Genomic DNA, 163,201 nt, shown 5'->3' with positions numbered 1-163,201 from the left:
TCAGGGCGGTGGCCGGGTAGCCGGCGTCCAGCACGATGACGGGGATGGGAAGGCCGCCTCCGGCCTGCCCGGTGGCCTCCAGACGGCCGATCAGGACCGTCCATGAGCCCGATAACAAGGTCCGCTCTGCCACGGGTCAGCGCCATTAGGCTCGGCAGCCTAACGAGTTCGAGTGGATCCATACGGACCTCCTCGCTGCGGTCTCATCTTCCGAAGCCTCTATCTGCGATTCCAGCACATTCATGTCATGGCGAAGACCAGCAGCCGGAAGATCAAGAATGGTACGGCTGTCCGCTATCTGCACCTTGCCCACAACGCGTGGGACCCGGTCGCAGGCCGCTCCTTCCCGAAGATTTTGCACAGCTCGCTGCCGGGAGACCAAATCGCCCGAGCCGCGATCACTCGATTGGTCGCCTCTCTATCCAACCTGGTGGACCTGGCCGAGGTACTGGCCGCCGCCGCACCTTCGAACCTGGCGTTCCTGGAGTCACACTGGGTTTCCCCTCGTATCGTTGAGGCATCGCCTTTGAGGAGGACGGGCGATGGCAGAGACGAGACGGACGTTCACTCCGGATTTCCGTTCGCCGTCGCGGTCAACGCGAACTCTGCTGACACAGCCACTAACAGCAGGCCCCGCTGCCGCTCGGAGAGCTCGTTCCAGCGCATCGGCCCCGTCCCTTCTCTCGGCGTACCTCCACCAGGAGCCTGTCAGGCTCCCTGCCGGTCGTCTCGGACGAAGGGCCGGGATCAGCGGCCTTTGGCCACCGTCGCCGCCGGTCCCACTGCGGGATCGGCCAGTTCAGGGCGCCCCGGGCCGCCGTCGATAACGCGATCAGCGTGGGGGCCACGTCGCGGATCGCCGCTCCGGCGAGCAGGTGGGAGTTCCTCGCGCCACCTGGGAATACGCACCGCTCCTAGTCAGCGCGTGCCGTGATATGGAAGACCGGGATGCGGGATGCGGGACGCGATCCGCTCGAACTCCTCCAGCGGGGCCCGCCGGTCCACCGGGATGTGGGGGCGGGCGCCGGGCGCGGCCACCTCGATACAGCCAACGATGCCAGCGTCCAGATCGATGTGCGTCGTGTGTCATTTCCCACCTACCTAGAAACCGACTCCTTGTTCAACTGACGCACCCAGTACGGGGTCAGCCCCATCTGGCCGGCGATCTGCCGGGGCGTGTGCGGGGCGTACCCGTCCAGGCCGAACCGAAGCCGCATGATCAGTGCCTGCCATGGAGCCAGCCCGTCGATGAGCGAGGTGAGAAGCTTCGCCGGCTCGTGTCCCGTCTCCTCGGCCAGTTCGCGTTCCGTGGGCGTGCGGCCGAGCCGATGCGTGATCTTCATCTCCGCACGGGCGACCTTGGCGAGCCGGTCCGCGTCCGATCGGCAACCGCAGCGTGGGGGCCTGCTCCAGCCCTCATCGGATGGCCTTGCGGATCCACCAGACGGCACCAGCCCGCCAGGTGGCTTCCATGTCGGCCCCTACAGCAGCGGCGGGACGACGATCCGGTCGGCCCTGTCGTAGGTCAGCTCGGAGACGACGTCGATCACGCCCTCCACCCGGCGGATCTCCTCCACCAACCGGATGGCCTCGGAGCCGCGCGCCACCCGGCCGCTGAGCCGCACCACACCGCCAGAGATGCCTACCGACACCGACGTCAGGTCACCGATCACGGCCCTGATCTCCCTCTCCAACTCGCCCGTGGAACGACCGAAGACACGCAGCAGGTCTGACCGGTGCAGAATGCCGATGATGCGCCCGGTGGCCGCATCGATCACCGGCAGCTGCTTGATCCGCTTCTCGTGCATCAGCCGCGCCGCGTCGCGAACCGGGGTTCCCGGAGTCACCGTGATCGCGGGCGTGGTCATGAGCGCCGACGCGGTGACCGCGGCCGCCTTCTCCTGCTCCTCGCGCCGCTTGCGCCTGCCGAAGATCGGGGCGCTGTGTCGTACCGGGTCCAGTTCCTTGAGCAACAGATCGTCTTCGGAGACGACCCCCACAGGCCGGCCACCGGCATCGATCACACTGATCGCCCCGAGGGTGTACCGGCGCATCGTGCGCACGATTTCGGCGAACGACGCGTCCTCGCGAACCGCGATGCCGACGTTCCTCATGACGTCCCTGACCTTGATGGACATGGTGGCCTCCTCATCTCTCTCGCAACGATGCGCTTTGGGCGACCACGGGCGGCATGGGCGAACGTCCTTCGCCGCAGAGCCCTTGGTCCCTGCTAGACGTGGAGCACGGGCCACGGGTCGTCTTCCCCGTCGACAGAGAGGGCCCCTATGCGCGTACCACCGCCACCGGGCAGCGGGCGTGGTGCAGGACGCCGCGGCTGACCGAGCCGAGCAGCAGCGCGCCTGCCGCGCCGTGACCGTGCGAGCCCACCACCAGCAGGTCGGCTCGGGCGGAGGCATCGGTGAGGGCCTCCACCGGCTGCGCCGGCTGGACGTCTTCGACGACCGTCACCTGCGGGTAGTGCTTCTTGAACGTTCCCACCCGGTCGCGGACGACCTGGTGCTGCGCGATGCGAACCTCGTCCATGTCGTACGGCACCCCGGATGCGAACGCGTGCACCGGCTGCCAGGCGTGCACCACCCTCAGCACGGCTCCCCGCAGCTGAGCCTGCCGGAAGGCGTAGGCCAGCGCGGGCTCGCATTCGGGCGAGTCGTCCACGCCGACCACGACCTCCCCGCGCACCGGCTGGTGGTCGCCGCGTACGACCACGACGGGGCCGTGAACGTGGCCGGCCACGTGTGTGCTGACCGAGCCCAGCAGCGCGCCGGCGAACCCGCCGAGCCCGCGGCTGCCGAGCACGATCTCAGTCGCCTCCTTGGCCTGCTCGCGCAGCACCTCGGCCGGCGCGCCCTCGATGTCCCGCGTCGTGACCTCGACGTCGGGCTGGCGCTCGTGAGCCAGAGCCAGCGCCTCGCGCAGGATCCGCTGCCCCTCGCGCAGCAGCGTGTCAGGCAGAGCGGCATCGGGGAACTTGCCGATCTGGTACGGCGAGCGGTCCACGGCGTGCACGATCCGCAGCGGCTCCCCCATCCGCAGAGCGTCGTTGACCGCCCACTCCACCGCGGCCCGCGCGGTCGTCGAGCCGTCCACCCCTACAATGATCATGATCCGTCCTCCTTCGTCATCTCTCCATCGGACTCGCTCACGGCGCATCGTTGCAGGGCCGGAAGTCCGTCAGGCAAGAGCCGAAGGACCCTGTTTGCCCCAGTGACGGGTGCGTAGCGTGATGGGCATGGCAGCCATCGATCTGACACGGCTCCGTGGCGTGGTCTTCGACACCGACGGTGTGGTCACCGACACCGCCCGTGTGCACGCGGCGGCGTGGAAGCACGTGTTCGACGTCTTCCTGCGCGACCGTTCCACCCCGTTCGACATCCGCGCCGACTACCTGCGCTACGTCGATGGGCGGTCGCGTCTGGACGGGGTCCGCACGTTCCTGGCCTCCCGCGGCGTCTGCCTGCCCGAAGGCGGGCCACAGGACGAGCCGGGCGCGCCGACCGTGCACGGGCTCGGGCTGGCCAAGGACGCACTGTTCGTCCAGGAGATCACCGAGCATGGGGTGGCCGCCTTCGGCTCAACCGTCGATCTGCTGCACGAGCTGCGGCGGCGCGGTTGCCGTACCGCCGTGGTGTCGGCGAGCAGGAACTGCCGCGCGGTGATTTCGGCTGCGGGGCTGACGCACCTGTTCGACGTGCTGGTCGACGGCGCCGAGGCCGCCCGGCTGGGCTTGCCCGGCAAGCCCGACCCGGCGTTGTTCCTGGAGGCCGCCCAGCGCTTGGAGCTTCCGGCGGACGAGGTGGCGATCGTGGAGGACGCGCTGCCCGGTGTCGAGGCGGGGCGCAGAGGCGCCTTCGCCCTGGTCGTCGGGGTGGACCGGACGGGCTCGGGAAGAGCCGCGATGCGCCGCGCCGGAGCGGACGTCGTCGTGACGGACCTGGCCGAACTGGCCATCACCGGCCGCGTCCCTGTCATACGACGATGAATCCCTGGACGCTCGTCTACGAGGGGTTCGACCTGGCTTCGGAGGGGTTACGCGAGGCTCTGTGCACGCTGGGCAATGGCCGGTTCGCCACGCGCGGCGCGACGCCTGACGGCGAGGTGCGCACGCCCGGCACCTATGCCGCGGGCTGCTACGACCGACTGGCCTCCACGGTCGCGGGCCGCACGGTCACCAATGAGGACTTGGTCAACCTGCCCGACTGGCTGCCACTGACGTTCGCCACCCCCGGTTCAGCGTGGTTCCGCCCGGAGCGGGCCGACCTGCTGAACTACCGCCAGGAGCTCGACCTCCGGCAGGGGGTGCTGCGGCGCGAGTTACGCTGGCGTGACGAGGCAGGCCGCGTCACCCTGGTACGGCAACGCCGTCTGGTGTCCATGGCCGACCCGTACCTGGCCGCACTCGACACCACCTTCACCGCGGAGAACTGGTCCGGCCCGCTGCGCGTGCGCGCGGAGCTGGACGGCCGGGTGACCAACAGCGGCGTGGCCCGCTATCGTGACCTGCGCGGCGATCATCTGACCGGCCACGCGACCGGCACGCAAGACGAGCTGACCTGGCTCACCACGGTCACCCGCTCCTCCCGGATCGCGGTCGCGCTCGCCGCGCGTTTGGACGCGCCGGCGGCACCCGAGGTGACCAGCTCGCCTGACCGGATCGCCGCCGAGCACGTACTCGACGTCGTCGAGGGCGTGCCCGCGACGGTGACCAAGGTCGTGGCGCTGCTGACCTCACGCGATCCCGCCATCCACGACGCCCGCTCTGCGGCCCTGCGCCGATTACGGCTGGCACCGCGTTTCGACGAACTGCTCGCCCGGCACGTGGCGGCATGGGAACGCCTGTGGCAGGACGCCCGGCTGGATGTGGACGGCCCGGAACTGGCGCAGATCGTCCACCTGCACATCTTCCACCTGTTGCAGACGCTTTCTCCGCACACCGCCGACCTCGATGTCGGTGTGCCCGCCCGGGGCCTGCACGGCGAGGCCTATCGCGGGCACGTGTTCTGGGACGAGCTGTTCGTCCTGCCCTGGCTGAACCTGCGCTTCCCTGAAATCTCAGTCGGCCTGCTCCGCTACCGGTGGCGGCGGCTGCCCGAAGCCAGGGCGGCGGCCCGCGACGCGGGGTATGACGGCGCGATGTTCCCCTGGCAGAGCGGCAGCGACGGGCGCGAAGAGACCCAGACGCTCCACCTCAACCCCGCCTCCGGCCGCTGGCTGCCCGACGTGTCCCACCTGCAGCGGCACATCGGCCTGGCCATCGCCTACAACGTGTGGCAGTACCACCTGGCCACCGGCACGATGCCTCCGTGGTGCGCGGAACTGCTCATCGACATCGCCAGGTTCTTCGCCTCACTAGCCGTGCTCAACCCCACATCGGGACGGTACGAGATCCACGGCGTCATGGGACCCGACGAATACCACACTGCCTACCCAGGGACCGGCTCCCGCGGCCTGGCCAACAACGCCTACACCAACATCATGACCGTGTGGCTGCTCTCACGCGCGCTCGACACCGGGAAAGCCGATCCTGGGGAGTCGGCGCGCTGGGACGACATCACCCGGCGCATGCGTGTCGACTTCCACGACGGCGTGATCAGCCAGTTCACCGGGTACGCGGACCTCTTAGAGCTGGACTGGGCCCGCTACCGCGGCGTGCGCCGCCTGGACCGCGCGCTCGAAGCCGACGGCGACGACGTCAACCGCTACAGGGCGGCCAAGCAGGCGGACACGCTGATGCTGTGCTACCTGCTGAGCGCCGAGGAGTTACTGGCGATCCTGGACCGGCTCGGCTACCCGGCCACGCCGGACTTGATCCCTCGTACCATGGGCTACTACCTGGCCCGCACCAGCCACGGCTCCACTCTCAGCGCCGTCGTACACGCCTGGGTGCTCTCCCGCTCCGACCGGGCCCGCTCCTGGCAGTACTTCACCGAAGCGCTGTTCAGCGACATCAACGACGTCCAGCACGGCACCACCGCGGAGGGCATCCACCTTGGCGCCATGGCCGGCACGCTGGATATGTTGCAGCGCTGCTACCTGGGCCTGGAGCTGCGGCGCGACGGCCTGCACCTCAACCCGCTCCTGCCCGACCGGCTCGGCTCACTGTCCATGCCGATCTGCTACCGCGGTCATCAACTGGTCATCGACGTTGATCACGACAGAACACGTGTCGACGGCGTCACCCTGCCACGCGGCACCAGCCGCACCTTCACCGCTGATGACAAGGAGACGTTCATGACAGGCACCGGCGACTTCGGACGTCGCATGATTCACCATCGCGAGCGGCTGGGCCTCAGCCACGAGCAGGTCGCCGACCGCGCGCAGATGTCCACCGGGTACGTCCAGTACCTCGAAGGGCACCTGAGCCCCCCGAACATCGAAGCACTGGCGCGCCTGGCCGCCGCGCTGGAGACCACCGTTCAAGACCTGCTGGGTGGCGGTCAAGATCGTCCGCCGGGTGGCGGCTCCGCCTCGGCCGACCCGGCCCTGGAAGTGCTTGATCCCGCGGAATGCCTGCGCCTGATCGCGCCCGGCGGGGTCGGCCGAGTGGCGTTCAACGGCTCGCGCGGGCCGACGATTCTGCCCGTCAACTACAAGCTCCACGACGGCGCCATCGTGTTCCGCACCGCGCCGGGCGGCCCGATGGACCAGGACCTGCGCACCGGTCTGGAAGGCGTAGAGATCAAAATCGGTTTCGAGGTCGACAGGTTGGACGAGGCCCAGCGTGAGGGATGGAGCGTCCTCATTCAGGGCCCCGCCCACCACGTGCCGCCGGATGAGCTGGCCAAGGTCACCGATTCCGACATCACCCCGTGGGCCGGTGGCGACCGGCAGCTCTACATCCGTATCGTCCCGCACCAGATCACCGGCCGCCGCATCCACGGCCGGTGAGCCGAAGGGACGAAGGTCCCGAACCAGAAGGCGCTTCCGGCGTCATGCCATTCGCTGAGCCATTTCGACCAGCCGGTTGGCGTAACCCCACTCGTTGTCGTACCAGCCGAACACCTTGACCAGATCGCCGCCTGCCTGGGTGAGCCCGGAATCGAACACGCACGAGGCGGCGTCACCGACGATGTCGCGGGAGACGAGCGGATCGGTGCTGTAGCGCAGGATGCCGTGCAGCTCACCCGCGGCAGCGGTGGCGAAGGCGTCGTTGACCTCCTGCGCGGTGACCGGTCGGGAGAGCTGGGCGCTCAGGTCGGTGATCGAGCCGTCTTCGACGGGCACCCTGATGGCGATGCCGTCCAGCCTGCCGTCCAGCTCGGGCAGCACCTGGCCGACCATGCGGGCCGCGCCGGTGGTGGTCGGCACGATGTTCACCGCGGCCGAACGCGCTCTGCGCGGGTCCTTGTGCGGCCCGTCCAGCAGCATCTGGTCACCGGTGTAGGCGTGGATGGTGGTCATGAACCCGCGCACCAGGCCGAAGCTCTGGTGAAGCACCTTGACCATGGGAGCGACGCAGTTGGTGGTGCACGAGGCCAGTGAGACGATCTCGTGCCGGGCCGGGTCGTAGGCGGCGTCGTTGACGCCGGGCACGATGGTGACGTCCAGGCCCTTGCCGGGAGCCGATAACAGCACCCTGCGGGCACCCGCCTTCAGATGGCCGGCCAGCGCATCCCTGGTCCGGAAGCGACCGGTGGCGTCGATGACCAGTTCCACGCGTCTCCTGAGGCGGAAACCCGGACGATCACGTCCACGTCCTTGCCGGGCTATCCCGTATGGTCGAGATGATCGAGCCTGTCCCGGTATTCATCGGTGGAGATCTCGCCGCTGGCGTACCGCTCGGCGAGCACCTCATGCGCCCGCTCGAGACCAGAGCGTTCAAGCGACGATCTAAGGTCCTGGCCTGTGAACGCCCGCGCGACCAGCCACACCACCAGAGCGATGAGGCCGATCCAGAACAGCATCATGAAGCCGCCCCACATCCATCCCGATCCACTGCCCCACATGTGGCCCCATCCGTTCCAAGGGCCGGCGGGGGAATTCATGACTCCCATGTCATTCCTCCTTGAGTGCCTTCCTCCTTGAGCGAAGCCTCCGCTCAAGGTCAGGGTCGCAACGGAACGCACCCGTCGACAGCGGCGAAAGTCCCTGTTCTAGGAGGCTTTCGGCCTTTCCGGCCGGGAGGCGAGGATGGAGCGAGGCCCGGCCCGAGTTCCTGCCCGCCAAGGTGCGTCAGGGTGACCTAGCCCCACGTCCTGCACGGCGTGCGGCAGCGGATCTGGCGCAAGTCGCGGGCAGGGCACGGATTCGGTGAGCCGCCGCGACAGAGGTCCAACAGCGCTCATACTGAGGACTTTCGGCACCTGCCACTTGGTGCGCCGGATGATGGGCTGGATGGATGAACCCTTATCCCGTGCGTGTCGAGGCCAGGTTGGAAGAACCGCTCAACCGGGGCCTGTGGATCGTCAAGTGGTTCCTGGCGATTCCCCACTACATCGTGCTCGGCTTCCTGTGGATCGCCTTCGGTGTCCTCACGGTGATCGCGTTCTTCGCGATCCTGTTCACCGGCCGCTATCCGCGGGCGCTGTTCGACTTCAACCTGGGTGTGCTGCGCTGGACCTGGCGGGTGGCCTACTACAGCTACGGCGCCTTAGGCACCGACCGCTACCCGCCCTTCACCCTCGGCCCGGCCCCGGACTACCCGGCCACGCTGGAGATCGACTACCCCGAGCGGCTCTCGCGGGGGCTGGTGCTGATCAAATGGTGGCTGCTGGCCATCCCGCAGTACCTGATCGTGGGACTGTTCACCAGCGGCAGCGTCATCTCCTGGCGGAGCGGCCTACCCGACGCCGACGGCGTGCTCTACACCCTGGACTGGGGCGGCCTGATCGGGCTGCTCGTCCTCATCGCCGCCGCCTTCCTGCTGTTCACCGGCCGCTACCCGCACGGCATCTTCGACCTCGTACTCGGCCTGAACCGGTGGGCACTGCGCGTGGCCGCCTACGCCTGCCTCATGACCGATGCCTACCCGCCGTTCCGCCTGGAGCAGGGCGGCCACGAACTGCCCAGCCTCGAATCCCCGGCTCCGGCCGCCCACATTCCCGTACGGCACGGCGCCGGCTCGATCGTGGCCATCACCATGGGCGCCCTGCTGGCCTTCGGCGCGATCGGCACCGCCGCGGCGGGCACCGCTTCAGGTCTCCTGGACCGAGCTCGCAGCAGCGATGGCTTCGTCGCCACGAACGCCGGACGGGTCACGACCGCGACGTACGCGTTGACCACGGAGCAGATCGCCGTCAGCGGCCTGGGGGTGGACTTCCTGCGTGACCTGGTGGGCCGGGTACGCGTCGAGGCCAAGGGCACCAGCACGCCGCTATTCGTGGGCATCGCCCGCCGAGCCGACGCCGACTCCTACCTGAACGGTGTGGCCCACGACCAGATCACCCGCGGCACCGGCGACGACATCGGCTACCAGCACCACCCCGGCGGCAGACCGGACACCTTGCCCGGCTCGAAGACCTTCTGGGCGGCCAGCGGCTCCGGGAACCTGGAGTGGGACGTCCAGCCGGGCGACTGGACCGTCGTGATCATGAACGCAGACGGCACCTCCCCGGTAGCCGCCGATCTCAAGCTGGCCGCCACCCTGCCCTGGCTGGCCGGGCTCACGGCAGGGCTGTTCATCGCCGCAGTGGTCCTCCTGCTCTCCGGCACCACGCTGATCCTCATCGGTGTCCGCCTGGCCGCGGCCCCCACCCCCGAGCGCAGACAGCCGGCGCCGACTCCATGACCGTCGACATCGGGCAAGCACAGCGATCGCGTTCGCTCCGAGCCGGCCTGCGCAACGCCGAGACCATCCATCACGAGGCCGGAGGATGGCGGCCATCGTCCGCGAGCACCACATCGCCCCGACCGGGACCAGTCTCACTGTTCCACCAGGTCCTTTCCCGCGTACTGATCGTCCGGCCCTCGCAGTCAGGACCAACGGCACTCGTCCGGCCGAAGTTCTCCCGCTGTCATGGGAGATCGGAATCGTGTCAGAGGCGGATCTGCTGCCCAAGGAGGAGTTCAAGGAGCAGTACTCCCGAGAGAGCTACCCACCGCCGATCCGGCCCCGCCTCCGGCGGCGTCTGTCTCCGGGCGGCAGGCGGACCATGCAGAAGATCGGCGCGGGCACCACGGCCGAGCTGATGACCGCACCGGCGATCACCATCCGGCCGCAGCACGCCATCGTGTACGCGATGCGACTGATGGATGCGACTGATGGACGAGTATGGCGTCGTGTGCCTGCCCGTCGTCGATGACCGGGGGTGCCTGGTCGGCGTCGTCAGCCGGCACGACCTGGTCAAGGTGTTCCTCCGCCCGGACGAGGACATCGCCGACGAGATTCTGGAGGAGCTCGACCACTTGGCCTGGGTGGACACCTCTCATGTCGAGGTGGCGGTGAAAGATGGCGTCGTTGCACTGGACGGGCGCACAGGCACCCGCACCGACGTTTCGCTCATCAACCGTCGCGCGGCCCGAGTCAATGGCGTCGTAGACGTGCGAGACGAGTTGCTGTGGGATGAGGAGGACGCCTGACGGTCCGGCGCGCGCAGGTGTCGAAGGTCGCGGTGCGGCGCTCTGCTCGGCCATGAACCTGGCGAGCCCCGCACCGGGTCACCTCGACGGTTCGTGCATCACCGCGACGGGGCAGGGAGCGTGGCGCCCCATGGCCTGGCTGACGGATCCGAGCAGAGCGCGTCGCAGCCCCCCACGCCTAGTTCGACCCCTCCTCGTGTCCTCCGCTTGACCGCCCTCCTTTCACCGTCTCCCGGACGGGCCGTGCCGCTCGGGGGCGTCCCTCGTCTTCAGGGGATTTCGGGCCTCCGGTGTGGAATTGAGCAGGTGCTGGCTGGATTCGAGTGCCGCGGGCGCCGGTCACGACCGCCTCCAGTTCGTCGAGGGCGCCGATGGCCGAGGGTCGTCCGGTGGCGCTGCTGAACGCGCAGACAGCTTTGATCTTCGGCCGCATGGATCCGGCCGCGAACGATCCGGCGTCCAGCTCGTCAGGCGTGGCGTGCACGATGGGATGCTCGCGGGGCGTTCCGTACTCGGCGTACACGCAGGGCACGTCGGTGAGAACGGCCAGCAGGTCGGCCCCGACCTGCTCGGCGAGGAGCGCGGCGACCAGGTCCTTGTCCACGACGCCTTCCACTCCCGTCTGGTCGGCCGTGACGGGCGCCCCGCCTCCCCCACCCGCGATCACCAGGCAACCGTCGTCCAGCAGGCGCCGGATGATCGGCAGCTCGATGATCCCGATGGGCCGTGGCGAGGGGACGACGCGCCGCATGCCGTGCCGGTCCTGGGTGAAGGTCCAGCCGCGCTGTCCTGCCAGCCGCTCGGCTTCGGCCGCCGGATAGTACGGTCCGATGGGCTTCTCGGGATGGTCGAAGGCCGGCCGGATCGGCGGCGTCCACGCGTACCTGGGTGATGAGCGCGGCCACCTGGGTGTCGGGCAGGCGGCGGCCGACGCTGCGCGCCAGCCAGTAGCCGATCATGCCCTGCGTCTCTGCCACCAGGGTGTCCAGGGGGTAGCCGCTCCAGCGTGGGGTCGCGCTCGCTCTCCTCGGCCAGCAGCCCCACCTGGGGGCCGTTGCCGTGCACGATGACGACCTGGTGGCGCTCGGCCACGCGCGCTATCTGCTCGGCGGCGGTCGCGACGTTGCGGATCTGCGTCGCGGCGTCGGCGCGTTCGCCGCGGTGCAGCAGCGCGTTCCCGCCGAGCGCGATGACGATCCTCACAACTCCCCTGCCAGGTCGCGCTTGAGCAGTGCTTCGAGTACGGCCTGCGCCGTGGGCAGCCGGTTGGCCGCCTGGTGGAACACCTGGGACGCGGGGCCGTCGATCACCTCCGCCGTGACCTCCTCGCCGCGGTGGGCGGGCAGGCAGTGCAGGAAGATCGCGCCGGGGCCCAGCCGTTGCCGCAGCCGCGGCACCGTACCGACGCGCTCGGCGATGAGCCGCCGCGCCCGCTTCAGGTCGAAGCGGGGTCCCGTATCGAGGATCAGGCACGCGCCGACCTGCACAGGAACGGGACCGACGTCACTGCGAGGTTGAACAGGTCGCCGGCGCCGGCGCGGTCCACATCGGCTTGGGCCGGCATCACGTCCCGGCGTTTCCTCTCCCTCATCGAACCCTCCTCTACCTGTCCGCCTGCACCGCGTGAAACGGCCATTGGCGGTGGCATCCCCCGCGGGTCGCAAGAGCCGGGCGACACTCCCCTCCGATGGTTTCCGGAGCCGCATCCGCGGCCTAGGGACCTTGGGCATGCTCTGATGGGCCCAACCTCACAGAGGGATTCGCCGGCGCAGCCGCGTCCCTCCCTCGGCCTCGTGGGTTGACCGGCAGCAGAGGCGCCGGCCGTGCGCCGACGTGGGACTTTCGGCATTTCCAAAGCAGGCAGGGCCAGGGGCTTTCGCCCCTACGATGGCGCCCGCGGATGGCGATCTCATGGAAGGGAGGATCGGAAGGAGGGTCCACGATGCGGATCACAGTGAGGGATGTCATGACCACCCAGGTCACCTCGGTCATGGCGGACACCTTGTTCAAGGACGTCGCCGAGGTTTTGGTGGCGAAGGGCATAAGCGCCGTGCCCGTGGTGGACGGCGATGAGCAGGTCCTTGGCGTGGTGTCCGAAGGAGACCTGATGCGCAAGGAGGAGTTCCGGGAGCAGTACTACGGCGAAAGCTACCAGCCGCCGTTGTACGCCCGGATGCGCCGGCGGATGACCGGTCAGGTGGAGAATGGGAGAAGGAAGGCCGCAGGGGATACCGCAGCCGACCTGATGACCACGCCCGCAGTGACCGTCACCGCATCCGCCTCGACCTCCAAGGCCGCCCGCATCATGGACGAGTGCGGCGTCAAGCGGCTGATCGTGGTCGATGCCGAGGGAAGGCTGCAAGGCATTGTCAGCAGACGGGACCTGCTCAGGATGTACCTGCGCGACGACGACGAGATCAGGCGGCGCGTCGTCGAAGGCATCCCATCGCCTGCCCGGTGGAACGACCGCGACGGGATCATCGTGGAGGTCCACAACGGCATCGTCACGCTGTCCGGCCACACGGGCAAGCGCAGCGAGGCGGCCACCGCCGTCCGCACGGCCGAAGGGTTGGACGGGATCGTCGACGTCCAGAGAGCTCTCACCTGGCAGGAAGACGACGTCCTGGAACTGCCTGTCATCTGGGATCGTTCGTGAACCTCTCCTCCGAGACAGCAGCGAGACAGCAGCCGGGACGGATCTACGCCCTGCTCGGCCTCAACGGGCCAAGGTCGGTTAGCTGGTCGAGGCGCCCGTCACCTACCCCGAGCCGACCGTACGGGAGACCTGCGGGTCATCACCCGGCTACGTCGGCCGCCCCTTTCCGCGGACGACCTGATCGAGCGCCTGGCCTTCACTCAGTATGCCGGCCGTCGCGCTCGCTCTGGTTCGGCAGCGGCACGGTGACCTGCCGGTCGAACCTCCCTGGCCGCAGCAGCGCCGCATCCAACGGCTCACCGGCACTGGTCATCGCGCGGCTTGGACCACTCGTGCGTCGCGGCCGGGGAAGACGAGGGTCTCGCGTTCGGTGTCAGCCAGCGGACCAGGTAGGGCGGGGAGCCGTCCAGGTGGTTCACCTTCATGATGAATCCTTCGGGGCGGGTGCTGGTGCCGCGCGTGGCCTCCACGATCAGCCGATCACCCACTGCGGCCTTCATGGCGTTCTCCTCTTCTCCGAGTACAAGACGGTGGTAATCACTCGCCTCCATTTCTGCAGGGTCTGGTCGGTATCCAGCAGGGCCAGAAGTCTCCACAGCGGGGGACCTTCGGCCCTCAGAAGTCTGTCCTGAGGTGCCTGTCGAAAAGGGCACCAGTGACACCAATCTCGTCGAAGCTCACGCCCAGGCCGCCACGGTGCGTTACCTGCACGCATGTGGGCACCTTCCCAACCTCGATGTTCATCAGGCGGCGTGCAGATCGAGCATGAAGGCTGCGGCTAACGCGGGTGCACACGGCCATGCGGCGGCACAGGAGAGGCAGGCGTGCCCCGAACCGCGGGACGTTCCGTTGCGCGGCTGAATGCGCTGACAATGTTGATCTTCGGCCCCCGGCCGACACGTCCAGCGAGGTGCGCGGCGACCAGATCCTTGTCCACGGCCCCTCGGCATCTGTCCCGTCACGCCGCCGCTCCACCTGCGATCGCCACACACCGTCGACCGCAGTCCTGACCTGCCCTTTCACCTCACGCACTGCTAGATCAGATGAAGACGGGGTACGAGATGCCTGCCATTCGGCCCTGGCCGGATGGGACCTTCGCTTCTGGTTCGACTGCTCATCCCGTGCGACAACAGATAGGGAAATGATGCGGCGCCCCCGATGCGGCCGACCCGAAGACAGCAGGTCAGAGAGGAAGACATGGTGATTCCCGCGCCCGCTGGGTTGTCGGCGGCGGAGGCGGCCGTGCGTCTGGAGCGGGACGGGGCCAACCTGCTCCCGCGGCAGCCGCCCGTTCCGTTGTGGCGGCGGGTGCTCGCCCAGCTTCGCGATCCGCTGATCGTCGTTCTGCTCGTGGCGGCGGCGTTGACCATCGTCACGGGCGACTGGACCGACACCGCCGTCATCCTGCTCGTGGTCGTGGTCAACACCTCCGTCGGGGTCGCGCAGGAGGTGCGCGCCGACCGGGCCATCACGGCATTGTCACAGCTCACGGCGCCGGTGGCCCGGGTGATCCGCGACGGATCCCAGGCGCAGGTTCCGGCGGCCGAGGTCGTCGTGGAAGATCTGCTGGTGCTGGCCGAAGGCGACATCATCGTGGCCGACGCCAGAGTGGTGGAGTCGGCGGCGTTGCTCATCGACGAGTCGTCCTTGACCGGTGAGTCGGCGCCGGTGGACAAGGCCGACGGCGATCCGCTCTCCTCGGGCACCGTCGTGGTGAGAGGGCGTGGCCGGGCGGTGGTCACGGCCGTCGGGGCGGCCAGCGCGAGCGGCCGCATCGCGTCCATGATGGTCAAGGGAGCCGGTCTGACGCCGTTGCAACAGCGGCTCATGGGAGTCGGTCGCCTGCTGGCCGGCGTCACAGTGTTGCTGTCCGCGGTGGTGCTGGCCCTGGGGCTGGTCCGTGGGCAACCGGTCGAGCTGATGGTGGTGACCGCGATCAGCCTGGTGGTCGCGGCCGTGCCCGAGTCGCTGCCCGCCGTCGTGACCTTGAGCCTGGCCTTGGGAGCTCGCCGGATGGCCGCGCGCGACGCTCTCGTACGCAGGCTGTCCGCCGTGGAAACGCTGGGCTCGGTGACGGTGCTCGCCACCGACAAGACCGGAACCCTCACCGAGGGCCGGATGGTCACCCGGCACCTCTGGACCCCCACAGGGGAGGCCACGATCACCGGCTCCGGATACGCACCCGACGGCGAGGTCGTAGCCGACGGCCCGCTCGGCGGAGCGGGCCTCACCGACCTGCTGACGGCGGCCGTCCTGTGCAACGACGCGCGGCTGTCGCCGCCGCGGGAGGCCGGCGAGGAGTGGACGGCGCTGGGCGACCCGACCGAGGCGGCCCTGCTCACCGCCGCCGCCAAGCTCGGCCTGGACCGCAAGGAACTGCAGGGCCGCTTCCCGCGCGTCGCCGAGCGCCCCTTCGACAGTGAACGCAAGCGGATGACCACCGGGCACCGCCTGCCCGATGGCGGCGGCCGGGTGATCTGCAAGGGAGCACCCGAAGCGCTGCTCCACCCCCCTGTCCTGATCGACGACCCGGCGCTGCTGGCCCGCGCGGCCGAACGAGCCGAGCAACTCGCCCAGGCCGGATACCGGGTCCTGGCGGTGGCGAGCACCGACCTGGACACCGTCCCGGAAACAGCGCGGGAGAGCGGCTTGTCGCTGCTCGGACTGGTCGCGATCCTGGATCCGCCGCGTCCTGCGGCCTCCGCCGCGATCGCCGCCTGCAAACAGGCCGGCATCAGACCACTCCTCATCACCGGCGATCACCCCGGAACCGCTCGCGCCGTCGCCACCGAGCTGGGCATCATCACCGCCGGCGACCCGGTCGTGGACTGCCGCGACCCCTTCGATCAGGCCGGGGCCGGAGTGTACGCCCGGGCCACCCCGGAACAGAAGCTCGACATCATCCAGGAACTGCGAGAACGCGGCGAGACCCTCGCCATGACGGGCGACGGCGTCAACGACGGACCGGCGCTACGACGCGCCGACATCGGCGTGGCCATGGGCAAACGCGGCACCGAAGTCGCCCGCCAAGCCGCCGACCTCGTACTCGCCGACGACAACCTGGACACCGTCGTCGCGGCTGTCGAGGAGGGCCGCCGCGTCTACGCCAACATCCGCCGGTTTCTCGTGTATGCCCTCTCGGGCGGCGCCGCCGAGATCGCGGTGATGCTGCTCGGGCCCTTCGCCGGCCTCGCACTCCCCCTGCTTCCCGCCCAGATCCTGTGGATCAACCTGCTCACCCATGGACTGCCGGGCGTGGCCCTCGGCGGCGAACCGGCCGTGCCCGGCGCCATGACCACCCCACCACGGCCGCCCACCCAGAGCATCCTGGGCGCCGGGCTGTGGCAACGCGTGATCCGGATCGCCATCATCCTGACCGCCGTCACCCTGGGCGTCGCCCTCTGGGCCCACCAGACGGGGCGTCCGTGGCAGAGCATGGCCTTCTTCGCCCTCGGCGCCACCCAACTCGGCGTCGCGCTCGGCTCCCGCACCAGGCCCGGCACGTCGGCCAACCCCATGCTGCTACTCGCCGTCGCGGGTGCGTTCGTCCTGCAGCTCGCCGGACTGTACATGCCGCCGCTACGCGAACTGCTCGGCACCGAACCACTGCCCCTGGGCGACCTGCTGATCGTCACCGCGTCGTCCACCCTCGGCTACGCCGCCGTCCGGCTTGATCGGATCCTGCACCGCTCCCGCCCGCCACAGCCCCTCCCACCAGGCGCCCCCGCCCATGCCCACCAGCCCGGCCACAGTGATCAATCCCGCGCGTGACCCGCGACCCGGCCGAGCCCGCCGAGCCCGAGATCGGCGACGAGCTGGCGACCTCACGCGCCCTGGCGGATCTCGCCGAGAGGCTGGCCCTCGTCACGCAGCACGACATTACCGAACTCGCGGATTTGGCCGTGCCGAGCCGCACATGGTGAGCCCGGCCGTCACCGGCGCTAACGGCGGTCCCGCCCCCTTGCGGGCGGACGTCTGGGCGGGCCGCGAGGCTGCGCCGGGTCATGGGTGAGGCCAGCCTGTGTGCCTTCGGGCGGCGCGTACCAGCAGCGGTACGCTGCCTCGCCCGCGCCTACGGCGAACGGCTCGGGGGGTGGGGGCGGTGAGGGTTCAGGTCGAAGGTGTGACCGCCCAGATGGCGGATGACGCCTCGGTGCTCGATGTCGTGCGCGCGGCAGGCATCGAGTTGCCCACGTTGTGCCACGATGATCGTCTGACTTCGGTCGGCTCGTGCCGTACCTGCCTGGTGAGATCCGGCGGAAGGGTAACGAATATTAAAGATGAATATTCGAATGCTGAGTCCTGTTCCGAGAATTCCGATTCACGAACTGCGGACCAGGTCAAGAGCGCGTCCAAGACGGTCTACAGCAAGCGAGATGAGGCCAGGAGTTTCATCGCCATTGGGTCTCATCTCACCGGCTGGGGGAAAGCTTATGCGGCAAAGCCAGAGAATTCCTCCTCCGGAGGGTGGCAGTGAGCGATCGATATGCCGGTCGGCCTATTCTGGTCGGCTACGACGATTCGCCTGAGAGCGGGCAGGCACTGCGCTGGGCAGTCGAAGAGGCGCGGCTGCGGAGGCTCCCCCTACTGGTCTGCCATGTCTGGCACTGGCCATACGCCCTCAGGCCTGTCGCGCCGGAAGTTTTGGCGCAGATCGAGCAGGTCGCCGGCGGCGTGGTGGACGATGGTGTCCGCCGTGCCCGGAACCTGGCTCCGGCCCCTCCCATCACCGGGCAGCCAGGAGATCCGGGTCGTGGTCGGCATCGACGGCTCGCCCGCGAGCCTGGCGGCCTTCGAGTTCGCTCTGGAGGAGGCCGCGCTGCGTGGCGGCACCGTGGCGGCCCTGTGTTGCTGGGAAGAGTGCGGATCGCCGTCTTGGCAGGAGCCGCTTCCCTTCGTGGATTCGCACGCGCTGCGCAGGGGAGCCGAGGCTCGCTTCCATGAAGTCGCATCCCAACTGGCGCGCAGACATCCCGACGTACCGGTCACGACGGAATTCGTGATCGAGCGGCCCCAGCGTGCACTGATCGACTCAGCCAAAGATGCGACGCTCCTCGTGCTCGGCAACCGGGGGAACGAGTCACCCACCTGCCTTCTGCTGGGACCGGTCACCCAGACCGCACTGCTCGAAGCCTGGTGCCCGGTCGTGGTGATCCCCACCGCCAATCTGAGACCGCGACTCCCACCGAGATGAACCGCGCCGGCACGTCGTCCTGCCGACCATGCCCAGGACCCGTAATCGGCTGGTCACCTACGCCGTCCACGGCGAGCGCGACGCCGCCACTGTGCCCCAGATCGGCTTACCGGCGTTGCGGCTCTCGGCGACCGAGGTCGAACATGGATCTCTCCTTCCGGCTACCTCGGCCGGCGGTCCGCCGCCTTCGCCTTCGTGCCGGTCGATGGACGCTTGGCCACCCTTCGCGGCCGGGCACCCTTGGGACGCAGCGGTGTGACCGCCGGCAGGGCGGGGTTTGGGCGGTAAGCGAGGCTCAGCGCTTGGAGTTCGTTCTCGATGGTGCGGGCGAGCGGCTCGACCTCGGGCGCCCCGTCGTAGTCGCCGGTGACGCCGAAAGCGACCTGATCACCGTACGTGCAGATCGACACGCCGGTACGCAGCCGCAAGGCGATCGGGACGTACGGGAGGATCTCCAGCACCCGCCGGCCGAGCAGGTACAGCGGCTCGGGCGGCCCGGGCACGTTGGTGGTGACCGTGACGATGTGGCGCTGCGGCAGGTGCGCGGCCAGCCGCAACCCCCAGGAGATGGGCGGGAACGGCTCGTGCCCGGCCAGTGCGGCCATCGCCTCCGCGACCTGGGCCTGTCCGCTCGCCTTCAACTCGACGAGGTGCTCATGCACGACGCGCAGCCGCTTGACGGGATCGGCCACGTGCACCGGCAGGAACGCCGGCATCAGCGAAACCCGGTTCTCGCGCCCGCCCTCCTCCCCGCGGGCACGTCCCGAGACCGGGACCAGCGAACGCACCGCGCGCGCGTGCGGCTCCTCACCGCGCTGGAGCAGCAGGTGGCGGAAACCGCCGCTGATCGCGGACAGTGCCACGTCGTCGAAGGTGGTGTCCGCCCGTTGGGCGATCTTCTTGACGTCGGTCAGCGACGCGCGGGCCACGGCGTAACGCCGGTACGCACTGATCGGGCCGGTCAGGGTGGAGGCGTTCGCGGGCCGCAGCGCGCCGGTCAGAGCGATCAGACCACGCGCGGTTTCCGCGACGCGCCGGATGGTGGCGCGTGGTGCGGCCAGCGCCCTGCCGATCATGCGCGCCTGTTCGACCGGATTGAGGAGCAGGTCGCGCAGCGCGCCGGCGGCCAGGATCAGAGTGGACGGCTCGGGGTCCGGAGGCCGCACGTCCTGCGGTGGCTCCACCCCGCCTGCGGGCGACCTGTCGAAGATCGCCTGGTTGGGGTGCGTGCCGGACACTCCGTCGGCCAGGCAAGGGTGTACCTTCGACAACAGCGCCCACCGGCCGCCGGACAAGCCTTCGATCACCCAGTACTCCCACAAGGGCCGGGCTCGATCGAGTCGCTGCGACATGATGTCGCCGATCCGCTCGTGGAGCACCGGGTCGTCCCCCGGTGGGGCAAGGGCCACCCGCCGGACGTGATAGGTCAGATCGAACGCGGGGTCGTCCGCCCAGACCGGCGAGCCGAGGTCGAGCGGCACCTGGCGAGCCTTCTGGTGATAGCGCGGCATCAGCCGAAGCCTGGTTCCCATGGCCGTGAGGAACTTCTCCGTGGCGGGCGCAGGTCCTTCGAAGACGACAATCGATGCGGTCGCCAGGGACACCTCGGGTTCCTCGTCTTCGAGATCCAGGAATACCGCATTCAGCGGGCTCATGTGATCGGCCATGACCGTCTCCACCTCTGCACGTGTCGATGTGCCCCCAGCGTCGTCCCGTGCCGGCGCGGCGGTCAGGGCACAAGGTCCCCGGGCGGCCCGCCGTTATACCCGATCCGTGAGCGGGTAGGTGCCGACACAGTGCGATGCCCGCCCTCGGGCTGGAGGGTGGGCATCGACGGGCCCGCTACTTGAGGTACGGGTTGCGCTGGACGATGGGAAGCTTGCCGAGTCCGAGGGTGGTGCCGGCGCCTGCGAGGGCGAGGCCGACCAGGACGATGGCGTAGACGATGTGTTCGTCCATGAAGGGGTTGTTGGCCAGGGGTAGTTCGGCGGCCCACATGAGGACCAGCATGAGGCTGCCAGTGATGGCGGCGGTCCGGAGGCCGACGCCGAGGATGAGTGCGGCGCCGATGCCGAGCAGGCCGAGCATGAACAGCCAGTCCACCCAGGGCTGTCCGGCCAGGCCGGAGAACAAGCCGCCGAGCGCGTTCTCGCCGGTCCCCTTGAGGAAGCCGGTGGTGGGGCTGCCGCCGGAGATCCAGGCGCGGTTGGCCGGGGTGGCGAAGCCCCAGCCGAAGGTCTTGTCCAGAAACGCCCACAGGAAGATCCAGCCGATCGAGATCCGGGCGATCGCCCAGACATAATCGACCGGGCGGGTGGCGCTGTCCCTCGTGTCGACGTTCATGGGGGTTGAACGTGTGGTGGCCATGACGGCCCCCTTTCAGTGCGGATTGGCTGCTCTTCTCACACCTCGATCACACCGTCTCCGGTGATCGGCGGGCAGTGCCGTACGACCCGCCATGGCGGGACTTTCGGCACTTCGTACGGCGACGCCGGTCTCGGGGAGATCCGCACCGTCATCGCAGCGCCCATACGGACCAAGGACCGGGCGCCCCGGGACTTCCGCCCCTATCGGTCCGGAGCGCAAGGCGGTGGGATCGAGACGACATCCGAAGGAGGGTCCATCATGCGGACCACGGTGCAAGACGTCATGACCGCGCAGGTCGTCTCGGTCAACAGCAGAACGTCGTTCAAGGACATCGCCGAGGCGCTCATAACGCACGGCGTCAGCGCCGTGCCGGTGGTTCACGAGAGCAACTACGTCCTCGGCGTCGTGTCCGAGGCGGACCTGCTGTGCAAGGAGGAGTTCCGCGAACAGTATTACGGCGACGCCTACCAACCGCCGCTGCGCGCACGGCTACGTCATCTGATGGCGCAGGAAGGAGGCAGCCTCCGGCGGAAGGCGGTGGGTGACACGGCCGCCGAGCTCATGACATCGCCCGCGAGATCCGCGAAGAGGTTCTGGAGGGCTCGTTGTGCATGGAGACCTCAGGCGTTGCCGTACACGTCGACCGGGGTGTGGTAACACTGAGCGGCTGGATGGACCGACGCGGCGAAACCATGCTCGCGACACGCATGGCCCACCGCGTCAGTGGCGTCGTCGACATCATCGACAAACTGACCGTCGGCGAGCTGCTTGCCGGATCTGGACGGTCAGGCGGGCCGCTGGATGCGCCGGCCGGTGGCCTCCACCGTGGTGATGACGATGAAGTGGTCGGGGCTGCGTGTCCACGGCGTCAGCCGCAGGCTTTCCAGCCGGGCGATCTGTGCAGGATCGTCGGCTACACGAGCCAGCCCCACGACGGTGACCGACCAGCCCGTGCGCTCCACTGAGTCGAAGTCGTCCACCTCGAAGGCCACAACCGCATGGCGTGTGGCGGCGGCCAGCTTAGAACCGGCCGCCGTGCGGATGACGATGTCCTCCCCGTCCAGGCAGAAGTTGACCGGTTGCACGGCCGGCAGGGCGCTGTCGGTGAAGACGATCCGCCCGATCGGGCGGGTGGGCAGCAGGCGCATGCACTCCTCGTGGGAGAGCACCTGCAGGCCGGCCGAGTCGAGTTTCATACCGTCAGCCTGTCAGCACCCTACCTGACGGGTTAGGGACCAAAGTCCCGTGACGGCTGCCGATCGCCCTCGGCGGTGGCGACCGTAGACCGCCTGACTCGCCTGCCCGGCGAGTACCGGAGTACGCGCGTGGCCTACTCGCACCAGCGCCGCCGCGGCGGCCTGGCACCGAATGCCTCTCGGACGAAAGCCGCCGAACCTGAGAAGGGCTCGGAGGAGCGAACTCGTCATCTCAGGGAAACCGCTGTGCTGAATAGGGGCTTTGGCCCCTTTCTTGTGGTGGGCTGAACCGGTTAGCGTCGGAGCATGATTCGGGTGTTCCTCGTTGACGATCATGAGGTGGTACGGCGGGGCGTGGCCGCCCTGCTGGACGCCGAGGACGACATAGAGGTGATCGGCGAGGCCGGGACCGCGGAGTCGGCGATCGCCCGCATCCCGGCGCTCAAGCCGGACGTGGCGGTGCTGGACGTCCGGCTGCCCGACGGCAACGGCGTGGACGTGTGCCGCGAGGCCCGGTCCAGGCTGCCGCGGCTGGCGTGCCTGATGCTGACCTCCTACGCCGACGACGACGCGCTGTTCGAGGCGGTGATGGCGGGCGCCGCCGGGTACGTGCTCAAGCAGATCCACGGCTCCGACCTGGTCGGTGCCGTACGCACCGTCGCCTCGGGGCAGTCGCTGCTCGATCCGCAGACCACCGCGGCGATGCTGCACCGGCTTCGGGAGCAGGCCGCCAGGAGGGACCCGCTGGCGGCGCTGTCGGAGCAGGAGCGCAACATCCTCGACCTGATCGGCGAAGGGCTGACCAACCGGCAGATCGGCGAGCGGATGTTCCTGGCCGAGAAGACGGTCAAGAACTACGTGTCCAACCTGCTGTCCAAACTCGACATGCAACGCCGTACCCAGGCGGCGGCACTCTCGGCACGGCTGCGGGCGGATCGGCGCGACTGACGGGCCTTCGTCCTCAGTGCGACGGCGAATCTGAGCGCATCAGAGAGGAACACTCCAGCGAAGAGCGGTCCCCCCGGCCTCTGGAGAGATGACGTCGAAGGACCCCCCGAGCGCGGTGGCACGCTCCTGCAGGTTGCGCAGGCCGCTTCGCCTGCCACCGGCGGGCAGTCCGACGCCGTTGTCCTGAACGGCCAGCGTGAGAACGTCATCCGCCACTTCGACGGAAACATCAGCTTGGGAGGCCTTGGCGTGGCGGACCAGGTTGGACAGCGCTTCGCGCAGGACGGCCAGCAGATGCTCGGCGACGGGTTCAGGCACGCGGTTGTCGAGCTGGCCCTCCATCAGCAGGCCCGGCATGAAGCCGAGATGGCCACGAGCCGATTCCACCAACTCCACGATCTGCGCGCGCAGGCTCGGCCCGCCCGTCTCGCGCGACCCCTGCAGGGCGAAGATGGTCGAACGGATCTGCCGGATGGTCTCGTCCAGTTCGTCGATCGCATGCCGCATCCGGCTCGACACCTCGGGATTGTCCACCAGCCGGACGGTGCTCATCAGCGTCATCGCGATCGCGAACAGCCGCTGAATGACCACGTCGTGCAGATCCTTGGCGATACGGTCGCGATCTTCGAGCAGGCCGAGGCGTTCGGCGTCCCGGCGGGCTTCGGCCAACTCCAGCGCGATGGCGGCCTGCCCGGCGAAGGCCTCCAGCATGCGCAGGTCCGCCGCGCTGAACGGCAACCGGCCCGACCGTTTCGCCACCGCCACCACACCACGTACCTTCTCCCCTACGCCCAAGGGCATCAGCAGTTCGGGGCCGAAGCCCAAATGACGCAACGGTGAGTTCGTCTCGTTCAGGTCCTGCGCGGACACCGCCTCGCCACGGGTGTAAACCTGACCGGCCGCGGTGGCCTCCAGATCGAAGGTCAGGCCCGCCACCTGATCGGCGTGCTCGCCATCGACGTACTCCACCACCAGGGACCGGCCACCCGCCTCCGGCATGAGGATCTTCACGAGGTCGGCGTCGCTCATCTGGCGGGCGCGGGCCGCCATCAGGGTGAGCACCTCGTGCGGGTCGGCCCCGGACAGCAGGCTGGTGGTGACCTCGGAGGAGGCCTGCAGCCAGGTCTCGCGCCGCCGGGTCTCCTCGAACAGCCGGGCGTTCTCCACCGCGACACCGGCGGCGGTGGCCAGCGCGATGACGATCGCTTCATCCTCCTCATCGAACTCGCCGCCGCCGCGCTTCTCGGTCAGATACAGGTTGCCGAACACCTCGTCGCGCACCCGTACGGGCACGCCGAGAAAGGTGCCCATCGGCGGGTGCCCGGGAGGGAAGCCGTAGGACTCGGGATGATCGGAGATACGGCCGAGGCGCAGCGGCCGGGCATCCTTGATCAGCAGCCCGAGCAGGCCGAGCCCGTGCGGCCAGTGCTCGATGCGAGCGATCTCCTCCTCGCTCAACCCGACCGGGATGAACTGCAGGAGCGTGTTCTCCTGCCCGACCACGCCCAGCGCACCATAACTGGCGTCCACCAACTCGGTCGCGGTCTCTACGATCCGGCGCAGCACCGTCTCCAGATCCAGGTCGCTGCCCACCGACACGACGGCTTCCAGCAGCGCGTGCACCCTGTCGCGGGTGGCCAGCACGGCATTCAGCCGCACCTGCAGCTCGGCCAGCAGCTCATCCAGCCGCATATTCGGCATCAACGGGCGATGCTCGCCTTCCATCATAAAGATCAGTGTTACACCGAGACGCGCCCACGACCATCACCCACGGGTCGATAAGCGCTCGGCTCCTACTCCAGCATGTCGGACAGTGGCCGCCGGACGGATTCCTTGTCGTCGAAGGTGATGCCCAGCCGCATGATCATCTGTGGGTACTCCTGCGAGCACAGCTCCTGCCTGAGGAACTCGCGCAGGTGGTACATCTCCAGCGCCTGGGTGTGGAAGGCGGCGCTGACACCGTAGGCGGAGGCGTGCAGAAGGACGCTCTGCAATGCCTGTCCCGTCGCGATCCATTCCTGCCGGGTGTCGCCCGGGGTGGTGAGCAGTGCCACGGCTCCGGTGGCCGTGGAAGCACGCTGATCGGCCTGACTGCCCCAATCATGGCGCCAGGCATAGTCACGCTGCGGGAAGTCCGGGTCCGTCCGGGCCGCCCGGCGCGGGTAGCCCTCGGCCGGCACCCCGTCCTTGCGGGCACTGCCCGGCGGCCGCGCCCAGCGGATCACCTCCAGGCTGAGCACCCGATCCTGCGACTGCGCCGCCTGCGCCGCCTGGGTGAGCGCCGCGATGATGCCCACCGCGGCCACCGAGCCGACCGGCGTCAGCCTGGCCCCCTCACACCTCGCGTCCTTGACCAGCCCTTCGACCAGCCGCTCAGGCACGGGCAGATCGGTGAACCCCGCCCTGTGAGTCCGGCGCCGCTCGATCTCCCCGCCGAGCGCCCGCGTGTCCTCATCGGCCTCCACCTCCGCTCCCAGCCTGATCGTGGCCAGCAGCGAGGGACGGTCCGGGTCCGGCAGCACACGCACGGACGGCTCATAACCCGCACATCGCAGCGCCGTACGGACGGTGAAAAGGGCGGCCCCGCAACTGATCAGCAACTCCCTGCCTGCACTGTCGCCGATGAGCAGCTTCCTGGCGGTGTCGGCCCGCAAACTGATCTCCTCACCATGCACGCCGAAAGACCAGGGCTGCGTGTTGTGCACGGAAGGAGCCCAGCGTGCGGCCTGCAACGCCGCCTGGATGGCACGCTCCCGATGCTGTGCCGTATGAGTGACGACCATGACAGCACCTCCACTCGGTGATGACACCAGCGCATCACATCGGCAAGGCGGCCGGGCAGGGCCGAAGGTCCCGCCCCATTAGAGGCATCAGCCCTCGTTGAACGCTCGCCGCGGACCCGATGGCCGGGACCTTCGGCACGAAGGCCGAGGCCGTACGGCACTGCCGGAGGGCGCGGCACCTGCGGCAGCGTGGGTGGCGGGAGGTGCGTCATGTCCCCATCACTCGCCGCCGAACTCGGCGTCAGGCGGCTGCTCATCGCAGCCGGTCAGGCGCCTTCCGTGCACAACACCCAGCCGTGGCGCTTCGCCGTGTCCGGTGAGGAGATCAGTTTGCCGCGGCGCTCACCACTCCCGGCGATCGACCGCTCGATCATCCGACTCGGTTATGGCCCGTACGGGGCCCGTCCACCGCGTCGCCCGGCCGGCGAACTGGAGACCCACCATGCCTGACGGCTATGACGTGCTGTTGCGTGACGGCGGCATCGCCCACGTGCGCCCACTTCTCCCCACCGACCGCCAAGCCCTGCACAGGCTGGTGGACCGCTCCTCGGAACGGTCGGCCTACCTGCGTTTCTTCACCGGCGGCCGCAACACCGCCCACTCCTATATGGACCGCATCACCGCGGAGAAGTACGACGGTCACGCGCTGGTGGCCACCATGCGAGGGCGGCTGGTCGCCGTCGCCGAATACATCCCCGCCCGGGACGGCAGCGCCGACCTGGCGATCCTCCTGGACGACGCCGTACACGGCCACGGGCTCGGCACGCTGCTGCTGGAGCACGTGGCTCTGGAGGCGGGCGGTCATGGCGTACGCGAACTGGTGGCCGACGTGCTCGCCGAGAACCGGCCGATGATCAATGTCCTGCGCGATCTCGGCCTGGACATGACGCGGCACTGCGATGGCGGCACGCTGCACCTCAGCATCGCCTCACGACCGACGGCACGGTTGGCGGCGGGCGTCGAGGCGCGTGATCACGAGGCCGAGCGGGCCTCGCTGACCCGCGTGCTGGAACCGCGGTCCGTGGCGGTGATCGGCGCCGGGCGCGACCCGTCAGGCGTGGGACACCGGGTGCTGCGCAACCTGATCGACGGCGGCTTCGGCGGGCCGCTCTTCCCGGTCAACCCCAACGCGGCCGTGGTGGCCGGGTTGACCTGCCACGCGAGGGTTCCCGATGGCGTAGATCTGGCCGTCGTGGCCGTTCCCGCCAGACATGTGCTGGAGGTGGCCCGTGACTGCGCCGAGGCGGGAGTGGCCGGGCTCGTCGTGCTGACGTCCGGGTTCGCCGAGAGCGGGCAGGGCGACTTGGAGGCGGACCTGCTGAAGATCTGCCGCACCGCCGGGATGCGGCTGGTCGGCCCGAACTGCCTGGGCATCGTCAACACCGCCGTCCGCCTCAATGCCAGCTTCCTGCCGCGCTCCCCCGCCGCCGGCCGCGTCGCGCTGATGTCGCAATCGGGTGCGGTGGGCGCCGCGCTGCTGGAACGGCTGGAGGTCTCGTCGTTCGTCTCGGTCGGCAACAAGGCCGACGTCAGCGGCAACGACCTGCTGGAGTACTGGGAGGACGACGAGCACACCGACGTGATCGCGCTCTACCTGGAGTCGTTCGGCAACCCGCGCAAGTTCGCCCGCATCGCCCGCCGCGTCGCGGCCAAGAAGCCGATCCTGCTGGTCAAGAGCGGCCGCTCGGGCGCGGGCGACCGGGCTGTCCGCTCGCACACCGCGGCGGCGGCCACTCCGGACGTGGCGGTGGACGCGCTCGCCCGCGCCTGCGGGGTGATCAGGCTCGACAGCGTGCGCGACCTGATCGACACCGCCCGGCTGCTGGCCTGCCAGCCCCTCCCCAAGGGTCGCCGCGTGGCGATCGTCGGCAACTCCGGCGGGCCGGAGGCGATGGCCGCCGACGCCTGCGAGCGGCACGGTCTGGTCGTACCCGAGCTGCCCTCTGGGCTGCTGGCGGCCCGCACCGCCGCCGCGCTCGGCAATCCCGTGGACCTCACCGCCGACGCGACCGCCGACGAGATCGGTGGAGCTGTCAAGGCGCTCGTCGAGGCTTCCGACGTGGACGTGGTGCTCATCATCTACACCCCGCCGTTCGGCTCCGGTCTGGAGGAGACCCGTCAGGCCATCGCCGCCGCGACCAAGGACGCCGCCACAACCGTGCTGGCCTGCGTCGTCGGCCATGACGGGCTGATCGACGGCCGGGTTCCCGCCTACGCGTTCCCGGAGCAGGCCGTCGAGGCGCTCGCCCACGTAGTGCGCTACGCCGAATGGCGGGCGCGCCCGGCCGTGCCCGCCGCCGAACCTCCGTCCGTCGACACCGCCGCCGCACGGCAGATCGTCCACGCCGAGCTGGCCCTGGCCCCGGACGGCCGCTGGCTCTCCCCCACAGCCGCTCTCCGGCTGCTCGCCTGCTACGGCCTGAGCCTGGTGGAGTCCGCGGATGTGAGCGGGCCGGATGACGCCGCCGAGGCCGCCGTCCGTCTCGGGCTGCCGGCCGTACTCAAGGCCGCAGGTCCCGTGCACAAGAGCGACGTCGGCGGCGTCCGCCTGAACCTGCGGACAGCCGAGGAGGTACGGCAGGCGTATCACGAAATGTCGTCACGCATCGGCTCGGAGATGACCGGCGCGGTCCTCCAGCCGATGCTGCCCGGTGGGGTCGAGATCATCATCGGCGGCGTCAACTACCCTGCGTTCGGGCCGCTGGTCATGGTCGGGATGGGCGGTGTGACCGCGGAACTGCTGGCCGACCGCGCCTTCCGGGTCCCTCCGGTCACCGACGCCGCCGAGATGATCGAGGAGCTGCGCTGCTCGCCGCTGCTGCACGGCTACCGCGGCTCGCCGCTCGTCAGGGTGGATGCCCTGGCCGACCAGCTCGTACGGGTGAGCAAGCTGCTCGAAGACCTGCCCGAGGTGGCCGAGCTCGACCTGAACCCGGTCATCGTCACGGCCGACCGCGTCACGACGGTGGACGTGCGGATCAGGATCGCGCCCTGCGCTCCGCCGCAGTCTCCGCTGCTGCGCCGCCTGCGCTGACCAACGACCACCCCGTTCGGGACTTACGGCCCTACCAGGCGCACTGCCGCAGGGCTGTGCTGAAGGTATGACAGCAGCGGACGAGAAGGGCTGAGCCGTGAAGCGCAGGACCGTCGCCGACGTGATGACCGCCAAGGTCGTCACCGTTACGGCGAAGACCCCGTTCAAGGCCATCGCCGAGACCCTGATCGCCGGCGGCATCAGCGCCGTCCCGGTCATCGACGACGACGGCCACGTGCTCGGCGTCGTATCCGAGGCCGACCTGCTGGCCAAGGAGGAATTCAAAGAGCTCTACTACGACGACGCCTACCGGCCGCCACTACGCGCCCGCATCCGCCACGCCATGGGCAGCGAGGGCACCGGCTCCTACAAGGCGCTCGGCGAGACCGCCGGCGAGCTGATGACCGCGTCCGCCCACGTCACCACACCCGGCTCCCCCGTCGTGGCGGCCGCCCGGCTGATGGACCGCTATGGCGTCAAGCGCCTGCCCGTCGTCGACGCGGACGGCAGGCTAGTCGGCATCGTCAGCCGCCGTGACCTGCTCAAGGTCTTCCTCCGCGCCGACGAGGAGATCCGGACGCTGGTACTGGCCGGGATCCCGACCAGCGCCATGTGGACCGACCCAAAGGGCCTGGACGTCGAGGTGACCGAAGGCGTCGTCACCCTGAACGGGATCGTCAGCAGGCACACCGAAGCCATCGCCGCCGTCCGCATGGCCGAGAGCATCGACGGCGTCGTCGCCGTCCACGACGAGCTCACCTGGAAGCACGACGACGTCATCGAAGTCCCGATGTGGGGCGGCGCCTGATCGGCGTCGATCTCACTGACGTAAGGAGCACTGATGGACGTACTCAGTCAGGTCGATGCGTACTGGCGCGCGGCGAACTACCTGTCGGTGGGCCAGATATACCTGCTGGACAATCCGCTGCTGACGGAGCGGCTGCTCCCTGAGCACATCAAACCGCGCCTGCTGGGTCATTGGGGCACCACACCGGGCCTGAACTTCTGCTTCGCCCACCTCAACCGGATCATCCGCGAACGCGACCAGGACATGATCTACATCGCCGGCCCCGGCCACGGCGGCCCCGCAGCAGTAGCGCACGCCTGGCTGGAGGGCACCTACTCCGAGCGCTACCCGGACATCTCCCAGGACGCGGCCGGGATGCAACGGCTGTTCCGGCAGTTCTCCTTCCCCGGCGGCATCCCGAGCCATGTCGCGCCGGAGACACCCGGCTCCATCCACGAGGGCGGCGAGCTGGGCTACTCCCTCGCGCACGCCTACGGAGCCGCCTTCGACAACCCCGAACTGGTCGTGGCCTGCGTCATCGGCGACGGCGAGGCCGAGACCGGACCACTGGCCGCGAGCTGGCATTCCAACAAGCTCCTCGACCCATCCCGCGACGGCGCGGTGCTGCCGATCCTGCACCTGAACGGCTACAAGATCGCCAACCCGACCGTCCTGGCCCGGATCCCGGAGAACGACCTGCTCAAGCTCATGGAGGGGTACGGCTACCGCCCCCACCTGGTCGGCCCCGACCACCAGGAGATGGCCACCACCCTCGACACCGTCTTCGACCAGATCGCCGAGTACAAACAGCGCCGATCCGACCGCCTCCCCATGATCATCCTGCGCACGCCCAAGGGCTGGACCGGGCCCCGCGTCGTGGACGGGCTGCCGGTGGAGGGCACCTGGCGGGCCCATCAGGTGCCGCTGGCCAAGGTACGGGAGAACCCCGAGCACCTGGCGATGCTGGAGGAATGGATGCGCTCCTACCGGCCCGAGGAACTGTTCGACGACGACGGCCGTCCGGTGGCCTCCATCCGGGAGACGGTGCCGCCGGGAGATCGCCGGATGAGTGCCAGCCCCCATACCAATGGCGGTGCACTGCTCGAACCTCTCAGGCTGCCGGACTTCCGCGAGCACGCGGTGGAAGTCAAGTCGCCCGCGACCCAGTTCAGCGAACCCACCCGAGTGCTGGGCGGGCTGCTGCGTGATGTGATCGCCGCCAATCCGCGTACCTTCCGGCTGATGGGCCCGGACGAGACCGCGTCCAATCGCCTGTCGGCCGTGTTCGAGGCCACCGACCGGGCCTGGAACGCCCGCCTCGAGCCGACCGACGAGAACCTGGCCCCCGGCGGCCGGGTGATGGAGGTGCTGAGCGAGCACCTGTGCCAGGGCTGGCTGGAGGGCTACCTGCTGACCGGGCGGCACGGCCTGTTCAACTGCTACGAGGCGTTCATCCACATCATCGACGCGATGTTCAACCAGCACGCCAAGTGGCTGGAAACAGCGAAAGGCATCCCGTGGCGCCTGCCGGTGGCATCGCTGAACTACCTGCTGTCCTCGCACGTCTGGCGCCAGGACCACAACGGCTTCTCCCACCAGGACCCCGGCTTCCTCGACGTCGTGATCAACAAGAAGGCCAGCGTGGTGCGCGTCTACCTGCCCCCGGACGCCAACACCCTGCTGTCGGTCGGCGATCACTGCCTGCGCTCGCGCGACTACGTCAACGTCATCGTGGCCGGCAAGCAGCCGATCCTCGACCTGTTCACCATGAACGAGGCCATCGCCCACTGCACCCGCGGCCTGGGCATCCTGCCCTGGGCCTCCACCGACGAGGGCACCGATCCCGACGTGGTGCTGGCCTGCGCCGGTGACATCCCCACCCTGGAAACCCTGGCCGCCGCCGCCCTGCTCCGCGAGCACCTGCCCGAACTACGCGTCCGCGTCATCAACGTGGTCGACCTGATGCGCCTGCAACCACCCTCAGAACACCCGCACGGCCTGCCGGACAACGAATACGACACCCTGTTCACCACCGACAAGCCGGTCATCTTCAACTTCCACGGCTATCCCTCACTCATCCACCGCCTCACCTACCGCCGCCACGGCCACGCCCACCTGCACGTCCGCGGCTACAAGGAGGAAGGCACCACCACCACACCCTTCGACATGGCCATGCTCAACGACATCGACCGCTACCACCTGGTCACCGATGTGATCGACCGCACCCCGGGGCTCGGCAGCAGTGCGGCTCACCTCCGCCAGTTGATGACGGACACGCGCCTGCGCGCCCGCGCCCACACGCGTGAACACGGCGAGGACGCGCCCGAAATCAGCGAGTGGACGTGGCCGGCCTGATACCCAGCCGCCCAATGCCCGCCACCGTTCCAGCTGGTGGCGGGCACCTCCGTGGTCGAATCCAGCCTCATGAGAGGTCTCAGAGCAGGGACGGCACGACGATGAGGTCTTCCTTGTCGAAGGTCAGTTCGCTGACGACGTCTACGACGCCCTCCACACCGCGGATCGACTCCACGAGGGCAGTGGCCTGGGAGTTCCACTCGACCCTGCCACCGAGCGTCACGACACCCTTGTCGAGCTCGATCGAGAACGCCTCGCGGTCAGGCAGCAGCGCGGTGATGTCCGCCATCAGGTCGACGGCCGGACGGGTGAAGACCCGCAGTACGTCACGCTGATGCAGCGTGCCGATGATGCGCCCGGTGACCGGGTCGATCACGGGCAGTTGCTTGACGCGCTTGTCGTGCATGAGCCGCGCCGCGTCGCGGACGGACGCGCCGGGCGTGACGGTGATCGCCGGAGTGGTCATGAGCTCTTCCGCTTTGATGCCCGCGGCCTTGTGGTGTTCCTGGCGCTGATGGCGCGACTCGAAGATCGAGACGCTGTGCCGTACGGTGTCGGTCTCCTTCAGCAGCAGATCTTCTTCGGAGACCACGCCCACAGGCCGCCGGTCGGCGTCGATCACGGTGACCGCGCCGACGGCATACCGCTTCATCGCCCCCACGATCTCGGCGAACGGCGCGTCTTCGAGGACGGCGATGGCCACGCGTCCCATGACGTCCTTGACCTCGACTGTCATCGTTCTCACCTCTCCTTCACCTCCCAGGGTCCGCTCCAGCGGCGAAGGTCGGTAGCGGCGAACGTCCCACATCGCCGAGGGCCTAGGTCCTGACCTGCGGCGTCACCTCGACAGCGGGCTGGCGGTCGTGTTCCGTCCGACCTCGCCACGGGTAGCGTCCTGACATGGGTTGTTCGAAGCGCTCCTCGCGGCCAAGGGCGGGGGGTTCCAGTCGGCTCGGGCTCCAGTTGTGCGTGCTCCGCCCTCCCGGCGGTGAGGATCCGGTCGGCGGCGTGCCCGGTCTGTCCGCGAGCCGGTCATGAACCCATGGGTCCTGTCCTACGAGGGCTTCGACCCCGCCTCCGAGAGGCTGCGCGAGGCGCTGTGCACGCTGGGCAACGGCCGGTTCGCCACGCGCGGCGCGACCCCTGACGGCGAGCTGCGCACACCGGGCACCTACGTCGCGGGCTGCTACGACCGCCTGGACTCCACCGTCGCAGGACAGAGGGTGACCAACGAGGACCTGGTCAACCTCCCCGACTGGCTGCCACTCACCTTCGCCACCCAGGGGTCGGACTGGTTCCGCCCAGAGCGGGCCGAGCTGCTGGACTACCGCCAGAAACTGGACATGCGGCACGGGATCCTTTACCGGGCGCTGCGCTGGCGCGACGGCTCAGGCCGCGTCACCGCGATACGGCAACGCCGCCTGGTGTCCATGGCCGACCCGCGCCTGGCCGCCCTGGAAACCACCTTCACGGCCGAGAACTGGTCGGGCCCGCTCCGCGTCCGCGCCACCCTGGACGGCAGGGTCACCAACAGCGGCGTGGCCCGCTACCGCGAGCTGCGCGGCGACCACCTCACCGGTCATGACACCGGCGACCAGAACGGCCTCACCTGGCTGACCGCCGTCACCCGCTCCTCCCAGATCACCGTGGCGCTCGCCTCCCGTACCGACGCCGCCTTCCCCGCCCGCGAGATGATCCGCGAAGGGGGCCGGATCGGCACGGACCATGTGCTCGACCTCGCGCAGGGCGAACCCGCCACACTGACCAAGACCGTGGCCCTGGTGACCTCGCGCGACTCCGCCATCCGCGATGCCCGCTCCACGGCGATCCGAGCCGTACGGATGGCTCGGCCATTCGACGCGCTGGCGGCGCCACACGCGGCGGCCTGGGAGCGGCTGTGGCAACGCGCCCGGGTCGAGATGGACGCCCCGGATCTGGCGCAGATCGTTCACCTGCATGTCTTCCACCTGCTGCAGACTCTCTCCCCGCACACCGCGGACCTGGACGTGGGCGTGCCCGCCCGCGGGCTGCACGGCGAGGCCTACCGGGGACACGTGTTCTGGGACGAACTGTTCGTCCTGCCCTGGCTGAACCTGCGTTTCCCCGAGACCTCGCTCGCCCTGCTCCGCTACCGGTACCGGCGGCTGCCCGAGGCTCACGCTGCGGCCCGGGACGCCGGATATGACGGGGCGATGTTCCCCTGGCAGAGCGGCAGCGACGGACGCGAAGAGACCCCGATGTCGCACCTCAACCCCGCCTCGGGACGCTGGCTGCCCGATGGCTCTCACTTGCAGCGGCACGTGGGGCTGGCCATCGCCTACAACGTGTGGCAGTACTACCTGGCGACCGGCTCGATGCCACTCTGGTGTGCGGAGCTGCTCATTGAGATCGCCAGGTTCTTCGCCTCGCTGGCCGTACTCGACCCCGCATCGGGACGGTACGAGATCCGCGGCGTCATGGGACCCGACGAGTATCACGAGCGCTACCCGGGTGCTTCCTCACCCGGCCTGGCCAACAATGCCTACACCAACGTCATGACCGTGTGGCTGCTGCTGCGCGCCCGGGACACCCTGGACCTGCTGCCCGAACTCGCGGCCTCCGCGCGGGAACGGGCCCGCTGGGACGACATCACCCGGCGCATGCGGGTCGACTTCCACGACGGCGTGATCAGCCAGTTCACCGGCTACGCCGACCTGCTGGAGCTGGACTGGGCCCGCTACCGCGGTGTGCGCCGCCTCGACCGGGCCCTGGAGGCCGACGGCGACGACGTCAACCGCTACAGGGCGGCCAAGCAGGCCGACACGCTCATGCTGTGCTACCTGCTCACCTCCGACGAGTTGGTCGGGATTCTGAATCGGCTGGGCTATCCGGTGGAACCTGGCCTGATCCCCCGCATGGTGGGCTACTACCTCGACCGCACCAGCCACGGCTCCACGCTGAGCGCCGTCGTACACGCCTGGGTACTCTCCCGCTCCGACCGGGCCCGCTCCTGGCAGTACTTCGCCGAGGCGCTGTTCAGCGACATCAAGGACGTCCAGCACGGCACCACGGCCGAGGGCATCCACCTCGGCGCCATGGCCGGCACGCTCGACCTCCTGGAGCGCTGCTACCTGGGCCTGGAGATCCACCGCGACGGCCTGCACCTCAACCCACTGCTTCCCGACCGGCTCGGTGTGCTGTCCATGCCGATCCGCTTCCGCGGCTCCGAGCTCTTCATCGACGCCGACCACCGGCAGGCACGCATCAACGGCGTGGCAGGACCGACCTTCACCAGCGAACAAGGAGACACGATCATGGCAGCCACCGGCGACCTCGGACGTCGCATCGCCCATCACCGCGAACGACTCGGTCTGACCGTCGAACAGGTCGCCGAACGCGCGGACATTTCACCCGGCTACCTGCAATACCTGGAAGAGCAGCCCGGCACGCCCACCGCCGAAGCCATATACCGCCTGGCCGGAGCCTTGGAAACCACCACCGAAGACCTCCTCGGCGGCGGCGTCGATCGGCCGCCCGGCCGCGGCCGCGCCAAGGCGGCTCCCACGCTGGAGAGCCTGGACCGCGACGAATGCCTCAAGCTGATCGAGCCCGGCGGCATCGGCCGGGTGGCCTTCAACGGCTCCCACGGCCCGACCGTACTGCCCGTCAACTACAAGCTGCACCACGGCTCCATCGTCTTCCGCACCGCATCCGGCGGCCCCATGGACCAGGACCTGCGCACCGGCCTTGAAGGCGTGGAGATCAAGGTCGGCTTCGAGGTGGACCGGATCGACGAGGCCCAGCGCGAGGGATGGAGCGTCCTCATCCAGGGCCCCGCCCATCACATATCCCCCGACGAACTGCCGGAGATCGCCGACGTCACGCCGTGGGCGGGCGGCGAGCGCCACCTGTACGTCCGCATCGTCCCGCACCAGATCACGGGCCGCCGCATCCACCACCTCTGACAGTCATGCTCTAGGGGCGAACGTCCTCTTCCCGGAGGCGTAGAACAACCCGTCTTCACGGGTCCTCCGGTCCCCGCGGAGAGGACTGGCGCATCTGCTCGGGCGCCGGGGGCGCGGCAGAGTTGGCAGCACGCCAACGACATGCCAGAGGAGCTGACTGAGATGCGGACCACCCAGATCACCATGCGCCCGAAGCCGGCACGACCTCGACCCGAGATCGACCGCCGTACTCCGTCCGGGCGACCCCTCCCGTTCCAGACGCCGCGAGCCCGAGTCAGACGTCCTCGACAGGCTGTACGAAGACACCGCCCGCGTGCAGGGGAAGGCGCCCGCTGGGTCCTAGCCGACCAACAACCGCTCCTTGATCAAACCACCCCGAACAAGACAGTCGGCAGCGGGACTTTCAGCGCTATCGGAACAGGGCGTCGTCGACGGTGAAGCGGATGAACTCGCCCTCGGCCCACCGATCGGTGCCGGGCCACCAGCCGCCCGCCAGGTAGGCCGGAATGGTGAAACCGTCGAATTCGATCTCGCGTCCGCATTCCACCCCGAACACGTGGTCGCGGTACCGGCCCTCCCCGGGATCACCCCAGCGGGACATCGTGACGCGCTCCAGCGCGCCGCTGGGCGCGATGGTCAGGGTCACGTCGTGATCCTCGGTTCCCACGGGAAGGCTGGCGATGGCATGGCGGTCGTCGATCGGCTTCCACCGTATCCTCGGGTCGAGTGCGGCGGCGGGCGCCATGACGAACTCACATGCCAGCCGCCCGGCGGCGCTTCTGGTGATGTCCGGGCCGGCACCCGACATCACGGGGATGAGGTCCAGCAACCGCCAGCGCATCTCCCCCTGACCGGCGCGATACCGGTCGAACCCGTGCACGGGTAGCAATCCCAGGTACGCAGTTGCCGACCACACGAAGCCCTCCATCGGCAGGAGTACCTGCTGGGCGCGGAAGTCGCGCCAGGTGCTGAGCCGGATGGAGCCGTGCATGTCCAGCACCACCGCACGCAACAGGGGTGTCCCCGGAGCGATGGCGTGCAGCACCCAGCGGCGCGCCGGTTCCGGCAGGTGGCCGACCTGCGCGGGGTCGAACTCCTGGGCATCCTTGGTCTGCGCCTGCAGGAGGTCCCAGTCGTGGCAGGCGGTCTCGGTCATGTACGGCGGGGCGACGATGACACTCATGACCGCCGCCAAGGAGTCTGTACCACGGCCACCGGACAGCAGGCCCGGTGCAGGACACCGTGGCTGACCGACCCGAGTGCCGCCGAGGCGAAGCCGCCCAGTCCGCGTGATCCGACCACCACGAGCGCCGCCTTCTCGGACGCCCTGGCCAGGACCGGGACCGGGTGCCCCGGGACGATCGACTCGATCACCTCGACGTCCGGGTACTTCTCATGCCACGGCGCCAGGCGCAGCCGGATCTCCGCCACCTCCTCGCCCGGCGCACCGGTCAGGAACGGGCCGTACCCCGCGGGATGTGGGGCGAGCCTCGGTGTCCTCTGGCCGTACACGACACGAACCGGCGCGCGCCGCGCCCCAGCCTGTTCCAGGGCGTATTCCAGCGCCGACTCCGCGAACGGGGAGCCGTCGAAGCCGACCACGATCTCCCGATGGCGGCCGGGGACGGGCATCCGGACGACGACCACCGGGCTGTGCGCGTGCCCGGCCAGGCCGAGACCCACCGAGCCCAGCACCAGTCCGGCGAATCCGCCGAGCCCTCTGCTGCCCACGACCACGCTGTCGGCCGTCTCCGACTCGCCCTTCAGCCGCTCGATCACCGAGCCCGTGACCACAGCCGTCGAGACCTCCAGTTCGGGAGTGAGCCTCCGTACCTGCTCCGCGGCCTGGTCGAGCAGGTACGTGCACCGCTCGGTCAGAGTCTGCCGGTCACTGGCCCTGGTGGACGGATGCTCCGCCGCCCATGGCTCTCGCACGAGCACGATCCGCAACGGAAGCCCCCTGCGGGAGGCATCATCGGCGGCCCAGCCGAGCGCCGATCCGGCCGATGGCGATCCGTCCACGCCGACCACGATCGCTCTGCTCATCGTCATCCTCCTTCGGGTTTCTCCGCCCGGATGTGGCACACGCCCCCGGTTTCCTTACCTCCAGCACACACCTATCGGCCCGCGGCTCCATGACGGTCTCAGGACGCCGGGACAGGGAAGGACGAGGCGAGGTGCCTGCCCCATTGCCTGGCCCGCTCCACCTCGCCGACCACCAGCGGCCCCTGAGTTCCGGTGACGTAGAAGCTCTCGGCGGGCGAGGCCAAGGCCAGGCCGAGCCGACGCAGTCGCTTGGCGACACCGCGCGCGGCCGAGCCGGGCATGCGCGGCTTGGCGATCCGCGTGTCGAAGGCGGCCGAGGCGAGTCTGGCCGACGGCGACCGAACAGTGGCCAGCCACTCCCGCACCCCCTGCCCTTGGGAGAGCACCCGGCCCTGCTGGACGGCCGATTGCCGGGTCGAGGCCCTGCTCATCCCGAAGGCGTGCGTCGGGCCGCCGACGACGAGCAGGCCGAGGTCCTCCCCGACCGAGGCGGGCGCGGAGCCGACCTCCAGGACCTCTGTCCTCATCGTGGTGGCCAGCCCCTCCGCCACCGCCTCGGCGATCTGCTTGGTGTTGCCGAACATGGACTCGTACACGATCAGCGCGTACATCTCCTGCCTCCTTCGAAGTCAGCGGCTACGTCCGGCCACCGCCGACACGACATCGCGGGCGGTGATCATCCCGACCAGTCCCTGACCGGACACCACGGGTACGGCGTCACAGCCGGCGTCGGTCATCACGGCCGCGACCTGGGTCAGCGGGTCGTCCGGCCGCACCCGCGGCCTGCGCTCACCGACCAGCAGCTCGCCCACCTGGCGGTTCGACTGTTCCTGCGGACCACCCGACCAGGAGGCGGCCAGATGCTCGCGCGATAGGAGGCCCACCACGTGCTGCCCCTCGACGACCGGCAAGTGATGCACACCGGCGCGGCGCATCAGTTCCCAGGCCATCAGCGGCGACTCATCCGGCTTGACCGCCACCAGGATGCGGCTCATCACCTGCTCGGCGGTCAGCGACTCGATGTTCATGGCCTCTCCTCGCGGGGCCGGACGATCGCGACCGGGCAAGTGGCGTGGTGCAGTACGGCGTGACCGACCGAGCCCAGCACCGCCGAGGCGAAGCCACCCAGCCCGCGCGACCCGACGACGACCAGGTCGGCCGTGGTCGCGGCGTTGATCAGGGCGCCGGCCGGGTGCTCCCACAGTTGCGCATCGGTGATCTCGATGTCGGGGTTCTTCTCACGCCAGGGGACCACCCGCTCGCCGGCTATCCGGACCTCGTGCTGAAAGGCCTTCTCCAGCAAGCTGTTGTAGGCGGCTGCGTACGGCGAGAAGATCGGCTGCTGCCAGGCATACAGGACATGCAGCCGCGCTTGCCGGGCCCGGGCCTGCTCGACGGCGTACTGCATGGCGGCTTCGGAGTGCTCGGACCCGTCGTAGCCGACGACGATCCGGCCGTGCTCTTCCTGGCCGGGCCCGCGTACGATCACGACCGGGCCCCGCGCGTGGCCGGCGACGGCCATGCTGACCGAGCCGAGCACCATGCCGCCGAAACCGCCGAGCCCCCGGCTGCCCAGCACCACGCTGTCGGCCGACGCGGACTCATCGATCAGATCGTCGATCACGTTCCCGGCACGCAGTTCCGTCGTCACCTGGACCCCGCGGGCCAGCTCACGCGCCCGATCAGCGGCGACCTCCAGCGCACCCGCGCAGTACTTCGTGCTGAGCTCGCCGACCCCGTGCGGCCACTGCTCGCACACATGTACGAGCCGCAGGTCAAGCCCTCTGCGCCGCGCGTCGGCGGCGGCCCACTCCACTGCTGCTGTCGCCGGCGCGGACCCGTCCACACCGACCACGATCCGTCCGGTCATCACGCATCTCCTTCACGAGCTCAACTCACACCTCCAGCCTCGCGAAACAGGCGGCCGGCCGCCGGAGGACGAAGTCCCGAATCCGAGTGCCATTGGTCCCAGAGCTAGCCGGCACGCAGGACTTTGATCGGGCTGTAGGCGCGGCCGAAAGGCAGCGATGGAACGGGACCTTCGTCCCTATTCAGGCCGACCCGTTCCGGTCAACGTGAAAGGTGAAGACAACCAGGAGGCATGATGAAGGCGCTCATCTACCACGGTCCCGGCCGGCGGTCCTGGGAGGAGACTCCCGATCCGCAGCTGATCGAGCCCACCGACGCCATCGTCCGTGTGGACGCGGTCACCATCTGCGGCACCGACCTGCACATCCTCAAGGGCGACGTGCCCACTGTCGAGCCGGGCACGATCCTCGGCCACGAAGCGGTCGGCACCGTCACGGCGACCGGAAACTCGGTCGGCACCGCCAAGCCGGGAGACCGGGTGCTGGTGTCGTGCATCTCGGCGTGCGGGCGCTGCCGCTACTGCCGTATCGGCATGTTCGGCCAATGCCTGGGCGGCGGCGGCTGGATCCTCGGCCACCGCGTCAACGGCACCCAAGCCGAACACGTCCGCGTGCCGTTCGCCGACACCTCCACCCACCTGCTGCCCGACGGCGTCACCGACGAGGCCGCGCTCATGCTCGCCGACATCCTGCCCACCGCCTACGAGGTCGGCGTGCTGAACGGCCACGTACGGCCAGGCGACACGGTCGTGATCGTCGGAGCCGGGCCGATCGGCCTGGCCGCGATCACCACCGCGCAGCTGTTCACGCCCAGCCACATCGTCGCCGTCGACCCCGCCCCCTCACGGCTGGAGGCCGCCAAGCAGCTGGGCGCGGACCTGGTCGTGGGCGCGGGCGACGACCCGGCCGGCGCGATCGCCGAGCTGACCCGAGGGCTGGGCGCCGACGTCGCCATCGAAGCCGTCGGCCTCCCGGAAACCTTCGAACTCTGCACCCGCCTGGTACGCCCCGGCGGCCACGTCGCCAACGTCGGCGTCCACGGCACACCGGCCACCCTGCACCTCGAAGACCTGTGGATCCGCAACCTCACCATCACCACCGGCCTGGTCGACACCTACTCCACGCCGACCCTCCTGGACATGATCGCCGCCGGACGGCTGGACCCCGCCAGGTTCATCACCCACCGCTTCGCCCTGCAGGACATGGCCGCCGCCTACGAGACGTTCGCCGACCCGGCGGCGACCGGAGCTCTCAAGGTGGTCCTGTCCCGCGGTTGACGCCGGTCCGGCCGCACTACGAAGGAACCGCGTGCACGCCCAATTCCGCGCCCACGGCGTGGCCAGCACCTGAAAGGTTGATCCGCTCCGATCTGCGTGGTCCTGGCCGGCTCCCCGCCGCGGCCCGTCCGGGCCCCGTTGTCCTGGCCCGGAGCCCGACGACTCATGACGCCCGCTCACTCCGGGGCCGGACCACTGCGACCGGGCAGGTGACGTTGCCCTTGCGCAGGTCCGTGGTCACCTCCGCACCCGGCGCCGGCTCGCGCGCCCGATTGGCGGCCTGGAGCGCTTCGGCGCAGTACAGCCTCATCCAGGCTGACACCGGATGCCGTTGGTCCATCATCTTCAAGTTTTGGGGCTTCTGGCCCTGCCCGGTTAGCCACCGACGGGCTGAAATGGAAAAGGGGGAATGTACGATGCCTGATCTGATCATGGTGGGTGTCGATGGTTCGGTGCCCGGATTCGACGCCGTGGCATGGGCGGCCGACGACGCCTTTCGGATGCATGTGCCGCTGCGTAACGTCTGTGTGGTGGAAACCTGGCCGTACCAGGTGCCGCAGATTCCCGCCCCTGAGTGGGACGAGGCGCTGATCGAGAACGCGCGGAAGGTCCTGGCACAAGCCGAGGAGATCGCGCGCGAACGTCAGCCTACTATCGAGGTGAGCACCGAGCTGATGACCGGAACACCGGCGGCCGTCCTTCGCGAACGGCGACGCAATCGAGCTGGTGGTCGGTAGTAGAGGGCTGGGTGGCTTCGCCGGGGCTGTACTCGGCTCGGTCAGCATGAACGTCGCGGGCCAGGTGCCGGTTCCGGTGGTCGTCGTCCGGCCAAGGGCCGCTGTGGCCCACGGTGAGATCGTCGTCGGTCTCGATGGCTCCCCCACGTGCGAGCCCGCCCTGGCCTATGCCTTCCGGCAAGCCGAACTGCGCGGAAGCACATTGCGGGCGGTATACGCCTGGGCCCTGCCGTTCGCACTGGCCGCCGGCTTCTCCTGCGACTTCGAAGCGTTGCGTGAGGCCCAACAGCGCGTCGCCGAGGAACAACTCGCGTCGTGGCGGGAGAGATACCCACAGGTCAAGGTGATCGCGGACGTGCGGTGTGCCCACCCCGTCGATGCGCTCGCCGCCGCCGGTGACCGAGCCGACCTGCTGGTCGTCGGCTCGCATGGCAGGAGCGCGATCGGGTCGATCGTCCTTGGCTCGGTCAGCCGAGGCGTCTTGCACCACGCACACTGCACGGTGACGGTGGTGCGCGCCAAGGACGCACCTACTCCGGCGCGCCGGTAGCCTCTGCGAGTTCCATCTCCATGACCTCCAGCCGCGCGTTCAGGTCATCGACTCATGCCCGGTCTTGCCGGTATCTCGGTTGGACTCGGAATCACCACCATCCCGCAAAACCGGGTCGGTGACAGCGGTGGACTCGGCTCCCGTTTCGACGGTGACGTGCTGATCGGGCGGGAGTGGCGGCGCCGGGAGCAACGCCGGCGGGGTCAAGCGGCGCAGCCGGTTGGCATTGCCCACCACCGACAGCGACGACAGTGCCATCGCGGCGGCAGCGAAGACCGGGCTGAGCCGGATGCCGAGGAAGGGGTAGAGCACCCCCGCCGCGACCGGGATGCCGACCACGTTGTAGACGAATGCCAGGAACAGGTTCTGCCGGATGTTGCGCATCGTGGTCCGCGACAGCCGTACCGCGGTAACCACTCCGCCGAGCGCGCCGGAGATCAACGTGATGTCGGAGGCCTCGATCGCCACGTCGGTGCCGGTGCCGATGGCGAAGCCGACATCGGCCTGGGCCAGCGCGGGCGCGTCGTTGATGCCGTCGCCGACCATGCCGACCCGCGCCCCTTCTCCCTGCAGGCGGGCGATCTCGGCAGACTTGTGCGCGGGCAACACCTCGGCCAGCACCCGGGTGATGCCGACCTGGCGGGCGATGGCCTCGGCCGTCCGCCGGTTGTCCCCAGTGATCATCACCACCTGAAGTCCCAGCCGTTGCAGAGTCGCGACGGCCTGGCGGGAGTCGTCCTTGACGGTGTCGGCCACCGCGATCACCCCAGCGGGCTCGCCGTCTACAGCGACCATGATCGGGGTACGGCCCGCCCGGGCGAGGCGATCGGCCTCTTCCTCAAGCGCCGAGGTATCGCCGAGCAGACGCTTCCCGCCGACCAGCACACGACGCCCCTCAACGGTCGCCGCGATGCCCTGCCCCGTGACCGATTCGAACTCCGACGGCTCGGTGAGGATCAGGCCGCGCCCGGTCGCGCCCTCGACCACGGCCTGGCCCAGGGGGTGCTCGGAGGAACGTTCGGCGCAGGCGGCCAGGCGGAGCACCTCATCGGCTGCCCAGTCACCGTACGGAACGACGTCCGTGAGCGCCGGCTTGCCACGAGTGATGGTGCCGGTCTTGTCCAGGACGATCGTGTCGAGCCTGCACGCGGTTTCCAGGGCTTCGGCGTCGCGGATCAGGATGCCGGACTGAGCCCCCTTCCCGGTGCCCACCATGATCGAAAGCGGGGTGGCCAGCCCAAGCGCGCATGGACAGGCGATGATCAGTACGGCTACCGCCGCCACCAATGCCAGCGTCAACGCCGGCGCCGGTCCGGCGACGAACCACACAGCGAACGTCACGATCGCGATGGCGATGACCACCGGGACGAAATAGCCGGACACCAGGTCGGCCAGCCGCTGGATCGGCGCACGGGAGGCTTGGGCGGCCTGGACGAGACGGATGATCTGAGCCAGCGCCGTTTCCGCGCCCACTTTCTCGGCCCTGAACGTGAACGATCCCGTCTGGTTGACCGTCGCGCCCACCACCTCATCGCCCGGACCCTTGTCCACCGGGATCGACTCGCCGGTCACCATCGACTCATCCAGCGTCGAGCGCCCCTTGACGACGACCCCGTCGACCGGAACCTTCTCGCCCGGCCGTACGACCACCACATCGCCCGGCACGACGTCCGCGATCGGAATCTCGATCTCCGCACCGTCGCGCTGGACCCGGGCAGTCCTGGCCTGCAGACCGATCAGCTTGCGGATCGCCTCGCCCGTGCCCGCCTTGGCCCGTACCTCCAGCAAACGGCCGAGCAGGATCAGCGTCAGGATGACCCCGACGGCCTCGTAATAGACGTCACGGACCCCCTCCGGCAGCAAGCCGGGCGCGACCGTGGCCAACAGGCTGTAGCAGAAGGCGGCACTCGTACCCAGCGTGATCAGGCTGTTCATGTCCGCCGAGCGGTGCCGCAGAGCGAGCCAGCCCACGCGATGGATCGGCCAGCCGGTATAGAACATCACCGGCGCGATCAGCGCGAGCTGCACCCAGCGGTTGAGCAGGAACTCCGGGATCCATCCCGCCCCGAAGAGCTCATGCGCCATGACGACGATCGCCACAGGCAGGGTCAGCACAGCCCCGACCAGGACCCGACGCGACAGGTCGGCGATCTCGGCACGCCGCTCCGTCGCCTCGACATCCTGCGAAGGCTGTTCGGCCAACGAAGGTGCGGTACCCGCGGCGACATCGTGACCGCCGTCGGAGCCCGGTTCGACGATCAGGCGGCCGTGCACCATGTTCATCCCGCAGGCGAAGCCGTACTCCCCCGCACTGCCCGGCGGCAACTCCACGGTGGTCTTGGCAAAGGCAGGCAGCGTCCGGCTGACGCCGAAATCGGCGAACACCACCCGGGAGGTGCAATCCCCGCTCTCTCTCCGGTTGAAGGTCAGCCGCACAGGGGTGCCCTGCCGTACCCGGATGATGTCCGGCGAGAAGCCGCCCCGTACGACGATCTCGATCTCCTGTACTCCGTCACGCAGCTCGGCCAGGCTGCTCTTCCTCGGCCCGAAGAAGTACCAGCCGAGGAAACCCAGCAAGGCCAGGGAGATACCGATCACGACCCAGTCGGTGGAGGTCACGGCTGCCCTGCCCCCTTGTGATCCTCGCCCTGACGGTCATGCTGCGTGTCGCCGTCGTGGCCGCTCATGGATCGCATCATCATCAGCATCATGAGCGGGCAGCCCAGCAGGATGACCACGAGCAGGACCGTACTCGGCGGGGCGCCGGCCCAGACGGCCGCGATCGCGGCCACGGCGGCGACAGCCGCCATGATCAGGTGCTGCTTCATCATGATGGCCTCCGTGGGTTGTCGCGTGCATGCCGTTGGCGGATCGACTCCGGGACCGTCATCGCGAACACGATGAGCACGAGGATGCTGAGAAATACCAAGCACGTCGGTTTCTCTCCGTCCTTCTCTACTATGTTTTCACCAGCATGTGACGGAGACTTCGCCGGCGGCTATAGCAGAACGTCCTGATGATAAGGGTCGAAAGTCCCACCAACCTGCTACTATTAGTCGTAGTAGATGGGAGCGAAGCGCTTCATTGTCGAAGCCACACGCCGGATCTCGATGAGTGCTACACCGCGTTCCCGGCGTCCTCGGCCCGCCCGGACTGCGGCACCGTGCAAGCTCCGCAGCAGAGCGCAGGGGCCATGAATGGCATCGTCGTCCCATCTCCGCCGCCAACCCCTGGCGCAAGAAGCCGCTGATCCACCACCACCTCCAGGCCATCGGCGATCTCTGCGCCCGCCCCCTCCGGAGACGCACCCCGGCCCAGCCATCCCGATCGGGCGGCGTTGGTCCCGGGGGATGAAGGCCCAACGGCCCTGGTCCTGGCCACGGACCGAGCGCCACGTTGGAAGCAGGACACCTGCAGGAGCGGAGGAGCGAGATGAGACCTTCGACAACGGCGGCAATCGCCGCCGGGGCGTTGCTCGCCGCCGCCGCCGTCGGCGGGGCCGCCCTCGCCACCGCCCACCACCAGCCCACCGCAACCGCGGCGGGATGGCCGCAGACCGGCGGGCCGATGGGTGGGATGCGACGAGTTACCTTGAACAACGAGACCGACTACCTGACCCAGATGGTGCCCCATCACCAGGAGGCGGTCGAGGCGGCCGGCCAGTTGCAGCGTTCGGGCCGGGCCGAGATGCGCGCTCTGGGCGCTTCCATCGTCAAGACGCAGACTGCCGAGATCGCCACCATGAAGGCATGGCTGGCCACGTGGTACCCGGGCCGCGCGGCCGCGAGTTACCGGCCGATGATGCGCGATCTGTCCAAGCTGTCGGGCGACGCACTGGATCGAACGTTTCTCGAGGACATGATCGGCCACCACATGGCAGCGGTGATGATGTCGTCCAGATGCAGCAGCATCTGACCGACTGGTTCGACGGGCGCTGGCGGATGCCCTACGGACCGTGAGGACGGCTACGTGGCTCCACCATCGCGTGGGCGCTCCAGCCGAACCCGCGGATCGTCCAGACGGCGACAGCCCGCCGCGGGTCAGGCTTCCACGCCGAACTCGACCACGGCACGGCCGCGCAACCTGCCGTCGCGCAGCAGTTCCAGGGCCTTCGCGATCTCGGACAGGTCGAACCGTTCGACCTCCACACTGAGCTCCCCCGCGGCCAGACGCTCGATCAGCGCCGGGGCCACCTCGCGAGCGCGCCGCTCGTGCCGGACCATGTTCACCGGAAGCAGCGCCACGTCGTCGAGCAGCCAGGACGGCAGATCGACGGTGACGGACGCCCCCAGCACGTAGCCGATCACGACGGCCCGGCCGCCGGGACGGACCCACCGCGAGCGCTCCACCAGTCCGCTCCCACCGAGCGTGTCGACCAGCAGGGACGCCGAGCGCGCCGCCGCCAGCTCCGCGACCGCCTCGGCGTCGTCGGTGACCACCCCGCGGATCCCCTCGGGCACCTGACCGAGCTGGTCGGCCCGGCCGACCACCCCGGTCACCGTGGCTCCGGCCAGCCGGGCCTGCTGAGCCACCATGGCGCCGACCGCGCCGGCCGCGCCGGTCACGATGACCTCCTCCCCCGGCTCCAGGCGGGCGACATCGTTCAGGGCGACGTACGCCGTGGTGGTCGGTACGAAGAACGACGCCGCGACCTCCGGGGGCAGCGGCGACGCCAGCGGGGTGACGGCCTTGGGAGAGACGCTGAGACGTTCGCGCCAGCAGCCGTCGCGCAGCAGGCCGAGCGCGCCACCGCGAAGGAGCACCTGCGTGCCCGGAGCCAGGGTGTCGGACTCCAGGACCTCCCCGGCGGCCTCGACCCCGCCCACGTACGGAAGCGGGGGCTTCATACCGAAAGACCCGCCGGCGACGGTCAGGTCCAGATGCCCCAGCGCCGCCGCACGTACCTCGACCAGCACCTCTCCGGGCTTGCGTACGGGCTCGGGCAGCTCCTCCACGACCGGCGCGGCCCCCCACTCGTGGAAGCGGGCCGCGCGCATCAGCCGCGCCCCTTGCCGGAGAAGCCCGCCGCCGAGCTCTTGGCCAGGAAGGCCAGGCTGAGCGGGTTGTAGCGGGCGGCCTGCTCGTGCTGCGGCCAGTGGCCGCACTCCTCGAACAGCTCCAGCTCCGAGCCCGCGATGGCCTCGTGCATGGCGGTGGCCTCCGGCACGTCGCCGAACGGGTTCTTGCGGCCCCAGACGATCAGCGTGGGCTGGGTGATCTTGGCCAGATCGTCGCGGCGAAGGATGTTGCGCAGGCGGGTGTCCATGTCCTGCAGGCATAGCAGATTGTCGAGGTTGTCGACGAACTCGGGCTCGTGGTAAATGGCGTGGCGCACCTCCACCAGCTCCTCGGTCGCGTCGGCCGGGTCGGCCATCAGCAGCCGCAGCCGCTTGCGGGTCAGCTCCACGTCATCGCTGACCACGGCCTCGCGGGTGCTCGTCCGGATCCGCTTCATGACCTCGGGGTTGGCCACGGTCCCGCCCGCGCAGAGCAGTTGCAGGCTGGCCACACGGTCGGGGTGGTCGATGGCGGTACGCCCGCCGACCCAGCCGCCCAGCGACTCCCCCACGATGTGGGCGCGCTCGATGCCCACCGCGTCGAAGTAGGCCAGCAGGTGGTCGACGTAGCGCGGGATCTCGTAGGCGTAGTCGGGCTTGCCCGTGTAGCCGTGGCCCAGCATGTCGATGGCGTGGCACTCGTAGTCCGCCGCGTGCGCGGGCAGGTTGCGGGTGAACGCCTCGAGGTGGCCGCTGGTCCCGTGCAGGAACACCACGGGCTCGCCCGACCCGGCCCGGAGGCTGCGGGTGCGCACTCCTCCGGCGTCCACGTACGAGACGCTCAGGCTCAGGGGGCTCAGTTCGGTCCAGATACTCATCGTCACCTTCAGCGGTCGAGAGCGGGCTTGTCTTGGTTGATGCGGTGCACCTGGGTGTTGCTGCGGGCCGCGAGCAGGCGGCCCAGGATCGCGACCAGCGCGACGACCGGCACGGCGATCAGCAGCTTCGTCGATCTGGACATGCTCATCTCCATGGATCCTTGAGGGAGTTCAGGAACCCGGTGACCACCGCGTGGTAGGCGCCCGGTCGTTCCTCCTGCAGGTGGTGCGAGGCGTGGTCCATGATGTGCAGGTTCCCGCGCGGCACCATGCGGGCGAGCATGAGCGGATAGTCGGGGGTGAGGAAGGCGTCCTGCATGCCCCAGATGAACAGCGCGGGCGCCTGGATCTGGCCCAGTTCGGCGGTGAGGTCCTGCCATTCGCCACGGGGCGAGTCCGACATCGCGGCCAGCTCCCGCTCACCGGGGTCCAGGCTCTGCTCGTAGCGCAGGTCCAGGGTGGTCTCGGGCAACCGGTCGCCGTCGTACCACTCCAGCCGGGTGATCAGGTCGCGCATTTTCTGCCGCGTGGGCCCCTCGCCGCCGTAGTAGGCGTCCCGGGCTGCGCGGCCGCGGCGGCCGTTCTCTGGCAGCGGCGCGAGCGGGCCGTAGAACACCGGCATGCTGCCGGTGATGACCAGGGAACGCACCCTTTCGGGGTAGCGGGCGGCCAGGCACAGCGCGATGGTGCCGCCCCAGGAGTTGCAGACGAAGTCGGCCTGCTCCACACCCAGCGTGTCCATGAGCGCGACGGTCTTGGCCGCGTGGAAGTCCCACATCGGGCCGGTGATGAGGCACTTCTCCGAATTGCCGTACTGCAGGATGTCGACGATCAGGCAGCGGCGGTCGGCGGCGAACAGCGGCGCCACCGGGCCGAAGTCGCTCCATCCGGTGCAGCCGGGGCCGCCGCCGTGCAGGAAGATCGTGTCCGCCCCCGAGCCCAGGTCGAGGTAGTGGTATTTGACGCCGTCGGCGTCGGCGTACGAACCGGTGGGGGGTTCCATATCGCCTCCTTTGGTTAGTCGCTGATCTCGTCGATCTCGGCGCGCGTCCGCGTGGTGGTGTCGACGGCCACCCGTACGAGCACCTCGCACAGGCGGCGCATGGCTCTGACGTCGACGGTGTTCATCCCGCGGGCGAAGTCGACGTCGAACTCGGTGGAGACGACCTTCGGCATGCCCACCCGGGCGGTCGGGATCCCCCGCGCGCGCAGGATGTTGGCGTCGGTCGCGCCGCTGTTGCCGTCGATGGGCTCGTGCGGGCGACCGGCCACGCTCTCCCAGGCGCGGACGGCACTGCGGACGACCCAGTCCTCCGGCGGCGTGCGCGTGCCCGGGATGGCCAGCACCATCTCGACCGTCAGCTCCACGCCCAGCTCGGCCGACAGCCCGCGGACGTACTCCGCCAGCTCCCGCTTGGCCGCCAGCGGCGTCGTGCCGGGCGCGATCCGCAGGTCGAGGCGGATGCGGCAGGCCGCGGGCGTGACGGCCGGCATGCGCTCCCAGCCGCCGGCGATCGAGCCGATGATTCCCTGAGGCGCGGCCGTCGCGGTGCGGTGCCGCTCGGGATAGGCCGCCAGCCACCCTTCCAGGCGCGTCACCACCTTGGCGGCGGTCACGATCGGATTCTGGTACGGCAGGCGGTGCCGGCTGCCGGCGTAGGTGTGGATCCCCGGTACGACGATCTCGAACCAGCACAGACCGACCTCTTCGTGCGCGACGAAGTCCCCCGGTTTGGCGATCACGGCGTAGTCGGGCTGCCAGCCGCGTTCGAGCAGGAAGGAGCAGCCGACGCCCTGCCCGGTGTTCAGGCGGCCGGTGCCGTCGATGGCGTTGGTCGGCATGCCGCCCGCTCCGAAGGCGACCAGCAGGTCTCCGGCGGGCCGCACGCCCACCGAGGCCAGGGCCTCGCCCACCATGAGGACGCACGCCGCGTGGCCCTTGGGGTTGCTCGCGCCGAGGCCGGTGACGTAGGGGCCGTCGCACTGTGCCTCGGCCCGCATGTCGGGGCGCAGCCCGGGGCCGATCCACGGCACGTCCTCGTCCGGGTCGCCGGTGGTCAGGGTGTCGATCGGGGCGTACAGCATGAGGTCGGCGCCCGTACCGTCGCCCCTCAGCCGGCCGATCGCGTTGGCCTGGCCGTCGTCGATGCGCTGCAGGTGCGAGTCCAGGCCCGCGGCGGCGAGCCGTTCGGCCAGCCGCCGGGCCAGCGGCTCCTCCCCTCCGGTGGGGCTGGCGATGGAGGTGACCTCCACCGCGGCCTTGCGCAGCCGGGCCTCGGTGATCGTGGCGAGGGCCTGGGCCACCATCCGCTCGCGCTCGTCCTTGTTCATATCGATCCGGCGGGCTCGATGATGGCCACCCCCATGCCGGTCAGCCATTCCGGCATCGGCGCGTAGGCCAGCGTCCGGCCGGGTGCGAAGCCCAGCGCCGCCGCCATGGTCAGCCAGGTACGCAGTTCCTGGCCGCCGTTGCCGGCCACCGCCTCGATCTCCGCCGTTGACAGGTTCGCGTACCGCGCCAGCTCGCCCTTCTCCAGCGCGGCGAGGAACTCCTCGTCGAACTCGGGAAAGATGGTCGGCCGGGCGGCGGTGATGATCTGCCGCCGGCGCGCGTCGTACCGCTGCCAGTCGCCCCGGCCCTCGCGCCAGGCCTCCACCAGGAACTCCTCGTCCTCTCCTTCGGGGTCCTGCCAGCGGCTCGGCCACGGGAGCCGGTGCGACAGGCCGCCCGAGGCGATGACGGCGACCCGCAGCTCGTCCGGCAGCGCCGCCACCGCGGCGGCGATGTTGCGCCCGAGCTCGACGCAGCGCCGCATGAGCGGCAGCGGCGTGGCGAACACGTTGACCACCAGCGGGATCACCGGCACGTCGAGGTCACGCAGGAGGTACTGGATCGCGTGGCTCTGGCCGTGGTCGATCTGCAGCTTCGCCGAGATCGCCACCTCGATGCCCGCTGCCACCAGGGATTCGGCGACGGCCTGGGCTACGGCCGGGTTGGTGCGCTGGGGTCCGGACGGTGTCCCGGCCTCTCCGGAGGAGACGACCTGGTCCACCCCGAGGGTGAAGGCGGGGATCAGGTCCAGCCAGAACCCCCGGAAGTGGTTCGAGCCGATGATGATCGCCACGTCGGGACGGGCCGCGGCGAGGGCGTCGCGGGCCGTGCCGAGCGCGTCGCGGAACCGTTCGGCGTCGTCTTTGTGCTCGACCTGGTCCCAGTGCGTGTTCATGAGCGTGGAGTGGGACGCGCCCACGCCCAGGACGATCCTGGCCATCAGCCGGCCTGCTTCGGAGGCCGGACGTCCTGTTTTGGCGGCCGGGGGTCGTCGACGGCGAGCCCGGAGGCGCGCAGCCGTTCGATGCGCTCCTCTGTGACGTCCTCGGCGAGCTTGCGCCACTGCAGGAGCGAGTCGTCGGGACGATAGAGCCGTTCCGGCGGCGCGTCGGTCACCTCGACCATCCATTTGTCCTGGCCGGAGAACTGGCCGTGGAAGAGCCAGCGGACGGCGCCGAGATACTTGGCGTAGAAGGGCAGCGTCTTGACGCCCTTCTCGAAGTTGGCCATCGCGCCGACATAGAGATGGTTGTCGGCGTCGACGGGCACGTAGAACTCGTAGTGGATGAAGGTCGGGTAGACGATGCGCAGCACGCCCGGCATGCTCACCGAGGCGAAGCCGGGGAAGTCCTCGGCGGCGATGGCCGGGTTCACCTTCCGGTGGCTGCCCGTGTTGCCGATGTTGGCGACCTGCTTCGGCGGCTTGAGCTTGAACCACGCCTGGTTGTTCCACCGGCCGAGACCCGGGAAGTCGGCGTCCCAGTGCTGGGCCTCCTGCACCCGGTAGATCCAGCGGCCGCGGCGCTCGATCCGCGTCTCGTTCCACACCGGCATGGCCTTGAACAGCCGCCACAACGCGGTGCGGTGCAGGTACTTCGCGTGCCCCTCGTCATAGCCGTTCTCGCAGGCGAAGCGCCAGTTCCCCTCGCGCGCCTGGATCCGCGCGCCGATCACTGCGGGGTTGTCGCGCAGCTCCTCGGGGAGCTGGTCGTCGATGGGCGGCGCGTCCTCGCCGTCCCCCACGAAGATCCACACCATGCCGAGGCGTTCCTCGACCTCGTAGGTGGGCTGGGTCACCTTCCCGCAGATCGGCGACTGCGGCCCGTCGGTGATCGCCGCCTTCAGATCGCCGGTCTCCAGGTCGAAGGTCCAGCCGTGGTACGCGCACGAGATCGTGCCGGGGAACTGCTGGTTGCCGTAGCTCAGCGGCACGCCCCGGTGCGGGCACCGGTCTTTGAGCGCGTACGCCTTGCCGCCGTCACGGATGACGACGATGCGCTCGCCGAGCAGGGTGATCGCCTTGGGCTTTCCCGTGATGTGCGAGGAGAACGCCACCGGATACCAGTAGCCGCGAAACCCGCTGTCGGCACCCTGGTAGTGGGGCCAGCTCGACCAGTCCTGGCGTCCGGGCAGCTTGCCCCGTCGTGACGGCCGGCGTCTGGCGACACCCCCGCTCGCAGCCGGCGCACCCGCCTCTGCACTCATTCTCGCCTCCGCTTCCCATGGCTTGTCGGGTGGCCGGTAGAGGCGCTCAGATGCGCCGCTCGACCACGACACGCAGTTCACCACCGACCCGGCCGGGCGGCCCAGCGGATCATCCCGCCCAGCGGACCGTGTCCCACTGAGCGAGCCGCGTTCCGGTCAGCGGTCCGCGACCTGCGAGTTCCCGTCGCCGGGGTGTGTAGCTTCCGTGGCTTGACAGGCGACTACCGGGAGGACCCAGGTGGAATCAGCATGATCCAGACCGACATCGTGATCATCGGAGCGGGACCGACCGGCCTCTACGGGGCCTACTGCGCGGGCTTCCGCGGCTTGCGGTCCGTGGTCGTGGACGCGTTGCCTCAGGTCGGCGGGCAGATTTCGGCGCTGTACCCGGAGAAGGAAGTACGGGACGTGGCCGGCATCCCCGGCATACTCGGGCGCTCGCTGGTGGACGCGCTGACGGCCCAGGCGGCGGCCTACGACCCGGTCTACCTGCTGGGCAGGCAGGCCGTCGAGCTGCGCCGCGACGAGAATGAGCGGCCTGTGGTGGTGCTGTCCGACGGCACGGCCGTACACGCGCAGGCCGTCATCCTCACCTCGGGCATCGGGACGTTCACCCCGCGTCCGCTGCCGGCCGGTGAGGAATGGCTCGGCCGGGGGCTGACGTACTTCGTGCCGGACCCGTCGGAACACGCCGGCCACGATGTCGTCGTCGTGGGCGGCGGGGACAGCGCGGTCGACTGGTCGCTCGCCCTCGCGCCCCTGGCCAGGTCGGTCACCCTGGTGCATCGCCGGGCCGCGTTCCGCGCGCACGCCGCGGGCGTCGAGGCCGCCCGGGTCGCGGGGGTCCGCATCGTGGTCGACAGCCAGGTGGTCTCCCTGTCCGGCGGCGAGCGGGTCGAGAAGGCGCACCTGCGTACGCGAGGCGAGGGGGACCGGGCCCTGCCCGCGGACTCCGTCATCGCGGCCCTCGGATTCATCAGCGACCTCGGCCCGCTCGCGGACTGGGGCCTGGAACTGCGTGGCAGGTCCGTCCTGGTGGACCAGCGCATGCGGACGAACCTGCCCCGCGTGTACGCGGCCGGCGACCTCACCGAGCACGCGGGCAAGGTCCGCCTGATGTCGGTGGGCTTCGGCGAGGTGGCCACCGCGGTGAACAACGCCGCCGTCGAACTCGACCCCGAACTGGCCCTCTTCCCCGGCCACTCCACGGACGCCGCCTGACCCCGTACCCCACCCAGAAGACAGGAGAGATCCATGAGCTATGTCATCGGCCCGGCCTGCATCGACGTCAACGATCGCGCGTGCGTGGACGTGTGCCCCGTCGACTGCATCTACGTCGGCGACCGCAAGAGCTACATCAACGCCGCCGAGTGCATCGACTGCGGGGCCTGCGAGCCGGAGTGCCCGGTTGAGGCGATCTTCGTCGACCGTACGGCGCGCGGCGACGAGACGCGCACGCTCTTCCTCCAGGACGCCAAGGACTTCTTCACCGAGGTGCTGGCCGGCCGCGACGAGCCGCTCGGCAACCCGGGAGGCGCCCGTAAGGTCGGCGACCTCAACACCGACACCGCGCTGGTGACCGGCTACGACGGCTGAAAACCGCGGATGTCCGGAGTGAGCACTTCGGACATCCGCGGTCGGTGAACCTCTCTGGCGCGCTTGTCCGGGCGGGTCGGTGAACCGGGGCGCGCGCCTGTCCGGGATCAGACCGGACATCCGCGGTCGTCAGCATCCGGCGACAGCTCGGATGCCCCGCGATCATCAGCTTCCGGTGAACCGAGGCGGGCGCTTGTCCAGGAAGGCCTGGAGTCCTTCGGCGGCATCGTCGGTGTGGATCAGCTCCATGACCGCCTCACGCTCCACTTCGAGCGCCTCTTCGATCGGCAGGGCGTACCCGGCGTCCACGACGTGCTTGAGCAGGCCGATCGTCCCGGTCGGCTTGGCCGCCAGACTCTCGGCGTGCTCGGCCACCACCCGGTCGAAGTCCTGGTCGTCGGCCACCACGTCGACCAGCCCCAGGTCGAGCGCTTCACCGGCCGACAGGCGGGTGCCGTCGATCATCAGCCGCTTGGCCCGATGCGGACCGAGCAGGCGCGGCAGGCGCTGGCTGCCGCCCGCCCCCGGGAACAAGCCCAGGTTCATCTCGGGGAAGCCGATCGTCGCCGAGGCCGCCAGGATGCGCAGGTCACAGGCGAGGGACAGCTCGGCGCCGCCGCCCAGGGCGTGACCGTTCATCGCCGCGATCACCGGCTTGGGTGCCAGTTCGAGCAGGCGCTGCACCTCGATCCAGCGGCGCATCTTCACGTGGTTGGCCGTCGAGAGGTCCCGCATCACGGCGATGTCCGCCCCCGCCACGAAGAAGCGGCCGGTGCCGCGGATGACGAGGCAGCGGACCGTGACGTCCTTGGCCAGTTCGGGGATGATCTCCAAGAACTCCTCGATCATCGCGGGGTCGACGGCGTTGGCGGGCGGCCGGTCGATGACGATCGTGGCCGTCCCTCCGTCGCGCCGTACGTCCAGGACCGGCTGGTTCATCGAAACTCCTGAGTGTCGAGGCCCCGGACTTCAGCCGCGGGGAGAAGGTCGTGGTCAGGGGGGCGGGTGTCATTCCAGGACGCCGGCGTCGCGTAGCCGGGCGAGCTCTTCCTCGTCCATGCCGAGCAGCTCCAGCAGCACCGCGTCGGTGTGCTCGCCGAGCAGTGGCGCCGGTGCCGTGAGCGCTCCGGGAGTGTCGGACATGCGGATCACGATGCCCTCGTGCCGTACCGGACCCGCGATCGGGTGCTCCAGCACCGGGTAGAAGCCACGCGCGGCCAGGTGCTCGTCGGCCTCCACCAGGTCCCGCCCGGTGGCGACGACGGCGGCGGCGATGCCCAGCCCTTGCAGCTCGGCCGCCAGTGACGCGCCGTCGTGTCGCGAGCACCAGACTGCCAGGGCGTCGTCGATCTCGTCCTCGCGCCCGCGGCGCTCCTCCAGCCCGGCAGACGCCAACGCGGCCAGCTCCGGCACTCCGGCGTGCTCGGCGAGGCGCCGCCATTCCTCGTCCCCGCGTACGGCCAGCGCGAGCCAGCGATCATCGCCACTGGTCGGATAGACACCGTGCGGCACCATCCGCGGATGCCGATTGGGCCGCACCACGGCACACGGGTCCCCGGGCTCGGCTTCGGCGCGCGAGCCGCCGACCTCGCCTCCGGCACGCGAGTCCCCGAGCTCGGCTTCGAGTACGGCCGCTCCCATGGACGCGGCCATCGCCTCCAGCTGGGAGAGATCCACATGCCCCGCCCGACCAGCCGTGATCATGTCGAGCACGGCCAGGACGGCCGAGTTGGCGGCCACCATGTCCCCCAGCCCGAACGTCAGCCCCTGCGGGCCTTCCCCGGGATCGGCGGTCTCGCTGGTGAGCCCGGACATGGCGGCGAGCGTGTCGGCGAAGGTCACCGCGTCCCGCCACGGCCCGCTCTGCCCGACCCCGGCCATCGACACCAGGATGACGCCGGGATTCAGCTCCGCCATCTGGTCATAGGACAGGCCCCACTTGGCGAGCACGCCGGGGCTGAAGTTCTCGATGACCACGTCGCACTCGGCGACGAGCCGCCGCAGCACCTCACGGCCCGGCTCGGTACGCAGGTTGAGCGCGACGCCGCGCTTGCCCCGGTTGAAGTTGATGAAGTAGCCGCTGTCGTCGAACCCGGCGTCGGGGCGCAGCCTCATCGACGGGGCGAAGCGCGTGGGATCCTGCCGGTGCCGGGATTCGATCTTGATGATGTCCGCGCCGTGCTCCGCCAGCGTCTTGGTCGCGTACGGGCCGGCGAGCACCCAGGTCAGGTCCAGAACACGGACCCCCGCCAGCGGACGTCCGGTGCCCGTCGCCGCCCGGCGGCCCCGGGGGTGCGCGGTCCGCCAGGGGGCCTCGATGGGGGCGGGACGCGGTTCGGTGAGGCGTACCGGGCGCGGTGGCTCCGCGGCGGGGAAGGGGAAGCCCACGTCCGTGACACCGTCCGCCGGCAGGCCCTCGCCCAGGATGCGGGTGAAGAAGCCGCGCGCGACGAGCTGGGGGTTGGCGGGCAGGCGCGCTGCCGTGGCGACCTCCGCCCACGGCAGCGCCCGCGCGCGTCCTTCCTCGGCCACCGACGCGGCGGAGCGTTTGGCCACGAACCTGGCCACGATCTCGTCCACGTGCTCACGGCCCCGCCAGCGGAAGACGGGATCGGACCACTTCTCCTCGGTCAGGTCCGCCGCCTCGCCCGACTCCGCCATCCAGGCGAGCAGATCCGTCCACATGCGGTCACTGCCGGAGTATCCGCCCGCGACATGACCGTCCGCGGCGCGGAAGACGCGGTGCGCCACGTGCTCGTACACCCCGCCGTTGCGAGAGGGGTACCGGCCGGCGTGGATCCAGGAGATGGCGGCCGTCTCCAGCGTGGCGGCCACCGCCTCCTGCACGGAGACGTCGATGAGCTGCCCCCGCCCGGTACGGTCGCGGGCGATGACGCCGAGCAGCGCCGCGATGGCCGCGTGCGCCCCCGCGAGCTGGGTTGCCTGCTCGCGGGGCGGTGGCTTGGGCTGCCCACCGGGCTGCCCGCCCAGCCAGCCCATGCCACCGGCGGCCGCGGCCACGAGATCGTCGGCTCGCCAGGCGCTCCGGGGGCCGCTCGTGCCGAACGGCGTGACCACGACGTGGACGGCCTGCGGCCAGCGCGACGACACCGCGCCGGATCCCGCGCGCACGCCCGCGAGCTCTTCGAGCGGGCCGCTCTCGATCACCACGTCCGCCTGCTCCACGAGCCCGTCGAGGACCTCGGCGCTCTCGGGTACGCCCACGATCCGCTTGCCCGCGTGCCAGTGCAGGGTCTCCGCGCGCGACAGCACCGCAGCGGCCGGACGTTCGACGCGTACGACGTCGGCCCCGAGCCCCACCAGCAGCCTCGCCCCGTTGAAGGCCAGCTCGTCGGTGAGGTCCAGAACCCGCAACCTGTCCGGCACACCCGCTCCTTTCAGCGGCACGTATTGACGGCTCGAACGTAGAGCGCGGGATCGCCGGGGCGCGACCATCCCGGTCTGTCCAGCGGTCCGGCCGGCCATGGCGGTCTGTCCGGCGGCTCGTGCGGTCAGACGACCGCCTGTCCGACGGCCCGCGCGGTCAGGCGATCCCCGCGCCGGCGTCCCACGCGTCCGGTGGCACGCCGTCGCCGCGCAGCTCACCCTTGACCACCTTCGTGGCGGCGTTGCGCGGCAGGTCGTCGAGTACGCGCACGTAACGCGGAACGGCGTGGCGCGGGAGCCGGTCGAGGCACCAGGCGTACACCTCCGGCGCGCGGACGACGGCTCCGGGCGCGGCGCTCACCGCCACCAGCACCTCCTCCTCGGTCAGCTCGGAGGGAACACCCACCGCGGCCACGTCGAGGACGCCCGGCATCGCGGCCACCACCTGCTCCACGTCCCAGGTGGCGATGTTCTCGCCGCGCCGCCTGATGACGTCGGCGCGGCGGCCGGCGAAATAGAGGAAACCGTCGTCATCGAGCCGGCCACGGTCCCCGGTCGTGAACCAGCCGTCGCGCAGCACCTTCCCCGTGGCGGCGTCGTCGCCTGCGTACCCACTGAAGATGATCGACCCCGCTCTGGGCCGCGCGGTGATCTGCCCGACCTGTCCCGCCGGAAGCGGCCGGCCGTCCTCGTCCCTGATCACCACCTCGTACTCCGGGACGGGCCGGCCGGCCGAGCCCGGCCGCCGGACACCGGCCGTGCTCACCGCTACGTCGGCGAGCTCGGTGCACGCGTACGCCTCCAGCAGCGGCACGCCGAACCGGTCCTGGAAACGCCTCGTCAGGGCTTCCGGCGCCGGTCCCCCGTAGGCGCGGCGCACTTGGTGGAGACGGTCGGACTCGGTGGCCGGAGCCCGTTCGAGGATGGCCGCCACGGCGCCCATGAAGTTGAACGCCGTGACCCCCTCCCGCCGGCAGATGTCCCAGAACCGGGAGGCGGAGAAGCGCGAGTGGGCCACCAGCGTGGCGCCGGAGATCAACGCGGGCAGCAACCCCGCGTGCCTGACGTTGATGTGGTTCCAGGGGAACACGTTGAACAGCACGTCCCCTGGCTCGTACCCCATGGCCCTGGCCACCCGCCGGGCCTGCCGGACGCCGGCGAAATGTGGCAACAGCGCGCCCTTGGCCCGGCCGGTGGTGCCCGAGGTCGCCATGACGACGGCCGGATCCGCCGGTCCCGGACGCCATTCCGGCAGGCGGCGCGGCGCGGCGAGCAGGTCGTCCATGTCCACCGACCCCGCCAGCTCGGCCCGCGCCCGCTCGGTCACGAGCACCACGCGCTCCATCTCCGCGGCCAGGGCGCCGAGGTCGGGATTGTCATGTACGGCGTCCGTCCCGGCGATGAGCACGCGCGCCCCCGTGGCCCCGGTGAGGTGCCGAGCCGCGGGAAGCCGGGCGTCCAGCGCCAGCGGCACCTCGACGGCACCGAGCCTGGCCAGGGCGAACATCACCTCGACCAACCGCGGACCAGGACGCAGGCACGTGACGACCCGATCGCCAGGGGACACCAGACCCGCGAGCCCGCGCGCGACGGCGGTGGCCCGCGCCCGGCACTCCTCGACGCGGAGCGACGTGCCATCCTCGAACCGCACGAGCTCCGCCTCCGGCGCGACGGCCGCGCGACGCTCCAGCACGTCGAGCATCGTCTCGGGCGAGGCCGTGACATCGTCCGCGTTTTCCATGGTCTCCCTCACGATCGGCACTATGTGAGGATGTCCCATGCCTCATCCCGGGGATGACAGCGGGTGGAGGTTTCAGGGGCGGGCCTCGACGAACGCGCGGAATTTCACGGGTGGGCCTCGACGAACGCGCGAATCAGGCCGAGCGCCGACAGGTCGTAGACCTCCTCCACCGCGTTGGCCGCCAGGTGGCAGATGCGGAAGCGGGTCGGCGGCGTGATGCCGAGCCGGGTGTTCTGCAGGTAGGTGTAGTTGATCAGGACGCGGTAGCGCAGGAAGTCCGGATCGGCGAAGACGCGGTCGTGGTAGGTCTGGCTGGAGAACATCAGCCGGTGGAAGTCGCTGAGCCTCGGGATGGCGAGTGCTTCCTGGTGGGATCCGGGGCGGATGAGCCGGCCGCGGGCGATCAGCGGTTGGGCGCGGCGGCCGTACTCGGCGATCAGAGCGGCCCATTCGCGGACGAAAGGGACGGGCACACCGGTGGTGCCGTCGAGGGTCGCGATGACCGCGCGCACCCTGCCGGTCAGCTCCTCTCGCCTGGCTTGGTAATCCCGTTCGAAGCCGGCCCGTATGGCGTCGGGGTCGGCGCAGCGGGCCAGGAAGCCTTCGGCGTGGGAGCGGTAGGAGACGAAGCTGCGGGTGATCGGGCCCATGGCGGTGTGGGAGGTGGCCAGCATCAGCGCCATGGCCAGCCCCTCCTTGGTGTCCCGGCCCGAACGGACATGTCGCAATGTGTCGAGCAGCAGCGGGGTGCTGTCGGAGTAGAAGTCGGCCAGCAGGTCGGCGGCATCCTCGTCCAGGGCCTGGTGACGGGCGTCGTAGGGGGCGTTGTGGAGGGAGTTGTCGGGATACCAGGGGGTGAGCGGGCCGGGGTCCTTCTCCTGTTCGGCGAGCACCCGGTGCTGGGCGAGCAGCGCGCGCTGGTCGAGGACCGCGGTGGAGGGGTGCGCGCGCAGGTAGGAGCCGATGATTTCGTCGATGGCCTGCCGTACGGTGTCCGCCCAGGTGGCGGGGTCGGTCTTGACGTTCAGCCGCAGGTGGGGACCCCGGCGCCAGTGCCGTAGCACGTTGACGGCCTCGACGGTGCCGCTCAAGTGGCGCAACAGCGGGCCGACGGCGTCCAGCAGCAGGTCGTCCTGGCCTGGCACGTCGTGGTAGGAGATGTGGACGCTGTGCCAGCGGGACGGCTGGAGGGGGGTCATGGCGAATTCACCTCTCGTGAAGTGCGGCCAGGGTACGCAAGGTCAGCAGGGCCAGGCGGTTTTCGGCGGCGGGGGTGATGCCCAGCCGGTTGTGCAGCAGATGCGTGCAGCGCAACAGGATGTACGGGACGGCAGGGGCCGTGAGGCTTGGGGGCTCCGGTGCGCCGGCCAGGAAGGCCGCCGGTGATCCCAGGTCGGCCGGGTCGGGCAGGGCGGCGCCGAGGTTGGTCAGGCGGTCGCGCAGGGTACGGATGGAGGACGACCAGGCTGCCAGCGGCCCTGAGACCGGCCGGTTCCACAGCCGCCGGGTCTGCCGCAGCAGGCCGTCGGCCTCGCTCCGGAAGACCTCTTCCACGTCAGGTGGCACCGGAGTGGCCCCGAGCCGGAGCGCGAAGGCCTGTGCCGCGGCCTGCGGGTCGGGGAGGCAGGCGGCCATGGTGAGGGTGTAGGCGGCCAAGCCGATCGCCGCCCGCCGCCCTTGATCGGGACCGGTGGCGAGGATCCCGCACGCCAGGCGGCTGGAGTCGGTGAAATGCTCCTCCACGGCCGCGATACAGGCTCCCTCGCCGTAGACGTCGTGCTCGGGCAGGTAGGCGATGAACTCCACCGAGTCGTTGGGGTACAGGCGGTCGTCGTGCTCGGCCCGGCGTTCGGCGTGGGCAAGGCGGGCCGCCAGCGCCTGGTAGTCGACGGCAGGAAGGCCACGCGCCGACGGATGCTCGGCGAAGTAGGCATCGGCCCGCCGCCGGATCAGGCCGCGAATCCGCCCGGCGTCGGCGCCACCCCGCGGTTTCACCCTGAGCCGCAGGTGAGGGCCACCCTCCCAGTAGCGCAGGAAGAAGAACCCGGCCAGCTCCTCCCGCAGTTCCCCCTCCAGGGGCGCGATCACCTGCGCGATCAGGTCGTCGAGGGACCCCGCATGGAAAAGGTGGGCGCTGATCCAACCCGGCACCACCCCAGGTTCCACGGGAGTGGTCATGGGCGCTCTCCCGTGGCGGTGAGCTGGAACATGTACTCGGTGACACGCGTCCCGTCGTCGCCGTAGCGCGGGTTGTCCGCGAGGTCGGGCAGCACCTCCTCCAGCACCACCAGATCGCCGGGGTCGCTCGCGGCGCGGGCCAGGTCGAACAACAGGAAGCAGTTGGCCACGTCCACGTACAGCGGCTTGCGTGCCTTGGTGAAAAAGCCCTTCGCCCTGTCCGCGGGGATGACCCGGGCGAAGAACCGGCGCGGGATGCCGTGCTCGGCAAGCCAACGGGCGAACCGCACCAGGTAGGCCGCCTCGCTCTCCCCCTTCCCGGGGGTGGGCAGCTCCCCGGCGGGCAGCCGCCAGTGGGCGCGGGCCAGTGTGACCCGCCCCACCTCCAACCGCGGCCACCGCCACCCACCACTCTCCTGGCCGCCGCCCTCCTGGCTGCCACCCAGCCGTCGGCCGGGCGGCAGGGCCACCGGTGGCTCACCGAAAACGCGCACCAGGAACGAGTACGCGGGAGGCAGCAGATAGGGGGCGAGCAGCCCCAGATGCATCGGACGTACCTCGGAACCGTCCGCATCGCGCAGCACGACCAGTTGACGCTCGGCCTCGTAGGCGACCCGCAGTTCCGCCGGTGTCAGGGCGTCCGGGCTGTCGTCCGTGGTGAAGGGATAGTCGATCGCCCGCCCCACCGCCGGCCGCAGATTGAGACTGGTACCGAACGCCCCCAGGCACTCATCCACCTCGTGGCGGTCGAGCTCCGGGGTCTCGTGACGGTCGAGCGCGGAGATCTCGTAGCGGTCCGGCGCGGAGATCTCGTGGCGGTCCAGCACGGAGATCCCGTCGGTGACCCGCGCCAGCAGGTGATGCAGGCGGCCCAGCCCCCGGCCGTACCCGCAGGCGATGGTGTTGACCACCAAGCCCGGCCCCTGCGGCGTGGTCAGCGCCTGGCCGTAACAGCAGATGGAGCGGGGCGCGCGAACATAGCGCGGCCAACCGGCGGCGAGCTTGCGCACCAGCGCGGGATCGACCCGGATCGCCCCCGACGGGTCCTCGCCCGCGGCCCGCAGCGTCCGCCACGTCTGGCGGCGCAGCTCGGCGAGGGCGGGGGCGCCGTCCCCGGGGTTTCCGCCCGGCGGCGGGTGCAGCAGGGCTCGCAGTTCGGCGGCCTGGTGGGTCTGCCGGTAGAACCTCAGGAACGGTACCGACGCGGACGGCCCGTATTTCTCCCGGAACAGAGCGGTGGCTGCCAGCTTGACCGGCAGGTCCATGTCCAGCAGCCCCAGCAGCTCGCGTACGGCGTCCAGATCCTCGAAGACCGTCCGCCACCGCTCCTTGCCGCATCGGGTCACGCCGCCGATCAACAGGGTCGTCTCCGGACTCGGGGTGACGAGTCCCACTGGCCCCTCCCCCAGGCTCAGGCCCCGCGCCTGCTCGTCGATCTGCTGGGCTCGGCGGGCGCGTTCGGCCGCACAGGTCAGATCGGGGTAGGTGGCCACCGCCTCCTCGAGCCGCCGCAGCGCGCCGGCGGCGGGATGGCCGGCGGGCAGCCAGGCGATCAGCTCGCCGAGGGGGTCGCCGGACTGGTCGGCGTAGGGACGCCGCCGTTCCAGCAGCCCCGCCTCCAGCAGGACCGCCACGACCCGCGCCACCTGCCCGTCGTGTCCGAAGCGAGCACGCAGCGCCTGCTCGGTCGGGTACGTCGCGGTACGGACGGCGTCCAGCACAGCGCGTACGGCGTCGACGGCCGGGACGCTTCTGATCGGCTCGCTCGGACCAGCGCCGAGGAACCAGATCCGGCCCTCGTCCTCTGTAGCCGAGGGATTGACCCGCAGCCGTACCCGGTCGATCAGCTCGGGCCGGTCGGCGAGCGCCTGCCAGATCCGTTCGACGACGAACGGGTGCAGCTCGGCCACACCCCGACGTACCAGACGTTGAGCGGGAACCACCGCTGGTCCGTGCTCCGTCCAGTGGCCGAACCCGGCGGCCGTGAAGGTCGCGTACGGGCTGGTCTTGGCCGCCACCCGGGCCACATAGCGGGTCAGCCGCAGAAGTGTCTGCCGCCCAGGTACGGCGTCCGCCTGGCCGGCCAGCCACTTGTCCAGCTCGGCCGACAGCACCGGGCTGCTCTGGGCCAGGCCCTGGCGGAAGGCGTCGGCGGCGACGACCTCGCGCAGCCGCGTCGTCTTCTCGCGCCGCTCCGCCGCCAGCACGCCGGGCAGCGCGCCCTCCAGCGCGCCGCGCCGCTCCAGATGGCCCAGCCACGCTGTGATCCGCTGGTCAAGGCCGTCCGGCAGTGCCCGGATCACCTCCTCCGATCGGGTACGAGCCCGCGGGGCACGCGCACTGAACAGCGCCCGGCGCAGCGCGACCAGCAGCGGTTTGAGGTCGGGCCGAGCATTGTCGCCGATCACCTCGTGCAGTGCCTCGGACAGGGCCGCGCCCTCGCTCGCCACCATGGCCGAGGTTTCCAGCAGTTCGTCGACGAGCGACCAGGTGCGGGTGAAGCGCAGGTCCTCCAGGTCGCCGACCGCCATCCCCGCCACTCGAACCCCGAACACCGGCGAGAGAACCGAGCGAGCCTCGCCCTGGTCCGCGTGACTGCTCTGGGGCATGCGCATCACCTTTCGAGCCGTTCAAGCTGGCCGGGCCGTTCGGGACGTTCCCGGCTTTCGCGACGGCGGAGCGGTGTGCCCGCGCCCTCGGGCTCGGGCACACCTGATCAGGACGTGATCTCGGTCAGATCTCGTCGGACGGGAGGGCCAGGCAGCTACCGCCGCCGCAGAAACAGCCGAACGACGCGGCGTTCTCGGTCATGCCGTGGCCCGTGGTGAGGAACTCGATGGAGTCGGCGGGCAGCACCTCGATGCTGTCCACCACCAGACCGTCAAGGTCGAGCTGGATTTTGTCGGACATGGTTTTCCTTTCTCCCTTCATATGGGGGATGGATGGCACCCACGCTTGTCGTAGGTGTGGTGCCGTCGCCTGAGCCGACGCCGTCCACCGCCGGGGCGGGGAGACGCCGGATGAGCGACGGGCCTGCGGGGGGCCTGCCGAGCAGCAGGAAGCTCAACGCCTGCCTGCGACTGCCCGTCAGACCGAGTGCCGCCTCAGTGGCGGGGGTGGTGCCGTCGGAGTGGATGCGTGAGGTGAGACCGAGCGCGGCGGCGGCCAGCGTGGCGCGGTGGACGGCCAGGCCCGTCTCGGCCTGCTGGAGGCGGTACCAGCGGTCACCGAACCACCGGACGCCACCCACCGGGTCGCCCACCGGAACGAGTACCGCCGCCGCACTCCGCAGACCGACGCGGGTGTTGGGCGCCAGCGGTCCGCCGGTGATCCGTGCGGCGGGCTCGGCGGCGATCCGTAGCAGGGCCCGCCGTTCGGCGTTGTAGTGGTAGGCCCCCACCGGCAGGCCATGGACACGCAGCGCGAGCACGTACAGCGTGATCGTCGGCGAGATGCTGGACAGGTCGCCGGGGTAGGTGGCGGAGGCGGCGGCGAGGATCTGAGCGAGCGTCTGGGGGCTGATCGGCTCGGGCCGGTATCCGATGATGGGCGAGGCCCGGTGGGGAATGCCGTCGGCGAGCCGTATGGGGGTGATGTCCGGCAGCGAGAACTCTTCTCCTCCTCCTGGCGGCGCAGTGGGCTCGGGATCAGCGGGACAGACATCGGAGGCCGAGGCGCTGGTACAGGCGACGGTGGGCTCGGGATCGGCAAGGTCGCAGGCCAAGGCCGTGGTCCGAGTGGCGACAGGCTCGGGACTGGCGAGACCGCCATCGCGCACCGATGTGGTGGTCCGAGTGGCGGCATGTAGAGCGGCCAGGTAGGGCAGCCGGTCGTTGATCGGCGGCGGGTCCGCGGGCCGGGGGGCGAGACCATCAGCTGTGGGCCGACGCCGGGAGTGGGCGGGCCGGGGGGCGAGATCATCGGCTGGGGACCGACGCGGGGGGTGGGCGGCGTCGTCCTGCCGTACCGGCTCATGGGGGGTGCCTGTGAGAGTGAGCACGGCCAGCACGCTCTCCGCGGCGGTGTCCAGACCAAGCAGCCGGTCAGCCGCAGCGTCGTCGAACAGCAGGTGGACCGATGCCCCCAGACTCTGCTTCTCGGCCAGCGCGAGGGCCTGGGCGGTTAGGGCCCCGATCTCCTGACATTGCAGGCGATACGCGAAATCGCCGTACTTGAACCCGGTACGCCAAAAGACGGCGGACAGCACGAGCACCAGATCGGGTGGCTCGGGAGGGGGCGCGGCGAGCAGGCCGGTGAGTGCCTGGCGGTGGTCGCCGAGATGCAGCGTCTCCAGGGCGTGATGCACCGGGTCGTAGTGGAACAAGCCGCTGGGCAGACCGGGACCGCCCCCGGCGAGGTAGCCCTCGATCGGATAGAGCCCGCCGCCAGAGGGCGCCGGACGGCCCACGGTGATCCTCGGCGCTCCCTCGACCGGCCGCCCCTGCTCGTCGACCGGATGAACCCAGTCGACGCGGACCAGGCCGAGCAGGTCGCGCAGCAGTTCGCCGACCGGGCCGGAGGGCAGTGGGAGGCGGGTGGCACCGAAGTAGCGTTTGTACCGCGCCGGGGCGGCGCTCCAGTCGGCCGGGCCTGGCGCGCGACCCCGCAGGGCCTCCAGATAGGTGCGGATCGCCGCGCCCGCCGCGTCCATGGCGGTCGTCATGGGAACGGGTGGGGGTCGGGGTTGAGCTCGCCGGGGCACAGGTCGCGCTCCCGATAGCCGAGCAGGCGCGGCAGCGACAGCAGACGGGGCAAACCGTGGGTACGGCGGAAGCGGTGGCCGAAGGTCATCGACGCGGTGCCGGGCACCAGCACCTTCGCGCAGGCGAAGCCGCCCGCGCGCTGCTCGGGACCGGTGGTGTCGACGGCGATCACGTCCAGCCCGGTCGCCAGATAGCGGCCGACCAGCTCGGCGAGGTCACCGGCCAGGTCGTCTCTGGTGGGCCAGGTCCCAGCGATCGGCAGGCGCGGCCCGTCGGCGGGCAGGAACGCCAGCCGACGGAAGGCGTCGGGATGCCCGTAGAGCAGGGCGTGGTCGTCCATTTCGCGTACTCGGTCGGGCGCGGCCAGCAGGCACGCGGCCTGCTCGGCGTCGTAGCGGCGCGCCAGACCCTCGATGCCGGGTCCGAGTTCGGCCAGCGCCGAGGCCAGGGCATGCTCGGGGTCGGGGTGGGCGGCGGCGGCGCACATTGTGTACGGCCGGCCGGGGCCGGCGACCCGGTCCACCGCCATCGTCCAGAAGGCCGGGACGCCCTGCTCCAGGGTGATGTCGAAGGCCATCACCTCGTAGCCGAGGTCGTGACGGATCCGGGCGGCGGTCATCGGGATGCTCCGGTCCGCAGCCGAGTCCAGGTCAACTCGCGGGGCGGGCAAGCGGGCGTACCAAGTGGCCAGGAACGCGTCCCGTTCGGCGACCTCCAGCAGGCCGTGGAAGACCGCTTCGGCCAGGCAGCCGCCGATCGCGCATCCATTGGAGCACTCATAGGCGAATCCGGGATCGCCCTCGGGCCGTGGGCCGTAGTAGGCGTAGCTCTCCGGCACGAGGAGCGGCTCGGCACGGGCGAAGGAGTAGCCCCATACCCAGGCTGTCGGCCGTACCGGGTCGAAGCGGACGAAGGGGAAGTCCGGCCGGCCGTACCACTCGTCCGGGAACAGGCCCAGCGTGCGCGGATCCAGGGCTCGATCGGCCACCTCCGCGTAAGGGGCGTGGACGGCGGTGCGGCGGCCTCGGGGGCGCAGGCCCGCGTGACGTTCGAGCGCCTCGGCCATCGCGGTGAACCGCGCCGAGGCGAAGTCGCGGGATCGGCCGTAGCCGTGATTGCTGTCGTGGCGGGCGATGACCGGGCGCAGGTGGGCGACGGCCGTGGCGCTGCCAAGCGCCGTCCCCGTTGCCAGGGATTGGATCAAGCCGGTCTCGGCGTCCACGTACAGCCGCTCCAGCTCCGCCTGACGCCCGGTCAGGCTCCGTAGCCGGAAGACGTACGGGTCGGATTTGGGTGACGGGCCGAAGGCCGGGACACGAGGGCGATCCTCCGGCAGGTCGGCGCAGTCCGGACAGAGCGGGTCGGGCAGCACGGAATGCCGGGTGAGCAGTCCGGTCTCGATGGAGATCCGCAACAGCGCCCGATCGGTACGCGCGGAGGCCGGATCGCGGTGCAACCGGTCGGCTTCGGCCGCCACCAGCGCCCCGACCGCGGCGGCCAGCAAGGGCGTCACCAAGGCGCATGGCCGGGCGACCAGCTCCTGACCGTACTGCTCTCGCAGCGCGCGACGGGCCCTCGCGTCCGCCCGGTTGCTCGCGCGGCGGCGCTCGGCGCAGAGGGGGCAGCCCGGTCGCGGCGGCCGGGCGGCCGGGCCGATCAGCACCCAGCCGGTATCTGTCCGTACGGGCAGCCAGGGAATACGCGCGGCGACGGCCTGCCGGTAGACGCGCTGGTAGTGGCGGGTGTCGTCGGCATCGTGGGCCGTCACGAGCACGTCCGGCGTGCCGATGTCGTAGGTAGCCTCTGTCAGTGGAGCGCCCGGCAGCGGAGCATCCGGCAGTGGGACGTCCGGCCGTGAGACGTCCGACAGCCAGGCATCCGTCGATGGAGCATCCGTCGACCGGGCGTCTGTGAGAGGGGCGTGGTTTGGGATGGGCGGCTGCGGCAGCGCCGACCCGATGGCGTCGCGCAGGCGGCCGGACCCCAGCAGAGCCACTCGCAGCGGCGCAGTGCGGTGTTCCCCTGTCGGCAGGAGGCTGGCCAGTACAGGGTGCGACTCACCGGTCGGCGCCGGGTCGGCCGGCGCGTCAGTCATCACACAGCACCACTCGCACCACGTACGGCAGCAGTTCGACCGCGGCCGCGTCCTGGTGCATGGGCACCACCACCGGCACGTGCCCGGCCGCCTGCAGCGCCTCCGCGAGGAGCTTCCACTCTGGCGGCTCCTCGCCCGCCCACCACGACGGCACCGGGTCGCCGTAGGCCGGTTGGCGCGCGGTGCGCGCCTGCCAGGCCAGCAGCGCGCGCTCGACCGCGTCCCGCAACGCCAGCACCGGTGTGGAGGCGCAGGCCATCGAGATCGCGGATCCGCAGGCCACCGCATAGGCGGGGATCTGGAGCACACCGGTGAGGTCGCGGATCTCAAGTCGCTCCCCCGCAGTCCGCAGCAGTGCGAGCAGGTAGGCGACCTCGGCGTCCGCGACATCGTCCGGCGATACGCGAGCACCGACCGTGACATGGGTGTCCGGCAACACCTCGGTACGCGACCACTCCCCAGTCGTGGAGTCCGTGTCCAGCAGCATTTCGGCATGCGAACGCAGCCCAGCCGCCAGCGCGGCCGACCACGACAATCCCGCGCCCACCCCGATCGGCGGTCGGCCAGCGGCGGAGAAGACGGGCGCAGGCACCCGGCGTGTGCGGCCGGTGAGCGGCTCAAAACCCCACATTTCGGCGTTCTCGGCGGTCAGGACGCCGTACGTCGCACAGGCGGCCAGCAGGGCGCGCACCCGCGCGGTTCGCCGATCCCGGCCCCAGCCGACAACTCGCGGCGCGGGCGCCCAGCTGGGCAAGATCCGGCGCGGGTCGGAGACGACGGCCCGGCACACCGACACCGGGACCTGGACCAGGTCTTCCTCATCCAAGGTCCTCAGCAGCCCGGTGCGGGGGTCCACATACCGCGTCGCCCGTTCGAGCAACTCCTCCGGCGAAATCGGCTCGGCCGCCTGGAGTCGCTCGACCGTCGCGCGCAACCCGTCAGCGTCGCCACCCTCTACGCCGAGCGCCGAAACCACCCTGCCGTCGCGGTACGGAACAGCGGACGTCCATGGCACCACCCGATGACGGCACATCTCCAGCGTGTGCAGGTCCACCCGGGTAGCCGTTGCGTGCCCCTGCTGCCCCTCCGCCAAGCCGGTGAGGCGGGCGAAGCACGACAGGGCAGGCTGCGCGACCAGCACCGCCGGGACCGGACCGGCGAGCAGGTCTGTGCCATCGTCGTACTCATCGTGGTACGGCAGACCGCCCAGACGGAGCCAGCACGAGACGGCCGAGGCCGCTGGGCCGGGGCCGACGATCCATGCCTCGGTGGGGCGGAGCAGGATCTGGCCCAGCGAAACGTCCGGCGGGCACGCTTGAGCCGTCGTGAGCAGGTCGGCCGTCTCCGTGCCAATCTGAAAGACCACGTCGGCGTCGGCCCACAGCGGTGGGGCGGGGTCCACGCGTACCCGCTGCGCCTCGTCCCGCCGAGCCCGTGCCGCGGCCTGCTCCAGCTTGGCGGCCTCCTCGGCGGGGGCCGCCACGCGGACCTGCCGCCAGCCGGAGACCAGGCCCGCTTCCAGCAGGGCGAGCAGCACCGGGCCGTGCCCGGCCAGGGTGACGCGCGCCTCGCGTAGCCGCTCGAACCGTCGCTCGGCCGAGGCCAAACGGTAGCGGATGAAGGCGATCTCGGCGGCGTAGATCCGCCGCTCGCACTCGCTCAGGCCGTGCGGCTCCTCATCCGCCGCATCGACGACGAATCCCTGACCGGCCAGCGTCTCGACCAGGCGCACGACCATCAGGCGGCGGTCGGCGGGAAGCGCGGCGGTCAGCTCGGTCAGGCTGTGTTCGCCGGTCAGGTAGGGGGCGAGCTTCTTGAGCAGTTCGTACGCCTGTGCGCCTTTCAGCGTGCATGCCCCGTGGTCGGCATGGATGTACGCGCCCTCGTCACAGGGCACGTAGCGGACGTCGTCCCGCAGCCGTGGTCGCACGCCATCTCCTGATGCCCATCAACTTTGCCCATGCAAAGAGTAATCCAATGACTACTGATAGTCATTAGCTGAGGTCATGGAGTATCCGGCGGACCTAAAAAGAGCAGGCGGTCAGGCGTCCAGCCCCTTGCGCAACAGCGCCCATGCCCGTGCGGCGGCGACTCGGCGGGCAGGTGCCGGCCGCTGGACGAGGGCCGCCGCGAGCATGCCGACGGCCATGACCAGGTCCTCGGGAGTGAGGTCCGGACGGATCCGCCCAGCGCGCTGGGCTTCGGCGAGCTTGTCCGTCAGCAGGTCCGCCACGCGGTCGCGCACCGCGATGAGGCGGGGGTCCGCGGGGGGCACGCGCACCATGTCGATGAACGCGGTCGAGGCGATGGCCTGCTCGGTGATCAAGGCCAGTACGTCGTCGAGCGTGGCGCCCGGTTCGGCGGCCAGCGCCTCCAGCGCGGTCACCCCCTCCTCGAACACGGCGAGCGCGAGGCTGACGCGGTCGGGGAAGTGCCGGTACAGGCTGCCCTGGCCGACGCCGGCCGTGCGGGCGACCATGCTGAGCGGCGCGTCGTAGCCCGCGGTGGCGAACACGTCGCGGGCCGCCGCGATCAGCGCCGCGCGGTTCCCGGCCGCGGCGCCGGGGCCTCTGTTCATCCGGCGTACGTCAGGCATGGCAGCAACGATAGCAACCGGACATCAGAGTCCGAATGTTCGACTTCATGCACGCGCTCCTCTCGACACCTATCAGACCCAACGGTTACGTTGTCACCGGACACTATTGTCCGGTTATAGCCTGCCACCGCTTGCCTTATTGAAAGGACCATCTCTTTGAGCACCTTTGACAACAAGGTCGCCCTGGTCACCGGAGCGGGCTCCGGGATTGGCCAGGCCATGGCGGTCGCCTTCGCCAAGGCCGGCGCCCGCGTCGTGGCCTGCGACATCGACTCCGGCAGCGCCGAGCGGACCGCCTCCGACCTCGGTGACGCGGCGATCGGCGTGGCGGCCGACATCTCCGACGAGGCCTCGGTGGCCGCGCTGGTCGAGAGCGCGATCAGCGCGTACGGGCGCATCGACGTGCTGTGCAACAACGCCGGGATCATGGACACCATGGCGTTGCCCGCCGACATCCCGCTCTCACTGTGGGAGCGGGTGCTGCGCGTCAACCTGACCGGCACGTTCCTGGTCACGCACGCGGTGCTGCCGTACATGCTGAGCCAGAACAGCGGCGCGATCGTCAACACCGCTTCCGAGGCCGGCATCCGCGGCGGCACGGCCGGGGCCGCCTACACCGCCTCCAAGCATGGCGTGGTCGGCCTGACCAAGAGCGTGGCCTGGGCGTACGCCAAGAGCGGCATCCGCTGCAACGCCATCCTGCCCGGCCCCACCATGACCGGCATCGCGACCAACACCACCTTCGACCCGGCCGGCGCCGCCCGCCTCGCCCCCGTGCTCGCCCTGGGCGAGAGCATGGCCAAGCCGGAGCAGATGGCCGACGCCGCCCTCTTCCTCGCCTCCGACGCCGCCTCGTTCATCAACGGCGCGATCGTCCCGGTGGACGGCGGCTGGTCGGCCGGCTGAGCGAGCGCCGGTCAGGACGTCCTCGGATCCACGGCGGCGAGGGGCAGCCAGGCGCGCGTGTCAGAAGGCCGGTTGTGGGCGCGGGCGCTCGCTCAGCGTCGTGCGGATCCGGCTGCAGGAGCCGTCGAGATGGGCGGTGAGCGCGGCCAGCGCGGCGTCGACGTCGCCCGAGCGAACGACGTCCCTCAGGACGACGTGGTCGTCGGCGACGCCGGCCAGGTCCCGGTCGGTGTTGGTGATCTCCATCACCGCCGCGAACAGCGGCCGGTGCAGCGCCCAGGTGGCGGTGAGCCAGCGGTTGCCGCCGAGCGTGTAGAACCCGCTGTGGAAGTCGAGGTCGGCGGCGGCGAACTTGGCGGGATCGGCGGGGTCGGCCGCGATTCGCATCTGGTCGAGAGCCTCGTCGATCTGCCCCCAGTCGGCGGTCTCAAGGCGGACGATCGCCTCCCGGATGGCCAGGCTCTCCAGGGCGCCGCGCAGCGAGTAAAGCTCCAGGAGGTCCTTGTCGGACAGCCCGCGGACGAAGACGCCCCGCTTGCGCGTCTCGACCAGCCCTTCGATCTCCAGCTGACGCAGCGCGTCGCGGACCGGCCCGCGGCTCACCCCGAAGCGCTCCGCGATCCTGCCTTCGACCAGATGCGTGCCCACACCCAGCTCGCCGCGCACGATGAGCGAGCGGAGCTGGACGAGCAGCTGATCTCCGAGCGGGGGATTGCGCAACGGATTGATGATCGTCACCGGCTCTCCTCCCATGTTGTCCCACCCGGACGGAGACTATCGTTGCTTGTCGTAGACGGTAAATGTTACCCGTTAACGGTTAACTGTTCTCGGGGAGCCAAAAACCTCGAAAGCCGGACCCGCGACGCTTCCGCCCGCAGGCAGCAACTGGGCGGTGGCCGGAAAGCCGCGCCCGCCGGCGCGTCAGGTTGCCACCGCGTCACCCGGCCGGCCGGACGAGAGGGAGGGGGCGGCGGGAGTGGACGGCCTGCCGCCCCGGCCGCTCACGTGATCATGATCGCGCCTCACGCCCCATGCGCCCCTGTATGAGCTGATTTCGGTATCTTGCGTAGTTCAGGACCGACCGAAACCACCCGCTACAGAAGGGACGGCACGTGCTCGACGATGCCGGTCTCCAGGCGCTCCGCGAGGCGGCCCGCCTATCCCCGGACAACCTTCCCCTGCGGCAGCACCTGGCCGGGCAGCTCCTGGCCAAGGGGTATCTCGGCGAGGCCGAGGCCGAATACCGCGCCGCGCTCGTGCTCGCGCCCAAGGACGCGGGCATCATAACCGGGCTGGCGGAGGCGTTCGTCCGGCAGAGCGCCTACGGCGCCGCGCTGGCCGCGCTCGAGCCGTTGCTGGCCTCGCCCGGCTACCCGCCCAAGGTGGGCGTGCTGGCGGCTCGGGCGCTGCTCGGCGAGGGGGACATGGCGCGGGCGGGCTACCGCTACCACGAGGCGGTCTCCCGCGATCCGTCCGTGGGAGACGCCGACCTGGCCGCCCGGCTGTCGGCCCCGCCGACCCCGACGTATGGGACAACGCCACCGCCCGCCCCACCGTACGGGGCACCGGCACCGCCCGCCTCGCCGTACGGAGCAGCGGCACCTCCCGGGCAGTCCTATGCCGCGCCGGCGCCCACGTCGGCGCCCGCGCAGGTGGACGGGGCCACTGCCGAGGTCGAGCGCTCCAAGCTCAACTTCGCCGACGTGGCCGGCATGGAGGCGGTCAAGGAGTCGCTGCGCGTCAAGCTCCTGCTGCCCATCCAGCAGCCGGATCTGTTCGCCGCCTACGGCAAGCGCGCCGGTGGCGGAGTGCTGCTGTACGGCCCGCCGGGAGCGGGTAAGACGCACCTGGCCAGGGCCGCCGCCGGAGAGCTCGGCGCGTCGTTCGTCAACGTGGGCCTGGCCGACATCCTGGACATGTACATCGGCTCCAGCGAGCGCAACCTGCGGGCCACCTTCGAGCTGGCCCGGCGCAACCGGCCGTGCGTGCTGTTCTTCGACGAGGTCGACGCGCTGGCCGCCCGCCGCTCGGACATGCGCCAGGCGCACACGCGGCAGCTGGTCAACCAGTTCCTGGCCGAGCTCGACGGCGTGGACCAGAACGCCAACGAGGGGGTCCTGGTGCTGGCGGCCACGAACGCCCCCTGGTACGTGGACGTGGCGTTCCGCCGTCCCGGCCGGTTGGACCAGCCGGTGTTCGTCCCGCCGCCCGACCCGGCGGCCCGCGCGGCCATCCTGCGCCTGCTGTGCCGCGACAAGCCCCTGGCCGAGATGGACTTCGACGCGGTCGCGCGGGTCACCGACCATTTCGTCGGCGCCGATCTGAAGGGCGTGGTGGACCGGGCGGTGGAGGTCAAGCTCCAGCAGTCGATCAGCGCGGGCCGTCCCATCCCGCTGTCGACGCCCGATCTGCTGGCCGCGGCTCAGAGCGTACGGCCGACCGCGGTGCGCGAATGGATGGCCACCGCGCGCAACTACGTGATGCACTCCAACGACTCCGGCGCCTGGGACGAGCTGCTGCCCTGGGTCAAAGCCAAGTGGTGACCACCGCAGATCCGGTACAGCGGGCGCGGACCCTGCTGGGGATGCGCCGTCCGGCCGAGGCCGAGCGGGAGCTGCGCGGCGCGCTCGCCCAGGATCCGCAGCACATCACCGCGCACTCCTTCCTGGCGCTCGCCCTCGCCCAGCAGGGCGTCGTGGCCGAGGCGGTCGAGGAGGCGCATGAGGCGATCCGGCTGGCGCCCGACCAGTGGCTCACGCACTACGTGGCCGGACAGGTGCATCAGCTCGCCCGCCGCCCCGACGAGGCGATGGCCGCGCTCCACGTGGCCCTTGAGCTCGAGCCCGAGTACGCCCCGATCTGGGAGCTGCTGGCCCGCGTCCACGTGTCCAAGAGTCAGTGGCTCCAGGCGGCCGAGGCGGCGCGGCGCGGGCTGGCCATCGACCCGCAGGAATCCGACCTGGTGAGCCTGCTGGCGGTGGCGCTCACCGAGCTCGGGGAGGCGGAGCAGGCCACGGCCGCCGCCGCGCACGCCGTGGGGCTGGACCCGGAGAGCGCCATCGCGCACCTGGCGTACGGCCGGGCGGCGCTGGCCTTCGGCGATCCCCGGCGGGCGGCGGACGCCTTCCGCGAGGTGCTCCGCCTCGACCCCGGCTTCGACCAGGCCAGGGATCTCCTGGTGACGGCGCTGAAGCAGCGCAATCCGCTCTACCGGCGGCTCGCGCGGCTGCGGGGCGGGTTCCGTGGCGGCCGGCTGGTGTTCCTGCTGCCCGCGGTCCCGCCGCTCATCGTGGTCTTCATCATCATCGCGGTCCTGCACTGGGCGGCGTGGGTCGCCGAGGCGTGGACCACGCTGCGGCTGGCCCGCGCCAAGGCCACCCGGCTGCTCTTCGAGGGCGCCGAGGCCCGCGTGGCCGTGCTGTGCTGCGGTCTGGTGGCCGTGGGCGCGGCGGTGCTCGTGCTGGGCGTGGCGCTCGGCCAGGACACGGTCGGCACCGCGGGCGTGGCCGTCATGGCCCTGGTCACCGCGGTACAGGAAGCCGTACATACCGGCTCGGCGCGCGGACGGGCGATCCTGTACGGCTGGACGGTCCTGCTCGTCGTGGCCATCGTCACGGCGACGATCCTGGCCGCGCCGGGCGTGGCGCTGCTGAGCGTGTACGCCGGGCTGGCCACGATCTGGGTGGCGGCAGGCGTACGGCGCGTACTCGGCCACCACGGCTAGGCGTACGGCGCACACGCGGCCACCACGGCTAGCGGTTCGCCGCCGCCTCGGCCACCACAGCCAGCACTACTCCCGCAGGGCGGAGCTGAGCCCGGTGATGGCGGTGATCAGGTTGTCCCCCAGCCGCCGCCAAGACCGCTCGGCGGTTCCAGGGTCGGCCTGGCGATCGGCCAAGTCGGCTTCCAGCTCGGCGCTCATGTGGACGATGAGCTGCCGGATCATCGCGCCCCGCTGCGCGGAGAGCTCAGGGTCGGCGGCCCGCCCGGGCGGCTGGCCGAGCTCTTCCAGGCGGCGGAACGACGGCATGTTCAGATGCGCCTGGATCGTGTATTCGCGCAGGCTGGGCTCCACGACGGCCTGGGCGAGGAACCGGCCGTACCAGGACGGCGTGCCCACGTCGATGTGATGCTCGATGCTCGGCAGGACGAGGCAGGTGGCCCAGTCTCGCAGGGACATCTCGCCCGACTCGCCCAGCGCGGCCACCATCGCGACGCGGTGCTTCTCGATCGCGGCCATGTGCCGGGCCAGGATCGCGTGGATGAGCTCGTCACGGGTGCTGAAGTGGTATTGCACCACCGACTTGTTGCGCTGGCCCGCCGCCTCGCCGATCTTCCTGATCGACACGTTCGCGAACCCGTGCTCCGCGTAGAGCCGCTCCGCGGTGTGCATCAGCTTGTCCCTGGCGAGCGCGGAGCGGGGCGAGATCGAGGCGGCCGTCTCGGAGAGCGTCATGTTGCACTGACCTTCATGACCGTTGCCTGACCTCGCTCTGGTTCACCGCGCTCTGGTCGCGGTCCCTGCCTCCACCGGGGCCAGATTACCCGTATCGCGGCCGCTCGGGATGAACGCGGCGATCAGGAAGGCGGCCAGCGCCGCGCCGCCGCCGATGAGCATGGCGACCCGGAAGCCGGTGAGGGACGGCAGTTCGGCGGGGCCGAAGCGGATGACCATGTTGGCCAGGACGACCGAGATCACCGCGCTGGAGGTGGAGGTGCCGATCGAGCGCATGAGGGCGTTCAGGCCGTTGGCCGCGCCGGTCTCCGACGCCGGGACGGCCGACATGATCAGCGCGGGCATGGCGGCGTACGCGATGCCGACCCCGGCGCTGATGACGCAGGTGAACACGACGATCTGCCAGACCCCGCTCATGAGCACGATGCCCAGGAAGTAGCCGACGGCGATCACCAGCGAGCCCGCCATCAGCGACACCTTCGGACCCCGCGCGGCCGACAGCCGCGCCGCCAGCGGCGAGGTGGCCATCATCACCAGCCCGCCCGGCGCCATGCACAGGCCGATCACCAGCAACGACTGGCCGAGGCCGTATCCCGTGGCCGCCGGCATCGCCAGCACCTGGGGCAGCACCAGCGACATCGCGAACATCGAGAAGCCGACCGTGATGGAGGCCAGATTCGTCACCAGCACCCGGCGGCGGGCGGTGATCCGCAGGTCCACCAGGGGCCGCCGCGCGCGGAGCTCCCACACACCCCACAGCAGCAGGATGACCGCGGCGGCGGCGAACAGCCCCAGAACGGTGCCGCTGGTCCAGCCCCAGTCGCCGCCCTTGGAGATGGCCAGCAGCAGGCACACCAGTCCGGCCGTCAACCCGACCGCGCCCAGCACGTCGAAGCGGCCACCGGTGCGCAGCGGCGACTCCGGCACGATGGCCAGCACCAGTCCGGCCACCACGGCGCCGAGCGCCGCCGAGACCCAGAACAGCACGTGCCAGCCGATGTGCTCGGCGAGCAGCGCGGCGCTCGGCAGGCCCAGCGCGCCGCCGACGCCCAGCGAGGAGCTCATCAGCCCGATCGCCGAGCCGAGCTTCTCGGGGGGCAGTTCGTCACGCATGATGCTGATGCCCAGCGGGATGACACCGGCGGCCGCGCCCTGGAGTGCCCGGCCCACGATCATCGGGGCCAGCGAGTTGCTGAGCGCGCAGACGACCGACCCGGTCACCAGCAGCCCGAGGCAGAGCACGAGGATCAGCCGCTTGCCGTACATGTCCCCCAGCCCTCCGAACACCGGGGTGGCCACGGCGCCGGCCAGCAGAGTGGCGGTGATGGCCCAGGAGGTGTTCGACGGGGTGGCGTGCAGCAGGGTCGGCAGCTGCGGGACCAACGGGATGACCAAGGTCTGCATGAGCGCGACCACGATGCCGGCGAACGCCAGCACCGCCACTGTCAGGCCGCCGCGTGGCGCCCGCACCTCGGTCCCAGGGACCAGCGTCGTCATCGACGTCCTGTCTCGATCGTTGCGCTATGGGGCTCTATGACCACTCCCCCTTGTGCGCCGCGCTCACGCCCGCACCCACTTTCGGGTACGCGAAGATCGCGCGGCGGCCATCCCAACCGTAAGGCGATCGCCTCAATAGAGTCAAGCAGTTGACTTAATCAAGGCGATCCCTCTACGGTGCTCCCACGACCGTGCGGAGGTAATGGTGACCACGACCAAGCCCGAGCGTGGCGGCGAGACCCGTGAGCTGCTCGTGACGACGGCCGAGCGGCTGTTCGCCGAGCACGGGGTGGCGGCGGTGTCCAACCGCCAGGTCAGCGAGGCGGCGGGGCAGGCCAACAACTCCGCGGTCGGCTACCACATCGGCACGAAGACCGATCTCGTACTCGCGATCGTCCGCCGGCACGCCGAGCCGATGGAGCGGCGGCGCGCCGAGATGCTCACGACGATCACGGATTCGGCCGGCCTGCACGAGTGGATCGCCTGCCTCGTACGCCCCGTCACCGAACACATAGCCGATCTGGGCACCCCGACGTGGTACGCCCGGTTCGCCGCCCAGGTCACCACCGACCCCGCCTTCCGCAAGCTCGTCACCGACGAGACGATCACGTCCTCGTCGCTGCGGCAGACCCTCGACGGGATCTCCCGGCTCGTACCCGACCTGCCCGAGCAGGTACGACAGGAGCGCAAGGACATGATCCGGCACCTGCTGGTGCACATGTGCGCCGAGCGGGAACGCGCGCTGCACGAGGGCACGGCCACCCCGCACGCGACCTGGGACGCCGCCGCGACGGGGATGATCGACGCGATCACCGGCCTGTGGCTGGCCCCGGTCAGCGCCACTCCCTGATGGGCGGATGTCACTCCAGGAGGCGGATGGCCGAGGCGGGGCAGCCCGCGGCCGCGACGCGCACCGCCTCATGCTGCTCCGGCGGGGGCGCCTCGACCAGCACGACGACGACACCGTCCTCCTCGCGCTGGTCGAAGACCTGGTCGGCGGTCATCACGCACATCCCGCTGGCGCAACACAGGTCCTGGTCGGCGATCACCTTCATGACGGACCCTCCACCTACCACGTGACCCAGACGTCCTGCAGCCCGCCGGAGAGCCCTCCGGTACGGAGCTTGAGCTCGTCTGGGGCATCCCGCAGCCGCAGGCTCGGCAGCCGCTGGGCCAGCGTGCCCAGCACGACCTGAAGCTCCATCCTGGCCAGGGGCTGGCCGATGCAGAAGTGCGGCCCCGCGCCGAAGGTGAGGTGCTGGTTGGCCTGCCGGCGCGGGTCGAACCGCTCGGGGTCGGGGAACTTGCGCGGGTCCCGGTTGGCGGAGGGCGCGCTGGGGATCAGCGTCGTCCCCGCGGGCACCGTCACGCCGCTCAGCTCGACGTCCTCGGTGATGAACCTGGGCACGCCGATCGCCGAGAGCGTGCTGTCCATGCGGAGGACCTCCTCGACCGTGCCCTGGATCAGCTCGGGGTCGTCGATCACCGCCTCGAAGCGCTCCCGCTCGGAGAGCACCATCGCCGCCATGATGGCGATCATGTTCGACGTGGTCTCGTGCCCGGCCAGCAGCAGCCCGCGCACAGTGGCGATCAGCTCGGCGTGGCTGAGGCGGCCGTCCTCGCTGTCGGTGATCTGCGTCAGCTCGCTGAGCAGGTCGTCGCCCGGGTTGGCCCGGTTGCGGTCGATCAGGTCGGAGACGTAGGCGTTGAACTCCTCGTACGCCTGGTCGACCTCCTCCTGGGTGTTACGCGTCAGGGTCAGCATGGTGCGCGACCAGTGGGCGAACTTGTCCTGGTCCTCGCTGGGCGCGCCGACCAGCGCACAGATGACGCGCACCGGAAGCGGCAGTCCCAGCCCGGCCGACAGGTTCGCCGGGGAGCCCTTGGCCACGAGGCCGTCCACCAGGTCGTCGGTCATCGCCTGGATCCTGGGGCGCCACACCTCCATCCGCCGGACCGTGAACCAGCGGCTGAGCAGCCGCCGCCATCGCAGGTGCCCCTCCCCCTCGCTGATGTTCTCGCTGCCCATCCGGCGCCGGCTGAACAGGCCGCCGTCCTTCGTGGTGGACATGCGGGCGGCGCCCTCACGGGCGAGGTTGCGGCTGAACCGCGGGTCCGAGATCACCGCACGGGCGTCGTCGTACCGGGTCACCAGCCCGGCCACGTCGCCGCTGGGCAGCCGGACGTGCGCGACAGGGCACTGCTCGCGCAGCTCCGCCAGCTCCGCGGGCGGCTCCAGAGCCGTGGCCCGGGTGAAGGGATAGTCAGGAATCGCCTCAGCAGTCATCGTGCCCTCCAGTTCGGGAACCTGATCGCACTCACCTTAAGTCGGCTGCTTTATTAAGGCAACCTCCTTGAAATGGCCCTCGGATGCCCTTCTGGGCCGCCTTTGGTGCATAACGGGCTTGGCGGTCGGCGGGTGGTGCGGCTGACCGGCGACGGGCGACCGTCGGGCGCGGGGTCGTCGCGGAGCGTCGCGTGGGAGCTAGGCTCAATAGATCGGAAATGTGGGAGAGAAGGGACCCGATCATCGTCAACGACTACTTTCCCTCGTCCGAGGGCCCACGGCGATCGGCGCGCCGGCGCGTGACGGAGGCGGCGATCCTCAGCAGCCACGACCAGAGCCGGGCCGACATCGCCCAGTGGACCTGCCCGCACGGGCAGCACGCCGGGCACGGCTGCGTCACCTGCTACGAGGTCTCGGCCGACGCCGATCCGGCGTTGCCGTTGTGGGAGGTCGCGGTCTGGTTCACCTCGGCGCGGCCGATCCCGATCAGGACCCTGCACGACGTACACCGCCACGGCCGCCGCTTCGCGCTGGACCAGCCCTCGACCCCCCTGGTCTACCTGCTGAGCGGGCAGATACGCGCCGAACTGGGCGCGGAGGCGGTGGCGGGCATGGTCGGGTTCCTGCTGCAGAACCAGCACATCGTCGACGAGTTCATCGTCACGGAGATCCGCGCCGTCCACTCCTGACGCCCGAATGGGTAGGGGACTACTCAGGTGCGGCGCCCCATTCCTCCTCACTCTTGGCTTAACGGCACAACCAAGAGAGAGGGGGCGCGATGGCCGTCACTCGAATCGACTGGCATTGGTTCTCCGCCTGGGGAAACGGTTACCACACGGTCGATGTCAACCTTCCCCCGGCGCTGGTCGGCACGTCGGTCTCGCTGTACGGCGCGACCGGGGGCGGGACGCAGTACGCGGGGATCAAGCACTTCCGGCGCAGGCTCGACTCCGGCGCCGATCAGGACGTGGACTTCGGCGAGTGGCCCTCGTGGCCGCCGCTGGTCTTCGACCGCGTCAGCAGCGTCACTCTGGCGATCGCCACGGGCACGGATCAGACCGGCTGGCTGCTCGCGCGGCTCGACTTCTGGGGGTGAGAGATGGAATTCAGGTCAACGGGCGGCGGTCGGGTCGCCTACGTCAAGAGCTGCGTCCTGTATGACGCCGACGGCGTGATACAGCACGTCCATCACGTCGTGGACATGGAGGGCGTCGAGGAGACGCCGGAGAGCGTGGTCGCCGAGCGGGCGCTCGCGCTGGCCAGGGATCGCGGGCTGGACTACGCCGCGCTGCGGACGCTGCACGTGGACCCGTCGCTCATCAGCGGCCCGGTGCACATGCGGGTCGACACCTCCAGCGGGGCCCTGGTGACGGAGGAGTCTTCCGCCCTTTAGCCACGGTCCTGTTAGCCACGGTCCTGGCCGACCGGCGGCGCGCACCCGCTGCCAAGCCGGTGTCAATCTGCGTGCAAGCGGCTCTCGTTAGCGTCGCCGGTATGTCACGACGATGGTTATTCGGTGCCGGCGCGGCGACCGCGGTCGCCGCGCTGCTGGTCACATCCTCCCCGGCGGCGGCCGGTGCCGCCACCCAGAACACAGCGGCACCGGCGGCCACTCCGGCGAAGGTGTCCAACAAGCTGTTCCACGCGTGGCTGCGGCGCGACCGCGCGGCGGCCGCGAAGGTGGGCACCCCCGCGGCGGTGAATTCGATCTTCTCCTACGTCTACCGCGCGCCCGACGAGTTCGCGGGCTGCGCCGGCAACGCGTGCCGGTTCGTCCACACCAGCGTGCGGGTACCGGGCGGGCTCAACGGCCTGCTCATGATCGTCTCAGGCTCGAAGGTCACCCGGGTCTACCAGTCGCGCCACGTGACCAAGCCGGCGGTGGCCGCCAAGCAGCTGCTCACGGCGTGGCAGAAGGGCGACCGCAACCTCGGCCTCGAGGTCGCCTCTCAGCAGGCGGTCGCCAGACTCTTCCGAGTCAAGTACGACCCCAAGGGCGTGACCTACTACTTCCAGGGCTGCACCAAGGAGCCGAAGGGCTACAGCTGCGCCTATTCCTACGACGGCGGCGCCCTGCTGATGCACCTCAAGGGCTCGGTCACTCGCGGGTACGACGTCCAGTCGATCGGCTACATCGCCGACTGACCGTTACCGATTTCCGATCACCTCAGGACGCGGGGACGGGTCACAGCATGATCGGCAGGCTGCGGTCCAGCCCGGACATGTGCAGGAGAGCGAGCATGAACGGGCGGGGCCCGGCCAGCGCGAGCGTGATGCCCTGGGCACGGGCGCGGTGCTGGATGCCGACCAGGATGCCCAGGCCGGTGGCGTCGCAGAACGACACCCCCGACAGGTCGATGATGAGCGTGCCGGTGCACGTCGTCAGGGCCGTCACGAGGTTCTGACGGAGCTCCTTGCTGGTGAAGATGTCGATCTCACCGCTCACCTGGATCGTGGTCGGAGCGGATGTTCCGCCGGCTCTGGGAAGCGGTATGGCGTGCGTGATGGTCATGATGATTCCCCCATCGAGGTCCGAGCTCAGCGTGCCCTGTCCAGATCTCTGGAGAAACCCGTGAGCGGTCGATCGCCGTGGGCGACGCTGACCTGGGTGCCAACGCACGAGATGTCCTCGGTGGGATGAGTTTATCGCATTTCCCGGTCAGTATTCGGAATGGTGTATTGGGCGATTCATTAACCAAAAGAGATATTCCACGCGATTATTTACTGAAGCCCGCCATCAGGCCACTGAGGAGCTGGCGCCGGCCCACCACGTACAGGGTCAGGATCGGCAGCGTGGTCAGGACGACCGAGGCGAGCACCGCCGGCACGTTGATGCTGTACTGGCCCTGGAAGGTCCACAGCGCCAGCGGCAGGGTCCGCTTGTCCGGGCTTTGCGTGAGGATCAGCGGCAGCAGGAAGTTGTTCCAGATCGTCAGCGCGTTGTAGATCGTCACCGTCACCACGGCCGGCCGGGACAGCGGGAAGGCCAGGCGCCAGAGCGTCCCCCATTCGGTGGCGCCGTCCATCCGCATCGACTCGAACAACTCCTTCGGGACGTCGCGGATGAAGTTGGACAGGACCAGCACCGACAGCGGGATCGCGAAGGCGATCGACGGCAGGATCATCGCCAGCAGGGTGTCGTAGAGGTGCAGCCGGATGATGATCAGGTAGATCGGGATGACCGTCGCCTGCAGCGGGATGGCCAGGCCCATGAGGAACAGGGAGTTGACCGACCGGATGAACCGGCGGGAGGAGGAGCCCCGTACGATCGCGTAGGCCGCCATGAAGGAGACGCCGACGGCAGGGATCACCGCGCCGACGGTGACGATGAGGCTGTTGACGAAGTACTGGATGAAGTCGGACTCGATGACCATGCGGTAGTTGGCCAGGGTCGGCTCGGTCGGCGGCGCCAGCGGGTTCATCGCGTAGTAGTTGCTCTGCGTCTTGAAGCTGGTGATGACGATCCAGTAGATGGGCACCACCACGACGACCAGCCAGAGCCACCCGGTCGCGCCGCCCAGCCAGTTCCAGTGCCGGGCGGGCGCGTCGCGTTCGTGCCGGGGCTTCTGGGCGCTGGTCCGCTCAGGGCGTGTTGTCAGGGTCGTCCCCATGTCAGGCCCCTTCCATCTGGCTGTGGTCGGCCTTGCCGCCGCCGAGCCGGCGCAGCAACAGCGACAGGGCGAGGCCCACGAGGACGAGGATGAGGGCGATCGCGCTGGCCGGGCCCATGAGGTTGGCCTGGAAGCCCCGCTTGTACATGTCCAGGGCGAGCACCCGGGTGGCGTCGCCCGGACCCCCGGCGGTCAGCACGAAGATCAGGTCGAAGAAGGTCAGCGAGCCGACGAGCACGAGGGTCGTGGACGTGATCATCGTGTACTTCAGCTGCGGCAGGGTGATGCTGAAGAACTTGCGGACCCGCCCGGCGCCGTCCAGCTCCGCGGCCTCGTACATCGACTTCGGGATCTGCCGTACGCCGCCCTGGTAGATCAGCGAGTGGAACGGGATGAACTGCCAGGACACCACGAAGACCACGACGCCGAGGGCGAGGCCGGGCCGGCCGAGCCAGTCCTGGCTGAGCAGCTCGATCTTCAGTCCGGCGCCGAGGCCGAAGTTCGGGTCGAGCAGCGCCTTGTAGGTGATGGCGATGGCCGCCGAGCTGAGCAGGAGCGGGATGAAGTACAGCACCGACAGCACCGCGCGGTAGCGCTGGGCCCCGGCCAGGAACACCCCGAGCAGGATGCTCGCCGGCGTCTGCACCAGCCAGGACAGCGCCATGATCAGGAACGTCACCCACAGCGCGTGCGGCAGGCCGGGGTCGGTGAGGACGGCGTGCCAGCTGGTGAAGCCCGAGAAGTGGATGTCGCCGATGCCGTCCCAGGTGGTGAAGCTGAGCGCGAGGACCCCGATCAGCGGGATCACCCCGAAGCCCACGAAGAACACCAGCGCCGGAACGGTCAGCCACGCGAGGGGGAGGTTGCGTCCCCCTCGCGCCCGGGCCGATGGCTGACCTGGTCCGGCGGAGGTCGGAATGGTGGTCACTTGCCGATGACCGCGTTCATGTTGGTGGTGAACTGCTGCGGTGAGATCGACAGCTGGAACAGCTTGGCGATGTTGTCGAGCAGCACCTCCGCCGCCGTGGGGCTGAGCGCCTGGTCCCAGGACTGGGCGAAGGTCTTGGCATTGCTGGCGATGCCGTAGACGAACTTCAGCCACTCCGCGTCCTTGGAGGAGGTGAACGCGCTGTCGGCGCCCTTGACGATCGGCACCGAGCCGGCCCCGACCCACGCCTTGATCTCCTCGTCCGAGAGCAACGAGGCGAAGAACTTCTTGGCGATCTCCTTCTGCTCCGGGGTCGCCTTGGAGGAGATCGACATGTACTGGCCGGGGTTGCCGACCGTGTCGCTGGGGTCGCCCTTACCGCCGTCGACCGGCGGGAAGTTCATGTAGCCGAGGCTGCCACCGGAGACGAAGTCGCCGCCGTCCTTGGACATGCTCCCGTACGTCCAGCCGCCGTGGAGCATCATCGCGGCCTTGCCGGTGTACAGCAGCGCCTGGTCGGCGTTGGAGTCCGCGGTGATCGAGGAGAAGCCCTTGATGAACCCGTTGGCCTTGATCAGCTCCTGCATCTTGGTCAGGGCGTCGATGGCGGCCGGGTTGGACCAGGCGTCCTTCTGACCGTCGAACACGGCCTGGAACACCTCGGAGCCGCCGATGCGGTCGAAGAGGAACTCCAGCCACATCATGTTCGTCCAGCGGGACTGCCCGCCGAGGGAGAACGGCGCGATGCCCTTGGCGTTGAACTTGGGCACCAGGTCCATGATGTCGCCCCAGGACTGGGGCGGCTGGGCGCCGATCTGCTCGAAGAGCTTCTTGTTGTAGTACAGGACGATCGGCTGCACGGTCTCGCACGGCATCGCGTAGATCTTGCCGTCCACCGTCGCGGCCCCGAACGAGGACGGGAACAACCGGTCCTTGACCGCCGCGTTCTGCCCGAACCACGAGGTGAGGTCCTCGACCTGGCCGGCCTGGACGTAGCTGCGCAGGCCGCCGCCGCCCCAGCCCCAGATGATGGTGGGCGCCTGGCCGGCCCCGATCGCCGTCTTGATCTTCGTCTTGAAGGCGTCGTTCTGGAAGGTCGTCCCGGCGATCTGGCCGTTGGGGTTGGCCTTGTTGAACCGCTCCATGGCGGCGGTGCGGATGCCTTCCTGCGGCTGCGTGGACAGGTACCAGTAGGTGGCCTTGGCGCCACCACCACCACTGCTGGCACCGGGTTTGGTGGGGCCGGAGCTGCCGCAGGCGGCGAGCGCGGCCCCCAGGGGCAGGCCCATCGAGAGGCTGAGGAAGGTGCGGCGAGACGTTGTCCTGGACTCCACGCTGATCTCCGTACTCGAATGCCGGGGGCGGGCCGCGGCTCGTTGATCATCGGATGCGGTGGCCGGCGGTCGTGGAGCAGCACCCCCCGATGCCTCTCCCCCAATCCGCCTTTTAAGTAGGTTCTCGAAACATTTGCGAAATGACCGCGCGGCCGTCAATCTAGATTTCGGCTGTTGACGTGTCAAGACCCAGGAACGCCCGGCAAGCACGACCCGTAAAGATCACTTGACGGCGCCGAAACATTGCGAAATATTGCGGCACTAAGGAGAGCAGCAGATGACGGCTGTAGATCGGCCCCTCGCGGCGGCGCGGGTTCTCCGCCCGTGGCAGGACCAGACGCTCCCCGTGGCCGAACGGGTCGACGCCCTCCTTGCCGAGATGACCCTGGAGGAGAAGGTCGGCCAGCTCGGCAGCCGGTGGGTGGGCAATGACAGCCGGCCGGCCGACCAGCCCGATCCGGACCCGGACGTGACCCTCAATGTGGCGCCGATGCAGGACGTGTTCGCCGCGTCCGGGACCATCCCGTTGGAGGAGGCGAGCCGCCACGGGCTCGGTCACCTGACCCGCGTCTTCGGCAGCGGACCGGTCACCGCCGCCGAGGGTGCGGCGGAGGTGGTCCGCCTGCAGAGCTTGGTCGTCGAACGGTCCCGGCTCGGCATTCCGGCGCTGGTCCATGAGGAGTGCCTGACCGGGTTCACGACGTACGGCGCGACCGTCTACCCCGCCGCCATCGCGTGGGGTGCCACGTTCGACCCCGGCCTCGTGGAGCGGATGGCCGCCGCCATCGGACGGGACATGCGCGCCGTGGGCGTGCACCAGGGCCTGTCCCCTGTGCTGGACGTCGTGCGCGACTACCGCTGGGGCAGGGTCGAGGAGACGATGGGCGAGGATCCCTATCTCGTCTCGATGCTCGGCGCCGCCTACGTCCGCGGCCTGGAGAGCGCCGGGATCATCGCCACGCTCAAGCACTTCGCCGGCTACTCCGCCGCGCGGGCGGCCCGCAACCACGGTCCCGTCCCGATGGGCCGCCGCGAACTGATGGACATGATCCTGCCGCCCTTCGAGACGGCCATCGCCGAGGGCGGCGCGCGCTCGGTGATGAACTCCTACTCCGAGGTGGACGGCGTCCCGGCCGCGGCCGACTCCTGGCTGCTGACCGACCTGCTGCGCGAGGAGTGGGGATTCACCGGGACCGTCGTCTCGGACTACTGGGCCGTGCCATTCCTGGCGACCATGCACGAGGTCGCCGCCGACACCGACGAGGCCGGCGTCCTGGCGCTCAGCGCGGGCATAGACGTCGAGCTGCCCGACACCCTCGGTTTCGGCCCGCACCTGGTGGAGCGGGTACGCCGGGGCGAGCTGCCCGAAGCCCTGGTGGAGCGGGCGGCGCGCCGCCTGCTCACGCAGAAGGTCCAGCTGGGGCTGCTCGACCAGGACTGGACGCCCGAGGGCTCGGTGTCCGCGGGGGCCACGGTGGACCTGGACTCGCCGGACAACCGGGCGCTGGCCCGCGAGATGGCCGAGCGGTCCATCGTCCTGCTCGACGGCGGCACCGCGCTGCCCCTGCGCGCGGAGGAGCTGCGCCGCGTCGCGGTCGTCGGGCCCGCCGCGGCCGAGCCGCGCGCCTTCATGGGCTGCTACGCCTTCCCCAACCACGTCCTGCCCCGCCACCCCGGCCTCGGGCTCGGCCTCGAGGCGCCCAGCGTCCTCGACGCCCTGCGGACCGAGCTGCCGGACACCGAGATCGTCCACGCACCCGGCTGCGACGTGCGAGGCGAGGACCGATCCGGCTTCGCCGCCGCGACGGCCGCGGCCCGCGCGGCGGACCTGTGCGTGGCCGTCGTGGGCGACCTCGCGGGCCTGTTCGGGCAGGGGACCTCGGGCGAGGGCTGCGACGCCGAGGACCTGCGGCTGCCCGGGGTGCAGGAGGACCTGCTGGCCGAGCTCGCCGCCACGGGGACGCCGGTCGTCGTGGTCGTCGTCTCGGGCCGTCCGTACGCGCTGGGCGAGGTGCACGCCGGGGCCGCCGCGCTCGTCCAGGCGTTCATGCCCGGTGAGGAGGGCGCGGCGGCCATCGCCGGGGTGCTGTCCGGCCGGGTACAGCCAGGCGGCAGGCTGCCCGTACAGATTCCCCGCCGGCCGGGCGGGCAGCCGGGCACCTATCTGCAGCCGCCGCTGGGCCTCAACAGTCACGGCATCAGCAACCTCGATCCCACTCCGCTGTTCCCCTTCGGCTACGGCACCTCCTACACCTCCTTCGAGGTCGGCGACCTGCTCATCAGCGACGCCGAGGTGCCCACGGACGGGGAGTTCACGGTGTCGGTCCGCGTCCGCAACACCGGTGGCCGGGCGGGCGAGGAGGTCGTCCAGCTGTACCTGCACGACGTGCTCGCCCAGGTCACCCGGCCGGTGCGGCAGCTGGCCGGGTTCGCGCGGGTCCGGTTGGAGGCGGGTACGAGTGCGTGCGTACGCTTTCACGTACACGCTGACCGGACCGCCTTCACCGGCCGGGACCTGCGGCGGATCGTCGAGCCCGGGGACGTCGAGGTGCTCGTCGGCACCTCCGCCGCCGACCTGCCGTGCCGCGGCGTCGTCCGGCTGACCGGCCCGCTGCGGGTCGTCGGTCGCGACCGGCGGCTCGTCACGCCCGTGGACGTGGACCCCGTCGCCGGGAAACCCGTCACCGGGGAACCCGTCGCTGGGGACCCCGTCGCCGGGGAACCCGTCACAGGGAAAGTCGCAGGGAAACAGGAGGGCAGAGATGCCGGTCAGTCCTAGGCGGGCCACGCTGGCCACCGTGGCGGCCTCGGCCGGCGTGTCCGTCGCGACCGTCTCCAAGGTGCTCAACGGCCGCAGCGACGTCGCGCCGGCGACCCGCTCCCTGGTGCAGTCCCTGCTGCAGCAGCACGACTACGTCGCGCCGTCACCGCGCCGGACCGAGGCGACCGGGGTCGGCACGATCGAGGTGCAGTTCGACACGGATCTGACCGCGTACTCCGCCGAGATCATCCAAGGCGCGGTCGAGGCCGGGGCCGAAGTCGGCATCGGGGTCGTCATCAGCATCCGCAGGGGCAGGGAGCGTACCCCCGGGTGGGTCCGCTCCCTGATCTCCGCCGGTCGGCGGGCGCTGATCGCCGTGACCAGCGAGCTGACCTCGGCACAACTGACCGCCCTGTCCCGGGCCCACTTGCCGCTGGTCGTGATCGACCCGCTGAACCTGCCCAGCGTCCGCGTGACCAGCATCGGGTCGACCAACTTCACGGGCGGCTTCGCCGCGACCCAGCACCTGCTCTCCCTCGGGCACCGGCGCATCGCCTACCTCGGCGGCCCGGCGTCCGCGGCCTGCAACCAGGCCCGCCTGCACGGCTACCGCGCCGCCATGGAGGCCGAGGGAGTGCCCGTGCCGCCCGCCTATGTACAGACGGGGCACTTCCACTACCCGGACGGCATGGTCACCGGCGCGGCGGTGCTCGACCTGGCCCAGGCTCCGACGGCGATCTTCGCGGCCAACGACGAGATGGCCCTGGGCGTCATGGAGGCCGCCCGGGCGCGCGGCCTGCGCATCCCCGAGGACCTCAGTGTCGTGGGCTTCGACGACACCCAGCTCGCCCCGATGGCCTCACCCCCGCTGACCACCGTCCGCCAGCCACTGCGCGAGATGGGCGGCGTCGCCCTGCGCACGGCGCTGCGCCTGGCGGCCGGCGAGAAGATCGACTCCCACCACGTGGAACTCGCCACCGAACTGATCGTCCGCGGCTCGACCGCTCCGGCATCGCCCACCTCCAGCGCCTTGGCCCCCTGAGGCACGGTCCCGCCGCCGCCCGTCCGAGCCTCAGGCGGCCAGGTCAGTGGGGCTGTTCAGGTGAGCGTGCGTGGATGGTCTCGGCCCAGGTGTCGGCCCAGACGTTGAGCTCCCGAAGGGCGGGGCCAAGCGACGCCCCTACGACGGTCAGCGTGTAGCCCGCCTGGCTGGGAGCGACCAGTTCGGCGGTCGTCAGTTCGTCGAGGCGCTGGTACAGGACGCTAGAGGAAAGCCCTTCGCAGCGTGCGAGCAGAGGGCGCGCGCCGAGCGGGCCGTCTCGCAACTCCCAGATGATCCGCAGCGCCCAGCGTCGGCTCAGCAGGTCCATGGCGGCCATCAGCGGCCGGCCGGTCGCGGAGCCGCGAACGGGCCGGCCAGGAAGCGGAGTCCGATTCGTCGACATACCCCTCCTTGCGTTTCGATTTCCGAAACATTAGCATCGGGACGTTCCGTTTCGATTTCCGAAACACTCAGGGGGAGGGTGGATGCCGCGCATAGCTCTGGTGGAACCGCCGTACGAGCCCGAAGTCGGGGCGCAGTTGGAGAGCATGATGCCGGCGGGTGTCCCGCCGATCGGGCTGTTCCGGATGTTCGCCCGCAATCTTCCGATGACCGGTGCGATGCACGGATGGGGCCGTTACGAGCTGGGCCGTCAGCTGACGCTGACCATGCGGGAGCGGGAGATCACGATCGCCCGTACGTGTGCGCGGTGCCGCTGCGAGTACGAGTGGGGCGTCCATGTGTCGATGTTCGCCGAGCGGGTCGGGCTGACCACCGCGCAGATCGTCTCGGTGACGCACGGGACGCACAGCGATCCGTGCTGGGAGTCCCCGCGAGAACGCCTGCTGATCGAGGCCGTCGACGCCCTGCATGACAGCTGCGACATCGACGACGCACTGTGGGCCCGGCTCGCGGAGGTCATGGACGACGGCCAACTCCTCGACCTCCTCATGCTCTGCGGCTGGTACCACGCGATCAGCTTCGCCGCCACGGCGGCACGCGTGCCCCACGAGCCACACGCCCCACGGTTCGCCGACTTCGCTCCCGCGAGCTGAGAAACCTCCCGAGGCAGGCAGGCAGGCAGGCAATTATTCAGTGGCGCGACCCGTACGGGTCGGCGAAGACTCGCCGTATGCGGGAGAGCTGGAGATTGTCCGACGGCACGGTCACCCTCTCCCCCTTGTGCCTGGATGACATCGACGCCCACCTGGCCGGGGAAGACGACCAACTGGTGCGCTGGCTCAACGGAGGACCAGGGACCCGGGCCACGGTCGAGACGCACATACGCCGATGTCTGGAGCAGTGGGCGGCCGGTGGGCCCGTCCGTACGTTCGGGATACGTTCAGAGGGAATCCTCGCGGGGACGATCGACGTGCAGTTCGACCAGCCGTATCTGGTCCCCGGGCAGGTCAATCTCGCCTACGGGCTCTACCCGGCCTGGCGCGGCCGTGGCATCGCCACCCGCGCGGTGGGGCTGGCCTGCCTGCACGCGGCAGCCGCCGGGGCGACCCAAGCGGTCATCAGGGTGGATCCGGAGAACACCGCCTCGGCGGCGGTGGCCGGCCGAGCCGGCTTCACCTACCTGAGAATCGCGGCGCGACCTGGACCGCCGCCTCCGACGTCGACATCGACCACCTGGTATCTGTGCCCGCCGCGCAGATGTGATCGGAAGCTCCTGGTCGAGGCGTGAGCAACATATCGCCGGCAAGTGCCGACATCAAGAGCGCCTACCGTCGTCAGAGGTTGCGCTCGTCAGGTCTCCCACAGGGCCTGGTAGCGCTGCACGCTGAGTGGTCTGCCGGGCAGCGGGCCGGTGTTGTGGGCTTTCAAGCCGTCCAGGGCGATGGCCAGCAGCCGGGAGCGGATCTCTTCTTCGCCGTGCCCGGGCAGGTGCGGGGCTGTGCGGCTGAACTGGCCGATGAGCAGGGAGATGTCCATGGTGGACACGTCCGTGCGAAGCACTCCTGCGCGGTGAGCGCGGGCGATGAGTTCGTCGGCCAGGTGCTGGGCTCGCTGGTTGGCGCGCCGCATCTCGGGCGTGACCTCGATGGCGCCGGCCAGCGGGGCCAGGATGCCGAAGCCGAAGGCCACGCATTGCTGGATGTAGGAGGCCAGTCCCTGCCAGGGGTCCTCGTGAGCCAGGCCGTCCTGGGCGGCGCCCGCGACGCGTTCCATCGAGTCGACGCACAACCGTTGGAGGAGTTCTTCCTTGGTGCGGTAGCGGCGGTACAGGCTGCCCATGCCCACGCCCGCATGCTCGGCGACGGCTGATACGGGCGCATCGAATCCCTGAGTGGTGAACACGTGGCGGGCGGCCTCGATCAGCGCGTGGTCGTTGCGGGCCGCCAAGGCCTGCGGGCCTCGCTTGCGGCGAGTCACGGGGTCGGACATGGACCACAGGATACCGATTGCGGAGCGCTTCGCTCCGAGTTACATTACCCGGAGCAAAACGCTCCGAGTAAGAGGCGGTTATCTGACCATGTCTGCTTCCCGTGTTGTTCTCGTCACTGGCGCGACCGGCAACCAGGGCGGAGCCACCGCCCGCGAGCTGCTGGTTCGCGGCTGGGCCGTCCGCGCGCTCGTCCGTGATCCGCGTAAGCCCGCAGCGCAAGCGCTGCGCGAGCAGGGCGCGGAGCTGGTCCAGGGCGAGTTCGACGACCCCGGCTCCTTGCGCGAGGCGATGAGCGGCGTGCACGGCGTGTTCAGCGTCCAGGCGCTGGCCTACGAGCCCGAGACCTTGGCCGCCGAGGTCCGCCATGGCAAGACCGTGGCCGACATCGCCCGCGACAGCGGCGTCGCTCACCTGGTCTACAGCTCCGTGGGCGGCGCCGAACGCGAGACCGGCATCGACCACTTCGAAAGTAAGGCCGAGATCGAGCAGCACGTCCTGACCCTCGGCGTGCCCGCCACCATCCTGCGGCCGGTGTTCTTCATGAACAACCTTCTCCACTACGCCAACGCCGTGGGCGAGCGGCTCCTGGCGTTGCCGGTCAAGCCGGACAAGCCGATGCAGCTCATCGCCACCGACGACATCGGGGTCTTCGCCGCTGACGCCTTCGACAATCCCGCACAGTTCATCGGCCGGCAGATCGAACTTGCCGGCGACGAGCTCACTTTCCCCGAGGTCGCGGAGATCTATGAGCGCGTCACCGGCACTCCGACCAGGTTCGAGGCACTGCCGATCGATGAGCGCATGTTCGAGTGGTTCGCTGAAGAGGGTTACCGGGCCGATATCGTGGCCTTGCGCCGTCGGCATCCGGAACTGCTGACGTTCGAGCAGTTCCTCACCCGGCGACTGAGCGCTAGCCGATCCTGACCTACGCTGGGCTCAAGCCCCTGCGACAGAGCATGCTCGCCTCCTGCTGACTCCCAGCCCAACGGCACAACGCCTTCGAGGAGGCGGAGGCGTTGTGCCTTCTCCTGCGGATCCACCCCGCAGCTTGGTTGTCCGGCGACCCGCACTAGCGTGTCTGGACGGCGTACCGCCGGAATCTGTTGGGAATGAGGTCAATCGTGGACAGTCGAGGCGTGCTCGTAACCGGATCGTCGCGTGGGATCGGCCGTGAGATCGCCAAGATCTTCGCCGGCGGCGGCGACCGGGTCGCGATCCACCACCGGGACTCCCCCCGCGAGGCGGAGGAGGTCAGATCCGCGCTCGACGGCGATGGCCACGCCGTCGTCCAGGGAGACATAGCGGATCCGGAGGCCGTCGCCGCGTTCGTCTCGGCGGCGATCGACGCCCTCGACGGCATCGACGTGCTCGTGAACAACGCCGCCGTCTACCTCTTCCACGATCCGCTGACCGTGGACTACGCCTCCTGGCAGCGAATCTGGCGCCGGACCGTCGAGGTGGACCTGCTCGGCGCCGCGAACGTCTCCTGGTGCGTGGCCCGGCACATGGTGGAGCGCGGGCGCGGCGGGCGCATCGTCAACGTCGCCTCCCGCGGCGCCTACCGGGGAGAGCCGCAGGCGCCGGGATACGCCGCCGCCAAGGCCGGCCTGACCGCGATGGGTCAGTCGCTGGCCATCGCGCTCGCCCCGCACCGCATCGCGGTCTCCTCGGTGGCGCCGGGTTTCGTGGAGACCGACATGGCGGCCGCCATTCTGACCGAGGAGAACCGGGCCGGCGTCGAGGCGCAGAGCCCGTTCGGCCGGATCGCCCAGCCGCAGGAGGTCGCGGCGGCGGTGCGCTATCTCGCCTCGGCCGAGGCGGAGTTCGTCAGCGGTACGGTGCTCGACCTCAACGGCGCCTCGTACCTGCGCTGAACCCGTGGCGGTGGCGACCACAGCCTGTCGTCACAGTAAGTGTCTCCTCGACTACTTTCCGTACATGATGGAGGGCGTCCTACGGCGAGCCAGGCTCGCCCAGCGGAAACTTGCACCAAGGAGCAGTGTGAAGAGAATCCTCCTCGTACCCGCCCTGACCGCCGGAATCATCGCCCTCACCGCCAGTGCCGCCTACGCCTCGCAGTACATCGCCTACGAAGGCCGGGGCTTCACCGGCAGGTCCGTCGTCCTCGACGCGTGCGGGGTGTCCAACATCCCCTTCCACGGGTCCTACAAGTGGTACGGCGACGGCCAGTCCGGGCGCATGTACAACCAGCCCAACGCGCAGGGCGTGATGCATTTCGAGCTGCCCTCCAACCGCAACGCGGAGCAGCGGACGCCGGTCGGCTGGCAGAGCATCTTCATCGTGTGCTGAGCTGAGCGAACTACGGGGGGCGTCCGCACGGCGGGCGCCCCCCGTGGCGTCAGCTCTCCACGAGGATCCGCACGTCCCAGGGTCCGAGCGTCAGCTCCCCGCCGGCCTCGTGGTCACTTCCATCGAGTACGTCCCGCACCGCCACAGGCAGCCGGACCGCGACCGGATCCCACGACCAGTTGTGCACAAAGCGGACCTTCCGCCCGTCCCGGGAGGTGGCGCCCGTGGACGTCACGCTCGCGGCCCCGAACCGCCAGCCCGACGACTCGGCCGGGACAATCCAGTCGAACAGGGCGCGGGCCAGGACGGTGTCCGGCACGGTCCCCACGTAGGTGATCCGCCCCTCGCCGTGGGCGCGGCTGGTGACGGCGGGCCACCGGCCGTAGTGCGGGTGCTCGTAGCGGGCGAGCACCCGCGCCGTCTCCACCCGCACCTCGCCCGCCCAGCGCTCGCCATCCACCCGTACCCCGTCCGCCCAGCGCGTGGCCGCCGCGCCGGGCGGAAGCGCCAGCGGCGAGCCCTCGGGCGCGTGGACCGGGAGGTCGGCGTCCAGGTTGGCGAACTCCTCGTACGAGATGCCGGCGGGCTCCGCGAGGCGGCCCGGCATGACGTCCGTACGGGCCCGCGCCTCCAGGTCGCCGTAGCCGGTGCGCGGTCCGAGCACCAGGTGACCGCCGGCGGCGGCGTAGGCGGCGAGCCAGTCGAGCGTGGCGTCGTCGGCGATGTAGAGCGCGGGGACGACCAGGACGGGATGCCGGCCGGCGGCGTGCGCCGCCTCCTGCTCGGTGAGCTGCCCGGTGTGCATGATCCGCACCTGCAGTCCCGCGTCGAAGGCGCCTCGGTAGAACGGGTCGAAGATGCCCTCGTACGAGCGCCGGTCCGGCCCGCTCTGGCCGTCGGCGAGCGGCGGGTAGAACTCCAGCGCCCACTTGCTCGGCGCGGAGTAGAGCATCGTGATGTCGGCGTCCGGCGTGAGTCCCGCGATCAGGTCCCCGGCGGTCCTGAGCTCGGCTCCGATGCGCGCGATCTCCTGGTAGACGCGCCCCGGCCGGCCGCTGTGCGGCAGGATGCCGCCCCAGTACGTCTCGGCGCCGAAGTGCAGCGTGTGCCAGTGCCAGTATTCGATCATGCCGGCCCCGCGCGACACCAGGGCGTAGGCCGCCTGGCGCCACTGCCCGTCGTAGGCGGGGCGGTTCATCCAGGGGGCGCCGATCGCCTGCGCGTTGGTCTCGGTGACGAGGAAGGGCTCCTGGCGGGAGGAGTACATCCGGTCGGCGCTGTGGTAGAGCGCCCAGGTCCCGCTGGTCGTCCAGCCCTGCGGGCCGGCGCCGGTGTCGGGCAGGGCCAGGCCGTCCTGCATCGCGTAGTACGGGTTACCGGCGGTGACGTCCAGGTGGCGGGTCAGCCGGTCGTCGGCCAGGGCGGGCCGGTTGTAGGAGATGCAGGTGGTGACGAACTGCCCGGGCCGCGAGTACTCCCGCACGATGCCGGCCTGCCAGTCGATGAACTCGGCGGTCTGGTCGGCCTGGAAGCGGCGCCAGGCCAGGTCGTACTGGGCCTGGATATTGCCGTCGGGAGTCCACAGGTCTGCCCAGGTGGACAGGCGGTGCGACCAGTAGACCAGGCCCCATTCACGGTTCAGCGTCTCGACGTCGCCGTAGAGGCGGCGCAGATGGTCCACGAAGCGCTGGAAGAGGCCGTGGTTGTGGAGCAGTTCCAGGCCCGGTTCGTTGTCCACCTGGAAGCCGATGACCGCCGGGTGATCGGCGTAGCGGGCGACGATCTCCCGGATCACCCGCTCGGCGTGGAAGCGGAAGGCGGGGTGGGTGAAGTCGACCTCCTGCCTGGCCCCCCACGGGATGCGCTCGCCGGTCCGCCGCTCCCCGGCGATCTCGGGGTACTGGCGGGCCAGCCACGGGGGCACGGCGTACGTCGGGGTGCCCAGTACGACGTGGATGCCGCGCTCGTGCGCGCCGTCGAGCACCGGCCGCAGCCAGTCCAGCTCGAACCGGCCGTTCTCCGGCTCCCAGGTGGACCAGACGGACTCGCCCACGCGGATGACCGAGAAGCCCGCCCCGGCCATCAGGTCGAGGTCGGTCTTCAACCGCTCGTACGGCTGGTACTCGTGGTAGTAGGCGGCGCCGAAGAGCACCTGCTCGGGTAGCACACGTTCTCCTATCCGGGTCATTGCTTGACCCCACCGGTGGTGAGGCCGGACTGCCAGTACTTCTGCAACAGGAGGAAGGCCGCGACGAGCGGCACGATGGACAGCAGCGAGCCGGTGACCACCAGCGCGAGCAGGTCACCCGTCGCACCGCCGCCGGCCGCCGACTGCGACGACCAGGACGCCAGGCCCACGGTCACCGGGTAGAGCGAGGGGTTGTTCAGCATGATCAGCGGCAGGAAGTAGTTGTTCCAGGTGGCGACGAGGGTGAACAGCAGCACCGTCACCACGCCGGGCATGAGCAGGCGCAGCGACACCTTGAAGAAGATGCCGAACTCACCGGCCCCGTCGATCCTGGCCGCCTCCAGCAGGCTGTCGGGGACGGCGTCCTCGGCGTACACGCGCATGAGATACAGCCCGAACGGGCTGACCAGCGACGGCAGGATGATCGCCCACGGGGTGTTGACCAGCCCGACCTTGCTGAAGAGCAGGTAGGTCGGGATGGCCAGCGCCGTGGTCGGCACCATGATCGAGCCGAGGACCAGCCCGAACATGGCCCGGTCCCCCTTGAAGCGGTATTTGGCGAAGCCGTAGCCGCCCAGGGCGCAGAGCACCGCCGCGCCCCCGGCGCTGGTCACCGCGTAGAGCAGGGTGTTGAGCAGCCACCGGACGTAGACGCCGTCCCCGTAGGTGAGCGTGGCGCGCACGTTGGACAGCAGCGAGAAGTCGCCGGCGAACCACAGCCCGAAGCTGGAGAACAGCTCACCCGTCGTCTTCGTCGACGCCACGAACAGCCAGAACAGCGGCATCAGGAAGTAGATGAGGAAGGCGATCATGGCCAGGGTCAGGACGTTCCCGCCTCGGCGCCCGGCCGTGAGGGTGGTCATGGCTTGCTCCGGCGGTTGGTGGCCAGCTGGACGGTGTAGGAGGCGATGACGATGACCAGCCCGATCAGGAACGACACCGCCGCCGCGTAGTTGACCTCCTGGCTGGTGAAGGCCAGCGAGTAGGCGTAGAGGTTGGGCGTGTAGGAGCTGTCGATGACGTTGGGCGCGAGCCGCTGGAGCAGTTGCGGCTCGTTGAAGAGCTGGAAGCTACCGATGAGGGAGAAGATCACGGTCAGCAGCAGCGCGGATCTGATCGCCGGGATCTTCACGCTCCAGGCGGTACGCCAGGCGCCGGCGCCGTCCACGGCCGCGGCCTCGTACAGGCTGGGCGGGACGGCGCGCAGCGCGGCGTACAGGATGATCATGTTGTAGCCGGTGTACTCCCAGGTGACGACGTTGGCCAGGGAGCCGAGGGCGAAGTCGCCGCTGAGCAGGTTCGGCGAGGAGATGCCCAGCTTGTCGGCGAGCTGGGCGAGCGGCCCGAAGGAGGGGCCGTAGATGTAGCCCCACATCAGGGCGGCCACCACGCTCGGCACCGCGTAGGGGACGTAGATGCCCAGCCGGAAGAGCCGCACCAGCCGCAGCACGCCGCTGTCCAGGGCCAGCGCGAAGAACAACGCCAGCCCCAGCATGATCGGCACCTGGGTGAGGAAGAACCTGGTCATCCGCCACACGCCGTCCATCAGCCGGGCGTCGGTCAGCGCGCGGACGTAGTTGTCCAGCCCGGCGAACACCGTGCCGCCGATGAGCTGGTCCTTGTAGAGGCTGAGGTAGGCGGCGTACGCCAGCGGCACCACCAGCATCGCGACGAACACCACGAGGAACGGCGCGACGAAGAGACAGCCGGTCCACTTCTTGGCGGGGCTCACTTCGATTCGACCTTGAACCCCTGGTTCGTGGCGTAGGCCGTGATCCGTGACTGCCACTGGCCCAGGGCGGCGGTGACGTCGCCCTTGTCGCCCAGCGACTTGCCGACGGTCTCGTCCCAGTCGTTGACGACCTGGTCGAGGAAGGGGGGCCACGGGAAGTCGGCGGACACCGTGTCGCTGATGGCGGCGAACTCCTTGTTGACCGCCTGCCCGCCGTAGAACTCCGGCCGCTGCCCGACGAAGGCCGGGTCGGACAGCAGCGCCTTGGTCGGCGGGAACAGGAACTGCTGGGTCGCCATCATCTTGGTCGACTCGGGATCGGTGTTGAGGAACTCGGCGAGCTTCGCGGCGGCGATGGGATTCTTCGTGCCCTTGGTCACCGCCGAGGTCGAACCGCCCCAGTTGCCGGAGACCTGCCGGCCGGCCTGCCACTGCGGCAGCGGCGCGGCCCGCCACTTCCCGCTGGTCGCCTTGGCGCTGGTGGTCAGGAACGTGGGCGCCCAGGCGGCCGTCAGCCAGGTCGCGTACTTGCCCCGGTTGAGCGACTGGTACCACTGATCGGTGAAGTCCGCGTCGGTGGAGACCACGCCCTCTTTGACCAGTCCGCCCCAGTAGGAGGCGAGCTTCTGGGCGTGCTCGTCGTTGACGTTGACCGTGACGCGGTCCCTGGCGGGCGTCGCGAACGGCTTGGCGCCGGTCTGCCACAGCAGGCCCATCCAGGCGCCGTTCTGGTTCGAGGCGAGGTTGGTCAGGTAGACGCCGGGATCGGCGGCGTGCAGCTTGCGGGCCGCTGCGGCGAACTCGTCCCAGGTCTTCGGTACGGCGATGCCGTGCTTGTCGAAGATGTCCTTGCGGTAGAGCATGCCCATCGGGCCCGAGTCCTGCGGGATCGCCCAGACCTCGCCGTCTTTACCGGTGACCTGGGACCAGGTCCAGTCGACGAACTTGTCCTTCAGCGCCGCCGCGCCGTACGGGCGCAGGTCGAGGAGGCTGCCGGTGATCGTGAAGGTGGGGATGTACTGGAACTCGATCTGGACGACGTCCGGGGCGCCGGTGCCCGCTTTGAGCGCGGTGCGAAGCTTGGTGTACTGCGGCTCTCCCTGACCGGCGTTGACGACTTTCACGTTGATCGCCGGATACTTCTTCTCGAAGAGCGCGACTTCCTTCTCGATCTGCGGGACCCAGGTCCAGAAGGTCAGCTCCGTGGGCGTCTTCATGGCCTTGTCGATGTCGGCTTGGCCGATGTTCTGGGCCACCGGGGTGGTGGCGGGCGTGCCGCCTCCGGCGCAGGCGCTCAGGCCCAGGCTCAACCCGGCCAGTACGGGGAGCCACCGCTTGTTGATGATCATTGCTAGACTCATTTCTCGTGTGTTGAGCACAAGGAGCCGGACGTCGCAGGTCCGAGCTCCGAGCAGGCCGAAGCCGGGGGGTCGGCGAAACGGTCGCCCCGGCTTCGGTCATGTCAGCGGCGCGCCGTCGCAGAGCGCGCACGCTGTGAAGGGGTCAGGGTGTCAGCCGGTCACCTCGATTCCGGGGGCGCGGTCGAGCCGCGCGGGATGAGTTCGGCCGGTGGTTCCTCCAGCACCGCCGGGCCCGTGGCCCCCTCGATCCGCTCCACCAGCAGCTGAAGGCCGCGGACCGCGGCGCCCTCGAAGTCGCTGTGGATGGTGGTCAGGGGCGGGACCAGGTAGGCGGCGTGCGGCGAGTCGTCGAAGCCGACGAGGCTGACGTCCTCCGGCACGCGCAGCCCGGCCTCGCTGAACGCCCGCATGACGCCTATCGCCATGTCGTCGTTGGCGACGAACACGGCGGTCACATCGCCGGCCGCGACCAGCTCGACGCCGGCGGTGTAGCCCGACGCGGGATACCAGTCGCCCTCCAGGACCGGCGGCTCGGGCACGCCGGCCGCGGCCAGCGCTTCGCGCCAGCCGGCCAGCCGGTCACGCGCGGCCCACCAGCGCTGCGGCCCCGCGACATGCCAGACGGTGGCATGGCCCAGGGACAGCAGGTGCTCGGTGGCCGCGCGTCCGGCGGCGACGCCGCCACCGCTGATGAACACGCCGTTGTCGGCGTACGGCGGGCTCAGCTGGTTGAAGCTCAGGACCGGCACGTCCGGGTCCAGGGCCAGGTCCTGTCCCTCGTCTATGGGCTCCGACAGCACGATGCCGTCCACGCCCTGGCTGATCAGCGAGTCGATGGCGGCGCTGATGCCGCCCGGCTCGCCTTCGAGGGTGCACACGATGCTGAGTGAGTAACCGGTCCTGCGGGCCGCTCGCTCCAGCGCGACCAGCGTCGCGGCGGGGCCGTACAGGGTGCTGCCGAGCGAGACGACCCCGATGCGGTGGAATCTGCCCTTGATGAGCGCCCGCGCGGCCGTGTTGGGGCGGTAGCCGAGCTCTCGCGCGGCCTGCAGCACGCGCTCGCGCAGGTGCTCGCGGACGTTGGGTTCGCCGTTGATCACCCGGGAGACGGTCTTCTGCGACACTCCGGCCAGCCGCGCGACGTCCATGCTGCCGGCCGGGCGGCGGGGGCCGCGACCTGTATCGCGCATGGGTCACGCTCCGGGAGCCGTTGACTACGTAGTCAGGAGTCTCCGGTAACTCCACTCCCACGTCAACGGCTTGTTACCGGAACGTTGCCACTTCAGCGCTCAGCATGTGGCGCTGCCTTCAAGGGCACGCGATCACGACGAGACGTCGAGGTCCTGGGCGCGGTGCAACCCCATGGCCCGGTTCACGCTCCCGGTCAACCTCGTGACCGTGGTGCGGGGCAACGCGCGGGAGAGCCAGGTCGCCGGCCTGTTGATCGCCCGCCCGGGGTAGGAGTTGACGGCGCCCCTGGCGAAGGCGTCGAGGGTCTTGACCGCGACATCCTCCGGCGCGTCGGTGAACGCCGGGTTCATGGTGGCGGAGGTGGCGTCGAAGAATGCCGTGGCGGTGGCTCCGGGGTGGGCCGCCGTGACCCGCACCCCGGAGCCGCGCAGCTCCTCGGCCAGCGCCTCGGTGAACGACAGCACGAACGCTTTCGTCGCCGCGTAACTGGCCTGGTACGGCATCGGCTGGAAGGCGGCCGTGGAGGCCACGTTGATGATGCCGCCGCGCCCCCTCTCCGCCATGCGGTTGCCGAGCACGTGGGTCAGGCTCATCAGGGCGATGGCGTTCAGTTCGACGGAGTCGACGTTGCGCCGCAGCGAGGAGCTCAGAAACGGGCCGATGGCGCCCGCGCCCGCGTTGTTGACCAGAAGATCGATGGTGCGGCCCTGTCGGTCGAGTTCCGCGGTCAGACGTGCCACCCCGTCGGGATCGGCGAGATCGGCCACTTCGGCCGTTACGTCGACCCCGTGCTCCTGCTGGATCTCGTCGGCGACCCGGCGCAGCGCGTCGCCGGAGCGGGCCACGAGTACGAGATCGGCCCCTCGTCGGGCGAGTTCACGGGCGTACGCCACGCCGAGACCCTTCGAGGCGCCGGTGACGAGCGCGGTGATGCCTGCGTACCTGTACATGGGCGTATCGCTTCCTCGTGCTCGGTGTCGCCATTTACTTCGAACCTCAAAGCAAGGAACAAAGTAACAGCTTCGAGCCTCGAAGCAAACTACGAGCCTCAGGGCGCGACGGATCAGCCGCTCGAGCCGGTGGTGCCGGCCGACCGGCTGTTCTGCGACGCGCCCAACCTTGTCAATCAGCTGGATGGGCTAGGTGAAGGCCGGTCTCCAGGTCTCGGCCAGGGTGAGGAAGGCCGAGTTCTCCTGCGGCAGTCCCATGGTGACGCGGACGCCTTCTCCGGAGAAGGCGCGGACGATGACCCCGTTGGCGAGGCAGTGGTCGGCGAAGGCCGTGCTGTCCTGGCCGAGCGGCAGCCACACGAAGTTCGCCTGGGAGGCGGGCAGGTCATAGCCGAGGGCCCGGAGCTCACGAGTGACGCGCTCGCGCTGCTCGACCGTGCGGGCGACCCGCCTGGCGACCTCCTCGTGCTCCTGGAGCGCGGCGACCGCCGCCTCTTGGGCGAGCGCGCTGACGCTGAACGGCGTCTGCGTCTTGCGTACTTGCGCGATGATCTCGGGCGCCCCGACGCAATAACCGATCCGCAGCCCCGCCAGCGCGTACGCCTTGGAGAAGGTTCTGAGGACGACGACGTTCGGCCGGTCGCCGAAGAGCGCGAGCGCGTCCGGTACGACGGACGGATCGGCATATTCGTGGTAGGCCTCGTCGACGACGATCAGCACGTGCTCGGGCACCCGGTCGATGAAGGCGCGCAGGGCGCTCTCGCCGACGGGCGTCGAGGTCGGGTTGTTGGGGTTGCAGACGAAGACCAGCCGGGTCCGGTCGGTGATGGCCGCCGCCATGGCCTGAAGGTCCTGGACGTGGTCGCGCAGCGGCACCGGTACGGCCGTTCCGCCCGCCACCGCGGTCAGGATGGGGTACGCCTCGAACGACCGCCAGCCGAAGACGACCTCACTGCCCGGCGCCGACACCGTGTGCAGCAGTTGCCCGCAGACTTCGGAGGAGCCCGCTCCCACGGCGACGCGGTCGGTGGTCACGCCGTGGTGGTCGGCGAGCGCCTGGAGCAGGCGGCCGGCGCCCATGTCCGGGTAACGGGACAGGCCGCCGGTCAGCCGGGCGAGCCGGGCGGCGACGCTGGGCAGCAGACCGTACGGACATTCGTTGCTGGCCAGGACGACGGCTCCGGGGACCTTGCGTCCCGGCACGTAGGACTGGAGTCCGATCAGGGACGGGCGTACATGGACCACGTGGGTCTCACTTCCTTTCGGGGCCGGTCGCTACACGTCTGTGCCGGTCGCTACACGTGGGCGAGCAGGATCGCGGGGTTCTCCACGCAGTCGGCCACGTAGCGCAGGAAGCCGCCGGCGGCGCCGCCGTCGCAGACGCGGTGGTCGAAGGTCAGTGACAGCTGGGTGACCTTGCGGGGTACGACCGCGTCGCCGGTCACCCAGGGGCGGTCGATGATGCGGCCGACGCCGAGGAGCGCGGCCTCGGGATGGTTGATGATCGGGGTGGATCCGTCCACGCCGAAGACCCCGTAGTTGTTGAGCGTGAACGTACCCCCGGTCAGCGCCGTGGGAGGCAGTCCGCCCGAGCGGGCCAGGCCGGTGAGGCGGGTCAGCTCCGCGGCGAGTTCCGCGGTCGTCATCAGGTGCGCGTCCCGGACCACCGGCACGACGAGACCGCGATCGGTCTGCGCGGCGAAGCCGAGGTTGATGTGACCGTGCCGGACGATCTCGGCGCGGGCGGTGTCGACCGAGGAGTTCAGCTCGGGGAAGCGTCGCAGGCCGGCCACGCAGATGCGGGCCAGGAGCGCGAGCAGGCCGATGCCGAGCTCCGGGCGGTCCTGGCGCAGCGCGTCCTTCACCGCGAGCAGGCCGGTAGCGTCGACGTCCACCCAGGTGGTGGCGTCGGGGATCTCGCTGCGGCTGCGGGCCAGCTTGTCGGCCACCACCCGCCGCAGCCCGCGCAGGGGGATGCGCTCCGCCGTCAACGCCGTCCCGGCCGAGCCGAGCACAGACGCGGGCGGCACCGCTCCTGTCGCGCCGCCCGGAGAGGCGGGCGTCGTTCCGGTCGCAGGGAGCGCAGACGCGGACGCCGTTCCCGTCGCAGGCAGCGCAGACGCGGACGCCGTTCCCGTCGCGGAGAGCGGGGGCGCGGGCGATGCCGCGGAGTCCCCGGGTGCCTTGCCGAGGTCGGCGATGGCCTGCTCAACGTCGCGACGAAGGATCACGCCGCGAGGCCCGGTGGGGGTGATGGCGGCGAGATCCAGTCCGTGCTCGCGGGCGATCCGGCGGACGAGCGGCGAGACCACGCGCGGCGCCTGTCCCGGTGCGTGCTGCGGCGCGCGCTCCGGCGCAAGCTCGAGTTCGGCCACAAGCTCCGGCTCGCCCGCACGCTCGGGTTGAGCCGCACGCTCCGGTCGAGTCGCAAGCTCGGGTCCGGCGGCAAGCTCGGGTCCGGCGGCAAGAGGAGCGGCGGACGCTTCCAGTGCCGTTTCGGGGGTCTTGCGGTCGGCGCGCCGGGAGCCGCCCCGGCGCCGCCGCGTGCCGGACGTGCGGCCGGTGCCGTACCCGATCAGGACGTTGCCGGAGCCGGCCTGCTCCTCCTCGCGGTAGCGGGCCGCCGCGGGATCCGTGTCCTGGTCGACGGTGGCCGTGTCCTTGTCGGCGGCCGCGGGGCCGACCTCGATGAGTGGTTCGCCGACCGTCAGGACGGTGCCCGCCTGCGCGTGGAGCCGCAGGACGGTCCCGGCGAAGGGGACCGGCACCTCCACGGCCGCCTTGGCGGTCTCGACCTCCACCACGATCTCGTCGATCTCGACCCTGTCGCCGACGGCGACCTTCCATACGACGATCTCGGCTTCCGTCAGGCCCTCGCCGAGGTCGGGCAGCCGGAACACCTGCCGCGCGGCAGTGGTCGTCATGACGCCTCCCGAGCCAGGTGCAGGAGATCGGGCTCGTCGCCGAACTGGAGCCGGTCGACCGTGTCGAGGATCCGGTCGACGTCGGGCAGATGCGCGTGCTCGAGGATGGGCGGCGGGTACGGGATGTCGAATCCCGAGACACGCAGCACGGGGGCGGCCAGGGAGTGGAAGCAGCGCTCCTGTACGCGGGCCGCGATCTCCGCGCCCACCCCGGCGAACCCCTGGGCCTCCTGGACCACCACGCAGCGGCCGGTCTTGCGTACCGAGGCCACGACGGTCGCGTCGTCGAACGGGACGATCGTCCGCAGGTCCACCACCTCCAGGGAGATGCCGTCCTGGGCAGCGGCTTCGGCGGCCTGGAGGGCCACGGGGACGCTCGGCCCGTAGGCGACCAGCGTCGCGTCGCGTCCCTCGCGCCGTACCACCGCCTGCCCGAACCCCCCGGCCCGCCGGTCGGCGGGCGTGATGTCGCCTTTGGACCAGTACAGGCGCTTGGGCTCCATGAAGATCACCGGGTCGGGGTCGGCGATGGCGTCGCGCAGCAGCCAGTACGCGTCGTCCGGGGTCGCGGGGGTCACGACCTTCAGCCCCGGAGTGTGCGCGTAGTAGGCCTCGCTGGAGTCGCAGTGGTGCTCGACACCGCCGATGCCGCCCGCGTACGGAATCCGGATCACCATCGGCAACGACAGCCGCCCGCGCGTGCGGTTGCGGAGTTTGGCCACGTGTGAGGCGATCTGCTCGAAGGCCGGGTAGGCGAAGGCGTCGAACTGCATCTCGACCGCCGGGCGGAACCCACCCATGGCCATGCCCACGGCCAGGCCCACGATCCCCGCTTCGGCCAGCGGGGTGTCGAAGCACCGATCCTCGCCGAACTCCTTGGTCAGCCCGTCGGTGACGCGGAAGACGCCGCCCAGCGGGCCCACGTCCTCGCCGAAGACGAGAACCCGCTCGTCTTCGCGCAGCGCGTCCCGCAGCGCGGTGTTCAGCGCCTGCGCCATCGTCATCGTGGTCATGTCAGTCCTCCGGGGCGGTCAGCTCGGACGCCAGCAGCGCCCGCTGCTCGCGCAGCTGGGGTGTGGGCTCAGCGAAGACGTGGTCGAACAGCTCGAACGGGTTCGTCTCCGGGTCGGCGTTCATCTCGTCGCGCAGGCGGGCGGCGTACTCCTCGGCGGCCGCGTGCGCGGCGGCGACGGCCTCGGCGTCCAGGAGGCCCCGGCCGCGCAGATAGGTCTCCAGGCGGGCGAGGGGGTCGGCCGACTCCCACCGCTCGACCTCTTCCGTCTGCCGGTACCGGGTGGCGTCGTCGGCGTTGGTGTGGGCGTCCATGCGGTAGGTGTGCGCCTCGACCAGGAAGGGGCCGCCGCCGGTCCGCGCCCGCCGCACGGCCTCGGTCAGGACGGACAGCACCGCGACGAGGTCGTTGCCGTCCACCTGCTCGGACGGGATGCCATAGCCGATCCCCTTGTACGCGAGCGCGGGGGCCGCGGTCTGCCTGGCCAGGGGTACCGAGATCGCGTACTTGTTGTTCTGTACGAAGAACACGACGGGGGCGTGGAGGACCGCGGCGTAGTTGAGCGCCTCGTGGAAGTCGCCCTCGCTGGTGCCGCCGTCACCGATGAAGGCCATGACGACGCCGTCCTCGCCCTTGCGGCGCAGGGCCTCGGCCATGCCGACCGCGTGGATGGTCTGGGTGGCCAGCGGCGTGCACTGCGGCGCGACCCGCGTGGCGGCGGGGTCGTACCCGCAATGCCAGCCGCCCCGCAGCAGGGTGAGCACCTCGACGGGATCCATGCCGCGGGAGACCAGGGCCACGCAGTCCCGGTAGGTGGGGAACAGCCAGTCGTCCTCGCGCAGCGCGAGCACGCCGGCGATCTGGCAGGCCTCCTGCCCGCGGCTGGACGGGTAGACGGCGAGCCTGCCCTGCTTGGTCAGCGCGGTGGCCTGACGGTCGAAGCGGCGGCCCAGGACCATCCGGCGGTACGCCTCCAGCAACTGCTCATCGGCGGGCGCCGGGTAACCGGCGGGCGCTCGCACGGCCGTACCGTCCTCGGCGATGAAGCGCACCGGCTCGGGTGAGGGGAGAAGGCCGTCGACCGCTTGACGGCGCGTCCGCACGGACATGGCGACGCTCTCTTTCTCTGGACGTTTGACAAGGAAAGCGTCGACCTCCAGAACCATCTGTTCAAGACATCAGGCATGATGAGCGACAAATGGGTTCAATGGGGACGCGGGGAGGGCCAAATGTCAGCCGACGAGGGCGTTGAGGGGGGCTGGCCGGGACATTCGGCCAGCAAATTGGACGGGGTGGACCGCGCGATCATCGCCGAGCTGCTACGCGACGGCCGGATGTCGATGCGGACGCTCGCCGAGCGCGTCCACATCTCCCGCGCCAACGCCTACGCCCGCCTCACGCGGCTGATGGACGACGGAGTGATCACCGGCTTCACGGCCGAACTCGCCCCGCACAAGGCCGGTCTGGGCACCAGCGCGTACGTCTCGGTCACCATCGAGCAGAACTCCTGGCGTACGGTGTCGGCCAGGCTCCGGAGCATCCCGTACGTCGAGCACTTCGCGATGGTCGGCGGCGACTACGACGTCCTGGTCCTGGTCAGGACGCCGGACAACGCGGCGCTCAGGCAGGTGGTGCTGGAACGCATCCAGGACGTCCCCGGCGTCCGGGCCACCCGCACCTGGCTGGTGTTCGACGAGGCCCGTGGGCGGGGCACGGACTGGGGGGCACGGGAGAGCTAACGTGTTTCCCGGGACGCCTTGTACTCCTCCAGGAGCGCGTCGAGGCTGCGCACCATGAAGGTGTAGTACTCGTGCATCTCCCGCAGGCGCGCCCCCTGCCGCTCGGGCAGGTCGGCGGCGCGGCGCCGCGCGCTCTCGGCCAGGGTCAGCAACTCGGTCGTCTGCTCCAGCTGGTGCTGCAGGCAGCCGCTCCAGGCGTCGTCGCGCCATTCGTAGACGTACTGCCGGGAACCCGGCTGCTTGAAGCGCCGCACGGTTCCGCTGACCATCAGCAGGCGCGTCGTCTCCGACACCGAGCCCTTGCTCGCGTCCAGGGCCTCCTGCAGCTCCGTCATCGTCATGGGCGCCTCCCTGAGCATGAGGACGCCCGCGGCCCGTCCGGCCATCGGCGGCCAGCCCATCGCCCGGCCGATGTGCAGTCCGAAGTCGTCGATCAGGGGATTCACCGCATCGTCGCCGACGGGGCTGGACACCACCGGACTCCCATCGCTCAGAAAAAAATGAACTTTCACTATTGACTGAACTTTCCGCTGGAGGGCAGTCTACCGGCTAACAGCGGTTCGGGCATCTCTGGAGCCGCGCTGCCTGAATGCAGGAGGTTCGCCGTGACAGGCACGGGCTGGGACATCATCGTCGTGGGAGCCGGTTCCGCCGGCGCGGCACTCGCCGTCCGCTCCGCCGAGCGGGGCAAGCGCGTCCTGCTGCTGGAGGCCGGGCCCGACTACCGGTCGGCGCAGATGCACGAGGCGTGGCGGTCGCCGAACCCCGTCCGGGCGCTGCTGGATCCCAGCGCCACCGAGGGCCTGGTCTGGATGGGCGTCAATTCCTCCCGGACCGACAAGCAGGCGCAGGCGCCGTACTGGCGCGGGCGTGGGGTGGGCGGCAGCTCGTCGATCAACGGGCAGATCGCGATCCGCCCGCCGGTGGAGGACTTCGACGACTGGGCCGCGGCGGGGTGCGCCGGGTGGTCATGGCAAGACGTGCTGCCCTACTTCGCGAAGCTGGAGGACGACGCGGAGTTCGGGGACGAGCCGTACCACGGGCGCGGCGGGCCGACACCGATCTTCCGGATGCCTCGGGAGCAGTGGGGAGCGGTGGACTCCGCCCTGTCGGCCGCCGCGCTGGCCGCCGGACACCCGTGGGCGCCGGACGTGAACGCGCCCGGAGCGAGCGGGGTCTCGCCTTACCCGATCAACTCCCGCGCCGGGCGCAGGGTCACGGTCAACGACGGCTACCTCGAACCGGGCCGGTCCCTGCCCGGCCTCACCGTACGCGGCGGAGCCCTGGTGGACCAGGTCGTGTTCGACGGCGACCGCGCCACCGGCGTCCGGGTGATCGTGGACGGGACGGCGACGACCGAGTACGCGGACGAGATCGTGCTCAGCGCGGGCGTCATCCACTCCCCCGCGATCCTGCTGCGGTCGGGGGTCGGCCCGGCCGCCGACCTGCGCCGGCTGGGGATCACGGTACGCCGGGACCTGCCGGTCGGCCTCGGCATGCAGGACCATCCGATGATCGTCGTCGAGCTGCCGCTGACCTCGGAGGCCGCCATCAAGACGGCCGACGACCGCCACACCAATGTCTGCGTCCGCTACACCAGCGGCCCCAGGGGTCTGCCGCACGACATGATGTTCGTCTCGCTGAACCAGAACGTCCTGTCGATGGAGGCCGCCGACACCCGGTTCCCGGCGGGCGGCTTCGGCGTGTGGCTGAACCAGAACCATTCGCGCGGCGTACTGTCGCTGACCTCCGCCGACCCCGAAGCCCAGCCCGAGGTGCGGGAGCGGATGCTGTCGGACGCCCGCGATCTGGAGCGGCTGCGCCAGGGGGTCCGCGCCCTGGTCGAGATGGCGCGCGGGCCCGAGGTCGCCCCGATCCTCGACGGCTCGGTCGAGGCCCGCAACAGCCGCCTGTTCGCGGTGCTGGACAACGAGGCCGAACTCGACGACCACCTCCTGGCCACCGCGGTGGACGCCCAGCACGGCACCAGCACCTGCCGGATGGGCGCACCCGGTGACGCCGCCACGGTGGTCGATCCGTCGTGCCGCGTGCTGGGGGTCGACGGGCTGCGCGTGGTCGACGCCTCGATCTTCCCCTCGGTCCCACGGGCCAACACCAACCTGGCAGCGATCATGGTCGGCGAGCTCATGGCCGACCGCCTCGGCTGAGTCCGCCCCCACTTACTTCGCAAGGAGCACCATTTCGTGAAGACCCTGCAGAACCTGATCGGCGGCATGTGGGAGGACTCCCGTGGTGACGCGTTCCACGACGTGATCGATCCGGCGACCGAAGAGGTCGTCGGCCGCTCCCCCGGCGGCTCGCCGGAGGACGTCCGCCTGGCCGTCGACGCGGCCGTCCAGGCGCAGCCGGCCTGGGCGGCCCTGCCGGTCGCCGAGCGCGTGGAGCGCCTGTCCCGGTGGGCGGACACGATCGCCGAGCACGCCGGGGAGCTGGCGGAGCTCGAATGCCGGGAGATGGGCAAGCCCGTCGCGCTCGGCCGTACCTTCATCGGGGGCGCGGCGCAAGGATTCAAGGCGGCGGTGGCCGAGGCCCTGGACTATCCGTTCGAGGAGACCGTCGCCGGTCCTGGCGGGAGCGCCACCACGATCCTGCGTAAGCCGCTCGGCGCCACGGCGGTCATCGTGCCGTGGAACTTCCCGGTGCCCATGGCGCTGGGGGCGCTCGGCCCGCTGCTGGCGGCGGGCAACACCGTCGTGCTCAAGCCGTCCGAACGCTCCCCCATGTCGGCGGTACGGCTGCTGGAACTGATGGACCTGCCGGCCGGCGTGGTGAACCTGGTTCTCGGCGACTCCCGGGCCGGCGCGCCGCTGGTCGCGGACGAACGGATCGGGCTCGTCCACTTCACCGGCTCGGTCGAGGCCGGACGCCGGGTCGGCGCGGAGAGCGGGGCCCTGCTGCACCGGGCGATCCTCGAACTCGGCGGCAAGGACCCCGTGGTAGTGGACGCGGGCGTCGACCCGGCCGCGACCGCCGCGGCGGTCGCGTTCGGCGCGTTCGCCAACTCCGGCCAGATCTGTACGTCCATGGAACGCGTCTACGTGCACCAGGACATCGCCGAGGCGTTCGTCGACGCCCTCGTCGAGGTCGCCAACGGTTACGCCCTGGGAGACGGGCGCGACGAGAGCACGGTGCTGGGCCCGCTGGTCGACCGGCGTCAGCGCGACATCGTGGACCGGCACGTCACCGACGCGGTCGACCGCGGCGCCACCGTCCGCACGGGCGGGACCGTGCCCGAGGGCAAGGGCTTCTTCTACCCCGCCACCGTGCTCACCGGCGTGGACGACTCCATGCTGGTCATGACCGAGGAGACCTTCGGCCCGCTCGCCCCGGTCGAGGTCGTCTCCTCCTTCGAGGAGGGGCTGGAGAAGGCGGCCGGCACCCGTTTCGGCCTCGCCGCCACCGTGTACACCAACGACCCGGCGCACATGGCCGCGGCTCGCGACATCCCGGCCGGGGTCGTGTGGGTCAACCAGTGGCAGGGGGGCGGGCCCGAGCGGCTGTACGAGCCGGCGGGTGACAGCGGCATGGGGGCGACCGGGTCCCGGGCCGCCTATGACGCGGCCACCCGCCCTGTCTCGATCCACACCGCCCCGTCCGCGTGACGGACCCAAGGGGAGTGGACTCAGCGGGAATGGGCGCCGGGGACGTGGCTGGGGTGAAAGGTGGGGCGGCGGGCGGCGCCAAGCGGCATGCCGCCAACGCCGTCGGCGCCTGGAGCAGCCGCCTGGTCGAGCTGTCCCATCGCATCCACTCCCACCCCGAGCCGGCCTTCGAGGAGACGCGGGCCAGCGCGTGGGTGGCGGACGCGCTGAGCGCCGCCGGTTTCGACGTCCGGCACGGCTGCTACGACCTGCCCACCGCCGTACGGGCGAGCGTGGGAACGGGTCCGCTGCACATCGGGATCTGCGCCGAATACGATGCCCTGCCCGAGATCGGGCACGCCTGCGGGCACAACATCATCGCCGCCGCGGCAGTGGGCGCCGCAGTCGGACTGGCCGGACTGGCCGACGATCTCGGACTGACGGTGACCGTCCTCGGCACTCCGGCCGAAGAAGGCGGCGGCGGCAAGATCCTCATGCTGGAGCGCGGCGCGTTCGCGGGGCTCGACGCGGCGATGATGGTCCATCCCGCCGCGGTCGAGATGGCGGCGATGCCCGGCTCGGCCGTCGCCCAGTTCGAGGCCTCCTACCGGGGGAAGCCCGCCCATGCGGGCGCGTACCCGGAGCTGGGCGTCAACGCCGCCGACGCGATGACCGTCGCGCAGGTGGCGATCGGGCTGCTGCGCCAGCAGACGGGCGCCGGTGACCGCGTCCACGGCATCGTCACCCAGGCCGGCACCGCGCCGAACGTGATCCCCGACGCCAGCCACGGGCGGTGGATCGTCCGAGCCTCCACGCTGGAGGCCCTGGCCGAGCTCAAGCCACGCGTGCGGCGGTGCTTCGAGGCGGGAGCGGTGGCCACCGGGTGCGAGCTGACGGTCACTCCCCTGGGCCCCGACTACGCCGACCTGCGGCCCGACGCGGGGATGCTCCGGCTGTACCGGGCCAACGCCGAGGCGCTGGGGCGCGTCTTCCCGGACCTGCCCGGCGGTGCTCCGGCCGGCGCGGCCACGGACATGGGTAACGTCTCCCATGTCGTTCCCAGCATCCATCCCATGCTGGGGCTGGACTGCCTGCCCGCGGTCAACCATCAGCCCGAGTTCACCGCGGCCTGCGCCACTCCGGCCGCCGACAGAGCGGTCCTGGACGGCGCCACCGCGATGGCGTGGACCGCCATCGACCTCGCCCACGCCGCATCCGCTCAGCGGGCCTCCCACGGCTGAGCCCAGGTCCGGCAGCCCGCGTTCGCCCCGGTCACCTCACTGGTGACCGGGGCGAACGCCGTACCGGAGAGGCGCGAGCTCAGCGCCCCTCGAAGGCGGGCTTGCGCTTGGCGAGGAACGCCTCGACCGCTCCGGTGTGGTCGGCGGTCAGGCCCAGCTGGGCCTGGGCGTGCGCCTCGGCCGTGAGCACCGTCCCGAGGTCCCGGCCCCAGGACTGTGCGATCAGCAGCTTGGACGCGGCGTAGGCGGCGGTCGGCCCAGCCGCGAGCCGGGCCGCGAGCTCACGGCCCGCCGTACCGACGTCCGCGCGTGGGACCACGCGACCGGAGATCCCCCACGCGACGGCCTGCTGAGCGGTGAAGGACTCGCCGAGCAGGACGAGTTCCTTGGCCCGGGCCTCGCCGACCGCCCGGGTGAGCGTCGTGGACAGCCCGGAGTCGCACGTCAGCCCGATCCCGGTGAACGCCGTCGCGAAGACGGCCTCCTCGGCGAGGACGCGCAGGTCGCAGGCCAGCGCGAGGGCCAGCCCCGCGCCGACGCACGTACCGTTGACGGCCGCGACGACCGGCTTGCCCATCGTGGCCACGAGCCGGATGATCGGCGCGTAGTCCTCCTCGACGGTGTCGAACGCGTGCTCCGCGTCGGCGCGCAGGGCGGCCGCGTGCTCGGCGAGGTCCTGACCGACGCAGAAGGCGCTGCCCGCGCCGGTCAGCAGTACGGCACGGACGGCGTCGTCGGACGCGGCCTCCTCGAGCGCCCGGCGCAACGCCGTCTTCGTCCCGGCGTCCAGCGCGTTGCGGCGATCCGGGCGGTTCAGGGTGAGAACGGCCACGGCCCCGTCACGCTCGAAGATGACCGTGGTCGCGTCACGTTCGAGGACGACCGGGGTCGCGTCCTGGCTGGGTGCGGACATGTCAGGCCTCCGGCGCGGACGTCGCCGGCCAGGTCTTCGCCACGAGGGTCAGCACGTCGTACGTGGCGACCGCCTGGCCGTCCTGGTTGGACACGACGGCGTCCCAGCGGACCTCGCCGTAGTCCGCGCCGCCGCGCGGAGTGATCTGCTTGACGGTCAGCGCCACGTCGATCGCGTCGCCGGGCTTGACCGGGGTGAGGAAGCGGAGTCCGTCGACGCCGAAGTTCGCCAGGACCGGTCCGGGTGCCGGGTCGACGAAGAGACCGGCGGCCAGGGACACGACGAGGTAGCCGTGGGCGACGATGCCGCCGAACAGCGGGTTCCGCGCGGCGGCCGCGGCGTCGGTGTGCGCGTAGAAGGTGTCCCCGGTGAACTCGGCGAAGTGCTCGACGTCCGCGAGCGTCACCGTCCGCGGCGCGGAGGCGATCGTGTCGCCCACGCGCAGCTCCGCCAGGGACTTCCGGAAGGGATGGACACCGGAGTCGACGCGCGCGGCGCCCGTCGTCCACCGTCCGGTGATCGCGGTGAGCTGGTCCGGGGATGCCTGTACGGCGGTGCGCTGCATGTGGTGCAGAACCCCTCGGATGCCGCCGAGTTCCTCACCGCTCCCGGCCCGGCCGGGGCCGCCGTGGACCAGGACGGGCAGCGGCGAGCCGTGCCCGGTGGACTCCCCGGCGTCGTCCCTGTCCAGGACGAGGACGCGACCGTGCCAGGGCGCCAGCCCGAGCACGACGGACCGCGCGACCTGCGGGTCGTGGGTGACGACGGAGGCGACAAGACTCCCCTTGCCCCGTGCGGCCAGGGCGACGGCCGCCTCGACGCCGTCGTAGGTGAGCACGGTGCTCACCGGGCCGAACGGCTCCACGTCGTGCGGCTCGCCGGCGCCGGGGCGCGCGCGCAGCACGAGCGGGGTCATGAAGGCGCCGCGCTCGGGGTCGCCGTCGAGCAGGGCCGCGCCTTCGGGGTCGCCGAAGACCACCTCGGCACCCGCCGTGAGCGCTTCGACGGCCTTGCGCACCTCGTCGCGCTGGGCGAGCCCGGCGAGCGGGCCCATCCGTACGTCCGGGTTGCGCGGGTCGCCGACGGTCACCTTCGCCAGGCGGGCGGTGAGCGCGTCGACCACCTGGTCGGCCATCGCCTCGGGTACGAGCACCCGGCGGATGGCCGTGCACTTCTGACCCGCCTTGACCGTCATCTCGGTGACGACGCCCTTGACGAACAGGTCGAACTCCGGATCATCCGGCAGCACGTCCGGCCCGAGGATCGAGCAGTTGAGCGAGTCGGCCTCGACGCCGAGCAGGACGCCGCCGTCGAGCACGTTCGGGTGGCGGCGCAGGACGCCCGCCGTGTGCGCCGAGCCGGTGAAGGCGACGGAGTCCTGGATCGTCAGCTCGTCGAGCAGGCCACCCGCGCCGCCGGCGACGAGCTGGAGCGTCCCCTCGGGCAGGATCCCCGACTCGATGATCAGCCGGACGGCGAGTTCGGTGAGGTACGCGGTCTGGCTCCCGGGCTTGACGATCGACGGCAGCCCGGCGAGGAAGGCCGGAGCCAGCTTCTCCAGCATGCCCCAGACCGGGAAGTTGAAGGCGTTGATCTGCACCGCGACACCCGGCCGCGAGGTGTAGACGTGCTGGCCGACGAAGGTGCCACCCTTGCCCAGGCGTTCGAGGCCGCCATCGAGGAACACCGTGTCGTTCGGCAGCTCGCGGACTCCCTTGCTCGCGTAGCTGAACAGGGTGCCGATGCCGCCGTCCACGTCGACCATCGTGTCCCGTGAGGTGGCTCCGGTCCGTACGGACAGTGCGTAGAGCTCCTCCTTCCGCGCGATCAGGTGCTTGGCCAGCGCCTTGAGCAGGGCCGCCCGCTCGTGGAAGGTCAGGGATCGCAGCGCGGGTCCGCCGGTGTCCCGGGCGTGCCGGACCATCGCGGCGACGTCCAGCCCCCGGCTTGAGATTCGCGCGACCTCCTCACCCGTGGCGGCGTCGAGCAGAGGTTGCCCGTCGTCCGCCGCCCGGAACCACCGTCCGGCGGCGTAGCTCTCCAGCAGCGCGCTCACGCTGTCTCCTCTCTGCGGTTCTGCGGTTCCGCGGTTGGCGGGGGGCATCGGTCCTCTAGAACATTCCCCGTCACCGCGACCTGTTGCGCGGGACCCCCGACCCATGCGATGGTATTACTGACCGAGCGATAAGTAAATACGACCGATGTCACCGATGTCTCGGAGGAACGATGACCACGACTCCGGCGGAGCCGGAACTGGAGGAGCGGCTGCAGGCCGGGTTCGACGCGACCATCGCGCGCAACGACCGGATCGAGCCCCGCGACTGGATGCCGGACGACTACCGCAGGACGCTCGTACGCCAGATCGCCCAGCACGCGCACTCCGAGATCATCGGCATGCAGCCCGAGGGCGCCTGGATCGGCCGCGCCCCATCCCTGCGCCGCAAGGCGATCCTCCTGGCCAAGGTGCAGGACGAGGCCGGGCACGGCCTCTACCTGTACTCGGCGTGCGAGACCCTTGGCGTCTCCCGCCTCGAGCTGACCGAGCTGCTGCTGGCCGGCCGGCAGAAGTACTCCTCGATCTTCAACTACCCGACGCTGTCCTACGCCGACGTCGGCACGATCGGCTGGCTCGTCGACGGAGCCGCGATCTGCAACCAGGTGCCGCTCTGCCGCACGTCTTATGGACCGTACGGGCGCGCCATGATCCGCATCTGCAAGGAGGAGTCCTTCCACCAGCGGCAGGGCTACGAGCTGCTCATGACGATGATGCGCGGCACCGACGCCCAGCGTGCCATGGTCCAGGAGTCGGTCGATCGGTTCTGGTGGCCGTCGCTGATGATGTTCGGGCCGCCGGACGGCGAGTCCCCCAACAGCGCGCGGTCGATGGCGTGGGGCGTCAAGCGCAACTCCAACGACGAGCTGCGCCAACGCTTCGTCGACATGACGGTCCCGCAGGCCGACGCCCTCGGGGTGACGCTGCCCGACCCCGACCTGCGCTGGAACGAGGAGCGCGGGCACCACGACTTCGGCGACCCGGACTGGGCGGAGCTCGCCGCGGTCATCCGCGGCGACGGGCCGTGCAACGCCGAACGTCTGCGGCACCGCCGGACGGCCCACGAGGACGGTGCCTGGGTACGCGAGGCGGCGTCGGCATTCGCGAACCGATCCGCCGAAGCGAACGGCTCGACATCGGTAGGCCCGTCCGACGAGGGCGGTGCGCGATGAGCCCCGACCGGCGGGAATGGCCGCTTTACGAGGTGTTCGTCCGTAGCAAGCGCGGGCTCAACCACGTCCACGTCGGGTCGCTGCACGCCCCGGACGACGCGATGGCCCTGCGGCACGCGCGCGACGTCTACACGCGGCGCAACGAGGGCGTGAGCATCTGGGTCGTACGGGCCGACGCCATCACGGCCTCCAGCCCGGACGAGAAGGATCCCTTGTTCGCGCCGAACGGCGACAAGGTCTACCGGCACCCGACGTTCTACGAGATCCCCGAGAACGTGCCGCACATGTGACCCGGCCGACCACTCTTCCGCCCATCCAGACCATTCAGCCCAGTCCGAGCCACCCGATCCATCCAGTCCACTTCAATCCACCGACACGTCCGGAAGGCGGACCACCATGAGCGACGACCACGGCAGCGTCTTCGACGGCCTGATCGGCGGGGATTCCGCGCAGTGGGCGTTCGGCACCGATTTCGAGGACCCGCTGGCCGGCGTCGACACGACGGTGCCCGAAGGCGTCGACCACGCCGAACTCGCCGCGTACTGCCTCATGCTCGGCGACGACGCGCTGATCATGTCGCAGCGCCTGTCCGAGTGGTGCAGCCGGGCGCCGGACCTCGAAGAGGACATCGCCCTGGCGAACATCGCCCTGGACCTCCTCGGGCAGGCGCGCCTGCTCCTGGCGCGGGCGGCCGCCGCCGACCCCGGCGTCGTGCCCGCCCTCCCGGAGGGCTCGCCGGTGCCCGCGGAGGACGCGCTGGCGTTCTTCCGTGACGCCGGGCAGTTCGGCAACGTGCGCCTGGCCGAGGTGGCGAACGGCGATTTCGCGCACGTCGTCGTACGTCTGCTGCTGTTCTCGGTGGCGCGGCTCGCGCTGCTGGAACGGCTGCGCGCGAGCACCGACACGGTGCTGGCCCACGTGGCGGCCAAGGGCGTCAAGGAGCTCACCTACCACCGGGACTGGGCGGCTCGCTGGTTCCTCACGCTGGCGCAGGGCACCGAGGAGTCGCGCCGCAGACTCGTCACCGCCTTCGGCGACCTGTGGCCGTACCAGCCGGAACTGGTCGCCACGCATCCCGTCGAGCGCTCGCTCGCGCGGGCCGGGGTCGGTGTCGACCCCGCGACCGTCCGCGCTGAGGTGGACGGCATCCTCGACCAGGTGCTCGCCATGAGCGGCGTCGTCCGCCCGGACCGTCCGCCCCTGGCGGGCGACGGCGGGCGGCACGGCACGCACACCGAGGCTTTCAGCGGCTTGCTCGCCGAGATGCAGGTGGTCGCACGCGCACACCCGAGCGGGCGCTGGTGACCGCCCAAGAGCGAGCCGCCGGGTTTGAGGGGGTGCCCGTGAGTGGCCGAGAGCGGGCCGTCGAGGTCGCCGGGCAGGTGCGTGATCCCGAGATGCCGATGCTGACCCTCGCCGATCTCGGTGTGCTGCGCGGTGTCGACGTCGAGCGGACAGCGGACGGCGACGAGGTCGTGGTCGCCTCGATCACCCCTACCTACACCGGCTGCCCGGCCATGGGCACCATGCGCGACGACCTGGTCCATCGGTTGACCGACGCGGGATTCCCCCATGTCGAGGTGCGTGTCGTGCTCGACCCTCCCTGGTCGAGCGACTGGATCTCCGAGCGGGGACGGGCCGCCCTGCGGGAGGCCGGGCTGTCGGCCCCCGGCCCCGCCCGTCGGCAGAGTGGGCCGGTGGCGCTCACGCTCGGGCCGCGGCGGCTCGCCCCGGCCTGTCCGCGCTGCGCTTCGACGGCCACCCGCCTGGTCTCCGAATTCGGCGCCACCGCCTGCAAGGCCCTCTACAGCTGTACCGACTGCCTTGAGCCGTTCGAGCATGTCAAGGAGATATGAGATGAGCACGCTCGCGCCCGGCCGCGCGACGACCCGGGCGTCCGCCGCTTTCCACCAGCTGACCGTGGCGGCGGTCGACCACCTGTGCGAGGACGCCGTGGCGATCACGTTCGCGGTGCCGGAGGAGTTGCGCGAGGTGTACGACTTCCGGGCCGGGCAGTCGCTCACCCTCCGCCGGTTCGTGGACGGTCAGGAGCACCGGCGGTCCTACTCGATCTGCGCACCGGCCGGCGCCCCGCCGCGTATCGGGGTCCGCGAGATACCGGACGGGCTCTTCTCCTCCTGGCTCGTCCACGAGGTGGTGCCGGGAACGCGGATCGAGGTGCAGGCCCCGACCGGCTCGTGGCGGGCCGACCCGGCGCTGGGAGAGCGGCACCTGTGCATAGCCGCCGGGTCGGGCATCACCCCGATGCTGTCGGTCGCCTCCACGGTGCTGGCCCATCCCGGCGCCCGGGTGTCGCTTCTGTACGGCAACCGGACGAGCCGTACCGTGATGTTCGCGGAGGAACTCGGCGACCTGAAGAACCGGTACGGACCTCGGCTCCAGGTCGTCCACGTGCTGTCGCGCGAGCCACGCGAGGTCGAGTTGTTCTCGGGGCGGCTCGACGGCGACCGGCTGCGTCGCCTGCTCACCCAGCTGGTTCCGGTTGAGACGTTCGATCACGTCTGGTTGTGCGGGCCGCTGCGCATGGTCGAGGACGCGCGGACCGTACTCACCGAACTCGCCGTCCCCGCGCGGAACGTCCACGTCGAACTCTTCTATGCCGACGCGCCCCCGCCACCGCCGCGGCGGGCGGACAGGATGACGACCGGCGCGAGCAGCGTGCTGACGACGGTGCTCGACGGCCTGCGTACGACCTCTACCGTCTCCCGGGAGACGACGCTCCTCGACGGCGCCCAGGCGACGCGGGCCGACCTGCCGTTCGCCTGCAAGGGTGGGGTCTGCGGGACGTGCCGCGCGGTCGTTCGCGAGGGTGAGGTGGACATGCGCCGTAACTACGCCCTCGAAGAGTCCGAGGTGGCGGCCGGGTTCGTGCTCACCTGCCAGACGTTTCCCGTCAGCGAGAACGTTACGGTCGACTACGACGCCTGACCTTCGCTTTTCACTGTCCGATGTTCTCTGCGTTTCCCGATCACAGGAGCTCTTCGTGACCGAAGCCTTCGTCGTCTCCGGCGTACGGACGCCGATAGGCCGCTACGGCGGCGCGCTGGCCCACGTCCGCCCCGACGATCTCGCCGCCCTCGTCGTGGGTGAGGCCGTCGCACGGGCGGACATCGACCCTGGTCTCGTCGATGAGGTGGTCTTCGGCGCGGCCAACCAGGCCGGCGAGGACAACCGCAACGTCGCCCGGATGGCCGCTCTCCTGGCGGGCCTGCCCGACACGGTGCCCGGCTTCACGGTCAACCGGCTCTGCGCCTCCGGCCTCACCGCGGTCGCGACGGCGCGCGCCCTCATCGCGGCGGGTGACGTCGATGTTGTCGTCGCGGGCGGGGTGGAGTCGATGACCCGGGCGCCGTGGGTGACCGAGAAACCGGCCAAGGCGTTCGCCAAGCCGGGTGCGTCCTTCGACACCTCGATCGGCTGGCGGTTCACCAACCCCCGTTTCGACGCCGCGACGACCGCCTCCATGCCGCAGACCGCCGAGACGGTGGCACGGCGCTGGGGTCTGACCCGCGACGAGCTCGACGCGTTCGCGCTGCGCTCCCACGAGCGGGCCGTCGCGGCGATCAAGGAGGGCTGGTTCACCGACGAGATCGTCCCCGTACCGGTCGGCGCAGGCGTCGTCGACGTCGACGAGGGGCCGCGGCCGGACACGAGCCTGGAGCGGCTGGCCCGGTTGCGACCGGTCAACGGTCCTGACGGGGTCGTCACCGCCGGCAATTCCAGCTCGCTCAACGACGGCGCCGCGGCCGTCGTCGTGGTGAGCGAGCGCTTCCTCGAACAGTCCGGCCTGACCCCGCGGGCCCGGCTCGTGGCGGCGGCGAACGCCGGAGTGCCGCCGGAGATCATGGGGATCGGCCCGGTCCCGGCGACCCGCAAGGTGCTCGAGCGTACCGGGTGGAGCGTGGACGACCTCGACGCCGTGGAGCTCAACGAGGCGTTCGCCGCGCAGTCCCTCGCCTGCGTCCGCGATCTCGGGCTCGACCTCGACGTGGTCAACGCCGACGGCGGAGCCATCGCCCTCGGGCACCCGCTGGGCGCGTCCGGGGCCCGGATTCTCGTCACCCTGCTCGGCCGGCTCGAACGCTCCGGCGGCCGGCGCGGGCTGGCGACCATGTGCGTCGGTGTCGGCCAGGGCAGCGCTCTCCTGGTGGAGCGGCCATGACGCTGATCGTCGAGGAAGGGGCCGACCGGGTCGTGTGGCGGCTCAACAGGCCCGAGGTCCGCAACGCGATCGACCGCGAGCTGGTCGCCGCGCTCCACCAGGCGTGCGCCGCCGTCGAAGAGGAGCCGCGCGTCGTACTCCTGACCGGCGAGGGGCCGGCCTTCGCGGCCGGAGCGGACATCGCCCAGCTCCGCGAGCGGAACCGGGACGACGCGCTGCGGGGCATCAACTCGAAGATCTTCGACCGCATCCACCGGCTGCCGATGCCGACCGTGGCCCTCATCGACGGGTACGCCCTGGGCGGCGGGGCCGAGCTCGCGTACGCCTGCGACTTCCGCATCGGCACGCCGCGCGCGCGGATCGGCAACCCGGAGACGGACCTCGGCATCGTCGCGGCGGCCGGCGCGGCCTGGCGCCTCGCCGAGCTCGTCGGGGAACCCCTGGCCAAGGAGATTCTGCTCGCGGGCCGTGTTCTCACGGCTGAGGAGGCGCGGGCCGTGTACCTGCTCAACGACGTCGTGGAGCCCGAAGACCTGCTGGCCGCGGGACATCGGCTCGCCGACCGCATCACCGCGCGGGCACCGTTGGCGACGCGGCTGACCAAGGCCGTCTTCCACGCCCCGCGGGCCGCGCACCCGTTCGTCGACGACGTCGCGCAGGCGGTCCTGTTCGAGACGGAGGAGAAACACACCCGCATGACGGCATTCCTGAACCGGCGACAGGAGCGAAGCTCATGACCGGCGACGCCCAGGCGCAGACGCAGACGCAGACGCAGACGCAGTACGCGACCAGTGGTGCCCTGCCACGGACGGTGGGTGTCTTCGGCGGTGGGCGGATGGGGTCCGGGATCGCGCACGCGTTCCTGGCCTCGGGCAGCCACGTGATCGTCGTGGAGAACGGCCCCGAAGCGGCTGACCAGGCCAACGCCCGGGTGGGCGACAGCCTGGCCAAGGCCCACGCCAAAGGCAAGCTCGAGATCCCGCTCCCGGACGCCCTGGCCCGGCTGCGGACGACCACCGATCCGGGCGACCTGGCCCCGTGCGAGCTCGTCGTCGAGGCGGTTCCGGAGGACGCGGCGCTCAAGACCGAGGTGCTCGCCCTGGTCGAGCGGCGGGCGCCGGACGCGGTGCTCGCCTCGAACACCAGCAGCCTGTCGATCGGCGGGCTCGCCGCCGCTCTGGCCTCGCCGGGCCGCTTTCTCGGGCTGCACTTCTTCAACCCCGTCCCGGTGAGCGACCTCGTCGAGATCGTCACCGGGCCTCACACCGAGCCGGCGCTCGTGACGCGGGCTCAGGAGTGGGTGACGGCCCTCGGCAAGACGCCGATCACCGTCGCGGACTCGCCGGGTTTCGCGAGCAGCCGCCTCGGCGTCTGCCTCGCGCTCGAGGCGATGCGAATGCTGGAGGAGGGCGTCGCGAGCGCGGCCGACATAGACACGGCGATGACACTCGGCTACCGCCACCCGATGGGACCGCTGCGGACCACCGACGTAGTCGGACTCGACGTGCGGCTCGCGATCGCCGAACACCTGGCGCGCGAGCTGGGACCCCGTTTCGAACCGCCGCGCATCCTGCGCGACCTCGTGGCCGCCGGGCATCTGGGCCGCAAGACGGGCCAGGGCTTTTATGTGTGGTGAGCAGGCAGGCGCTGAGGTGGGCGCGGTCGCGCGGGCTGAGACTTCAGTGTCGGTCGCGTGGGCTGAGACTTCAGTGTCGGCGGGTCGCGCGGGGAGTTCAGGGTTGGTGGCGGGCCAAGCCGTCGAAGGCTATGACCGTGATGGCGTCGGCGACCGTCGCCGCGTCGTACACACCGTCCGGGCGATACCACTCGACCAGCGAGTTCACCATGCCGAACAGCAGCCGGCTCACGAGCGTCGGCGGTACGTCGTCGCGCAGCGAGCCCTCCGCGACGGCGTCCGCGACGAGCGCGGCGAGGCGGTCGTCGAGCCAGCGACGCCGCTCCAGGGCGGCCAGCTCGATCCCGCTGTTGCCGCGCACCCGGAGCAGGAGCGTGACGGAGGGCTGGTGTGCCACGAGCACCTCGACGCTGCGCCGCACCACCTCACGCAGGCGTTCGTACGCCGTCGCCCCGGCCCGATCGCGAGCGGCCGCGGTCACGACGGCGGTGAGCTCGTCGAGAGCGTCGTCCAATGCCTGGCTGAGCAGTTGCTCCTTGCTCGTGACGTGGTGGTAGATGGCCGGCTTCGTCAGTCCGAGCTCCTTGGCCAGGTCTCCCATGCTCGTGGCGTCGTACCCCTTGCGGTTGAACAGCTCCACGGCGGTGCGCAGGATCGCGGCCTGGTCGTAGCCGGGACGGCCACGACCACGGCGCGGGGTCGGCTCGGCGGGCTCGGTCGTCGTCACGAAAGAAGGATCTCACGGCAGCTCAGGCGCTCCGGTGGCCGCCTTGCGCCCTGACGGCCGGCCGCGCGCTCACGCCGGGAAGTCCTTGGGGTTGATCGAGGTGGTCCGCGCGTTGCCGCCCCTGACCGGGTTGAGGGTCAGAGTCCAGACGCTCCTTGAGGTGGCGGTCGTGGTGAACCTCAGCCGATCGTTGAACCGCTGGTACACGGCGCTCTGGCTGAACCTGCCCTTCGACACCCTGAACCGGGAGCCGGTGGTGAAGTAGACCCGGTACGTCCCGTCCCTGACGTCCCTGACGCTGGCGCTGGATCTGGCGCGTACGTAGATGCTGATCGCCTTGGTCCTGCCCTTGACCAGCGTGACGACGCCGTCCCTGGAGGTGCCGTTCTTGATCTTGAGCGTGCCCTGGCCGCCGCTGACGCGGTCGTACAGGATCTTGCCATTGCGAGGACGCGAAGCGGCGGCCGAATCGGCCGTCTGAGAAACCGAAGCGACGGTACGCTCGCCGGCCACGGTGGCGGCGGCTGGGGAAGCGGTCAGCAGGCCACCGGCCAGCGCGACGGCCGCGACGACACCGGTGCGTAATGGGGTTCCTTCGAGAAGTCTCTTCACCGTGAACATCTCCTTGGCGAACATCTTTGTGAGGGTCGCACGATCAGACCAAACATAGATCGCCTATCCGTTATTCACCAGGAGCCAGGAATTCGCGGCGAACGATCAGCCGATTCACCCGGCGACGAGACAACCACCTTCGTGACAGTTGCGCATGGCGCTTGATTCCGTATCGTCCTCACCAGCGGCCCCGACGACCACGTAAGGAATGATCAGCATGTCCGACGATGTGGCGCGACGCGTTTTCCAGGTGGTCGACACATTCGACCCCGACAAGTTCGCCCAGTTGCTGACCGAGGACGCCACGCTGGTGTTCGGCAACGCCGAGCCGACGGTGGGGCGCGCGGCCATCGCCGCCGGGCTGCGGACGTTCTTCTCCACCATCGGCGGCCTGCGGCACCGGATCGTCAGGAGCTGGCAGGTGGACGCCGACACCATCGCCGAGACCGAGGTCACCTACCGGCGGCTCGACGGCAAGGACGTCAGCGTCGCGGCCGTGTCCATCTGGCGCACTCGTGACGACGGACTGATCTCGGACTACCGCATCTTCATCGACCTCGCGCCCGTCTACGCGGCTTAGTCAGATCGGATCTCCGGCACCACAAGATCGCTATAAGCGGCGTGCGCCTTTACAAGGTAAATCAACATCTTGGGCGCTTTTCCAATGCGTATTTCTACACGTTCCGTCGTTGAACCCGGCTGCTGCCGCACCCCGTACAACCGTGCGTCAACACAGCTATGAGCCTCACCCTCGAGGCGCTTGAAAGGGTCATCATGACGAAGCGCATCCTCACCGTCCCCGGCCTGGTTCTCGCTACCGCTCTGGTCGCAGGTGGCCTCGCGCCCACCGCGGCGCAGGCGAGTACGAGCTCCGATGTCTACCTGGCCGCCGCGCTGCAGGGCAAGAACGAGGTGCCCGCGGCGGGCGCGAAGGTCGGCGACAAGAACGGCAGCGCCATCGCCGTGTTCCGTATCCATGGCAACCAGGTCGATTACGCCATCCGCTGGCAGAACATCGCCGCCCCGACCGCGTTCCACATCCACCAGGGCAAGGCGGGCAAGAACGGCGACGTCAAGATCCCGTTCTTCGGCGAGGCGCTGCCCGGCAGCCTGAGCGCCGTGAAGGGGACCGTCAAGGTCAGCGACTCCGGCCTGCTCAACCGGATCACGAGCAACCCCACGAAGTGGTACGCCAACCTGCACACCGGCGAGTTCCCCGGCGGCGCCGTCCGCGCCCAGCTCTACAAGATCCACCCGGTGGCGCTCGAGTCGGTGCTGGCGAACGGCTCACGCTCCACCCTCACCGCCTCGGCCGACGGCCGCCAGGAGGTCCCGGCGCCCGGTACGAAGGTCGGCGACAAGGACGGGCGGGCCGCCTGGCTCGTCTGGGTCAAGGGCACCCAGGTGCACTTCGCCACCGCCTGGAAGAAGATCGCCGCGCCGACGAACGGGCACATCCACCGCGGCAAGAAGGGCAAGAACGGCCCCGTGGTCGTGAACTTCTTCAGCGCCGCCAACGGCCTGCCCGCCGGGATCAACGGCATCGCGGGCACGGCGAGCACCTCCGCCAAGGTGGCCGGCGGGATCAAGCACAACCCGAAGAACTGGTACGTCAACCTGCACACCGGCGAGTTCCCCGGCGGCGCGGTGCGCGGCCAGCTCCACGGCGGCGGCTGGTAAGCCCCCCGATATCGCGCGGGCCGACCGATCAAGGTCGGCCCGCGCTTGTGCGTCTCGGCCGACCCCGCCGCTGACCAGGACTCCGCAGGACGACCCGCCCTCGGCGCGCGTTTCGGCGATCGGTACGGTGTGTCCAATGCTTACGGTAGTGACGGCGTTCACCCCCATCTGGATCATCGGCGCTCTCGGGTGGCTGACCGGGCGTTTCCGGGTGGCGAGCGGGCAGTTCCAGCAGGCGCTCACGGGGTTCACGTTCACCATCGCCATGCCCGCCGTACTGTTCACCACGCTCAGCCGTACACCGCTCAGCCAGATCCAGCCGCGGCCGCTGCTCGCCTTCGCGATCAGCACCGTCTTCGTCGGCGTGCTCGCGCTCGTGACGCTGCGCGGCAAGCTGCCCGACCGGGTGATCGGGGCGATGTCGTCGGCCTACGTCAACGCCGGCAACCTCGGCATCCCCATCGGCCTGTACGTCCTGCACGACGCGACCTTCGTGGTGTCGGTGCTGATCTTCCAGGTGCTGGTGATGTCTCCGCTGATCTTCCTGGGCCTGGGCGTCGAACGCTCCTCCCTGCTGGCCCCGCTGCGGATGCCGATCGTGGTGGCCTCGGTGCTCGGTCTGGGCATGTCCGCCCTCGGCTGGCAGCTGCCCGAACCCGTGATGCGGCCGCTTAACCTGCTCGGCGGCGCGGCGGTGCCGCTGGCGTTGTTCGCGCTGGGCATGTCGCTGAACGGCTCGGCCGTCGCCTGGCGCCGGGTCGCTCCGGTGGTGACGCTCAAGCTGCTGGTCCAGCCGCTGGTGGCGTTCCTGGTCGGGCGGTTCCTGCTTCATCTCGACGGCCACGCGCTGTTCGCGGCCGTCCTGTTCGCCGGGCTGCCCACCGCGCAGAACACCTACGTCTACGCCGCCGAGTACGGGCGGCCCACCGAACTGCCCCGCGACACCATCCTGGTCTCGAGCGTCCTGTCGCTGGCCACCCTCTCGGTGATCGCCGTGCTGGCCGGTGGCGCGGGCGCGCTCACCCTCAAGTGATCGCCAACCGGCGATCTTTGGGTAGAAGGTACTCGTACCATCGAACTCAGCTCCATGAGGTAACCGTGTCGAGACTTCTGCGCCTGTTAACCACCCCGCTGCTCATCGTGACCCTCGTCCTGACCGGCACCCCCGCCCCCGCCGACAGCGACCCGGTGCTCGCCACCCAGTGGCAGCTCGCCTGGGACACCTACCGGTTCTACGAGCACCTGACCGGCCCTCTCCCCCTGGACGGCCGGACCGCGGTCACCCGTGACCTCCCGATCGACATCGACGCCCCCCTTGACCACGTCTTCGCGGCGTACTCCGACATCAACCACCACATCGGCCTGCACCCCTTCCTGAAGCGCGTCGCCACCCACGCCGACTACATCCAGGACGGGCTGCGCTACGTCAACTTCACGGCCGTCGAGGACGTCCCGGTCACCGACGGGGTGCCCGTCACCGTCAACACGCACGCCCAGCAGCGCGTCCACGCGGCGGAGTACTTCTACACGACCGACACCTGGACCATGCCCAACGTCGTCACCCACCAGCGGATCGACTTCACCGACCTGGGCGGCGGCCGGACCCGGGTGACCGAGCACCTCACGTTCGAGGCGAACGTCCTGCTCATCGACTTCACCGTGACCAACGGCGTCTCCTCCCACCAGCAGACCCAGGTGGCACTGAAGGAGGCCATCGAGAGCGGCCGGCTGTAACGGGCCGGCCGGTCACAAGGCCGACTGCGACGGGCCAGGCAGTCACAAGGCCGACTGCGACAGGGCCGGGCGGTCGCGTTCGAGAGGTGACGCCCTTACCGCGTCCTGTCCTCAGCCGGGCAGGACGCGGTAGCCGGCGTCCACGGGGATGTGGGCACCCACCACAGCGCCGAAGCCGCCGTCGATGACCGAACCGATCACCGCGGCCACATCCCACGGGTCGAGCATCCGGCCCAGGACCGAGCGGCGGGCCAGCGCCGCTTCCGTCTGAGGGGTGCGCATGGCCGCGCTGCCCTCGGTACGTACGCCGGCGGGGGCCACGGTGTTGACGGCGATCCCCCACCCGCCGGCTTCGGCGGCGACGTGCTGCGCGAAGGTGTTGAGCGCGGCCTTGGCGGTCGCGTGCGCGATGGCGCCGGGGCGTACCAGGTCGGCGCTGAGGCTGGAGACGTAGACGATCCGGCCCTCGCCCTGCTTCCGCATGAGGTCGAGGGCCTGCCGGGTGATGTGGAAGACGGCTGACAGCTCCCCGATGACCTTGCCCGAGAAGTCCGGCCAGGACAGCTCGGTCAGCGGCGCGAAGGGCGGGCTGATGTTGGCGTTGCAGACGAGCGCGTCGACCCGCTCGCAGGCGGCCACCAGGTCGGCCACCTGGCCGGGGTCGCACACGTCCGCCTGAACGGCCTGCGCGCTGCCGCCGCTCGCCGCGATCTCCGCCGCCACCGAGGCGGCCGCCGCCGCGTCGCGGTGATAGTTGACGATCACGTGGAACCCGCGCCGGCCCAGTTCGAGGGCGGTCGCGGCCCCGATGCCGCGGCCGGCGCCGGTGATGAGGGCGATGCGTTGCATGTCATGCCTCCGTTGCCTGGGTATCGGGGCTGACGATAGGTTTTGGGCTTTCCTTGAGTAAGTACGTACCTTGGAGTTCGTCCCTAACTGCCGGGTCGGCCTTCAGATCGCAGAGGTATGGAGTGGCCGGTGAGTGACGCTTTTCACAGAGACTGCCCGGCGCGCATGGTGCTCGATCATGTGACCAGCCGCTGGGGAGTGCTGGTCCTGACGGCGATGCGCGAGCGGCCGCTGCGGTTCTACGAGCTACGCGCCAAGATCGAAGGGATCAGCGAGAAGATGCTCTCCCAGACGTTGCGCACGCTGGTTCGCGACGGCTTCGTCCTGCGCACCGTCACGCCCTCCACTCCGCCGCAGGTCAGCTACGCGCTGACCGACCTCGGCCAGGGGATCACCGAGCCCCTCCAGGCGCTGTCCGACTGGATCCGGGATCACGCGAGCGCCATCCTCGCCGCCCAGGCAGCCCACGAACGGCAAGGCGACTGAGCCGCGCTGACATCACACCCGCGCATGGGCCGACACCCACCGTTAATCGCTAGAGCCTGGACCGATAACCAAGTTTCGGGCATGCTTGTCGAGATCATTAGTAAAGCGGCCTATGAAGGGACAATCAGGTGAGAATGCCGACAAAGGCGGCAATCTTTACGGCGGCACTCTGCCTCAGCGGTGTCATAGCGAGCCCGGCGAATGCCGCCGCGGCCGCCAGCCCGGAGAGCATCTGCGGCTCCGGTTACGCGCGCATCACCGGCGGCACGCAGCCGGTCAAGACCTCGAGCGGCCGCCGGTACGGCACGGTCTACCTGCTCTACAACCGCGGCAACGGCTACAACTGCGTGGTCACCATCAAGTCGAGCTTCGTCGGCACGAAGACCCCGGTCACCGCCGAGCTCACGATCATGGCCAAGCCGATCAAGGACACGAAGCAGAGCCCGATCGTGCGTTCCGACCGCGGCAACTTCAAGTCCTACGCGGGGCCGGTGAAGTACTGGGCTCAGGGCAGGTGCGTGAAGTTCTGGGGCACGATCAAGCCGCTCGGCCACGACCCGGCCGTCGCCAGCGGGGGCCGTGCGAAGTGGGACAACTGCGGATAACGTCCGCGATGACGCCTCCGTCTTACTCCTTCCTGGCTTGTCGAGGTTTCATACTGACTCCCTGACATGATCGTCGGGAGGCCAGATGTTGTACGGACGCGGCGCCGAGCAGGCTGAGATCGACGCGCTGCTCGCCGCCGCCCGAGCCGGACGCAGCGGCGCGGTCGTCGTCAAGGGCGAGACCGGCATCGGCAAGTCGGCGCTCCTCGGCTACGCCGCCGGGCGGGCCGCCGGCTGGCCGGTGCTCCGCACGCTGGGGGTGGAGTCGGAGACCGAGCTGCCGTTCGCCGCTCTCCATCTGCTCCTGCGGCCGGTGCTCGGGTATGCCGAGCGGTTGCCGCCCGGCCAGGCGGCGGCGTTGCGCGGTGCGATCGGGGCGGCGCCCGCCGAGGTGGCCGACCGGTTCCTCGTCGGACTGGCCGCGCTCACGCTGCTGTCCGATCTGGCGGGCGACGGCCCGATCCTGTGCCTGGTCGACGACGCGCAGTGGCTCGACGACGCCTCCGCCGACGCGCTGCTGTTCGCGGCCAGGCGGCTCGACGCCGAGGGCGTGGTCATGCTGTTCGCCCTCCGGGACGGCGCGGCCACCCCGCGCCGTGGAGCGATGGCCACGCCCGGAATGATCTCGCAGCACCGAGAGGCCACGCCCCGAGTGACACCGTCGCGCCTGGAGGCGCTGGCCACCCACGGGGTGCCCGAGCTGCGGCTGGGCAGGCTGGAGGCGGCGGTGGCCGCGGAGTTTCTGGCCGATCGGGCTCGCGATCTGGCGCCGCAGGTGCGGCGCCGGGTCCTCGACGAGGCGGCGGGTAACCCGCTGGCGCTGATCGAGTTCGCCGCCGTACTTACCCCTGAGCAGCGGGCGGGCCGGTTGAGCCCGCTGCCGTTCGCGGGCGAGTCGGGACCGCTGTCGGACCGGGTGCGGACCACGTTCGAGGCTTACATCGACCGCTTCCCCGAGCCGGCCAGGGCGGCGCTGCTCGTCGCGGCGGCTGACGACACCGGGGATCTGGACCTGATCCTGCGGGCCGCCGCCCGTCTCGGCGCGACGGTCGCGGACCTGGCGCTGGCCGAACGCGAGGAGCTGATCGAGCTCTCGGCGGCCGGGCTGTCGTTCCGGCACCCGCTGATCAGGAGCGCTGCCTACCGTGGCGCGCCGTACTTCCGCCGGGTCGCGGCCCACCTGGCGCTGGCGGAGTCGCTGAGCGACCAGACGGGCAGGTGTCTGGGCGACCCCATGGGCAGACCCCTGGACGGCCGGATGACGCCGCTCCTGGACGATCGGGCGGCCGAATCGCTCGACGGCCAGGCGCGGGCCGATCGGCGGGCCTGGCATCGGGCCGCCGCCGCGACCGGCCCTGACGAGAGGGTCGCCGGGGAACTGGAGCGCGCCGCCTTACGGGCGCGCGACCGGCAGGGCACGGCCGCCGCGTCCGTGGCGTACGAGCGGGCCGCCGATCTCACCGCCGGCACCGCCCGCACGGCGCGCAGGCTGATCGCGGCGGCGGAGCTGTCGGTCCAGGCGGGTCAGCTGAAGCGGGCCGCCGGGCTGGCCGACCGGGCGGCGCCGCTCACCACGACACTCGCTACGACCCCGGCCGAGCTCGCCTGCCTGGCCCAGGTACGTGCCTGCGTGGAGGTGGAGCAGGGCTCGCCGAGCGCGGCGGGCCGGATCCTGGCCGAGGGCGCGGAGCACGTACGGACCGCCGACCCCGCGCTCGCGGCCCGCATGCTGGCCGAGGCGATCCATTACGCCTCCTTCGCCGCCGACCCCGAGCTCGCCCACGACGCCGACCACCGACTCGGCGCACTCGCACTGCCGCTCCCAAAAGGGCCGCAACCGCCGCAGCCGGAAGGGCCGCAGCCGCTACCCCAAAGGCCCGGGGTGCTCGCCGCCGGAATGGCGGTCATGGCGCGGCTCGTGGAGGGCCAGGCCGTGGTCGACCTCTCCCCCATCCGCGCGGCCGCCCAGCTAGCGCGCGACTCCCCCGACCTGCTGCCCCTCGCCGCCTCCCTGAGCATCGTCTCGGGCGACGAGGTCACGGCCCACGGGCTGGCCGAGTCGCTGGTCGCGCGCTGCCGCGAGCGCGGCCTGATCGGCCTGCTCCCCCAGGCGCTGGCGCTGCTCGCGCAGGCCCAGATGCTGCGCGGCAGGCACCGCGAGGCGTCGGCCGCCGCGTCCGAGGCGCTGACCGTCGCCTCCGACATCCACCAGGCCCATCGGGCCGGGCACGTGCACGGGCTGCTGGCCTGGCTGGCCGCGGTCGGCGGTGCAGAGGAGCGCTGTCTGGAGCTGGCCGCGAAGGCGGACGGCGACGTCGAGGCCACCAGGGCGCTCGCCGCCTGGGCGCTCGGTCTGTCCCAGCTGGGCCAAGGCAGGGCCGGGGCCGCTCTCGACCATCTCCAGGCGGCGGGGCACCGCCATCCCGTGGTCGCGCTCTGCGCGGCGCCCGACCTGGTCGAGGCGGCGGTCCGCGCCGGGCGGGCGGATCTGGCGGAGGGGGCGGCGGCCAGGTTCGCGGGCTGGGCGGCCGCCGTGGAGCGCCCGTGGGCGAACGCGGTCGCCGCCCGGCTCAGGGGGCTGCTGGCCGAGGGTGACGAGGCGGGCAGGCACTTCGCGCGGGCCGTGGCCGTACCCGCTGACCAGCCGTTCCAGCAGGCGCGCAACGAGCTGCTGTACGGCGAGTGGCTCAGGCGCGCGCACCGCCGTTCGGACGCGCGGCGGCGGCTGCGCGCCGCCTTCGAGGCGTTCGACGCGCTCGGCGCCGCGCCGTGGGCCCGCCGCGCCCACGGCGAGCTGGAGGCGGCCGGCGAGGCGGCCGTGTCCAGGAGCGGCGGCCTGCTCGACCGGCTGACGCCGCAAGAGCGTCAGGTGGTACGGCTGGCGGCGACGGGGCTTTCCAATCGGCAGATCGGCGCGCGGCTGTTCCTCAGCCCGCGTACGGTGGGACATCATTTGTACAAAGCGTTTCCCAAGCTCGGTGTGGCTGCCCGAGCCCAGCTCGGCGACCTCGACCTAGGTGAGTGACCGCGGCTACTTAGTCGCGAGCCCGCATGACCGGCGAGGCGCCGCGCGCCGACCGATTCGCGGATGATCGCCCGCGCTTTACCGTGCTTCCGACCTCACGGAAACGGAGCGCGTGGATGCACAGACTAGTCAGATCCGGCTTATCCCTGCCCCTGGTCGGGGTCCTGGTCGCGGCCGCCCTCATCGCCACCGCACCGGCCGCCTCCGCCGCGCCCGCGCGCGAGGACGGGCAGCGGGTCACCCTCCTGGTCCACGGCTTCGACCGTGAGGCCGACACCAACTGCGCCAGCAGCTGGAAGGACGCCAAGAACCTGCTGAACGCCAACGGCTGGGGCGAGGTCCGCACGTTCGGCTACTACAACAAGGCCACCAACTGCGACATCAGATATCAGGGCACCACCGACTCCCGCATCCAGGAGATCGGCCGCCAGTTCGCGTGGACCGTGTACTACTTCTACTCCAGCCATGACACGGCGATCGACGTCGTGGCGCACTCCATGGGCGGCCTGGTCGCCAAGGCCGCGATCGAGGGCGTCAACAGGTACGGCGTGGGCAGGACGCCACCCGATCTGAGCGGGCTGAATGTCGATCTGAACAACATCGGCGCGGCCGGGTGGCCCAGCGGCTGGCCCCCGTACCTGTACATCGAGGACATGGTCACACTCTCCACGCCGCACCTGGGCATCGGCAGCGCGCTGGTGACCGCGTGCGCCATCACCCACGAGCAGTGCAGCGACATGCGCCCGGGCAGCGGCTTCCTGAGCTGGCTGTCGAAGCAGCCACTCTCCCAGATGGGCACGGACTACACCTTCCTCGCCTCAAGTCATGACGACACGGTCGGCGTCGATTCGGCGACCAACAAGCGCACTGCCCATCATTGGGCGGTCTATGACAAGAACGCGGACGGCGGGACGCTGAGTCACACCGCGATGCGGACCACCTCGACCGGCGCGTGGCAGGCGTCGTGGGGCGGGCAGCGGAGTGACGCGGGGTCGGGTTCGTACCCCGCGCCGCTTCTCCAGGCCATGGACGGCCTGTACAACCAGCAGAGCGAATAAAGCGGAACGGATCGGCACGCCCGGGGCGTGCCGATCCGTTTTCGCGTTACTTCAGGCCGTAGGCCCGGGTGATCGTCTGGTCGACGGTGTTGCCCTCGGCGTCCACGCCCTGGGCGCGGATGCCGACGGTGCCGTTGGTGGCCGACAGGGCGGGATGGGCGATGGTCGCGGTGTAGGAGGTGGCGTTCTTCTTGGCGGTGGTGACGGGCTTCCAGTGGGCGCCGTCGTCGTAGGTGACCCAGAGCTTCAGGCTGCCGAGGCGTGCGTCGGGCACGTCGTAGGAGCCCTGGTAGCCGGTGATCGTGATCTTGTGCGGCCTGGCCGCCGGGGTCGTGTTGTCGAGGTCGAGGTCGAGGTCGTAGCGGAGGTTGAGCCGGCGGACCGGCTCGCACGGGGCGAGGGTGCTGGCGAAGAACCAGCCGACGCACAGACCGTCGCTGGGCGTCTGCAGCCCGCCGGTCGGGCGCTTGGACTTGAACGTCCACTCCGTCGCCACGTCGGTGGCGTACTTCTGCAGCGGCTGCGGGGTGTGGAACTTGTCGGTGAGGCGATAGCGGGCCTCGCCCTCCGGCAGCTCGTACCTCGGCATCTGGATCAGGACCGGGCCGCTGGTGCCCGATTCGACCATGGGGATCTCCTGGCCGTCACGGTAGAGATGCAGCTCGTCCTTGCCGCCGCGCTCCTCGTAGAAGCGCGCGTTCCAGGTGAACGCCTCCTGGTGGTTCGGCTCCGGGCCCAGGATCGGCAGGGCCGCCAAGAAGGTGTCGCCGTTGCGGCAGGGGAAGCACGTGGTGTTCCCGGCGGAGCGGGTCAGGTCGGAGAACACCGGGTTGCCGGGAACGCGCGGCTGGGCGCCCCACTCCTCGGTCTTCCCCCCGGCCGTCGGGTAGACGTCCACGGCGGTCGCCCACATTCCGGAGCTCTGGCCGGAGGCGTTGCCTTCGGGGTAGGTCAGCTGGGTCTCGCGGGTCCACGACACGTCCCGCGAGACCGGCCCGACATACTCGGTCACGGTGCTCTGCGCGGGCCAGGAGGAGCCGAACCGCGGACCGAGCAGCCAGCCGGGGTGGGTCACCACGGTCGCCGACCAGATGATGGAGGCGTGGGCGGGCCGGTCGGCGTGCAGACGGTTCTTGATCTCGTACAGGTTGCGCCTGCCGACCTCGTAGTCGAGCTTGGCCGGGACGCGCAGGCGCTCGTGGAGGAGCAGCGAGTAGATGTACGGCGTGGCGGTGACGCCCTCGGCCTGGATGCTCACCGGCCGCCTGGCGAGCAGCGCGGCCAGCGCGCGGCCTTCGCCGGCGGGCAGGCTCATGGTCGGGATCGGGTAGATCGGCCAGTACTTCGCCAGGTCGAGGAAGGGCCGGTTGACCGCCCCGTAGCCGAGCACCCCGGCGGCGCCGGCGTCGGCCGCGGCCTTGACCCGGTCGAGCGCGTCGCCCGTGCAGCCGGTGGCCGGGCACAGGTCGGACAGGTCGAGCAGGACGAGCTTGCCGCGTACACCGGCGCCGGCGAGGTCGGCGGCCTGGCCGCGACCCCCGGACACCAGGGTGAGCGTGCTGCGGCCGGTCAGCTTGGGAACGTCCTCCGCCAAGCTCTGGTAGCGGGGACTCAGGGTGAGCTTGTCGGCCTTCATGCTGATCACGGGGGCGCCGCGCAGGATCTGTCCCGCGACGTCGAAGGTGCCCTGGGTGATCGAGCGGGTGGGCAGCAGCCAGTAGTTGTGCAGCCCGTAGGTGGGGGAGGCGGACTCGAAGCGGACGGACCCGACGCCGTTGGCCGCCTCACGCTCGGAGGCGTACTGCGAGTTGTAGACCTCCGTGGGGTCCGGGGTCTTCTGGGTGACCTGGCGGGCCTTGCGCATGTCGAGGGTGATCGTGGTGTCCTTGGTGGCCTCGAACTCCGGCTGCGACGGCAGGCCGATGTTCCACTGCCCGTCGCTGCCACGCCAGCTGATGCCGGAGTTCGCGCTGTAGGTGCCCGCGTACACTCGCGTCTCGGTCTCGGTGCCGCTGCCGGGGTACCACTCGACGTCGAGGTCGTCGCGGTCGTCGGTGCGCATGATCGCCCAGGGGATGTCCTGCACGTCGGTCGCGCCGTCGGGCAGCACCATCCGGGTCTTGATGGTGACCTTCTTGGGCTCCACGAACGCGCCGACGGCGGTATTGACGCTCACGCCGCCGGCGTCGGTGGCGTGCACGAAGCCCTCGTACCAGGTATCCGGTCCCGACGGGTCGAAGGTGACGGCGACGGGCGCGGTGCCGTGCGCGGGGACGGTGACCGTGTCGTGGTCCAGGGTGAGCGTACGCGCGGGCGCGGTGCCCTTGTGGGCCTTGAGCCCGGTCTTGAGCGTCAGCGTCACCGGCTGGTCGCCGTCGTTGGTGTAGGTGAGCGTCTTGGTGACGGGAGCGGTGTGGGGGTAGGCCATGAGGCCGAAGTCGATGCCGCCCGAGGCGGTGACCGCCTGCTTCACGGCGCGCGCCACGTCCACCCGGCCCGCGCCCTGCTCGTACGAGCCGTAGCCGTCGTCGCGGGCGGTGCTGGTGAGCGCGTTCTTGAGCTGGGCGCCGGTCCAGTCGGGGTGCTTCTGGGCCAGGAGCGCGGCCGCGCCCGCGACGTGCGGGGTGGCCATCGAGGTGCCCGACGCGCCGGTGTAGCGGTCGTTCACGGGCGTGCCCATCGTGGTGCCCGCGGCGCGCGCGGCCACGATGCCGACGCCGGGGGCGGCGATGTCCGGCTTGAGGCTGTAGTCGGCCAGCACCGGGCCCTTGCTGGAGAACTCGGCGAGCTTCTCCGACCCGTCCACCGCGGCGACGGTCAGCGCCGACGGTGCCGAGCCGGGCGAGGCGATCTTCCGGTTGAGGTAGTCGTTGCCCGCCGCGATGACGAACAGCGACTTCGACTGGGCGCTGAGGTTCTCGACCGCCTGGCTCATCGGGTCGGGCCCGGTGTAGCAGCAGCCGCCGAGGCTCATGCTGATCACTCTGGCCTGCTGGCCGACCGCCCACTCCATGCCGGCCATGATGTCCGACTCGAACCCGTTGCCGCTCTTGTCGATGACCTTGCCGACGAGCAGCGACGCCTTGGGCGCGACGCCGGTGTACTTGCCGTCGGAGGCGGCGCCGTTGCCCGCGATCGTGGAGGCGACGTGGGTGCCGTGCCCGTGGCCGTCCTGGATGTCCGCCTCGGCGGTGAAGTTCGCGCTCGCCACGACGCGGCCGGCGAGGTCGGGGTGGCCGAGGTCGATGCCGGTGTCGAGGACCGCGACCTTGACGCCCTCGCCCTTCAGCCCGGCGGCCCACGCCTCGGGCGCGCCGATCTGCGGCACGCTCTTGTCGAGTACGGCCTGCACCTTGCGGTCGAGCCAGATGGCCGAGACGCCTCGGTCGAGCTTGGCCGTGGCGTCCTTGTCGCTCGCGGGAGGATCGACGGCGCTCCAGAACTGCTGGACCGCCTGCTTGTCCACCCGGATCGCCGCGCCGCCCACGCTGGGCAGCCCGCGTGGCGCGGAGGTGGCGGGCAGGGCGTCGGCCTGCGCCGACAGCGTGTTGGCCGCCTGCTTGGCCTGACCGTACTGGACGATCAGCGGCAGGCCGGCGCTCTCCTTGTCGGTGTAGCCGTTCTTGGCCATGTACGCGACGTCGAACAGGCCCTTGTCCATGCGGCCCGACGACACCAGGTCCATCACGTCGGAAGGGAAGACGTAGTAGGAGTCCCGATCGCGGACGGAGATGAAGTTCACCGGGGCGCCGTCGGGCCGCTTGGCGGGGGTGACCTGGTAGCGCGGGGTACCGCCGGGGCCGGTGTCGTAGGCGACCACGTCACCGGTGATCAGCGTGATCTTCGGCGCGTCCTTGGCCGGCGTTCCGGACGACTCGACGGCGGCGGCGGTCTGGCCGGAAAGGGCGGGTGCGGGGGTGGCCGTGGCCGGCGGCTCTACGGCCATACCGGTCGACAGCACCAGCCCCAGCGCTAAAAGCCCGATGGACGGGTTGCGCCATCGTGGACGAGTCATGGTTCTCCTCGCGGGATAGCAGGCGTGATCGACTCTCCCGAACCATGACATGTCAAGAAATATCCTGAGAAGATGACTCGTCGTCCTTTTCCCGCCAATGACGGGAAAAGGACGGCCGGGGACCGGGGTTTTGGGTGATCATGTTGGGATGCTGCGCATCCTCGGCCTGTCAGCGGCGGAACAGGCTCTCTACGAGGCTCTGGTCGAGCACTCCCCCGTCACACTCGAAGAGCTGGACGAGCTCGCCGGCACTCCCGGCCTGGCCGTCGGGCTGGAGGAGCTGGGGCTGATCGCCCGCCTGCCCGAGGACCCGCCCCGGTTCGTCGTCGTACCGCCGGAGATGGGGCTGGACGCGCTCATCCGCGAGCGGGCCCGCGCCCTGGCCGACGCCCGGCTGCGGGTGGCCCAGCTGTCCACCCGCTATCACCTCACCACGCCGGCCCAGGAGTCGGGCGGGCTTGTGGAGGTGGTGATCGGGCGGGAGGCGGTGCTGCGCCGGTTCGAGCAGTTGCAGCGCGGCACCCGGCGGGAGATCCGGATGTTCGACGCGCCCCCGTACGCGGGCGTGGTGGGCGGCAACACCCAGGAGTTCGACCTGCTGAGCCGCGGCGTGGACTACCGGGTGGTCTACGACCGGCGGGCCATCGAGATGCGCGGCACGCTGAAGACCATCGTGGACTACATCGCCGCGGGTGAGCAGGTGCGCGTCGGCGACGTGCCGATGAAGCTGGTGCTCAGCGACTACCCCATGGCCCTCGTACCGCTCCGGCATGATCTGCAGATGGTCGAGTCGGCCCTGGTCGTGTACGACTCGACGCTGCTCGATGCCCTGACGGCGCTGTTCGAGATGTACTGGGAGCGCGCCGTGCCCCTGCACGTCAGCCATGGCCGCGCCCGGCTGCCGGAGACCAGGAGCCCGACCGACGCGCAGCGCGACCTGCTGGCCCGGCTGGTGGCCGGCCAGACGGACAAGGCCATCGCGGCCCATCTCGGCTGGAGCGACCGCACGGTACGCCGGCACGTGCACGCCATGATGATCCAGCTGGACGCCCAGACCCGCTTCCAGGCGGGCTACCAGGCCGTCCTGCGCGGCTGGCTGGCCGATGAGAAGGGCGTACACGATGAGCCGGAATGACAGGGAGGGCGCGGGCGCGCTCGGCGCGGCCGGGCTCACCCCGGACGAGGAGGCGGTGTACGAGCTGCTCATCGACGGCTCACCGGCCACCACCGCCCGGATCGCGTCGTTGGGCGCGCCGGCCGGGCTCCGCGCCGACCAACTGCCCGCCGTGCTCGCCGCGCTGGAGGCCAAGGGGCTGGTCACCCGATCCGGCGCCCACTACGCCGCCGTCGCCCCGGAGGCCGCGCTCGACGTGCTCCTGGTCACCGCGGAGCGGGAGCTGCTGCGCGCCCGCGAGCGCGCGGGCGAGCTCGATCAGGCCTTCCAGCGCCGCCGGGCGGCCGGGGAGACGCCGCCGGCGGTCGTCGAGGTCGTGACCGGGCAGCGGGCGGTCCAGCAGCGGCACGCCCAGATCCAGCGGGCCGCCTGGCACCAGCTGCGCTGCTTGTCCAAGCCGCCCTACTTCGACCCGCCGGGCAGCGTGGCGGCCCAGCGCGAGCTGCTGGAGCGGGGCGTCACGAGCCGCATGATCTACGAGCGGGGGTTCGTCGACCGGATCGGGGCGCTGCGTCAGATCGAGACGATGGTCGGGGCGGGCCAGCAGGCGCGGGTGCTGCCCAGCCTGCCCATGAAGCTCTACCTCATGGACGACCGCTTCGCCCTGCTCCTGCTACGGCACCACCCGGACGACCCCGACGCCGACGCCGCCCTGGTGGTCCACCCGTCCGGGCTGCTGGAGGCGCTGAGCCGGCTGTTCGAAGGGCTGTGGCAGCGGGCGCTGCCGCTGCGCCTGCGGCCTCCGGCGCCCGGCGCGGCCCCGACCGCGCGAGCGCGCGCCGCCGCGGACGACGACGAGCGGCTGATCGCGCTCCTGGTGGCCGGACTGACCGACGAGGCCATCGCCCGGCAGCTCGGCGTCGGCTACCGTACGGCCGAGCGGCGCATCGCGAACCTGATGAGCAGGCTCGGCGCCCACACCCGCTTCCAGGCGGGCGTCCAGGCCGCCTTCCGCCACCCTCCGCCGCCGGAGGAGTGAGGCTCACCGGTCCAGGCACTCGGCCGAGAGGGCGAGGCGGGCGGACATGTTGCGCTCCATCATGCGCAGGGCCGCCTCGCCGAGGTCTTGGTGGATGGCGGCCACGCAGTCGGGCGGCACCGTCAGGGCGTAGTGCCGTACGTAGGCGTCCAGGGCGCTGTAGAGCACGCACTGCTCGGTCACCTGGCCGGCCAGGACGACGGTGTCGACCTCGGTGCGGCCCAGCAGGTACTCCAGCGAGGTGCCGTAGAAGGCGCTGTGGCGGACCTTGGGCAGGAACGCACAGTCCGGCGGCGGCAGGATCGGCTCCACCAGGTCCGGGCGGCGGCCGTTGAGGGCCTGGGCCTCGATCTCGCGCCGATCTCGGGTGAAGTCGCCGTAGTTGTCGTTGACGTACACCAGCTCGACCTCGTCGCGGGTACGCGCCCGCGCCACCAGCTTCGCCATCGGTTCGATGATCTTCGCTACGTTGCGGCACAGGGGTTCGGCGTCGTCGTGCTCGTACGGATTCAGCATGTCGATGATGACCAGCGCGGTTCTTGCCATTCCCTCTTACTGTCCACGACGTGCGGTTTTAGCCGATCGGCCCCGGGCAGACGCCAGCAGCCGGACGACGGAGGGAAGGAGACCCGATGGACGCCATCGTGCTGCTGAAGGACGACCACAAGACGGTCGAAGGGCTGTTCAAGAAGTTCGAGCAGGCCGGAGAGCGGGCCTACACCGAGAAGCGCCGCCTCGTGGACCAGATCACCAAGGAACTGGTCACGCACGCCTACATCGAGGAGGAGTACTTCTACCCGGCCGCCCGCGCCAAGGTGCCGGAGACCAGCGATCACGTGCTGGAGAGCGTCGAGGAGCACCACGTGGTGGTCTGGCTGCTGTCCGAGCTCAAGGACCTCGACCCGAAGGACGAGCACTTCAAAGCGAAGGTCACGGTGCTGATCGAGAACGTCCGGCACCACGTCGAGGAGGAGGAGAAGGACTGGTTCCCGCAGGTCCGCGCCGCGATGGGGCGCAAGGAGCTGCAGGAGCTCGGCGAACGCATGGCAGCCGCCAAGGCCGAGGCCCCCGCCGAGCCGCTCGCCGTCAAGAGCGCCTCGCAGTAAGCCGCGCCTCTCAGCGGGCCGTGCCTGGTGTCAGCCGGCCGTCACGTGGTCGACGAACAGGGCCGTAGCCGCGGTCGGGGCAGGCAGCGGGTTCCAGGCCAGGCCGATGGGGCGGTGCTGGGCCGGGACGAGCGGACGGTAGGTGGGGTCGTCGTGTTCCAGCGAGGCGGGCAGCGGCAGGACGCCCACGCCGAGCCCGGCGCCGATGAGGCCGCGTACGGTGGCGATCTCCTCGCTCTCGAAGGCGATGACCGGCTCGAACCCGGCCTCCTCGCACAGCCGGTCGATCACCCGGCGCAGGTCCGTCGTCGGGGCGAAGGCGACGAACGGCTCGTCGCGTACGTCGGCGAGCGTCAGCCCCGGGACGGCGGCGAGCGGGTGCTCGACGGGCAGGGCGAGACAGAGCCGCTGCTCACGTAGCGGGTGCCAGCGCGCGGGGTTGCCTTCCGGCGGCGGGGTGACCAGGGCGGCGTCGATGTCGCCCTGGGCCAGCCAGGTGAACAGCTCCCTGGCGAAGCCCTGGTGCAGCTCGAAGCGGATGCCGGGCGTGCCCGCCCGCAGGTCGCGCAGGATCTCCGGCACCAGCCAGCGGCCCACCGAGTGCAGGAAGCCCAGCCGGATCAGGCCGGTGTCCGGGTTGGTGAGGGCGTCGATGCGGCGGCGCGCGCCCTGCAGCTCGTCCACGGCGCGGGCGGCGTGCTCGCGGAACAGCAGGCCGAACCGGTTGAGCGCGAGCCGGCGCCCGTGCCGGTGGAACAGCTCGACCCCCAGGTCGGCCTCCAGCCGGGCGAGCGCCCGCGACAGCGTGGACTGGTTGATCCCCTCCATCGCCGCGGTGTCGCGCATGTTCTCCGTGTCACACAGCGTCAGAAACCAGCGCAGGGTCTGCAGCTCCATCCTGCGATGATGCCCCTTTCGCATCAGCTTCGGCAAATTATGCATTTTGCGCATCAGCGCTGAGCGGGCACGCTCGACGGGTGCTCTCGACTCGCGTGTCAGGGGATCGCGCCTCCCTCCGGATCAGGTACGGGCTGATGTTCGGCGGCCTGGCCAACTTCCTGGCGCTCTACTACGTCCAGCCGTTGCTGCCCGGCGTCGCCGACCACTTCGGGGTCTCCGCCGCGGAGTCGACGGCGGTGCTGTCGCTGGCCACGATCACGATGGCGGTCGCGCTGCTGTTCGTCGGCCCGATCTCCGACGTGGTGGGCCGGGTGGTGATCATGCGGTGGTCGCTGACCGGCTGCGCGGTCCTGGGCATCGCCACCGCGTTCGCGCCCACCTGGCACGCGCTGCTGGTCCTGCGCGGGCTGCAGGGCGTCGCGCTGGCCGGGCTGCCCGCCGTGGCGCTCGCCTACCTGCGTGAGGAGATGCCCGACGGATCCCACGTACGGGCCAACGCCACCTACATCACCGGCACGGCCCTCGGCGGGGCGGCGGGGCGGTTGCTGCCCGGCCCGGTCCAGGCGGTGTGGGGCTGGAGCGGTGCCAGCGCCGTCGTGGGGGTCGTCACGCTGCTCTGCGCCATCGGCCTGTGGGTCCTGCTGCCGCCGTCGCGGCACTTCGAACGCTCCAGCCCGCGGCTGGGCGACCTGCTGCGCAACACCGCGCTCACCCTGCGGGACCCGTCCCTGGTGGCGCTGTGCCTGGTCGGCGCGGCGACGATGGGGGCGTTCGTCGGGCTGTGCAACGCGCTGACCTTCCGCCTCGAGGCGGCGCCCTATCTGCTGGGCGGCGCGGGCGCGCTGGTGTTCCTGGCCTACCCGGTGGGCGTGCCGGGGCCGCTGGCCGCCGGGCGGCTGGCGCTGCGGCGCGGGCTCGGCCTGGCCGCCCTGCTCGGTGTCGCGCTCCTGGTGACCGGTACGCTGCTCACCGCCGCACCCCAACTCCCCGCCATCGTGATCGGACTGGCCCTGGTGACCTTCGCCTTCCTCGGTACGCACTCCGTGGTCAGCGGCTGGGTCTCCGACCGCGCCCACCGGGTCGGCGTCGGCGTGGGCCAGGCCGCGGGGCTGTACCTGCTGGCCTACTACGCGGGCAGCTCGATCTTCGGCTCGCTGGCCGCCTACCGGTGGGAGACGGGCGGCTGGTCGAGCGTGATCACCGTCTCCGTCGGGCTGCTCGTCGGCGCCGGGTTCCTGCTGGACCTGGCCCGCCGCTTCGACACACGATCATGCCGGTAGCCGTCACCGGGGACGGCGTCGCCGTCTCCTACCAGATCCGCGGCCGGGGCGAGCCCCTCGTCCTGCTGGCCGGGCAGGCCAACGACCACCACTGGTGGGACGGCGTCAGGGACGACTTCGAGGACCGCCACACCACCGTCACCCTCGACTACCGCGGCACCGGGGACAGCGACAAGCCCGACGTCCCCTACACCACCCGCGGCTTCGCGGCCGACGTGGTCGCCGTCCTCGACGACCTGGGCGCCGACCGGGCCCACGTGTACGGCACCTCGATGGGCGGGCGCGTGGCCCAGTGGCTGGCGGCCGACCACCCGCACCGGGTGGGGTCGCTGATCCTCGGCTGCACCTCGCCCGGCGGCCCGCACGGCCTCGAACGGGACAACACGGTGAAGAGGTCGCTGGCCCAGCCCGACCGGCAGGCGGCGCGGCGGGCGCTGCTGGAGCTGATGTACACCCCGGCCTGGCTGGCCACCCACCCCGGCCCGTACACCACCCTCGGCGATCCCGGCATGCCCGCCTTCGCCCGGCGGCGGCACCTGGCCGCCAGCGCGGGGCACGACGCCTGGGACGCGCTGCCCGGCATCACCGCGCCCACGCTGATCTTGCACGGCACGGACGACGTCTTCAATCCGGCGGCCAACGCGCCCCTGCTCGCGGGCCGCATCCCCGGCGCGACGCTCCGTCTCATCCCCGGCGCCAGGCACGCCTACTTCGAGGAGTTCCGCGAGGTCGCGGGTCCCGCCGTCCTGGACTTCCTGGATTAGTCGATCATGACGACCGTGTTGGCGGCCAGGTCGTGCAGCGCGTGCCTACGGTGGGTCAGGACGATCCAGAGGAGGTCGATCACGGTCAGGCCCAGCGCGGCGAAGAAGCCGGTCATCAGCGCGCGTCCCGCCGCCATGGCGGGGGTGAGCCGGGCGCCGTTCTCGCGCACCACGCGGATGCCGAACGCCTTCTTGCCGACGGTCTGGCCGTTCCAGTAGCCGACCAGCAGCCAGTGGTAGGCGTACCACACGAACGCCCCGGCGATCAGCCAGCGCCAGTCCAGGTGGAAAACGAAATCGGCGAAGTCCTTCGCCGGGTCCATCGGCTCGAAGACGCCGGCCCGCGCCAGGAGAGGCCGGGTGAGCACGCCCAGGAGGACGGCGTCGCAGACACCGGCGAACAGCCGCCGCCAGCGTCCCGCGAGCAACTCCTGCGCTAGGTGGCCGTAGGGCGGGCCGTCTCGCCACACCGACTCGGACATGGATTCACTCCGGCTGATTGAGTAGTGGTCTCTCCGAAGGGCGTTCCATCGCGTTCCACGGACCGGGGGCATGCCAGAATCGAGGTGCCGAGCCGTACCCGAGAGGACGAATGACCATCCCCGCCGACCGAAACGCCGAGCCCGCCGCCGGACGGACGGCCGTGGTGAGCCGGACGGGCCCCAAGCGCAGCGAGAGCATCCGGCTCGCGGTGCTCAACGCCGCCGACGATCTCCTGGTCGAGCGGGGGTTCAACGGGGTGACCATCGAGGGCATCGCCGTCCGGGCCGGGGTCGCCAAGCAGACCGTCTACCGCTGGTGGAAGTCCAAAGTCGACATCCTCCTCGACACCCTGGCCGACGACGCCCGCGACGCGCTGGCCTGGCCAGGGGGCGGGGAAGACGCCGAGGAGGAGTTGCAAGCGCAGCTCCGCCGGATCGCGGGGTTCTTCCAGGAGCCGGCGGGCCAGGTCCTGCGGGCGCTGCTCGGCCACGCCCAGACCGACCAGGCCACCGCCGAGGCGCTACGCGAAAAGTTCCTGCGTGAGCAGCGCGAACGCGACCTGCAGGGGCTGCGCGCCGTGCTCGAACGCCACACCGGCCGCCCGGTGACCGAGCCGACCGTGGACACCCTGCTGAGCGTGCTGCTCGGCCCGCTCTACTACCAGGCGCTCGTCCACGGCGGCCCGCCCGGCCCCGAGCTCCTGGACGCCACGGCCCGGCACGTCCTCGACCTCGCCCTCACCACGCCCTGAAACCACGCCCTGAAGATGGCTATGTGCGCTCAGCGCGCCAAGTCGGCGCGGGGCCCTGGGGCCCGCGCCGGTCAAATCAGACGCGCCGGTCAAATCAGAACAGTCCTCCGAAGAACCGTCATCGTTGATCGGTTGACCTTCGGCGGCAACATCATCGAGACCGGCACCCAGTCCTACCGACTCGCACAGACCAAGGCACGAGCTGAAGCACACATCGGCTGAAGACCGCACAACGCGCCCGTTCCCGTCCTATGCCCATAGCTGCTCTACGTGATGAGCGCTGCACCACGTCAACGTCGGCCGCGTCGTGACCATCCGCCTTCACCACGACCTGGGGGCGGCCGCCGCTGACGGCCAAGACATTGTCAGAAGCGGACGACATCCTCGACGTTTCTGAGAATTTCCAACGCGACGACCCATACGATCACGACCAACGAGAGGGCCAGAACCTGGACCCGGAGCCGCCTGCCGACCATTCCCGTCCGGAAGAACAAGCAGGAGCAGGCGAAGAGCAAAGCGGCGAAGGGAGGCAGAACGAGCGTCGCCTTCAAAAGATCGACGTACCACCCAACAGCACAAGTGCCACCGCCGCATAAACCGGACAGCACGACCTCGCTACAGCCGAAGAGCATGAGCAGGAGGTCAGATCCACCGCCGCGTACCCGTAGCCGGGATGAAGAACAGCGCCGCGACCGCTAAGACTGCGATCGCTATTTTGATCATCCTCACCGGCGTCAGCATGCCACCCCCGCCCCGGCCTCGCTATCCAGTCAGGTCGAGTGGTGCAACTGCAGGCCCACCTATGTTCCGCGTCGATCCCTTACAGCTTCAGTGGACTCGACAGCGTCGCCAGGCGGACGCCGTACAGGACACGGAGCGCAGGAACGCAGGAACGCGGTCCAGAACGCCTGCTCGCCGACGGTCAGGCTGAGGACCTCGCAGTGGTCGTCGGCGGTGACGGCGGGGCGGCAGCGCCTGGTTAGCCGATTTGCCGGAAGGCGCGGCCAGCGGTGCGGATCACGGCGGAGCGGGCGCTGTCGTTTCTCACCAACATTCCGCCCCATGTTGATCTCTAACCGCTGTCAAAACTCGCCTACAAGCGCTGTCCGTTCAGACCAACATAATCAGCGGGACCAGGTTGGGCGGCGGTTCTCCGTCCGGATACATCTTCCCGTTGCAGAACACCGAGACGGATTGGGTCGGCTGCGAGACGCCGTTGTTGCCGTAGACCTGTCCCGGCCGCACGGCGGCCAAGCGGGTCGTCCTGGGCGGCGACTGCCGTTGCGCGGCTCGGTGGCTGGTCGGTCTCCTGGCGGGACGTGGGCGTGACGCGGGTCTGGATGGGAGCCTGGTCACCCGCCCGTTGGTCACCTTCTTCACGTGCTTCCTGGTCTGCCTCCTCCGGATGGCGACCTCACCGTTGCCGGCGTTGACGGCGGCCTGCACCTGCCCTGGGGATCGAAAGCCAGGAAGTAGACGTTGTCGTCCGGAGTGCGCACCGCCATCGGCTCGCCGTTGATGATGTAGTTGCGGGTGCACTCGACGACGTCCTTGGCGTTGTCGAGGCGCAGCTCCATGTCGTCGATTTGATGTGCTCCTCCACGTAAATTGTGGAGGGTTCCTGTGCTGCTTACGCAGCAGCTCGCAACGTGGGTGCGGGCGAGACTGTGGGACAGGATGCTTGACGCTTCACCGGCCCCGCAATCGCGGAGTCTCCACGTCCTGTGACCGCCCATCCGGCGGCAGAGTTGTACCGATGAAGCTGGTTTCGGGCGGCGTTGGTATCAGCGTTGCCAATCCATCCGCACGCCAGGTTCTTGCACACGAACCGCGACTGCCTCTCGCGTGACCCTTTCGTGGTGGTGTGGCAGCGGTGACACTCCTGGCTGGTGCCGCGCGGGTCGACCGTGGCGACCACGCCACCGCGGTCGGCGGCCTTGTAGGTCAGCAACTCCACCGTCCGACCCCACGCCTGACCCGCGATCGACCGGTTCAGGCCCCGCTTCTGGGCGACGCCCCGCCCCGGCTCCTGCACCGTCCCCGACGCCGAGGCCATCATGGAGGTGATGTCCAGGTCTTCGACCACGATCGCGCTGAACCGCCGCGCGAGGACGGTCGTGCTCTGATGCTGCCAGTCGACCACTCGGCGCTTGGCTGTCGCGCGGAGCCGGGCGATCTGGTCATAGGTGCGGCGTTCCCGGTTGGACACCGGGTCACCTTTGCCGCGGCCGGCACGCTGACGGGCGCTTTTGCGCTCCAACCGCAACAACCGCTCACGCTGCCCGCCAGACAGCCACGGGCCGTGCCGAAGATGCTCCCCGGTAGACAGAGCCAGCGGCACCGCGATACCCCGATCCATGCCGGCCTTCGGCCCGGCGTGCGGTACGGGAGCGGAGACCAGCAGCTCGGTACGGAAGGCGATGGTCCACCCGTAGGCGTCTTTCACCAGCCGAGCCCCGGTCACCCTCCCCGATGGCCCACCCTTGGTGACGCCGGGCAGGTCTTTCGTCCACCGGAACCTCACCCGCCCCACCTTGGGCAGGTTCACCGCACCCCACCTGCGGCTGATCCTGACGAGCTGCAAATCGCGGGCCTGGGGGACGTCCACGGCCATCCGGCACCCGAACCGGCCCTTGAACGTCGGCCGCTCGGCCGGATGGTCGGGGTTGAAGAAGTTCGCCCACGCCTGCCGGTAGATCTTCAGCACCGCCTGCGCGGCCTGAGCGGGCAACTGCCCCATCCACTCGATCTCCTGGCGGGCCTGCCGAATCGCCGCGTCACACTCCCTCAGCGACGCAAGGCGGCCCTGACGGAAGGTCATGAACTCATGCAGCAGGTTCCACACGGCACGCGCAGTGTGGGCTTGACCGTCCAAGACGGCTGCTTGCCGCTTGTCCAACGCCAAGCGCGCCACATGCGCACGCCTCCGCTTCGCCTGCTCCACACGCTGATCATATCGTTTGGTTTATGTCACTGCGATGGAATGCGAACCCCGATGTGAAAAGGGGACGACTTGTCGTATATAACCTTCATGCCCATTTGGCGTTCGTGGCAAATTTAGTGTTTGCGACAAAGGACCGGCGTGGGGTGTTAACCGGCGAGATGCTGATCCGCTGCGAGGAACTCATGCGCGAGGTCTGCGCCGACTTCGAGGTCGAACGGTCGAACTGCGCGAGTTCAACGGCGAGCACGACCACGTCCACCTGCTCGTCCACTACCCCGCCCAAGGTCGCTCTGTCCAAACTCGTCAATTGGCTGAAGGGGGTCTCGGCCCGGATGCGTCGCAAGGAATACAGCACACATGTCCGCAAACACCTCTGGGGCGGACATTTCTGGTCTGGTTCCTATTTCGCCGGGTCGGTCGGCGGGGCGCCGCTCGCCGCGCTCAAGCAGTACATCGAGCAGCAGAAACAACCCGCATGTGTGAAAGTGAAGCTGCCGACAAACCTGAAAGGCCAGGGCACCCTCGCGCCCTGGCGGGCACTCCCACATGAGCCTTCACCCCCGGCATGAACACCGGAGCACTAGCCCACATTCTGGCAGAAGTTCTTCTCCGCCTCGTACCAGTAGGTGATGGCGTTGCCGTGGGTGTCGACCTCCAGATCGAGGTTCCACCGGTACGCCTACTGGCACCAGGCGTTGGCCGGGGTGCTGGAGTAGCAGGGCTCGCCGCCGTTGTTGCCGAACACCGGATTCGTCCAGGTGGACTTCGTCTCCGGCTTGCCCGCCGCCCAGCCGGGCAGGCGGTTGAGCCCGAAGCTGTACTGGGTGCCGTCGGCGGTGGTGACGCGCCAGTACTCGCCGTTGTTGTCGCCGTTCACCGCTCCAGCGAGGTATTCGATCCGGGTACCGTCGTTGCGATTCCAGTGGGATTCGGGCAGGTCTAACTCGGACGGTTCATCCATTGAGCTCACCCATTCTGCGGGACGAGTCGGGACTGGTGTGCGGCTATTGGGGCAATCTGTGGGGGGTTCAGCACGCCGTCGTGGCGCGGGGTGAGCCGGAGGGTCCCCGTCCCGTCCTGGCCGGCCGCGATGGCCATGCGCCCGATTTCCATCTTCATCCGGTGCCGTCATGAGGCACCGGCCCTCGGTCATCGCTTCGTCTACCAGGTCGTGGCCGACGTTAAGAGAATGATCTTCCGTTTTTCTTCCGTTCTTCTTCCGTGCCGGTTCCGCGAGCGGGAGGCTGCGATTTGTCGCCCGGCGCGCCGATTGCGGCACCTGCTCGCCGGTCGACCGGCGCACCGTGCGAACCTCTTACACGAAAGCGGGCCCGGCGCCCGTCCGAGTGTGAGGAGCCCGACGTGTCCCCCGTGATCCTTTCCGCCGCAGGCACCTGTCTCGTCCTTGACGTCGCGGGCTCCGGCCTGCCGCGGGTGCGCCATTTCGGTGCCGACATCGGTGCGGTCGCCGAGGAGCAACTCCTGCCCGCGCTGGCCTCTCTGACGTCGGCGCCGCCGCTGGTGCCGCTCCAGGGCGACAGCTGGTACGGCCGGCCGGGCCTGTCAGGAGCCCGTACGTCCGCGCATCGGCCGGTCAGGTGGAACCTCTACGGCCCGGTCGAGACGCGGGCCGTACCCGGTGCGGGCGGCAGTGTGACCGTGACCGCGACCGACGATCGGGCGGGGCTCCGGCTGGTGAGCGAGCTGGCCATGGACGCCAACGGCGTGGTCACGATGCGGCACGCGCTGACGAACACCGCCGCCGAACCGTACCGCGTGGAGGAGCTGACCTGCGCGTTGCCGCTGCCCGCGCGGGCGGATGAGCTGCTCGACTTCACCGGGCGGTGGGCGCTGGAGAAGGTGCCGCAGCGCCGGCCGCTGACCTACGGCGTCTGGTCGCGGGAGAACCGGCGCGGGCGCACCGGGCACGACGGCACGGGCCTGCTGGTGGCGGGAACGGGCGGGTTCGGGTTCCGGCACGGCGAGGTGTGGGCGGCGCACGCCGGATGGAGCGGCGACCACATCCACTACGTCGAGCGGCTGCCGGAGGGCGTGACGCTGCTGGCGGCCGGCGAGCTGCTCGCGCCCGGCGAGATCATCCTGGGCGAGGGCGAGACGTACGAGACGCCGCTGGTCTATTTCACCTGGTCGGACTCCGGGCTGGACCCGGCGGCCGGGCGGCTGCACGGTCACCTGCGCTCGCGCGGCCCGCGCCCGGCCCGCCCGGTCACCCTGAACAACTGGGAGGCCACCTACTTCGACCACGGCCTCGACCGGCTGCTGGCGCTGGCCGACCGGGCCGCGGAGGTGGGGATCGAGCGGTTCGTCCTGGACGACGGCTGGTTCCGGCACCGCCGCGACGACAAGGCCGGGCTCGGCGACTGGTACGTGGACGAGGGGGTGTGGCCCGACGGCCTGCACCCGCTGGCCAAGCACGTGCGCAAGCTCGGTATGCAGTTCGGGCTCTGGTTCGAGCCGGAGATGATCAATCTCGACTCCGACCTCGCCCGCGAACATCCCGAATGGGTGCTCGGCCGCGCCGACCGGCTCCCGCCGCCGCAGCGCAACCAGCACGTGCTCGACCTGGCCCGGCCGGAGGTCTTCGCCTACCTGCTGGACCGGATCAGCACGCTGGTGGGCGAGTACGAGCTGGACTACATCAAGTGGGACCACAACCGCGACATCGCCGAGCCCGTCCACGACGGCGTGGCGGGTGTGCACGCGCAGACCGTGGCCGCGTACCGGCTGATCGACGAGCTGCGCCGCCGCCATCCCAGGCTGGAGATCGAGTCGTGCTCGTCCGGCGGCGCGCGGATCGACTACGGCATCCTGGCCCGTACCGACCGGGTCTGGACCTCCGACAGCAACGACGCGCTCGACCGGCAGGCGATCCAGCGCTGGACCGGCCTGCTCGTGCCGCCGGAGCTGATGGGCAGCCACGTCGGCGCGCCCCGCGACCACGTCACCGGCCGGTCGCTGCCGCTGTCGTTCCGCTGCGCCACCGCGCTGTTCGGCCACATGGGCGTCGAGTGGGACCTGACCTCGACGAGCGAGGCCGAACGCGAGGAGCTCGCGGAATGGATCGCCCTGCACAAGCGGCTGCGGCCGACGCTGCACGGCGGGACCGTGGTCCGCGCCGACCATCCCGACCCGGCGGTGCTGCTGCACGGCGTGGTCCGGGGCGGGCACGCGGTGTTCGCCTGCGTCCAGCTCGCCTCCCGGGTGGCCATGGGGCCGGCCCCGCTGCGCCTGCCCGGACTGGACCCCGAGGCCGTCTATGAGGTGCGGGTGGCCGGCCGCCTGCCCACGGGTGTCGGGCTGCCGGAGTGGACGGCCGCCCCGGTGCGCCTGCGGGGCTCGGTCCTGGCCGGGCTCGGTCTGCCGTCCCCGGCGCTGAAGCCCGCCACCGCGCTGGTCATCGAGCTGGAGGAGGTGCGCTGACCCTCGCCCGCCACCGCGCTCGTCATGGCGCTGATCATGGCGCTGGTCACGGCGCTGGCGCAGGTGCGCTGAACCTGGCCCGGTAGCCGGACGGGCTCATCGCGAAGAACTGCCGGAAGCGGCGGCTGGCGTAGTTGGGGTCGCTCCACCCCACCTGCCTGCCGATCGCCGCGACCGGCAGGTCCGTCTCGATGAGCAACGCCGCCGCCCGCTCGGCGCGCAGCCGGTTCAGGTACGCCATCGGCGAGATGCCGAGCTGGGCGGTGAACGTCCTGGCCAGGTGCGCGGCCGAGACGCGCGCGAGCGCCGCCAGGTCGTCCACCGACCAGTCCCGCCGCGGGTCGCCCTCCAGCTCCCGTACGGCCAGCAACACCGCGGGGTGCGTCCCCGCGCTCCCGGAGGCGGGCTCACCGAGCGAGGCCAGTGAGGCCAGTGAGGCCGCCGCCCCGCCCAGCAGGCACAGCAGCGCTCCCACCTGCGTGATGTGCCCGCCCACCGCCGCCGGAAGCGCGGCCTCCACCACCGCGAGCGCCCCGTCGTCCAGCCGCGACACATGCCCCGAGCGGTGCAGCAGCCTGCCGATGTGGGGTTCGGCCCGCAGCCAGGCCAGCTCCCGCTGGAACATCTCCGGACCGACATACACGTTGTGCACCACCAGCCCGCGGCAGTCGTGGTAGCCGTGCCAGTCGCCCGGTCGCAGCAGCGCGACCGAGCCGCGGCTCAGCTCCTGCTCGCCGATGGCCGAGACGTGCGTGGCCGTCCCCCTGGTGACCACGGCCAGCTCCAGGAAGTCGTGACTGTGCGCGCTGTTGTCGGCGGCCAGCTCGTGCCGCTCCGCCACCACGGGCGGCCGGTCGGGGGTGAAGACGTCGTCACGTCGTACGCGGTGCACATCAGGATTGTGCTACATGCGAGCAACCCCCGTCCTAGCCCGCCCCGGCACCGCCCGGCAAGAGTGGAGGCACCACCGACAAGGGAGAAGAACATGCTTGACGATGCTCAGGTGTCCGCGTACCGACGTGACGGTTTCATCCACCTGCCGCAGGTGATCTCGCGTGCGGAGGCCGCCCGGTACGCCAAGGCGGCGCTGGCCGCGCAGGAGACCGTGCGGGACAACCGGGAGGGCGACATCTTCGTCCAGCTGCTGCAGCTCTGGCAGCACGACGAGACGCTGCGCGAGCTCACCCTGCACCCGGGGCTCGCCGCGCTCGCGACCCAGCTGGCGGGCGTGCCGCTGCGGCTCTGGCACGACCAGCTGCTGATCAAGAAGCCGCACAACGGCGCGGCCACCGAGTTCCACCAGGACCAGCCGTACTGGCCGCACACCGGCTCGCGGCACGCCCTGTCGGCCTGGATCGCGCTGGTCGACGTGCCCGTCGAGCGGGGCTGCATGACGTTCGTGCCCGGCTCGCAGGATCTCCAGGACCTGCGCGCCCAGGACTTGACGGACGGCCAGGACCTCTTCCGGATCGCGCCCGAGCTGCGGTGGCGGCAGCGGGTGACCGTCCCGTTGAAGGCGGGAGACTGCACCTTCCACAACTCGTACCTGGCGCACTGCGCCACGCCCAACTTCACCGACGACCCGCGCATCGCGCATGTGGTCATCTACATGGACGCCGACGCGGTCTTCGCCGCCGAACCGGCGCACGTGCTGACCGACCCCCTCGGCCTCACCCCCGGCCTGCCGCTGCCCGACGAGCACTTCCCCAGCTTCGCTCGCTGATCGACCCCGACGTCACGCGAGTCGGCGCGCCGCGCTGCCTCTGGACCCCGGCGTCACCCGGGTCGGCGCGTCGCGCTGCCTCTGACGATGAGGCTCGTGGCGAGCTCGATCCGGGTGCCGGCCGAGCCCCTGCGGTGGGCCAGCTCTTCGGTGATCAGCCGGACCGCCTCGTTGGCCATGTCGTCGAGCGGCTGACGGACCGTGGTGAGCGGCGGGGACAGCATCTCGCACAGCGGGGAGTCGTCGAAGCCGACCACGGACACCTCGTCGGGGATGCGGATGCCACGCTCGGCCGCCGCCTGGTAGACGCCCGCGGCCTGCAGGTCGGAGCCCGCGAAGATGGCCGTGGGCCGGTCGGGGTGGTCGAGCAGCTCGGCGCCGAACGTCTTGCCGCCGGAGACCTGGAAGTCGGCGAACCGCGTGAGGTCCGCCGACGGCTCGACGCCGAAGGTGCGGTGCGCGGCCAGATAGCCCTCGTAGCGGTCGAGGGTGCACTGCGTGTCGAGCGGCCCGCCGATGAAGCCGATCCGCTCGTGCCCCAGCTCCAGGAGATGCGTCGTCGCCATCACCCCGCCCGACCAGTTGGTCGCGCCCACGGTCGAGAGCCGGGGGTCGCGCTTGCCGACCGGATCCAGGAGCACCATCGGGACCCGCAGCAGCTCTTCGACCGCCGCGATCTCCTCCTGGTTGGCGCGCGAGAGCACCAGGACGATGCCGTCGGTGCCGCGCTTGCGCACCATCCCGATCCAGCGCCGCAGGTCGAAGTCGGCGCGCGCGGAGGAGGTCACGACGAGTGAGAACCCCCAGCGCGCGGCCGCCTGCTCCGCACCCTTGACCAGGACCTCAGCCCAGGGCGAGCCGAGCCCGTCGATGAGCAGGTCGACCAGGCCGACTTGCGGGGCGCTGGGCGGGCGGAGCGCTTCGTACCCGGAGGCGCGGACCGCTTCGAGCACCTTGCCGCGGGTGGCGGCGGAGACGTGCTTCTTGCCGCTCAGCACTTTCGAGACCGTCGGGACCGACACCCCGGCCGCCGCCGCGACATCGGAGAGCGTGGGTCGGGGCACAGTACCTCCCGTTTGCCGACTTTCGGAAAATCGTCTGGCCCGCAGACGCTTATCCAACTGGGCTGATGAGGCGCATGCGGCAAGTGTTGACACGACTACAAGTCGGAATCTACCGTAACGAAACGGCAATGTCACGGCATTTTTTCGGAAAACTATCCGGAAACTTTCCGATGCGATGACGGAAGCCCGCGCCGAACCGGGCGCGCCGGATCAACAGTGAGGGTGCGTGCATGACGATCGATGAGCGTCGAGCGCGACGCGTCGGCGACCTGCTGGCCGACATGTCGCTCGACGAGAAGCTCGCGCAGCTCGTGGGCGTGTGGCTGAACGTCAATCGCGAAGAGGGTGTCGTCGCGCCGCTGCAGGATTCGATGCAGGGCGAGGACGTCGCGTTCGAGGAGTTCGCCCGCCACGGACTCGGGCAGATCACCCGGCACTACGGGACCCGGCCCGTCGATCCGGAGTGGGCGAGCACCCTGCTGGCCGCGCGGCAGCGATGGCTCCTCGACCACACCCGCCTCGGCATCCCGGCACTGGCGCACGAGGAATGCCTCACCGGGCTGGCGGCCTGGCAGGCGACGACCTATCCGGTCCCGCCGGCCTGGGGCGCGTCCTTCGACCCCGAGCTGGTCGAGCGGATGGGCCGGCGGATCGGGGCGAGCATGGCCGCGCTCGGTATTCATCAGGGGCTCGCTCCCGTGCTCGACGTGATTCGCGACCAGCGGTGGGGGCGGGTCGAGGAGTGCGTGTCCGAGGATCCGTACGAGGTCGCGACGATCGGGGCGGCGTACGTGCGGGGGCTCCAGTCCGCGGGCGTGATCGCCACGCTGAAGCATTTCGTCGGCTATTCGAACTCCCGCGCCGGGCGGAACCTTGCCCCGGTCCACGCGGGGCCGCGTGAGGTGGCCGACGTGCTGCTGTTCCCGTTCGAGGTGGCGATCCGGGACGCGGGGGCGGGCTCGGTGATGAACTCCTACGCCGAGATCGACGGGATCCCGATCGCCGCGGACGACCACTACCTGACCCGGATCCTGCGTGACGAGTGGGGTTTCGACGGCACCGTCGTCGCGGACTACTTCGCGGTCGCCTTCCTGCACACGCTGCACGCCGTCGCCACCGACGCCGAGGACGCCGCCGTACAGGCGCTCACGGCGGGGATCGACGTCGAGCTCCCCACCGGGGTGGCCTATCTGGCGCCGCTGAAGCAGGCCGTGTCGAGCGGGCGGATCGCCGAATCGCTGATCGACCGGGCGTTGAGCCGGGTGCTGCTGCAGAAGGCGAAGCTCGGCCTGCTCGACGACAACTACGAGCCCGCTCCTTCGGGGCCCGTCGACCTGGACGACGCCGAATCCCGGGCGCTGGCGCGGCGGCTGGCGGAAGAGTCCATCGTGCTGCTGACCAACAACGGCCTGCTCCCCCTCGGCGACGGCAATGGACAGCGCATCGCCGTCATAGGCCCGAACGCGGACAGCGTCACCGCGCTGTTCGGCTGCTACTCCTTCGTCAACCACGTCCTGCCGCACTTTCCCGAGGTCGAGCCGGGCATCGAGTCGCCCACGCTGCTCGAGGCCCTGCGGGCGGAGTTCCCGGACGCGGTGCTGCGGGTCGCGCACGGCACGGGTGTCGACGACGGCGACCGCGCGGGGTTCGGCGAAGCCGTGGATCTGGCGGCCGCCTCCGACGTGGTGATCCTCGTGCTCGGCGACCGGTCCGGCCTGTTCGGCCGGGGCACCTCCGGCGAGGGCTGCGACGTGGACACCCTCGACCTGCCCGGCGCCCAGCAGGCACTCGCCGACGCGGTCCTCGCCACGGGGACTCCGGTCGTGGCGGTCCTGCTGACCGGCCGGGCCTACGCCGTGCCGGGCATCCTCCGCGAGGCCGCCGCCGTGGTGCAGGCGTTCTTCCCCGGCGAGGAGGGCGCGGGCGCCATAGCCCGGGTGATCAGCGGAGCCGTCAACCCGTCGGGGCGGCTGCCGATGAGCATGCCCAGTTCAGCCGCCGGCCAGCCGTACAGCTATCTGCATCCCCGGCTCGGCGCGGCCGGTTCGGTGAGCAACATCGACCCCGCTCCGGAGCTGGGGTTCGGTCACGGGCTGAGCTACACGAGCTTCGCCTACGACGAGGTGTCCGTGGCCGGGACCGCCCCGGCGGCGGACGGGTCGATCCGCTGCTCGGTCGTCGTCCGCAACGCGGGTGAGCGGGCGGGCGCGGAGATCGTGCAGATCTACGCGTCGGACGTGGTCGCCTCGGTCACCCGGCCCGTCGCCCAGCTGGTCGGATACGCGCGCGTCGAGCTCGCGCCCGGCGAGCGGGTGTCGGTCGGCTTCGAGGTGCCGACGCGGCTGCTGGCCTTCACCGGGCGCGACGGCCGACGCGTCGTCGAGCCCGGCGAGGTGACGGTGACCGTCCGCCGCTCCGTCACCGACGTCGTCGCCGAGAGGTCGGTGACACTGACCGGGCCGGTGTACGAGATCACCGGCGCCGAACGGCGGCTGACCACGGTCGATCAGACGAGTGTCCTCCTCCACTGAGCGGCGGGCTGACCACCGTCGATCAGACGAACGTACCGACCGGCGGCTGACCACCGTCGTTCAGACGAGCGCCCTTCTCCGCTGAGCGGCCCGCCGCCATGACGTCAGTCGTACCACCGGCGCCACGAGCACCACGACCGCGACGACCAGCACCGTCAGCCCGGCGGTCCGCTGGTCGGCGGACAGGTCCGACACCCCCGGCGGCGACACCAGCGTGAACCAGTCCACGCCCACCCCCGCCCCGAACCGCAGGGCCAGCCCCAGCGCGAACTGCGCCACGGCGACCACCGCGAGCAGCCGCACCCGCGCCACCCAGGTGATCGGGCGCGGCAGCGGATCCACCCCGGCCAGCACCCAGAAGCACAACGCCCCGGCGCAGAAGAGCACCGCCAGGGTGAGCAGATGGAGCGCGTAGCTGTACAACGACTGCCCCAGCCAGCCGGTCCCGTACAGCACCGCCATCGGCACGATCTGCGCGGCGGCGACGGTCACCGGGTGGGTGAGCCGCGAGGCCAGGCGGCTGTCCAGGATCGCGCGGGTCACGTCGCCGTACTGGGACCGGTCCGTGGTGGTCTGGGCGGCGAGCGTCAGCGGCGCGCCGAGCGCCAGGAGCAGCGGCGCCACGAGCGCGACCAGGCCGTACTGCAGCGCCTGCGCCGACAGCATCGCGCGGGCGTAGCCGCCCACCCCGCTGAGCAGGGCGAACGCCAGCACCGCGAGCCCGGCGAGCCACGCGGCGGTACGGCCCGGCGGCCACACGATCCCGTCGCGGGCCAGGCGGCGCAGCCCGACGAGGTAGCCGATCGCGAGGCCGGCCAGCACGAGCAGGATCAGCGGGTCCAGCCTGATCTCGGTGAGCAGGCCGCCGATCGAGAAGGGCGGCAGGTTGTACTCCAGCAGGAGGTGATCGTGGCCGCCGCCGCCCTCCGACGACGGCGGCGGCGGGGTGCGTGACAGGGCGACCGCGAGCCCGATGGCCGCCGCCATGACGATCGCCTCACCGGTGGCCAGGCGGACGAACGTGCGCCGCACCGGGCGTTCGGCCAGGCCCGCGACGGTACGGCGGCGATGGTTCTGGCCGAAGACGCCCAGGGCCACCAGCGCGGCCGCCTTGGCCAGGATGAGCAGGCCGTAACGGGTCTGCCACAGCTGCGCGACGGCGTCGAGGCGCACCCAGGCGCTGGCCACGCCCGACACGGCCACCGCGCCGAAACAGGCCAGGGCCAGCGTGCTGAACCTGGGCACCACCTCCGTGAGCCGGTCCGACCGCCGGAAGTGGACCAGGACGGCGGCCAGGCCGCCCACCCACACCGCCACCGCCGCCAGGTGCGCCATCAGCGCGGAGATCGCGATGTCGTGGTCGCCCGCCGAGGCGGCGTGGCCGACGTAGGCGGGCGGCAGGATCGCGAAGACGGCGACCGCCAGCAGGAAGGCGTTCCACCAGGGCGAACGCCACAGGCTGGTGCCGATCGCCACCATCCCCGCCGCCGCGGCCACGATGAGCAGCGCCTGGGTCTGCGGGACGGTCGTGCCGAACGACAGGATCGACGGGCTCTCGAACAGGTCGGTGAGCGGCAGGCCGACGACCTCCGAGATCGTCAGCAGGTACGTCACCACCGCGGCGGTGGCCCAGCCCAGCCCCCAGCGGCCGGCCGCGCGCAGGCAGGCGGCGGCCTGCGGCGTGCCGCGCGGCGCCAGGATCACGGCGGCCACCAGTGTTCCGACGGTGGCGAAGGCGCACAGGTCATAGGCGAACCGGGCCAGGGGCATCCCCCAGTCGGTGAACGGTCCCGCCTTGGGCAGGCCCGGGATCGACGGCTGCGGCACGCTTCCGCCGAACAGCAGGGCCGCGACCAGCACCAGGACTCCGGCGGCCACGGCGACGACGGCGTATCGGCGGGCCGGCGTCGCCCCGCCTCGGAAAGTGGACACGGCTGCTCAGGTGCCGAAGGGCAGGGGTCGACGGCGTTGGGGGGTTGACGGCATGGTGATCTCCACGTGGCTGCGGGACGGGGTTCAGAAGGCAGCCGGGAGCGGGGGTCCACGCCGGACGACCGCGTGACGCAGGACGCTTTCGTACGGTCCGCCGGGTGAGCGATAGGCGGGCGCCGGTGGAGTGAGTGGGTATGCGGGGCACGACGGCAGGACCAGGAGCAGGCGTACGGCCAGCCGCCGCAGCACCGCCCACAGCGCGGTCTCGCCCCTGGCCACCCACCATCCGGTCACCAGAGCGGCGGTGAGGTGGCAGAGCACCATGCCCATGTCGGTGGCCGGTCCGTGTCCAGGCGGCATGGGCGCGGGTGCGTCGTGCCAGGAGAACAGCCCGTGCAGGAGGACTTGCGCCGAGCCGAGCAGGACAGCGATCAGGACCGGTTCGCGCTCCCGGCCGGCCAGCGCGGCGGCGCCCGCCGTTACTAGCCCGGCGCCGAGCGCGAGATGGCCGGGGCCCGGCAGAGTGCCGTCGGCGAACCAGTGGGCCAGGGCGGCCAGCGTCACACAGACGGCCGCGAAGAGGGCCGACCGCGCTAATCGCAACGGCAGCATGGCTCGCATGGTGCCCAAATGCTCCCACACCAGCAGCTCGCCGTGAGGCGCGTTCCCACCTATAGCGTTTTATCCGAAATTTCAGCTTTTCCAGGCTTATAACGGTGACGCCGAGCGGCCCGCTCAACGCATGAGCGCGCGCCGGTGGCACCCGTATCGGCACCACCGGCGCGCTGATCAGGTGAGCGTCAGGCGTGCAAGCCCCGACAATTGATCTTGAACGAGTCGCCGTAGCCTTCCCAGACCCCTACCAAGGTCCATCCCTGGGCGACCTTGTCAGCGTGCTGCCAGGTGCAGGCCGCATGCAGGTCGAGGCGGATCTGACCGTCGTTCCTGGTGCAGACCCAGCCGGTCACGTTGTCGCCCAAGTGCTTCGCGCCGTTGTAGCCGATCGACTGGCAGAAACCGGCGAGGTTCATGCCCTTGTAGAACTCGGTCACTCCCGGCGTGGCATGGCACTTCCACTCGCCGGCGCTGGTGCCGTTGGTCGACGCGGTGACCGGATAGCCGGCGGCCACGAGCGGGCTGAACTGCCACTGGCAGGCACTGGCCACCGAGAGGCCGACTTCGTCGTTGCCGCTGACGCACCGCCAGCCATCGAAATGGGTGCCCACCAATTTGGCATGGTCGTACCCGATCGACCTGCAGTAACCGTTGAGGTCGACGCCGCCCAGGTAGGCGTCGACCGATTGGACTGTGAGCGGTGCGGCTTGGGCGGGTGAGGCGCCCAGCCAGGTCGCGCCCAGGCACGCCAGCAGCACGGTCAGGACGAGATGACGCAGTCGCATACCGATCCCTTCGTCGAGCGGTCGATGGCGCCGCAGCCGAACCACGCCGCGGCCTGCCAAGTATCAAATCCGCCCGGCGAGCAGGTCTTCGTGGCGGCGACACAAGGTCACACGCGCTGTTGCGCGTTCGCGTAAGGAGCATTGATCCACGACGAGCGGGCCGACGAATACGCGGGGGGCAAGCACCGAACCTGACCGTTGAAGGGGGCACGGGTTGACGGGGAAAACGGGGAAACGGAACGTGGGCGGACTGTTCGCGTCGTTACGTGAGCAGGTGGAGGACAACGCGCGAAACGCCGTGTCGGCGTATCTGCGCGAAATCCCTGAATACCAGGACATCCCGACTATTGGCGGCGAGCGCGACCACCAGGCGAGCATGTACGATTTCGCGGTCTTCATCCGGTCCCGCAGACTCGACCTGGCGCCGGCGCGGCTGCCGCTCAACGACGAGGACCTGTCGACGATCTCGTCGGTGGGCCGCCAGCGTGCCGAGCTGGGGCTGTCCGTCCTGTCGCAGCAGCGGGTACTCGGGCTGCACACGCACCTCACGCTCCAGGAGATCCACCGGGTGGCCGGCCCGGAGGACGGCGACGACCTGCTGCGGATGCTCGGCTGGATCGGCGCCCAGGGCGTCCGCGCCAGAAGCGCGTACCTGCACGGGTACACCGATGGGGTGGGCCGGTCACGGACGCTGGCCACCCGCAACGAGCTGCTCGCCCGCGCGCTGCTCGCGGACGAGCCGGTGGAGCCGCGGCTGGCCGACTCGCTGCGGCCATTGGTGGCCGCCCACTACGCGCTGACGGTGGTGCGTGTCCCCGCCCCCGCCGTGCCCGAGCAGGACCGCTCCGCCGTGGTGAGCGCGCTCGCCGCCGGCTCGCTGGTCGCCTGGCTGAGCCGTGGCGAGCTGGCCATCCTGACGCCCGGCACCGTGGACCGTACGGTGGCGCTGCACCAAGTGCGCTCGGCGGTGGCGCTGCTCGGGCGGCCCTGCCAGATCGCTTCCGTGGAGGGCGTGACCGGCCGGCTCGCCGAATCCCTCACCTGGGCGCGGGAGGCCAGCCGGGTCGCGCCGACGGAGGACCGGCCGGCGCGCCTGTACGTCCTCGCCGACCTGTTCGTCGAGATGGCCGTCGCGAACACGCCGGAAATCGACGCGTGGCTGCGCGCGTTCGCCCGGCGGCTGTCCAACGGGCCGGACCTCGTGTCGACCCTGCACGCCTACTACCGCCACAACATGAACCGCGCGGCCGCGTCGGCGGCGCTGCGCATCCATCCGCGTACCTTGGACTACCGGCTGCAGCGCGCCCGCAAGGTGACCGGCCTCGAGCCCGGGTCGACCCTCGGCGTACGGATGCTCAGCACGGCGGTGGCGCGCCTGCTGGCCCGGTGAACCGGCTGGGCAGGCGTGACCGCCCGACGCCTGCCCATCGACCCGTGACCGCCGTCAATCGTCCAGTCGCTCGGCCGGTCAGTCGTCCAGGCCGCGGGCGCTGAGGGCCTCGCCCAGCGCGTCCGCGTGCCGCAGCGCGCTCACCACCAGCGGCACGGCGAAGGCCCGCACGCTCCACTGCACTCCCCTGGCGCGCTGCGCCTCCCGTACGCGGGTCGCCAGCTCGGCCATGACCGGCACGCTGCGGATCGTGAGGGACAGCAGCAACGACAGCCGGAACGGGTCCAGCCCCACCCAGCGCGCCGGCGACAGGCAGCGTTCCAGGAACGCCATCATGGCCTCCGTCCGCGTCGTCAGGGTGACCAGCCCGGCCAGGGCGACGGCCAGGACGACCCGGGACACCGAGGCGATCGCCGACGGCAGGTCCGCGAACACCACCTGCACGGCGAACAGCGCCACCGCGAACCAGCGGACCGGCCGCACCTGCGCCCAGGCCGCCGCCGCGCCCACCCCCGAGACGGCGAACAGCACCCCCACCACCAGCGCGGCGACCGCCATCGACACCGGCGCGCGCAGCAGGACGAGCACCGTGCAGCACGCCGCCAGGCCCGCGAGCTTGGCCCCCGCGGGCAGGCGATGCAGCGGCGAGCCGCCCCGGACGTAGGCGCCGGTGAGTCTGTTCACGACATGAGCTTCCGGTAGTGGTCGATGGCCGCCGGCGGCGCGGCGTCGGCCACGATCCGTCCCTCGTCCATCACCAGCAGGCGGTCGAAGTCCGCCAGCAGTGCCAGGTCGTGGCTGATCACGACCACCTGCTGCGGCAGATGGCGCAGCACGTCGGCGACCAGCCGGGAGTGGCGCAGGTCCAGGAGGGTCGTCGGCTCGTCCATGACGAGGATCTCGGGTTCGAGCACCAGGACCGAGCAGAGGGCGAGCAGCTGCTTCTGGCCGCCGGACAGCTGGTGGGCGGGGTGGTCGGCGTGGCCCGCCAGGCCGTACCTGTCCAGTACGTCCGTGACCCGGCGCTGGACGTCCTCGCGCGGCAGTTTGTGCCGGCGCAGGGAGAACGCGACGTCCTCGGCCACGGTCGGCATCACGATCTGCGCGTCCGGGTCGGTGAACAGGAACCCGACGCGCCGCCTGATCCTGGCCGCGTGGCGGCGGGTGTCGTCGCCGAGGACGGTGACAGTGCCGGAAGTCGGCAGGACCAGGCCGTTCAGCAGCCGGGCCAGCGTGCTCTTGCCCGACCCGTTGGCCCCGATCACCCCGATCCGCCGCTCGGGCAGGCGGGCCGTGACGCCGCACAGCACCTCACGCTGCCCGAGCCGGACCCGCACGCCGTCCAGCTCGATCACCCACACCACCCACGCATCTCGACCGGCTCACACCGCTCAGGCATCTCAACCGGCTCGCTCATTGGCTCACACCACCTCGAACAGGGCGGCGACGCCGAGGCCGCCCCCGACCGCCGCCGTCGCCAGCCCCAACGTCCCCGGCGGCGCGCCCGACCGTACGAGCCGCGTGAACAGCCGGGTGACCACAACGGCTCCGGTGGCCCCCCACGGATGGCCGAGCGCCAGCGCGCCACCGTCGGCGCAGACCCGGTCCCGGTCGGCGCCGAGCGGATCGAGCCCGAGCGCGTCGGTGACGGCCAGCGTCTGGGCCGCGAACGCCTCCACGATCTCCACCGCCGCGATCTGTTCCATGCTCACTCCGGTACGGCCGAGCAGCCGTCGTACGGCGGGCACCGGACCCCAGCCGGGCAAGGCGGGATCACAGCCGACGACGGCCCCGCCCCGCAGCCGGAGGCCCGGCAGCCCGGCTCTGGCGCGCAGGCGTTCCGTGGTGAGGGCGACCGCCGCCGCCCCGTCGCTGACCGGCGAGGAGTTCCCGGCCGTCACCGTCCCTCCGGGGACGAACGCCGCGGGCAACCGCGACATCGACTCCGGCCGCAACACCCGGGGCCGCTGGTCCTCCGTCCGCCCTTTGACCTCGACGATCTCCGCCGTGAACCGTCCCGCCTCCCGCGCGGCCACCGCCTTGGCGTTGCTCGCGCGCGCGTAGTCGTCCTGGCGGGCCCGATCCACGCCGCGCGCCACGGCCAGCGCCTCGGCCGCGGCGCCCATGTCCGGGTCCGGGTG

Annotated in this window: 154 protein-coding genes and 3 pseudogenes (1 of these 157 cut by a window edge); 71 read left to right on the top strand and 86 right to left on the bottom strand. The window is 70.5% G+C overall.

Annotated features, from left to right (window positions below):
* Positions 1 to 1,097: 1,097 nt before the first annotated feature.
* From AB0C30_RS33855 to AB0C30_RS33845, 3 genes are all read right to left on the bottom strand, one after another.
* Positions 1,098 to 1,451, bottom strand: coding sequence for a sigma-70 domain-containing protein (locus tag AB0C30_RS33855; protein ID WP_357952181.1), 354 nt, complete (start codon positions 1,449 to 1,451; stop codon positions 1,098 to 1,100).
* Between the two features lie 30 nt (positions 1,452 to 1,481).
* Positions 1,482 to 2,138, bottom strand: a complete 657-nt coding sequence (locus AB0C30_RS33850; protein WP_357952180.1) for a CBS domain-containing protein — start codon at positions 2,136 to 2,138, stop codon at positions 1,482 to 1,484.
* 145 nt (positions 2,139 to 2,283) lie between these two features.
* Positions 2,284 to 3,123, bottom strand: coding sequence for a universal stress protein (locus AB0C30_RS33845; protein ID WP_357952179.1), 840 nt, complete (start codon positions 3,121 to 3,123; stop codon positions 2,284 to 2,286).
* Positions 3,124 to 3,250: 127 nt separating this feature from the next.
* On the opposite strand from AB0C30_RS33845, the gene AB0C30_RS33840 reads away from it, so the two are divergent.
* Entirely contained in the window at positions 3,251 to 4,000 is a 750-nt protein-coding gene (locus AB0C30_RS33840) for an HAD-IA family hydrolase (protein ID WP_225302617.1), read from the top strand.
* Entirely contained in the window at positions 3,997 to 6,906 is a 2,910-nt protein-coding gene (locus tag AB0C30_RS33835) for a pyridoxamine 5'-phosphate oxidase family protein (RefSeq protein ID WP_357952178.1), read from the top strand. The genes AB0C30_RS33840 and AB0C30_RS33835 overlap by 4 nt, the downstream gene beginning before the upstream one ends.
* A gap of 42 nt (positions 6,907 to 6,948) precedes the next feature.
* Here AB0C30_RS33835 and AB0C30_RS33830 read toward each other — a convergent pair.
* Both AB0C30_RS33830 and AB0C30_RS33825 read right to left on the bottom strand, forming a co-directional pair.
* A pseudogene (locus tag AB0C30_RS33830) lies at positions 6,949 to 7,674 on the bottom strand (type I glyceraldehyde-3-phosphate dehydrogenase); the annotation flags it as partial.
* A 50-nt stretch (positions 7,675 to 7,724) separates the two neighbouring features.
* Complete coding sequence (locus tag AB0C30_RS33825; RefSeq protein ID WP_357952177.1) at positions 7,725 to 8,003, bottom strand: hypothetical protein; 279 nt, start codon at positions 8,001 to 8,003, stop codon at positions 7,725 to 7,727.
* A 353-nt stretch (positions 8,004 to 8,356) separates the two neighbouring features.
* On the opposite strand from AB0C30_RS33825, the gene AB0C30_RS33820 reads away from it, so the two are divergent.
* The 3 genes from AB0C30_RS33820 (at position 8,357) to AB0C30_RS33810 (ending at position 10,536) form a co-directional block, all read left to right on the top strand.
* Positions 8,357 to 9,745 carry a DUF4389 domain-containing protein gene (locus AB0C30_RS33820; RefSeq protein ID WP_357952176.1) on the top strand — a complete coding sequence of 463 codons (1,389 nt, stop codon included), beginning with the start codon at positions 8,357 to 8,359 and terminating at the stop codon, positions 9,743 to 9,745.
* A gap of 244 nt (positions 9,746 to 9,989) precedes the next feature.
* Entirely contained in the window at positions 9,990 to 10,259 is a 270-nt protein-coding gene (locus AB0C30_RS33815) for a hypothetical protein (protein WP_357952175.1), read from the top strand.
* A complete protein-coding gene (locus AB0C30_RS33810; protein WP_357952174.1) occupies positions 10,219 to 10,536 on the top strand; it encodes a BON domain-containing protein in 318 nt (105 codons plus the stop codon). Before AB0C30_RS33815 ends, AB0C30_RS33810 begins: the two co-directional genes overlap by 41 nt.
* 78 nt (positions 10,537 to 10,614) lie before the next feature.
* On the opposite strand, the gene AB0C30_RS33805 is transcribed toward AB0C30_RS33810, so the two are convergent.
* Genes AB0C30_RS33805 through AB0C30_RS33785 form a run of 5 tightly spaced genes read right to left on the bottom strand, consistent with a single transcriptional unit; the run spans position 10,615 to position 12,127 of the window.
* Positions 10,615 to 10,692, bottom strand: a complete 78-nt coding sequence (locus AB0C30_RS33805; protein WP_225302624.1) for a universal stress protein — start codon at positions 10,690 to 10,692, stop codon at positions 10,615 to 10,617.
* Between the two features lie 22 nt (positions 10,693 to 10,714).
* The gene (locus AB0C30_RS33800; protein ID WP_357952173.1) at positions 10,715 to 11,287 is read right to left on the bottom strand and encodes a hypothetical protein; all 573 of its coding nucleotides are present in this window, start codon (positions 11,285 to 11,287) and stop codon (positions 10,715 to 10,717) included.
* Positions 11,200 to 11,739 (bottom strand): hypothetical protein, encoded by a 540-nt coding sequence (locus tag AB0C30_RS33795; RefSeq protein WP_357952172.1) that lies wholly within the window; start codon positions 11,737 to 11,739, stop codon positions 11,200 to 11,202. Before AB0C30_RS33795 ends, AB0C30_RS33800 begins: the two co-directional genes overlap by 88 nt.
* Entirely contained in the window at positions 11,736 to 12,023 is a 288-nt protein-coding gene (locus AB0C30_RS33790; protein WP_357952171.1) for a hypothetical protein, read from the bottom strand. The genes AB0C30_RS33795 and AB0C30_RS33790 overlap by 4 nt, the downstream gene beginning before the upstream one ends.
* Positions 12,002 to 12,127 (bottom strand): hypothetical protein, encoded by a 126-nt coding sequence (locus AB0C30_RS33785; RefSeq protein WP_357952170.1) that lies wholly within the window; start codon positions 12,125 to 12,127, stop codon positions 12,002 to 12,004. Before AB0C30_RS33785 ends, AB0C30_RS33790 begins: the two co-directional genes overlap by 22 nt.
* Positions 12,128 to 12,478: 351 nt before the next feature.
* On the opposite strand from AB0C30_RS33785, the gene AB0C30_RS33780 reads away from it, so the two are divergent.
* On the top strand, positions 12,479 to 13,192 hold the full coding sequence (locus AB0C30_RS33780; protein WP_357952169.1) for a CBS domain-containing protein: 714 nt from the start codon (positions 12,479 to 12,481) through the stop codon (positions 13,190 to 13,192).
* 296 nt (positions 13,193 to 13,488) lie between these two features.
* Here the strand turns inward: AB0C30_RS33780 and AB0C30_RS33775 are convergent, their stop codons facing one another.
* The gene (locus tag AB0C30_RS33775; RefSeq protein ID WP_225302609.1) at positions 13,489 to 13,692 is read right to left on the bottom strand and encodes a DUF1918 domain-containing protein; all 204 of its coding nucleotides are present in this window, start codon (positions 13,690 to 13,692) and stop codon (positions 13,489 to 13,491) included.
* A 697-nt stretch (positions 13,693 to 14,389) separates the two neighbouring features.
* On the opposite strand from AB0C30_RS33775, the gene AB0C30_RS33770 reads away from it, so the two are divergent.
* From AB0C30_RS33770 to AB0C30_RS33750, 5 genes and pseudogenes are all read left to right on the top strand, one after another.
* Entirely contained in the window at positions 14,390 to 16,963 is a 2,574-nt protein-coding gene (locus AB0C30_RS33770) for a cation-transporting P-type ATPase (protein ID WP_357952168.1), read from the top strand.
* Positions 16,960 to 17,115, top strand: a complete 156-nt coding sequence (locus AB0C30_RS33765; protein ID WP_357952167.1) for a dsRBD fold-containing protein — start codon at positions 16,960 to 16,962, stop codon at positions 17,113 to 17,115. The genes AB0C30_RS33770 and AB0C30_RS33765 overlap by 4 nt, the downstream gene beginning before the upstream one ends.
* Before the next feature lie 179 nt (positions 17,116 to 17,294).
* Positions 17,295 to 17,669, top strand: coding sequence for a 2Fe-2S iron-sulfur cluster-binding protein (locus AB0C30_RS33760; RefSeq protein WP_357952166.1), 375 nt, complete (start codon positions 17,295 to 17,297; stop codon positions 17,667 to 17,669).
* Positions 17,660 to 17,785 (top strand): annotated as a pseudogene (locus AB0C30_RS33755) (universal stress protein); the annotation flags it as partial. The gene AB0C30_RS33760 and the pseudogene AB0C30_RS33755, both read left to right, overlap by 10 nt.
* Before the next feature lie 160 nt (positions 17,786 to 17,945).
* Complete coding sequence (locus AB0C30_RS33750; RefSeq protein ID WP_357952194.1) at positions 17,946 to 18,386, top strand: universal stress protein; 441 nt, start codon at positions 17,946 to 17,948, stop codon at positions 18,384 to 18,386.
* Positions 18,387 to 18,547: 161 nt separating this feature from the next.
* On the opposite strand, the gene AB0C30_RS33745 is transcribed toward AB0C30_RS33750, so the two are convergent.
* Complete coding sequence (locus AB0C30_RS33745; RefSeq protein ID WP_357952165.1) at positions 18,548 to 20,053, bottom strand: wax ester/triacylglycerol synthase family O-acyltransferase; 1,506 nt, start codon at positions 20,051 to 20,053, stop codon at positions 18,548 to 18,550.
* Between the two features lie 175 nt (positions 20,054 to 20,228).
* Positions 20,229 to 20,753, bottom strand: a complete 525-nt coding sequence (locus AB0C30_RS33740; RefSeq protein WP_357952164.1) for a hypothetical protein — start codon at positions 20,751 to 20,753, stop codon at positions 20,229 to 20,231.
* Between the two features lie 258 nt (positions 20,754 to 21,011).
* Here AB0C30_RS33740 and AB0C30_RS33735 point away from each other — a divergent pair, with 258 nt between their 5' ends.
* Positions 21,012 to 21,410 carry a CBS domain-containing protein gene (locus AB0C30_RS33735; RefSeq protein WP_357952163.1) on the top strand — a complete coding sequence of 133 codons (399 nt, stop codon included), beginning with the start codon at positions 21,012 to 21,014 and terminating at the stop codon, positions 21,408 to 21,410.
* Positions 21,377 to 21,454 (top strand): annotated as a pseudogene (locus tag AB0C30_RS33730) (hypothetical protein); the annotation flags it as partial. The gene AB0C30_RS33735 and the pseudogene AB0C30_RS33730, both read left to right, overlap by 34 nt.
* 84 nt (positions 21,455 to 21,538) lie before the next feature.
* Here the strand turns inward: AB0C30_RS33730 and AB0C30_RS33725 are convergent.
* The gene (locus AB0C30_RS33725) at positions 21,539 to 21,949 is read right to left on the bottom strand and encodes a pyridoxamine 5'-phosphate oxidase family protein (RefSeq protein ID WP_357952162.1); all 411 of its coding nucleotides are present in this window, start codon (positions 21,947 to 21,949) and stop codon (positions 21,539 to 21,541) included.
* A 306-nt stretch (positions 21,950 to 22,255) separates the two neighbouring features.
* Here AB0C30_RS33725 and AB0C30_RS33720 point away from each other — a divergent pair, with 306 nt between their 5' ends.
* Positions 22,256 to 22,897, top strand: a complete 642-nt coding sequence (locus tag AB0C30_RS33720) for a response regulator transcription factor (protein WP_357952161.1) — start codon at positions 22,256 to 22,258, stop codon at positions 22,895 to 22,897.
* Positions 22,898 to 22,936: 39 nt separating this feature from the next.
* On the opposite strand, the gene AB0C30_RS33715 is transcribed toward AB0C30_RS33720, so the two are convergent.
* Entirely contained in the window at positions 22,937 to 24,589 is a 1,653-nt protein-coding gene (locus AB0C30_RS33715) for a GAF domain-containing protein (RefSeq protein ID WP_357952160.1), read from the bottom strand.
* A 101-nt stretch (positions 24,590 to 24,690) separates the two neighbouring features.
* On the bottom strand, positions 24,691 to 25,680 hold the full coding sequence (locus AB0C30_RS33710; protein ID WP_357952159.1) for a nitroreductase family protein: 990 nt from the start codon (positions 25,678 to 25,680) through the stop codon (positions 24,691 to 24,693).
* A gap of 210 nt (positions 25,681 to 25,890) precedes the next feature.
* Between AB0C30_RS33710 and AB0C30_RS33705 the strand changes: the two genes are divergently transcribed.
* From AB0C30_RS33705 to AB0C30_RS33690, 4 genes are all read left to right on the top strand, one after another.
* Positions 25,891 to 26,130 (top strand): hypothetical protein, encoded by a 240-nt coding sequence (locus tag AB0C30_RS33705; RefSeq protein ID WP_357952158.1) that lies wholly within the window; start codon positions 25,891 to 25,893, stop codon positions 26,128 to 26,130.
* Entirely contained in the window at positions 26,123 to 28,714 is a 2,592-nt protein-coding gene (locus AB0C30_RS33700) for a GNAT family N-acetyltransferase (RefSeq protein ID WP_357952157.1), read from the top strand. The genes AB0C30_RS33705 and AB0C30_RS33700 overlap by 8 nt, the downstream gene beginning before the upstream one ends.
* Positions 28,715 to 28,811: 97 nt before the next feature.
* Entirely contained in the window at positions 28,812 to 29,522 is a 711-nt protein-coding gene (locus AB0C30_RS33695) for a CBS domain-containing protein (protein ID WP_357952156.1), read from the top strand.
* A gap of 33 nt (positions 29,523 to 29,555) precedes the next feature.
* Complete coding sequence (locus AB0C30_RS33690; RefSeq protein WP_357952155.1) at positions 29,556 to 31,856, top strand: phosphoketolase family protein; 2,301 nt, start codon at positions 29,556 to 29,558, stop codon at positions 31,854 to 31,856.
* 79 nt (positions 31,857 to 31,935) lie between these two features.
* Here the strand turns inward: AB0C30_RS33690 and AB0C30_RS33685 are convergent, their stop codons facing one another.
* Positions 31,936 to 32,592 (bottom strand): CBS domain-containing protein, encoded by a 657-nt coding sequence (locus tag AB0C30_RS33685; protein WP_357952193.1) that lies wholly within the window; start codon positions 32,590 to 32,592, stop codon positions 31,936 to 31,938.
* A gap of 298 nt (positions 32,593 to 32,890) precedes the next feature.
* On the opposite strand from AB0C30_RS33685, the gene AB0C30_RS33680 reads away from it, so the two are divergent.
* A complete protein-coding gene (locus tag AB0C30_RS33680; protein WP_357952154.1) occupies positions 32,891 to 35,800 on the top strand; it encodes a pyridoxamine 5'-phosphate oxidase family protein in 2,910 nt (969 codons plus the stop codon).
* A 409-nt stretch (positions 35,801 to 36,209) separates the two neighbouring features.
* On the opposite strand, the gene AB0C30_RS33675 is transcribed toward AB0C30_RS33680, so the two are convergent.
* The 5 genes from AB0C30_RS33675 to AB0C30_RS33655 form a co-directional block, all read right to left on the bottom strand.
* Positions 36,210 to 36,983, bottom strand: a complete 774-nt coding sequence (locus AB0C30_RS33675) for a DUF6544 family protein (protein WP_357952153.1) — start codon at positions 36,981 to 36,983, stop codon at positions 36,210 to 36,212.
* The gene (locus AB0C30_RS33670; RefSeq protein ID WP_357952152.1) at positions 36,980 to 37,846 is read right to left on the bottom strand and encodes a universal stress protein; all 867 of its coding nucleotides are present in this window, start codon (positions 37,844 to 37,846) and stop codon (positions 36,980 to 36,982) included. The genes AB0C30_RS33675 and AB0C30_RS33670 overlap by 4 nt, the downstream gene beginning before the upstream one ends.
* Before the next feature lie 98 nt (positions 37,847 to 37,944).
* Positions 37,945 to 38,457, bottom strand: a complete 513-nt coding sequence (locus AB0C30_RS33665; RefSeq protein WP_357952151.1) for a flavodoxin domain-containing protein — start codon at positions 38,455 to 38,457, stop codon at positions 37,945 to 37,947.
* A gap of 18 nt (positions 38,458 to 38,475) precedes the next feature.
* Complete coding sequence (locus AB0C30_RS33660) at positions 38,476 to 38,874, bottom strand: CBS domain-containing protein (protein ID WP_357952150.1); 399 nt, start codon at positions 38,872 to 38,874, stop codon at positions 38,476 to 38,478.
* Complete coding sequence (locus tag AB0C30_RS33655; RefSeq protein WP_357952149.1) at positions 38,871 to 39,716, bottom strand: universal stress protein; 846 nt, start codon at positions 39,714 to 39,716, stop codon at positions 38,871 to 38,873. Before AB0C30_RS33655 ends, AB0C30_RS33660 begins: the two co-directional genes overlap by 4 nt.
* 231 nt (positions 39,717 to 39,947) lie before the next feature.
* Here AB0C30_RS33655 and AB0C30_RS33650 point away from each other — a divergent pair, with 231 nt between their 5' ends.
* Entirely contained in the window at positions 39,948 to 40,991 is a 1,044-nt protein-coding gene (locus AB0C30_RS33650; protein ID WP_357952148.1) for a zinc-dependent alcohol dehydrogenase family protein, read from the top strand.
* A gap of 163 nt (positions 40,992 to 41,154) precedes the next feature.
* Here the strand turns inward: AB0C30_RS33650 and AB0C30_RS33645 are convergent, their stop codons facing one another.
* The gene (locus tag AB0C30_RS33645; protein ID WP_357952147.1) at positions 41,155 to 41,313 is read right to left on the bottom strand and encodes a hypothetical protein; all 159 of its coding nucleotides are present in this window, start codon (positions 41,311 to 41,313) and stop codon (positions 41,155 to 41,157) included.
* 94 nt (positions 41,314 to 41,407) lie between these two features.
* On the opposite strand from AB0C30_RS33645, the gene AB0C30_RS33640 reads away from it, so the two are divergent.
* Positions 41,408 to 41,728 carry a universal stress protein gene (locus AB0C30_RS33640; RefSeq protein ID WP_357952146.1) on the top strand — a complete coding sequence of 107 codons (321 nt, stop codon included), beginning with the start codon at positions 41,408 to 41,410 and terminating at the stop codon, positions 41,726 to 41,728.
* Positions 41,718 to 42,278 (top strand): universal stress protein, encoded by a 561-nt coding sequence (locus AB0C30_RS33635; protein WP_357952145.1) that lies wholly within the window; start codon positions 41,718 to 41,720, stop codon positions 42,276 to 42,278. Before AB0C30_RS33640 ends, AB0C30_RS33635 begins: the two co-directional genes overlap by 11 nt.
* Before the next feature lie 39 nt (positions 42,279 to 42,317).
* On the opposite strand, the gene AB0C30_RS33630 is transcribed toward AB0C30_RS33635, so the two are convergent.
* Both AB0C30_RS33630 and AB0C30_RS33625 read right to left on the bottom strand, forming a co-directional pair.
* Positions 42,318 to 44,897 carry a heavy metal translocating P-type ATPase gene (locus AB0C30_RS33630; protein ID WP_357952144.1) on the bottom strand — a complete coding sequence of 860 codons (2,580 nt, stop codon included), beginning with the start codon at positions 44,895 to 44,897 and terminating at the stop codon, positions 42,318 to 42,320.
* On the bottom strand, positions 44,894 to 45,109 hold the full coding sequence (locus AB0C30_RS33625) for a DUF2933 domain-containing protein (RefSeq protein ID WP_225291029.1): 216 nt from the start codon (positions 45,107 to 45,109) through the stop codon (positions 44,894 to 44,896). The genes AB0C30_RS33630 and AB0C30_RS33625 overlap by 4 nt, the downstream gene beginning before the upstream one ends.
* Positions 45,110 to 45,674: 565 nt before the next feature.
* Here AB0C30_RS33625 and AB0C30_RS33620 point away from each other — a divergent pair.
* Positions 45,675 to 46,193 carry a DUF305 domain-containing protein gene (locus AB0C30_RS33620; protein ID WP_357952143.1) on the top strand — a complete coding sequence of 173 codons (519 nt, stop codon included), beginning with the start codon at positions 45,675 to 45,677 and terminating at the stop codon, positions 46,191 to 46,193.
* Between the two features lie 125 nt (positions 46,194 to 46,318).
* Here the strand turns inward: AB0C30_RS33620 and AB0C30_RS33615 are convergent, their stop codons facing one another.
* Genes AB0C30_RS33615 through AB0C30_RS33585 form a run of 7 tightly spaced genes read right to left on the bottom strand, consistent with a single transcriptional unit; the run spans position 46,319 to position 52,690 of the window.
* Positions 46,319 to 47,275 carry a zinc-binding dehydrogenase gene (locus AB0C30_RS33615; protein ID WP_357952142.1) on the bottom strand — a complete coding sequence of 319 codons (957 nt, stop codon included), beginning with the start codon at positions 47,273 to 47,275 and terminating at the stop codon, positions 46,319 to 46,321.
* A complete protein-coding gene (locus AB0C30_RS33610; RefSeq protein WP_357952141.1) occupies positions 47,275 to 48,153 on the bottom strand; it encodes an alpha/beta fold hydrolase in 879 nt (292 codons plus the stop codon). The genes AB0C30_RS33615 and AB0C30_RS33610 overlap by 1 nt, the downstream gene beginning before the upstream one ends.
* A gap of 8 nt (positions 48,154 to 48,161) precedes the next feature.
* Positions 48,162 to 48,296: a hypothetical protein gene (locus AB0C30_RS33605; protein ID WP_357952140.1), complete on the bottom strand. Its 135-nt coding sequence runs from the start codon at positions 48,294 to 48,296 to the stop codon at positions 48,162 to 48,164.
* A gap of 2 nt (positions 48,297 to 48,298) precedes the next feature.
* Positions 48,299 to 49,156: an alpha/beta hydrolase gene (locus tag AB0C30_RS33600; RefSeq protein ID WP_357952139.1), complete on the bottom strand. Its 858-nt coding sequence runs from the start codon at positions 49,154 to 49,156 to the stop codon at positions 48,299 to 48,301.
* 14 nt (positions 49,157 to 49,170) lie between these two features.
* On the bottom strand, positions 49,171 to 50,484 hold the full coding sequence (locus AB0C30_RS33595; protein WP_357952138.1) for a M20/M25/M40 family metallo-hydrolase: 1,314 nt from the start codon (positions 50,482 to 50,484) through the stop codon (positions 49,171 to 49,173).
* The gene (locus tag AB0C30_RS33590; protein WP_357952137.1) at positions 50,481 to 51,425 is read right to left on the bottom strand and encodes a hypothetical protein; all 945 of its coding nucleotides are present in this window, start codon (positions 51,423 to 51,425) and stop codon (positions 50,481 to 50,483) included. Before AB0C30_RS33590 ends, AB0C30_RS33595 begins: the two co-directional genes overlap by 4 nt.
* A complete protein-coding gene (locus AB0C30_RS33585) occupies positions 51,425 to 52,690 on the bottom strand; it encodes an aromatic ring-hydroxylating dioxygenase subunit alpha (protein ID WP_357952136.1) in 1,266 nt (421 codons plus the stop codon). The genes AB0C30_RS33590 and AB0C30_RS33585 overlap by 1 nt, the downstream gene beginning before the upstream one ends.
* Positions 52,691 to 52,939: 249 nt before the next feature.
* On the opposite strand from AB0C30_RS33585, the gene AB0C30_RS33580 reads away from it, so the two are divergent.
* Both AB0C30_RS33580 and AB0C30_RS33575 read left to right on the top strand, forming a co-directional pair.
* Positions 52,940 to 53,911, top strand: a complete 972-nt coding sequence (locus tag AB0C30_RS33580; protein WP_357952135.1) for an NAD(P)/FAD-dependent oxidoreductase — start codon at positions 52,940 to 52,942, stop codon at positions 53,909 to 53,911.
* 33 nt (positions 53,912 to 53,944) lie between these two features.
* On the top strand, positions 53,945 to 54,286 hold the full coding sequence (locus AB0C30_RS33575) for a ferredoxin family protein (protein WP_357952134.1): 342 nt from the start codon (positions 53,945 to 53,947) through the stop codon (positions 54,284 to 54,286).
* A gap of 165 nt (positions 54,287 to 54,451) precedes the next feature.
* Here the strand turns inward: AB0C30_RS33575 and AB0C30_RS33570 are convergent, their stop codons facing one another.
* The 11 genes from AB0C30_RS33570 to AB0C30_RS33520 form a co-directional block, all read right to left on the bottom strand.
* The gene (locus AB0C30_RS33570; protein WP_357952133.1) at positions 54,452 to 55,225 is read right to left on the bottom strand and encodes an enoyl-CoA hydratase-related protein; all 774 of its coding nucleotides are present in this window, start codon (positions 55,223 to 55,225) and stop codon (positions 54,452 to 54,454) included.
* A gap of 69 nt (positions 55,226 to 55,294) precedes the next feature.
* Positions 55,295 to 57,673, bottom strand: coding sequence for a CoA transferase (locus tag AB0C30_RS33565; RefSeq protein ID WP_357952132.1), 2,379 nt, complete (start codon positions 57,671 to 57,673; stop codon positions 55,295 to 55,297).
* 157 nt (positions 57,674 to 57,830) lie between these two features.
* Positions 57,831 to 59,426 (bottom strand): AMP-binding protein, encoded by a 1,596-nt coding sequence (locus AB0C30_RS33560; protein ID WP_357952131.1) that lies wholly within the window; start codon positions 59,424 to 59,426, stop codon positions 57,831 to 57,833.
* 92 nt (positions 59,427 to 59,518) lie between these two features.
* Positions 59,519 to 60,613: a thiopeptide maturation pyridine synthase gene (locus AB0C30_RS33555; RefSeq protein WP_357952130.1), complete on the bottom strand. Its 1,095-nt coding sequence runs from the start codon at positions 60,611 to 60,613 to the stop codon at positions 59,519 to 59,521.
* Positions 60,614 to 60,620: 7 nt separating this feature from the next.
* Positions 60,621 to 61,592, bottom strand: a complete 972-nt coding sequence (locus tag AB0C30_RS33550) for a lantibiotic dehydratase C-terminal domain-containing protein (RefSeq protein WP_357952129.1) — start codon at positions 61,590 to 61,592, stop codon at positions 60,621 to 60,623.
* On the bottom strand, positions 61,589 to 64,201 hold the full coding sequence (locus AB0C30_RS33545) for a lantibiotic dehydratase (protein ID WP_357952128.1): 2,613 nt from the start codon (positions 64,199 to 64,201) through the stop codon (positions 61,589 to 61,591). Before AB0C30_RS33545 ends, AB0C30_RS33550 begins: the two co-directional genes overlap by 4 nt.
* 124 nt (positions 64,202 to 64,325) lie before the next feature.
* Positions 64,326 to 64,502 carry a thiomuracin/GE37468 family thiazolyl RiPP peptide gene (locus tag AB0C30_RS33540; protein WP_357952127.1) on the bottom strand — a complete coding sequence of 59 codons (177 nt, stop codon included), beginning with the start codon at positions 64,500 to 64,502 and terminating at the stop codon, positions 64,326 to 64,328.
* Entirely contained in the window at positions 64,474 to 66,255 is a 1,782-nt protein-coding gene (locus AB0C30_RS33535; protein WP_357952126.1) for a SagB family peptide dehydrogenase, read from the bottom strand. Before AB0C30_RS33535 ends, AB0C30_RS33540 begins: the two co-directional genes overlap by 29 nt.
* Positions 66,252 to 68,390, bottom strand: coding sequence for a TOMM precursor leader peptide-binding protein (locus tag AB0C30_RS33530; protein WP_357952125.1), 2,139 nt, complete (start codon positions 68,388 to 68,390; stop codon positions 66,252 to 66,254). The genes AB0C30_RS33535 and AB0C30_RS33530 overlap by 4 nt, the downstream gene beginning before the upstream one ends.
* Entirely contained in the window at positions 68,383 to 70,320 is a 1,938-nt protein-coding gene (locus AB0C30_RS33525) for a hypothetical protein (RefSeq protein ID WP_357952124.1), read from the bottom strand. The genes AB0C30_RS33530 and AB0C30_RS33525 overlap by 8 nt, the downstream gene beginning before the upstream one ends.
* A gap of 111 nt (positions 70,321 to 70,431) precedes the next feature.
* Positions 70,432 to 70,986: a helix-turn-helix domain-containing protein gene (locus AB0C30_RS33520; protein ID WP_357952123.1), complete on the bottom strand. Its 555-nt coding sequence runs from the start codon at positions 70,984 to 70,986 to the stop codon at positions 70,432 to 70,434.
* A gap of 156 nt (positions 70,987 to 71,142) precedes the next feature.
* On the opposite strand from AB0C30_RS33520, the gene AB0C30_RS33515 reads away from it, so the two are divergent.
* A complete protein-coding gene (locus AB0C30_RS33515) occupies positions 71,143 to 71,892 on the top strand; it encodes a glucose 1-dehydrogenase (RefSeq protein ID WP_357952122.1) in 750 nt (249 codons plus the stop codon).
* Between the two features lie 60 nt (positions 71,893 to 71,952).
* Here the strand turns inward: AB0C30_RS33515 and AB0C30_RS33510 are convergent, their stop codons facing one another.
* Positions 71,953 to 72,630 carry a GntR family transcriptional regulator gene (locus AB0C30_RS33510; RefSeq protein ID WP_357952121.1) on the bottom strand — a complete coding sequence of 226 codons (678 nt, stop codon included), beginning with the start codon at positions 72,628 to 72,630 and terminating at the stop codon, positions 71,953 to 71,955.
* 374 nt (positions 72,631 to 73,004) lie between these two features.
* Here AB0C30_RS33510 and AB0C30_RS33505 point away from each other — a divergent pair, with 374 nt between their 5' ends.
* On the top strand, positions 73,005 to 74,435 hold the full coding sequence (locus AB0C30_RS33505; protein ID WP_357952120.1) for an AAA family ATPase: 1,431 nt from the start codon (positions 73,005 to 73,007) through the stop codon (positions 74,433 to 74,435).
* Complete coding sequence (locus tag AB0C30_RS33500) at positions 74,432 to 75,616, top strand: tetratricopeptide repeat protein (protein ID WP_357952119.1); 1,185 nt, start codon at positions 74,432 to 74,434, stop codon at positions 75,614 to 75,616. The genes AB0C30_RS33505 and AB0C30_RS33500 overlap by 4 nt, the downstream gene beginning before the upstream one ends.
* A 66-nt stretch (positions 75,617 to 75,682) precedes the next feature.
* Here the strand turns inward: AB0C30_RS33500 and AB0C30_RS33495 are convergent, their stop codons facing one another.
* Together AB0C30_RS33495 and AB0C30_RS33490 are read right to left on the bottom strand one after the other, a co-directional pair.
* Positions 75,683 to 76,348: a helix-turn-helix domain-containing protein gene (locus tag AB0C30_RS33495; RefSeq protein ID WP_357952118.1), complete on the bottom strand. Its 666-nt coding sequence runs from the start codon at positions 76,346 to 76,348 to the stop codon at positions 75,683 to 75,685.
* A gap of 42 nt (positions 76,349 to 76,390) precedes the next feature.
* Complete coding sequence (locus AB0C30_RS33490; protein WP_357952117.1) at positions 76,391 to 77,845, bottom strand: MFS transporter; 1,455 nt, start codon at positions 77,843 to 77,845, stop codon at positions 76,391 to 76,393.
* Between the two features lie 202 nt (positions 77,846 to 78,047).
* Between AB0C30_RS33490 and AB0C30_RS33485 the strand changes: the two genes are divergently transcribed.
* Entirely contained in the window at positions 78,048 to 78,695 is a 648-nt protein-coding gene (locus tag AB0C30_RS33485) for a TetR/AcrR family transcriptional regulator (protein WP_357952116.1), read from the top strand.
* 10 nt (positions 78,696 to 78,705) lie between these two features.
* Here AB0C30_RS33485 and AB0C30_RS33480 read toward each other — a convergent pair whose 3' ends face one another.
* Both AB0C30_RS33480 and AB0C30_RS33475 read right to left on the bottom strand, forming a co-directional pair.
* Positions 78,706 to 78,900, bottom strand: coding sequence for a ferredoxin (locus AB0C30_RS33480; RefSeq protein ID WP_357952115.1), 195 nt, complete (start codon positions 78,898 to 78,900; stop codon positions 78,706 to 78,708).
* Positions 78,901 to 78,914: 14 nt separating this feature from the next.
* A complete protein-coding gene (locus AB0C30_RS33475) occupies positions 78,915 to 80,132 on the bottom strand; it encodes a cytochrome P450 (RefSeq protein ID WP_357952114.1) in 1,218 nt (405 codons plus the stop codon).
* A gap of 218 nt (positions 80,133 to 80,350) precedes the next feature.
* Between AB0C30_RS33475 and AB0C30_RS33470 the strand changes: the two genes are divergently transcribed.
* The 4 genes from AB0C30_RS33470 (at position 80,351) to AB0C30_RS33455 (ending at position 82,277) form a co-directional block, all read left to right on the top strand.
* Positions 80,351 to 80,821 (top strand): hypothetical protein, encoded by a 471-nt coding sequence (locus tag AB0C30_RS33470; protein WP_357952113.1) that lies wholly within the window; start codon positions 80,351 to 80,353, stop codon positions 80,819 to 80,821.
* A gap of 89 nt (positions 80,822 to 80,910) precedes the next feature.
* The gene (locus AB0C30_RS33465; RefSeq protein ID WP_357952112.1) at positions 80,911 to 81,228 is read left to right on the top strand and encodes a hypothetical protein; all 318 of its coding nucleotides are present in this window, start codon (positions 80,911 to 80,913) and stop codon (positions 81,226 to 81,228) included.
* 3 nt (positions 81,229 to 81,231) lie between these two features.
* Positions 81,232 to 81,525 carry a hypothetical protein gene (locus AB0C30_RS33460; protein WP_357952111.1) on the top strand — a complete coding sequence of 98 codons (294 nt, stop codon included), beginning with the start codon at positions 81,232 to 81,234 and terminating at the stop codon, positions 81,523 to 81,525.
* 101 nt (positions 81,526 to 81,626) lie between these two features.
* Positions 81,627 to 82,277 carry a hypothetical protein gene (locus AB0C30_RS33455; protein WP_357952110.1) on the top strand — a complete coding sequence of 217 codons (651 nt, stop codon included), beginning with the start codon at positions 81,627 to 81,629 and terminating at the stop codon, positions 82,275 to 82,277.
* Between the two features lie 40 nt (positions 82,278 to 82,317).
* Here the strand turns inward: AB0C30_RS33455 and AB0C30_RS33450 are convergent, their stop codons facing one another.
* From AB0C30_RS33450 to AB0C30_RS33435, 4 genes are all read right to left on the bottom strand, one after another.
* Complete coding sequence (locus AB0C30_RS33450; protein ID WP_357952109.1) at positions 82,318 to 82,644, bottom strand: STAS domain-containing protein; 327 nt, start codon at positions 82,642 to 82,644, stop codon at positions 82,318 to 82,320.
* 205 nt (positions 82,645 to 82,849) lie between these two features.
* On the bottom strand, positions 82,850 to 83,743 hold the full coding sequence (locus tag AB0C30_RS33445) for a carbohydrate ABC transporter permease (RefSeq protein WP_357952108.1): 894 nt from the start codon (positions 83,741 to 83,743) through the stop codon (positions 82,850 to 82,852).
* A 1-nt stretch (position 83,744) separates the two neighbouring features.
* Entirely contained in the window at positions 83,745 to 84,671 is a 927-nt protein-coding gene (locus AB0C30_RS33440) for a sugar ABC transporter permease (RefSeq protein ID WP_357952107.1), read from the bottom strand.
* Positions 84,668 to 86,005 carry an extracellular solute-binding protein gene (locus AB0C30_RS33435; protein WP_357952106.1) on the bottom strand — a complete coding sequence of 446 codons (1,338 nt, stop codon included), beginning with the start codon at positions 86,003 to 86,005 and terminating at the stop codon, positions 84,668 to 84,670. The genes AB0C30_RS33440 and AB0C30_RS33435 overlap by 4 nt, the downstream gene beginning before the upstream one ends.
* A gap of 277 nt (positions 86,006 to 86,282) precedes the next feature.
* On the opposite strand from AB0C30_RS33435, the gene AB0C30_RS33430 reads away from it, so the two are divergent.
* Together AB0C30_RS33430 and AB0C30_RS33425 are read left to right on the top strand one after the other, a co-directional pair.
* The gene (locus AB0C30_RS33430) at positions 86,283 to 88,784 is read left to right on the top strand and encodes a glycoside hydrolase family 3 N-terminal domain-containing protein (RefSeq protein ID WP_357952105.1); all 2,502 of its coding nucleotides are present in this window, start codon (positions 86,283 to 86,285) and stop codon (positions 88,782 to 88,784) included.
* A complete protein-coding gene (locus AB0C30_RS33425) occupies positions 88,768 to 89,808 on the top strand; it encodes a substrate-binding domain-containing protein (RefSeq protein WP_357952104.1) in 1,041 nt (346 codons plus the stop codon). Before AB0C30_RS33430 ends, AB0C30_RS33425 begins: the two co-directional genes overlap by 17 nt.
* A 43-nt stretch (positions 89,809 to 89,851) precedes the next feature.
* On the opposite strand, the gene AB0C30_RS33420 is transcribed toward AB0C30_RS33425, so the two are convergent.
* Positions 89,852 to 90,211: a helix-turn-helix domain-containing protein gene (locus tag AB0C30_RS33420; RefSeq protein WP_357952103.1), complete on the bottom strand. Its 360-nt coding sequence runs from the start codon at positions 90,209 to 90,211 to the stop codon at positions 89,852 to 89,854.
* Between the two features lie 82 nt (positions 90,212 to 90,293).
* Between AB0C30_RS33420 and AB0C30_RS33415 the strand changes: the two genes are divergently transcribed.
* Together AB0C30_RS33415 and AB0C30_RS33410 are read left to right on the top strand one after the other, a co-directional pair.
* Positions 90,294 to 90,863 (top strand): carboxymuconolactone decarboxylase family protein, encoded by a 570-nt coding sequence (locus AB0C30_RS33415; protein ID WP_357952102.1) that lies wholly within the window; start codon positions 90,294 to 90,296, stop codon positions 90,861 to 90,863.
* A 77-nt stretch (positions 90,864 to 90,940) separates the two neighbouring features.
* Positions 90,941 to 91,498, top strand: coding sequence for a GNAT family N-acetyltransferase (locus AB0C30_RS33410; protein ID WP_357952101.1), 558 nt, complete (start codon positions 90,941 to 90,943; stop codon positions 91,496 to 91,498).
* A gap of 62 nt (positions 91,499 to 91,560) precedes the next feature.
* Here the strand turns inward: AB0C30_RS33410 and AB0C30_RS33405 are convergent, their stop codons facing one another.
* The gene (locus AB0C30_RS33405) at positions 91,561 to 92,199 is read right to left on the bottom strand and encodes a helix-turn-helix domain-containing protein (protein ID WP_357952100.1); all 639 of its coding nucleotides are present in this window, start codon (positions 92,197 to 92,199) and stop codon (positions 91,561 to 91,563) included.
* Between the two features lie 88 nt (positions 92,200 to 92,287).
* Between AB0C30_RS33405 and AB0C30_RS33400 the strand changes: the two genes are divergently transcribed.
* From AB0C30_RS33400 to AB0C30_RS33390, 3 genes are all read left to right on the top strand, one after another.
* Entirely contained in the window at positions 92,288 to 93,124 is an 837-nt protein-coding gene (locus AB0C30_RS33400; protein ID WP_357952099.1) for an NmrA/HSCARG family protein, read from the top strand.
* 197 nt (positions 93,125 to 93,321) lie between these two features.
* Complete coding sequence (locus AB0C30_RS33395) at positions 93,322 to 94,074, top strand: SDR family oxidoreductase (protein ID WP_357952098.1); 753 nt, start codon at positions 93,322 to 93,324, stop codon at positions 94,072 to 94,074.
* A 127-nt stretch (positions 94,075 to 94,201) separates the two neighbouring features.
* Positions 94,202 to 94,510: a MiAMP1 family antimicrobial peptide gene (locus tag AB0C30_RS33390; protein WP_225291077.1), complete on the top strand. Its 309-nt coding sequence runs from the start codon at positions 94,202 to 94,204 to the stop codon at positions 94,508 to 94,510.
* A 49-nt stretch (positions 94,511 to 94,559) separates the two neighbouring features.
* Here the strand turns inward: AB0C30_RS33390 and AB0C30_RS33385 are convergent, their stop codons facing one another.
* The 10 genes from AB0C30_RS33385 to pdhA all read right to left on the bottom strand — a co-directional run bounded on the left by AB0C30_RS33385 (position 94,560) and on the right by pdhA (position 106,977).
* Positions 94,560 to 96,677: a beta-galactosidase gene (locus tag AB0C30_RS33385; RefSeq protein ID WP_357952097.1), complete on the bottom strand. Its 2,118-nt coding sequence runs from the start codon at positions 96,675 to 96,677 to the stop codon at positions 94,560 to 94,562.
* Between the two features lie 17 nt (positions 96,678 to 96,694).
* On the bottom strand, positions 96,695 to 97,561 hold the full coding sequence (locus AB0C30_RS33380; RefSeq protein WP_357952096.1) for a carbohydrate ABC transporter permease: 867 nt from the start codon (positions 97,559 to 97,561) through the stop codon (positions 96,695 to 96,697).
* The gene (locus tag AB0C30_RS33375; RefSeq protein ID WP_357952095.1) at positions 97,558 to 98,430 is read right to left on the bottom strand and encodes a sugar ABC transporter permease; all 873 of its coding nucleotides are present in this window, start codon (positions 98,428 to 98,430) and stop codon (positions 97,558 to 97,560) included. The genes AB0C30_RS33380 and AB0C30_RS33375 overlap by 4 nt, the downstream gene beginning before the upstream one ends.
* Complete coding sequence (locus tag AB0C30_RS33370) at positions 98,427 to 99,779, bottom strand: sugar ABC transporter substrate-binding protein (protein WP_357952094.1); 1,353 nt, start codon at positions 99,777 to 99,779, stop codon at positions 98,427 to 98,429. The genes AB0C30_RS33375 and AB0C30_RS33370 overlap by 4 nt, the downstream gene beginning before the upstream one ends.
* Positions 99,780 to 99,949: 170 nt before the next feature.
* Positions 99,950 to 100,981 (bottom strand): LacI family DNA-binding transcriptional regulator, encoded by a 1,032-nt coding sequence (locus AB0C30_RS33365; RefSeq protein ID WP_357952093.1) that lies wholly within the window; start codon positions 100,979 to 100,981, stop codon positions 99,950 to 99,952.
* 132 nt (positions 100,982 to 101,113) lie between these two features.
* On the bottom strand, positions 101,114 to 101,932 hold the full coding sequence (locus AB0C30_RS33360) for an SDR family oxidoreductase (RefSeq protein WP_357952092.1): 819 nt from the start codon (positions 101,930 to 101,932) through the stop codon (positions 101,114 to 101,116).
* Positions 101,933 to 102,121: 189 nt separating this feature from the next.
* Positions 102,122 to 103,177 carry a histidinol-phosphate transaminase gene (hisC, locus tag AB0C30_RS33355; RefSeq protein ID WP_357952091.1) on the bottom strand — a complete coding sequence of 352 codons (1,056 nt, stop codon included), beginning with the start codon at positions 103,175 to 103,177 and terminating at the stop codon, positions 102,122 to 102,124.
* 50 nt (positions 103,178 to 103,227) lie between these two features.
* A complete protein-coding gene (locus AB0C30_RS33350; protein ID WP_357952090.1) occupies positions 103,228 to 104,856 on the bottom strand; it encodes a dihydrolipoamide acetyltransferase family protein in 1,629 nt (542 codons plus the stop codon).
* Positions 104,853 to 105,869, bottom strand: a complete 1,017-nt coding sequence (locus AB0C30_RS33345) for an alpha-ketoacid dehydrogenase subunit beta (protein ID WP_357952089.1) — start codon at positions 105,867 to 105,869, stop codon at positions 104,853 to 104,855. Before AB0C30_RS33345 ends, AB0C30_RS33350 begins: the two co-directional genes overlap by 4 nt.
* Position 105,870: 1 nt before the next feature.
* Positions 105,871 to 106,977 carry a pyruvate dehydrogenase (acetyl-transferring) E1 component subunit alpha gene (gene pdhA, locus AB0C30_RS33340; protein ID WP_357952088.1) on the bottom strand — a complete coding sequence of 369 codons (1,107 nt, stop codon included), beginning with the start codon at positions 106,975 to 106,977 and terminating at the stop codon, positions 105,871 to 105,873.
* 120 nt (positions 106,978 to 107,097) lie between these two features.
* Between pdhA and AB0C30_RS33335 the strand changes: the two genes are divergently transcribed.
* Entirely contained in the window at positions 107,098 to 107,607 is a 510-nt protein-coding gene (locus tag AB0C30_RS33335; RefSeq protein WP_357952087.1) for an Lrp/AsnC family transcriptional regulator, read from the top strand.
* Here AB0C30_RS33335 and AB0C30_RS33330 read toward each other — a convergent pair.
* Positions 107,604 to 108,080: a hypothetical protein gene (locus AB0C30_RS33330; protein WP_357952086.1), complete on the bottom strand. Its 477-nt coding sequence runs from the start codon at positions 108,078 to 108,080 to the stop codon at positions 107,604 to 107,606. The genes AB0C30_RS33335 and AB0C30_RS33330 overlap by 4 nt on opposite strands.
* Before the next feature lie 132 nt (positions 108,081 to 108,212).
* On the opposite strand from AB0C30_RS33330, the gene AB0C30_RS33325 reads away from it, so the two are divergent.
* From AB0C30_RS33325 to AB0C30_RS33315, 3 genes are read left to right on the top strand one after another with little or no spacing between them, the layout of a single operon-like run.
* Entirely contained in the window at positions 108,213 to 109,775 is a 1,563-nt protein-coding gene (locus tag AB0C30_RS33325; RefSeq protein WP_357952085.1) for a GMC family oxidoreductase N-terminal domain-containing protein, read from the top strand.
* A 36-nt stretch (positions 109,776 to 109,811) separates the two neighbouring features.
* A complete protein-coding gene (locus AB0C30_RS33320; protein WP_357952084.1) occupies positions 109,812 to 111,230 on the top strand; it encodes an aldehyde dehydrogenase family protein in 1,419 nt (472 codons plus the stop codon).
* Between the two features lie 53 nt (positions 111,231 to 111,283).
* Positions 111,284 to 112,450: a M20 family metallopeptidase gene (locus AB0C30_RS33315; RefSeq protein WP_357952083.1), complete on the top strand. Its 1,167-nt coding sequence runs from the start codon at positions 111,284 to 111,286 to the stop codon at positions 112,448 to 112,450.
* Between the two features lie 79 nt (positions 112,451 to 112,529).
* Here AB0C30_RS33315 and AB0C30_RS33310 read toward each other — a convergent pair whose 3' ends face one another.
* Both AB0C30_RS33310 and paaZ read right to left on the bottom strand, forming a co-directional pair.
* Positions 112,530 to 113,363: an enoyl-CoA hydratase-related protein gene (locus tag AB0C30_RS33310; protein ID WP_357952082.1), complete on the bottom strand. Its 834-nt coding sequence runs from the start codon at positions 113,361 to 113,363 to the stop codon at positions 112,530 to 112,532.
* A 1-nt stretch (position 113,364) separates the two neighbouring features.
* Positions 113,365 to 115,419, bottom strand: a complete 2,055-nt coding sequence (gene paaZ, locus AB0C30_RS33305; RefSeq protein ID WP_357952081.1) for a phenylacetic acid degradation bifunctional protein PaaZ — start codon at positions 115,417 to 115,419, stop codon at positions 113,365 to 113,367.
* Positions 115,420 to 115,589: 170 nt separating this feature from the next.
* Between paaZ and paaA the strand changes: the two genes are divergently transcribed.
* From paaA to AB0C30_RS33265, 8 genes are all read left to right on the top strand, one after another.
* Positions 115,590 to 116,588, top strand: coding sequence for a 1,2-phenylacetyl-CoA epoxidase subunit PaaA (gene paaA, locus AB0C30_RS33300; RefSeq protein WP_357952080.1), 999 nt, complete (start codon positions 115,590 to 115,592; stop codon positions 116,586 to 116,588).
* Positions 116,585 to 116,878, top strand: a complete 294-nt coding sequence (gene paaB, locus AB0C30_RS33295; RefSeq protein ID WP_357952079.1) for a 1,2-phenylacetyl-CoA epoxidase subunit PaaB — start codon at positions 116,585 to 116,587, stop codon at positions 116,876 to 116,878. Before paaA ends, paaB begins: the two co-directional genes overlap by 4 nt.
* A gap of 106 nt (positions 116,879 to 116,984) precedes the next feature.
* The gene (gene paaC, locus AB0C30_RS33290; protein ID WP_357952078.1) at positions 116,985 to 117,893 is read left to right on the top strand and encodes a 1,2-phenylacetyl-CoA epoxidase subunit PaaC; all 909 of its coding nucleotides are present in this window, start codon (positions 116,985 to 116,987) and stop codon (positions 117,891 to 117,893) included.
* Positions 117,894 to 117,931: 38 nt separating this feature from the next.
* Positions 117,932 to 118,444 (top strand): 1,2-phenylacetyl-CoA epoxidase subunit PaaD, encoded by a 513-nt coding sequence (paaD, locus tag AB0C30_RS33285; RefSeq protein WP_357952077.1) that lies wholly within the window; start codon positions 117,932 to 117,934, stop codon positions 118,442 to 118,444.
* A 1-nt stretch (position 118,445) separates the two neighbouring features.
* A complete protein-coding gene (gene paaE / locus AB0C30_RS33280; protein WP_357952076.1) occupies positions 118,446 to 119,537 on the top strand; it encodes a 1,2-phenylacetyl-CoA epoxidase subunit PaaE in 1,092 nt (363 codons plus the stop codon).
* A gap of 55 nt (positions 119,538 to 119,592) precedes the next feature.
* Entirely contained in the window at positions 119,593 to 120,771 is a 1,179-nt protein-coding gene (locus tag AB0C30_RS33275) for a thiolase family protein (protein WP_357952075.1), read from the top strand.
* Entirely contained in the window at positions 120,768 to 121,508 is a 741-nt protein-coding gene (locus AB0C30_RS33270) for an enoyl-CoA hydratase/isomerase family protein (protein WP_357952074.1), read from the top strand. Before AB0C30_RS33275 ends, AB0C30_RS33270 begins: the two co-directional genes overlap by 4 nt.
* A complete protein-coding gene (locus AB0C30_RS33265; RefSeq protein WP_357952073.1) occupies positions 121,505 to 122,407 on the top strand; it encodes a 3-hydroxyacyl-CoA dehydrogenase family protein in 903 nt (300 codons plus the stop codon). Before AB0C30_RS33270 ends, AB0C30_RS33265 begins: the two co-directional genes overlap by 4 nt.
* Before the next feature lie 97 nt (positions 122,408 to 122,504).
* On the opposite strand, the gene AB0C30_RS33260 is transcribed toward AB0C30_RS33265, so the two are convergent.
* A complete protein-coding gene (locus AB0C30_RS33260; protein WP_357952072.1) occupies positions 122,505 to 123,134 on the bottom strand; it encodes a TetR/AcrR family transcriptional regulator in 630 nt (209 codons plus the stop codon).
* Between the two features lie 69 nt (positions 123,135 to 123,203).
* The gene (locus tag AB0C30_RS33255) at positions 123,204 to 123,746 is read right to left on the bottom strand and encodes a hypothetical protein (RefSeq protein WP_357952071.1); all 543 of its coding nucleotides are present in this window, start codon (positions 123,744 to 123,746) and stop codon (positions 123,204 to 123,206) included.
* 217 nt (positions 123,747 to 123,963) lie between these two features.
* Here AB0C30_RS33255 and AB0C30_RS33250 point away from each other — a divergent pair, with 217 nt between their 5' ends.
* The 4 genes from AB0C30_RS33250 (at position 123,964) to AB0C30_RS33235 (ending at position 127,160) form a co-directional block, all read left to right on the top strand.
* Positions 123,964 to 124,326, top strand: coding sequence for a nuclear transport factor 2 family protein (locus AB0C30_RS33250; protein ID WP_357952070.1), 363 nt, complete (start codon positions 123,964 to 123,966; stop codon positions 124,324 to 124,326).
* A gap of 194 nt (positions 124,327 to 124,520) precedes the next feature.
* Positions 124,521 to 125,426, top strand: coding sequence for a CHRD domain-containing protein (locus AB0C30_RS33245; protein WP_357952069.1), 906 nt, complete (start codon positions 124,521 to 124,523; stop codon positions 125,424 to 125,426).
* A gap of 136 nt (positions 125,427 to 125,562) precedes the next feature.
* Positions 125,563 to 126,459, top strand: coding sequence for an AEC family transporter (locus tag AB0C30_RS33240; RefSeq protein WP_357952068.1), 897 nt, complete (start codon positions 125,563 to 125,565; stop codon positions 126,457 to 126,459).
* A 65-nt stretch (positions 126,460 to 126,524) separates the two neighbouring features.
* Positions 126,525 to 127,160 (top strand): SRPBCC family protein, encoded by a 636-nt coding sequence (locus AB0C30_RS33235; RefSeq protein WP_357952067.1) that lies wholly within the window; start codon positions 126,525 to 126,527, stop codon positions 127,158 to 127,160.
* Positions 127,161 to 127,271: 111 nt separating this feature from the next.
* Here the strand turns inward: AB0C30_RS33235 and AB0C30_RS33230 are convergent, their stop codons facing one another.
* Entirely contained in the window at positions 127,272 to 128,009 is a 738-nt protein-coding gene (locus AB0C30_RS33230) for an SDR family NAD(P)-dependent oxidoreductase (protein WP_357952066.1), read from the bottom strand.
* A 129-nt stretch (positions 128,010 to 128,138) separates the two neighbouring features.
* On the opposite strand from AB0C30_RS33230, the gene AB0C30_RS33225 reads away from it, so the two are divergent.
* The 4 genes from AB0C30_RS33225 to AB0C30_RS33210 all read left to right on the top strand — a co-directional run bounded on the left by AB0C30_RS33225 (position 128,139) and on the right by AB0C30_RS33210 (position 133,183).
* Positions 128,139 to 128,495, top strand: coding sequence for a helix-turn-helix domain-containing protein (locus tag AB0C30_RS33225; RefSeq protein ID WP_357952065.1), 357 nt, complete (start codon positions 128,139 to 128,141; stop codon positions 128,493 to 128,495).
* Between the two features lie 128 nt (positions 128,496 to 128,623).
* The gene (locus AB0C30_RS33220; RefSeq protein WP_357952064.1) at positions 128,624 to 129,100 is read left to right on the top strand and encodes a hypothetical protein; all 477 of its coding nucleotides are present in this window, start codon (positions 128,624 to 128,626) and stop codon (positions 129,098 to 129,100) included.
* A gap of 85 nt (positions 129,101 to 129,185) precedes the next feature.
* Positions 129,186 to 132,125, top strand: coding sequence for an AAA family ATPase (locus AB0C30_RS33215; protein WP_357952063.1), 2,940 nt, complete (start codon positions 129,186 to 129,188; stop codon positions 132,123 to 132,125).
* A gap of 116 nt (positions 132,126 to 132,241) precedes the next feature.
* Positions 132,242 to 133,183, top strand: coding sequence for a hypothetical protein (locus AB0C30_RS33210; protein ID WP_357952062.1), 942 nt, complete (start codon positions 132,242 to 132,244; stop codon positions 133,181 to 133,183).
* A gap of 46 nt (positions 133,184 to 133,229) precedes the next feature.
* On the opposite strand, the gene AB0C30_RS33205 is transcribed toward AB0C30_RS33210, so the two are convergent.
* Entirely contained in the window at positions 133,230 to 137,198 is a 3,969-nt protein-coding gene (locus AB0C30_RS33205) for a S8 family serine peptidase (RefSeq protein ID WP_357952061.1), read from the bottom strand.
* Positions 137,199 to 137,346: 148 nt separating this feature from the next.
* Between AB0C30_RS33205 and AB0C30_RS33200 the strand changes: the two genes are divergently transcribed.
* Both AB0C30_RS33200 and AB0C30_RS33195 read left to right on the top strand, forming a co-directional pair.
* Positions 137,347 to 138,333, top strand: coding sequence for a LuxR C-terminal-related transcriptional regulator (locus AB0C30_RS33200; RefSeq protein ID WP_357952060.1), 987 nt, complete (start codon positions 137,347 to 137,349; stop codon positions 138,331 to 138,333).
* Positions 138,320 to 139,351, top strand: a complete 1,032-nt coding sequence (locus AB0C30_RS33195; protein ID WP_357952058.1) for a LuxR C-terminal-related transcriptional regulator — start codon at positions 138,320 to 138,322, stop codon at positions 139,349 to 139,351. The genes AB0C30_RS33200 and AB0C30_RS33195 overlap by 14 nt, the downstream gene beginning before the upstream one ends.
* Positions 139,352 to 139,354: 3 nt before the next feature.
* Here AB0C30_RS33195 and AB0C30_RS33190 read toward each other — a convergent pair whose 3' ends face one another.
* Positions 139,355 to 139,897, bottom strand: coding sequence for an isochorismatase family cysteine hydrolase (locus AB0C30_RS33190; RefSeq protein WP_357952056.1), 543 nt, complete (start codon positions 139,895 to 139,897; stop codon positions 139,355 to 139,357).
* A gap of 86 nt (positions 139,898 to 139,983) precedes the next feature.
* Between AB0C30_RS33190 and AB0C30_RS33185 the strand changes: the two genes are divergently transcribed.
* A complete protein-coding gene (locus AB0C30_RS33185; RefSeq protein WP_357952054.1) occupies positions 139,984 to 140,457 on the top strand; it encodes a hemerythrin domain-containing protein in 474 nt (157 codons plus the stop codon).
* A 30-nt stretch (positions 140,458 to 140,487) separates the two neighbouring features.
* Here AB0C30_RS33185 and AB0C30_RS33180 read toward each other — a convergent pair whose 3' ends face one another.
* Positions 140,488 to 141,354, bottom strand: coding sequence for a LysR family transcriptional regulator (locus tag AB0C30_RS33180; protein WP_357952052.1), 867 nt, complete (start codon positions 141,352 to 141,354; stop codon positions 140,488 to 140,490).
* Between the two features lie 80 nt (positions 141,355 to 141,434).
* Here AB0C30_RS33180 and AB0C30_RS33175 point away from each other — a divergent pair, with 80 nt between their 5' ends.
* Together AB0C30_RS33175 and AB0C30_RS33170 are read left to right on the top strand one after the other, a co-directional pair.
* Positions 141,435 to 142,637: an MFS transporter gene (locus AB0C30_RS33175; protein ID WP_357952050.1), complete on the top strand. Its 1,203-nt coding sequence runs from the start codon at positions 141,435 to 141,437 to the stop codon at positions 142,635 to 142,637.
* The gene (locus AB0C30_RS33170) at positions 142,628 to 143,401 is read left to right on the top strand and encodes an alpha/beta fold hydrolase (RefSeq protein WP_357952048.1); all 774 of its coding nucleotides are present in this window, start codon (positions 142,628 to 142,630) and stop codon (positions 143,399 to 143,401) included. Before AB0C30_RS33175 ends, AB0C30_RS33170 begins: the two co-directional genes overlap by 10 nt.
* On the opposite strand, the gene AB0C30_RS33165 is transcribed toward AB0C30_RS33170, so the two are convergent.
* Positions 143,398 to 143,883, bottom strand: coding sequence for an RDD family protein (locus AB0C30_RS33165; RefSeq protein WP_357952046.1), 486 nt, complete (start codon positions 143,881 to 143,883; stop codon positions 143,398 to 143,400). The genes AB0C30_RS33170 and AB0C30_RS33165 overlap by 4 nt on opposite strands.
* A gap of 110 nt (positions 143,884 to 143,993) precedes the next feature.
* Here AB0C30_RS33165 and AB0C30_RS33160 point away from each other — a divergent pair, with 110 nt between their 5' ends.
* On the top strand, positions 143,994 to 144,635 hold the full coding sequence (locus AB0C30_RS33160; protein ID WP_357952044.1) for a TetR/AcrR family transcriptional regulator: 642 nt from the start codon (positions 143,994 to 143,996) through the stop codon (positions 144,633 to 144,635).
* Positions 144,636 to 145,000: 365 nt separating this feature from the next.
* Here the strand turns inward: AB0C30_RS33160 and AB0C30_RS33155 are convergent, their stop codons facing one another.
* From AB0C30_RS33155 to AB0C30_RS33145, 3 genes are all read right to left on the bottom strand, one after another.
* The gene (locus tag AB0C30_RS33155; RefSeq protein ID WP_357952042.1) at positions 145,001 to 145,267 is read right to left on the bottom strand and encodes a hypothetical protein; all 267 of its coding nucleotides are present in this window, start codon (positions 145,265 to 145,267) and stop codon (positions 145,001 to 145,003) included.
* 744 nt (positions 145,268 to 146,011) lie between these two features.
* Positions 146,012 to 146,212, bottom strand: a complete 201-nt coding sequence (locus AB0C30_RS33150; RefSeq protein ID WP_357952040.1) for a hypothetical protein — start codon at positions 146,210 to 146,212, stop codon at positions 146,012 to 146,014.
* A gap of 53 nt (positions 146,213 to 146,265) precedes the next feature.
* Positions 146,266 to 147,549, bottom strand: coding sequence for a transposase (locus AB0C30_RS33145; RefSeq protein WP_357952192.1), 1,284 nt, complete (start codon positions 147,547 to 147,549; stop codon positions 146,266 to 146,268).
* A 53-nt stretch (positions 147,550 to 147,602) separates the two neighbouring features.
* Here AB0C30_RS33145 and tnpA point away from each other — a divergent pair, with 53 nt between their 5' ends.
* Positions 147,603 to 148,148: an IS200/IS605 family transposase gene (gene tnpA / locus AB0C30_RS33140; protein WP_357952038.1), complete on the top strand. Its 546-nt coding sequence runs from the start codon at positions 147,603 to 147,605 to the stop codon at positions 148,146 to 148,148.
* 110 nt (positions 148,149 to 148,258) lie between these two features.
* Here the strand turns inward: tnpA and AB0C30_RS33135 are convergent, their stop codons facing one another.
* Positions 148,259 to 148,540, bottom strand: coding sequence for a hypothetical protein (locus AB0C30_RS33135; protein WP_357952036.1), 282 nt, complete (start codon positions 148,538 to 148,540; stop codon positions 148,259 to 148,261).
* A 401-nt stretch (positions 148,541 to 148,941) separates the two neighbouring features.
* On the opposite strand from AB0C30_RS33135, the gene AB0C30_RS33130 reads away from it, so the two are divergent.
* Positions 148,942 to 151,020 (top strand): alpha-galactosidase, encoded by a 2,079-nt coding sequence (locus AB0C30_RS33130; protein WP_357952034.1) that lies wholly within the window; start codon positions 148,942 to 148,944, stop codon positions 151,018 to 151,020.
* Between the two features lie 46 nt (positions 151,021 to 151,066).
* On the opposite strand, the gene AB0C30_RS33125 is transcribed toward AB0C30_RS33130, so the two are convergent.
* The gene (locus AB0C30_RS33125) at positions 151,067 to 151,912 is read right to left on the bottom strand and encodes an AraC family transcriptional regulator (protein ID WP_357952032.1); all 846 of its coding nucleotides are present in this window, start codon (positions 151,910 to 151,912) and stop codon (positions 151,067 to 151,069) included.
* 93 nt (positions 151,913 to 152,005) lie between these two features.
* On the opposite strand from AB0C30_RS33125, the gene AB0C30_RS33120 reads away from it, so the two are divergent.
* Complete coding sequence (locus tag AB0C30_RS33120; protein WP_357952030.1) at positions 152,006 to 152,743, top strand: phytanoyl-CoA dioxygenase family protein; 738 nt, start codon at positions 152,006 to 152,008, stop codon at positions 152,741 to 152,743.
* Between the two features lie 53 nt (positions 152,744 to 152,796).
* Here the strand turns inward: AB0C30_RS33120 and AB0C30_RS33115 are convergent, their stop codons facing one another.
* Positions 152,797 to 153,807: a substrate-binding domain-containing protein gene (locus AB0C30_RS33115; RefSeq protein WP_357952028.1), complete on the bottom strand. Its 1,011-nt coding sequence runs from the start codon at positions 153,805 to 153,807 to the stop codon at positions 152,797 to 152,799.
* 230 nt (positions 153,808 to 154,037) lie between these two features.
* Here AB0C30_RS33115 and AB0C30_RS33110 point away from each other — a divergent pair, with 230 nt between their 5' ends.
* Complete coding sequence (locus AB0C30_RS33110; protein WP_357952026.1) at positions 154,038 to 156,338, top strand: glycoside hydrolase family 3 N-terminal domain-containing protein; 2,301 nt, start codon at positions 154,038 to 154,040, stop codon at positions 156,336 to 156,338.
* 60 nt (positions 156,339 to 156,398) lie between these two features.
* Here AB0C30_RS33110 and AB0C30_RS33105 read toward each other — a convergent pair whose 3' ends face one another.
* The 3 genes from AB0C30_RS33105 to AB0C30_RS33095 form a co-directional block, all read right to left on the bottom strand.
* Complete coding sequence (locus AB0C30_RS33105) at positions 156,399 to 158,270, bottom strand: cytochrome c oxidase assembly protein (protein WP_357952024.1); 1,872 nt, start codon at positions 158,268 to 158,270, stop codon at positions 156,399 to 156,401.
* An 84-nt stretch (positions 158,271 to 158,354) separates the two neighbouring features.
* Positions 158,355 to 158,882, bottom strand: a complete 528-nt coding sequence (locus tag AB0C30_RS33100) for an MFS transporter (RefSeq protein ID WP_357952022.1) — start codon at positions 158,880 to 158,882, stop codon at positions 158,355 to 158,357.
* 188 nt (positions 158,883 to 159,070) lie between these two features.
* Positions 159,071 to 159,670 (bottom strand): hypothetical protein, encoded by a 600-nt coding sequence (locus tag AB0C30_RS33095; RefSeq protein WP_357952020.1) that lies wholly within the window; start codon positions 159,668 to 159,670, stop codon positions 159,071 to 159,073.
* A 241-nt stretch (positions 159,671 to 159,911) separates the two neighbouring features.
* Here AB0C30_RS33095 and AB0C30_RS33090 point away from each other — a divergent pair, with 241 nt between their 5' ends.
* Entirely contained in the window at positions 159,912 to 161,060 is a 1,149-nt protein-coding gene (locus AB0C30_RS33090) for a helix-turn-helix domain-containing protein (RefSeq protein WP_357952019.1), read from the top strand.
* A 78-nt stretch (positions 161,061 to 161,138) separates the two neighbouring features.
* On the opposite strand, the gene AB0C30_RS33085 is transcribed toward AB0C30_RS33090, so the two are convergent.
* The 3 genes from AB0C30_RS33085 to AB0C30_RS33075 form a co-directional block, all read right to left on the bottom strand.
* Positions 161,139 to 161,744, bottom strand: a complete 606-nt coding sequence (locus AB0C30_RS33085; RefSeq protein WP_357952017.1) for an energy-coupling factor transporter transmembrane protein EcfT — start codon at positions 161,742 to 161,744, stop codon at positions 161,139 to 161,141.
* Positions 161,741 to 162,415, bottom strand: a complete 675-nt coding sequence (locus AB0C30_RS33080) for an ABC transporter ATP-binding protein (protein WP_357952015.1) — start codon at positions 162,413 to 162,415, stop codon at positions 161,741 to 161,743. Before AB0C30_RS33080 ends, AB0C30_RS33085 begins: the two co-directional genes overlap by 4 nt.
* A 66-nt stretch (positions 162,416 to 162,481) precedes the next feature.
* On the bottom strand, positions 162,482 to 163,201 hold the 3' portion of the coding sequence (locus AB0C30_RS33075) for a thiolase family protein (protein ID WP_357952013.1). It continues 432 nt past the right edge of the window; only the last 720 of its 1,152 coding nucleotides appear in the window; the start codon falls outside the window, past its right edge; it ends in the stop codon at positions 162,482 to 162,484.

This window comes from Nonomuraea sp. NPDC048901 (assembly GCF_040649695.1).
Lineage (GTDB): Bacteria > Actinomycetota > Actinomycetes > Streptosporangiales > Streptosporangiaceae > Nonomuraea.
This window is presented reverse-complemented; position numbering and strand designations above follow the sequence as displayed.

What these genes read in the sequence shown, in the direction of transcription:
- AB0C30_RS33850 (WP_357952180.1), bottom strand. Translation starts at nt 2,138, where the DNA reads ATGTCCATCAAGGTCAGGGACGTCATGAGGAACGTCGGCATCGCGGTT.
- AB0C30_RS33845 (WP_357952179.1), bottom strand. Translation starts at nt 3,123, where the DNA reads ATGATCATTGTAGGGGTGGACGGCTCGACGACCGCGCGGGCCGCGGTG.
- AB0C30_RS33840 (WP_225302617.1), top strand. Translation starts at nt 3,251, where the DNA reads ATGGCAGCCATCGATCTGACACGGCTCCGTGGCGTGGTCTTCGACACC.
- AB0C30_RS33835 (WP_357952178.1), top strand. Translation starts at nt 3,997, where the DNA reads ATGAATCCCTGGACGCTCGTCTACGAGGGGTTCGACCTGGCTTCGGAG.
- AB0C30_RS33825 (WP_357952177.1), bottom strand. Translation starts at nt 8,003, where the DNA reads ATGAATTCCCCCGCCGGCCCTTGGAACGGATGGGGCCACATGTGGGGC.
- AB0C30_RS33820 (WP_357952176.1), top strand. Translation starts at nt 8,357, where the DNA reads ATGAACCCTTATCCCGTGCGTGTCGAGGCCAGGTTGGAAGAACCGCTC.
- AB0C30_RS33810 (WP_357952174.1), top strand. Translation starts at nt 10,219, where the DNA reads ATGGACGAGTATGGCGTCGTGTGCCTGCCCGTCGTCGATGACCGGGGG.
- AB0C30_RS33800 (WP_357952173.1), bottom strand. Translation starts at nt 11,287, where the DNA reads ATGCGGCGCGTCGTCCCCTCGCCACGGCCCATCGGGATCATCGAGCTG.
- AB0C30_RS33785 (WP_357952170.1), bottom strand. Translation starts at nt 12,127, where the DNA reads ATGAGGGAGAGGAAACGCCGGGACGTGATGCCGGCCCAAGCCGATGTG.
- AB0C30_RS33780 (WP_357952169.1), top strand. Translation starts at nt 12,479, where the DNA reads ATGCGGATCACAGTGAGGGATGTCATGACCACCCAGGTCACCTCGGTC.
- AB0C30_RS33775 (WP_225302609.1), bottom strand. Translation starts at nt 13,692, where the DNA reads ATGAAGGCCGCAGTGGGTGATCGGCTGATCGTGGAGGCCACGCGCGGC.
- AB0C30_RS33770 (WP_357952168.1), top strand. Translation starts at nt 14,390, where the DNA reads ATGGTGATTCCCGCGCCCGCTGGGTTGTCGGCGGCGGAGGCGGCCGTG.
- AB0C30_RS33745 (WP_357952165.1), bottom strand. Translation starts at nt 20,053, where the DNA reads ATGGCCGATCACATGAGCCCGCTGAATGCGGTATTCCTGGATCTCGAA.
- AB0C30_RS33740 (WP_357952164.1), bottom strand. Translation starts at nt 20,753, where the DNA reads ATGGCCACCACACGTTCAACCCCCATGAACGTCGACACGAGGGACAGC.
- AB0C30_RS33735 (WP_357952163.1), top strand. Translation starts at nt 21,012, where the DNA reads ATGCGGACCACGGTGCAAGACGTCATGACCGCGCAGGTCGTCTCGGTC.
- AB0C30_RS33725 (WP_357952162.1), bottom strand. Translation starts at nt 21,949, where the DNA reads ATGAAACTCGACTCGGCCGGCCTGCAGGTGCTCTCCCACGAGGAGTGC.
- AB0C30_RS33720 (WP_357952161.1), top strand. Translation starts at nt 22,256, where the DNA reads ATGATTCGGGTGTTCCTCGTTGACGATCATGAGGTGGTACGGCGGGGC.
- AB0C30_RS33715 (WP_357952160.1), bottom strand. Translation starts at nt 24,589, where the DNA reads ATGCGGCTGGATGAGCTGCTGGCCGAGCTGCAGGTGCGGCTGAATGCC.
- AB0C30_RS33710 (WP_357952159.1), bottom strand. Translation starts at nt 25,680, where the DNA reads ATGGTCGTCACTCATACGGCACAGCATCGGGAGCGTGCCATCCAGGCG.
- AB0C30_RS33705 (WP_357952158.1), top strand. Translation starts at nt 25,891, where the DNA reads ATGTCCCCATCACTCGCCGCCGAACTCGGCGTCAGGCGGCTGCTCATC.
- AB0C30_RS33700 (WP_357952157.1), top strand. Translation starts at nt 26,123, where the DNA reads ATGCCTGACGGCTATGACGTGCTGTTGCGTGACGGCGGCATCGCCCAC.
- AB0C30_RS33690 (WP_357952155.1), top strand. Translation starts at nt 29,556, where the DNA reads ATGGACGTACTCAGTCAGGTCGATGCGTACTGGCGCGCGGCGAACTAC.
- AB0C30_RS33685 (WP_357952193.1), bottom strand. Translation starts at nt 32,592, where the DNA reads ATGACAGTCGAGGTCAAGGACGTCATGGGACGCGTGGCCATCGCCGTC.
- AB0C30_RS33680 (WP_357952154.1), top strand. Translation starts at nt 32,891, where the DNA reads ATGAACCCATGGGTCCTGTCCTACGAGGGCTTCGACCCCGCCTCCGAG.
- AB0C30_RS33675 (WP_357952153.1), bottom strand. Translation starts at nt 36,983, where the DNA reads ATGAGTGTCATCGTCGCCCCGCCGTACATGACCGAGACCGCCTGCCAC.
- AB0C30_RS33670 (WP_357952152.1), bottom strand. Translation starts at nt 37,846, where the DNA reads ATGAGCAGAGCGATCGTGGTCGGCGTGGACGGATCGCCATCGGCCGGA.
- AB0C30_RS33665 (WP_357952151.1), bottom strand. Translation starts at nt 38,457, where the DNA reads ATGTACGCGCTGATCGTGTACGAGTCCATGTTCGGCAACACCAAGCAG.
- AB0C30_RS33660 (WP_357952150.1), bottom strand. Translation starts at nt 38,874, where the DNA reads ATGAACATCGAGTCGCTGACCGCCGAGCAGGTGATGAGCCGCATCCTG.
- AB0C30_RS33655 (WP_357952149.1), bottom strand. Translation starts at nt 39,716, where the DNA reads ATGACCGGACGGATCGTGGTCGGTGTGGACGGGTCCGCGCCGGCGACA.
- AB0C30_RS33650 (WP_357952148.1), top strand. Translation starts at nt 39,948, where the DNA reads ATGATGAAGGCGCTCATCTACCACGGTCCCGGCCGGCGGTCCTGGGAG.
- AB0C30_RS33640 (WP_357952146.1), top strand. Translation starts at nt 41,408, where the DNA reads ATGCCTGATCTGATCATGGTGGGTGTCGATGGTTCGGTGCCCGGATTC.
- AB0C30_RS33625 (WP_225291029.1), bottom strand. Translation starts at nt 45,109, where the DNA reads ATGATGAAGCAGCACCTGATCATGGCGGCTGTCGCCGCCGTGGCCGCG.
- AB0C30_RS33615 (WP_357952142.1), bottom strand. Translation starts at nt 47,275, where the DNA reads ATGCGCGCGGCCCGCTTCCACGAGTGGGGGGCCGCGCCGGTCGTGGAG.
- AB0C30_RS33610 (WP_357952141.1), bottom strand. Translation starts at nt 48,153, where the DNA reads ATGAGTATCTGGACCGAACTGAGCCCCCTGAGCCTGAGCGTCTCGTAC.
- AB0C30_RS33605 (WP_357952140.1), bottom strand. Translation starts at nt 48,296, where the DNA reads ATGTCCAGATCGACGAAGCTGCTGATCGCCGTGCCGGTCGTCGCGCTG.
- AB0C30_RS33600 (WP_357952139.1), bottom strand. Translation starts at nt 49,156, where the DNA reads ATGGAACCCCCCACCGGTTCGTACGCCGACGCCGACGGCGTCAAATAC.
- AB0C30_RS33595 (WP_357952138.1), bottom strand. Translation starts at nt 50,484, where the DNA reads ATGAACAAGGACGAGCGCGAGCGGATGGTGGCCCAGGCCCTCGCCACG.
- AB0C30_RS33590 (WP_357952137.1), bottom strand. Translation starts at nt 51,425, where the DNA reads ATGGCCAGGATCGTCCTGGGCGTGGGCGCGTCCCACTCCACGCTCATG.
- AB0C30_RS33585 (WP_357952136.1), bottom strand. Translation starts at nt 52,690, where the DNA reads ATGAGTGCAGAGGCGGGTGCGCCGGCTGCGAGCGGGGGTGTCGCCAGA.
- AB0C30_RS33580 (WP_357952135.1), top strand. Translation starts at nt 52,940, where the DNA reads ATGATCCAGACCGACATCGTGATCATCGGAGCGGGACCGACCGGCCTC.
- AB0C30_RS33575 (WP_357952134.1), top strand. Translation starts at nt 53,945, where the DNA reads ATGAGCTATGTCATCGGCCCGGCCTGCATCGACGTCAACGATCGCGCG.
- AB0C30_RS33570 (WP_357952133.1), bottom strand. Translation starts at nt 55,225, where the DNA reads ATGAACCAGCCGGTCCTGGACGTACGGCGCGACGGAGGGACGGCCACG.
- AB0C30_RS33555 (WP_357952130.1), bottom strand. Translation starts at nt 60,613, where the DNA reads ATGACCCCCCTCCAGCCGTCCCGCTGGCACAGCGTCCACATCTCCTAC.
- AB0C30_RS33550 (WP_357952129.1), bottom strand. Translation starts at nt 61,592, where the DNA reads ATGACCACTCCCGTGGAACCTGGGGTGGTGCCGGGTTGGATCAGCGCC.
- AB0C30_RS33545 (WP_357952128.1), bottom strand. Translation starts at nt 64,201, where the DNA reads ATGCCCCAGAGCAGTCACGCGGACCAGGGCGAGGCTCGCTCGGTTCTC.
- AB0C30_RS33540 (WP_357952127.1), bottom strand. Translation starts at nt 64,502, where the DNA reads ATGTCCGACAAAATCCAGCTCGACCTTGACGGTCTGGTGGTGGACAGC.
- AB0C30_RS33535 (WP_357952126.1), bottom strand. Translation starts at nt 66,255, where the DNA reads ATGACGACCGCCATGGACGCGGCGGGCGCGGCGATCCGCACCTATCTG.
- AB0C30_RS33530 (WP_357952125.1), bottom strand. Translation starts at nt 68,390, where the DNA reads ATGACTGACGCGCCGGCCGACCCGGCGCCGACCGGTGAGTCGCACCCT.
- AB0C30_RS33520 (WP_357952123.1), bottom strand. Translation starts at nt 70,986, where the DNA reads ATGCCTGACGTACGCCGGATGAACAGAGGCCCCGGCGCCGCGGCCGGG.
- AB0C30_RS33495 (WP_357952118.1), bottom strand. Translation starts at nt 76,348, where the DNA reads ATGACGCTCTCCGAGACGGCCGCCTCGATCTCGCCCCGCTCCGCGCTC.
- AB0C30_RS33490 (WP_357952117.1), bottom strand. Translation starts at nt 77,845, where the DNA reads ATGACGACGCTGGTCCCTGGGACCGAGGTGCGGGCGCCACGCGGCGGC.
- AB0C30_RS33485 (WP_357952116.1), top strand. Translation starts at nt 78,048, where the DNA reads ATGGTGACCACGACCAAGCCCGAGCGTGGCGGCGAGACCCGTGAGCTG.
- AB0C30_RS33480 (WP_357952115.1), bottom strand. Translation starts at nt 78,900, where the DNA reads ATGAAGGTGATCGCCGACCAGGACCTGTGTTGCGCCAGCGGGATGTGC.
- AB0C30_RS33475 (WP_357952114.1), bottom strand. Translation starts at nt 80,132, where the DNA reads ATGACTGCTGAGGCGATTCCTGACTATCCCTTCACCCGGGCCACGGCT.
- AB0C30_RS33470 (WP_357952113.1), top strand. Translation starts at nt 80,351, where the DNA reads ATGTGGGAGAGAAGGGACCCGATCATCGTCAACGACTACTTTCCCTCG.
- AB0C30_RS33465 (WP_357952112.1), top strand. Translation starts at nt 80,911, where the DNA reads ATGGCCGTCACTCGAATCGACTGGCATTGGTTCTCCGCCTGGGGAAAC.
- AB0C30_RS33460 (WP_357952111.1), top strand. Translation starts at nt 81,232, where the DNA reads ATGGAATTCAGGTCAACGGGCGGCGGTCGGGTCGCCTACGTCAAGAGC.
- AB0C30_RS33455 (WP_357952110.1), top strand. Translation starts at nt 81,627, where the DNA reads ATGTCACGACGATGGTTATTCGGTGCCGGCGCGGCGACCGCGGTCGCC.
- AB0C30_RS33450 (WP_357952109.1), bottom strand. Translation starts at nt 82,644, where the DNA reads ATGACCATCACGCACGCCATACCGCTTCCCAGAGCCGGCGGAACATCC.
- AB0C30_RS33445 (WP_357952108.1), bottom strand. Translation starts at nt 83,743, where the DNA reads ATGGGGACGACCCTGACAACACGCCCTGAGCGGACCAGCGCCCAGAAG.
- AB0C30_RS33430 (WP_357952105.1), top strand. Translation starts at nt 86,283, where the DNA reads ATGACGGCTGTAGATCGGCCCCTCGCGGCGGCGCGGGTTCTCCGCCCG.
- AB0C30_RS33425 (WP_357952104.1), top strand. Translation starts at nt 88,768, where the DNA reads ATGCCGGTCAGTCCTAGGCGGGCCACGCTGGCCACCGTGGCGGCCTCG.
- AB0C30_RS33420 (WP_357952103.1), bottom strand. Translation starts at nt 90,211, where the DNA reads ATGTCGACGAATCGGACTCCGCTTCCTGGCCGGCCCGTTCGCGGCTCC.
- AB0C30_RS33415 (WP_357952102.1), top strand. Translation starts at nt 90,294, where the DNA reads ATGCCGCGCATAGCTCTGGTGGAACCGCCGTACGAGCCCGAAGTCGGG.
- AB0C30_RS33410 (WP_357952101.1), top strand. Translation starts at nt 90,941, where the DNA reads ATGCGGGAGAGCTGGAGATTGTCCGACGGCACGGTCACCCTCTCCCCC.
- AB0C30_RS33405 (WP_357952100.1), bottom strand. Translation starts at nt 92,199, where the DNA reads ATGTCCGACCCCGTGACTCGCCGCAAGCGAGGCCCGCAGGCCTTGGCG.
- AB0C30_RS33400 (WP_357952099.1), top strand. Translation starts at nt 92,288, where the DNA reads ATGTCTGCTTCCCGTGTTGTTCTCGTCACTGGCGCGACCGGCAACCAG.
- AB0C30_RS33380 (WP_357952096.1), bottom strand. Translation starts at nt 97,561, where the DNA reads ATGACCACCCTCACGGCCGGGCGCCGAGGCGGGAACGTCCTGACCCTG.
- AB0C30_RS33370 (WP_357952094.1), bottom strand. Translation starts at nt 99,779, where the DNA reads ATGATCATCAACAAGCGGTGGCTCCCCGTACTGGCCGGGTTGAGCCTG.
- AB0C30_RS33365 (WP_357952093.1), bottom strand. Translation starts at nt 100,981, where the DNA reads ATGCGCGATACAGGTCGCGGCCCCCGCCGCCCGGCCGGCAGCATGGAC.
- AB0C30_RS33360 (WP_357952092.1), bottom strand. Translation starts at nt 101,932, where the DNA reads ATGTACAGGTACGCAGGCATCACCGCGCTCGTCACCGGCGCCTCGAAG.
- AB0C30_RS33350 (WP_357952090.1), bottom strand. Translation starts at nt 104,856, where the DNA reads ATGACGACCACTGCCGCGCGGCAGGTGTTCCGGCTGCCCGACCTCGGC.
- AB0C30_RS33345 (WP_357952089.1), bottom strand. Translation starts at nt 105,869, where the DNA reads ATGACCACGATGACGATGGCGCAGGCGCTGAACACCGCGCTGCGGGAC.
- pdhA (WP_357952088.1), bottom strand. Translation starts at nt 106,977, where the DNA reads ATGTCCGTGCGGACGCGCCGTCAAGCGGTCGACGGCCTTCTCCCCTCA.
- AB0C30_RS33335 (WP_357952087.1), top strand. Translation starts at nt 107,098, where the DNA reads ATGTCAGCCGACGAGGGCGTTGAGGGGGGCTGGCCGGGACATTCGGCC.
- AB0C30_RS33310 (WP_357952082.1), bottom strand. Translation starts at nt 113,363, where the DNA reads ATGTCCGCACCCAGCCAGGACGCGACCCCGGTCGTCCTCGAACGTGAC.
- paaA (WP_357952080.1), top strand. Translation starts at nt 115,590, where the DNA reads ATGACCACGACTCCGGCGGAGCCGGAACTGGAGGAGCGGCTGCAGGCC.
- paaB (WP_357952079.1), top strand. Translation starts at nt 116,585, where the DNA reads ATGAGCCCCGACCGGCGGGAATGGCCGCTTTACGAGGTGTTCGTCCGT.
- paaC (WP_357952078.1), top strand. Translation starts at nt 116,985, where the DNA reads ATGAGCGACGACCACGGCAGCGTCTTCGACGGCCTGATCGGCGGGGAT.
- paaE (WP_357952076.1), top strand. Translation starts at nt 118,446, where the DNA reads ATGAGCACGCTCGCGCCCGGCCGCGCGACGACCCGGGCGTCCGCCGCT.
- AB0C30_RS33270 (WP_357952074.1), top strand. Translation starts at nt 120,768, where the DNA reads ATGACGCTGATCGTCGAGGAAGGGGCCGACCGGGTCGTGTGGCGGCTC.
- AB0C30_RS33265 (WP_357952073.1), top strand. Translation starts at nt 121,505, where the DNA reads ATGACCGGCGACGCCCAGGCGCAGACGCAGACGCAGACGCAGACGCAG.
- AB0C30_RS33250 (WP_357952070.1), top strand. Translation starts at nt 123,964, where the DNA reads ATGTCCGACGATGTGGCGCGACGCGTTTTCCAGGTGGTCGACACATTC.
- AB0C30_RS33245 (WP_357952069.1), top strand. Translation starts at nt 124,521, where the DNA reads ATGACGAAGCGCATCCTCACCGTCCCCGGCCTGGTTCTCGCTACCGCT.
- AB0C30_RS33240 (WP_357952068.1), top strand. Translation starts at nt 125,563, where the DNA reads ATGCTTACGGTAGTGACGGCGTTCACCCCCATCTGGATCATCGGCGCT.
- AB0C30_RS33230 (WP_357952066.1), bottom strand. Translation starts at nt 128,009, where the DNA reads ATGCAACGCATCGCCCTCATCACCGGCGCCGGCCGCGGCATCGGGGCC.
- AB0C30_RS33215 (WP_357952063.1), top strand. Translation starts at nt 129,186, where the DNA reads ATGTTGTACGGACGCGGCGCCGAGCAGGCTGAGATCGACGCGCTGCTC.
- AB0C30_RS33210 (WP_357952062.1), top strand. Translation starts at nt 132,242, where the DNA reads ATGCACAGACTAGTCAGATCCGGCTTATCCCTGCCCCTGGTCGGGGTC.
- AB0C30_RS33205 (WP_357952061.1), bottom strand. Translation starts at nt 137,198, where the DNA reads ATGACTCGTCCACGATGGCGCAACCCGTCCATCGGGCTTTTAGCGCTG.
- AB0C30_RS33200 (WP_357952060.1), top strand. Translation starts at nt 137,347, where the DNA reads ATGCTGCGCATCCTCGGCCTGTCAGCGGCGGAACAGGCTCTCTACGAG.
- AB0C30_RS33195 (WP_357952058.1), top strand. Translation starts at nt 138,320, where the DNA reads ATGAGCCGGAATGACAGGGAGGGCGCGGGCGCGCTCGGCGCGGCCGGG.
- AB0C30_RS33190 (WP_357952056.1), bottom strand. Translation starts at nt 139,897, where the DNA reads ATGGCAAGAACCGCGCTGGTCATCATCGACATGCTGAATCCGTACGAG.
- AB0C30_RS33185 (WP_357952054.1), top strand. Translation starts at nt 139,984, where the DNA reads ATGGACGCCATCGTGCTGCTGAAGGACGACCACAAGACGGTCGAAGGG.
- AB0C30_RS33180 (WP_357952052.1), bottom strand. Translation starts at nt 141,354, where the DNA reads ATGGAGCTGCAGACCCTGCGCTGGTTTCTGACGCTGTGTGACACGGAG.
- AB0C30_RS33170 (WP_357952048.1), top strand. Translation starts at nt 142,628, where the DNA reads ATGCCGGTAGCCGTCACCGGGGACGGCGTCGCCGTCTCCTACCAGATC.
- AB0C30_RS33165 (WP_357952046.1), bottom strand. Translation starts at nt 143,883, where the DNA reads ATGTCCGAGTCGGTGTGGCGAGACGGCCCGCCCTACGGCCACCTAGCG.
- AB0C30_RS33160 (WP_357952044.1), top strand. Translation starts at nt 143,994, where the DNA reads ATGACCATCCCCGCCGACCGAAACGCCGAGCCCGCCGCCGGACGGACG.
- AB0C30_RS33155 (WP_357952042.1), bottom strand. Translation starts at nt 145,267, where the DNA reads ATGCTCTTCGGCTGTAGCGAGGTCGTGCTGTCCGGTTTATGCGGCGGT.
- AB0C30_RS33150 (WP_357952040.1), bottom strand. Translation starts at nt 146,212, where the DNA reads ATGGAGCTGCGCCTCGACAACGCCAAGGACGTCGTCGAGTGCACCCGC.
- tnpA (WP_357952038.1), top strand. Translation starts at nt 147,603, where the DNA reads ATGTCACTGCGATGGAATGCGAACCCCGATGTGAAAAGGGGACGACTT.
- AB0C30_RS33135 (WP_357952036.1), bottom strand. Translation starts at nt 148,540, where the DNA reads ATGGATGAACCGTCCGAGTTAGACCTGCCCGAATCCCACTGGAATCGC.
- AB0C30_RS33120 (WP_357952030.1), top strand. Translation starts at nt 152,006, where the DNA reads ATGCTTGACGATGCTCAGGTGTCCGCGTACCGACGTGACGGTTTCATC.
- AB0C30_RS33110 (WP_357952026.1), top strand. Translation starts at nt 154,038, where the DNA reads ATGACGATCGATGAGCGTCGAGCGCGACGCGTCGGCGACCTGCTGGCC.
- AB0C30_RS33100 (WP_357952022.1), bottom strand. Translation starts at nt 158,882, where the DNA reads ATGCTGCCGTTGCGATTAGCGCGGTCGGCCCTCTTCGCGGCCGTCTGT.
- AB0C30_RS33095 (WP_357952020.1), bottom strand. Translation starts at nt 159,670, where the DNA reads ATGCGACTGCGTCATCTCGTCCTGACCGTGCTGCTGGCGTGCCTGGGC.